Source organism: Marmoricola sp. OAE513 (assembly GCF_040546585.1).
In the GTDB taxonomy this organism is placed as follows: domain Bacteria; phylum Actinomycetota; class Actinomycetes; order Propionibacteriales; family Nocardioidaceae; genus Marmoricola.
This window is the reverse complement of the sequence record NZ_JBEPOC010000001.1, coordinates 1,287,234-1,511,827: the sequence shown is the minus strand read 5'-3', so window position 1 is coordinate 1,511,827 and position 224,594 is coordinate 1,287,234. Positions and strand designations below refer to the sequence as shown.

The 224,594-nt window shown below is 70.6% G+C and carries 220 protein-coding genes, 1 tRNA gene, 5 pseudogenes and 1 riboswitch (2 of these 227 cut by a window edge); of the genes and pseudogenes, 148 read left to right on the top strand and 78 right to left on the bottom strand.

What is annotated here, in order from left to right; all coding sequences use genetic code 11:
• The 8 genes from ABIE44_RS07705 to ABIE44_RS07670 all read left to right on the top strand — a co-directional run.
• On the top strand, positions 1-130 hold the 3' end of the coding sequence (locus ABIE44_RS07705) for a methylenetetrahydrofolate reductase (RefSeq protein WP_209719895.1). Its footprint begins 791 nt before the window's first position; the window shows 130 of its 921 coding nt (coding positions 792-921); its start codon lies off the left edge, out of view; its stop codon occupies positions 128-130.
• 252 nt (positions 131-382) lie between these two features.
• Positions 383-865 (top strand): DUF4383 domain-containing protein, encoded by a 483-nt coding sequence (locus ABIE44_RS07700; RefSeq protein WP_209719898.1) that lies wholly within the window; start codon positions 383-385, stop codon positions 863-865.
• A 115-nt stretch (positions 866-980) separates the two neighbouring features.
• Positions 981-1,289 (top strand): DUF1360 domain-containing protein, encoded by a 309-nt coding sequence (locus ABIE44_RS07695; RefSeq protein WP_502912757.1) that lies wholly within the window; start codon positions 981-983, stop codon positions 1,287-1,289.
• 73 nt (positions 1,290-1,362) lie between these two features.
• Positions 1,363-1,971, top strand: coding sequence for a GDSL-type esterase/lipase family protein (locus tag ABIE44_RS07690; protein WP_209719902.1), 609 nt, complete (start codon positions 1,363-1,365; stop codon positions 1,969-1,971).
• Positions 1,972-2,141: 170 nt separating this feature from the next.
• Positions 2,142-2,351 (top strand): hypothetical protein, encoded by a 210-nt coding sequence (locus ABIE44_RS07685; RefSeq protein ID WP_209719905.1) that lies wholly within the window; start codon positions 2,142-2,144, stop codon positions 2,349-2,351.
• An 82-nt stretch (positions 2,352-2,433) separates the two neighbouring features.
• Positions 2,434-2,628 carry a hypothetical protein gene (locus tag ABIE44_RS07680; protein ID WP_209719908.1) on the top strand — a complete coding sequence of 65 codons (195 nt, stop codon included), beginning with the start codon at positions 2,434-2,436 and terminating at the stop codon, positions 2,626-2,628.
• 30 nt (positions 2,629-2,658) lie between these two features.
• Complete coding sequence (locus tag ABIE44_RS07675) at positions 2,659-2,961, top strand: hypothetical protein (protein ID WP_209719911.1); 303 nt, start codon at positions 2,659-2,661, stop codon at positions 2,959-2,961.
• Positions 2,958-3,881, top strand: coding sequence for an amidohydrolase family protein (locus ABIE44_RS07670; RefSeq protein ID WP_209719914.1), 924 nt, complete (start codon positions 2,958-2,960; stop codon positions 3,879-3,881). The genes ABIE44_RS07675 and ABIE44_RS07670 overlap by 4 nt, the downstream gene beginning before the upstream one ends.
• Before the next feature lie 24 nt (positions 3,882-3,905).
• Here the strand turns inward: ABIE44_RS07670 and ABIE44_RS07665 are convergent, their stop codons facing one another.
• From ABIE44_RS07665 to ABIE44_RS07630, 8 genes are all read right to left on the bottom strand, one after another.
• A complete protein-coding gene (locus ABIE44_RS07665) occupies positions 3,906-4,715 on the bottom strand; it encodes an SDR family NAD(P)-dependent oxidoreductase (protein ID WP_209719917.1) in 810 nt (269 codons plus the stop codon).
• Positions 4,716-4,845: 130 nt separating this feature from the next.
• On the bottom strand, positions 4,846-6,318 hold the full coding sequence (locus tag ABIE44_RS07660) for an MFS transporter (RefSeq protein ID WP_209719921.1): 1,473 nt from the start codon (positions 6,316-6,318) through the stop codon (positions 4,846-4,848).
• The gene (locus tag ABIE44_RS07655) at positions 6,315-6,956 is read right to left on the bottom strand and encodes a TetR/AcrR family transcriptional regulator (RefSeq protein ID WP_209719923.1); all 642 of its coding nucleotides are present in this window, start codon (positions 6,954-6,956) and stop codon (positions 6,315-6,317) included. Before ABIE44_RS07655 ends, ABIE44_RS07660 begins: the two co-directional genes overlap by 4 nt.
• 122 nt (positions 6,957-7,078) lie before the next feature.
• Positions 7,079-7,522, bottom strand: a complete 444-nt coding sequence (locus ABIE44_RS07650; RefSeq protein WP_209719926.1) for a PA2169 family four-helix-bundle protein — start codon at positions 7,520-7,522, stop codon at positions 7,079-7,081.
• Between the two features lie 76 nt (positions 7,523-7,598).
• Entirely contained in the window at positions 7,599-7,817 is a 219-nt protein-coding gene (locus tag ABIE44_RS07645) for a hypothetical protein (protein WP_209719929.1), read from the bottom strand.
• Positions 7,814-8,032 carry a DUF6458 family protein gene (locus tag ABIE44_RS07640; RefSeq protein WP_209719932.1) on the bottom strand — a complete coding sequence of 73 codons (219 nt, stop codon included), beginning with the start codon at positions 8,030-8,032 and terminating at the stop codon, positions 7,814-7,816. The genes ABIE44_RS07645 and ABIE44_RS07640 overlap by 4 nt, the downstream gene beginning before the upstream one ends.
• A 196-nt stretch (positions 8,033-8,228) precedes the next feature.
• On the bottom strand, positions 8,229-8,621 hold the full coding sequence (locus tag ABIE44_RS07635; protein ID WP_209719935.1) for a pyridoxamine 5'-phosphate oxidase family protein: 393 nt from the start codon (positions 8,619-8,621) through the stop codon (positions 8,229-8,231).
• A 96-nt stretch (positions 8,622-8,717) separates the two neighbouring features.
• Complete coding sequence (locus tag ABIE44_RS07630) at positions 8,718-11,033, bottom strand: DEAD/DEAH box helicase (RefSeq protein ID WP_354437918.1); 2,316 nt, start codon at positions 11,031-11,033, stop codon at positions 8,718-8,720.
• Positions 11,034-11,183: 150 nt separating this feature from the next.
• Between ABIE44_RS07630 and ABIE44_RS07625 the strand changes: the two genes are divergently transcribed.
• From ABIE44_RS07625 to ABIE44_RS07615, 3 genes are all read left to right on the top strand, one after another.
• Entirely contained in the window at positions 11,184-11,519 is a 336-nt protein-coding gene (locus tag ABIE44_RS07625) for an STAS domain-containing protein (protein ID WP_209719938.1), read from the top strand.
• Positions 11,520-11,684: 165 nt separating this feature from the next.
• Complete coding sequence (locus ABIE44_RS07620; RefSeq protein WP_209719941.1) at positions 11,685-13,970, top strand: sodium-translocating pyrophosphatase; 2,286 nt, start codon at positions 11,685-11,687, stop codon at positions 13,968-13,970.
• Positions 13,971-14,138: 168 nt separating this feature from the next.
• Positions 14,139-15,941 carry a hydroxysqualene dehydroxylase gene (locus ABIE44_RS07615; protein WP_209719944.1) on the top strand — a complete coding sequence of 601 codons (1,803 nt, stop codon included), beginning with the start codon at positions 14,139-14,141 and terminating at the stop codon, positions 15,939-15,941.
• A gap of 144 nt (positions 15,942-16,085) precedes the next feature.
• Here the strand turns inward: ABIE44_RS07615 and ABIE44_RS07610 are convergent, their stop codons facing one another.
• Entirely contained in the window at positions 16,086-16,937 is an 852-nt protein-coding gene (locus ABIE44_RS07610) for an SDR family oxidoreductase (protein ID WP_209719947.1), read from the bottom strand.
• Between the two features lie 100 nt (positions 16,938-17,037).
• Here ABIE44_RS07610 and ABIE44_RS07605 point away from each other — a divergent pair, with 100 nt between their 5' ends.
• From ABIE44_RS07605 to ABIE44_RS07575, 7 genes are all read left to right on the top strand, one after another.
• Positions 17,038-17,415 (top strand): winged helix-turn-helix transcriptional regulator, encoded by a 378-nt coding sequence (locus ABIE44_RS07605; protein WP_209719950.1) that lies wholly within the window; start codon positions 17,038-17,040, stop codon positions 17,413-17,415.
• A gap of 78 nt (positions 17,416-17,493) precedes the next feature.
• A complete protein-coding gene (locus ABIE44_RS07600) occupies positions 17,494-19,032 on the top strand; it encodes a DUF7059 domain-containing protein (RefSeq protein ID WP_209719953.1) in 1,539 nt (512 codons plus the stop codon).
• A 141-nt stretch (positions 19,033-19,173) separates the two neighbouring features.
• On the top strand, positions 19,174-21,900 hold the full coding sequence (gene topA, locus ABIE44_RS07595; RefSeq protein ID WP_209719956.1) for a type I DNA topoisomerase: 2,727 nt from the start codon (positions 19,174-19,176) through the stop codon (positions 21,898-21,900).
• 146 nt (positions 21,901-22,046) lie between these two features.
• Positions 22,047-22,679, top strand: a complete 633-nt coding sequence (tmk, locus tag ABIE44_RS07590) for a dTMP kinase (protein WP_209719959.1) — start codon at positions 22,047-22,049, stop codon at positions 22,677-22,679.
• Positions 22,676-23,803 (top strand): DNA polymerase III subunit delta', encoded by a 1,128-nt coding sequence (locus tag ABIE44_RS07585; protein WP_209719962.1) that lies wholly within the window; start codon positions 22,676-22,678, stop codon positions 23,801-23,803. Before tmk ends, ABIE44_RS07585 begins: the two co-directional genes overlap by 4 nt.
• A gap of 56 nt (positions 23,804-23,859) precedes the next feature.
• A complete protein-coding gene (locus tag ABIE44_RS07580) occupies positions 23,860-25,506 on the top strand; it encodes an alpha/beta hydrolase (RefSeq protein WP_354437917.1) in 1,647 nt (548 codons plus the stop codon).
• Positions 25,507-25,600: 94 nt separating this feature from the next.
• Positions 25,601-25,673: transfer RNA gene (locus ABIE44_RS07575), tRNA-Thr, on the top strand.
• 55 nt (positions 25,674-25,728) lie between these two features.
• On the opposite strand, the gene ABIE44_RS07570 is transcribed toward ABIE44_RS07575, so the two are convergent.
• Both ABIE44_RS07570 and ABIE44_RS07565 read right to left on the bottom strand, forming a co-directional pair.
• Entirely contained in the window at positions 25,729-26,010 is a 282-nt protein-coding gene (locus ABIE44_RS07570; protein ID WP_209719965.1) for a winged helix-turn-helix transcriptional regulator, read from the bottom strand.
• Entirely contained in the window at positions 26,007-26,411 is a 405-nt protein-coding gene (locus ABIE44_RS07565) for a VOC family protein (RefSeq protein ID WP_209719967.1), read from the bottom strand. Before ABIE44_RS07565 ends, ABIE44_RS07570 begins: the two co-directional genes overlap by 4 nt.
• A gap of 89 nt (positions 26,412-26,500) precedes the next feature.
• On the opposite strand from ABIE44_RS07565, the gene ABIE44_RS07560 reads away from it, so the two are divergent.
• Positions 26,501-26,680 (top strand): hypothetical protein, encoded by a 180-nt coding sequence (locus tag ABIE44_RS07560; protein ID WP_209719970.1) that lies wholly within the window; start codon positions 26,501-26,503, stop codon positions 26,678-26,680.
• On the opposite strand, the gene ABIE44_RS07555 is transcribed toward ABIE44_RS07560, so the two are convergent.
• On the bottom strand, positions 26,617-27,723 hold the full coding sequence (locus tag ABIE44_RS07555; RefSeq protein ID WP_209719973.1) for a carboxylate-amine ligase: 1,107 nt from the start codon (positions 27,721-27,723) through the stop codon (positions 26,617-26,619). The two genes, ABIE44_RS07560 and ABIE44_RS07555, sit on opposite strands and share 64 nt — an antisense overlap.
• A gap of 240 nt (positions 27,724-27,963) precedes the next feature.
• On the opposite strand from ABIE44_RS07555, the gene ABIE44_RS07550 reads away from it, so the two are divergent.
• Positions 27,964-28,560: a hypothetical protein gene (locus tag ABIE44_RS07550; RefSeq protein ID WP_209719976.1), complete on the top strand. Its 597-nt coding sequence runs from the start codon at positions 27,964-27,966 to the stop codon at positions 28,558-28,560.
• Between the two features lie 96 nt (positions 28,561-28,656).
• On the opposite strand, the gene treZ is transcribed toward ABIE44_RS07550, so the two are convergent.
• The 6 genes from treZ to ABIE44_RS07520 all read right to left on the bottom strand — a co-directional run bounded on the left by treZ (position 28,657) and on the right by ABIE44_RS07520 (position 36,984).
• Complete coding sequence (treZ, locus tag ABIE44_RS07545; RefSeq protein WP_209719978.1) at positions 28,657-30,393, bottom strand: malto-oligosyltrehalose trehalohydrolase; 1,737 nt, start codon at positions 30,391-30,393, stop codon at positions 28,657-28,659.
• On the bottom strand, positions 30,390-32,756 hold the full coding sequence (gene treY, locus ABIE44_RS07540) for a malto-oligosyltrehalose synthase (RefSeq protein ID WP_209719981.1): 2,367 nt from the start codon (positions 32,754-32,756) through the stop codon (positions 30,390-30,392). Before treY ends, treZ begins: the two co-directional genes overlap by 4 nt.
• Complete coding sequence (gene glgX / locus ABIE44_RS07535; RefSeq protein ID WP_502912723.1) at positions 32,753-34,951, bottom strand: glycogen debranching protein GlgX; 2,199 nt, start codon at positions 34,949-34,951, stop codon at positions 32,753-32,755. The genes treY and glgX overlap by 4 nt, the downstream gene beginning before the upstream one ends.
• Positions 34,952-35,000: 49 nt before the next feature.
• Entirely contained in the window at positions 35,001-35,903 is a 903-nt protein-coding gene (locus ABIE44_RS07530) for a hypothetical protein (protein WP_209719985.1), read from the bottom strand.
• Positions 35,904-36,227: 324 nt separating this feature from the next.
• Positions 36,228-36,476, bottom strand: coding sequence for a hypothetical protein (locus ABIE44_RS07525; RefSeq protein ID WP_209719988.1), 249 nt, complete (start codon positions 36,474-36,476; stop codon positions 36,228-36,230).
• 79 nt (positions 36,477-36,555) lie between these two features.
• Entirely contained in the window at positions 36,556-36,984 is a 429-nt protein-coding gene (locus tag ABIE44_RS07520; protein ID WP_209719992.1) for an Hsp20/alpha crystallin family protein, read from the bottom strand.
• 96 nt (positions 36,985-37,080) lie between these two features.
• On the opposite strand from ABIE44_RS07520, the gene ABIE44_RS07515 reads away from it, so the two are divergent.
• From ABIE44_RS07515 to ABIE44_RS07505, 3 genes are read left to right on the top strand one after another with little or no spacing between them, the layout of a single operon-like run.
• On the top strand, positions 37,081-37,356 hold the full coding sequence (locus tag ABIE44_RS07515) for a MerR family transcriptional regulator (protein ID WP_209719996.1): 276 nt from the start codon (positions 37,081-37,083) through the stop codon (positions 37,354-37,356).
• A gap of 35 nt (positions 37,357-37,391) precedes the next feature.
• On the top strand, positions 37,392-37,613 hold the full coding sequence (locus ABIE44_RS07510; RefSeq protein WP_209719999.1) for a hypothetical protein: 222 nt from the start codon (positions 37,392-37,394) through the stop codon (positions 37,611-37,613).
• On the top strand, positions 37,610-39,199 hold the full coding sequence (locus ABIE44_RS07505; RefSeq protein WP_209720002.1) for a phytoene desaturase family protein: 1,590 nt from the start codon (positions 37,610-37,612) through the stop codon (positions 39,197-39,199). Before ABIE44_RS07510 ends, ABIE44_RS07505 begins: the two co-directional genes overlap by 4 nt.
• On the opposite strand, the gene ABIE44_RS07500 is transcribed toward ABIE44_RS07505, so the two are convergent.
• From ABIE44_RS07500 to ABIE44_RS07485, 4 genes are read right to left on the bottom strand one after another with little or no spacing between them, the layout of a single operon-like run.
• Positions 39,180-39,626 carry an SRPBCC family protein gene (locus tag ABIE44_RS07500; protein ID WP_209720005.1) on the bottom strand — a complete coding sequence of 149 codons (447 nt, stop codon included), beginning with the start codon at positions 39,624-39,626 and terminating at the stop codon, positions 39,180-39,182. The two genes, ABIE44_RS07505 and ABIE44_RS07500, sit on opposite strands and share 20 nt — an antisense overlap.
• Before the next feature lie 60 nt (positions 39,627-39,686).
• On the bottom strand, positions 39,687-40,526 hold the full coding sequence (locus ABIE44_RS07495) for an SDR family NAD(P)-dependent oxidoreductase (protein ID WP_354437916.1): 840 nt from the start codon (positions 40,524-40,526) through the stop codon (positions 39,687-39,689).
• Positions 40,523-42,802, bottom strand: a complete 2,280-nt coding sequence (locus tag ABIE44_RS07490; RefSeq protein WP_209720011.1) for a catalase — start codon at positions 42,800-42,802, stop codon at positions 40,523-40,525. Before ABIE44_RS07490 ends, ABIE44_RS07495 begins: the two co-directional genes overlap by 4 nt.
• A gap of 49 nt (positions 42,803-42,851) precedes the next feature.
• Positions 42,852-43,148 carry a hypothetical protein gene (locus tag ABIE44_RS07485; protein WP_209720014.1) on the bottom strand — a complete coding sequence of 99 codons (297 nt, stop codon included), beginning with the start codon at positions 43,146-43,148 and terminating at the stop codon, positions 42,852-42,854.
• 65 nt (positions 43,149-43,213) lie between these two features.
• Between ABIE44_RS07485 and ABIE44_RS07480 the strand changes: the two genes are divergently transcribed.
• The 3 genes from ABIE44_RS07480 to ABIE44_RS07470 all read left to right on the top strand — a co-directional run bounded on the left by ABIE44_RS07480 (position 43,214) and on the right by ABIE44_RS07470 (position 44,352).
• Entirely contained in the window at positions 43,214-43,501 is a 288-nt protein-coding gene (locus tag ABIE44_RS07480) for a DUF3253 domain-containing protein (protein WP_209720017.1), read from the top strand.
• Between the two features lie 129 nt (positions 43,502-43,630).
• Positions 43,631-43,906: a hypothetical protein gene (locus ABIE44_RS07475; RefSeq protein WP_209720020.1), complete on the top strand. Its 276-nt coding sequence runs from the start codon at positions 43,631-43,633 to the stop codon at positions 43,904-43,906.
• Complete coding sequence (locus ABIE44_RS07470) at positions 43,903-44,352, top strand: STAS domain-containing protein (RefSeq protein WP_209720023.1); 450 nt, start codon at positions 43,903-43,905, stop codon at positions 44,350-44,352. Before ABIE44_RS07475 ends, ABIE44_RS07470 begins: the two co-directional genes overlap by 4 nt.
• On the opposite strand, the gene ABIE44_RS07465 is transcribed toward ABIE44_RS07470, so the two are convergent.
• The gene (locus ABIE44_RS07465) at positions 44,349-45,281 is read right to left on the bottom strand and encodes an alpha/beta fold hydrolase (RefSeq protein ID WP_209720026.1); all 933 of its coding nucleotides are present in this window, start codon (positions 45,279-45,281) and stop codon (positions 44,349-44,351) included. The two genes, ABIE44_RS07470 and ABIE44_RS07465, sit on opposite strands and share 4 nt — an antisense overlap.
• A gap of 132 nt (positions 45,282-45,413) precedes the next feature.
• Here ABIE44_RS07465 and ABIE44_RS07460 point away from each other — a divergent pair, with 132 nt between their 5' ends.
• Positions 45,414-45,596, top strand: coding sequence for a hypothetical protein (locus tag ABIE44_RS07460; RefSeq protein WP_209720029.1), 183 nt, complete (start codon positions 45,414-45,416; stop codon positions 45,594-45,596).
• A 1-nt stretch (position 45,597) separates the two neighbouring features.
• Here the strand turns inward: ABIE44_RS07460 and ABIE44_RS07455 are convergent, their stop codons facing one another.
• Positions 45,598-46,485, bottom strand: a complete 888-nt coding sequence (locus ABIE44_RS07455) for a DICT sensory domain-containing protein (protein ID WP_209720032.1) — start codon at positions 46,483-46,485, stop codon at positions 45,598-45,600.
• A 79-nt stretch (positions 46,486-46,564) separates the two neighbouring features.
• On the opposite strand from ABIE44_RS07455, the gene ABIE44_RS07450 reads away from it, so the two are divergent.
• From ABIE44_RS07450 to ABIE44_RS07440, 3 genes are all read left to right on the top strand, one after another.
• Positions 46,565-46,864 carry a sigma-70 family RNA polymerase sigma factor gene (locus ABIE44_RS07450; protein ID WP_209720035.1) on the top strand — a complete coding sequence of 100 codons (300 nt, stop codon included), beginning with the start codon at positions 46,565-46,567 and terminating at the stop codon, positions 46,862-46,864.
• A gap of 11 nt (positions 46,865-46,875) precedes the next feature.
• Entirely contained in the window at positions 46,876-47,394 is a 519-nt protein-coding gene (locus ABIE44_RS07445; RefSeq protein WP_209720038.1) for a nitroreductase family deazaflavin-dependent oxidoreductase, read from the top strand.
• A 106-nt stretch (positions 47,395-47,500) separates the two neighbouring features.
• A complete protein-coding gene (locus ABIE44_RS07440) occupies positions 47,501-49,129 on the top strand; it encodes a calcium-binding protein (RefSeq protein WP_209720041.1) in 1,629 nt (542 codons plus the stop codon).
• A gap of 6 nt (positions 49,130-49,135) precedes the next feature.
• Here the strand turns inward: ABIE44_RS07440 and ABIE44_RS07435 are convergent, their stop codons facing one another.
• Positions 49,136-49,633: a TspO/MBR family protein gene (locus ABIE44_RS07435; protein ID WP_209720043.1), complete on the bottom strand. Its 498-nt coding sequence runs from the start codon at positions 49,631-49,633 to the stop codon at positions 49,136-49,138.
• A 65-nt stretch (positions 49,634-49,698) separates the two neighbouring features.
• On the opposite strand from ABIE44_RS07435, the gene ABIE44_RS07430 reads away from it, so the two are divergent.
• The 5 genes from ABIE44_RS07430 to ABIE44_RS07410 all read left to right on the top strand — a co-directional run bounded on the left by ABIE44_RS07430 (position 49,699) and on the right by ABIE44_RS07410 (position 52,667).
• Positions 49,699-50,481, top strand: a complete 783-nt coding sequence (locus ABIE44_RS07430; RefSeq protein WP_209720047.1) for a TetR/AcrR family transcriptional regulator — start codon at positions 49,699-49,701, stop codon at positions 50,479-50,481.
• A gap of 157 nt (positions 50,482-50,638) precedes the next feature.
• Positions 50,639-50,812: a CsbD family protein gene (locus ABIE44_RS07425; RefSeq protein ID WP_209720050.1), complete on the top strand. Its 174-nt coding sequence runs from the start codon at positions 50,639-50,641 to the stop codon at positions 50,810-50,812.
• Positions 50,813-50,949: 137 nt separating this feature from the next.
• Positions 50,950-51,219, top strand: coding sequence for a GlsB/YeaQ/YmgE family stress response membrane protein (locus tag ABIE44_RS07420; RefSeq protein ID WP_209720053.1), 270 nt, complete (start codon positions 50,950-50,952; stop codon positions 51,217-51,219).
• Positions 51,216-51,599, top strand: a complete 384-nt coding sequence (locus ABIE44_RS07415) for a LapA family protein (RefSeq protein ID WP_209720056.1) — start codon at positions 51,216-51,218, stop codon at positions 51,597-51,599. The genes ABIE44_RS07420 and ABIE44_RS07415 overlap by 4 nt, the downstream gene beginning before the upstream one ends.
• A 132-nt stretch (positions 51,600-51,731) precedes the next feature.
• Positions 51,732-52,667 carry a YihY/virulence factor BrkB family protein gene (locus ABIE44_RS07410; protein WP_354437915.1) on the top strand — a complete coding sequence of 312 codons (936 nt, stop codon included), beginning with the start codon at positions 51,732-51,734 and terminating at the stop codon, positions 52,665-52,667.
• On the opposite strand, the gene ABIE44_RS07405 is transcribed toward ABIE44_RS07410, so the two are convergent.
• Genes ABIE44_RS07405 through ABIE44_RS07395 form a run of 3 tightly spaced genes read right to left on the bottom strand, consistent with a single transcriptional unit; the run spans position 52,660 to position 54,320 of the window.
• Positions 52,660-52,803, bottom strand: coding sequence for a hypothetical protein (locus ABIE44_RS07405; RefSeq protein ID WP_354437914.1), 144 nt, complete (start codon positions 52,801-52,803; stop codon positions 52,660-52,662). The two genes, ABIE44_RS07410 and ABIE44_RS07405, sit on opposite strands and share 8 nt — an antisense overlap.
• On the bottom strand, positions 52,790-53,527 hold the full coding sequence (locus tag ABIE44_RS07400) for a DKNYY domain-containing protein (protein ID WP_354437913.1): 738 nt from the start codon (positions 53,525-53,527) through the stop codon (positions 52,790-52,792). The genes ABIE44_RS07405 and ABIE44_RS07400 overlap by 14 nt, the downstream gene beginning before the upstream one ends.
• A gap of 40 nt (positions 53,528-53,567) precedes the next feature.
• Positions 53,568-54,320, bottom strand: a complete 753-nt coding sequence (locus ABIE44_RS07395) for an IclR family transcriptional regulator (protein ID WP_209720064.1) — start codon at positions 54,318-54,320, stop codon at positions 53,568-53,570.
• Positions 54,321-54,407: 87 nt separating this feature from the next.
• Between ABIE44_RS07395 and hutH the strand changes: the two genes are divergently transcribed.
• The 5 genes from hutH to hutI are packed head-to-tail and all read left to right on the top strand — an operon-like array spanning position 54,408 to position 61,288.
• On the top strand, positions 54,408-55,973 hold the full coding sequence (hutH, locus tag ABIE44_RS07390; RefSeq protein ID WP_354437912.1) for a histidine ammonia-lyase: 1,566 nt from the start codon (positions 54,408-54,410) through the stop codon (positions 55,971-55,973).
• Complete coding sequence (gene hutU / locus ABIE44_RS07385; protein WP_209720070.1) at positions 55,970-57,640, top strand: urocanate hydratase; 1,671 nt, start codon at positions 55,970-55,972, stop codon at positions 57,638-57,640. The genes hutH and hutU overlap by 4 nt, the downstream gene beginning before the upstream one ends.
• Positions 57,641-57,642: 2 nt before the next feature.
• A complete protein-coding gene (locus tag ABIE44_RS07380) occupies positions 57,643-58,863 on the top strand; it encodes an allantoate amidohydrolase (RefSeq protein WP_354437911.1) in 1,221 nt (406 codons plus the stop codon).
• Positions 58,860-60,116: a formimidoylglutamate deiminase gene (locus tag ABIE44_RS07375; RefSeq protein ID WP_209720073.1), complete on the top strand. Its 1,257-nt coding sequence runs from the start codon at positions 58,860-58,862 to the stop codon at positions 60,114-60,116. Before ABIE44_RS07380 ends, ABIE44_RS07375 begins: the two co-directional genes overlap by 4 nt.
• Positions 60,113-61,288, top strand: a complete 1,176-nt coding sequence (hutI, locus tag ABIE44_RS07370) for an imidazolonepropionase (protein ID WP_209720076.1) — start codon at positions 60,113-60,115, stop codon at positions 61,286-61,288. Before ABIE44_RS07375 ends, hutI begins: the two co-directional genes overlap by 4 nt.
• 42 nt (positions 61,289-61,330) lie before the next feature.
• Here the strand turns inward: hutI and ABIE44_RS07365 are convergent, their stop codons facing one another.
• The 6 genes from ABIE44_RS07365 to ABIE44_RS07340 all read right to left on the bottom strand — a co-directional run bounded on the left by ABIE44_RS07365 (position 61,331) and on the right by ABIE44_RS07340 (position 65,861).
• Positions 61,331-61,666, bottom strand: a complete 336-nt coding sequence (locus tag ABIE44_RS07365; protein WP_209720079.1) for a hypothetical protein — start codon at positions 61,664-61,666, stop codon at positions 61,331-61,333.
• Positions 61,667-61,696: 30 nt separating this feature from the next.
• A complete protein-coding gene (locus ABIE44_RS07360) occupies positions 61,697-61,825 on the bottom strand; it encodes a hypothetical protein (protein WP_354437910.1) in 129 nt (42 codons plus the stop codon).
• A gap of 92 nt (positions 61,826-61,917) precedes the next feature.
• Complete coding sequence (locus tag ABIE44_RS07355) at positions 61,918-62,934, bottom strand: hypothetical protein (RefSeq protein ID WP_209720081.1); 1,017 nt, start codon at positions 62,932-62,934, stop codon at positions 61,918-61,920.
• A 26-nt stretch (positions 62,935-62,960) separates the two neighbouring features.
• Positions 62,961-63,959, bottom strand: coding sequence for a hypothetical protein (locus ABIE44_RS07350; protein ID WP_209720084.1), 999 nt, complete (start codon positions 63,957-63,959; stop codon positions 62,961-62,963).
• A 15-nt stretch (positions 63,960-63,974) separates the two neighbouring features.
• On the bottom strand, positions 63,975-65,006 hold the full coding sequence (locus tag ABIE44_RS07345) for a hypothetical protein (protein WP_209720087.1): 1,032 nt from the start codon (positions 65,004-65,006) through the stop codon (positions 63,975-63,977).
• Between the two features lie 33 nt (positions 65,007-65,039).
• Positions 65,040-65,861 carry a class I SAM-dependent methyltransferase gene (locus ABIE44_RS07340; protein ID WP_209720089.1) on the bottom strand — a complete coding sequence of 274 codons (822 nt, stop codon included), beginning with the start codon at positions 65,859-65,861 and terminating at the stop codon, positions 65,040-65,042.
• A 131-nt stretch (positions 65,862-65,992) separates the two neighbouring features.
• Between ABIE44_RS07340 and ABIE44_RS07335 the strand changes: the two genes are divergently transcribed.
• The 9 genes from ABIE44_RS07335 (at position 65,993) to ABIE44_RS07295 (ending at position 76,578) form a co-directional block, all read left to right on the top strand.
• A complete protein-coding gene (locus tag ABIE44_RS07335; protein WP_209720092.1) occupies positions 65,993-69,166 on the top strand; it encodes an ATP-binding protein in 3,174 nt (1,057 codons plus the stop codon).
• A 27-nt stretch (positions 69,167-69,193) separates the two neighbouring features.
• The gene (locus tag ABIE44_RS07330; protein ID WP_502912756.1) at positions 69,194-69,298 is read left to right on the top strand and encodes an LUD domain-containing protein; all 105 of its coding nucleotides are present in this window, start codon (positions 69,194-69,196) and stop codon (positions 69,296-69,298) included.
• Positions 69,295-72,015 (top strand): phosphoenolpyruvate carboxylase, encoded by a 2,721-nt coding sequence (gene ppc / locus ABIE44_RS07325; RefSeq protein ID WP_209720096.1) that lies wholly within the window; start codon positions 69,295-69,297, stop codon positions 72,013-72,015. Before ABIE44_RS07330 ends, ppc begins: the two co-directional genes overlap by 4 nt.
• An 86-nt stretch (positions 72,016-72,101) precedes the next feature.
• On the top strand, positions 72,102-72,536 hold the full coding sequence (locus ABIE44_RS07320) for a DoxX family protein (protein WP_209720099.1): 435 nt from the start codon (positions 72,102-72,104) through the stop codon (positions 72,534-72,536).
• A 148-nt stretch (positions 72,537-72,684) separates the two neighbouring features.
• Complete coding sequence (locus ABIE44_RS07315; RefSeq protein WP_209720102.1) at positions 72,685-73,662, top strand: hypothetical protein; 978 nt, start codon at positions 72,685-72,687, stop codon at positions 73,660-73,662.
• Complete coding sequence (locus tag ABIE44_RS07310) at positions 73,659-74,474, top strand: hypothetical protein (protein ID WP_209720105.1); 816 nt, start codon at positions 73,659-73,661, stop codon at positions 74,472-74,474. Before ABIE44_RS07315 ends, ABIE44_RS07310 begins: the two co-directional genes overlap by 4 nt.
• Positions 74,461-75,189 carry an ABC transporter ATP-binding protein gene (locus tag ABIE44_RS07305; protein WP_354437909.1) on the top strand — a complete coding sequence of 243 codons (729 nt, stop codon included), beginning with the start codon at positions 74,461-74,463 and terminating at the stop codon, positions 75,187-75,189. The genes ABIE44_RS07310 and ABIE44_RS07305 overlap by 14 nt, the downstream gene beginning before the upstream one ends.
• 243 nt (positions 75,190-75,432) lie before the next feature.
• Complete coding sequence (locus tag ABIE44_RS07300; RefSeq protein WP_502912722.1) at positions 75,433-75,927, top strand: hypothetical protein; 495 nt, start codon at positions 75,433-75,435, stop codon at positions 75,925-75,927.
• Positions 75,928-75,972: 45 nt separating this feature from the next.
• On the top strand, positions 75,973-76,578 hold the full coding sequence (locus ABIE44_RS07295) for a TetR/AcrR family transcriptional regulator (RefSeq protein WP_209720110.1): 606 nt from the start codon (positions 75,973-75,975) through the stop codon (positions 76,576-76,578).
• 347 nt (positions 76,579-76,925) lie between these two features.
• Here the strand turns inward: ABIE44_RS07295 and ABIE44_RS07290 are convergent, their stop codons facing one another.
• From ABIE44_RS07290 to ABIE44_RS07280, 3 genes are all read right to left on the bottom strand, one after another.
• Positions 76,926-77,435 (bottom strand): hypothetical protein, encoded by a 510-nt coding sequence (locus ABIE44_RS07290; RefSeq protein WP_209720113.1) that lies wholly within the window; start codon positions 77,433-77,435, stop codon positions 76,926-76,928.
• Positions 77,436-77,556: 121 nt separating this feature from the next.
• Positions 77,557-78,855, bottom strand: coding sequence for a cytochrome P450 (locus ABIE44_RS07285; RefSeq protein WP_209720116.1), 1,299 nt, complete (start codon positions 78,853-78,855; stop codon positions 77,557-77,559).
• A 26-nt stretch (positions 78,856-78,881) separates the two neighbouring features.
• Entirely contained in the window at positions 78,882-80,318 is a 1,437-nt protein-coding gene (locus tag ABIE44_RS07280; protein WP_209720119.1) for an ABC transporter substrate-binding protein, read from the bottom strand.
• A gap of 170 nt (positions 80,319-80,488) precedes the next feature.
• Here ABIE44_RS07280 and ABIE44_RS07275 point away from each other — a divergent pair, with 170 nt between their 5' ends.
• Together ABIE44_RS07275 and ABIE44_RS07270 are read left to right on the top strand one after the other, a co-directional pair.
• Positions 80,489-81,355, top strand: a complete 867-nt coding sequence (locus tag ABIE44_RS07275) for an SDR family oxidoreductase (RefSeq protein WP_209720122.1) — start codon at positions 80,489-80,491, stop codon at positions 81,353-81,355.
• A complete protein-coding gene (locus ABIE44_RS07270; RefSeq protein ID WP_209720125.1) occupies positions 81,352-82,212 on the top strand; it encodes an SDR family oxidoreductase in 861 nt (286 codons plus the stop codon). Before ABIE44_RS07275 ends, ABIE44_RS07270 begins: the two co-directional genes overlap by 4 nt.
• A gap of 10 nt (positions 82,213-82,222) precedes the next feature.
• On the opposite strand, the gene ABIE44_RS07265 is transcribed toward ABIE44_RS07270, so the two are convergent.
• Complete coding sequence (locus ABIE44_RS07265; RefSeq protein ID WP_209720128.1) at positions 82,223-82,924, bottom strand: DUF6518 family protein; 702 nt, start codon at positions 82,922-82,924, stop codon at positions 82,223-82,225.
• Between the two features lie 97 nt (positions 82,925-83,021).
• Here ABIE44_RS07265 and ABIE44_RS07260 point away from each other — a divergent pair, with 97 nt between their 5' ends.
• The 4 genes from ABIE44_RS07260 to ABIE44_RS07245 all read left to right on the top strand — a co-directional run bounded on the left by ABIE44_RS07260 (position 83,022) and on the right by ABIE44_RS07245 (position 87,966).
• Positions 83,022-83,633 carry a TetR/AcrR family transcriptional regulator gene (locus ABIE44_RS07260; protein WP_209720131.1) on the top strand — a complete coding sequence of 204 codons (612 nt, stop codon included), beginning with the start codon at positions 83,022-83,024 and terminating at the stop codon, positions 83,631-83,633.
• A 54-nt stretch (positions 83,634-83,687) separates the two neighbouring features.
• The gene (locus ABIE44_RS07255) at positions 83,688-85,445 is read left to right on the top strand and encodes a CocE/NonD family hydrolase (protein WP_209720134.1); all 1,758 of its coding nucleotides are present in this window, start codon (positions 83,688-83,690) and stop codon (positions 85,443-85,445) included.
• A gap of 204 nt (positions 85,446-85,649) precedes the next feature.
• Positions 85,650-86,714, top strand: coding sequence for a lipase family alpha/beta hydrolase (locus tag ABIE44_RS07250; protein WP_209720137.1), 1,065 nt, complete (start codon positions 85,650-85,652; stop codon positions 86,712-86,714).
• A gap of 16 nt (positions 86,715-86,730) precedes the next feature.
• Positions 86,731-87,966, top strand: coding sequence for an NADH:flavin oxidoreductase/NADH oxidase family protein (locus ABIE44_RS07245; protein ID WP_209720140.1), 1,236 nt, complete (start codon positions 86,731-86,733; stop codon positions 87,964-87,966).
• Between the two features lie 6 nt (positions 87,967-87,972).
• Here ABIE44_RS07245 and ABIE44_RS07240 read toward each other — a convergent pair whose 3' ends face one another.
• Entirely contained in the window at positions 87,973-88,713 is a 741-nt protein-coding gene (locus ABIE44_RS07240; RefSeq protein WP_209720143.1) for a flavodoxin family protein, read from the bottom strand.
• Positions 88,714-88,855: 142 nt separating this feature from the next.
• Between ABIE44_RS07240 and ABIE44_RS07235 the strand changes: the two genes are divergently transcribed.
• Positions 88,856-90,334 carry an MFS transporter gene (locus ABIE44_RS07235; RefSeq protein WP_209720146.1) on the top strand — a complete coding sequence of 493 codons (1,479 nt, stop codon included), beginning with the start codon at positions 88,856-88,858 and terminating at the stop codon, positions 90,332-90,334.
• 64 nt (positions 90,335-90,398) lie between these two features.
• Here the strand turns inward: ABIE44_RS07235 and ABIE44_RS07230 are convergent, their stop codons facing one another.
• Together ABIE44_RS07230 and ABIE44_RS07225 are read right to left on the bottom strand one after the other, a co-directional pair.
• Complete coding sequence (locus tag ABIE44_RS07230; protein ID WP_354438374.1) at positions 90,399-91,253, bottom strand: MFS transporter; 855 nt, start codon at positions 91,251-91,253, stop codon at positions 90,399-90,401.
• A 250-nt stretch (positions 91,254-91,503) separates the two neighbouring features.
• Positions 91,504-91,806 (bottom strand): annotated as a pseudogene (locus ABIE44_RS07225) (MFS transporter); the annotation flags it as partial.
• A 205-nt stretch (positions 91,807-92,011) separates the two neighbouring features.
• Between ABIE44_RS07225 and ABIE44_RS07220 the strand changes: the two are divergent.
• Together ABIE44_RS07220 and ABIE44_RS07215 are read left to right on the top strand one after the other, a co-directional pair.
• Complete coding sequence (locus ABIE44_RS07220) at positions 92,012-92,575, top strand: TetR/AcrR family transcriptional regulator (RefSeq protein ID WP_209720152.1); 564 nt, start codon at positions 92,012-92,014, stop codon at positions 92,573-92,575.
• A gap of 57 nt (positions 92,576-92,632) precedes the next feature.
• Entirely contained in the window at positions 92,633-92,896 is a 264-nt protein-coding gene (locus tag ABIE44_RS07215; RefSeq protein WP_209720155.1) for a CDGSH iron-sulfur domain-containing protein, read from the top strand.
• Here ABIE44_RS07215 and ABIE44_RS07210 read toward each other — a convergent pair.
• Complete coding sequence (locus ABIE44_RS07210) at positions 92,888-93,277, bottom strand: STAS domain-containing protein (protein WP_209720157.1); 390 nt, start codon at positions 93,275-93,277, stop codon at positions 92,888-92,890. The genes ABIE44_RS07215 and ABIE44_RS07210 overlap by 9 nt on opposite strands.
• Before the next feature lie 160 nt (positions 93,278-93,437).
• The gene (locus ABIE44_RS07205) at positions 93,438-94,427 is read right to left on the bottom strand and encodes an iron-containing redox enzyme family protein (protein WP_209720160.1); all 990 of its coding nucleotides are present in this window, start codon (positions 94,425-94,427) and stop codon (positions 93,438-93,440) included.
• Between the two features lie 58 nt (positions 94,428-94,485).
• Between ABIE44_RS07205 and ABIE44_RS07200 the strand changes: the two genes are divergently transcribed.
• From ABIE44_RS07200 to ABIE44_RS07185, 4 genes are read left to right on the top strand one after another with little or no spacing between them, the layout of a single operon-like run.
• Positions 94,486-95,184: a methyltransferase gene (locus ABIE44_RS07200; protein WP_209720163.1), complete on the top strand. Its 699-nt coding sequence runs from the start codon at positions 94,486-94,488 to the stop codon at positions 95,182-95,184.
• Complete coding sequence (locus tag ABIE44_RS07195; RefSeq protein ID WP_209720166.1) at positions 95,177-95,641, top strand: hypothetical protein; 465 nt, start codon at positions 95,177-95,179, stop codon at positions 95,639-95,641. The genes ABIE44_RS07200 and ABIE44_RS07195 overlap by 8 nt, the downstream gene beginning before the upstream one ends.
• A gap of 35 nt (positions 95,642-95,676) precedes the next feature.
• The gene (locus ABIE44_RS07190) at positions 95,677-96,177 is read left to right on the top strand and encodes a hemerythrin domain-containing protein (protein WP_209720169.1); all 501 of its coding nucleotides are present in this window, start codon (positions 95,677-95,679) and stop codon (positions 96,175-96,177) included.
• A 4-nt stretch (positions 96,178-96,181) separates the two neighbouring features.
• Complete coding sequence (locus ABIE44_RS07185) at positions 96,182-96,862, top strand: HAD family hydrolase (protein WP_209720172.1); 681 nt, start codon at positions 96,182-96,184, stop codon at positions 96,860-96,862.
• A gap of 9 nt (positions 96,863-96,871) precedes the next feature.
• Here the strand turns inward: ABIE44_RS07185 and ABIE44_RS07180 are convergent, their stop codons facing one another.
• Genes ABIE44_RS07180 through ABIE44_RS07170 form a run of 3 tightly spaced genes read right to left on the bottom strand, consistent with a single transcriptional unit; the run spans position 96,872 to position 99,023 of the window.
• A complete protein-coding gene (locus ABIE44_RS07180) occupies positions 96,872-97,309 on the bottom strand; it encodes a VOC family protein (protein WP_209720175.1) in 438 nt (145 codons plus the stop codon).
• A gap of 19 nt (positions 97,310-97,328) precedes the next feature.
• A complete protein-coding gene (locus ABIE44_RS07175) occupies positions 97,329-97,832 on the bottom strand; it encodes a nuclear transport factor 2 family protein (protein WP_209720177.1) in 504 nt (167 codons plus the stop codon).
• Positions 97,833-97,841: 9 nt separating this feature from the next.
• Positions 97,842-99,023 carry an aminotransferase class V-fold PLP-dependent enzyme gene (locus ABIE44_RS07170; protein ID WP_209720182.1) on the bottom strand — a complete coding sequence of 394 codons (1,182 nt, stop codon included), beginning with the start codon at positions 99,021-99,023 and terminating at the stop codon, positions 97,842-97,844.
• A gap of 180 nt (positions 99,024-99,203) precedes the next feature.
• On the opposite strand from ABIE44_RS07170, the gene egtB reads away from it, so the two are divergent.
• The 7 genes and pseudogenes from egtB to ABIE44_RS07135 all read left to right on the top strand — a co-directional run bounded on the left by egtB (position 99,204) and on the right by ABIE44_RS07135 (position 105,479).
• On the top strand, positions 99,204-100,496 hold the full coding sequence (gene egtB, locus ABIE44_RS07165) for an ergothioneine biosynthesis protein EgtB (RefSeq protein WP_209720185.1): 1,293 nt from the start codon (positions 99,204-99,206) through the stop codon (positions 100,494-100,496).
• Positions 100,496-101,482 carry an L-histidine N(alpha)-methyltransferase gene (gene egtD, locus ABIE44_RS07160; protein WP_209720188.1) on the top strand — a complete coding sequence of 329 codons (987 nt, stop codon included), beginning with the start codon at positions 100,496-100,498 and terminating at the stop codon, positions 101,480-101,482. Before egtB ends, egtD begins: the two co-directional genes overlap by 1 nt.
• A gap of 92 nt (positions 101,483-101,574) precedes the next feature.
• Positions 101,575-102,276: pseudogene (locus tag ABIE44_RS07155) on the top strand (pyridoxal-phosphate dependent enzyme); the annotation flags it as partial.
• A gap of 76 nt (positions 102,277-102,352) precedes the next feature.
• Positions 102,353-102,832: a hypothetical protein gene (locus ABIE44_RS07150; RefSeq protein ID WP_354438373.1), complete on the top strand. Its 480-nt coding sequence runs from the start codon at positions 102,353-102,355 to the stop codon at positions 102,830-102,832.
• A gap of 16 nt (positions 102,833-102,848) precedes the next feature.
• Positions 102,849-103,430 carry a GNAT family N-acetyltransferase gene (locus ABIE44_RS07145; RefSeq protein WP_209720193.1) on the top strand — a complete coding sequence of 194 codons (582 nt, stop codon included), beginning with the start codon at positions 102,849-102,851 and terminating at the stop codon, positions 103,428-103,430.
• 82 nt (positions 103,431-103,512) lie between these two features.
• Positions 103,513-104,421, top strand: coding sequence for a glycosyltransferase family 2 protein (locus ABIE44_RS07140; RefSeq protein WP_354438372.1), 909 nt, complete (start codon positions 103,513-103,515; stop codon positions 104,419-104,421).
• Positions 104,422-104,426: 5 nt separating this feature from the next.
• Positions 104,427-105,479, top strand: coding sequence for a glycosyltransferase family 2 protein (locus tag ABIE44_RS07135; protein WP_354437908.1), 1,053 nt, complete (start codon positions 104,427-104,429; stop codon positions 105,477-105,479).
• A 36-nt stretch (positions 105,480-105,515) separates the two neighbouring features.
• Here ABIE44_RS07135 and ABIE44_RS07130 read toward each other — a convergent pair whose 3' ends face one another.
• Together ABIE44_RS07130 and ABIE44_RS07125 are read right to left on the bottom strand one after the other, a co-directional pair.
• Complete coding sequence (locus ABIE44_RS07130; protein ID WP_209720199.1) at positions 105,516-107,378, bottom strand: glycosyltransferase family protein; 1,863 nt, start codon at positions 107,376-107,378, stop codon at positions 105,516-105,518.
• Positions 107,378-109,177: a polysaccharide pyruvyl transferase family protein gene (locus ABIE44_RS07125; protein ID WP_209720202.1), complete on the bottom strand. Its 1,800-nt coding sequence runs from the start codon at positions 109,175-109,177 to the stop codon at positions 107,378-107,380. The genes ABIE44_RS07130 and ABIE44_RS07125 overlap by 1 nt, the downstream gene beginning before the upstream one ends.
• 140 nt (positions 109,178-109,317) lie before the next feature.
• On the opposite strand from ABIE44_RS07125, the gene ABIE44_RS07120 reads away from it, so the two are divergent.
• Positions 109,318-109,728, top strand: coding sequence for a PaaI family thioesterase (locus ABIE44_RS07120; protein WP_209720204.1), 411 nt, complete (start codon positions 109,318-109,320; stop codon positions 109,726-109,728).
• A gap of 30 nt (positions 109,729-109,758) precedes the next feature.
• Here ABIE44_RS07120 and ABIE44_RS07115 read toward each other — a convergent pair whose 3' ends face one another.
• The gene (locus ABIE44_RS07115; RefSeq protein WP_209720207.1) at positions 109,759-111,333 is read right to left on the bottom strand and encodes a succinic semialdehyde dehydrogenase; all 1,575 of its coding nucleotides are present in this window, start codon (positions 111,331-111,333) and stop codon (positions 109,759-109,761) included.
• 362 nt (positions 111,334-111,695) lie between these two features.
• On the opposite strand from ABIE44_RS07115, the gene ABIE44_RS07110 reads away from it, so the two are divergent.
• From ABIE44_RS07110 to ABIE44_RS07060, 11 genes are all read left to right on the top strand, one after another.
• The gene (locus ABIE44_RS07110; protein WP_209720210.1) at positions 111,696-112,229 is read left to right on the top strand and encodes an LPXTG cell wall anchor domain-containing protein; all 534 of its coding nucleotides are present in this window, start codon (positions 111,696-111,698) and stop codon (positions 112,227-112,229) included.
• A gap of 93 nt (positions 112,230-112,322) precedes the next feature.
• Complete coding sequence (locus ABIE44_RS07105; RefSeq protein WP_209720212.1) at positions 112,323-113,132, top strand: SDR family oxidoreductase; 810 nt, start codon at positions 112,323-112,325, stop codon at positions 113,130-113,132.
• Positions 113,129-114,214, top strand: coding sequence for an NAD(P)H-dependent amine dehydrogenase family protein (locus ABIE44_RS07100; RefSeq protein WP_209720215.1), 1,086 nt, complete (start codon positions 113,129-113,131; stop codon positions 114,212-114,214). The genes ABIE44_RS07105 and ABIE44_RS07100 overlap by 4 nt, the downstream gene beginning before the upstream one ends.
• Before the next feature lie 7 nt (positions 114,215-114,221).
• On the top strand, positions 114,222-115,316 hold the full coding sequence (locus tag ABIE44_RS07095; protein ID WP_209720218.1) for an MBL fold metallo-hydrolase: 1,095 nt from the start codon (positions 114,222-114,224) through the stop codon (positions 115,314-115,316).
• A gap of 6 nt (positions 115,317-115,322) precedes the next feature.
• A riboswitch (TPP riboswitch) is annotated at positions 115,323-115,436 on the top strand.
• Entirely contained in the window at positions 115,434-116,513 is a 1,080-nt protein-coding gene (locus ABIE44_RS07090) for a thiamine ABC transporter substrate-binding protein (RefSeq protein ID WP_209720220.1), read from the top strand. (Overlaps the previous riboswitch by 3 nt.)
• 37 nt (positions 116,514-116,550) lie before the next feature.
• Entirely contained in the window at positions 116,551-118,188 is a 1,638-nt protein-coding gene (locus ABIE44_RS07085; RefSeq protein WP_354437907.1) for an ABC transporter permease, read from the top strand.
• A 1-nt stretch (position 118,189) separates the two neighbouring features.
• Complete coding sequence (locus ABIE44_RS07080; RefSeq protein ID WP_209720223.1) at positions 118,190-119,242, top strand: ABC transporter ATP-binding protein; 1,053 nt, start codon at positions 118,190-118,192, stop codon at positions 119,240-119,242.
• A gap of 3 nt (positions 119,243-119,245) precedes the next feature.
• Entirely contained in the window at positions 119,246-120,391 is a 1,146-nt protein-coding gene (locus ABIE44_RS07075; RefSeq protein WP_354437906.1) for a phosphatase PAP2 family protein, read from the top strand.
• A gap of 117 nt (positions 120,392-120,508) precedes the next feature.
• On the top strand, positions 120,509-121,780 hold the full coding sequence (locus ABIE44_RS07070; RefSeq protein WP_209720225.1) for a C40 family peptidase: 1,272 nt from the start codon (positions 120,509-120,511) through the stop codon (positions 121,778-121,780).
• A 38-nt stretch (positions 121,781-121,818) separates the two neighbouring features.
• Positions 121,819-123,810 (top strand): acyl-CoA dehydrogenase family protein, encoded by a 1,992-nt coding sequence (locus ABIE44_RS07065; RefSeq protein ID WP_209720228.1) that lies wholly within the window; start codon positions 121,819-121,821, stop codon positions 123,808-123,810.
• Complete coding sequence (locus ABIE44_RS07060) at positions 123,803-124,477, top strand: class I SAM-dependent methyltransferase (RefSeq protein ID WP_209720231.1); 675 nt, start codon at positions 123,803-123,805, stop codon at positions 124,475-124,477. Before ABIE44_RS07065 ends, ABIE44_RS07060 begins: the two co-directional genes overlap by 8 nt.
• A gap of 190 nt (positions 124,478-124,667) precedes the next feature.
• Here ABIE44_RS07060 and ABIE44_RS07055 read toward each other — a convergent pair whose 3' ends face one another.
• Positions 124,668-125,165, bottom strand: coding sequence for an inorganic diphosphatase (locus ABIE44_RS07055; protein WP_502912755.1), 498 nt, complete (start codon positions 125,163-125,165; stop codon positions 124,668-124,670).
• Positions 125,166-125,282: 117 nt separating this feature from the next.
• On the opposite strand from ABIE44_RS07055, the gene dacB reads away from it, so the two are divergent.
• From dacB to tilS, 3 genes are all read left to right on the top strand, one after another.
• Entirely contained in the window at positions 125,283-126,743 is a 1,461-nt protein-coding gene (gene dacB / locus ABIE44_RS07050; protein ID WP_209720238.1) for a D-alanyl-D-alanine carboxypeptidase/D-alanyl-D-alanine endopeptidase, read from the top strand.
• Between the two features lie 90 nt (positions 126,744-126,833).
• The gene (locus tag ABIE44_RS07045) at positions 126,834-127,868 is read left to right on the top strand and encodes an Rv3626c family coenzyme F420 biosynthesis-associated protein (protein WP_209720241.1); all 1,035 of its coding nucleotides are present in this window, start codon (positions 126,834-126,836) and stop codon (positions 127,866-127,868) included.
• On the top strand, positions 127,868-128,845 hold the full coding sequence (gene tilS / locus ABIE44_RS07040; protein ID WP_209720244.1) for a tRNA lysidine(34) synthetase TilS: 978 nt from the start codon (positions 127,868-127,870) through the stop codon (positions 128,843-128,845). Before ABIE44_RS07045 ends, tilS begins: the two co-directional genes overlap by 1 nt.
• 261 nt (positions 128,846-129,106) lie before the next feature.
• Here the strand turns inward: tilS and ABIE44_RS07035 are convergent, their stop codons facing one another.
• Together ABIE44_RS07035 and ABIE44_RS07030 are read right to left on the bottom strand one after the other, a co-directional pair.
• Positions 129,107-130,210, bottom strand: a complete 1,104-nt coding sequence (locus ABIE44_RS07035) for a DNA glycosylase AlkZ-like family protein (protein ID WP_209720247.1) — start codon at positions 130,208-130,210, stop codon at positions 129,107-129,109.
• 39 nt (positions 130,211-130,249) lie between these two features.
• Entirely contained in the window at positions 130,250-131,293 is a 1,044-nt protein-coding gene (locus tag ABIE44_RS07030) for an LLM class flavin-dependent oxidoreductase (RefSeq protein WP_209720250.1), read from the bottom strand.
• A 66-nt stretch (positions 131,294-131,359) separates the two neighbouring features.
• Here ABIE44_RS07030 and hpt point away from each other — a divergent pair, with 66 nt between their 5' ends.
• The 8 genes and pseudogenes from hpt to ABIE44_RS06990 all read left to right on the top strand — a co-directional run bounded on the left by hpt (position 131,360) and on the right by ABIE44_RS06990 (position 137,593).
• Positions 131,360-131,911 (top strand): hypoxanthine phosphoribosyltransferase, encoded by a 552-nt coding sequence (gene hpt / locus ABIE44_RS07025; protein WP_209720253.1) that lies wholly within the window; start codon positions 131,360-131,362, stop codon positions 131,909-131,911.
• A gap of 100 nt (positions 131,912-132,011) precedes the next feature.
• Positions 132,012-134,008: pseudogene (ftsH, locus tag ABIE44_RS07020) on the top strand (ATP-dependent zinc metalloprotease FtsH).
• Between the two features lie 32 nt (positions 134,009-134,040).
• Positions 134,041-134,616, top strand: a complete 576-nt coding sequence (gene folE / locus ABIE44_RS07015) for a GTP cyclohydrolase I FolE (RefSeq protein ID WP_502912754.1) — start codon at positions 134,041-134,043, stop codon at positions 134,614-134,616.
• A gap of 79 nt (positions 134,617-134,695) precedes the next feature.
• Positions 134,696-135,532, top strand: a complete 837-nt coding sequence (gene folP, locus ABIE44_RS07010; RefSeq protein ID WP_209723549.1) for a dihydropteroate synthase — start codon at positions 134,696-134,698, stop codon at positions 135,530-135,532.
• The gene (folB, locus tag ABIE44_RS07005) at positions 135,529-135,891 is read left to right on the top strand and encodes a dihydroneopterin aldolase (RefSeq protein ID WP_209720262.1); all 363 of its coding nucleotides are present in this window, start codon (positions 135,529-135,531) and stop codon (positions 135,889-135,891) included. Before folP ends, folB begins: the two co-directional genes overlap by 4 nt.
• Positions 135,888-136,454, top strand: a complete 567-nt coding sequence (gene folK / locus ABIE44_RS07000) for a 2-amino-4-hydroxy-6-hydroxymethyldihydropteridine diphosphokinase (protein WP_209720265.1) — start codon at positions 135,888-135,890, stop codon at positions 136,452-136,454. The genes folB and folK overlap by 4 nt, the downstream gene beginning before the upstream one ends.
• Positions 136,451-136,954 (top strand): DUF3180 family protein, encoded by a 504-nt coding sequence (locus tag ABIE44_RS06995; protein ID WP_209720268.1) that lies wholly within the window; start codon positions 136,451-136,453, stop codon positions 136,952-136,954. Before folK ends, ABIE44_RS06995 begins: the two co-directional genes overlap by 4 nt.
• A gap of 3 nt (positions 136,955-136,957) precedes the next feature.
• The gene (locus tag ABIE44_RS06990; protein ID WP_209720272.1) at positions 136,958-137,593 is read left to right on the top strand and encodes a hypothetical protein; all 636 of its coding nucleotides are present in this window, start codon (positions 136,958-136,960) and stop codon (positions 137,591-137,593) included.
• Positions 137,594-137,606: 13 nt separating this feature from the next.
• Here the strand turns inward: ABIE44_RS06990 and ABIE44_RS06985 are convergent, their stop codons facing one another.
• Positions 137,607-138,626 carry an ABC transporter ATP-binding protein gene (locus ABIE44_RS06985; protein ID WP_502912721.1) on the bottom strand — a complete coding sequence of 340 codons (1,020 nt, stop codon included), beginning with the start codon at positions 138,624-138,626 and terminating at the stop codon, positions 137,607-137,609.
• Between ABIE44_RS06985 and ABIE44_RS06980 the strand changes: the two genes are divergently transcribed.
• The 4 genes from ABIE44_RS06980 (at position 138,617) to ABIE44_RS06965 (ending at position 144,262) form a co-directional block, all read left to right on the top strand.
• The gene (locus ABIE44_RS06980; RefSeq protein WP_354437905.1) at positions 138,617-139,315 is read left to right on the top strand and encodes an ABC transporter permease; all 699 of its coding nucleotides are present in this window, start codon (positions 138,617-138,619) and stop codon (positions 139,313-139,315) included. The two genes, ABIE44_RS06985 and ABIE44_RS06980, sit on opposite strands and share 10 nt — an antisense overlap.
• A 112-nt stretch (positions 139,316-139,427) precedes the next feature.
• Complete coding sequence (locus ABIE44_RS06975; RefSeq protein ID WP_209720275.1) at positions 139,428-140,105, top strand: ABC transporter permease; 678 nt, start codon at positions 139,428-139,430, stop codon at positions 140,103-140,105.
• 162 nt (positions 140,106-140,267) lie between these two features.
• A complete protein-coding gene (locus ABIE44_RS06970) occupies positions 140,268-141,227 on the top strand; it encodes an ABC transporter substrate-binding protein (protein WP_209720278.1) in 960 nt (319 codons plus the stop codon).
• Between the two features lie 2 nt (positions 141,228-141,229).
• Positions 141,230-144,262 (top strand): bifunctional glycosyltransferase/CDP-glycerol:glycerophosphate glycerophosphotransferase, encoded by a 3,033-nt coding sequence (locus ABIE44_RS06965; protein ID WP_209720281.1) that lies wholly within the window; start codon positions 141,230-141,232, stop codon positions 144,260-144,262.
• On the opposite strand, the gene ABIE44_RS06960 is transcribed toward ABIE44_RS06965, so the two are convergent.
• From ABIE44_RS06960 to ABIE44_RS06920, 9 genes and pseudogenes are all read right to left on the bottom strand, one after another.
• Positions 144,243-145,421 carry a CDP-glycerol glycerophosphotransferase family protein gene (locus tag ABIE44_RS06960; protein WP_354438370.1) on the bottom strand — a complete coding sequence of 393 codons (1,179 nt, stop codon included), beginning with the start codon at positions 145,419-145,421 and terminating at the stop codon, positions 144,243-144,245. The genes ABIE44_RS06965 and ABIE44_RS06960 overlap by 20 nt on opposite strands.
• Before the next feature lie 130 nt (positions 145,422-145,551).
• A complete protein-coding gene (locus ABIE44_RS06955; RefSeq protein ID WP_354437904.1) occupies positions 145,552-147,372 on the bottom strand; it encodes a glycosyltransferase family 2 protein in 1,821 nt (606 codons plus the stop codon).
• Positions 147,372-148,793: an SDR family NAD(P)-dependent oxidoreductase gene (locus tag ABIE44_RS06950; RefSeq protein WP_209720287.1), complete on the bottom strand. Its 1,422-nt coding sequence runs from the start codon at positions 148,791-148,793 to the stop codon at positions 147,372-147,374. The genes ABIE44_RS06955 and ABIE44_RS06950 overlap by 1 nt, the downstream gene beginning before the upstream one ends.
• Entirely contained in the window at positions 148,793-149,869 is a 1,077-nt protein-coding gene (locus ABIE44_RS06945; protein ID WP_209720290.1) for a DUF6270 domain-containing protein, read from the bottom strand. Before ABIE44_RS06945 ends, ABIE44_RS06950 begins: the two co-directional genes overlap by 1 nt.
• Positions 149,866-150,858, bottom strand: coding sequence for a DUF6270 domain-containing protein (locus ABIE44_RS06940; RefSeq protein ID WP_209720293.1), 993 nt, complete (start codon positions 150,856-150,858; stop codon positions 149,866-149,868). Before ABIE44_RS06940 ends, ABIE44_RS06945 begins: the two co-directional genes overlap by 4 nt.
• Positions 150,855-151,835, bottom strand: coding sequence for a DUF6270 domain-containing protein (locus ABIE44_RS06935; protein ID WP_209720296.1), 981 nt, complete (start codon positions 151,833-151,835; stop codon positions 150,855-150,857). Before ABIE44_RS06935 ends, ABIE44_RS06940 begins: the two co-directional genes overlap by 4 nt.
• Before the next feature lie 2 nt (positions 151,836-151,837).
• Positions 151,838-154,435 carry a bifunctional glycosyltransferase/CDP-glycerol:glycerophosphate glycerophosphotransferase gene (locus ABIE44_RS06930; protein WP_209720298.1) on the bottom strand — a complete coding sequence of 866 codons (2,598 nt, stop codon included), beginning with the start codon at positions 154,433-154,435 and terminating at the stop codon, positions 151,838-151,840.
• A gap of 72 nt (positions 154,436-154,507) precedes the next feature.
• Positions 154,508-155,296: an SGNH hydrolase domain-containing protein gene (locus tag ABIE44_RS06925; RefSeq protein ID WP_354437903.1), complete on the bottom strand. Its 789-nt coding sequence runs from the start codon at positions 155,294-155,296 to the stop codon at positions 154,508-154,510.
• Between the two features lie 325 nt (positions 155,297-155,621).
• Positions 155,622-156,599: pseudogene (locus tag ABIE44_RS06920) on the bottom strand (acyltransferase family protein); the annotation flags it as partial.
• A 98-nt stretch (positions 156,600-156,697) separates the two neighbouring features.
• Here ABIE44_RS06920 and ABIE44_RS06915 point away from each other — a divergent pair.
• The 7 genes from ABIE44_RS06915 to ABIE44_RS06885 all read left to right on the top strand — a co-directional run bounded on the left by ABIE44_RS06915 (position 156,698) and on the right by ABIE44_RS06885 (position 163,791).
• Positions 156,698-157,948 (top strand): AMP-binding protein, encoded by a 1,251-nt coding sequence (locus ABIE44_RS06915; protein WP_354437902.1) that lies wholly within the window; start codon positions 156,698-156,700, stop codon positions 157,946-157,948.
• Positions 157,949-158,168: 220 nt separating this feature from the next.
• The gene (locus ABIE44_RS06910) at positions 158,169-159,107 is read left to right on the top strand and encodes a Rossmann-like and DUF2520 domain-containing protein (protein WP_209720303.1); all 939 of its coding nucleotides are present in this window, start codon (positions 158,169-158,171) and stop codon (positions 159,105-159,107) included.
• Entirely contained in the window at positions 159,104-159,970 is an 867-nt protein-coding gene (gene panC, locus ABIE44_RS06905; protein ID WP_209720305.1) for a pantoate--beta-alanine ligase, read from the top strand. Before ABIE44_RS06910 ends, panC begins: the two co-directional genes overlap by 4 nt.
• Entirely contained in the window at positions 159,970-160,389 is a 420-nt protein-coding gene (panD, locus tag ABIE44_RS06900; RefSeq protein ID WP_209720307.1) for an aspartate 1-decarboxylase, read from the top strand. The genes panC and panD overlap by 1 nt, the downstream gene beginning before the upstream one ends.
• Positions 160,390-160,433: 44 nt before the next feature.
• Positions 160,434-162,080, top strand: a complete 1,647-nt coding sequence (locus tag ABIE44_RS06895) for an L-aspartate oxidase (protein WP_209720309.1) — start codon at positions 160,434-160,436, stop codon at positions 162,078-162,080.
• The gene (gene nadC / locus ABIE44_RS06890) at positions 162,077-163,009 is read left to right on the top strand and encodes a carboxylating nicotinate-nucleotide diphosphorylase (RefSeq protein WP_209720312.1); all 933 of its coding nucleotides are present in this window, start codon (positions 162,077-162,079) and stop codon (positions 163,007-163,009) included. Before ABIE44_RS06895 ends, nadC begins: the two co-directional genes overlap by 4 nt.
• Positions 163,006-163,791 (top strand): type III pantothenate kinase, encoded by a 786-nt coding sequence (locus ABIE44_RS06885; RefSeq protein ID WP_209720315.1) that lies wholly within the window; start codon positions 163,006-163,008, stop codon positions 163,789-163,791. Before nadC ends, ABIE44_RS06885 begins: the two co-directional genes overlap by 4 nt.
• Before the next feature lie 57 nt (positions 163,792-163,848).
• Here the strand turns inward: ABIE44_RS06885 and ABIE44_RS06880 are convergent, their stop codons facing one another.
• On the bottom strand, positions 163,849-164,793 hold the full coding sequence (locus tag ABIE44_RS06880; protein ID WP_209720318.1) for a type IV toxin-antitoxin system AbiEi family antitoxin: 945 nt from the start codon (positions 164,791-164,793) through the stop codon (positions 163,849-163,851).
• Positions 164,794-165,044: 251 nt separating this feature from the next.
• On the opposite strand from ABIE44_RS06880, the gene lysS reads away from it, so the two are divergent.
• Together lysS and ABIE44_RS06870 are read left to right on the top strand one after the other, a co-directional pair.
• The gene (lysS, locus tag ABIE44_RS06875) at positions 165,045-166,559 is read left to right on the top strand and encodes a lysine--tRNA ligase (RefSeq protein WP_209720321.1); all 1,515 of its coding nucleotides are present in this window, start codon (positions 165,045-165,047) and stop codon (positions 166,557-166,559) included.
• 60 nt (positions 166,560-166,619) lie between these two features.
• Complete coding sequence (locus ABIE44_RS06870) at positions 166,620-166,928, top strand: histone-like nucleoid-structuring protein Lsr2 (RefSeq protein WP_209720324.1); 309 nt, start codon at positions 166,620-166,622, stop codon at positions 166,926-166,928.
• Between the two features lie 59 nt (positions 166,929-166,987).
• Here the strand turns inward: ABIE44_RS06870 and ABIE44_RS06865 are convergent, their stop codons facing one another.
• Positions 166,988-168,550 carry a lysyl oxidase family protein gene (locus tag ABIE44_RS06865; protein ID WP_209720327.1) on the bottom strand — a complete coding sequence of 521 codons (1,563 nt, stop codon included), beginning with the start codon at positions 168,548-168,550 and terminating at the stop codon, positions 166,988-166,990.
• Positions 168,551-168,782: 232 nt separating this feature from the next.
• On the opposite strand from ABIE44_RS06865, the gene ABIE44_RS06860 reads away from it, so the two are divergent.
• From ABIE44_RS06860 to ABIE44_RS06850, 3 genes are all read left to right on the top strand, one after another.
• Complete coding sequence (locus ABIE44_RS06860) at positions 168,783-171,296, top strand: ATP-dependent Clp protease ATP-binding subunit (RefSeq protein ID WP_209720330.1); 2,514 nt, start codon at positions 168,783-168,785, stop codon at positions 171,294-171,296.
• 74 nt (positions 171,297-171,370) lie between these two features.
• Complete coding sequence (locus ABIE44_RS06855; RefSeq protein ID WP_209720332.1) at positions 171,371-172,240, top strand: oxygenase MpaB family protein; 870 nt, start codon at positions 171,371-171,373, stop codon at positions 172,238-172,240.
• A gap of 124 nt (positions 172,241-172,364) precedes the next feature.
• Positions 172,365-173,117, top strand: coding sequence for a hypothetical protein (locus ABIE44_RS06850; RefSeq protein ID WP_209720335.1), 753 nt, complete (start codon positions 172,365-172,367; stop codon positions 173,115-173,117).
• A 21-nt stretch (positions 173,118-173,138) separates the two neighbouring features.
• On the opposite strand, the gene ABIE44_RS06845 is transcribed toward ABIE44_RS06850, so the two are convergent.
• Positions 173,139-174,020 (bottom strand): HhH-GPD family protein, encoded by an 882-nt coding sequence (locus ABIE44_RS06845; protein WP_354437901.1) that lies wholly within the window; start codon positions 174,018-174,020, stop codon positions 173,139-173,141.
• Between the two features lie 87 nt (positions 174,021-174,107).
• Here ABIE44_RS06845 and ABIE44_RS06840 point away from each other — a divergent pair, with 87 nt between their 5' ends.
• On the top strand, positions 174,108-174,860 hold the full coding sequence (locus tag ABIE44_RS06840; RefSeq protein ID WP_209720337.1) for a hypothetical protein: 753 nt from the start codon (positions 174,108-174,110) through the stop codon (positions 174,858-174,860).
• Between the two features lie 177 nt (positions 174,861-175,037).
• On the opposite strand, the gene disA is transcribed toward ABIE44_RS06840, so the two are convergent.
• A complete protein-coding gene (gene disA / locus ABIE44_RS06835) occupies positions 175,038-176,123 on the bottom strand; it encodes a DNA integrity scanning diadenylate cyclase DisA (RefSeq protein ID WP_209720340.1) in 1,086 nt (361 codons plus the stop codon).
• A 57-nt stretch (positions 176,124-176,180) separates the two neighbouring features.
• Positions 176,181-177,581 carry a DNA repair protein RadA gene (radA, locus tag ABIE44_RS06830; protein ID WP_209720344.1) on the bottom strand — a complete coding sequence of 467 codons (1,401 nt, stop codon included), beginning with the start codon at positions 177,579-177,581 and terminating at the stop codon, positions 176,181-176,183.
• A gap of 101 nt (positions 177,582-177,682) precedes the next feature.
• Between radA and ABIE44_RS06825 the strand changes: the two genes are divergently transcribed.
• The 7 genes from ABIE44_RS06825 (at position 177,683) to ABIE44_RS06795 (ending at position 184,226) form a co-directional block, all read left to right on the top strand.
• Positions 177,683-178,723 carry a LacI family DNA-binding transcriptional regulator gene (locus tag ABIE44_RS06825; RefSeq protein WP_354437900.1) on the top strand — a complete coding sequence of 347 codons (1,041 nt, stop codon included), beginning with the start codon at positions 177,683-177,685 and terminating at the stop codon, positions 178,721-178,723.
• Positions 178,724-178,748: 25 nt separating this feature from the next.
• Positions 178,749-180,074: an MFS transporter gene (locus ABIE44_RS06820; protein WP_209720350.1), complete on the top strand. Its 1,326-nt coding sequence runs from the start codon at positions 178,749-178,751 to the stop codon at positions 180,072-180,074.
• Positions 180,071-180,379 (top strand): hypothetical protein, encoded by a 309-nt coding sequence (locus tag ABIE44_RS06815; protein WP_354437899.1) that lies wholly within the window; start codon positions 180,071-180,073, stop codon positions 180,377-180,379. The genes ABIE44_RS06820 and ABIE44_RS06815 overlap by 4 nt, the downstream gene beginning before the upstream one ends.
• Complete coding sequence (locus ABIE44_RS06810; protein ID WP_354438369.1) at positions 180,354-181,514, top strand: pyridoxal phosphate-dependent decarboxylase family protein; 1,161 nt, start codon at positions 180,354-180,356, stop codon at positions 181,512-181,514. Before ABIE44_RS06815 ends, ABIE44_RS06810 begins: the two co-directional genes overlap by 26 nt.
• 20 nt (positions 181,515-181,534) lie before the next feature.
• Positions 181,535-181,786 carry a type II toxin-antitoxin system Phd/YefM family antitoxin gene (locus ABIE44_RS06805; protein ID WP_209720355.1) on the top strand — a complete coding sequence of 84 codons (252 nt, stop codon included), beginning with the start codon at positions 181,535-181,537 and terminating at the stop codon, positions 181,784-181,786.
• A complete protein-coding gene (locus ABIE44_RS06800; RefSeq protein WP_209720358.1) occupies positions 181,779-182,189 on the top strand; it encodes a type II toxin-antitoxin system VapC family toxin in 411 nt (136 codons plus the stop codon). Before ABIE44_RS06805 ends, ABIE44_RS06800 begins: the two co-directional genes overlap by 8 nt.
• A gap of 120 nt (positions 182,190-182,309) precedes the next feature.
• Positions 182,310-184,226 carry a hypothetical protein gene (locus tag ABIE44_RS06795; protein ID WP_209720361.1) on the top strand — a complete coding sequence of 639 codons (1,917 nt, stop codon included), beginning with the start codon at positions 182,310-182,312 and terminating at the stop codon, positions 184,224-184,226.
• Here ABIE44_RS06795 and ABIE44_RS06790 read toward each other — a convergent pair.
• Genes ABIE44_RS06790 through ABIE44_RS06780 form a run of 3 tightly spaced genes read right to left on the bottom strand, consistent with a single transcriptional unit; the run spans position 184,201 to position 186,410 of the window.
• Entirely contained in the window at positions 184,201-184,935 is a 735-nt protein-coding gene (locus ABIE44_RS06790; protein ID WP_209720364.1) for a class I SAM-dependent methyltransferase, read from the bottom strand. The two genes, ABIE44_RS06795 and ABIE44_RS06790, sit on opposite strands and share 26 nt — an antisense overlap.
• Before the next feature lie 2 nt (positions 184,936-184,937).
• Entirely contained in the window at positions 184,938-185,576 is a 639-nt protein-coding gene (locus tag ABIE44_RS06785) for a VOC family protein (RefSeq protein WP_209720366.1), read from the bottom strand.
• Positions 185,577-185,627: 51 nt separating this feature from the next.
• A complete protein-coding gene (locus tag ABIE44_RS06780) occupies positions 185,628-186,410 on the bottom strand; it encodes a DUF3109 family protein (RefSeq protein ID WP_209720369.1) in 783 nt (260 codons plus the stop codon).
• A 37-nt stretch (positions 186,411-186,447) separates the two neighbouring features.
• On the opposite strand from ABIE44_RS06780, the gene ABIE44_RS06775 reads away from it, so the two are divergent.
• The 3 genes from ABIE44_RS06775 to ABIE44_RS06765 are packed head-to-tail and all read left to right on the top strand — an operon-like array spanning position 186,448 to position 189,111.
• Positions 186,448-187,365 carry a hypothetical protein gene (locus ABIE44_RS06775; RefSeq protein ID WP_209720372.1) on the top strand — a complete coding sequence of 306 codons (918 nt, stop codon included), beginning with the start codon at positions 186,448-186,450 and terminating at the stop codon, positions 187,363-187,365.
• 9 nt (positions 187,366-187,374) lie between these two features.
• Positions 187,375-188,310: a Ppx/GppA phosphatase family protein gene (locus ABIE44_RS06770; RefSeq protein ID WP_209720375.1), complete on the top strand. Its 936-nt coding sequence runs from the start codon at positions 187,375-187,377 to the stop codon at positions 188,308-188,310.
• 3 nt (positions 188,311-188,313) lie between these two features.
• On the top strand, positions 188,314-189,111 hold the full coding sequence (locus ABIE44_RS06765) for a sugar phosphate isomerase/epimerase family protein (RefSeq protein WP_354437898.1): 798 nt from the start codon (positions 188,314-188,316) through the stop codon (positions 189,109-189,111).
• 3 nt (positions 189,112-189,114) lie between these two features.
• Here the strand turns inward: ABIE44_RS06765 and ABIE44_RS06760 are convergent, their stop codons facing one another.
• Positions 189,115-190,617 (bottom strand): DUF6056 family protein, encoded by a 1,503-nt coding sequence (locus ABIE44_RS06760; protein WP_209720378.1) that lies wholly within the window; start codon positions 190,615-190,617, stop codon positions 189,115-189,117.
• 76 nt (positions 190,618-190,693) lie between these two features.
• On the opposite strand from ABIE44_RS06760, the gene ABIE44_RS06755 reads away from it, so the two are divergent.
• The 8 genes from ABIE44_RS06755 to ABIE44_RS06720 all read left to right on the top strand — a co-directional run bounded on the left by ABIE44_RS06755 (position 190,694) and on the right by ABIE44_RS06720 (position 197,491).
• Positions 190,694-191,629 (top strand): glycosyltransferase family 2 protein, encoded by a 936-nt coding sequence (locus ABIE44_RS06755; RefSeq protein ID WP_209720381.1) that lies wholly within the window; start codon positions 190,694-190,696, stop codon positions 191,627-191,629.
• 85 nt (positions 191,630-191,714) lie between these two features.
• Positions 191,715-192,623 (top strand): proline dehydrogenase family protein, encoded by a 909-nt coding sequence (locus ABIE44_RS06750; RefSeq protein ID WP_354437897.1) that lies wholly within the window; start codon positions 191,715-191,717, stop codon positions 192,621-192,623.
• Positions 192,624-192,634: 11 nt separating this feature from the next.
• Positions 192,635-193,435: a pyrroline-5-carboxylate reductase gene (gene proC / locus ABIE44_RS06745; RefSeq protein WP_209720384.1), complete on the top strand. Its 801-nt coding sequence runs from the start codon at positions 192,635-192,637 to the stop codon at positions 193,433-193,435.
• On the top strand, positions 193,432-194,622 hold the full coding sequence (locus ABIE44_RS06740) for an acetoin utilization protein AcuC (RefSeq protein WP_209720389.1): 1,191 nt from the start codon (positions 193,432-193,434) through the stop codon (positions 194,620-194,622). Before proC ends, ABIE44_RS06740 begins: the two co-directional genes overlap by 4 nt.
• Before the next feature lie 141 nt (positions 194,623-194,763).
• The gene (locus tag ABIE44_RS06735; protein WP_209723570.1) at positions 194,764-194,970 is read left to right on the top strand and encodes a helix-turn-helix domain-containing protein; all 207 of its coding nucleotides are present in this window, start codon (positions 194,764-194,766) and stop codon (positions 194,968-194,970) included.
• 130 nt (positions 194,971-195,100) lie between these two features.
• Positions 195,101-195,202 carry a 30S ribosomal protein bS22 gene (locus ABIE44_RS06730; protein WP_081683056.1) on the top strand — a complete coding sequence of 34 codons (102 nt, stop codon included), beginning with the start codon at positions 195,101-195,103 and terminating at the stop codon, positions 195,200-195,202.
• Between the two features lie 17 nt (positions 195,203-195,219).
• Complete coding sequence (locus ABIE44_RS06725; protein ID WP_354437896.1) at positions 195,220-196,302, top strand: NAD-dependent epimerase/dehydratase family protein; 1,083 nt, start codon at positions 195,220-195,222, stop codon at positions 196,300-196,302.
• On the top strand, positions 196,295-197,491 hold the full coding sequence (locus ABIE44_RS06720; RefSeq protein WP_209720394.1) for a lysophospholipid acyltransferase family protein: 1,197 nt from the start codon (positions 196,295-196,297) through the stop codon (positions 197,489-197,491). The genes ABIE44_RS06725 and ABIE44_RS06720 overlap by 8 nt, the downstream gene beginning before the upstream one ends.
• A gap of 118 nt (positions 197,492-197,609) precedes the next feature.
• Here ABIE44_RS06720 and ABIE44_RS06715 read toward each other — a convergent pair whose 3' ends face one another.
• The 3 genes from ABIE44_RS06715 to ABIE44_RS06705 all read right to left on the bottom strand — a co-directional run bounded on the left by ABIE44_RS06715 (position 197,610) and on the right by ABIE44_RS06705 (position 200,842).
• Entirely contained in the window at positions 197,610-198,770 is a 1,161-nt protein-coding gene (locus tag ABIE44_RS06715; RefSeq protein WP_209720397.1) for a DUF5667 domain-containing protein, read from the bottom strand.
• Between the two features lie 160 nt (positions 198,771-198,930).
• A complete protein-coding gene (locus ABIE44_RS06710; RefSeq protein ID WP_209720400.1) occupies positions 198,931-199,806 on the bottom strand; it encodes a sigma-70 family RNA polymerase sigma factor in 876 nt (291 codons plus the stop codon).
• A gap of 154 nt (positions 199,807-199,960) precedes the next feature.
• Positions 199,961-200,842: an HAD family hydrolase gene (locus ABIE44_RS06705; RefSeq protein ID WP_354437895.1), complete on the bottom strand. Its 882-nt coding sequence runs from the start codon at positions 200,840-200,842 to the stop codon at positions 199,961-199,963.
• Between the two features lie 379 nt (positions 200,843-201,221).
• On the opposite strand from ABIE44_RS06705, the gene ABIE44_RS06700 reads away from it, so the two are divergent.
• The 7 genes from ABIE44_RS06700 (at position 201,222) to hemB (ending at position 208,898) form a co-directional block, all read left to right on the top strand.
• Positions 201,222-202,799 (top strand): class I adenylate-forming enzyme family protein, encoded by a 1,578-nt coding sequence (locus ABIE44_RS06700; protein ID WP_209720401.1) that lies wholly within the window; start codon positions 201,222-201,224, stop codon positions 202,797-202,799.
• A 7-nt stretch (positions 202,800-202,806) separates the two neighbouring features.
• Positions 202,807-203,046 (top strand): glutaredoxin family protein, encoded by a 240-nt coding sequence (locus ABIE44_RS06695; RefSeq protein WP_209720406.1) that lies wholly within the window; start codon positions 202,807-202,809, stop codon positions 203,044-203,046.
• 141 nt (positions 203,047-203,187) lie between these two features.
• Positions 203,188-203,856, top strand: a complete 669-nt coding sequence (locus ABIE44_RS06690; protein WP_209720409.1) for a redox-sensing transcriptional repressor Rex — start codon at positions 203,188-203,190, stop codon at positions 203,854-203,856.
• Between the two features lie 73 nt (positions 203,857-203,929).
• Positions 203,930-205,219, top strand: a complete 1,290-nt coding sequence (locus ABIE44_RS06685) for a glutamyl-tRNA reductase (protein ID WP_209720411.1) — start codon at positions 203,930-203,932, stop codon at positions 205,217-205,219.
• Positions 205,216-206,154 carry a hydroxymethylbilane synthase gene (gene hemC / locus ABIE44_RS06680; RefSeq protein ID WP_209720413.1) on the top strand — a complete coding sequence of 313 codons (939 nt, stop codon included), beginning with the start codon at positions 205,216-205,218 and terminating at the stop codon, positions 206,152-206,154. The genes ABIE44_RS06685 and hemC overlap by 4 nt, the downstream gene beginning before the upstream one ends.
• A 61-nt stretch (positions 206,155-206,215) precedes the next feature.
• A complete protein-coding gene (locus ABIE44_RS06675) occupies positions 206,216-207,910 on the top strand; it encodes a bifunctional uroporphyrinogen-III C-methyltransferase/uroporphyrinogen-III synthase (RefSeq protein ID WP_209720414.1) in 1,695 nt (564 codons plus the stop codon).
• Positions 207,911-207,920: 10 nt separating this feature from the next.
• A complete protein-coding gene (gene hemB, locus ABIE44_RS06670; protein WP_209720416.1) occupies positions 207,921-208,898 on the top strand; it encodes a porphobilinogen synthase in 978 nt (325 codons plus the stop codon).
• Between the two features lie 80 nt (positions 208,899-208,978).
• Here the strand turns inward: hemB and ABIE44_RS06665 are convergent, their stop codons facing one another.
• Positions 208,979-210,223 (bottom strand): lytic transglycosylase domain-containing protein, encoded by a 1,245-nt coding sequence (locus ABIE44_RS06665; protein ID WP_209720418.1) that lies wholly within the window; start codon positions 210,221-210,223, stop codon positions 208,979-208,981.
• A 277-nt stretch (positions 210,224-210,500) separates the two neighbouring features.
• Between ABIE44_RS06665 and hemL the strand changes: the two genes are divergently transcribed.
• The 6 genes from hemL to ccsB are packed head-to-tail and all read left to right on the top strand — an operon-like array spanning position 210,501 to position 216,478.
• Positions 210,501-211,838, top strand: a complete 1,338-nt coding sequence (hemL, locus tag ABIE44_RS06660; protein WP_209720421.1) for a glutamate-1-semialdehyde 2,1-aminomutase — start codon at positions 210,501-210,503, stop codon at positions 211,836-211,838.
• The gene (locus tag ABIE44_RS06655; RefSeq protein WP_209720423.1) at positions 211,838-212,575 is read left to right on the top strand and encodes a histidine phosphatase family protein; all 738 of its coding nucleotides are present in this window, start codon (positions 211,838-211,840) and stop codon (positions 212,573-212,575) included. The genes hemL and ABIE44_RS06655 overlap by 1 nt, the downstream gene beginning before the upstream one ends.
• A 4-nt stretch (positions 212,576-212,579) precedes the next feature.
• On the top strand, positions 212,580-213,152 hold the full coding sequence (locus ABIE44_RS06650; RefSeq protein ID WP_209720425.1) for a TlpA disulfide reductase family protein: 573 nt from the start codon (positions 212,580-212,582) through the stop codon (positions 213,150-213,152).
• Complete coding sequence (locus tag ABIE44_RS06645) at positions 213,149-213,910, top strand: cytochrome c biogenesis CcdA family protein (protein WP_209720427.1); 762 nt, start codon at positions 213,149-213,151, stop codon at positions 213,908-213,910. Before ABIE44_RS06650 ends, ABIE44_RS06645 begins: the two co-directional genes overlap by 4 nt.
• A 28-nt stretch (positions 213,911-213,938) precedes the next feature.
• Complete coding sequence (resB, locus tag ABIE44_RS06640) at positions 213,939-215,486, top strand: cytochrome c biogenesis protein ResB (protein WP_209720429.1); 1,548 nt, start codon at positions 213,939-213,941, stop codon at positions 215,484-215,486.
• Positions 215,483-216,478, top strand: coding sequence for a c-type cytochrome biogenesis protein CcsB (gene ccsB / locus ABIE44_RS06635; RefSeq protein WP_209720431.1), 996 nt, complete (start codon positions 215,483-215,485; stop codon positions 216,476-216,478). The genes resB and ccsB overlap by 4 nt, the downstream gene beginning before the upstream one ends.
• A gap of 346 nt (positions 216,479-216,824) precedes the next feature.
• Here the strand turns inward: ccsB and ABIE44_RS06630 are convergent, their stop codons facing one another.
• Both ABIE44_RS06630 and ABIE44_RS06625 read right to left on the bottom strand, forming a co-directional pair.
• Positions 216,825-217,313: a glutathione peroxidase gene (locus ABIE44_RS06630; RefSeq protein ID WP_209720433.1), complete on the bottom strand. Its 489-nt coding sequence runs from the start codon at positions 217,311-217,313 to the stop codon at positions 216,825-216,827.
• Positions 217,297-217,530, bottom strand: coding sequence for a hypothetical protein (locus tag ABIE44_RS06625; protein ID WP_209720436.1), 234 nt, complete (start codon positions 217,528-217,530; stop codon positions 217,297-217,299). Before ABIE44_RS06625 ends, ABIE44_RS06630 begins: the two co-directional genes overlap by 17 nt.
• A gap of 40 nt (positions 217,531-217,570) precedes the next feature.
• Here ABIE44_RS06625 and ABIE44_RS06620 point away from each other — a divergent pair, with 40 nt between their 5' ends.
• Both ABIE44_RS06620 and cds1 read left to right on the top strand, forming a co-directional pair.
• Positions 217,571-217,858, top strand: coding sequence for a DUF4229 domain-containing protein (locus ABIE44_RS06620; protein WP_209720439.1), 288 nt, complete (start codon positions 217,571-217,573; stop codon positions 217,856-217,858).
• Positions 217,855-218,973, top strand: coding sequence for an L-cysteine desulfhydrase Cds1 (gene cds1, locus ABIE44_RS06615; RefSeq protein ID WP_209720443.1), 1,119 nt, complete (start codon positions 217,855-217,857; stop codon positions 218,971-218,973). Before ABIE44_RS06620 ends, cds1 begins: the two co-directional genes overlap by 4 nt.
• On the opposite strand, the gene ABIE44_RS06610 is transcribed toward cds1, so the two are convergent.
• Positions 218,960-219,835, bottom strand: a complete 876-nt coding sequence (locus tag ABIE44_RS06610) for a 1,4-dihydroxy-2-naphthoate polyprenyltransferase (RefSeq protein ID WP_209720446.1) — start codon at positions 219,833-219,835, stop codon at positions 218,960-218,962. The genes cds1 and ABIE44_RS06610 overlap by 14 nt on opposite strands.
• Here ABIE44_RS06610 and ABIE44_RS06605 point away from each other — a divergent pair.
• From ABIE44_RS06605 to ABIE44_RS06580, 6 genes and pseudogenes are all read left to right on the top strand, one after another.
• A pseudogene (locus ABIE44_RS06605) lies at positions 219,750-220,265 on the top strand (AMP-binding protein); the annotation flags it as partial. The gene ABIE44_RS06610 and the pseudogene ABIE44_RS06605 sit on opposite strands and share 86 nt — an antisense overlap.
• A 40-nt stretch (positions 220,266-220,305) precedes the next feature.
• Positions 220,306-220,899, top strand: coding sequence for a class I adenylate-forming enzyme family protein (locus ABIE44_RS06600; protein ID WP_354437894.1), 594 nt, complete (start codon positions 220,306-220,308; stop codon positions 220,897-220,899).
• Positions 220,892-221,845 (top strand): o-succinylbenzoate synthase, encoded by a 954-nt coding sequence (locus ABIE44_RS06595; RefSeq protein ID WP_209720453.1) that lies wholly within the window; start codon positions 220,892-220,894, stop codon positions 221,843-221,845. Before ABIE44_RS06600 ends, ABIE44_RS06595 begins: the two co-directional genes overlap by 8 nt.
• On the top strand, positions 221,842-223,428 hold the full coding sequence (gene menD / locus ABIE44_RS06590) for a 2-succinyl-5-enolpyruvyl-6-hydroxy-3-cyclohexene-1-carboxylic-acid synthase (protein ID WP_209720456.1): 1,587 nt from the start codon (positions 221,842-221,844) through the stop codon (positions 223,426-223,428). The genes ABIE44_RS06595 and menD overlap by 4 nt, the downstream gene beginning before the upstream one ends.
• Before the next feature lie 38 nt (positions 223,429-223,466).
• A complete protein-coding gene (locus tag ABIE44_RS06585) occupies positions 223,467-224,204 on the top strand; it encodes a PIG-L deacetylase family protein (protein WP_209720459.1) in 738 nt (245 codons plus the stop codon).
• 64 nt (positions 224,205-224,268) lie between these two features.
• Positions 224,269-224,594, top strand: the 5' end (the start) of a protein-coding gene (locus ABIE44_RS06580) for a Na+/H+ antiporter (RefSeq protein WP_209720462.1). 1,549 nt of this gene lie beyond the right edge of the window; the window shows 326 of its 1,875 coding nt (coding positions 1-326); the start codon lies at positions 224,269-224,271; the stop codon falls past the right edge of the window.

Here is a 224,594-nt window from a genome sequence, read left to right as displayed (position 1 = left end):
GCTGGTCGACTTCTGCCGGCGGCTCGGCGTGCCGTTCGGGCTCAACGTGGAGAGCGTCTCGATCCGGCGCGAGGAGATCGAGGCGTCGGTCGAGCTCGCGGCTCAGCTTCTGGCACACCTGCGCGCGTAGTGCAGGGGTGAGATCCGGCCGACCGGGTACGAGACCGTACGACGTGCCCGGCGCGGCCGCGAAGCGGTGATGACGGGCCGTCTCCCTGCAGGCGCTGAGACCGTTGGCGTCATCGATGCAGAGGGCGCTCAGCCGTCCTCTCGGAGCAATCCCTCCCGGGGTCTCATCCGGCTTTGCCCGCAGGCGCGCTCGCGAGCGCGGGCGGGTCGATGAGCGCTTCCGGGTCCACTCACTCGGAACAGAGGTAGCGACATGTCACGCCACTTGGGCAACCCCACGACCGCCGATCTCACGTCCCACGACCCGGCTCGCATCCGCACGATCGCGACCATCGTGGCGGCCACCTTCCTCCTCGTCGGGGTCCTCGGCTTCATCCCCGGAGTCACGACCGACTTCGACGACCTCACCTTCGCCGGGCACCACTCGGGCGCCCAGCTCCTCGGAGTCTTCGGGGTCTCCGTCCTGCACAACCTGGTTCACCTGGCCTTCGGAGTCGTGGGCCTCGCCCTCGCCCGGACCTCACGGGGGGCATTCGGCTACCTGATCGGCGGCGGCATCGTCTACCTGGTGCTCACCGTGTACGGGCTGCTGGTCGACCGGCACGCGGACGCCAACTTCGTGCCGCTGGACGAGGCCGACAACTGGCTGCACCTGTTCCTCGGCCTGGGCATGGTGGGCCTCGGTCTTCTCTTCCGGCGCGACGTCGAGGACGTCGCGGCGGCCAGCGCACGGTGACCGGCGTCAGCTGGGGTTCCGTGTTCCTGAGGTCCCAGCGGCCGGGAGACAGAGCGCCCGGCCCAGCGGGCGCCCGCAGCAGGAATACCCGTGAGGAGTCACCCGTGCGCTCCAGCTGTCCAGTCCCGCAACCGCTCTCCTGACGGACGCGCTCGCATCGTTCCGGATGGTCAAGCTCATCCGGGACGACCGGGTCGCAGAACCGCTCCGCGCTGGAGTCCGGCGGCGGTACGGGGGTATCGACGAGTCGAAGGTCGCCTACCTGCTCCAGTGCCCCTGGTGCCTGTCGTTCTGGTTCGGGTCCGCGCTCACGCTGGGGCGTCGCCGATGGCCGGGCGCCACCGAGATGGCCGCACGAGCGCTGGCGGTCTCTGCCCTCACCGGACTCCTCAGCGAGCAGTTGGACAGGCCACCCCGGGCATGACGACGTCCGTCACGAGCATCGCAAGAACAGGAGGCGCTCCGACGCCTTTGGCCTGCTCTGGTCTGATGGCCAAGTGACGGTGCGACTGGCGGTACTGGGTGACTCGATCGCGTGGGGCCAGGGCGCCGCGCGGCAGCAGGACCGGCTGGCGCCCCGCCTCGAGGCCGGCTTGTCCGTCCGGGGCTTCGACGCGGAGACCAGGGTCTACGCGGTCCCGGGCGCGCGAAGCTCAGGGTTGACGTCGCAGGTGGCAGCGGCACAGGCATGGCAACCGGACCTTGCTGTCGTCGTGATCGGGGCCAACGACCTCACCCACCTCGAGGCAACGGGGCTCGCTGTCGAGGCGCTGCGCACCGCGGTGCGGTCGCTACGGGTCGCGGGTGTCGAGGTCGTGGTCGCTCCGGCTCCGGACCTGAGCTCGGTCCCGCACGTGCCGCCGTTCCTGCGCGACACCGTCCGCGCGGCCTCCGACGCGTTCCGGGCGCAGCAGGTTGCAGCCGTGCTGGCGGAGGGCGGGCACGTCGCGGACGCGGACCGGTACACGGCACGGGCGTTCGCCGCCGACCCGGCGCTGTTCTCGGCCGACCGTTTCCACCCGTCGAGCGCGGGTTACGCCGTCATCGCCGAGTCGATACTTCCGGCCCTCGTCGACGCCGCTCGCGCGCACGCTGCTCGGACCTAGGCGCAACCGGCGGCGGGAGCGTTTGAGGCTCGACCCGTCGGGCACCTCCCTGCTGTGTCGCCCGTCAAGATTCGGCCCCTCGGAGGAGCCGCCGGTTGTCTGGTCATGATCGCCGTCTCCGTCGTCGCCTCCGTGCTGCTCACCGTCCTCGTCAACCTGCTCGCGCGCTGATGCCCCAGCTCGCAGGGTGGGCCACGAACCCCCTCACCCGGGACGGCCTCGCCCACCAGGTCAAGGCCGCCGACAGCCCCTCCCGGGGGCCTGCGGCGTACGAGACCTACTGCGGTCGATTCCACGGGTCCGAGGGGTGGGCCAGTGCCGGTCCCGCCGTCGAGCGGTGCCAGGCGTGTCAGAGCGTCGCCGCCGGATCAGCCGACTGACTCCGTCGTCAGCAAACCGGCCCCGCAGGTGACTCCCGTCCTTCTCGCGCGTGGAGCAGCCCGATCGGGGTACGGCGGGATCATGAGCGACGGTGACGCAACGACAGGTTCCGGTGAGGGCGGCTCGCTCGGGACGCCCACGAAGTCCGCGAACACGCAGCCCCCATCGGCCGACCAGGACGCGAACGAGGCGGTCAGCGGCGGCGGGATGGTCGACGAGGACGACGCGTCCGAGGAGAAGGACACCGCGCGTGAAACCGGACCGTCCGCGGGCTGAAGCACCTGCTCCCGCACCCGCGGAGGACCGGTGAGCCTGCACGTCCGCGTCTCCGGCGACCTGGTGGAGAAGTTCGAGTCGGCCGGTGACGAACGGGACTGGTTCGACTACACCCACGCTGAGGTCGAGGGGGACCTGGTCGTCTTCGTGCACGTGTTCCGGCGCGTGCGGGACCGGCACGACCGCACCCACGACCAGCTGCTCTGGAAGCACCACACCACCAAGGTCGCCCGGCTGTTCCCGGCCGGCACGTGGGCCGGGGTGACCGGCGTGGTCCCCGGACTCCCTGCCACCGGGGTCGAGCTCGTGCCGCGTCGGGTGGCACGACGATGATCGACACCCACCTGCACCTGGTCAGCTTCCTGCAGCGCGCGATGTCGGCCGACGACGTGGTCACCGCCCTGCGCGCGAACGGCGACGGTCTGGTCGTCTTCGGGCTCCCGGTGAAGAAGAAGTGGGCGATCACCGAACCCGAAGAACCGACCTACTACCTCGACGACAACGCACCCTGCGGTTCGTACTCGCTCACCGACGTCCTGGTCGCCGACCTGGTGGCGGCAGCGCGCGAGCTGCTGCCCGAAGGTGACCGCGCCCTCCTCGCGCCGACGATCTGCGGCTTCGACCCGACCGACAGGCTCGCCGCCGACCACGTCGAGCACCTGACCGGTCGCGACGACTGCTGGGTCGGGATCGGCGAGGTGCTGCTGCGTCACGACGACCTGACCGAGATCACCTACGGGGAGAACGCACGAGCAGGTCATCGGGCCCTGGACGACGTCCTGGACATCTGCCGCTCCCGCGGCTGGCCGTTCACGTTCCACCAGGACGCCAGCTCCGCGGGACGATCAGGTCAGCACGAGTACGTCGGCGAGGTCCGCACGATGCTCGTCGACCACCCGGACACGGTGCAGGTCTGGGCGCACGCGGGGGCTTCGCGGCGGATCGCGCCGGAGGACCACGTCGCCTTGCTCGCCGACCTGCTGGAGGCACACCGGAACCTGCACGTCGACCTGTCGTGGGTCATGCTCGACCGCATCGTCGACGGAGGTGCCGGTGAAGCGGACCCGGCCTGGGTCGACCTCATCGAGAAATTCCCGGACAGGTTCGTCCTCGGCAGCGACGCGTTCGGCTCCCTCGACGGACTGGCGGACAACCTGGACCGTCGACAACGTCTCCTCGACGTCCTGCCGAGGACCGTGGCGAGGATGCTCGCCGTCGAGAACGCGCGACGGTTGTGGTGGAGCGGAGCCTGACCGGGGCCCGCCCGGCTCCCTGCCCTACTCCGTGCCCTTGCCGTCCTCGGCGGTGCCCGGCTTGGCCATCCTGGCCTGCATCTTGCTGCTGATCGTGTCCGGAAGGTGCGTGGAGACGGCTGCTTGGGCGCGGTTCTTCAGCGATCCGGCCACGACGTGCGGGCGCCCCGCCATCAGTGCCTCGAAGCCGTCGCGGGCGACGTCGTCGGGGTCGTCCTTGGGGCCGGAGCCGATCTTGGTGTCCTCCATGCCGGCACGTTCGAAGAACGCGGTGTCCGTCGGTCCGGGCATCAGGGACGTCACGGTGACCCCCGCGGGTTCGAGCTCGACGCGCAGACCCTCGGCGAAGGAGTGCACGAACGCCTTCGATGCTGCGTAGGTCGCATGGAACGGGCCTGGTGAGGTCGCTGCGATCGACGCGGTGAAGAGCAGCCGACCTTCCCCGCGTTCGACCATGTCCTGCGACAGGAGCTTGGCCAGGTGCACGGTGGAGCGCACGTTGAGGTCGACGAGGTTGAGATGGGCATCCAGGTCGGTCTCCGTGAAGGCGCCCCCGACGCCGACCCCGGCGTTCAGCGCGGCGGCGGCAACCGGCCTGCCCAACGCCTGGGTCTCCCGGTGGACCTGCTGCACGCCGTCAGCCGTGGCGAGGTCCGCGCGGATCGGGTGCACCCGGGGTCCGCCGTCGGCGACGAGCTGGTCGATCGCTGCGTCCTCAGCGACCACGACGACGTCGAAGTCGTGGTCGAGGAACTGGAGGGCGAGCGAGCGTCCGATGCCGCTGGACGCGCCGGTGACCAGAGCCAGCGGCGCCGTGCCTGTCGTGGTGCTCATGACGTTCCCTCGATGGCTGCCGCAGACCTGGCCGGGTTCGGACCGTGCGACTGCTGTCGACGTACCCGCGCCCGGTCCCCGCAAACGACGGACAGGTCCGGGACCGGTTGGTTCGGCCCGCTGGGCCGGGTCAGTCGGCCGCGAGCGCAGGCGTTGCGGCCGGCGTCGGCGGCGCGACCTTGTTGACCCGGATCAGCGCCAAGGACGAGACCAGCGCCAGGACAGCCACCACGATCGCGGCCCGGAACGCGTCCTGCTGACCGGCCACGAAGACCTCGTGCTGACCCACGGCTGTGCTGGCGCGGGCTCCGAGCTCCGCGAACCGGTCGTCTGCGCCGTGCGCGAAGACCGTGCCGAACGCGGCCAGCCCGATGGCGCCGCCGACCTGCTGGCCGGTGTTGAGCAGCGCCGAGGCGATCCCGGTCTCGTGCGGCGCGACCCCGTTGACCGCGGTCATCGTCAGCGGGACGAAGCTGCAGCCCATGCCGAGGCCGAGCAGCAGCAGCGAGCCGAGGAACTGCCAGTAGCTGCTGTCGGGCTCCAGCCGTGACATCGAGATCATCGCGACGACGGCCAGCAGCGGGCCGACGGTGAGGAACGGACGGATGCCGACCTTGGGGATGAGACGCCGTACGACGACGATCGACATGAACATGATCGTCGCGGGCATCGGCAGGAATCCGAGTCCGGTGCGGAACGGGCTCCAGCCGTGCACGTTCTGCTGGTACTGGGCGAGGAAGTAGAACGTCGTGAACATCGCGCCGGCCAGGAACAGCATGATCAGGTACGCGCCGGTGCGGTTGCGGTCCGCGAAGATCCGGAACGGCATCAGCGGGTGGGTCGAGAAGTGCTCGATCAGGATGAACGCGACCAGCAGGGCGGCGGCGATCGAGAGCGTCACGATCGTGGTGGTCGAGTCCCAGCCGTCGGTCGAGGCCTTGGTGAGCCCGTAGACCAGGGTCGACATGCCGGCGGTCACGGCGATGGCGCCCGGCAGGTCGAGCTTCTTTCCCGAGCCCTGCGACTCGTCGAGCACCCGCGGGGTCAGGAACAGCACCAGTGCGCCGATCGGGGCGTTGATGAAGAGAGCCCAGCGCCAGCTGGCGTAGTCGGTCAGGACGCCACCGAGAAGCAGGCCGAGCGCACCGCCCGAGGCGCCCATGGCAGCGAAGACACCGAAGGCACGAGCGCGTGCGGCCGGCTCGGTGAAGGTGGTGGCGAGAAGCGCCAGTGCGGTCGGAGCGGCGATGGCTCCACCGGCACCCTGCGCCGCACGGGCGGCGATGAGCATCGCCTCGCTGGTGGCGAACCCGCCGACCAGGGACGCGGCCCCGAAGAGTCCGATGCCGATCATGAACATGCGACGTCGACCGAACAGGTCGCCGGTGCGGCCGCCGAAGAGCAGCAGTCCGCCGAAGGTGAGCGAGTACGCCGTGACGACCCAGGTGAGGTTGTCGAGGGAGAAGTCGAGGTCGTCGCGGATGCTCGGCAGCGCGACGTTCACGACGGTGGCGTCGAGGATGACCATGAGCTGCGCGACGCAGATCACGGCCAGGGCAAGCCCGCCGTTGCGGGTCTCCTGGGGTGCAGCTGTTTGTGTCATGGGGTGTTCTCCGTGGAGGTCGAGGTGGGTCGTGGGGGGCGTCCGAGCACGGGGAGCAGCACGCTGCCCACCACCTGCTCGGCGTAGGCGCGTCCGGCCGGCTGCCCGGTCATCAGGACGCGCTGGAGCATGAGCGAGGGCAGCAGGCTCGCTGCCATCGCGATGTCGAAGTCGGGTCCGAGCTCGCCGCGCTCGCGGGCACGGGTCAGGAAGCCGCTGATGCGCGCGATGCGCGGTTCGGTGAAGCGGGTCTTGAATGCTTCGAGCAGGTCCGGCTCGCGGGGGAGCGCGGAGCAGATGCTCACCATCACCTTCATCAGCTGCTCGGAGTGCGGGCTGCAGGAGGCACTGATCAGCAGCTCGATGTCGCCGTCGAGCGAGCCCGAGTCGATGGAGTCGATGGTCGGCTTGAGGGTGGCCATCGCGTCGATCACGAGCTCGGCCTTGCTGCCCCACCGGCGGTAGACCGTCGACTTGCCGACGCCGGCGGCCGCCGCGATGCCCTCCATCGAGAGACGGTCGTACCCCTCCCGGATCAGGGTGTCGATCGCCGCCTGGATGATCGCCTCGTCGCGACTCGGGTCGCGCGGGCGACCGCGCGTCTGCTCCTCGGCGAGAGCGGCTTCCTTCGGGGTCACGACGCTGACGTTAGCACGATACGGGACAGGACCGTATCGAATAAAAAGCGTTGCGACGCACGACGCCCCGCGAGCGTGCGCTCACGGGGCGTCGTGGTGGATCGTCGTGGTGGGGCGAGTGCCTAGTCGGCGTTCTGCAGCGCCTCGACCTCGTCGCGCGCGGCGACGACTGCGGCGTGCTGGCGGGTCACCACCTCGCGGAAGCCGTCGCTCAGGTCGCTCTCGAGCGCCTTCTCGTACTCGGAGACGGCGTGGTTCTCGCCCGTGACGACGGCGCCCAGCACGCTGCCGGCGTCGTCGCCGGTCAGTGCGTCCTTGAGCGCGATCCAGCCGCGGTGCAAGGCGGCGGCTGCGGTCCCGCTCTTGTCGACGTCCTCGGCGTACTCGTGGCCGAGCTCGACGATCTCCCGACGGAAGCCGGCCCGCTGCTCCGAGAAGCCCTGGAGCTTGGTGGCCCACTCGGACCGGTCGCTGTCGCGGAGCTTCTCCGCGGCGCTGGCGTAGCCCTGCTCGCCGTCCCGGAGTGTCTCCACGAGCTCCTTGGCGGCGCTGTTGTCGTCAGTCATGTGAACACCTTTCGTCGGCCGCGGTGGTTTCGCGGTGTGGTGGGGATACCCGGCATCCGAGAAGGCAGTCGGGTCGTCAGCGGTACAGCACGGCGCCGCAGGCGTCGCACTCGAAGCGGCTCACCTGGATGCCGTCCTCGCACTCGACGAGTCGCAGCCGGTAGTCGCAGGTCGCCTCGACGCGGACGCCGGGGCACCGGTCGGGCGCCTCCTCGACCGGGCGAACCAGCCGGAGGTGCCGTCGCCTCGTACCGGGGTGCGGCGGGGGCGGGCCACCGATCCGTTCGGCGGTCATCGCGGACGCCGGTCGTCGACGACGCGGTCCTCGACGACGGTGTGCCGGGAGCGCTGGGCGTTGATGATGAGGGAGAGCACGATCGCGAGGATGCCCGCGACGATGAGGATGGTGCCGAGGGCACTGTCGTCGATGAAGTCGAGGTCGATCTGGACGACGTCGAGGGCGAGGATGAGGCCGAGGACGAGAAGGACGATCCCGGTTCCGATTGCCATGAGGTGTTCCTTTCGGGGAGGGGCGGCGTGCGTGCCGCGGCCGTGGTGCAGCGGTACGCCCCGAGTACCCCGTCGCCCGCACTTCGAACGTGGTCAGAATCGGGCGCTGGTCGCCCCCACCAGCAACGACGGGGGATTGCCCGTCCCCAGTGACGGAACCCGCAGAGAAATCGCTCTCATGGGTCGGGAGAACGGTTCAGCGGACGTTCCCGAGCACCCTCGTGATCTCGATCCGCAGCGCCACCCGCGCGACGTTCTCGCGCGGCTGCTTGTAGCGCTCGGCGTACCGGCGCTCTGCTTCGGCGACGTCGTCAGGGCCGGTCAGGACGACGACGCGTCCCTCGAGGGTCGACCACCGGGCACCGTCGACGCAGCAGATCGCGATGGGGGCTCCGTCGGCGCCGGCTTTCGTGATGTTGCGGGCCTTCTGCGAACCGCCCGAGGTGATCGCCCAGGCGCGGGTGGCCTCGGGGTCGAGCGCGACACCCATCGGGACCACGTGCGGAGTGCCGTCGCCGCGGAGGGTGGTGACGGTGCAGAGGCGGCGCTCGCGCCAGAAGTCGAGGAACTCGGGGGAGGTGGGGAGCATGGGTTCATTGTCGCCGCGTCTCGGCAAGCTCGACGACCGGGCTGCTCGACGACCGGGCTGCGCGACGACCGGGCTGATCGACGACGACCGGTTTGCTCAACCGGCCGAGGCGAGCACGAGGTCGAGGAGGCGGACCGCGCCGGCCTTGTCGAGGGGGTTGTTCTGGTTGCCGCACTTCGGGGACTGCACGCAGGAGGGGCAGCCCTCGGTGCAGGCGCACGACGCGATCGCGTCGCGGGTGGCGCCCAACCACTCGGCGGCGGTGTGGAAGCCGCGCTCGGAGAAGCCCGCCCCGCCGGGGTGGCCGTCGTACACGAACACGGTGAGAACCCCGGTGTCGGCGTGCCGGGCGGTCGAGACCCCGCCGATGTCCCAGCGGTCGCAGATCGCGAACAGCGGGAGCAGGCCGATGGCTGCGTGCTCCGCGGCGTGCGCCGATCCGGGCAGGTCCTCGGCATCGAAGCCGGCGTCCTCCAGCAGGTCGTCGGGGACGGTCCACCAGATCGACGACGTCTCCAGGGTCCGCTCGGGCAGGTCCAGCAGCTCCTCGCCGAGCACGTCTCCGGTGATCGCGCGCCGACGCAGGAACGAGACCACCTGGTGGGTCACGCGCACGGACCCGAAGCTCAGCCGAACGTCCCCCCACTGCTCGTGCTGGTGCTCCCGGACGATCTCGATGTCGGTGATCTCGCGCGCCGAGGTGGTGAAGTCGACGTCGGCCTGGGTCACCGTCGCCACCGACTCCTCCAGGTCGAGCTCGTGCACCAGGTAGCTCTCGCCCTGGTGCAGGTAGACGGCTCCGGCGTGAGCGGTCCCGTGCGAGGAGCCGTGGTCGACCGTGCCGAGGACGCGACCGGTGCCGGCCTCGACCAGGCGCACCGGCGTCCCGCCGGAGGAGCGGATGTCGGCCAGGTCGCTGGCACGTCGGCGGTCCGTCCAGTACCAGGCCCTGGCTCGACGTCGCAGCATCCCGGCACTGGTCAGCGCCTCGACGGCGTCGCGGGCCACCGGTCCGAAGATCTCCAGCCCGTCCTCGGTCAGCGGGATCTCGGCCGCTGCCGCGCACAGGTGCGGCCCGAGGACGTAGGGGTTGTCGGTGTCGAAGACCGTCGCCTCGACCGGCTTCCCGAAGAGGTGCTCGGGGTGGTTGACCAGGTAGGTGTCGAGCGGGTCGTCACGCGCGACCAGGACCCCGAGGGCGTCGCCGCCCTGCCGGCCCGCGCGGCCGACCTGCTGCCAGAGCGCCGCCCGGGTGCCGGGGAAGCCGCCGATCAGGACGGCGTCCAGGCCGGAGATGTCGATGCCGAGCTCAAGGGCGTTCGTGGCCGACAGCCCGGTCAGCGCTCCCGAGCGCAGGGCCCCCTCGAGGGCGCGTCGCTCCTCGGGCAGGTAGCCACCCCGGTACGCCGCCACCTTCCCCGGCAGCTCGGGGTCGACCTCGGCGAGCAGGCGCTTCGCGTGCAGCGACACGGTCTCGGCGCCGTGCCGGCTCCGGACGAACGCGAGCGTGCGGGTGCCGTCCACGACCAGGTCGGTGAGCAGGTCGGCCATCTCGGCGGTGACCGAGCGGCGTACCGGTGCTCCGTTCTCCCCACCGTGCGAGACGAACGGCGGTTCCCACAGGGCGAGCGCGACCTGGCCGCGCGGGGAGGCGTCGTCGGTCACGGCCACGACCGGCAGGCCGGTCAGCCTGCCGGCGGTGACCTCGGGCTCGGCCGTGGTGGCGGACGCGAGCACGAAGGTGGGGTCGGCGCCGTACAGGGCAGCGACCCGGCGCAACCGCCGCAGCACCTGCGCCACGTGCGCCCCGAAGACCCCGCGGTAGTGGTGGCACTCGTCGACGACGACGAAGTCGAGTGCCGCCCAGAACCGGGTCCAGCGCTCGTGCCCGGGAAGCAGCGAGCGGTGCAGCATGTCGGGGTTGGTCAGCACGTACTCGGAGAAGTCCCGGGTCCACTCGCGCTCCTCGGGGCTCGAGTCGCCGTCGTGGGTGGAGATGCGCAGGCCCTCGATGCCGAGGCCGCGCACCGTGTTGAGCTGGTCCTGGGCGAGCGCCTTGGTGGGGGAGAGGTACAGCGTGGCCGAACCACGCTGGCCGCGAGGCCCGCGCTTCTCCGAGATCGCCGTCAGCGCCGGCAGCAGGTAGCCCAGGGACTTGCCCGACGCGGTCCCGGTCGCCATCACCGTGTGGACGCCTTTCCTGGCCTGGTCGGCAGCGGTCGCCTGGTGCAGCCAGAGCTGGTCGATCCCGGCACGCTGCCAGCCAGCGGTGACCTCGGGCGCGACCCAACCGGGCCACGGCGCCGTCCGCGGGGAGCGGGGAGGGAGCACCTCCAGGTGGGTCAGTCGCTCGTCCCGGCCCGGAGCGCCGGTGAGCACGTCGACCAGGTGCTCGGGGCGGGGTGCGCTCACCCGCTGAGTCTCCCAGCCCGTCCCGACAGGTGGCGGTTCGGCCTTGAAACCGGCCCTGGCACGCGTGGTTGAATGAAGGCGAGGACGCGTCGGTGGCGCGACCGACACACCTGTGCCGTTCGCAGCTGCTGCAAGACGTTGGGAGAGATCGTGGACCTTTCGCTGGAAACTCGGGAGCTGGACGGGCACACGCTGGTGGCCGTGGGCGGCGAGATCGACGTGTACACCGCTCCCAAGCTGCGCGACAAGATCACGGAGCTGGTCAGCGCGGGCCACCACAGCCTCATCATCGACATGGAGAAGGTCGACTTCCTGGACTCCACCGGGCTCGGCGTCCTGGTCGGCGGTCTGAAGAAGATCCGCGCCGAGGACGGCTCGATGTCGCTGATCTGCAGCCAGGAGCGGCTGCTGAAGATCTTCCAGATCACCGGTCTGGCCAAGGTCTTCACGATCCACAACTCCGAGTCCGCCGCGCTCAGCGCCTGACAACTCTCCCCTCAGGGCACAAATCGGGCATCTCGCCCGCCCTGTGAATCGTCTTGGTGATCTGGCTCACCCCAGCGCCGTGACGGTGCTCACACCTGCGTATAGTCCGCGACGTTTGGGCAGTAAGTCGCGACAGCGCATCGCACATCACACCAAGGAGATTCCATGACCGGGCTCGCAGTCCCCGATCTCGAAGGTGGCAACCTCGTAATCGTCCTGATCATCGCCGTCATCGCCCTCGCGGCGCTCGGCATGGCAGCGATGTTCCGCAACGAGGTCCTTGCCGCCGGCGAAGGCACCGACAACATGAAGAACATCGCCAAGGCGATCCAGGAAGGCGCGAACGCCTACCTCGCCCGGCAGTTCCGCACGCTCGGCATCTTCGCGGCCGTCGCGTTCCTGGCGCTGCTCGCGCTGCCCGCCGACGACACGGCGGTCCGGATCGGACGTTCGTTGTTCTTCCTCGTCGGCGCGGGCTTCTCCGCAGCTGTCGGGTACCTCGGCATGTCGCTCGCCGTCCAGGCGAACCTCCGCGTGGCGGCAGCGGCCAACACCGAGGGTCGCGACCCCGCCATGAAGATCGGCTTCCGCTCGGGCGCCATGGTCGGCATGCTCACCGTCGGTCTGGGCCTCCTCGGCGCCAGCGTCGTCGTGCTGCTGTACAAGGACGAGGCCCCGCACGTGCTCGAGGGCTTCGGCTTCGGTGCGGCGCTGCTCGCCATGTTCATGCGTGTCGGCGGCGGTATCTTCACCAAGGCCGCTGACGTCGGCGCCGACCTCGTCGGCAAGGTCGAGAACAACATCCCCGAGGACGACCCGCGCAACGCCGCGACGATCGCCGACAACGTCGGTGACAACGTGGGCGACTGCGCCGGTATGGCCGCCGACCTCTTCGAGTCCTACGCCGTCACCCTGGTGGCCGCGCTGATCCTCGGCTCGCAGGCCTTCGGCGACAAGGGCCTGGTCTTCCCGCTGCTCATCCCTGCCATCGGCGCCCTGACGGCGATCATCGGTGTCTACCTGTGCAAGCCGCGGGCCGGCGAGAACGGTCTGGTCACGATCAACCGAGCGTTCTACATCTCGGCCGCCATCGGCGCGGTCGCGTCCGTGATCGCCTCGTTCATCTACCTGCCGTCCGACTTCTCGGAGTTCGAGGGTGTCGCCGGTACGGCGCTGAACCAGCTGTCCGCGGGCGGCTTCGAGGGTGACCCGCGCTGGATCGCCTCGGCCGCCGTCGTCATCGGCATCGTGATGGCCGCCGGCATCCTGGCGCTCACCGGCTACTACACCGGCACCGAGTACAAGCCGGTCAAGGACGTAGGGAAGACCTCGCTCACCGGCGCGGCGACCGTCATCCTGTCCGGCCTCTCGGTCGGTTTCGAGTCCGCGGTCTACACGACCCTGGTCATCGGTGGTGCGGTGTTCGGCGCGTTCCTGCTCGGTGGCGCCTCGCTGACCATCTCGCTGTTCGCTGTCGCGCTCGCCGGGTGCGGTCTGCTGACCACGGTCGGCGTCATCGTCGCGATGGACACCTTCGGCCCGATCTCCGACAACGCCCAGGGCGTCGCGGAGATGTCCGGGGACGTCAGCGAGGAGGGGGCGCAGATCCTCACCGAGCTCGACGCCGTCGGCAACACCACCAAGGCCATCACCAAGGGCATCGCCATCGCCACCGCGGTGCTCGCCGCGACGGCGCTGTTCGGCTCCTACGCCTCCTCGGTGCTCGACGAGCTCACTGCTCAGAAGAGCCTCGACGAGCTGGCCGACTTCTTCGTGTTCAACCCGAGCACGCTGGTCGGCGTCCTGCTCGGCGCGGCCGTGGTGTTCCTGTTCTCCGGTCTCGCGATCAACGCCGTGGCCCGCGCTGCCGGCGCGGTCGTCTACGAGGTCCGTCGCCAGTTCCGCGAGATCCCCGGCATCATGGAGGGCACCGGTCGTCCGGAGTACGGCAAGGTCGTCGACATCGTCACGCGCGACTCCCTGCGCGAGCTGATCACGCCGGGCATCCTCGCGGTGCTCGCGCCGATGGCCGTCGGCTTCGGTCTCGGCGTCGCGGCGCTGGCCGGCTTCCTGGCCGGTGCGATCGGCACCGGCACCCTGATGGCCGTCTTCCTGGCCAACGCGGGTGGAGCCTGGGACAACGCCAAGAAGCTTGTCGAGGACGGCAGCCACGGAGGCAAGGGCTCGGAGGCCCACGCCGCCACGGTCATCGGTGACACCGTGGGTGACCCGTTCAAGGACACCGCCGGTCCGGCGATCAACCCGCTGATCAAGGTGATGAACCTGGTCTCGCTGTTGATCGCCAGCGCCGTCGTCCAGCTCAGCGTCGGCAAGGACGAGAACGACGCCGTACGGATCATCATCGCCCTCGTGGCCGTGGCGATCATCGCGGTGGCGGTCTACGTGTCGAAGAAGCGGACCTCGGACATCACGGCCGACGTTCCCGCCTGACGCAGCACCCCACGCCGACCCGGCCCGAACATGTGCATGTTCGGGCCGGGTCGGTGCAATTCACGGGTGATTTCGGGCCGGGTCGGCGGTGGGACCGCACGTTGACAGTTCCACTGTCAGCGTCCTACGTTGCCTCGAACCGCTGCCGGGCGGAACGAAGGAGTCGTCGTGGGGACGAACGAGAACATCAGCCTGCCCTCGGGCAGTACCGTCGACCGCCGCACCGTGCTCCGCACGGGTGCTGCCGTGGGAGCCGTCGCGGCTGCTGCGACGACCGGGGTCGCGCCCGCGTTCGCCGCGGCGCCGGGCAGGCGGGTCACCGTCCTCGGTGGCGGCATGGCGGGACTCGCCGCCGCCCACGAGCTGGCTGAGCGCGGTTTCGAGGTGACCGTCTTCGAGCCGAAGGCCTGGGGCGGCAAGGCCCGCAGCATCCCGGTCGTGGGGACCGGTACCGGGGGTCGCGCCGACCTCCCGGGCGAGCACGGCTTCCGCTTCTTCCCGGGCTTCTACCACCACATCCCGGACTCGATGGCCCGGACGCCGTTCGGCTCCAACAAGAACGGCGTCAAGGACAACCTGATCGCCGCTCAGGGCGGCAAGTTCCTGCGCGGGGGCGATCGCGCCGACGCCTTCATCTTCGGCATCGGGCCCGACCCGCAGGCGCTCTTCACCGTCGACGGTCTGCGTCGCTACCTGACCGAGAGCCTCAAGGGCCAGAACGTCCCGCCCGACGAGCTCGCCTACTTCGTGACCCGGTTGCTGGTGTTCATCACCAGCAGCAAGGAGCGTCGCTTCGGCCAGTGGGAGAACATGAGCTGGTGGGACTTCGTGGGAGCGGAGACCCGGTCCGCGGACTACCAGCACGTGCTCGCCGCCGGCCTGACCCGCAACCTGGTCGCCGCGAAGGAGACGCTCGCGAGCACGCGCACCATCGGCAACATGGGCGAGGCGTTCGTCTACACGATGATCGGCGCCGGGGCGAACGGTGCGATCGACCGGGTGCTCAGCCTGCCGACCAACGAGGCCTGGATCGACCCGTGGATGGCGCTGCTGCGCACGCTCGGGGTCCGGTTCGTGACCGGGTACGGCTTGGCGTCGTACGAGCTGGGCAGCGGCGGTCGGCTCGCGGCGGTGCACGTGACCAACGGCACCGACACGTACCGGCACGAGTCGGACTGGTTCGTCAGTGCGATGCCGGTCGACAAGGCGACGGCGTTCCTCGGCGGTGCCATGCGCGCGAAGGACCCGAGCTTCGAGAACCTCAACAGGCTGCAGACCGACTGGATGGTCGGCATCCAGTACTACCTGAAGAAGAAGGTGAAGCTCACCAAGGGGCACATCACCTTCATCGACTCGCCGTGGGCGCTGACGGCGCTGACCCAGGGTGACTTCTGGGCCACCCGCGACTTCCCGGCCGACTACGGCGACGGGACTGCGGTCGACTGCCTGTCGGTGGACATCTCCAACTGGGACGCGAAGGGAATCCTCTACGGCAAGACCGCCAAGGAGTGCTCGCCGCAGGAGGTCGCTGACGAGGTGATGGCGCAGATCCAGTTCCACCACACGATGGGGGACCTGTTCGACCCGAGCGACGTGCACTCGTGGTTCCTGGACCCCGGAGTCGCGTACAACGCTGCGACCGGCCGGAACACCAACGACACCCCGCTGCTGGTCAACACCGCGGGCTCGTGGAAGGACCGGCCCGAGGTCACCACGAAGATCCCGAACTTCTTCCTCACCGGCGACTTCGTGAGGACGAACATCGACCTGGCGACGATGGAGGGCGCGAACGAGTCGGGCCGCAGGGCCGCGAACGCGATCCTCGACCTGACCGGGTCGACGGCCTCGCGGGCGACGATCTTCTCGCTCTGGGAGAACCCGGCGCTGCTGCCGATCCAGAAGACCGATGCGCTGCTCTACAAGGCGGGGCTTCCGAACCTGCTCGACATCCGCCTGCCGGGGCGCTTCTGAGTCGGTCGTCGAGCTTGCCGAGACGTGGTGAGGACGGCGCGTACCTCACTGCATCTCGGCAAGCTCGATGACCGGGCTGCTCGATGACCGGGCTGCTCGATGACCGGGCTGCTCGATGACCGGGCTGCTCGACCACCCGACCGGTCACAGTGCGGCGCGGATCGCGTCCTCGAGCTTCGTGGTCGGACGACCGATCAGGTCGCTCAGCGTGCCCGAGTCGGACAGCAGCTCGCCGCGGGACAGCCCGCGGTCGGCATCGGCCAGCACCGTGTCCATCGGAGCCGGTACGCCGACCGAGGCGAGGAACGCGGCGTACTGCTCGACCGGCTGGTCGACGTACGTGATGGTCTCGCCGGTGGCCTCCGAGAGGGCGGCGGCGTACTCGGTCAGCGTGAAGGCGGTGTCGCCGCCGAGCTCGAGGACCTGGTTGCCGGTGACCTCGCCGGCGAGCACGACCGCGGCGGCGGCGGCGTAGTCGGCCCGCGCCGCGGCGCTGACCCGGCCCTCGCCGGCGCTGCCGAGGACGGCCTTGTGCTCGAGCGCCGGGGCGAGCTGCTCGGTGTAGTTCTCGAAGTACCAGGAGTTGCGCAAGAAGGCATAGGTGAGGCCCGATTCCTCGATCAGCTTCTCCGTCTCACGGTGGTCACCGGCCAGCAGCAGGGAGGACGTGTCCGCACGCGTGATCGAGGTGTAGGCGAGCAGGTCGACGCCGGCCTCGCGCGCAGCCTCGACGGCGTTGCGCTGGCCGCTGAGCCGGTCGGGGTCGGTGGTCGAGATGAGCAGGATGCGGCTGGCGCCGGCGAAGGCCTCCTTGAGCGACTCCGGGTCGTTGAAGTCGGCTGCTCGGACGTCCACCCCGCGTGCGGCGAGGTCGGACAAGGTCTCGGGCGTCCGCGTGGTCGCGACGATGTCGGCGGCCGGGGTGCCGTGGGTCAGGAGCTGTTCGACGACGAGACGGCCGAGGTGGCCGGAGGCGCCGGTGACGACGAGAGACATGGTGGATCCTTCGGAAGTAGGGGCTTGTCACCCGCTCCAACGGCGGGTCCGCCCGCTAACTTCCCTAGAGTTAGTACCCACTTTGAAGTAAGGTACTGACATGACGGTAAGTGACAGCGTCGACGTGCTCCGACGGCACTACCCGGACGGCGTCTTCTCGAAGAACTGCCCGAGCCGGACCGTGCTCGAGCACGTCACCAGCAAGTGGGGCGGGCTGGTGCTGGTGATCCTGGCCGAGGGGCGGCCGGTGCGCTGGAGCGAGCTGCGCCGTCGCGCCGAGGGCGTGAGCGAGAAGATGCTCGCGCAGACGCTGCGGATCCTCGTCGAGGACGGGCTGGTCGTCCGGAACGCGAAGCCGGTCGTGCCGCCGTACGTCGAGTACTCGCTGACCGAGCGCGGGAGCGAGTTCGCCGCGCTCTACGTCCCGCTGATGGCGTGGATCGCCGACAACGCCGCCGACATCCTCGGGGACCGCTGACTGCAGACCGGTCGTCGGCCCGGTGGTTCCGCTGCCCGGTCGTCGAGCCTGTCGAGACGCGGTGAGTAACCTCCGGGGGTGACGTCCTCCACGATCGCCCGCCTGCGCGAAGCCCTGCACGCCGCCGACTACACCTACGACGCGGTCGCGGACCTGATCGGCGCGACGGCCCAGGCGGCGCTCGGGCGCAACGAGACGACGCCCGGGTTGCGCGTCACCCGCGGGGGAAGTCCGCTGGAGACCCTCACCCGGATGTGGCTGCTGCAGGCGACCGTCCCTGCCGAGGACGCCGAGCGCGCGCTGCCCGGCCTGGTCGACGACCTGTGCGCCGTCGGCATCCTGGAGCGCTCGATCAGCGAGGTCGCCGCGCGCGTCGACCTGCGGCCCTACGGAACCGACAGCGCCCGGTCGGGAGGCAACCTGTGGGTCGCCAGCGACCTCACCCCTGGCCTGGACGGCGGCCCGCAGCGGGTCGGGCCCGACCACGTCCTCGGGATCTCGCCGGCAGCCACCTCGCTGGCCGAGCTCACCGTCCGTACGCCGGTCGCCCGGGCGCTCGACCTCGGGACCGGGTGCGGCGTGCAGAGCCTGCACCTGGCCGAGCACGTCGAGCAGATCGTCGCGACCGACGTGAACGCGCGAGCGCTGTGGCTGACCGAGGTGAACGCCGAGCTGAACGGGGTCTCGACAGGCTCGACCACCGGGGACGGCTCGACCACCGGGGACGCCACGACCCACCAGCTCGACATCCGCCACGGCAGCTTCTTCGAGCCGGTCGCCGGCGAGCGGTTCGACCTGATCGTCACCAACCCGCCGTTCGTGATCTCGCCGGCGACCGGAGAGCGTCTCGTCTACCGCGACTCCGGCCTCCCGGGGGATCGTGTCGTCGAGCACATCGTCCGGACGATCCCGCAGCACCTGCGTCCCGGAGGCACCGGTCAGGTGCTGGCCAACTGGGCGATCACGAAGGACCAGCCGTGGGACGAGCGGTTGGCCGGCTGGATGGACACCGGGTGCGACGCCTGGGTCGTCCAGCGCGAGGTGCTCGACCTGCCGTCGTACGTCGAGCTCTGGCTCAAGGACGCGGGGGTGCACGGCACCCCTGACTACTACACGCGCTACGACACCTGGCTGTCCTGGTTCGAGGAGAACGGCGTCGAGGCGGTCGGCTTCGGCTGGATCACCCTGCGGGCCAGCGGCGCGACGCGGCCCGACGTACGCCTGGAGGAGTGGCGCTGGGAGGTCGAGCAGCCGCTGGGTGCTGAGAACGCCGCCCACTTCGAGCGGGTCGAGGTCGTCCGGGACCTCAGCGACGAGGCCCTGCTCGCGAGTCACCCGCGCCTGCGTCTGGACGTGGTCCAGGAGACCTTCGGCCCGGCCGGCGCCGAGGACCCCAGCCAGATCGTGCTGCGGCAGCAGACGGGGATGCGACGGGCCAAGCAGGTCGACACCGTCGGGTCGGCTCTCGCGGGTGCCGCCGACGGCGACCTGAGCGTCGGGCAGCTGCTCGCGGCGATCGCACAATTAATAGGAGAGGTCGACGTCCCGACCCGGCTCGCGGAGGTCCGCGAGCTGGTCGTGGAGGGCTTCCTGGAGCTCGGCACGCCCGGGAGCTAGACCGCTTTCCACGAACTTCCCCCGAAGGGGGAGGTCCTCAGCGGCGGGGCTGGTGGCTTGTCAGGGTGGAAACCCGCGCTACCTTGTTGCCGCAACCCTGCACGATCTGCCCCACTCTTCGGGGGAAGGACTCCAACACCCGTGGCACACAAGCTCGTCATCGTCGAGTCGCCGGCCAAGGCCCGCACCATCGAGGGCTACCTCGGCAAGGGCTACGTCGTGGAATCGTCCATCGGACACATCCGCGACCTGCCGCAGACCGCTGCGGACATCCCTGCCAAGGTCAAGGGCGAGCCGTGGGCCCGTCTGGGCGTCAACGTCGACGACGGCTTCAAGCCGGTCTACGTCGTCTCCCGGGACAAGAAGTCGCACATCACCAAGCTCAAGGGTCTGCTGAAGGACGCCGACGAGCTCTACCTGGCCACCGATGAGGACCGCGAGGGCGAGGCGATCGCCTGGCACCTGCTGGACGAGCTGAAGCCGAAGAAGGACCTGCCGGTCCACCGGATGGTCTTCCACGAGATCACCCCGGAGGCGATCCAGGCCGCGGTCGAGTCGCCGCGCGAGATCGACATGGACCTCGTGGAGGCCCAGGAGGCCCGCCGCATCCTGGACCGTCTCTACGGCTACGAGGTCTCCCCGGTGCTGTGGAAGAAGGTCATGTCCGGCCTGTCCGCCGGCCGGGTGCAGTCGGTCGCCACCCGCCTGGTCGTGGACCGCGAGCGGGAGCGGATGGCGTTCCGGCTGGCGTCGTACTGGGACCTCGAGGGGACCTTCGACGCCGGCGCCGACCACGAGCAGCGGATGTTCCCGGGCAAGCTGCACAGCATCGACGGGACCCGCGTCGCCCGCGGAACCGACTTCGGTGACGACGGTCAGCTCAAGTCCGAGGGCAAGGTCGTCCACGTCACCCAGGCTCGGGCCGAGGCGCTGGTCGAGGCGCTGCACGACACCGCCTTTACCGTCCGCTCGGTCGAGTCCAAGCCGTACACCCGCAAGCCGTACGCCCCGTTCCGCACGACCACGCTGCAGCAGGAGGCGAGCCGCAAGCTCGGCTTCTCGGCCTCGTCGACGATGTCGGTGGCGCAGCGGTTGTACGAGAACGGCTACATCACCTACATGCGTACCGACTCCACGACGTTGTCGGACACCGCGCTGAACGCGGCCCGCAGCCAGGCCCGTGAGCTCTACGGTCCCGAGTACGTTCCGGACGCTCCCCGGGTCTACGCCTCGAAGGTGAAGAACGCGCAGGAGGCCCACGAGGCGATCCGTCCGGCCGGCGACAACTTCCGCACGCCGGCCGAGACCGGTCTGACCGGCGACCAGTTCCGGCTCTACGAGCTCATCTGGATGCGCACCATCGCCTCGCAGATGAAGGACGCCGCCGGTAACTCGGTGACCATCCGTCTCGGCGGTCCCTCCGCCAGCGGCGAGGACGTGGTGTTCTCCTCCAGCGGTCGCACGATCACCTTCCACGGCTTCCTCAAGGCGTACGTCGAGGGCAACGACGACGCCGCCGCCGAGCGCGACGACGCCGAGAGCCGGCTGCCGAACCTGGCCGAGGGCAACGCGGTGAGCGCCGCGAGCCTCAAGGCGTCGGGCCACGAGACCAAGCCGCCGGCCCGGTTCACCGAGGCCTCGCTGATCTCCGAGCTGGAGAAGCGCGAGATCGGGCGCCCGTCGACGTACGCGGCGATCATCGGCACGATCCTCAACCGCGGCTACGTCTACAAGAAGGGGACCGCGCTGGTCCCGGCGTGGCTGGCGTTCTCGGTGATCCGCCTGCTCGAGCGGCACTTCGAGAGGCTGGTGTCCTACGAGTTCACCGCCGGCATGGAGACCGTCCTCGACGACATCGCCGGAGGACGCAAGAACCTCGAGACCGAGCTGGGCGAGTTCTACTTCGGCAGCGACAAGATCGAGGGGCTCAAGCGCCTGGTCACCGAGCTCGGTGACATCGACGCCAAGGAGCTGGCGACCTTCCCGGTGCTCACCCCGGCCGGCGAGCCCAGCGGCATCGACCTGCGCGTCGGCCGCTACGGGCCCTACATCGAGGTCGTGCCGGAGAACGACGGAGACGGCGGCGGTGATGACGCCGGCGCTCCGGCGCGCGCCAACGTGCCCGACGACCTGCCGCCGGACGAGCTGACCGAGGCCAAGGCGCGCGAGCTGCTGGCCACCCCGGCCGGCATGGAGACCGAGCTCGGCACCGACCCGGAGACCGGCAACCTGATCGTCGCGAAGAACGGACGCTTCGGCCCGTACGTCACCGAGGTGCTGCCCGAGGACGCCCCCAAGAAGCAGAAGGCCCGCACGGGTTCGCTGTTCAAGACGATGAGCCTGGAGACGATCGACCTCGAGACGGCGCTGCGGCTGCTGTCCCTGCCCCGCGTGGTCGGCACGGACGCCGAGGGTGTGGAGATCACCGCGCAGAACGGCCGCTACGGCCCGTACCTGAAGAAGGGCACCGACTCGCGCTCGCTGGAGACCGAGGAGCAGCTCTTCGACATCACCGTGGAGCAGGCGCTGGCGATCTACGCCCAGCCCAAGCAGCGTGGCCGCGGAGCCGCCAAGCCGCCGCTCAAGGAGCTCGGCAACGACCCGGTCTCCGGGCAGCCGGTCGTGGTGAAGGAGGGTCGCTTCGGTGAGTACGTGACCGACGGCGAGTACAACGCCACGCTGCGCAAGGACGACAGCGTGGAGGAGATCACGCTGGAGCGCGCGGCGGAGCTGTTGGCGGAGCGTCGCGAGAAGGGGCCGGCGAAGAAGGCGGCCAAGAAGTCGGCGAAGAAGACGGCGAAGAAGTCTGCGGCGAAGAAGTCTGCGGCTAAGAAGACTGCCAAGAAGGCCGCTGCTAAGAAGGCCTGACTGTGGCGGGATCGCCGACACGTCGCTTCTGTGCAGGTGCGCTTGCTCGCGGGCTCGCTCCGCGAACCTGCACAGAACCGACGGGTCGGCTCGACGGGGGCTGAGTCCGTGCGCGGGTTGTCCGGGGTCACCTTTAGTCTGTGCGTGTGTCCTACCCGGGTGTGTATGCCGAGCGCGGCCTGTTCCTCTGCTTCGAGGGCGGCGAGGGCGGCGGCAAGTCCACCCAGGCGAAGCTGCTCGCGCAGCGGTTGACCGAGCTCGGCCGTGAGGTGCTGCTGACCCACGAGCCCGGCGCGACCGAGGTCGGGCAGAAGGTCCGTCAGATCGTGCTCAGCCCGGAGACCGGCCACCTCGACGACCGCACCGAGGCCCTGCTGTACGCCGCGGACAAGGCCGAGCACCTCGACAAGATGGTCCGCCCGGCGCTCGAGCGCGGCGAGGTCGTCATCACCGACCGGTACGTCGACTCCTCGCTCGCCTACCAGGGAGCCGGCCGCGCGCTGGAGCCTGCCGAGCTCGAGCGGGTGCTGCGCTGGGCGACCGGTGACCTGCGTCCGCACCTGACCGTGCTGCTGGACCTCGACCCTGCTGCAGGGCTGACCCGGTTCGCCGAGCGCGACCGGATCGAGGGGGAGCCGCTGGAGTTCCACCTGCGTGTGCGGCAGGGTTTCCTCGACCTGGCTGCGGCGGACGCCGAGCACTACCTGGTGCTGGACGCGAGCGGGACGATCGAGGAGGTCGCCGCGGCGATCGGCGCACGGGTCGAGGCACTGCTGTGAGCGTGTTCGACGACCTGGTCGGCCAGAAGCCGGTCATCGAGATCCTCAAGAACGCGGTCGCCGGCGACATGACCCACGCCTGGCTGTTCACCGGACCCCCGGGCTCCGGTCGCTCGAACGCGGCGCTCGCCTTCGCGGCAGCGCTGCAGTGCGAGCAGGGCGGCTGCGGCACCTGCCACTCGTGCCACAGCGTCGCGATCGGCGCGCACCCGGACGTCAACGTCACCCGCACCGAGAAGCTGATCATCAAGGTCGACGAGGTGCGCGAGCTGGTCCGGTTCTCGGCGCTCTCGCCTGCCGGCCAGCGCTGGCAGATCATGGTGGTCGAGGATGCCGACCGGCTCAACGAGCAGGGCGTGAACGCTTTGCTCAAGGCGATCGAGGAGCCGAGCGAGCGCACGGTGTGGTTGCTCTGCGCGCCGACCGTGGAGGACGTGCTCCCGACGATCCGGTCGCGGTCCCGGCTGGTCGTGCTCGCCACCCCGAGCCCGGCTGACGTGGCGGCGTTCCTCGTCCGCACAGACGGCGTCGACCCGCAGGTCGCCGACTACTGCGCCCGGGCCAGCCAGGGACACATCGGGCGTGCGCGAGCCCTGGCCCGGGACGCCGAGACCCGCGACCGGCGGCGTGAGCTGATCCGGCTCCCGGTGAAGATGACCGACCTGCGTGAGTGCCTCACGGCCGCCGCCTCGGTGAACGACCTGGCCAAGCAGGAGGCCGACGCGATGACGGTCGAGCACGACGCCCGCGAGCGCGAGGAGCTCGACGCGGCGTACGGCGTCGTGGAGCGCGGGCGCCGCCCGCGCGAGTACGGGCCGGCGCTGAAGGCCCTCGAGCGCGACCAGAAGATGCGTGCCAAGCGCCGCCACTTGGACGTGGTCGACCGCGGGCTGATGGACCTGGTCTCGGTCTACCGCGACGCCCTTACCCTGCAGCTCGGTTCGAACTCTCCGGTGGTCAACGAGGAGATCCGACCCGATGTCGAGCAGCTCGCCCGCAAGACCACGCCGGAGGAGAACCTGCGCCGGATCGACGCCGTGTTCGAGGCGCGCGAGCAGATGCTGGAGTTCAACGTGGCGCCGGTGCTCGCGCTCGAGTCGTTGATGATGGCGCTCAAGGTCTGAGTCGAAACGACGGTGATCCGAGCGGGATTCTCGGCCCACCTGCCTAGGCTCTAGGCATGTCGCTCACGCCGCCGGGTCCGCCTGTCCCGCCGCCCCCGTCCGAGCCGGTCGGTCCGCAGGGCGAGGAGTCGCGGAGCGGCAACCCCGTCCTGCTCGGCATCCTCGTCGGCCTGCTGGTGTTCGCCCTCGTCGGTGCAGGTGTCGGAGCCTGGCTGCTGGTCTCCGACTCCGAGGACCCGCTGGACGGTGGCAACGCCGGTCCGACCTTCACCCCTGCTCCCAGCAGCACTGCTCCGCTGCCGGAGACCGAGCCCTCCCTGGACCGCTACTACGACCAGAAGCTGCGGTGGAAGAGGTGCGGGGAGAACCGCTGCGCCACGCTCAAGGTGCCGATGGACTACACGAAGCCGGACGGCGCCGAGATCGGGATCGCGGTGCTCAAGGTGCCGGCGACGGACGAGAAGAACAGGGTCGGCTCGCTCGTGGTGAACCCCGGGGGCCCGGGTGGTTCAGGGACCGAGTTCGCCGCGGCCGGGCCGCTCCAGTTCGGCAACGCCCTGACCCGCTACTTCGACATCGTCGGCTTCGACCCGCGCGGCGTCGCGTCCAGCGACCCGCTGGCCTGCCTGGACACAGCGGGACTCGACGAGGTCGTCGCGTTCGACCCCGACCCGGACAACCCGGCGGAGGAAGCGTCGATGGACCGGCTGCTCGGCCGCTTCGGCCAGGGCTGCCTGGACGAGAGCGGCGAGCTCGCCCGGCACATGTCGACGAAGGAGGCCGCCCGCGACATGGACGTGCTGCGGGCAGCGCTGGGCGAGTCGAAGCTGGACTACCTCGGGTCGTCGTACGGGACCTTCCTGGGGGCGACGTACGCCGACCTGTTCCCGAAGAACGTCGGTCGCTTCGTGCTCGACGGCGCGATCGACCCGTCGCTGTCGAACGAGAAGCTCTCGCTGGAGCAGGGGCGCGGGTTCGAGACCGCGCTGCGCGCCTACATCAAGGACTGCATCGACGCCGGGGGGTGCTACCTCGGCAGCACCGTCGACGGTGGCGCCAGGAAGGTCCGCGCCTTCCTCGACGACCTCGATGCGAAGCCCCTGCAGACCGGCGAGAGCCGCGAGCTGACCGAGGGCCTCGGGATGCTGGGGATCTGGCTTCCGCTGTACGTCAAGGAGCTCTGGCCCGACCTGACCCAGGCGCTGCGCTCGGCGATGCGCACCGGCGACGGGTCCGGACTGCTGGGCCTGGCCGACCGGTACACCGCGCGCGGCCCGAAGGGCTTCCGGGACAACTCCATGGAAGCCCTGTACGCCGTCAACTGCCTCGACCACAACGACTACATCGCGACCAAGGACGTCGCGGCCCGGTTCCCCGAGTTCGAGAAGGCGTCCCCGACCTTCGGGCGAGCGTTCGCGTACAGCTTGGCGACCTGCTCGAACTGGCCGATCCGCAGCGGCCAGCGCACCGTCGCCCTGCACGCCAAGGGTGCCCCGCCGATCGTGGTCATCGGCACCACCCGCGACCCGGCCACGCCGCTCGTGTGGGCGCAGGCGCTCGCCGCACAGCTGGACTCCGGCCAGCTGATCACCCGCGACGGCGACGGCCACACCGGATTCGGGCGCGGGAACTCGTGCGTGGACGACGCGGTCGAGAAGTGGCTGATCTCGGGGGACCGCCCCCAGGTCGACCTGAAGTGCTAGCCGGTGGTCGAGCGTAGTCGAGACTCGGTTTCGCCCGTCCCCGTCCTCGCCCCTATACTCGTGCGGCGTGCCTGACTGAACGGTCGGGCACCGCGCCGCCTTAGCTCAGTCGGTAGAGCGAATCACTCGTAATGATTAGGTCATCGGTTCGATTCCGATAGGCGGCTCAGCGAGAAGCCCCTGACCTGCAGCGATGCAGGTCAGGGGCTTCTCCGTTCTCCGCTAGGTGCGTTCGCGCGCCCAGTCGCCGAGGGCGACGATCGCCTCCTGGAGGGCCAGGCCGCGCTCGGTGAGGGCGTAGGCCCGGGTGTTGTGGTGGAGGGGGAGGCGGGTGAGGACGCCGGCCGCCTCGAGCTCCCGCAGGCGGGTGGCGAGCATGTTGGTCGGGACGCCCAGGTCGCGCTGGAGGTCGCCGTACCGCTTCGGCCCGTCGAGAAGCTGTTCCACGATGAGCAGCGCCCACCGTGCTCCGACGACCTCGAGCGCAGCGGCGAGGTCGCTCACGTCGTCGGATCGGTGTCCGGCTTCATCCAGAACGGCGAGTAGTGATACCCGTCGGGGTCGTCGAACTGGCGCTGGTACATGAACGGGTAGTCGTCGGTGTCACCGATCCGCCCGCCCGCGGAACCGGCGCGCTCGACGAGCTCGTCGACCGCCTCGCGGCTGCCGAGGTCGAACGAGACCGTCACCTTCGAGGGGGTGTCCGCCTGACCGACGAGCTCCTCGGTTCCACCGACACTCGCGTACATCTCGCGGCTGCCGAGCATGACGTACTGGTCGGGCGCGATCGCGAAGCACGACACGTTGTGGTCCGACATCTCGGGGTTCAGGGTCCAGCCGAGGGCGGTGTAGAAGGCAGTCGCGCGCTCGACACTCTCGACCGGACAGGTGATGAAGAGGCTCATGGCTGGATACTTGCAAAATGCAAGTGAGGTCGTCAAGGTCCGTGCGGGTGAGCAGGTTCGCGCAGGCGGGGTTGGGGTAGGAAGGGACCATGTCCATGACCGAGACCGTCGCCGTCGTCCTGTTCGTCCTGGTTGCCGGCGTGGCCGTGATCGCGTGGGCGCTCGGCGACGCCGCGAGGTACCGCAAGCGTGCGCTGACGGGGGCTCACCGCGCACAGGTCCGGGAGACCAGGTCCTCCAGCAACCCGTCCATACCGCGGTCCTCGTGAACCTGGCGCTGGCGGGCCGGCTCGGTCGCGTCGGCGAGCAGCTTCTCGACGACCTCCAGAGCATCGTCGTGGCCCTCGGGCACGAGCGCTGACCGGGCGTCGCGGAGCGCGACCAGCGCCACGTCGCGCACCGGTCGGGTGGCGCCGTCCACGTCGACCACGGTCGTCTCCAGGCCGTGTCGGGCCACCCGGAAGCTGTTCTCGCCGAGGACCTCGTGAGGGAGCTCGCACCTCCGGGGATGCTCGACCGCGTGCTTCACCAGCCCCTGGGCCAGCGCGACCAACCCGGCCGCGACCTGCAGCGAGGGCTGCGCGTCCATCACCCGGATCTCGATCGTCCCCAGCGCCGGTCGCAGTCGCGCGTCCCACCAGACCTGGTTCAGGTCGTCGGTTCCGGCGGACGCGGCCGTGGCCCGCACGCGCGAGGCGTACTCCTCCCAGGTCGCCAGGTGCGGCGGCACCCCGCCTCGGGGATAGGAGCTGATGACCGCCCACCTGGTCGAGGCCAAGCCCGAGTCCCGGCCGTGCCAGAACGGCGAAGCGCCGGCGAGCGCCTGGAGGACGACGAGCCGGTGCCGGATCCCGTTGTACGCCGCCAGGGCCGCCGCGACGTCGGGCAGGCCCACGTGCACCTGGAGGGCCGAGGTGGGCGTGCGCAGCAGGCCGGCCAGGTCTCGGGCCACCTGGTCGTAGTGAGGTCCCGCAGTCAGTGCTGCGTCGCCGAACGGTGCCGCCGGGTGGACGCCGACCGCCATCGCGCGGCCGCCGGTGGCGAAGAAGGCCGAACGCATGGTTGCCAGCTGCTCCTCGACGCCGTCCGCACCGGCGCAGATGCCCGTCGCGAACTCGATCTGCGAGGCGAAGAGCTCGACGGAGACGGTGCCCGTGCCCGGCGGCACCGCCCGCCGTACCGATGCGACGGCCTCCTCGGCGCCGGAGCGCAGCAGCCCGCCCGCCTGGTCGAGGAGCACCAGCTCCTCCTCCGCCCCGACCGTGAACTCACCGCCGGGGAGGAACTCCTCGGAGGCCAGGGCGGCGGACACGGCCGGCCCGCTCAGCTCAGCAGCTTCGCGAGGTCGCACGTCCCGTGGTCGGCCTCGATCGCGGACAGCAGGTTCTCCAGGGCGGCGCGATCCAGCACGACCTCGGCGGCGACGGTCTGTTCGGGGGCCATGACCTGGCCGTACCCCGTGGTCGGCACCGCAACCGATGCGGACTGGGGCGTGCCTGGGGCGGAGTGGCAAGGTGGGCGTCGACCGGGTCGTAGGAAGGGGCGGGAATTGGTGCGCAACCGTTTCCGTGGGGAGATCGTCGGCGTCGGGAGCAGCAGCGGCGTCCGGGTGGTCGTCGGGCGGTGGACGTCCTCACCCTTGGGTGCCTTCGCCGACGTGATGGTGGAGACGGCAGCGGGGCACCGCGTCCTGCTCGCGCCCAGCGCTCAGGTCGCGGAGTTCGTGGAGTCGACGTACTCCTTCGACAGCGTGCGGATCGAGGACGTGCGCGTGGAGACGGCTCCGGACGCGTGGTCGGTGCGGTCGAGGTCGCTGGTCCTCGAGGTGACCCTCGGGAGCCGGACGTCCTTAGGTCTGCTGCTGCGCCTGGTGCCGGCGCGGATCGCGGAGAGTCCTGCCTGGTGCACGGTCACCGACCTGGTCGCGCGCGTCGTCCTGCGAGGCGTGCGTACCCGCGGTACCGCCGGAGGCGGTCGTCGGGAGTACTACGGCGCCACCGACCACCGTGCCGTGACCGCCCTGTCCGGTTCCTTCGACGGTGCGGACCTCGGCGAGCTGCGTCCGGTGCGGCCGTCGCCGCGGTTCGGGTTCTCCTCGACGCCTGCCTCGCCGTCGGTGACGCGGGTCGTCACGACGGTGTCCTGGTGAGATCTGGACGGCGGAAACCCGGGGCTGCGCCGGATGCGTAATCGCGACCCCTCTCCGGGTCCGCCGGTGCGCGGGAAGTACCCAGCGCGGAGGTGCCTAAACCACGGCTCCTGAACCCGGTGCGAGGGTCAGCCGGGTGCCCTCCAGGCGGGCGCCGGGTCCGGTCACGAAGAGCAGCTCGGCCTCCGGCTCCAGCTCGCGCGTGACGGGCTCGTCGCCGAGCGCGGCCAGCACGGTGCGCGAGCCACGCCGTAGGGTCAGCAACCCGTCGTCGTCCCTGCTCGCGCGGCCGAACGAGGGCGTCAGCAGGTCCGGCTGCGTGGCGCGCAGCTTGGCCAGCTCCTGGTACGCCGCCAGCACCCGGGCGTGCATCCCCGACCTGAGCTCGTCCCAGTCGAGTTTCGAGCGCGCGAACGTGTCGGGGTCCTGCGGGTCGGGGACCGTGGCGGGATCCCAGCCCATCCGGGCGAACTCCGCGACGCGGCCCTCGGCCACGGCACGACCCAGGTCGGCCTCCGGGTGCGAGGTGAAGAACGCGAAGGGCCGGCTGCTCGCCCACTCCTCGCCCTGGAAGAGCATCGGCGTGTACGGCGAGGTGAGCGTCAGCATCGCCAGGCAGACCAGCTGCTCTTCGTCCAGGTGCTCGGTCAGCCGGTCGCCGCGAGCGCGGTTGCCGACCTGGTCGTGGTTCTGGCTGTAGACGACCAGCCTCGAGCTCGGCGTCGTGCCGGTAGGGATCGGTCTGCCGTGGTCGCGCTCGCGGAACGAGGAGTACGTCCCGTTGTGGAAGAACCCCTCGTTGAAGACCTTGACCAGGGCGTCCTGGTCGGCGAAGTCGGCGTAGTACCCCGAGGCCTCCCCGGTGAACGCGACGCGCAGCGCGTGGTGGAAGTCGTCGCTCCACTGGGCCGTGAGGCCGTGCCCACCCTCGTCGCGGGGCGTCACCATCGCGATGTCGTTGAGGTCCGACTCGGCGATCAGCGTCAGGGGACGGCCGAGACGGGCTTGGAGGAGATCGACCTCGGCGGAGAGCTCGGCGAGGAGGTGCACCGGGGAGGCGTCCTCGAGTGCGTGCACCGCGTCGAGCCGCAGCCCGTCGACGTGGAAGTCCTGGAACCACATCAGCGCACTGTCGAGGATGAACCGACGCACCTCGTGGCTGGCCTCGCCGTCGAGGTTGATCAGGTCGCCCCAGGTGTTGCGGCCGTCGGTCTTGAGGTACGGCCCGAACCGGGGGAGGTAGTTGCCGGACGGACCGAGGTGGTTGTGGACGACGTCCTGGATGACGCCGAGCCCCGCACGGTGGCAGCCGTCGACAAAGCGGCGGTAGCCGGCCGGGCCGCCGTACGGTTCGTGGACCGCTGACCAGAGCACGCCGTCGTACCCCCAGTTGTGGGTGCCGTTGAACGCGTTGACCGGCATCAGCTCGACGAAGCCGACGCCGAGGGAGAGCAGGTGGTCGAGCTTGTCGAGCGCGGCGTCGAAGGTGCCCTCAGGGGTGAAGGTGCCTACGTGCAGCTCGTAGATCGCCGAACCCTCCAGCGGGCGGCCGGGCCAGTTGCTGTCGGTCCACGCGAAGGTGGCGGGGTCGTCGGTCCGGGAACGGCCGTGCACGCCGTCCGGCTGGCGGCGCGAGCGCGGGTCCGGGAGGACGGTCGGGTCGTCGTCGAGGAGGTAGCCGTAGTCGACCTCACCGTCGGCCACCGCCTGCGCGGGTGTCCACCAGCCGTCGTCGCCGCGGCGCATCGCGACGACGTCCCCCTCGATGCTCAGCCGGACCTGGTCGGGAACCGGCGCCCAGAGGTCGAAGCGGCCGCGTTCAGATCGGGTCATGCTGCGGCCTCCCTGACCAGGAGGGCCACGGGCAGGTCGGCGAGCAGGTCGCCGACGGGGACCGTGCCGGAGAACCGGCGGCCACCGAGCTGGTCGAACCAGTCGCCGGCAGGCAGCACGAGCTCGGTGCCCTCCCACCCGCCGCGGGCAGCGAGGCCGACCGGCAGCCGGGTGACCACGCTGATCGCGCCACCGCGGTCAAACGCGATGACGTGCTGCGCGGCGGGACCGTCGGCGACCAGCGCGACGTACCCGTCGAAGAGCTCGGGTCGGTCCCGTCGCAGACGCAGCGCGGCCCGGGTCACGGCGAGCTTCGCCACCCCGGGGTCGTCCGGGTCGGTGCCGAGCCGTGGCTCGACGTCGAGCAGCGCGGCGCGGGCGGCGAAGTCCACGGGACGGCGGTTGTCGGGGTCGACCAGGCTCTGCTCCCACAGCTCGCTGCCCTGGTAGACGTCGGGCACGCCGGGGAGAGTGAGGGTCAACAGCTTGGAGGACAGCCCGTTGCTCCAACCGGGGGCGGCGAGGACCTCGACGAGCTCGACGACGAGGGCGTGCGCGGCAGGGTCGTCCAGGAGCGCGTCGACCAGCGCGTGCACGGCCGCCTCGTACGCCGCGTCGGGCTCGGTCCAGGTGGTCCGGTCGCCCGCCTCGCGCATCGCCTTCTCGGCGTACCCGTGCAGGCGCGCGCGGAAGTCGTCCGGCAGCGCCCCGTCGGCACCACGCGCCGGCCAGGCGCCGACGACGGCCTGGATGAGCAGGTTCGCGAAGCCGGGATCGGGCGGTGAGAGCAGCGCGAACAGGTCGTCCAGGTTCCGTCCCCACAGCCCCGGCAGCTCGCTGATCGCGGTGATCCGAGCACGGACGTCCTCGCCCCGCTTGGTGTCGTGCGTGGAGCCGGCCGACATCGCCGTCGGCCAGAGGCGCTGCCGCTCCGACGCCCACAGGTGGAAGTCGTCCGGGGTGACGGCGAAGACCGACGGGTCGCCGCCGACCTCGTTGAGGGAGGTCAGCCGGGACCAGCGGTAGAACGCCGAGTCCTCGACGCCCTTGGCCATCACCATGCCGGTGGTCTGCTGAAACCGCTGGGCCGGTGCTGCGGAGGGGTCGGCGAGCACCGGGAGCAGGTCGTCCAGCACGGGAGAGAGGTCAGGGCGGTACCGACGGGCGGCGTCGAGCGCCGCGTCGAGGTGGTCGCGTCCCTCGGGCAGGTAGGACCGGTAGACCGGGAAGCAGGCCATCAGCTCGGCGACCGCATCAGCGATCTCGTCGAGCCGGCGCCCAGGCAGAACCCGTCGGACCTCGCGGGTGATCCGGTTGACCTCGGAGGCGAGGATGCCGTCGGCCACGGCGCGCTTGGAGTCGTGCACCAGCGCCGGCCAGTCCACCGCCGCGCCGCGCAACCGTGCTTCGAGCGCGTCCAGCGGCGGCTGGCCGGTGGGATCGGTGAGCACCCGGTCGACGACGCCGAGGGCGTCGTAGCCGGTCGTCCCCTGCGTCGCCCACCCCGATGGCAACGACTCGCCGGTCTCGAGGATCTTCTCCACCAGCACGTAGGCACCACCGGTGAGGTCCGCCAGGTCCTCGAGGTAGCGGCCCGGGTCGCGCAGGCCGTCGGGGTGGTCGACCCGGAGCCCGTCGACAAGTCCTTCGTCGAACCAGCGCTTGATCTCGACGTGCGAGTCGGCGAAGACGTCAGGGACCTCGACACGCACCGCGGCCAGGGTGTTCACCGCGAAGAAGCGCCGGTAGTTGAGGCCGTCGTCCGCGACGTGCCAGTTGACCAGCTCGTAGTGCTGGCGGGCGTGCACGGTGTCCGCGTCGTCGCCGTCGAGCCACGTGCCAGGAGCGATCGGGAAGCGCTGGTCGTGGTAGGCGAGCTCGCCGCCGTCGTCGGTCTCGACCAGGCGCAGGTGTGCGATCGGGCCGGCGCCCTCCGACTGGTCGTCGTCGCCGACGACGGGGATCCGGATCCGTCCGTCCCCGGCTGCCCACTCGATGTCGAACGCGTGCGCGTGGGCGGACTCCCGGCCGTGCCGGAGCACGTCCCACCACCACGGATCTTCGTGCGGGGTCGCCACCCCGACGTGGTTCGGGACGATGTCGACGAGGATGCCCATGCCGAGCTCGTGCGCCGCCTGCTCGAAGGTGGCCAGCCCGGCGGCCCCACCCCGCGACTCGTCGACGTGGTCGTGGGCGACGACGTCGTAGCCGTGGTCGCTCCCCGGCTCCGCCGCCAGCAGCGGCGAGAGGTAGACCCAGTCGACGCCGAGCTCGGCGAGGTAGGGCAGCGCCTCGGCCGCCCGGAACAGGTCGAAGGTCTCGGTGATCTGGAGCCGGTAGGTGTTCGAGGGCGTCCGGGTCATGCGTCGGCTGCCATCGCGGCCGCAGAGGCGGCGGCCGAGTCGTCGGTCTCGACCTCGGGTCCGTGGTGCTCGCGCAGGACGAGCGTCGTGCGGCTCGCCGCCGTGACCACCTCACCGGCGCGCAGCGTCCCGGCGTCGGCGAGCGACCCCCCGGTGTCGATGACGACCTCCCACTCCTCGGCGTACTCGCCGGGCGGCAGGGTCAGCTCGACGTCATCGCCGGCGTTGAAGTAGAGCAGGAAGTGGTCGTCGAGGATGGGTTCGCCACGGGCGTCGCGGCCGGCGATGCCGTGTCCGTTCAGGTACATGCCGAGCGTCGCCGAGCCGTCCTGCCAGTCGTCGTCCTCCATCGGTCGGCCGTCGGGGTGGAGCCAGACGATGTCGTTGAGGCGGTCGCCGGCACGCACGGAGGTGCCGGTGAAGAACCGCTGCCGACGGAAGGTCGGGTGCTCCCGGCGCAGCTTGGCCAGCGACACGGTGAACTCCAGCAGCGGGGTGTCGACGTTCTCCCACGGCATCCAGGCGATCTCGGAGTCCTGCGCGTAGGTGTTGTTGTTGCCGTGCTGGGTGCGCCCCAGCTCGTCGCCGTGCAGCAGCATCGGCACGCCCTGGCTCAGCAGCAGGGTGACCAGGAAGTTGCGCTGGTCCCGCGCCCGGGCCTCGAGGATCGCGGGGTCGTCGGTAGGCCCCTCGACCCCGTGGTTCCAGGACCGGTTGTCGTCGGCACCGTCGTTCCCGTCCTCGCCGTTGGCCTCGTTGTGCTTCTGGTCGTAGGAGACCAGGTCGTGCAGCGTGAACCCGTCGTGGGCGGTGATGAAGTTGATGCTGGCGACCGGTCGTCGCCCGGAGTGCTCGTAGAGGTCCGCCGAGCCGGCGACCCGGCTGGCGAACTCCCCGAGAGCCGGCTCGCCGCGCCAGAAGTCGCGCACGGTGTCGCGGTAGGCGCCGTTCCACTCGGTCCACTGCGGCGGGAAGTTGCCGACCTGGTACCCACCGGGCCCGACGTCCCACGGTTCGGCGATCAGCTTCACCTGGCTGACCACCGGGTCCTGCTGCACCAGCTCGAAGAAGGTCGCCAGCCTGTCGACCTCGTAGAACTCCCGCGCCAGGGTCGAGGCCAGGTCGAAGCGGAACCCGTCGACGTGCATCTCGGTGACCCAGTAGCGCAAGGAGTCCATCAGCAGCTGCAGCGAGTGCGGGTGCCCGACGTTGAGGGAGTTCCCGGTGCCGGTGTAGTCCATGTAGTACTGCCGGTCGTCGGCCACCAGCTGGTAGTAGGCGGCGTTGTCGATGCCCTTGAAGCTGAGCGTCGGACCGAGGTGGTTGCCCTCGGCGGTGTGGTTGTAGACCACGTCGAGGATGACCTCGATGCCGGCCGCGTGCATGGCCTTCACCATCGACTTGAACTCCTGCACCTGCTGCCCCGGAACCGCCACGGCGGCCGCCGAGGCGTAGCCCGCGTGCGGCGCGAAGAAGCCGAGCGTGTTGTAGCCCCAGTAGTTGCGGAGCCCCTTCTGGGTGAGCACGTCGTCGTGCACGAACTGGTGGACGGGCATCAGCTCGATCGCAGTCACGCCCAGACGGTTCAGGTGGTCGGTCACCGCCTGGTGCGCGAGCCCGGCGTACGTGCCGCGGAGGTCCTCCGGCACGGCGGGGTGGAGCTGGGTGAGGCCCTTCACGTGCGCTTCGTAGATCACCGTCTCGGCGTACGGGACCCGCGGGCGGCGGTCGCCCTCCCAGTCGAAGTACGGGTTGACCACGACGCCCAGCACCATCTGGTCCGCGGAGTCGTCGTCGTTGCGCTCCTCGGGCGCGTCGAAGCGGTAGGAGAACAGGCTGGGGTCCCAGGCGATGTCCCCGGCGGTGGCCTTGGCGTAGGGGTCGAGCAGCAGCTTGCTCGGGTTGCAGCGGAGGCCCTGAGCGGGGTCCCACGGGCCGTGCACCCGGTAGCCGTAGAGCTGCCCGGGCTGCACCTGGGGAAGGTAGGCGTGCCAGACGAAGCCGTCGACCTCGGTCAGGGGTACCCGGGTCTCGCTCCGGCGCCCGTCGGCATCGACGTCGAAGAGGCAGAGCTCGACCTTCTCCGCGACCTCGCTGAAGAGGGCGAAGTTGGTTCCGCTGCCGTCGAAGGTGGCACCGAGCGGGTACGCCGCTCCGGGCCAGGTGGTCACCGTGTTCACAGGGCCGTTGTCCAAGGCCGTTCTCCAAGCGTCGGGTGGGTTCTCGTACCCGCGCCAAGGGTTCTCACGCAGTGGCGAGGCCCACTCCGGCGAACGACCGGAGCTCCTCCAGGCCCGGCCGCGGGTCCCACCGGTCCCAGGCGTCCCTGCGGAGTCGGTGCGCCTGCGCCAGCAGCTCTCGCCAGGACGCCGGCCCGGAGGGCTCGGCCGTGACGATCGCGGCGCCGGTGCGGGCGGCGACGTCCGCCAGGAACCTCTGCGACGCAGGCGCTCCCGCCGGTACGACGAGCACCGCCGGGGTCCGGGTCGCGGCCGCTGCAGCGAGGTTGGAAGAGGTGGCCGCGCACACGACGACATCCGCGCCCGCGAGACGGTCCCACAGGGGCTCGAACGGCTGCAGCAGGTCGCGTTCGGGTGCGAACCACCAGGCCCACCGCGATGCACCGAGGACGACGTCCCGTCGTTCCCGTGGTCCGGGTCCGCCGCCGCTGGCCGAGAGCACCACGCAGCTCGGGCGCTGCGGGGTGGGCAGCGACCCGGTCGTCAGCCGCGCCGCTGCCGATGACGCCGCCCATCCGAGCGCGCCCAGGTGGATCGTGGGGGCCGGCGCCTGCGTCGCCGGCCGAGGTGGACCGGGCGCCCACGGCGCCAAGACCAGGTCTGCCGTCGCGTACGCCGCCCCGTCGGTCCCGGGTTCTGCCAGCACCGCGGTCGGGACGTCCAGCTCGCGCACGGCGAGCACGTGCTCGACCGGGCCGTCGACGATCACCAGGTCGGGCTGGTGCGTCGTGGTCCAGTCGGCCCAGGAGGCGGGCTCATCGCCGCCGACCTGGGCCCACGGCCCGGGCCAACCCCACGGCACGGGCGCAGGCGAGACCACGGTGGTCTCCGGCGGCATCGCTGCGATCACGGCACGGGCCCTGTCGAGTGCCGCAGGCCTCGAGCGGTGCAGGTAGTAGGCGAGCATCGTCGGACTCTCGTCGGGCTCCGGGGAGGGTGGCCGCGACGCAGGCTGTACTACGTCGGCCCCGAGGTACCCGGAACGGCCCGCACCATGCTCATGCGCATTCCAGGGCGGGGTACTCCATCTCCGTGTACTTCGACTTCGAACCTTGCCGCGAGTGCGGGTCCGAGGTGCGCCTTCGCACCGCGGAGCCGGTGGACGTCGCTAACGTGGACGGGCCGGTCGGCCCTGAGGACGGCTTCGTCGGGGGTGGGGATCCGACGGTCGACGACCGGATCTGCGTCAACCCGGACTGCCCTACCAACCGGACCGGTCCGTCGGAACCGCCTACTCCGTGACGTCGGAGGTCCACGCCAGGCCACGCTGCAGCGCCACGCGCACCTGCTCCGGGACGGTCAGCCTGCCGCGCTGGATCTCGCCCAGGGCCAGGGCGCAGAAGGTCGCGGTGTCGTCCGCGGCGTAGTGCACCATCTCGTCGGCGTCCGGTCCCAGCTGGTCGCGGATCAGGTTCATCAGAGTCGTGACGAGCTCGGGGTCCTCGAGGCCGCGAGCTCGGTCGGCGCGGGGGTCGGGCACGTGCAGGCTCCTGGGTCGGGGTGAAGGGACGAGCCCACCCCGGGCCGAGTCCCGGGGTGGGCGCGAGGAGTGGGTGGGATCAGGCCGACAGCGCGGGCGCCTCGCTCGGGCCCTGGTGAGCGACCTCGATCTTGCGCGGCTTGGCCTTCTCGGCGACCGGGATGGTCAGGCGCAGGACGCCGTCGGCGTACGACGCCTCGATGCGCTCGAGGTCGAGGTTGTCCCCGAGGATGAGCTGACGGCTGAAGTGACCCCGCGGACGCTCGCTGGCAAGTGCCTCCCAGTCCCCGTTGCGGGCGAAGCGCTCCGCGCGGACGGTGAGGACGTTGCGCTCGACGTCGAGGTCGATGCTGTCCTTCGCGACGCCGGGCAGGTCGAACTCCACCACGAAGGTGTCGCCCTCCCGCCAGGCGTCCATCGGCATGACCGCAGGACGGTTCGTCGTGCCCAGGAGCTGCTGGGTGATGCGGTCGAGGTCACGGAACGGGTCAGCGGTGCGCAGAAGCATGATGTCCTCCTTTGTTCATGTCGGCTGCCAGATCTGTGCTGGCTGGTATAGGTTTTATGTAGCACAAGGAACATCTTCCAGACAAGAAGCCCGGTGATGGAGAACTCCAAGAAACCTCTGTACGCGATCTCGGTCGCGGCGGACCTGGCAGACACGAGCATCCAGAACCTCCGCGCGTACGAGCGCTACGGCCTCGTCGAGCCCGGGAGGACCGAGGGGGGCACCCGCCGGTACAGCGGCGACGACGTGGCACGGCTGCTGCACATCCGCGAGCTGCTCGACGACGGCCTCAACCTTGCCGGAATCGAGCGCGTCCTGGCCCTCGAGGCCGAGGTGGCAGGCCTGCGGGCGGCGGCACTCAAGCGTCGCTGACGCATAGCCGCCGTGCGCGCGGGTACCTCGTCGGCATGACTGATCAAGCCGCTGAGCGCGAAGCAATCCAGGCCGTCGTCGACCGGGTCACCGCCTGGCAGCACGGCGCCACCGAGGGCACCGTCGAGGCGGAGCTCCGCAAGGGCCTCGACGAGGCAGGCGTGACCCTCGACGACGGGGACGTCCGGGCGCTCGTCGAAGCCATCGAGGCCGACGGTGGTCCGGTGGACGTCGAGGCGGACACCGACGTCCCGTGACCTCGGCCGACGCCGTCGTCGTCGGGGCCGGCCCCAACGGACTGGTCGCCGCCAACGCCCTGGCGGACGCGGGCTGGTCGGTGGTGCTGCTCGAGGCGAACGACGTCGTGGGCGGAGCGGTGCGGACCGCCGAGGTGACCGCGCCCGGCTTCCGCAACGACCTGTTCAGTGCGTTCTACCCGCTCGCTGCGGCCTCCCCGGTGATCGCCGGGCTCGACCTGCAGGACCACGGTCTCTCCTGGACCCAGGCGCCGACCGTGCTGACCCACGTCTTCCCCGACGGCGGAAGCGCCTCGTTGCAGCGCACCCCGGAGTCGACCGCTGCCGCGCTGGAGCGCGACGCGCCGGGAGACGGTGATGCCTGGCTGGCCCTGGTCGCCGACTGGCAGCGCGTGCGCGGTCCGCTGCTCGACGCGCTGTTCACGCCGTTTCCCCCGGTGCGTGCCGTCACGCGGATGCTCCGCCGCCTCGGCACCGCCGACACTCTGGAGTTCGCGCGGCTCGGCGTCCTCCCCGTGCGGCGCCTGGGGGACGAGCTGTTCGCCGGCCGGGGTGCGCCCGCGCTGCTGACCGGGAACGCGATGCACTCCGACGTCGGCCCGGACGCGGCCGGCAGCGGCCTGTTCGGCTGGCTGCTCTGCATGCTCGGGCAGGACGTCGGGTTCCCGGTCCCCGTCGGAGGTGCCCAGTCGTTGGCCGACGCGCTGGCTGCTCGGTTGCGCTCCCGGGGCGGTGAGATCCGCACGGGGGCCCGGGTCGCCTCCATCGAGATCAGCAGCAGCCGTGCCAGTGGCGTCCGGCTCGTGGGTGGCGAGCGGATCGGCGCCGGGAAGGCGGTCCTCGCCGACGTCGACGCGCCGACCCTGTACGCCGACCTCGTCGGCCTGGCGCACCTGCCGGCCGGGTTCGCCGTAGCGCTGGACCGCTTCCACTGGGACAACCCCACCCTGAAGCTCAACTGGGCGCTCGGTGGGCCGGTGCCGTGGACCGCGGCGGACGCGCACCCTGCGGGCACCGTGCACCTCGGGGTCGACGTGGACGGGTTCGTGGACCACGCCGCTGACCTCTCCACGGGTCGGCTGCCCCGCAACCCGTTCGTGCTGTTCGGCCAGATGACCACGGCGGACGCCACGCGCTCGCCCGCGGGGACCGAGAGCGCCTGGGCCTACACCCATCTCCCGCGAGCCGTCGCCGAGGACGCGGCAGCGGTGAGCGTGCTCGTGGACCGCGTCCGTCGGGAGATCGAGGATCAGGCGCCCGGCTTCGGCGATCTCGTGCTGGCCGAGCACGTGCAACGGCCGGACGACCTCGAGGCGGCGGATAGCAACCTCGTCTCCGGAGCGATCAACGCCGGCACCTCGAACCTGCACCAGCAGCTGGTCTTCCGTCCCACCTCAGGACTCGGCCGTCCGGAGACCCCGGTCGAGGGGCTCTACCTCGCCGGCGCCTCGGCGCATCCCGGCGGAGGCGTGCACGGTGCCTGCGGGTGGAACGCCGCACGGGCGGCGCTGCACGGGTCGGGCGCGGCGCGCAAGCGCCTCCTGCGCAGTGCCTGGGGTCGACTGCTCAGCGACCCTCAGCGATGAACGCCAGCCGTCGCAGGGCCTCCCGGTTGCGCGGCGCGATCGCGAGCTGACGCAACGGCCTGGGCATCAGAACGCCCGGCCCCTCGATGGCGTCCTCCCGGATGTGGACCCGCGAGGTCGGGCCGCGGTCCTCGACCTCGACGACCACCTCGGCGGCGCCCGCGGGCCAACCGCGGGCCTTCAGGGTGATCATCCGGCCGGGCTCGACCGCGAGCACCTCGGTGCTGTCGTCGAGCAGCAACGGCCAGTTGCCGACCGAGTGGTGCAGCTGCGCGCCGACGGACGGCCAGTGGTCGTCCACGTCGCGCATGCGCGCGGCGCCGACGACCCACAGCGGGTAGAGCCATCCGTCGGACAGCACGTCCCAGACGGTCGCGGCCGGGACTGCGACGTCCCTGGTGATGGTCACGACTCCAGCGGTACTCATGCGTGGGTCCTCTCAGCGGCGGAGACGAACAGGTTGCCCGCGTGGTCGACGACGGGGGCATCAGCGAGAGCGAGCCGGGACATCAGCGGTCCGACGATCCGGTCGTAGACGGCGGGGAAGGCCCGGAAGCCGAGGGACATGACCGGGTTCAGTAGACCGACCGAGCGCTCCCGGCGGGGGGTGGTCGAGCAGGGCGACCGTGGCGCGAGCCACCTTCTCGGCGTCGTCGACGGGCGGAGGCGGCTTGCCCTGGACACCGAGGTAGGACGCGGCCTTCTCGTAGATCGTCGTGTCGACACCACCGGGCTCGACCAGGCTGACGCGGTGCCCGCCGCGGGCCTGCTCGGCCTGGAGGCAGCGGACGAGGCCGTGCACGGCCCACTTGCTCGCGACGTACGGCGAGAGGTACGGCGTGCTGATCCGGCCGACGACCGATCCGAAGAGGATCAGGTTGCCGGTCAGCTCGTGGGCGTCGAAGTGGCGCAGGGCGGAGCGGGCGACGTTCGCGGTGCCGCCCACGTTGATGTCGAAGAGCCGGTCGAACGACGCGGCCGGGATCTCCTCGAACCGTCCGTACGCCGCGACACCGGCGGCGTGCACGACGGTGTCGACCGGGCCGATCTCGGCGCTAGCGGTCGTGAAGGCCTCCTCGATCGCGTCGGCGTCGGACACGTCGGCGGTGATGACCAGCGCCTCCGGGCTCCCCGTGCGCAGGCAGGCGCGGCGGAGCACCTCGAGCTCGGCGGTCCGGCGGGCGAGCAGCACCAGCGAGTCCCCGCGCGCCGCGAGCTGGAGCGCCGTCTCCCGCCCGATGCCGCTGGAGGCGCCGGTGACGAGGACAACCCGGCCCGCTCCTGCGGCGCCGGTGCCGGGGCCGGCTCCTGTGCTGGCGTCGGTCATGCGAACCGCTCCCACACCCGGTGCTCGGCGAGCAGCTTCGCGACCTCGCCGAGCACGGCGCTCGCGCTCGAACCCGTCACAACTCCCGGCGCGGCGGCGTCGACCCCGGCGAGCTCGAGAGCCGTGGCGCCGCTGCCCCAGGCGCCGATCGCCTTGGCGTGCCGGAAGCACTCCTGCACGAGGAGGGTGACCCGCGGGTCGAGCAGGACCTCCGTCTCGGCGCCGGCCTTGGCGTCGCGAACGGCCTTGGCGTCCGCTCCGGGTGCGGGCGCGCCGGCCAGCAGCAGCACGTCGTACTCGACCGACCGGGTGGCGGCGAAGGTCCGCTGCACCGGCATCCCGCCGTACTCGCCACCACGGGCCGCCACGACGAGCGGGACCATGCCGGCGGCCTTGACCTCGGTGACCACCGACTTCAGCCCGCGTGCGGGGGCGTCGACGTCGACCACGATGCCGACGATGCGGCCGTCCACGGGCCAGGACCCCCCGAGCTGGGTGAGGGCGGGGCTCGGGTCGGAGTCGAGCAGCGTGATGCTCGGACCCGGCGCCGCGAGCCCCAGGCCCGAGGCCACCTGCTCGGCCAGGTCCGGATCGATGTTGGCCAGTGCTGCGAGCTGGCGCTCCTTGATCGTCTGCTCGTAGCAGCGGGACAGCTCGAAGGTGTACGCCGCGACGATGTGTTCCTGCTCGGTCGGCGTCATGCTGAGCCAGAACTGCCGGGGCTGGCTGAAGTGGTCCTCGAAGGAGGCCGGGAGGTCGCGGACCTTGACCGCCTCCGGGACCCGCGCCGCGACGTCGAGGAACGCCCGGTCCTTGGGGCCGGCCGCCAGGAAGGGGCAACCCCCGTCGAGGGAGTTCGGACGGTACGGCGCCACTCCGGTGTGCACGGCGTGCTGGTGGAAACCGTCGCGCAGCATGTCGTTGACCGGGGCGTGCGGACGGTTGATCGGGATCTGGTTGAAGTTCGGGCCACCCAGGCGGGTCAGCTGGGTGTCGATGTAGGAGAAGAGGCGCACCTGCAGCAGCGGGTCGTTGGTGACGTCGATGCCGGGCACGAGGTTGCCCGGGTGGAAGGCGACCTGCTCGGTCTCGGCGAAGTAGTTGGTGGGGTTCGCCGTCAGCGTGAGCAGGCCGACCGCCTGCACGGGGGCGAGCTCCTCCGGGACGAGCTTGGTCGGGTCCAGCAGGTCGATGCCGGCGAAGGTCTCGTCCTCGGTGTCCGGGAACACCTGGAGGCCGAGCTCCCACTGCGGGTAGGCGCCCGACTCGATCGCGTCGGCCAGGTCGCGGCGGTGGTAGTCCGGGTCGATGCCACCGAGCAGCTGCGCCTCCTCCCAGGTCACCGAGTGCACGCCGAGGACGGGCTTCCAGTGGAACTTCACCAGCGAGGTGGCTCCTTCGGCGTTGACCAGCCGGAAGGTGTGCACCCCGAAGCCCTCCATCGTCCGGTAGGAGCGGGGGATACCGCGGTCGGACATGTTCCACAGCGTGTGGTGCTGGGCCTCGGTGTGCAGCGAGACGAAGTCCCAGAAGGTGTCGTGGGCGCTCTGCGCCTGCGGGATCTCCCGGTCGGGGTGCGGCTTGGCGGCGTGCACGATGTCGGGGAACTTGATCCCGTCCTGGACGAAGAACACGGGGATGTTGTTGCCGACGAGGTCGAAGGTGCCCTCGGCGGTGTAGAACTTCGTCGCGAAGCCGCGGGTGTCGCGCACCGAGTCGGCCGAGCCGCGCGAGCCGAGCACGGTGGAGAAGCGGACGAACACCGGCGTCTCGACGTTGCGGCCGAGGAAGCCGGCGCTCGTGACCGGCTTGGCGTTGCCGTAACCCACGAACACGCCGTGCGCTCCGGCACCGCGGGCGTGCACCGCCCGCTCGGGGATGCGCTCGTGGTCGAAGTGGGTGATCTTCTCGCGCAGGTGGTGGTCCTGCAGGAGTGTCGGTCCGCGCTCGCCGGCCTTCAACGAGTGGTCGGTGTCGCGCAGCCGGACTCCCACGGAGGTCGTCAGGAAGGCGCCCTGCTGGGCACGGCCGTCGGCGCTACCGGCAGACCCGCCGGTGGCTGTGACCGCCGCGGGCGCGGCCTGGTCGGGCTTCTGGCCGAGCGGCTCCTTCGGCCGCGTCGGTTCGTCGTACGACGGCGGCGCCGGGGCGGGCACCCCGGGGATGCCGGTGCCCGGTTTCCCGGTGACGCTGCGCAGAGCAGCCTCCGCCGCCTGCTCCACGATGTTCTTGCCCGCGCGCTTGATCGCCTGCACTGCCTTGCCGGTCGCTGCCATGGGTCCTCCGTCGGTAGACGGGCTCGGTACCCGGAGCACCTCGGGACAATCAGGCGCGGTTCTCCGGCGTCGGGACCGGGGTGCTCCAGCGCTCGCGACGCTCGGCGTCGGACTGCTCCCACCACGGGTCACCGCGCTCGCCGAGGGCGACCTTGGCGGCGTGCACCCCGGCGCGGGCGGTCGGCTCCTCGCCCGTACCGCGGGTGCGTCGCACCTCGCGCCGCCACGCCATCAGCAGGTGCACCAGCTCGTCGCGCCGCTCCTCGGGAATCGCAGGATCGGTGGCACGCCACCGGCGTCCGTCGATGACGAGGTAGCGGTCGTCGGCGCTATCTTCCGGAGGCACGTCTGTGCGGTGCCCGGGCGTACGGCGACCGAAACGAGGTTGGGGTGCCGCGGCACGATGAGGGCATGAGCGATCCCGACCCGGTCGACCGCGCCCTCGAACGATCCATCCTCGACCTGCTCGCCGTGCGTGGACCGGCCAAGACGATCTGCGTGTCCGAAGCCGCGCGGGCCGTGCACGCCGCGCGGGGCGGAGAGGGCGAGGGGTGGCGGGAGCTGATGGAGCCTGCACGACAGGCAGCAGGGCGTCTCGTCGAGACCGGTGAGGTCGTGATCACCCAGCGGGGCACGCTGGTCGACCTCGAGACCGTCTCCGGACCGATCAGGGTGGGCCTTCGGCAACCCGGGGTGTAGGTTGGAGGTGCAGTACTGGTCCTCGCGTTCCCGCCCTCTGTGGTTGGTGGAATCTCAGGTGCGCAGGGACTTGTGAGTTCAGGAGCACGCACGGCCTAACCTGCCGCGGCCTGGATTCCGATCCGTCCGGTGAAGAAACCGCCTGACTGCACGATCACCTCGAAGGACCTCGTCATGGACGAGAACAACCTGCGCATCGACCTGCTCCGGCTGGTCTGCGCCGCCCTGCCCGCCACCGAAGCCCGATCCATCAGCGAGTTGGATCCCCACGACCCGGACACGCACGTCGCCGCCTACGCCGCCGTGGTGCGGACCGAGACCGTGCTGCCGCCCGAGCTCCACCGCTCGTTCTACGCCCAGTTCGCGGGCGCCGGGTTCCACGTCGACCAGGAGGTCTCCCGATGACTCTCGCACCGCACATCGAGCGGACGGAGGACGACGGCGTTGTCGTCCTCACTCCGGTCGGTGACTTCGACCTCTCCTCGGCCGAGATCCTCAGCACCGCCTTCGGCGGCGCTCTGGCCGACCACGACCGGATCGTCCTGGACCTCGCGCAGACGACCTTCGTCGACTCCACCGCCCTCGGTGAGTTCGTCTCCGCCTCGCAGCGGGCGACTCGCGCGGGCGGTTGGCTACGACTCGCCGGCGCGCGACCCCACGTGCGCAAGCTGCTCCGGATCACGGCACTCGACACCGTGCTCGGCCTGTACGACAGCGTCGCGGAGGCGCGGACCGCGAGCCCGGCCGAGCACCGCCACGACGACGAGCTGGCAGACGAGATGAGTGCGGAGTCGTTCCCCGGCAGCGACCCGCCCTCCACCTGGGCGGGCGTGGACGAGCCGCACCGCTAGGCGACCTGCGCGGGCGCGCTCCACGCGTCGAAGATCTCCAGGTAGGCCTCGGGGTCCTCGAGCATCAGGGCGTGCCGCCGGTCGTCGAGCATCCGGTCCTCCCAGTCGGGCCGCTCGGCGGCGACGGACTTCAGCACCCGTGCAGGCACGAGCGCGTCCTGCGTCCCGCCGAGGAGCAGTGTCGGCGTACGGATCTCGCGGATGGCGCGCCAGGCGGTCCTCGGGTCTGCCCACAGACACGCGATCGATCGGGTCGCCGCGACGAGCGCCCGCTGCCGGTCGACCCCCTCGACGTCCTCGGCGAAGTCGGAGGCGAGCAGGTCGAGCATCTCGGGTGCGACCTCGTCGGGGTCGGGATAGATGAGGCTGAGCGCTGCTCGGTTCCGACGCGCGTCGAGCTCAGGGCCGGCCAGTCCGACCAGTCCGAGCGCGAGAGCCGTGACGCTGGAGGTCAGGAGCGGGAACATCCCGGCCACCGTGACCTTGCTGGGGCGGAGGAAGTCGAGCGGCGAGCGCGGCGGGAGGGCGGGAGAGACCAGGACCAGACGGCGCAGGCGAGCCGGGTGCTGGACCGCGAGGAGCGCGCCGATCAGGCCGCCCATCGAGTTCCCGTGCAGGGTGAACGTGTCCCACCCGAGCGCGTCCGCGACGTCGACCACGAAGTCGAGGTAGCCCTGCACGGTCAGAGGGTCGTCGGTGATCGGCGTCCGGCCGAAGCCCGGGAGGTCGACGGCGACGACCGGTCCGTGCGCGGCGAGGCCTTCCATCACGGGGACCCAGGTCACCGAGGACCCACCGAGTCCGTGGACCAGGAGCTGGGGCTCGGTTCCTGCGGGACGGCCGGGGGACCTCAGGATGCGCACCTGTCGCCCGTTCACGTCGAGGAAGGTGTCGGTGAGGGAGGGCCACGGGGCCAGCTGCTTGTTCACGACGTCACTGTGCCCGAACGTCGCAGCCGCATCCGCCCCGGGGGCGCCCAGCGTTGCGGGAACCACCGGCGTGGTCCTCGGCTCCCGGCCAGTGCTGACGTTTGTGGATCAGCGCCCGGGTACCGGACTGTCATGACGGACACCCAGAAGAACGACGACCAGGACGCCGGGCCCCCGGGCAACGGCATCACCACGCCGCTGAGCGGCCAGGAGGGCTACCAGGAGGGCGCGGGCGAAGACACAGGTGGGGGCGAGTCGGACGACGACCACCACGACGACCCGGTCACGGGGATCGGGCCGGAGGACCCGTCCTGAGTCAGCGGGACGAGAGGCGGTCGGCGTATGCGACGACACGGCTGAAGAGAGCCGTGACGGCCGACGGGGTGACGACCCGCGGCGCTGGTGCCTCAGCGAGCTCGTAGAGCAACGGCTGCGCCGCGAGGACGCCGGCGTCGAGGGCCACGGCTGCGGCCACCCGGGCGGCGTCGCGGACCGCCACCGGGTCCACCGACCAGACGGCCTCGAAGATGCGTTGCCGGTCGGGCACGGTGGTCTGCCCGGGGAGCTCCCAGGCCGACAGGACGGCCGCCGCGTCCGGCGCGTCGCAGACGACCGCCCACTCGCGCCGCATCGGAGCGTTCTCCTCCAGCGACGCGCGGGCGGGGCCGCCAGGATCGTCCGCGCTCGGGCCCCAGTCGTCGGCGAAGACGATGGCCGACCGAGCGATCCGCGCCAGCTCGGCCCAGCGGGGCGCCGAGGGTTCGAAGTAGTCGCCGCGCTGGAACGCTGCGAAGAGCACGGGCTGCTCGGCCTGGGCGCAGCACTCGTCCTCGATCGCCCAGGACAGCGCGATCAGGGTCGACTTGCGCAACCGGTGGACGGGGAGCGCGGGGTGCCGTCGACGGAGCTCGGCGAAGACGGACGGTGAGTCCGGTGCCTTGCTGCCAGCCGCCTCCCCGATCGCCACCTCGAGTCGGATGCCGCTGTCCCTGCGTCGCACCACCTGCCGGACCAGCTCGACATCGACGCCGGTGTAGCGACGGTGCCCGCTGGCGAGCCGACGGGGCTCGGGGAAACCGTGCCGCGACTCCCACATCCGCAGGACGGCCGGACTCAGGCCCGTGCGCTCCGCGAGGTCACCGATCGTCAGGAGCTGCGGCCCGTCGCCGGTGAGGGGTTGCGCACCCGGGGTCTCGTGGTCCATGCTCGACACCCTAACCTAAACAAGACGTTGAAGTTTGATGTTGAGGTTAGATGAAGCCAAAGATCTCAGGAGGACCGCCATGAGTGCTCAGCTCGCCTCGGTGACACCGCTCCCGCGCCGCGACAGCGGCTGGCTCGACGATGAACAGCTCGGTGCGCTGGTCGCCGGTGCCGCTCAGGGCGACCACGCCGCGTTCATGGCGTTCTACGACGCGACCTGCCACCTGGTCTGGCGCCTGGAGGTCCGACGCTACGGCGCGGAGCTGGCCCGGCCCGCCGTACGACGTCGCTACGCCCAAGCCTGGGAGAGGTCCGCTGAGCACGCGACGTCGGGACTGTCCGCCCGTGCCTGGCTCCTGAGCCTGACCGCCCCCCGATAGAGGAGTTTCCCGTGTCCACCACCATCACGTTCGCCCCGCGTCGTCCGGGTGTCCTCCAGCCGCTGGCCGTGCGCGTCGGCGCCATCTCCTGGATGCCGAAGCTCTTGCCCCTGATCGTCCGGGTCGACAAGCTGCTGCAGGCGACCACCCGGGGTCGGCTGACCATCCTCGACATCGCGGGTCTGCCCAACCTGATGCTGACCACCGTCGGTCGCAAGAGCGGCCTGCCGCGCAGCAACCCGCTGCTGTGCGTGCCGGACGGCGACCGGATCCTCATCGCCGGGTCGTACTTCGGCGGCCCGCGTGAGCCCTTGTGGGTGAAGAACATCGAGGCGACGCCTGAGGTGGTGGTTCGCTTCCGCAACGAGACCACCACCATGACGGCCCGTCGGCTCGTCTACCTCGACCGCGCGGAGGCGTGGACGACGATGGTCGGGGTCTGGCCGAACTTCGTGAAGTACGAGCAGCGGACCGACCGGGAGATCAAGGTGTTCGAGCTGGTCCCGGTTGAGGGCGAGCACGGCATCTGACTAGACCGACGAGCGCGTTCCTAGACTGCTCAGCGCCGTAAAGGGAAGAGTGCAGGTTGCGGGTCTCACACAGTCGGGGCCCTCGGGTCCGTCCTCGGGATGTCCCATGAACCGCTCGCTTCGCCCCACTGCCCTCCTGCTCGTCGCGATGCTCGCTGTCCCGATGTCGGCACAGAGTGCGCCGAACGTCGCTCCCCGTCAGGCGGCAGCGCCCGAGCCGACGTACGTCACCGACATCGCCGGCCTGCGACAGGTCGACGGCATCGACATCGATCCGAGCGGCAACGTCTACGCCTCGGGTCGGGCCGCCGAGGGCTTCCGTGGCAGCCCGGGTGCCTACGACAGGGGTCGTGCGGACGGCATCGCGGTGGTCAGTCTCGACCCCGCTGGACAACCTCGCTGGGCTGCTCGGATCGGGGGTGCGTCCGGAGACTACGGCGAGTCCGCCGGCCGCCAGGTGATCGACAGCCACGGCAACGTCTACCTGCTGGGCAGCACCGAGCACAGCGACCTGCCGACGACTGCGGGAGCGCTGGGTCGCACCTACTGGAACAGCGCAGCGGGCCGGACGACCTTCCTCATCAAGTTCGGGCCCGGCGGCAAGCTCGTGTACTCCGCGCGGATCCCGGGATCAGACCAGGCGAACGGGTTGGCGGTCGACAGCGCCGGAGCCGTGTACGTCGTCGGAACGACCTCACCGGACTTCGTCGCCTCGCCCGGGGCCTTCGACAGCGTGGCCGCCGGCGACAACGACGCGTACGTCGCGAAGATCGCGCCCAACGGATCGAGCATCGTCTGGTCGAGCCTGCTCGGGGGCTCGAAAGCAGACATGGGCGTCGGGGTCGCGCTCGCGCCGGGAGGAGGAGTCGTGGTGAGCGGGGAGACCTGGTCGAACGACTTCCCGACGACGCCCGGGGCGCCCGTGACGACGTCGATCTCCGACTGGCACGTTCCCTTCGCGACGAAGCTGGCTGCCGACGGGAAGTCCGCGGCGTGGTCGACGTACGTGCCGGCTCCCACCGACAACGAGTCCAACGCGGGCGTGAAGGTGGCCTCCGACGGAAGGGTCGGGGTCCTGGGCTTCATCGACGGTGCCGTCCCACCGACGCCGGCAGGTCAGCCGGTCAAGGGCGGGTCCATCTCGCAGATCAGTGCCGACGGGACGACCCTGACGCGGCGCTCCACTGTTCAGTTCGCGCCGTACCAGGGCCTGAGCACGACACCGGCGGGCACGTACGTCGGGTTCGGCAAGGTCTCGGGCACGTCGAAGTTCAACGACGTCGTCGTCGAGATCGACTTCGACGGCGACCTGGTGCGGACCATCCCGCTCGCCGGTATCGGGCTGCGGGTGGCCAGCGCCGGCGGCACGACGTACGTCGCGTTCGACCGCGACCCGTACCTCCGTGTCCTCGCGTCCCGGGCCCCGAAGGCGAGGCCGCGCGTCCTGGCGCGCTACACCCGGTGCACGATCCGCGGCACGGCCCGCAAGGACGTCCTGCGAGGGACGCCGCGGGCCGACGTCATCTGCGGACTGGGTGGGAAGGACAAGCTCATCGGTGGTGGCGGCGCCGACGTCCTGATCGGTGGGTCCGGCAAGGACAAGCTGTACGGCGGCAGCGGCGTGGACGTGCTCATCGGTGGGTCCGGCAGGGACAAGTACGTCGGCGGGTCCGGTCGCGACGTCTGCCGGGGTGCGAAGAAGTCGGAGAAGCCGAAGAGCTGCCTGCGGCGCTGAGGCCCCTCAGTTGAGGGCGGCGATCGAGGCGTTCAGCGCCGTCGCGAACAGGGTCCAGCCGAGGTACGGAACCAGCAACCACGCGGCGGCCTGCGACGTGCGCCGGAACACGACGATCGTGGCGAGGACGGCGAGATCGAGCAGGACGATCACGACCAGCCCCCACCAGAGCTCCTCCATCCCGAAGAAGACCGGGGTCCACGCGAGGTTCAGCGCCAGCTGCAACCACCAGATCCCCGTCGGAGCGCCCCGCTTCCAGGCCAGCCAGACGGCGACCGCCATCGCGACGTACAGAACGCTCCAGACCGGACCGAACAGCCAGTTGGGCGGGTTGAACGGCGGCTTGTCGGCGTCGCGGTACCAGCCGTCGACGTTGCTCGTAGTCGCGAGCGACCCGAGGTAGGCGACCGCGGCACACGCGAGCAGGTAGACCGCGAGCATGACGCCCGGCTTGTGCTCGGACGTCGCAGGTCGTCGGACCGCTGCACCTGGATGGGTCGTCATGGGGGCTCTGTGCCCCCGGCGGATCCGCCCGAAACCGGAATGACCCCCATGACACGATGGCGCGCATGGTGCGAGCCGAGGACAAGAACCGCGCGAAGGGTCTCTCCCCGGACCTGATCGCACGCGCCACCCTGACCCTCATCGACGAGGAGGGGGTGGGCGCGGCGACGATGCGCGCGATCGCCTCCCGGTTGGGCGTCGAGGCCATGTCGCTCTACAAGCACGTCGACACGCGCGATGCCCTGCTGGACGCTGTGGTCGATCTCATCGTGGCCGAGCTCGACGAGGACCCCGAGGTTGTCAGCACCGCCGACGCCGGGTGGCGCGACTACCTGGAGCGCCTGGCCCGCGGCGTACGGCGTTACGCGCTGGCACACCCGCACGCATTCCCCCTGGTGACCACCCGACCTGCGGAGGCGCCCTGGATCAACCCGCCTCTGCGCTCGCTGCACTGGATCGAGTCGATGCTGAGCACGTTGGCGGACGCCGGCTTCGGCGACGAGCAGGTCCTCTTCACCTACCGCTCCTTCAACAGCTTCCTTCTTGGCTACCTGCTGATGGAGACAGGGGCTCGGACGTTGCGTGATCCTCAGGACGGGGACGGCTCGATGGGTTCCTCCGACGAGCCGGTCCCGGGTGGACTCACCCCGACCAGGACCGACGAGGAGCAGGAGGCGGTGGCGGACGCGGAGACCGTCGCGGAGAAGATCGACCCGCAGGGCGACATCGAGGTCCGCGAGTACCCGACCATCCACCGACTGGCCGAGCGTCTGGCCGAGGACCGCTTCGACGAGGAGTTCGAGCGCGGGCTTCAGCGCCTCCTCGACGCGGTGGCAAACCGGATCTGACCCTGCTGCGAAGTACGTGCGGGTGGCAAGAGACCGGCAGTGATCCACGTCACCGTGTTCTTCCAGGCAGCAAGGTTTCAAGCTCGGCGCACGAGGGCAGGCTTACGGCGTAAGCCGCTTCGGCCATCCGGGCCGTGGCCTCACCTCAGGAGGAACGATGGGCATCGTCGACAAGGCGAAGAACACCGCGGAGAAGCTGGTCGGCCAGGCGAAGGAAGCGGTCGGCGACGCGACCAACGACGACCAGCTGAAGGCCGAGGGCAAGAAGGACCAGGCCAAGGGCAGCGTCAAGAACGCGGTCGAGGACGTCAAGGACGTCTTCAAGAAGTAGGTCCCGGGCGACGGGGGTCGGCGAGGAACGCGCACGACGTGCAGCGGACCTGATGCGGATCTCGGTCGTCGCACCCAGCTCATCGACGCAGTGCCGGATTCGCCCGATCGGCGACCGGCGTGACTCAAGGAGGCACCATGCTCGGCTTCATCATCGGACTTCTGGTCGTCGGCCTGATCGCCGGCTTCCTGGCTCGGCTGCTCGTCCCGGGGCGCCAGGATCTCTCGGTTCCCCTCACCGTCTGGCTCGGCATCATGGGCTCGTTCGTCGGAGGCTTCCTCGGCAACCTGCTGTTCGACGTCGAGGCCACCCTTCAACCTGCGGGCATCGTCGGTTCGGTGATCGGCGCGGTCATCGTGCTGCTGGTCTGGAACCGCGTCGGGCACCGTTTCCAGGAGCACGCATGAGCGCCGCTGACCAGTCCGAGCCGCAGGGCACCGAGGTGCCGCCTGCCCACCCGGTCGCCCCGGAGAGTGAGACGGTCGACGTTGCTGAGGCTCCGGCGCCCCCGCGTCGGTCGGGGCTGGACAGCCATGGTCGGGTGAAGCGGACCCGCGCCGCCACCGCATGGGCATCAGCCGTCGCGCTAGCGTTGGTGATGATCCTGTTCGTGATCTTCGTCGTCCAGAACTCGAGGTCCATCACCATCGACTTCCTCTGGATGAACGGGCGGATCTCGACTGCAGCGGCCCTCCTCATCGCCGCAGTCGCTGGATCGCTGCTGGTCGGCATCCCTGCAGCGGTGAGGATCGGCCAGCTCCGGCGGTCGCTCAGACGGAACGGCTAGAACGGAGCGGCAGTGACGGGTTCGGCGGGCGATCGACAGGGCGGCGGCTCGCACGCCGCTACGGAGGGAGCACCCCTCAGTCGGTGGGACGAGTGGCAGCGGTCCAAGCCGGCTGTCGGTTTCCCGCTGGCCGTGGTCTACAAGTTCTTCGACGACCAGGGCGTCTACCTCGCGGTGGTGATCACCTACTACGCGTTCGTCGCGGTCGTACCCCTCCTGCTGCTCGCCACTTCCGTCCTCGGGTTCCTGCTCGCCGACGACCCGGGGCTGCGGGCGCGCATCGTCGACTCGGCGGTGGCGAACTTCCCCGTCGTCGGGGATCAGCTCGGTCGGCCCGAGGGGCTCCAGGGCTCCACGGGCGCGGTGATCCTCGGTGGTGCTCTGGCGCTCTACGGCGCTCTCGGTCTGGGGACCGCTGTCCAGAACGCCTTGCACACCGCCTGGGCGGTCCCCCGCAACAGCCGGCCGGACCCGATCCGGTTGAGGTTGCGGAGTCTCGGACTGCTGCTCGCGGGCGGGGTCTCGATGGCAGCGTTGACGTTCGTGTCCGCCGCAGCGCAGGTGGCTGACAACGGGCTGACGTGGTTGGGAGGTGTCCGGGGAGCGGTCGTGCCGTTGGCCACCTTCACCGTGATGGTGGGCATCTTGGCAGTGCTCCTCCGGTTAGGTGCCGATCGCCGCCACGACCTGCGCGGCTCGCTCCCCGGCGCGGTGCTGATCGCGGCGGGGTGGCACGCGGTCCAGTTCAGCAGCACCTCGTTGGTGCAGCACAGCCTCAAGCAGGCGTCGTCGATGAACCAGACCTTCGGGCTCGTCCTGGGCCTGCTGGGCGTCGCGTACCTGCTCGCCGTGATCCTCGTCCTGGGCATCGAGGTGAACGTGGTGCTGCGTCGCCGCCTCTGGCCCCGGGCGCTGCTGACGCCGTTCACCGATGCGGTCGTGCTGACCGACGGCGACAAACGGGCGTACGCCGGTTACGCCCGGGCGCAACGGCACAAGGGTTTCGAGGCGATCGCGGTGCGCTTCAAGGCGCGACGGAAGAAGGACGACCAGCGGCGACCTAGGTGAAGCTGAGGGACGTCTCCGAGCAGTTGTTCACCGTTGCACCCTCGGGGATCGAGCTCGGGTCGAAACCCTCGATCGGAGCGTCCTGGTAGTACGCATGCGCGTCGTCCGCGGTGCACTCGAAGTCAGGGTTGAGCACCGGAGAAGGTGGCCGGGTCGGCGCCCGGGATCGTCTTCCCGCGCCAGAAGACCCGGTCGCCGTCCCGGGCGTAGGAGCCCTCGAGTGCCTTCACGGAGCGTGCGTCAGCGTCGCGCACGCGGTCGGTGAAGTAGTAGACGTCGTCCCCGTCCGTGGCGTACGCGCCGCCGACGATCTGGAACGAGTCGGGGTTGGCTCCCTCGATCGGGTTGCCGTTCACGAAGACCGTGCGGCTGTCGACGTTGTAGAGGTAGCCGTCGCCGGACGACAGGGTCGAGAAGCCAGCGGGGTCCTCCGAGAGAACGCTGCCGTCGGACCAGAAGACCTTCTCGGAGTCCTTGGCGAGGCCGTCGGCTATCAGCTCGAAGTGCGCGACATCGGTGCTGAGCACCTTGCCGCTCAGGAACACGTGGCTCGCGTCGGCCGTGTAGTTCGCCCGGTCGAGCAGCTCGAAGGTGGCCGGGTCGGCCTCGGTCAGCACCTCGCCGTCGAGGTAGACAGCGTTCTTGTCCTTCGCGTACGTCGTGTCCAGCACCGTGAAGGTCGTGGCGTCGGCGGTCTCGATCCGGGAGGCGTCGCCCGGGAACGCCCGCAGGTAGTACACCTTCTCCCCGCGCACGTGGTAGCCCGAGGAGCTGAACAACGAGCTGGGCGCTCCGTCACCGCAGCCGGCGAGGGCAACCAGGAACGCGAGAACCAGCAGCACGGCACGGGGAGGGCGCACGGCCGTCACGCTACTCAGTCGATCCGTCGGTGTCATGAGGTCAGCGACCACCGACCCGGTGGGTCAGCTCGGCGGCTGTGGCGCGGACGGCGCTCGCGATCTCGACCGTTGATCCGGCGCGGTCGGCTTCGAACGTCACGGCGACCCCGGCCAGCGGTAGTCCGTTGTGGTCGAGGATCGGCGCCGCGACCGACGCGAGTCCGGGCGTGATCTCTCCGTCCTCGGCGGCGAAGCCCCGCTGCCGGGTCTCGGCGAGGACGGTGCGCAGGGCGCTGAGCGATCGCGGTCCGTTGCCGTGCCGCTCCACGAACGACTGCTTGTCCGGGTAGAGCGCCCGGACCTGGGTCGCCGGCAGCGCGGCCAGGATGGCTCGGCCGCTCGCCGTCAGGTGGGCGGGCAGGCGGACGCCGACATCGGTGACCAGCGGGGGACGACCCGGTGCCCGTTCCTCGATGACGTAGAGGACGTCGCGTCCGTGCGGCACGGCGAGGTGCGCGGACTCGCCGACCTGGTCGGCGAGCTGCGCCAACGGCCGTCGGGCCAGACGCTGCAGCGGGGCCTGGCGGCTGTAACCGCTGCCGACCTCGAACGCGGCGACGCCGAGCCCGTAGCGCTGCTCGTCGGCGAGGTGGGTGACGAAGCCTTCGTCGACCATGGCGCGCATCAGGTGGTACGCCGTGGAGCGGGGCAGCCCGCAGGCACGCATGATCCGGTTCAGCGGGACAGGGTCGGGCTGCGACGCGAGGAACCGAAGCACCCGCATGGTGCTCGTCGCTGCGGGGACCTGGCTCACCCGGTCATCGTAAGACAGTCTCGTATCCGAGACTGTCACCGACGGGAGACCGTGGCGCGAGCACGTCTCGAAGAGTTCCCTGGAGGCATGAAGCAGGGAACGGTCGAAGTGGGTGTCGGTCCGATCGGGTTCACGGACGTGGTGGCGGTGGCGCGGGAGGGTCGTCCGGTGCGACTGAGCGCTGGCGCGGTAGCCGCGATCCAGCAGGGTCGCGCCGTCGTGGAGAAGCTCGCCGCGGACGAGGCCCCCGTCTACGGGATCTCCACCGGGTTCGGCGCGCTGGCGACCCGGCACATTCCCGCCGCCATGCGCGCCCAGCTCCAGAGGTCGCTGGTCCGTTCGCACGCGGCCGGTTCCGGACCGGAGGTCGAGCGCGAGGTCGTCCGCGGACTGATGCTTCTCCGGCTCTCGACGCTGGCCACCGGTCACACCGGCATCCGTCTGGAGACGGCCGAGCTGATGGCCGCGATGCTCAGCCACGGGATCACGCCGGTCGTGCACGAGTACGGTTCGCTCGGCTGCTCCGGTGACCTGGCGCCGCTCTCGCACTGCGCGCTCGCACTGATCGGGGAAGGTCAGGTCCGCGACGCCGCGGGCACGCTGATGCCGGCGGCCGAGGCGCTCGCTGCGGTCGGGCTGGCTCCGGTCGAGCTCGGTCCCAAGGAGGGCCTCGCGCTGATCAACGGCACCGACGGCATGCTCGGGATGCTGGTGATGGCGCTGACCGACCTCGACGTCCTTCTGCGGACCGCGGACATCGCCGCCGCGATGTCGGTCGAGGGTCAGCTCGGCACCGACCGGGTCTTCGCGGCCGAGCTGCAGAACCTCCGTCCGCACCCCGGGCAGGCGGACTCGGCCGCCAACCTGGTCGCGCTGCTGGCGGGCAGCGGCGTCGTCGCGTCGCACCGCGGGCCCCAGCCGGACGGGACGCTGTGCAACCGGGTCCAGGACGCGTACTCGTTGCGGTGCTCGCCGCAGGTTCACGGTCACGGCGCCGCGCGCGACACCCTTGCGCACGCTCGTCTGGTGGCGGCGCGCGAGCTGAAGTCGGCGGTCGACAACCCGGTGGTCCTGGACGACCGGGTCGAGTCGAACGGCAACTTCCACGGCGCCCCGGTCGCCTACGTCCTCGACTTCGCGGCGATCGTCGCCGCCGACGTCGCCTCGATCAGCGAGCGGCGTACGGACCGGTTCCTCGACAAGGCCCGCAGCAACGGGCTCCCGCCGTTCCTCGCCGACGACCCGGGCGTGGACAGCGGGCACATGATCGCGCAGTACACGCAGGCCGCCGTGGTCTCCGAGCTGAAGCGGCTGGCCGTTCCGGCGAGCGTGGACTCGATCCCGTCGAGCGCGATGCAGGAGGACCACGTGTCGATGGGCTGGTCGGCGGCACGCAAGCTGCGTCGGTCGGTGGACGGTCTGACCCGGGTGATCGCGATCGAGGTGCTGACCGCGGCGCGGGCGCTCGACCTGCGACGGCCGCTCGAGCCGTCGCCCGCTACCGGGGCGGTGGTCGCGCTGCTCCGCGAATCCGGCATCGAAGGCCCCGGGCCGGACCGGCACCTGTCCCCGGAGATCGAGGCGTGTGTCGAGCTCGTTCGCAGCGGAGCCGTCCTGGCCGCCGCCGAAGCAGTGATCGGAGAACTGAAGTGAACGAGCGACTCCCCATTCACGCCGCCCACGGCACCGCCCTGACCGCGAAGTCCTGGCAGACCGAAGCGCCGCTGCGGATGCTGATGAACAACCTCGACCCCGAGAACGCCGAACGCCCCGAGGACCTCGTCGTCTACGGCGGCACCGGCAAGGCTGCGCGCAGCTGGGAGGCGTACGACGCGCTGGTCCGCACGCTGACCACGCTCGAGGACGACGAGACGATGCTCGTGCAGAGCGGCAAGCCGGTCGGTGTCATGCGCACGAACCCGTGGGCGCCGCGGGTGCTGATCGCGAACTCGAACCTCGTCGGCGACTGGGCCAACTGGGAGGAGTTCCGCCGGCTGGAGGATCTCGGCCTGACCATGTACGGACAGATGACCGCCGGCTCGTGGATCTACATCGGCACCCAGGGGATCCTGCAGGGCACCTTCGAGACGTTCGCAGCGATCGCCGACAAGAGGTTCGGGGGGACGCTGGCCGGGACGATCACGCTGACCGCCGGTCTGGGCGGCATGGGTGGCGCGCAGCCGCTCGCGGTGACGATGAACGACGGCGTCGCGATCTGCATCGACGTCGACGCCTCGCGCATCGCCCGACGCATCGAGCACCGCTACCTCGACGTGCAGGCGGACTCGCTCGACCACGCCGTGCAGCTCGCCGTGGAGGCTCGTGATGCCCGCAAGCCCCTGTCCATCGGGGTCCTGGGCAACGCGGCGGTCGACTTCCCGGCGCTGCTCGCTTCCGGCGCTCCGATCGACGTCGTCACCGACCAGACCTCCGCCCACGACCCGCTGTCCTACCTCCCGGCCGGTGTGGCCTTCGAGGACTGGAAGGACGCGGCCGAGCGCGACCCCGAGGGGTTCACCAAGGAGGCGCAGGCCTCGATGGCGGCACACGTCCGCGCGATGGTGGAGTTCGCCGACGCCGGGGCCGAGGTCTTCGACTACGGCAACTCGATCCGCGACGAGGCCCGCAAGGGTGGCTACGACCGGGCGTTCGAGTTCCCCGGGTTCGTGCCGGCGTACATCCGACCGCTCTTCTGCGAGGGCAAGGGTCCGTTCCGCTGGGCGGCACTCTCGGGCGATCCCGAGGACATCCGCAAGACCGACGAGGCGATCCTCGAGCTGTTCCCTGCAGCGGAGAAGGCAGAGTACGCACGGCTGCACCGGTGGATCCGAATGGCGCAGGAGCGGGTCCAGTTCCAGGGGCTGCCCGCGCGGATCTGCTGGCTCGGGTACGGCGAACGCCACCTGGCCGGCCTGAAGTTCAACGAGATGGTGGCCAGCGGTGAGCTGTCCGCACCGATCGTGATCGGTCGCGACCACCTCGACTGCGGGTCTGTCGCGTCGCCGTACCGGGAGACCGAGGCGATGCTCGACGGCTCCGACGCGATCGCGGACTGGGCTCTGCTCAACGCCCTGGTCAACACCGCCTCCGGCGCGACCTGGGTGTCGATCCACCACGGCGGCGGCGTCGGTATGGGACGGTCGATCCATGCAGGGCAGGTGTGCGTCGCCGACGGGACCGAGCTGGCCGCGCAGAAGATCGAGCGGGTGCTCACCAACGACCCGGGCATGGGCGTGATCCGGCACGTCGACGCCGGTTACGACCGAGCCGACGAGGTCGCGACCGAGCGCGGGGTGCGCATCCCGATGGCCGAGGCGTAGCGGTGGCCGACGGCTTCGAGCAGATGTGGAGCGATCTCGCTCCGGTCGGCAGATCAGCCGCCACGGGCGGCTACTTCCGGCAGCCGTGGGATTCCGCGGAGGAGGAGCTCCGCGCCTGGTTCGCCGAGCAGGCGGCCGCGCGCGGGCTCGTGCTGGAGACTGACGCCCTCGGCAACCAGGTCGCCTGGTGGCGCCCCGAGCCGGTCCCTGGTCAGACCGAGATCCTCGGGGTCCTCACCGGGAGCCACCTCGACAGCGTGCTCGACGGCGGCGCGTACGACGGGCCGCTCGGCGTCGTCTCGGCGTTCGCGGCGGTCGACCGGTTGCGCGAGCGAGGCGTCGAGCCCGGCCGCGCGATCGGGATCAGCGCCTTCCGTGAGGAGGAGGGCTCCCGGTTCGGCCTCGCCTGCCTCGGGTCCCGGCTCGCGAGCGGTTCGGTGGCGTGGGCAGACGTCGAGGGGCTGCGCGACCGGAAGGGCGTCGCCCTGGGCGACGTCACCGGGGAGCCTGATGCGGGAGCCGGCGGTGTGCTCGCCGACGTCGGTTGCTTCGTCGAGCTGCACGTCGAGCAGGGCCGTGCTCTGGTCGACCGCGGTGCGCCGGTCGGCCTGGCCAGCGGGATCTGGCCGCACGGGCGCTGGCGGTTCGACTTCACCGGGCGTGCGGACCACGCGGGGACGACCCGGATGGAGGACCGCGCCGACCCGATGCTGACCTACGCGATGACGGTGCTGGCGGCGAACAAGCAGGCGCGGCTGACCACGGGCTCGACCGACGGAGAAGGACGCGCCACCTTCGGGCGCGTCGACGTCCGGCCGAACGGCACCAACGCGGTGCCGTCGGCAGTGACCGCCTGGCTGGACGCACGCGCTGATTCCGACGAAGCCCTGCAGGCCATGGTGGCTGCGATCGAGCGGCAGGCCGGCGACCGAGCAGGTCGTGACCGGACGGAGGTCGTGGTCACCGCCGAGTCGGTCTCGGGCCCGGTCGAGTTCAGTCCCGACCTGGCGGCCAGGATCAACGCGGGCCGCGACTGGCCGGTGCTCCCGACCCAGGCCGGGCACGACGCGGGCATCCTGTCCGCGGCCGGTCATCCGTCGGCGATGCTCTTCGTGCGCAACCCGACCGGCGTCTCGCACTCGCCTGCGGAGTCCGCCGAGATGGCCGACTGCCTGGCCGGGGTGGAGGCCCTGGCGGACGCGCTGACGGAGCTGGCCGGGTGACATCGACCTACCTGCTCGAGCACGCCCTCGTCGACGGCGAGGTGCTCGACGAGGTGCTGATCGAGGTGGTCGACGGGGTGATCACCTCGGTGGGCACGGAAGCACGTCTCGGCAAGCTCGACGACCGGGGGACCGGCGACGACCGGGAACGGGTGGCCGGCCTGACCATCCCGGCGCTGGCGAACTGCCACTCGCACGCGTTCCACCGCGCTCTGCGCGGCCGTACCCAGACCGAGCGCGGCACCTTCTGGACCTGGCGCGAGCAGATGTACGCCGCGGCCGCACGGCTCACCCCGGACAGCTACTACGAGCTCGCCCGCCAGACGTACGCCGAGATGGTCGCCACCGGCATCGGTGCGGTCGGGGAGTTCCACTACCTGCACCACCAGCCGGACGGCACGCCGTACGACGACCCGAACGCGATGGGCCGGGCGCTGCTGGCCGCTGCCGACGACGCAGGCATCCGGATCCGGTTGCTCGACACCTGCTACCTCGCAGCCGGCATCGGTGCCGCACCGGAGGGCGTGCAGGCGCGGTTCAGCGACGGCGACGTGGCGGCGTGGGCCGACCGGGTCGCAGCGTTCGACGACGACCGCGTCGGGATGGCGATCCACTCGGTGCGCGCCGTCCCACGGGAGGCGCTCGGCGCCGTCGCCGAGGTCGCTGCGGGCCGTCCCCTGCACGTGCACCTGTCCGAGCAGGTCGCCGAGAACGATGCGTGCGTGGCGGCGTACGGGCTGACGCCGACGCAGCTGCTCGCCGAGGAAGGTGTGCTGGGTCCCGCCACCACACTCGTGCACGCCACCCATCTGACCGCCACGGACGTCGCACTGGTCGGGGACGCTCGCGCGTTCGTCTGCTTCTGCCCGACCACCGAGCGCGACCTGGCCGACGGGATCGGGGAGTCGCGGGTGTTGCACGACGCCGGCGCACGGCTCACGCTCGGTTCGGACAGCCACGCGGTGATCGACCTGTTCGAGGAGATGCGAGGGGTGGAGATGCACGAGCGCCTGCGCACGCGGGAGCGCGGCCACTGGAGTGCCACCGAGCTGCTGGACGCCGCGACGACGACCGGGCACGCGTCGCTCGGCTTCGGCGACGCCGGCCGGATCGCCGTCGGGCAGCGGGCCGACCTCCGCGTGCTGGACCTGGACTCCTGGAGCCTGCGCGGCACGGGCACCACTCCCGAGTCGGTCGTCTTCGCGGCGACCGGCGCCGACGTCCGGCCCTTCCCGGTGAGGAACGGCGGATGAGCGCGCTGCTCCTGACGGGGATCGGGGAGCTCGTCACGAACGATCCCTCCCTGGGTGACGGGTCCGCGCTCGGCCTGGTCCGCGACGCGGCGCTCGTCGTCGAGGACGACAGGGTCGTCTGGGTCGGTCAGCGCGTCGCGGCACCCGACGCCGACACGACCCACGACCTCGACGGTCGCGCGGTGGTCCCGGGATTCGTGGACAGCCACAGCCACCTGGTGTTCGCCGGCGACCGGTCGGCCGAGTTCGCCGCCCGGATGGCAGGAGAGTCCTACGCGGCCGGCGGCATCCGAACGACCGTCGCCGCGACCCGGGGCGCGACCGAGGAGCAGCTGGCGACCCACGTCGCCCGGCTGGTCGCGGAGATGCGTCGCCAGGGGACGACCACCGTCGAGATCAAGAGCGGGTACGGCCTCACCGTGGAGGACGAGTCCCGGTCGTTGGCGGTGGCCCGCAGGTTCACCGAGGAGGTCACCTTCCTCGGCGCGCACGTCGTCCCTCCCGAGTACTCCGACGACGTCGCCGGGTACGTCGACCTCGTCACCGGCCCGATGCTCACCGCAGCCGCACCGCACGCCCGGTGGATCGACGTGTTCTGCGAGCGCGGTGCGTTCGACGTCGACCAGGCCCGCACGATCCTCACGGCCGGGAAGGCCGCTGGCCTCGACGGGCGCTTGCACGCCAACCAGCTCGGGCACGGACCCGGCGTCCGGCTCGCGTGCGAGCTCGGCCTGGTCGCGGTCGACCACTGCACCTACCTCGACGACGCCGACGTCGCGGCTCTGGCCGACGCGGGCACGGTCGCGACCCTGCTTCCGGGCGTCGAGTTCAGCACCCGGTCGCCGTACCCGGACGGTCGGCGGCTGCGTGAGGCCGGCGTCACCGTCGCGCTGGCGAGCGACTGCAACCCGGGCTCGTCGTACACGTCCTCGATGCCGTTCTGCATTGCGGTCGCCGTGCGCGACATGGGACTCACCCCCGCGGAGGCGCTCTGGTCGGCGACGGCGGGTGGGGCGAGGGCTCTCGGTCGCACCGACGTGGGGCTGCTCTCGGTCGGCTCGCGTGCGGACCTTGCCGTCCTGGACGCGCCGTCGTACCTGCACCTGGCCTACCGCCCGGGCGTGCCACTGGTGCTCGGAGATGCAACGCGCGGAGATGCAACGAGCCCCTGACCCGAGCGGGTCAGGGGCTCTGCGCCCGGGGAGTGTCCGGGATCAGCCGCTGCACTTCTCGGTGTAGTAGCTGACGAAGGCGGCGACCTTCTTCTCCTCGGTGCTGCTGATCTTGTCCTGGTCGGCCTTCTCGACCATCACCTCGAAGCCGTCGCGGGCCGGGCCGGGGATGCCGGCCGGGGTGCCGACCTCGGCCAGGTCGTGCGAGAACGAGCTGGCGTCGGACATGTCCGCGTCCTTCAGCGCCGCGCAGAAGTCGGCTGCACTGGCGTCCTTCGGGGCGGACGATCCGTCCGCAGTGCCACAAGCGGCGAGCGTCGCGAGGGCGGCGATGGTGCAACCGGTGACCAGGCCGCGGACGAGGGTGGTGGTGTTCATGTCTGTTCCTTCGGGGATGGGATGGATGGGTCAGCGCCAGAAGCGGCGGCCTGCGGACCGGCTGCTGGTGCGGACGGTGTACTCGCCCCTGAGGTTCTTCCGGCTCGTACGAGGAGTCGGACTCAGGTCGTTGATGCTGGGGATGTAGAGCGCGTTCATGGGTTTCTCCTGGTTTCTCGGGCGTGGAACAAGGTTCTCGGGCAGGCGTGCAAACGCCGTGGAACTCTTGTGGAGGCTTGTGCGCAGCCTGTTCAGCGGCTGTCGCAGGCCCGGTAGGTGCGGGTCGCCGTGACCGAGGCCTTCTTGCGCTTGCCCGGCGGGTCCACCACGAGACGGACCTGGACCTTGCCGGTGCGGTACCGGTCCAGTCCTGCCGCGAAGATGCTCCGTCCTGCTTTCGGCTTCTTGAGCGACTCCACCCGACGGCCGTCGACGTACACGGTCGCGGACCTGACCTTCCGGCCGAACCGGACGACGACCCCGCGGTCGGCGCAGGCGACCTGGTTGCCGAGGGTGACGTAGCGGGCTCCGGAGCCGGCGGTGGAGCCGATCGCCTCACCGACCTCGTCGAGCTCGACGTGCACGGTCCCGGTCCCCGAGAGGCTGGCGCCGCCCTCGCCGGCGGAGAGGTACGGGTCCCACCCGACGCGGCCGTACAGGCGATAGCTTCCCGCCGGCAGGTAGTAGGTCGCCGCCGACGTCCCGCCACCCGAGGAGACGCTGAGCGACAAGCCGAGGTCGGACCCCTCCACCGGCTCGATCTCGGCACGGGTGTCGGTCTCGCGCGTCGCGGAAAGACGGAGCGTCACCCAGGAAGCCCGGGTGGTGGTGATGTCGACGTACGTGCTGAGGCCCGCGTCCGTGGAGACGCCGCAGCCCTGGCCCGCGACGGCGTCGACCCGCACGCCACCGGTCGCGCCGAGGTCGAGAGTGTCGAGTCGTCCGTTCCGCAGGGTTATCGACGAGGATCCGGTGATCTTCGGGGTGACCGTCAGCTGGCTGGCGTTGTTCTTGTAGACGGTCCAGAGCCCGGCCGCCGTGCGGGTGGCTTTCGCGCCGGTCAGCGGGATCTCCTCGGTGTAGCTCGTGAACGGCATCGACGTCGTGCAGCCGGTCCCGAAACCGTTCGCGCCGATGTGGGTCAGCATGTTCGGCGTGGACACGGGGTCGGCCGCCCGTGCGGTCGGCGTCGGCAGGACAGCGAACGAGGTCAGGGCGAGACCTGCCACGGCAGCAGCCTGGGCGAAGGCGGAGAGGGAGTTCTTCATGGTGGTGCTCCTTCGATCGATTCTGGTCAGCGCGCCGGGGTGCAGGCGCGGTAGGAACGGGTGACGGCGACGGTCTTCCTGGTGCGGTGACCCGGTGGGTCCACCACGAGCCGGACGCGCACCGAGCTCGTCCGGGTGCCGTCGAGGACGGGGAGAGCGACGACCGAGCCCGCCTTCGGCCTGCTCACCGTGCGGACCTTGCGGCCGTTGACGTAGAACGTCGCGGACTTCACCCGCTTGCCGAATCGGGCCGGCAGCTGGTGGGTGGCGCAGGTGACCCGGTTGCCCGGTGCCACGTACCGGGTGCCGCTTCCCGAGGCAGCCGCGTGCGCTCCGCCGGTGTCGTGCAGGGCCACCTGGGTCGTTCCACTCCCGGTGCGCTTGCTGCTGGGAGCGCCCGCGACGAGGTCGGTGCTCAGCAGCATCTCGGTGGCGAGGGAGTAGGTACCGATGGGCAGGTACCAGTTCGCCGATGCCTCACCTCCGGCCAGGGCGTCGATGCGGACGGAGGTCGTCTCGTCGTGGGAGTACAGGCTCAATGCGACTTGCGCCCGGCTCGTCGTGGTCGTCCGCGCGCTGAACCACTGCGGCCGCGTCAGGGTGAACACCAACCGGGTCTCGACCCGGGTCCACGTGCCCACACCGCACGTCTGCGTGGGTTGGGTCGTGACGTCGAGGGCCGCGGTGCCGGAGAAGGTGAGGGCGGCCAGCTGACCGTCGCGCACGGTGACCTTTCCCTTGCCGAGCGCGGACCGGGTGACGTCGCTGCGCACGCCCGCGCTGTCGGTGATCGAGGCGCCAAGGTTCGAGCCGTGGGACGAGGTCGAGCCGTTCGTCGCCAACGGGGCGTAGGTGCGCTGGCCCGGGTCGCTCACGGAGCATCCGGTGCCGATGGCATAGCTGCCCGAGCTGGCGACCAGCTCGGCGTTGACGACCGGTTCGGCTGCCCGGGCGGAACCGGGCAGCAGCACGATCGTCGTCGTGGCCAAGGTGGTGCCGAGGACGTGGGCGAGGGTCTTCTTCATGGTCGTTCCTTCTGGTCAGGGGTTCAGGGGAGCCGCGCACGCGCGGTAGCTGCGAGCGGTGGTGACGATGGCCTTGCGACGCTTGCCGGGCGGGTCGACGACGAGCCGGACGCGGACCGTCCCTGGGCGGGTCGCGGGCAGGCCGGGCACGGAGACCGACGCTCCCGGCCGGGGCCTGCGCACGGTGCGGACCCTCTTGCCGTTGACGAAGAAGGTCGCGGTGCGGACGCGCGTGGCCTTGCCGGTGAAGTCGACCGGGAGGGTCCCCGTCGCGCAGGCGACCCGCGGGCGCGGGACGGCATACTTCACCCCGGCGCCGGTGGCGCGGGTCGAGGCCGAGCCGACCTCGGCGAAGTCCACCCGGATGCGTCCGGAGCCGTCGCGGGACGTCGAGGCGCCGCCGGCGGCGTCGCCGAACCAGGACACGCCCACGATGAGGTGGTACTCGCCGGGTGGAACCAACCACCGCTGGTTGCTCTCGGTCGCAGTGTCGTAGGAGTCGAACCGGAACTTGATGTCGCCGAGCGGGTCCTGCATCCGCAAGGCCGTGCCGGTCTCACGTCCCGCTCGCGAGGTCAGGGTCATCCACAGCGGGCGGTCGAGCGTGAACGTGAGCTCCTGGTCGGCGGAGGCGAACGTGCTGGCTCCGCACGGGTTGCCGGCGGCGCCGAGGATGCCGACCCTGCCCTCCGCGAGCAGGTCGACCGAGGACGGCACACCGTTGCGCACGCGGGTCGACGCCGTCGCCTTGGTGCGCTGGACGGTCTGGGTGCGGTGGGCTGCGCCGGTGTCGTCGACGTTCCCGCTGCGGATGACGTTGCGGACGACCGCACCCCCGTTCGCCGGCAGTGTCACCGACTCGTAGCCGCTCGGGTCGCCGCTGACCGAGCACCCGACGGTGCCGTCGAAGCTCGTGCCCCAGCGGACGGTGGCCGTCGCCTGGACTGCGGTCGGGGCCGCCTGGGAGGCGGGGGCCGGCGCGAGGCCGGCCCCTCCCAGGGCAAGGGCTGCTGCGGCGGCGCCGCGAGCGAGGGTGCGGGGATCCATGGTTCTCCTAGAGGTGTTGCTCGGGGTGGGGGCTCAGGCGCGGGTGGCGGTGACGACCCGGTACTCCCACTCGAGGTGCAGGGCGCCGCCGTCGGTGATTCGGCCGGACGTCGTGGCCAGCTCGATCAGGTCGGACCGCAGCGCGGCCTTGCCCTCGTCGTCGAGGCGGCTCGAGGCGCTGAAGGTCGGGCCGTAGTAGGTCAGGAAGTGGTCCGCGTACGCCGACGCCGAGGCGAACCGCACCGGGAGCAGGTGCACCTTCGAGGTCAGGCCGGTGACCCGGTCGCCGAACAGGTCGGCGACGACCTCCTCGTCACCCCAGCGCAGCGGGGACTGCGCCCCCGGCGGCGGGGAGACGTGCCGGCTCGCGGTGGCGAGCATGCCGCCGACGAACCCCTGCGCGGTCCAGCTCGCCAGGGCGATGCGACCCCCGGAGCGGCTCACCCGGACGATCTCGTCGGCCGCTCCCTGGTGGTCCGCGGAGAACATCACGCCGATCGCCGACACCACGGTGTCGAACGAGCCGTCGGCGAACGGCAGCTTCTCGGCGGGCGCCTCGACGAAGTCCACGACGACCTGCTCGGCGGCCGCTCGGTCGCGGGCGATCTCGAGGAGGGCGGGCACGTAGTCGATGCCGGTGGCGACCGCGCCCTGGCGGGCGGCGGCCAGCGCGCTGTGGCCGGTGCCCGTCGCGACGTCGAGGACCTTGTCGCCGGGGCTGACCCGGGCGGCTGCGACGACGGTCTCGTTCACCGGCACGGTGAGGGCGGCGATCTTGTTGTAGTCACCGCTGCTCCAGACGGCCTGCTGCTTGGTGAGGAGCTCGTCGGTGGTGAGGTTCTGCGTGGTGGTCATGGGGGGCCTTTCGGATCTGGGCCGCTCGGATGCGGACCGGGTTGATGTCGAGAAGCCTCGGATCCGGGCGTGCAACTGGCGTGCAGCTTTTGTGGAGGCGCGGAGGGACGCTTCGCCGTACGCTTTCTGGCGTGGGTCCCTCCTTCAGCCTTCTGGGCCCGCTCGAGGTGCGGTCCCCGTCGGGGGAGCTGGTGCACCTGGGCGGGCCGAAACCGCGTGGGCTGCTGGCGATGCTGCTGGTCCACCGCGGACGACCCGTCTCGGTCGACCGGTTGGTGCACGGCCTCTGGGGCGAGAGCCCGACCGAGGCGGCGGCGACAACCCTGCGCAGCCACGTCGTCCGCGTCCGCCGGTTGCTGGAGGAGTCCGGTACGCCGGCGACCCTCGGCCGTCGCTCGGGTGCCTACGTGCTCGAGGTCGACCCCGCCGAGGTGGACGCCGACGTGTTCGAGCAGCTGCTCGGTGACGGTCGCGCCGCTGCCGCCGCCGGTCGTCCCCACGAGGCCGTGGCGCTGCTCGACCAGGCCCTCGACCTGTGGCGCGGTGACGTCCTCGCCGATGTCGCCGACGCCGAGTTCGTGACCGCCGTCGCCACCGACCTCGCCGAGAAGCGCCTGGTCGCCGAGGAGGCCCGGCTCGACGTCCGGCTCGCGCTCGGTCAGCACCAGGACGCCGTGCCGGTGCTCACGACGCTGGTCGAGGAGCACCCGTTCCGCGAGCGGTTCGCCGCACAGCTCGTGCTGGCGCTCTACCGCAGCGGCCGTCAGGCCGACGCGCTCGCCGTCGCGGCGGCGACCCGGGAGCGACTGGCCGACGAGCTCGGTCTGGACCCGGGTGCGGAGCTCGTCGAGCTGGAGACCGCCGTGCTGCGGCAGGACTCCTCGCTGGACCTCGCCGCCGTACCGGTCGTGGCGCCGAGCGCCGCGGCGGCGGCTGTCGGCAGCCCGCTGGTCGAGCGCGACGGCCAGCGTGCCGTGCTCGCCCGTGCGATCGCGGGCGCAGCGTCCGGCCAGGGCAGGTGCGTGGCCGTGGCCGGCGACGCCGGGGTCGGCAAAACTTCCCTGGTGCGCGCCGCCTGCGCGGACGCACCGGTGCGGGTGCTGCGCGGTCAGTGCGACCCGTTGACGACGCCGCGCTCCTACGGTCCCCTGCGCGACATCGCCTCCGCGGCGGGCATCACGATCTGGGACAGCGGTGCCGAGGTCCTCCTCGCCGACGTCTGCGACCAGGTCGTCGCCGGTCTGGTCGAGGAGCCGACGGTCCTGGTCGTGGAGGACCTGCACTGGGTCGACGCGTCGACGGTGGAGGTGCTGCGGTTCCTCGCGCGCCGCTCGGCGACGCTCAACCTCTCCCTGCTGGTGACCTACCGCGACCACGAGGTCGGCGTGCAGCACCAGGCCCGCCCCCTGCTCGGTGATCTCGCCCGCCTCGACCACGGCCACGCCGTCCAGCTCGACGCACTGACCGTCGACGGCGTCGGCGAGCTGCTCGGCGACAGCCCTCTCGACCCCGTGCGGGTGCACGAGCTCACCGGCGGCAACCCGTTCTTCGTGCTCGAGGTCGGCAGCGACCCGGACCGGCCGTTGCCGGCGACGGTCCGCGACGCCCTGCTCGCCCGCACCGCCGACCTGTCGGCCGAGGACCTCCGGGTCCTGCAGCTGGCGTCGCTGTCCCCGGAACGTCTCGACGACGCGGTGATCCGGGTCCTCGGCGTGGACCTGCCCACCCTCGACCGGTTGCACGCGACCGGTCTGCTGGCGACCGAAGGCACCGGGCTCGCGTTCCGGCACGACCTGGCCCGGCAGGCGGTGGGCAGCACCATCCACGCCGCCGGTGCGCCGCGGCTGCACGCGCAGGTCCTCGACGCGCTCGAGGCGGCCGGCTGCAAGGAGCCCGAGCTGCTCACCCACCACGCCGTCGCGGCGCTCGACACCGAGCGCGCGTTCCAGCACGCCGTCGCCGCCGCCGAGCTCGCCGCTCGCGCCGGGGCGCACACCGAGGCGGCCGCCTTCTTCGAGATCGCCCTGCACAACCAGGACGACGCGGCGCCGGGCGAGCGCGCCCGGTTGCTGCAGCGGCTGGCGTTCGAGCAGTACCTGATCAGCCGACTGCCCGAGGCGATCGACAACATGGGTGCGACCTTCGACCTGTGGGAGCAGGCCGGTGACGGCGGCGGGTTGGCCTCGGCGTACGACACCGCAGCGGTGTTCGCCTACTACGACGCCGACCGGCGCCAGGCCGAGGCCTACGCGGACCGGGCGGCGATGGTCGCGGAGGGCGCCGGGCTCGCCGTCCCGCGCGGCTGGGCGCGGGCCACCCGCGGGCTCCTCGGGTTCTTCAAGGGCGAGCTCGACCTCGCCCGCAGCTGCGCGCTCGAGGCGGCCAACGCAGCGGACGAGGGGAACGACCGGATGCTGAGCGTCCGGGCCGACATGATCGACGCGCTCGCCGAGCTCGCGACCGGGGACGTCTCGGCCCGACCGCGCCTGCTGCAGCTCATCGGCGACGCGCGCGAGGGCGGCTGGGACGAGCTCGCCTCGACCGGGTACTCGCAGCTCTGCAGCCTGGACGCCGAGCACAGCCGGATCGGCATGGCCCAGGACGTGCTCGACATCTCGATCCCGTTCACCGACCGTCGGGACCTGCCGATCTGCCGGCACTGGCAGACGGCGATCCGGTCGCGGGTCGCCCTCAGCTCGGGTCGGTGGGACGACGCGCTGACCGATGCCGGCGCCGTGATCGGGACGGCCGGCATGCCGGTGGCCCGGCTGTGGCCGTTCCTGATCTCCGGTCTCGTGCCGGTCCGTCTCGGGACCGCCACCGACGACACCGGGAGGATCGCACCCGAGATCGCCGAGACGTTCGACCGCGCGTGGGAGATGGCCGTCGCTCTCGACGAGCCGATCCGCCGGCTGTCCGCCCTCGCCGTGCTCGCCGAGGTGATGTGGACGACGGGTATCCCGGATCCGCGCGTCACCGAGCACGCGGTGCCGGACCTGGGTCGTCTGGCCGGTGAGCCCGGCGCCTTCTGGGCGGCCGGCGAGCTGGCCGTCTGGCTGCGCCGGCTCGGCGAGACGTTCTTCGTGCCGACCGGGCTCGCGGAACCGCACGCCGCGTCGTTGACCGGGCGCCACCAGGAGGCGGCGGCGTACTGGGAGGAGCGCAACCACTCCTTCCAGGCGGCGCTGTGCCTCCTCGACTCGGGCGACGTCGGCGACCGCGACCGCGCGCTCGCCGAGCTGACCCGGCTGGGTGCGGTCGGCACGGTCGCGCGGCTGGCGCAGACCGCCGAGACCGTCGCCTAGGCCCGCTCGACCCGGCCGCAGACCTGGATCAGTGGTCCCTCAGCCACCAGCGACATCGAGCTGAACCGGGTCGAAGGTGTCCACGGACCGAGGACCCTGCACGTCGTGGTCGTCACGGCTGACATCCTGTGACCATCGACGACACACGGCAGACCGAGAACGGAGCCGGCGACGACCCGGCGCCGGACGCCTCGCTGCGCCGCGACATCCGGCTGGTCACCTCGTTGCTCGGCCGCACGATCGCGGCGACCGAGGGCGAAGACTTCCTCGAGTTGGTCGAGCGGATCCGGGCACAGGCCAAGTCCGACGCCCTCGCCGACCTGGGAGCGCTGGACCTGGCCACGGCCGCGACGCTGGCCCGCGCGTTCACGGCGTACTTCCACCTGGCGAACGTGACCGAGCAGGTGCACCGTGGTCGGAGCTTGCTGGAGCGGCAGACCGAGCACGGCAGCTGGATCGAGCAGGCGCTCGGTCGGATGGACGTCGCCGGTGTGCCGGCGGACGTCCTGGCGGCCGACGCGGCCCGGGTGACGGTCCGGCCGGTGTTCACCGCGCACCCGACCGAGGTCACGCGCCGCTCGACCCTGGACAAGCTGCGCCAGATCGCCGCCCTGCTCGAGCAGCCGGACAGCCCGCGCCGGACGCGACGACTCGCCGAGAGCGTCGACCTGCTGTGGCGCACCGACGAGATCCGCGTGGAGCCGCCCGAGCCGGTGGACGAGGCACGCAACGGGGTCTACTACCTCGAGGGACTCGCCGCTGCTGCCGTGCCGGACGTGCTCGAGGAGCTGCGCGACCAGCTGGCCGCTCGCGGCGTCGAGCTGCCGTTGCAGTCCGCCCCGTTGCGGTTCGGGACCTGGATCGGGGGAGACCGCGACGGCAACCCGAACGTGCTCCCGGCCACGACCCGGGAGGTGCTCGACCTCCAGGCCGTGCACGGCGTGCGGATGCTGCGCAAGGAGGTCGAGAAGCTCCGGCGCGACCTGTCGGTCAGCGACCGGCTCTCGGCCGCGTCACCGGAGCTCCGCGACCGGCTCGAGCACCTGATCTCGGTGCTGCCCGAGGTCGAACCGCGCTACCTGCGCCTCAACGCCGAGGAGCCGTACCGGCTCTTCCTCACCTGCGTCGGGATCCGCTTGCAGCTCACCGAGGAGCGCATCGTCGCGCACGGGCGCCGAGTGGTGGACCGCGACTACCCGGGCTCCTCGGCGCTGCTGGAGGACCTCGTCCTCCTGCGGGACTCGGTGCTCGCGCACCAGGGCGAGCAGATCGCCGGTGGGGGTCTGGAGCGGCTGGTCCGCACGGTCGCGGCGACCGGGTTCACGCTGGCCACGCTCGACGTGCGCGAGCACGCGGAGAAGCACCACCACGCGGTGGGACAGCTGATCGACCGGCTCGGCACCGCGCCGGGCCCGTACGCCGACCTCGACCAGCCGGCGCGCAGCCGGGTGCTCGCGGACGAGCTCGCCAGCCGACGGCCGCTGGCGCCGAAGCCGCTGCCGCTCGACGAGGACGGGGCCCGCACGGCGGCGGTCTTCGACGTGATCGCCGACGCACTCGTGGAGCACGGCCCGCGGGCGGTCGAGAGCTACATCATCTCGATGACGCGGAACGCCGATGACGTCTTCGCCGCGGTCGTCCTGGCTCGCGAGGCCGGGCTGGTCGACCTCGACGCCGGGGTGGCCCGGATCGGCTTCGTCCCGCTGCTGGAGACGGTGGACGAGCTGGAGAACGCGACCGAGATCCTGCGTGCCCTCTTCGCGGAACCGACCTACCGTGCCCTGGTCGCCTCGCGCGGCGACATCCAGGAGCTGATGCTCGGCTACTCCGACTCCAACAAGGCCGGCGGCATCACCACCTCGCAGTGGCAGATCCAGCGGGCCCAGCGCCGCGCGCGCGACGTGGCCCGTGAGTTCGGGATCCGGTTGGTCTTCTTCCACGGTCGCGGCGGCTCGGTCGGTCGTGGCGGTGGTCCGACGTACGACGCGATCATGTCGCTGCCGTGGGGCACGGTCGACAGCGAGCTCAAGATCACCGAGCAGGGCGAGGTCATCTCCGACAAGTACGCGTTGCCCGTGCTGGCCCGTCAGAACCTGGAGCTGTCGCTCGCCGCGACGCTCGAGGCCAGCGTGCTGCACAAGAAGGACCGCCGCACACCGGAGCAGGCCGCGTCCTGGGACGACGCGATGGACCTCGTCTCCGAGCACGCCCACGCCCGCTACGCGGGCCTGGTCGATCACCCGCGGATCTCGGAGTACTTCCTGGCGGCGACGCCCGTCGACCTGCTCGGCGCGCTGCACATCGGGTCGCGCCCGGCTCGGCGTCCGGATGCCGACGCGGGTCTCGACGGGCTCCGGGCGATCCCGTGGGTCTTCGGCTGGACCCAGTCCCGCCAGATCGTGCCGGGCTGGTTCGGCGTCGGCACCGGGCTCGAGGCCGCCTCGGCCCGGAAGTCCGACCTCCAGCTGATGTACCGGGAGTGGCCGTTCTTCCGGACGTTCCTCGACAACGTCGCGATGACCCTGGCCAAGACCGACCTGGAGGTGGCGCGACGCTACGTGACCGCTCTGGTCCCGGCGGAGCTGCATCCCATCCTCGACGAGCTGGACGCCGAGTACGCACTGACCCGGGCGCAGCTGCTCGACATCGTCGGAGACGCGGAGCTGCTCGAGCGTGACCCGATCCTGCGCACCACGCTGGAGATCCGGGACAACTACCTCGAACCGCTGCACCACCTCCAGGTGACCCTGCTCGCTCGCCGACGTGCGGGGGAGGAGGAGCCCGAGCTGGAGCGCGCCCTGCTGCTGACGATCAACGGGATCGCAGCAGGGATGCGGAACACGGGGTAGGGGCGAGGCTCGCGGTCCTTGACCTGCCCTGACCCGAGGGCCAGAGTGCTGTTGATCCCTCAACAACATGAAAGAGGTGCGGATCAATGGACAACACCTTCTGGGAGCTCGTGATCTTCGTCGGGCGCCTGCTGTTCGTCTTCCTGTTCATCGGTTCCGCCATCGGTCACCTGACGCAGACCGATGCGATGGCCGGTTACGCCGAGTCGCGCGGTGTCACGGCTCCGCCGCCCAAGCTCGCCGTGCAGATCAGCGGCATCGCCTTCCTCGCGGCCGGCGTCTCGATCCTCCTCGGCATCTGGGGAGACATCGGGTCGCTCGGTCTGGCCGTGCTGCTCGTCATCACGGCCGTGATGATGCACGCGTTCTGGAAGGAGACCGACCCCATGGCCAAGCAGATGGAGATGGTCGCCTTCAACAAGGACATCGCGCTCGCCGGCGCGGCGCTGTTCCTCTGGGTCTACTTCCACTTCGACCTGGTTCCGTGGACCATCACCGGCCCGCTCTTCGACGCCTACTGAGCCGAACCTGTCTGACGAGAACCCCCGATCCGCCGCGGCGGGCCGGGGGTTCTCGGCGTTCCAAGGCGTGGTCAGCGGCCACCAGCCGCAACCTGATTGTCTATATAGTTGATCGAGAAACATGACACCTCCCTGAAGTCGAGCAACCATGACCACGTCGCTGAGCCTCCCGGCTGCCCCGCCGGTGCTGCGGTCGGCGGCTGCTCCGGTGCGCCGAAGCAAGGTTCCGGCGGTGGTTCTCCTGCTCCTGGGTGCTGCGCTCGCCCTCGGCCCGGTCGTCGGGGGAGTGTTCTCCAAGGTCGCGTCCGGGCAGCAGCTGATCGACGCCGTCGCGCCGCACCTGACCCTCGACGCGCTCGACCGGTACGACGGCGACCTGGCCACGCTGCGCAACGGCGCGGCCGCGGTCGACGCCGTCTACGCGAAGCAGGACGTCGCGCGGGGCACCTACCCGGGGCTCGACGAGTACCGCGCGAAGGCCGGCGCGATCGACCGGCGGGCGAGCGACCTGCTCGCCACCATCCGTGCTTCGGAACCCGACTACCGCGAGGTCGCGTCGATCGGCGGGTTCGACCGGGTGCCGTTCCTCGTCGTCGCAGCTGGTCTCTCGCTCGCCTATGCCGGCGGTGTCCTGCTCGGCGGGCGCCGCCGTACGGGCGGGGCCCTCGTGCTCGCCGGCGTCGCGTCGGTCGCCCTGATCGGCTACCCCTTCGTCAGCGACCTGGTCAGCGGCTCCCGGGCGGGAGAGCGGCTGCAGGCCGCGCTCGCGCCGGTGATGACGCACGGGGTGGTCGAGCAGCAGCAGCGTGATTTCGTGGTGCTGGTGCACGCGGTCGGTGAGCTCGACACCACCTTCGGGGACGTCCCGCGCGCCGGGCGGGCGGCACGCGACGTCGCTGCCCTGGTGAAGTCGTGGCCCGCCGTCTCCTCCGACCTCGCCGACCTGGTCGGCGCCCTCAACGACAACATCGACAACGACCGCGCGCTCGCGGACCTCGACGACCTCGGCAAGCCGCTGGGCACCTCCGGACTGGTGGCGCTCCCGTGGTTCCTGGTCGGCGCGGGAGCCGTGGGCGTACTGGCAGCGCTGGCCTCGTGGCCGCGCCGACGAAAGGACACCTCGTGAACACGTTCAGGAACCGAGCGCTCGCCCTCAGTGCCGCCCTCGCGCTGGCGGTGACCGGTCTCGCCGGTTGTGACGGCACCGACGAGAAGGCCTCCTCGAGCAAGGGCACCGAGCTGGTCGGCATCGTGAAGCTGGCGCCGGGATCGTTCGAGGACGGGAAGCTGTCGGGCACCTGGTTCCGGATGGTCCAGCTCGGCGGCACCGTCGCGAAGGGCCCGTTCATGGTCAACGGCAACTCCCAGGCCGACGGCGGCAAGGCCACCCTGCTCGCCCCCGGGACCTCGGGCGGACTGCGGCTCGGTGGGTACCAGTCGCAGCCGAAGCCGGCGTTCGACAAGCGCGGCAACTCGCTGGCGGCGGCGATCACCAAGCCCGTGAAGTTCTTCGCGGTCGAGTTCAGCATCGCGACCAACACCGTCGACCCGCAGACCCAGACCGAGGTCGCGCCGCCGACCGTCTACGTCAAGGACGGCAAGCTCACCGCCGACATGTCGTCGTGGGGTGTCACCTGGAACAACCAGGTCTTCAACCAGGGTGCCCCGAAGCCGGTCTCGAGCACGCAGGCCAAGGCTGTCGGGCAGGAGGACGCCGAGAAGGTCTGGGACTGGGTCGCCGGGAAGTACCTCGAGAAGGCTCCCGCCCCGACGATCTCCGGCAAGGGCGCGACCGGCACGTACGACGCGAAGACCGGCAAGTTCGTGCTGCAGTGGACCAGCCTGATCAAGGGCGGTCCGTTCAACGGCTTCACCGGCGCCTGGCACCTCGAGGGCACCTTCACCCAGGACGCGAAGGCTCCGGGTGGCACGTCCTGACGCGCCGGGGACCGGCCTCGCGATCGAGGTCGTCGACGCCGGCAAGGTGATCGACGGGGTCACCGTCCTCGACGGCGTCACCTTCACCGCGCACCCCGGACGCGTGACCGCGTTCCTCGGTCCGAACGGTGCCGGCAAGTCCTCGACGCTGCGAGCCATCCTCGGCATCGACCACCTCGACACCGGGCACGCGCACATCGGCGGCAAGCCGTTCCGCGACCACGCCCGCCCGCTCGCCGTCGCCGGCGCACTTCTCTCCCCGGACGCCGCGCACCCGACCCGGTCGGCACGCGGACACCTCGAGGTGGTGGCGGTCAGCAACGGTCTGCCGCGGTCCGCGGTGACTGCGGTGATCGAGCTCGTCGGTCTCGGCGACATCGTGGACCTGCCGTTCGGGCAGATGTCGTTGGGCATGCGGCAGCGGCTCGGGCTCGCCACGGCGCTCATCGCCGATCCGGCGGTGGTGATCCTGGACGAGCCGCACAACGGTCTCGATGCCGCGGCGATCCGCTGGCTGCGGCAGGTGCTGCGGTTGCTCGCCGACGCGGGCCGCACCGTGCTTCTCTCCAGCCACCTGATGGGCGAGCTCGAGCAGATCGCGGACGACGTGGTGGTCATCGACGCCGGCCGGGTGGTCGCGTCCGGTTCCCTGGCCGCCTTCGTCGAGGGGTCCTCCCTCGAGGAGCGCTACCTCGCGACGGTGAGCTCGGCATGAGTTCCTTCGCCCCAGCGCTCCGCGCCGAGCTGGCCAAGCTGCGCACCGTCCGCGGCTTCCGGGTCGGGCTGGTGCTGTCCGCCCTCTCGCTGCCCTTGTTCTCGTTGCTCGTCGTCTCCGAACGGCGGCCTCGGAGCGGGCGACACCGTCACGAGCGGAGCTGCGACGGGCAGCGTCGTCGCTCATCTCGGGTTCGGGGCCTGGGCCGCAACGCTCGCCGGCAGCGAGTACGTGAACGGCACCATGGCCGTCAGCCTCGCGACCGTTCCGCGCCGTTCCGTCCTGTACGCCGCCAAGGTCGCGGCAGGTGCCCTCGTGGCGGGTGTCGCCTCGCTCCTGGCTGCCGTCGTGTCCTTCCTGATCGTCCTCGGGGTGACGCCCGACGGGCACCGCACCGGCAACCCGTCCGCCCTCCTCGGCATCGTCCTCGCCACGGTCGCGGTCTCCGCCGTCGGTGTTGCTGTCGGGGTCCTCACCCGGTCCTCGACGGCGGCGATCGCTGTCGTGGCTGCCGCGATCCTGCTGCCCAAGACCGCGGCCGGGCTGCTCGGCGACCTCCAGGAATGGGTCGTCGGAGCGAGCCCGGGGACGGTCGTCACGCAGTTCGTCAGCGGCGCCCAGCTTGCCGCGGATCAGCGGTTCCCGGGTGGTGCGGCGGCCGCCGCGTCGGCGATGCTCGCCGTCGCCGCCCTGGCCGTGCTCGTCGCGGCTGCTGCCTTCCACCGCCGCGACGGGTAGCCCTGTACGGTCTCGTGAACGGGGTTCGCGAAGGAGGTAGCAGGCATGGGCCGCCCGCAGGAGATCGACGTCGACGTACTGCTCGGCCACGCGCGGGACCTCTGGGTGGAGAACGGGATGCAGGCCCTGACCATCAGAGCGCTCAGCGCGAGGTCGGGGGTGTCGAACGGTGCGATCTACCACCACTTCGCCTCCCGCAACCACCTGCTCGGGGAGGTCTGGGCGCGCGAGGCAGCGATCTTCCGTGCCTTCCAGAGGGACCGGATCCAGCGCGCCCGCGACGAGGGCGGTCCGGTCGACGCGGTCGTCGCCGCAGCACTGGCCACCGGTGAGTACGCCGAGGTCGAGGGTGCTGCCGTTCGGGTCCTGCTCGCCTCGCGGCCGGACGTGCTCAACGAGGCCGAGCTGACGGCTCCGGTCGTCGAGCAGCTCCGCGAGCACCGCGCCGACGCTGCCGGCCTGGTCGCCAAGCTCGCCGTCGACGTCTGGGGGCGGGGCGACGTCGACGCCATGATCCTGATGCGCAACTGCGTCGTCGACATCCCGGCCCGGCTGTTCATGGGTGGGCGGAGGCCCAACGATCCGCTCGCTCGCTATGCGATCGAGCATGCTGTCCGCGGGCTCCTCGAGGCCGGTCCGCCGGGCTCCTGAGGCTGGGCGACCCGGGTGCTGCTGAACAACCCGCGGACGACCAGCAACTCAGTTGCGGCACTCGGGCCGGGCGGGCGACCCTGGGTATCTCGCCTCGCTCCTGGGGCGGACGGGCTCCACAGGTCTGCCTGTGCTGCGACCGTGATCCGTAAACAGTGGTCCGACCACATCGGCAGGAGCTCTTGAGCGGGAGTCGGCCCGGCTGACTCCCGCTCTCGCTGCGACGTCCGAGCACGCGGATCGGCCGAGTTGAGGGCGTCGGAGGACGGTGGCAGAACGCGGTGGTCCAGGGAGAAGGATCAGATGGGGTAGCCGGTGTCGTCGCACCTGGCTGCGGGATGGCTCGATCAGCGCCGCTCGGGCCACCGCCAGTCGATGGTCATGGCCCCTCCGACCTCGATGCCCCGCCACTGCGCCGCGAGATCGTCGAGGCGCTCGAACGCGCGGTCGAGATCGGTAGCGGTGAGGTCCGTGGGCGGAGGGTGCTGGAGGACGTCGTGACTGCCGGGCAGGTGTCCGCGGTGCCTGAGCCAACGGGGGTAGACCTGCGCGGCGAGCTCCTCCGACCGTGCCATGTCGCCCCCGGTGGCCCTGTTCCGTCGCTCGACGTTCCGCGCCCACGCCTTGGTCCGGAGCTCGTCGGTCGGCACGAACGTCCCAGCGTTGCCGCCTGCTGCCAGCTGGCCGAAGATGCCCTTCCGCAGCTCGAACTGCTCCTCGACCACCAGGTGCACGAGGTCGTGGGGAATCAGGTCGGAGTAGCCGGGTGCAGGGTCCATCCGCAGGTCGCCGTGCCGGTCGCGGAGCACCGCCACCGCATACCGCCGTTCTCCGGTTCGCTCGAATCGCACCCGCATGGTCGACAACCTAGGCGCCAAGCCCGATCGCCCGACAACGTATTTCGTGACGTCGCCGAGACATTCCTCGTCATGGGATCTGTGTGACCGGCACGTAGCCGGTCGTGCGCGCGGTCGGCCCTCAACGCGCCAGATGCAGCTTCACGGGCAGCCTGGTCGGCCCTCGCAGTGAGCTGTTCGTCGACCAGGTCACGGGGCCGGCGTGCTCTATCCGCTCGATCCGGGCGACCAGCTCGGTCAGAACGCTCTGGGTCTCCATGCGGGCGAGCGGTGCGCCGACGCACATGTGCGCGCCGTAGCCGAACCCCACATGCGTCTTGTTCTCGCGGTCGATGCGGTACTCGTCCGGGTTCTCGAAGGCCGCCGGATCTCGATTGGCTGCGCCGAAGGACAAGAGGATGCGCGAGCCCGTCGGAATGGTGACGCCGGCGACCTCGTAGTCGGCGCAGGTGTAGCGGTAGAGGTTCTGGATCGGGCTGCTGAACCGGAGCTGTTCCTCAATGGCGGCGGGGACGAGGTCGGGGTTGCTGCGGAGCAAGTCGTACTGGTCCGGGTTGCTGGCAAGGCTGTCGAACAGGCCGCCGAGCAGGTTGGTGGTGGTCTCGTTGCCGGCGATGAGCAGAAGGATCGCGATGAGGAACAGGTCGTTGTCCCCGAGGCCGTTGGTCTCGTTGACGAGGAGGCGACCGAGGACGGTGTCGGACTCCTTGAGATGGCCCGCTCGGAACTGTCGGTGGAAGTAGGTGTGCAGCGACTTCAGTGCGGCGAGTGCCTGAGCGGTGTGCTTGGCTCCTTCGAAGGTGGCGGAGGTGTCCATGATGCGCACCGCGGATTCGGACCACCGTCGGAAGTCGTCGAGGTCGACGTCCGGTACACCGAGAACGTGCGCAATGAGGTTCATGGGCATGGGGACGGCAAGCTTGGCCATGACCTCCCCGGCCGGGTCGCTGAGAAGCTCGTCGAGCAGCTCGGTGGCGAGCTTGTGGGTCATGGCACGCCACGAGTCCATCGCGCCACGCGTGAAGGCGGGCTGGATCTGCTTGCGCAGGGCGCTGTGCTGGGCCCCGTCGGTCAGGACGACCAGCGGTGCAGCGATCCGGAACCGCGTGACGCCCACGGCGCTGGTGACCTTGTCGGTGGCGCGCAGCGCGTCGCGGACGTCGTCGATCCGACTCAGGATCCACGTCGCTCGCCGCGGGTTGTAGTGCACACGCCCGGTCTCGTGGAGACGCCGGTACGCCTCGTACGGCTGCGCGGCGGTGCTGGGGTCCAGAGGGTCGTAGTCGGTGTTGACCCCGCCGACCCAACCGCGGCGCCCCCTCGCCATCGTTCGGGCGACGCCAGCCACGTTCAGGGCAACCGCTCGGCGCGCGATGTCCGGGATGCTGATGCTGTCGAGGGGGGAGGAGTTGGTAGGCATGGCTCCTGCGCGTGATCGTCGTCTTGTCAGCGGAAGCTGGTGATGCCGCCGCAGTGGTACTTGTCCCCGCCGTAGGAGGACCACTTGCCTGAGGTCACCTGCAGGAAGCGCACGCAGCCGGCTGCCTTCTTGGCGCCCACGTCCTGAGGGGCGTGCAGACCGTTGGCGGTCCAGCGGTGGACCTGCTTGAGACTGGCTACGAGGTTGGCTCGGGTCAGGCGGCCCCCCAGCGCCGTGGCCCGCTCGACGAACAGTCGTGCAGCAGACCAGGCGTAGAGGCCGGGGTAGGTCGGCTGCGCACCAGGGGCGACCTGCTGGAGCCACTTCAGGTAGAGGCGCATCTCCGGGTTCTGGGCAGCGTCCTCGAACGGGGTGAAGCCCGCGACGACCACGGATTTGTCCACCGCCTTGCCGCCGGAGGCGTAGTTCTTGTCGTACATGACCGCTGTGTTGATGAAGAGGTCCGGCTTGAACCCGGCCGACTCCATCGCCCGCGCCATCCGGACGCCCATCTCGGCGGATCCGTACATCTGCACGATCCGCACGCCCTTGGACTTCATGTTCTGCACGTACGGTCCGTAGTTGAACTCGGCGATGTCGAACGGCGAGACGTAGACGAATTTCCACCCCCGCTTCTCCTCGGCCCGAACCTGCCCCTTGGCGGCGTCGACGCCTGCCGACGCGTTGACGTAGACCATGGCGGCCTTCTGGGTCGCCGGCTTGTTGGTGCGGGTGAAGTAGTCCGGCACCGCGTTGGGGAAGAACTTGCCCAGCGGTGCTTCGGCTCCGAAGCAGTTGCCGCACTGCGCACGCGCGTCGTTGGTGACGATCGCGTGTATCTCGGGGATCTTGCACTTCACCGCGGTAGCGGCGCCACCGGTGTCGAACGCCGACATCGAGCCGACCGCCGCGAACGTCTCGTCGCAGGACTTCTGCGTGGCGACCTGGTCCGCGCTGGTGTTGGTCTGGCTGTCGTACGCCTTCACCTCGAGCTTGCGACCGCAGAGCGACGAGGTGGAGTTGAAGTAGGCCGCATAAGCCTTGGTGGCCTGCACGGCGGGGGTGAAGATGCCGGGGACCGGTCCGCTCTGGTCGGCGATCGTCGCCACCGTGATCGCGGAGTCGCTGATACCGGTGAAGTTCTTGAATCCTGCGCAGGACCCAGCCTTGACCCCGGAACCCGTCGCGGGAGCGCCCCCGCCACCACCGGAACCACGAACACTGCCTCCCGCAGAACCACCGGGGGTCACCGGCTCGCCCCCGACCTGTCCACCGCCGGCGACAGGTTGCACCCCTCCAGGTTGTCCGCCGGGCGCGACCTGTGTCGTCTGGCCGGGTCCGGCAGTCGCGGACACCGATGTTCCCAGCGCCGCCGAGTTCGCCCGTGCGACATCCGCCGGGTCGAGCGCGGAGCCGCCGCAGCCGGCCAGCACGCTGGCCGCCACGGCCAGTGCAACACCCACGGTCGCGCGCCTCGACAGATCGGCTGTTCTCACCGGGTCATCATCGCTGCGATTCGGCGCAAACGGGCCGAGTCGGCGAAATCGTCGTCCGTCGAAACGCCCTGTCCGTCGCTCCGTCCGTGGCATCGTTGCCGACCAGACCCGGGCTGGTCACAGGAGGAGAAACCTGCATGCAGAGTGTCGCTGTTGTCACCGGAGGGAGCGGGGGGATGGGCCTGGCCACCGCCGGCGCCCTGGGACGCGACCACCACGTCGTGATCGCCGATCTGGATGAGGAGCGTCTCGTCACCGCGATCGCTGCCCTGGCGCGGGACGGTGTCAGCGCCACCGGACTGACCGCGGACGTGACCGATCGTGCAGCCGTGCAACGTCTGTTTGCCGAGGCGGCGGCGCTCGGTCCTGTCGCTGCCGTTGCCCACACAGCAGGCGTCAGCCCGCAGATGGGCTCATCGGACCTGATCGTGCGCGTGAACGCTCTCGGCACGATTCACGTCACCCAGGCAGCCCTCGGCGTCGTGGCCCCGGGGGCGGGTGTCGTCCTGGTTGCCTCGCTGGCGGCGCACATGTTCCCGCGGGTGATCGTTCCTCGTCGCCACTTCCGCCTCGCGGACACCGACCCCGAGCGGATGGTCCGCAAGCTGACTGCGGCTGCCGACCGTGGACCGCGCGAGGTGCGGTCGGCCTTTGCCTACGCGATCTCCAAGAGCTTCGTGGTCCACCACGCCAGCCGGAATGCGGCTCGTTTCGCCGATCGTGGTGCGCGAATCATCTCGGTGTCTCCGGGAACCTTCGACACCGAGATGGGTCGCCTGGAGGTCAAGAGCGGGTCGGACCGAATGCTCGACTTCGCTGCGATCAAGCGGTTCGGGCGCCCGGAGGAGGTCGCCGACCTGATGGCCTTCTGCGTCAGCCAGAGGGCCGGCTACCTCACCGGTGTGGACATCCTCCTCGACGGAGGCACCCGCGCCGGGATGGGTCTGCGCGAGCTGGTCCAGCTTGCCCGGCGTACCTCTGAGCTCCGCGGGGCCGGCTCGTGACCGCCCCGCCGGTCGCGATCGTCACCGGCGGGGCCGGCGGGATCGGGCTCGCCACGGCGCGCGCCCTCGGCGTCGACCACCACGTCGTGCTGGCCAGCACGAACCGGCGGAAGCTCGACGACGCGGCCTCGCTCCTCCGCGCGGAGGGGCACTCGGTCGAGTCGATCGCGTGCGACATCGCCGACCGTTCCTCGGTCGAGTCCGTGTTCGTCCGGGCCGCGGCGAGAGGACCTGTGAGGGCGGTCGTCCACTCCGCCGGCGTCAGCCCCCAGATGGGTTCGGGCGAGCAGCTCCTGGAGGTGAACGCGCGCGGGACGGCGAACGTCGGGGAAACCGCACTGCAGAACCTGGGCGACGGCGCTGCGGTCGTGCTCGTCGCCTCCCTGGCGGCGTACACCTTCCCCGACCTGGTCATGCCGACCCGCACGTACCGCACGGCCCTGACGGACGTCGATGCGTTCACGCGCAGGTTGAAGGCCCTCCACCGGGTCGTGCCGGAGCCTCTGCGACCCGGGATCGCGTACGCCGTGGGCAAGCACTTCACCCGCTGGTACGCCGCCGAGCGCGCCGGAGCTTTCGGGGCTGTCGGCGCTCGCATCCTCTCGGTCTCACCGGGCGCCTTCGACACCGACATGGGTCACCTCGAGAGGAGGACCGGGTCCGGAGTCATCGTCGCCAACTCCGCGCTGAAGCGGTACGGCCGGCCCGAGGAGGTCGCGGCCCTGATCGCGTACTGCGTCAGCCCTCGTGCGCGGTACCTGACCGGGACCGACATCCTGTGCGACGGCGGAGCCCGCGCCGGTCAGACCGTTGGCGTCACCCTCCAGCTCGCGCGACGCATCTGGTCCGACCGGTAACCGCCTGGCGTCAGGCGGCGATCCCCACCGCCGAGAAAGCAGCCGCGAAGAACAATGCGGTCGGAACGCTCAGCGCCAGCGCCGGCGCCAGCACCCTCGGCGTACGCCCGGTCGCGACCACGACGCCGACGCCGAGCCCGGCCAGCAGCAGCCCGGTCCACGCCAGGTCGAGGTGGTACCCGCTACCCGGTTGGCTGAGCGTCGTCCAGCCGAGCCCGGCCCAGATGTGCAGCGCCTCGCCGAGCAGCACGCCGCCGCCGGTTGCAGCAGCCACGACCTTCTGCCACCACTCGCCCTGGGTCACCCACGACCCGGCGATGCCGAACACGGTCCCGGCGCAGACGCCGAAGACCAACCACATCCGGGTGTTCGCCGACCAGAGCGTCGCCGTGCCGGCCTGGTCGGTGAGCACGGCCCAGAGGTAGTAAGCCTCGACAGCGACGAGCAGCATCACGACACCAGCGACGGCGGAGCGCAGGGGGTCGGTGCGCAAGCCGACGCCGAGCAGGAAAGCACCGAGCGCCCAGACCGCGCTCGCATTGGCGAGGTTCGCCCACGGGTAGCCGATGTGGTTCATGGCGACCAGGTCGCCGATGCCGAGAGCGACGCCGACGACCGCCGGGACGACGAGCAGCGTGCGGGCGTCCTCGGGCAGGGTGAGCGGGGCAGGTCGAGTCTGGGTGGGTCGGGTCTGGCTCGGGAGCGCGATCATGGGTCCAGCGTTGCCGGCACACGGGCGCAGCACCTCCTCCTGGAGTGCCGAGGACCTCCGACCCAGGTGCCGACCCCGATCGGATTAGAGTCGCCCCATGACCGCCGATCCGGCCCCGCGCCGTCGCGGCCGACCTCCGCTGGAGGGCCGGCGCGACGAGATCCTCGACGCGGCCGTGGAGGTGATGGCCGCCCGCGGCATCGAGGGCACCAGCCTCGCCCAGCTGGCCGAGGAGCTGGGCCTGAGCACCTATGCGCTGACCTACCACTTCGGTTCCAAGGACGGCCTGCTCACCGCGATCGCGGGCCACGTGGAGACGCACCTGCAGCAGGAGTTCGACGGCCTCGCTGCGCTGGGCGACCCGAGCGCACGCACGTTGGTGACGGGCTACTGGGCCAAGTACGGCCGGACCGGTGCGGCCGGCTCGACCCGGCTCTGGCTCGAGCTCGCGCTGATCGCCAGTCGTGACCCTGATCGCTTCCCGGGCTTCCTCGACGCCATGGTCGACGGCTGGCGCCGGACGATCGTCACCTTCATCGGCGACGAGCATCCGCACGCCGAGCAGATCGCCTCGATCGCCTTCGCGACCATCCTCGGTCTGGAGCTGCTCGAGCTGCACCGGCCCGGCACCGTCACCGAGACGACCCTCGACGGCCTGGTCGCGCTGTACGAGATCTCGGCGGGGACCTCGCAGGCCGGCCAGGTGTAACTCGGAACTAGACAACTATTTACATCACGAATGTCATGGTAAATGCTGGCGGGCATGAGCCGAGCCCGGACCTCCCTCCTCGCCGTCGCCGCCCTCGCGTTGAGCACGGTCGCGACCGTCCTGCCGTCGTCCTCCGTGCAGGCGGCGCCGACCGCGACGAAGCTGCGCATCGCTGCCTCTGACGGCACCAGCCTCGCCGCCACGCTGACCAGCGAGGACGTGACCGCTCCGCGGCCGACGGTCGTCGAGTTCACCCCGTACGGCGAGAACGGCGCTTCCTTCACGGTGGGCCCGGAGTACAACTACCTCAGCGTCCAGGTGCGCGGGACCGGTGACAGTGACGGCTCCTTCGACGTGCTCGGCCCGAAGTCCCAGAAGGATGTCGTCGACGCCCTCACCTGGGCCTGCGCCCAGCCGTGGAGCAACGGCGACCTCGCGCTGGCTGGCTTCTCTGCGAGCGCGATCATCATCTTCAACTCGCTCCACCAGACGCTGCCGTGCGTGAAGGCAGCCGTGCTGCGCTCCGGCACGTTCGAGCTCTACCGCGATCTGCTGGTGCCGGGCGGCATCCCGAACTCGGTGCCGGGTCTGGCGGTCCTCCTCGGCATCGGCGGACTGGCGGCTGCGCAGGGTCCGCAGCGGCTGGTCCGCAACCCGTCGTCGTCGCTCGACGTCATCACCGGCCTGCTGACCGCCGGCCTCGACGCCGGGCTGCTGCACCCGGCGCTGGACTCGTTCTGGAAGGAGCGCGGGTTCCGGGGCAACGCCAACAACATCCCGACGCTGCTGATCGACGGCGCGTTCGACGTCGAACCGCGCGGTGACTACCAGGCCTTCCAGCAGCTCCGCTCCGACGGCGTCGAGACGCACCTGCTGGTGGTCGGCGGGCACGACGGCGCACCCCGCGGCACCGACAACGGCGTGGCCGAGGTGGGCAAGTGGTTCGACCACTACGTCCGCGGGATCGACAACGGCGTCGAGACCCAGCCGGCTGTGCAGATGCTGCTGGCCAACGGCGACCGCGAGGACATGCTCGCCGGCAAGTTCGTCACCCTCGACGGTGCCGGCTGGCCGCTGCCCGGGACGACCTGGACCCCGTTGTTCCTGTCCCGGACCAAGTCGGGTGCGGCCGCGTCGTTGAACGACGGCAGCTTGCGCACCGGCTCGCCGGACGCCGCCTCGGCACTGCAGCTCTACCCGGCGGTCACCTCCTTGCCGACGGCGACCGACCCGAACACGATCGCCACGATCGCGGGCGGCGACAGCAGTCCTTCGCTGAACACGTTCTTCAATTTCGTCCCGGCGCTGAGCAACATGAACCTGTCCAACCTCACCGGCCTGACCTACACCTCGCCGAAGCTCAAGCAGGCCGTCACGGCTGCCGGTCCGGCGACGCTCGACGTCAAGCTCGCGACGCTGATGCCGGCCAGCAACATCTGGGCGGTGATCTCCGACGTCTCGCCGGACGGCCAGTCGCACCCGATGGCGGTCGGACGGCTGAACACAGCGTTCCCCGACGTGGTGGACAGCAAGTCGCTGTTCTCCGGCGGCAACCTGGTCCAGCCGTACGGCGACTACTCCAAGATCAAGCTCGGCCTGCCCGGCGTGCCGCGCAGCTACCACGTCGAGTTCTGGCCGATCGCGAACAAGTTCGACGCCGGCCACCGGATCCAGCTCTCGATCGTCGGCCAGTCCGCGCTCTCGCTGCCGGGTCTGCCGTCGCTCAACACGGTGCAGCTCGGCGGCACCAGTGGCACCCGACTGATGTTCCCGACCGCTCCCGGCAGCAACCTGGCGGCCGCCCTGCAGTAGAGCCCGGGTCATCGAGCCCGCCGAGAGGGGGCGCGGTTCCCGCTGCGGTCACCCCGTCTCGACAAGCTCGACGACCGGGCTCCTCACCACGTCCCGACAAGCTCGACGACCGGGGGAGTGCGACGACGGGCGCGCGGTTGACGTCGTCCCGCGCCGTGAGGCACACTCGACCCCTTATTGAACAATCGTCAACAAGGGGTCGGGATGGGTCGCACTGCCCGGAAGCTCGCCGCGCTCACTGTCCTGCTCGGCACCCTGGTGGTCGCCACCGGCGTACCGGCGGGAGCGACTGGCCCCGACTACGCGCCGCTGGACCGCCCCGGCCCGGCGCTGTCGGTCCCTCGTGCCGACCTCGCCGCAGCGCTCAGCTGTCACGGCGACCTGCGCGGCAGCGCGCTGCAGCCGGTCCTGCTCGTGCCCGCCACCTCGGTGACGCCGGAGCAGAACTACTCGTGGAACTGGGAGCCCGCCTTCGCCGCCCAGAAGCGGCCCTGGTGCACGGTGACGATGCCGTTTCAGACCCTCGGCGACATCCAGACCGTGGGGGAGTACCTGGTCTTCGCGATCCGCGAGGTGCACCGTCAGGCCGGTCGCAAGATCGCCGTCATGGGCCACAGCCAGGGCGGCATGTCGATGCGCTGGGCGCTGCGGTTCTGGCCGGACACCCGACCGATGGTCGACGACGTCATCGGCATGGCCGGCGACAACCACGGCACCACCCTGCTCGACCCGGTCTGCGTCGAAGGCTTCACCACCTGTACGCCGCAGGGCTGGCAGCAGCGCAGCACCTCAGCGTTCATCGAGGCCCTGAACAGCCGGTCCGAGACCTTTGCCGGGATCTCCTACACCGAGATCTACAGCCGCACCGACGAGGTGGTGCTGCCGAGCACCGGTGCGAAACCGTCCTCCGCGCTGACCGGTCCGGGTCGGATCACCAACGTCGCGACCCAGAGCATCTGTGCGCTCGACGTGTACGAGCACCTGACCGTCGGCACCGTCGACCCGGTTACGTACGCGCTCGCCACCGACGCGCTGAACCACGACGGACCGGCGCAGGCGTCCCGGATCAGCCGGTCCGTGTGCCTGCAGCCGTTCATGCCCGGGGTGAACCCGCTCGACCTCGCCAACAACCTCCGCACGCTCTCCATCGTGGGGGCCCTGCCGCACCTGCTGCTGGTCCCGGCTCCGTTCATCAACCTGGCCGGCGCGCCTCAGCTGGGCAAGGAACCCGCTTTGCGCTGCTACGTGCTCGCCGCCGGTTGCCGCTGATCCCGAAAGGCTCTCCATGACCTCGCTCGACGCCCCGCTGCCGCTGCCCTGCGGTCAGGTGCTTCCCAACCGCTTCATGAAGTCGGCGCTGTCCGAGGCGCTGGGTGACAGCGCGCAGGCTCCGACGGCGCAGCTCGAACGACTCTTCCGGACCTGGGGCGAAGGCGGTTACGGCCTCGTCGTCACCGGCAACGTGATGGTCGACCGCCGTCAGCTCGGCGAGAAGGGCAACGTCGCCGTCGAGGACGACCGGCACCTCGACGGCCTGACCCGCTGGGCCAAGGCGACCCAGGACGGTGGCGCGCCGATCTGGATGCAGATCAACCACCCGGGTCGGCAGTCCGACCCGTTCGGTCGGACGACGCCGGTCGCGCCGAGCCCGGTAGCCCTGAGCACCCCGCTGGCGAAGAAGCCTCGCGAGCTGACCGGTGCCGAGATCGAGGACATCATCGGCCGCTTCGCCACCACCGCCTCGGTCGCCGAGACCGCCGGGTTCAACGGTGTGCAGATCCACGGCGCCCACGGTTACCTGGTCGCCCAGTTCCTCTCGCCGTTGAGCAACCGGCGCACCGACGAGTGGGGCGGGTCGCCGGAGAACCGGATGCGGTTCTGCCTGGAGATCCTGCGCCGGATCCGGAGCACGGTCTCGCCCGGCTTCGCGGTCGGCATCAAGCTGAACTCGGCGGACTTCCAGCGCGGAGGGTTCAGCGAGGATGAGTCCCGCGACGTCGTCGCGGCACTGGCGACCGAGGGCATCGACCTGATCGAGATCAGCGGCGGTTCCTACGAGGCGCCCGCGATGATGGGGGCGCGCGCCTCGACCGTCGCCCGCGAGGCCTACTTCCTGGAGTACGCCAAGACCGTGCGCGAGCTGGCGCCCGGCGTACCGCTCGCAGTCACCGGAGGCTTCCGGTCGCGGTCCGCGATGACCGCGGCGCTCGAGTCCGGCGACTGCGACGTGATCGGTCTCGGTCGCCCTGCTGCGACCCAGCCGGTCGCCCCGGTGAAGCTGCTGGACGGGACCCTGGACACGCTGGCCTCGCCCCGCCGAGCGGTGCCGGCCAAGGCGGCCCTGAGCAAGGTCACCGACACATCGGTCTTCGACAGCCTGTTCGACCTGCAGTGGCACACCGACCAGCTCCACCGCATCGGTGCCGGTCAGGAGCCCGACCTGGACCGGCCGTCCTGGAAGACGATGGGCTCGATGCTCAGGCGCAACGGCAAGGACACCTTCCGCCGCAAGCGCGGCTGAAGCCGGCTACCGGTACTCGGGGTTCTGGAAGTCGAACCGGGTGCCGTCGTTCCAGGCCGACCGCTGGTTGCCGTACCCGGGAACGCCGCCGGCGTCCTTGAGCATCTTGGCCAGGTGCAGCAGGTTCCACGTCATGAACGTGGTGTTCCGGTTGGTGAAGTCGTTCTCCGGCCCGCCGCTGCCCGGGTCGAGGTACGACGGGCCAGGGCCGGCCTCGCCGATCCAGCCTGCGTCGGCGTTCGGCGGGATGGTGTAGCCGACGTGCTGCAACGAGTAGAGGACGTTCTGCGCGCAGTGCTTGATGCCGTCCTCGTTGCCGGTGATCAGGCAGCCGGCGACCCGGCCGTAGAAGAGGTACTGGCCCTTGTCGTTGAGCATCCCGGAGAGCGCGTAGATCCGCTCGATGAGGACCTTCATCTGGCTGGAGTTGTCGCCCAGCCAGATCGGGCCGGCCGCTACCAGGATGTCCGCCTCGAGCAGGCGCGGGTAGATCTCCGGCCAGGCGTCGGTCTCCCAGCCGTGCTCACGCATGTCGGGGTAGACCCCGGTGGCGACGTCGTGGTCGAGAAGGCGGAGGGTCTCGACCTCCACGCCGTGCTTGCGCATGATGCCGGCGCTGGCGTCGACGAGTCCCTGGGTGTGGCTGGGCTCGGGTGACCTCTTCAAGGTGCAGTTCACGAACATGGCCTTCAGCCCGGTTCCGTCGAACTGGGCAAGGGCCTCGGGGGTGGCGGTGGTCTGCGTCATGCGCCCATCGTGTCGTGCAGGCCCGACGGCGACCAGCCCCACAGCGACGTGGTGTGAATCCACCGTGAAACCACGGTGAAACCGCTGGTTCCTACCTTTCTGGTGCGCCCGACACCCGGCGCCACTCGAGAGGAGGTCCACCATGACCACCACCGCTCCCACGATCACCACGACTTCGGCGCAGGCCGGCAACACCTATCCGTCCCTGCGCGCGGCCTGGATCCCGCTGGCCGCACTCTGCCTCGCGTTCTTCGTCGAGATGGTCGACAACACGCTGCTGTCGATCGCCCTGCCCACGATCGGCCGAGACCTGGGTGGCGGCACCACCGCTCTGCAGTGGGTCACCGGCGCCTACTCGCTGACCTTCGGCGGCCTGCTGCTCACGGCGGGCTCGATGGCCGACCGCCTCGGTCGCAGGCGGGTCCTGCTCGTCGGCCTCACCGTCTTCGGGCTGCTCAGCCTCTGCGTCGTCCTCGTCTCCACGACCGGTGAGCTGATCGGCCTGCGCGCCGGACTCGGCATCGCCGCCGCGGCAATGGCGCCGATCACCAACTCGCTGGTCTTCCGGCTCTTCGACGACAAGGCGCTGCGGATGCGCGCCATGACCGTGATGATCATCGTCGGCATGTCCGGCTTCGTTCTCGGGCCGCTGCTCGGCGGCACCGCCCTGGCCCACGTGAGCTGGGAGTGGCTGCTGGTCGTCAACGCGCCGATCGCGCTGATCGCGTTCATCGGTGTCCGGCTCGGCGTTCCGGCCGACCGTCCCGAGGACCTGACCGACGACGTCCTCGACCTGCCCGGCGCGGCCCTGTCCGTCGTCGCCATCGGGCTGGCGTGCTTCTCGCTGACCAGCGGTGTCGAGCACGGCTGGGCCTCCCCGCTCACCCTCGGTTCGATCGTCGGTGCACTCGCCGCAGGCCTCGCGTTCGTCAGCCACGAGCGGCGTACGGCGGCACCGATGCTCGACCTGCGTCTGTTCTCCAACGGGACCGTCCGCGGTGCGGCGATCGCCCAGATCGGCACCTCGATCGCGATGGCCAGTGTGATGTTCGGCCTGATCCTGCACTTCCAGTTCGCCTACGGCTGGAGCCCCGTGAAGGCCGGGCTGGCCAACCTGCCGATCATCATCACGATGCTCCTCGCCACGCCGCTCTCGGAGTGGCTGGGCACCACGTTCGGGCACCGGATCGCGTGCCTGGTCGGCGCCGGCTTCCTCGCCGGGTCGCTGGCGGGCCTGAGCTGGGGCGTCGACCACGGGTACCTGCCGATCGCGGTCTCGATGGTGGCCATGACGATCGGGCTGCGCACCGTCATGACGATCTGTGCGGTCGCCCTGGTCGACGCGATGCCGGCCAACCGCACCTCGATCGGCACAGCGCTCAACGACACCGCCCAGGAGATCGGCACCAGCGTCGGCACGGCCGTCGTCGGCACGATGATCGCGGCACTGGTCACCACGTCGCTGCCGGCAGGCACCTGGAGCAGCGCGCTGGTGCGGTCGTTCTTCCACGGGGAGCGGATCACCTACGCCGTGCTCGCCGTGGTGGTCGGTCTGGTCGCCGGGCTCGGAGCGCTCACCCTGACCAACTCCCATTCGGTCGAGGAAGCGCACGAGGCCTGAGAACGCGAACGGCGCCGAGGTCACCTGACCTCGGCGCCGTTCCCCGTCTCCAGGGCGTCCGGCCTCAGACGGCGACCGGAAACGCCTCGCCGGCGCGCGCCGACTCGGCATGCTCCTGGCTGTCGCGGCTGGAGATCAGCAGGCCCGCGAGCACGGCCCCGACGAGCGCGAAGCAGGCGCCGATGGTGAACGCGTCGGCGAAGCCCTGGGTCAGAGCCGTCGGAGCGTCCGCCCCGGTCCCGAACTCGTCCTTCGTGGACGAGTTGGCGACCGAGGCCAGGATCGCCAGGCCGAGAGCCCCGCCGATCTGCTGGGTCGTGTTGATCAGGCCGGAGGCCAGGCCGGCCTCGTGCGCCTCGGTGCCGGTCACGGCGGCGATCGTCACCGACACGAAGGACATGCCGAGCCCGATGCCGGCGAGCACCGAGGGGGCGAGCACGTCGACCGTGAACGACCCGTCCGGCGAGATCTGTGAGAACCAGGCGAGACCGCCGGCGACGAAGAGCATCCCGATGATGAGCACGTTCTTGAACCCGATCCGGGTGACCAGGGCGCTGGCGGCACCGGCCGCCAGGATGATCGCGATCGCCAGCGGCAGGTAGGAGAGACCCGCCTCGAGAGCGTCGTCCCCGAGCACCTGCTGCAGGTAGAGCGTGACCATGAAGAACATGGAGAACAGGGACATCCCGATCAGCACGCCGACGATGTTCGCGCCACGCAGGGTGCGCAGTCGGAAGATCGAGAACGGCACCAGCGGCTTGCGGGTGCGGAGCTCCACGACGACGAACGCCACGAGCAGTGCGACCGAACCGGCGAGGAAGCCGATGGTCTGGCCCGAGGACCAGCCGACCTCGGTGGCCTTGACCATCGCGTAGACGCCGAGCGCGAGGCCGGCCGAGACGGTGACGGCACCGGGCAGGTCGAGGACACGGTCGCTCTCCTCCTCGGCCGTCGACTCGGCGAGCAGCTTCGGCGCCCTGCCCGACGATGAAAGCGCCGATCGGCACGTTCACGAACAGCACCCACTCCCAGCCCGCCCACTCGGTGAGCACACCGCCGAGCAGGACGCCGGCCGCGCCGCCGGCTCCGGCGACGGCACCCCAGATGCCGAGCGCCTTGTTGCGCTCGGAGCCCTCGGGGAAGGTCGTGGTGATGATCGACAGCGCGGCGGGGGAGGCGATCGCGGCGCCGAGACCCTGGACCGCGCGGGCGGCGATCAGCCAGGTCTCGTTCTGGGCGAAGCCGCCCGCGAGCGAGGCCAGCGCGAAGAGCGCCATCCCGATCATGAAGACCCGGCGCCGACCGAAGAAGTCGGCGAGGCGGCCGCCGAGGAGCAGGAAGCCGCCGAAGGTCAGGGTGTAGGAGTTCACCACCCAGGAGAGGTCGTTCTGGGAGAAGTCGAGCGCTGTGCCGATCGAGGGCAGCGCGACGTTGACGATCGAGGCGTCGATGACCACGACGAACTGCGTCATGGCCAGCAGGGCCAGAGCGAGGTTCCTCGCTCGGGGGGTGCTGAGGTCGGGCTGGGACATCTGGAGCTCCTGAAGTACGTATATGGAACCGTAGTTCCTCTTCCGTTTAAGACGATACGGAAGGCGACTTCCGCTTGTCAACGGAAAATACGGAGGTAGCATTCCGGATGTCCAGCACCGTTCCTTCAGCCCCGGGAGGCAGGCCGTGACCACGGAGCAGCGCCCCCTGCGGGCCGACGCGCAGCGCAACCTCGAGCGGATCACCGCCTCGGCGCAGGCCCTCTTCGCCGAGCGCGGGGCCAAAGCCCAGATGGAGGACATCGCAGCGCACGCGGGCGTCGGAATCGGCACGCTCTACCGTCGTTTCTCGACGAAGGAGGCGCTGCTGACCGCCTTGGTCCGCAAACGGTTCCAGGAGTTCGCCACCATCGCCGCCGAGTGCGAGGTCATCGAGGATCCGTACGACGCGCTGGCCACCTCGATGCGCCGGCAGGCGATGTCGGCCGACGGCGACGCCGCCTTCCAGCTCGCGATGATGAACCTCGACAGCTTCAGCTGGGACGGCATCGAGGAGGACAAGGCAGCGTTGAACGCCGTCCTCGGGCGGATGATCGACCGGGCCAGGGCTGCTGGCGTCGTGCGCAGCGACCTCACCGTCGAGGACTACGGCATGATGATGTGCGGAACGACCGCGACGATGTACTTCCTGCACGGGAAGGTCGCGTGGCAGCGGCACCTGGACCTGTTGCTCGCGGGCCTGCGCCCCTGAGCCCGGGTGTGACCGCGCGTCGGTCGGGTACAGGCCGTCTATGGACGGACGAAGCCGATGACGGCCCCAGCGCGGGAGCCCTTGACCGAGGACGAGGTGCGGTCGCTGGTGGACCGCGGAAGCCAGGACAGGTGCGCCATCGAAGTCATCGAGGGCGGTCCGGCGCTGGTCCGGGGGGCGGCCGCCGTCGCGGACGGTGACGGCGTGGAGCACCCTGCGTGCCGACCCGTCGTCGGTGTCTGCACCTGCCACCTGAGCCAGCGCGCACCCTGGTGCGACGGGACGCACAAGGTGGCTGCAGCGAGGCTTCGCTCAGGCTGAGTCAGCACCCCGCTGCTCGGGCACGGCCGGAGCCTCGACGGAAGGTCGGACGGCCTCTTCGAGGGAGTCGTGGATCGACAGCACCTGGTCGAGCCGGGTCAGGTCGAGAACCCGTCGGATGTAGGTTCCGGGTGCAGCGACCCGGAGCCAGCCGCCGGCGCTCACAGCAGCCTGGTGACTCGAGACCAGGACGCCGAGGCAGACCGAGTCGCAGAAGGTCATCCTGGACAGGTCGAGCACGACCTGCGGGTTGGTGCCGATCGCCTCGAACAGCTGCTGGCGCAGGTCGTCGGCGGTGTCGAGGTCGTGGTCGCCGGCAACGGTGACCACGACATGACCGGTCGTCGACGGAGACGTCGTGATCGTGGGAGGTGCGTTCATGGGGCCGGTCCGTTCTTTTCCGGCTGCCCGACCACAGAGTTGGTCGCGTCCCGAGTTGGGCCTCCGCTGGCGCGACGGCCGCTCTGTGACCGTCGCACCTGCGACGCTACGTCGGATCGCCGGTTTTGGCGACCCCTCGCGCTGGTGGGGGTGCCGGCCCTCAGGCCGCCACGGGTCGGTCGGCCGTGACCAGCGCCGACCCGCCCTCGGACCACGAGGACAGGGTGGCTGCCGCCGAGGCCTCCTCGAGCAGGATGCACGTGGCGGCTCCGAACAGCACGTCGCGCTCGAGCCCGGGATCCTCGCTCACGAGCGAGCCGCAGATGGACCGCGCTGCCAGCTGCTCGTGGACCGCGTCGGCCTCGACGTGCTCGTCGAAGTAGCGCACGACGCCGGCCCCCAGCCCCAGGCGCTCGGCACCCTGCACGTAGCGCCGGCACGGCAGTGAGCTGGTCATCTCGAACGCCGCCAGGTGACCCGAGCTCGCTGCCCGCCAGCGCCGGTGCAGCCCGAAGAACGACATCGCGTTGCTCACGTCGAGGACGTGCGCCGGCGCCTGGTCGAGGTAGGCCCCGTACGTCGGGTCGAGCCCGGCGTCGGTCAGGGCAGCGGCGAACAGCTGCTGGTGCAGCCGGTCCGGAGCACCGCCGCCGAACTCGTCGTACAGGAGCTCGGCGAGGGCGACCTTCGCGGGTCCGGTGAGCCGGGGCAGCGCGAACGCCTGAGGATCGGACTCTTTGAGGTGGTAGATGCTGCGCAGCGCGAGGAACTCCCGGTACTGCTCGGCATCCGCCTCGCGGTGCAGGTAGGTGCTGAGAGAAGGACCGTCGTGCGACACCACCCGCTCGAGACGCTCGACCACACCTCCGTCAGAGCCCAGGGCATCCTCGACCAGCTCGTCGGTCATCGCACGCAACCGCTGCTCCAGGTCCCGCTCGAGGTACTGCCGGGCGCGGAGCAGGGACGGTGACCACTCGTCGGCTCCGGGGGCGTCGTCGAAGCCGCGGTAGCTGAGCTCGTAGAGAGTCCAGAGCGCCAGTGAGGCATCGTCCACGGCGGGCGGATCGGCCGGAAGGGTGAGGGCGTCGCCGCTCGTCAGCGCTGCGTTGACCGCGTCGCTCCAAGGGCCGCGGGGGGAGGGAGTCTTCATGTCGGGCGCTTTACCCGCTCCGAGGCGTCGGAACCGCGGTGCGGGGTACCGGCCGTCCATGACGACCCTCGAGACAGTGGTGGTGACGGCCCGTCGTGGCGTGCGCATCGTCCAGTTCGGTCCGCTCCGGATCTCCTACGACCAGCGCGTGCTCGAACCGCGACCGTGGACCGCGTTGCAGTCACGCTGGGCGAACCAGCTGATCGGAACAGCAGCGCCGGGCCCCGTGCTCGAGCTCTGCTCCGGCGCCGGCCAGATCGGACTGCTCGCCGTGCACGGCACCGACCGGCGCCTGGTCGCGGTCGACGCCAACCCGGTGGCCAGCGCCTTCCACCGCATCAATGCCCGGGCCGCCGGCCTCGAGGACCAGGTCGAGGTGCGCACCAGCTACCTGACCGACGCCTGCGCGGAGGACGAGCTCTTCCCGATGATCCTGGCGGACCCGCCCTGGGTGCTGCGCAGCCAGGTCGACAGGTTCCCCGACGACCCGGTGCGTGCGATCGACGGCGGCGAGGACGGGCTGGACGTCGCCCGCCAGTGCATCGACGTCATCAACCGTCACCTCGACGACGACGGCGTGGCACTGGTGCAGGTGGGCGACGGCCCCCAGGTCCAGCAGCTCGCGGACGCGCTGCCGTACGGCCTCGTCGCGACCGAGCACCGCGCGGAGCCTGGCCGCGGTGCCGTGGTGAAGGTGGTCGCCACCGAGCCCCGGCAGCGTCGGCTGACCGGTCGAGGATCGGGCGCTCGTGGCTGACCCGCGGCTGGAAGACGAGATCGCCGAGCAGGTGGACGAGGCGACGGTCGACGCCGTCGGCAAGCTCTCGGCAGCACTCGAGACGATCGAGGTCGCGCGGGGTCATCTCTACGCGTTCCACCGCCTGAGCGGGACGGCGGACTTCGAGCTCGGAGACGCGGTCGAGGCCCTGCGGTCCGCCGGTCACGACGACCTGGCCGACCGCGTCGAGCGGGAGCTCGTCGGGCGCAACGTGCTCCCCGGTCGCTGGACGTTCCAGGTGGTCGAGGAGTACGACGAGGGGTACTACGCCCTCTTCCGGTCCTTCGAGCAGGAGAGCCGCGCGCTGACTCAGGGCCACCAGCACCTCTACGAGGCGAGTCTCAAACGCGAGCGGCGGACCCCGGGTGCCGCCGGTCACGAAGCGGACCCGAGCGAGCTCGGGGAACGCATCGATCAGTCGGATCGGGGCATTTGACAGGCAGTCGTAGTCAGCTGCCCCGAGGAGGCCCCATGTCCACCGACGCCATCGTCCTGCTCAAGGACGACCACAAGGAGCTGCGCAAGCTCTTCCGCGAGTTCCAGGCCGCCGGCGACAACGCCACGGCGACCAAGGGTCGTCTGGTCACCAAGATGATCGAGCTGCTCACCGTGCACACCTACATCGAGAACGAGGTGATGTACCCGCGCGTGCGCGAGCTGCTGCCCGACCTCGAGGACGACGTGCTCGAGTCCTACGAGGAGCACCACGTCGCGGACGTCCTGGTGCTCGAGCTTGCGGGCATGAAGCCGACCGACGAGCGGTTCACGGCCAAGACCACCGTGCTCATCGAGAACGTCACCCACCACATGGACGAGGAGGAGCAGGAGTGGTTCCCGAAGGTCCGTGAGGGCCTCGGCCGCAAGGCGCTGCAGGAGATGGGTGCCGACCTGCTGGCGGCGAAGAAGAAGGCGCCACGCAAACCGAGCCAGCCGAGCGCGGTGAAGAAGACCGTCGACGCGCTGATCGCCTGACGTGGTGGACGAGCCGACGCGCGCGGTCGTCGTCGACATCGACGGCACGCTGGTCGACTCCAACTACCTGCACGTCGTCGCCTGGAAGCGAGCCTTCCAGGCGCACGACGTCCCGGTCGTCTGCTCCCGTCTGCACGAGGTGATGGGCATGGGCGGCGACCGCCTCGTCGAGGAGATCGCCGGCGACGAGGTCGAGCGCGACCTCGGTGACCGGCTCCGCGACACCTGGACGCAGCGGTACGACGAGCTCATCGACGAGCTCCGACCCTTGCCGCGGGCAGCCGAGCTGCTCGGCGCGATCGAGGAGAGGGGTGCCCGGGTCGTCCTGGCGTCCTCGGGGAAGCCTCAGCACACCCGGCACTCCTTGGAGCTCCTCGGTCTGACCGAGGACAGCTACCCGATGGTGACGAGCGAGGAGGTGGACACCACCAAGCCCGATCCCGAGATCGTCTCCGCAGCCCTGGCGGAGGTGGGCGCCCGGACGGGACTGATGATCGGCGACACGGTCTGGGACGTGAAGGCGGCCGCGGGCGTCGGCGTGCCGTCGGTCGCGGTGCGCACCGGCGGCATCGCTGCAGCCGTCCTGCGGGACGCGGGGGCCCGCGCCGTGTACGACGACGTGGCCGGCGTGCTCGACCACCTCGCCGAGGTGCTCGACCTGGACACCCGGTTCGGCAGCTGGTGAGCCCGCTCGTCAGCCGAGCCGCTGGGCCAACGACACGATGAGTCCTTCCGGGCCTCGCACGTAGGCCATCGCCCAGCTGTCCTCCCACTCGCCGATGCCACCGACGAGCCCGTAGCCGTCCTCCGCCAGCTCGGCCACGGTCGCGTGCAAGTCGTCGACCTCGAAGGCCACGTTGCGCAGTCCGAGCTCGGTCGCCATCGCGTGCGGCGAACCCGGCTGGTGGTCGGGGTGAACGAAGGTGGCCAGCTCGAGCCGGGTCCCGTCGTCGGGCGGCCGCAGCATCACGATCTCGGTGCGCGAGCCCGGGATGCCGCAGACGGTGTCGAGGAACTCGCCCTCGACGAACTGCCGCCCCTCCACCTCCAGCCCCAGTCCGACGAAGAAGTCGGTGACGAGGTCGAGGTCCGCCACGGTGATGCCGATGTGGTCGAAACGTTGGATCCGCACAGGCACTCCCTCCGTTTTCTCAGGGTGACGACAGCCGCTTCGGGGTGACGTCGCGGTTCGGGTTCGCCTCGGGGAAGGGCATCTCCGGGCCCGGCAGCCAGCCGGAGGCGCCGATCAGCTCGCCGACCTCGGCGAGGTTCATCAGGTCGAGCTCGTAGTCGAACAGCCCGTCCCCGGCGTAGTGCAGGACCGAGAAGGCCGGAGCCTGGTAGGGCCGCCCGTCCGGGCCGTTCCCCGGCAGACGGTTCCACCAGAAGGTGACGACGCGGTCGCCGTCGACCGTCGTCCACTCCTCGGGGAAGCTCCAGTCGTCCAGACCGGTCATCGCGTGGTCCATGAAGGCGGCGATCTGGTCGCGGCCCTCGACGCGCCCCCAGGCGGGGTCGATGAAGACGGCGTCCTCGGTGAACCAGGCGCCGATGGTCGACCACGGTGCCTCTCCGGCGACGCACAGGTCGCGCTGGGCCACGTAGCGGCGGTAGGCCTCGAGAGCCTCGGTCTCGCGTGCGTCGAGCTGTGCCATGCGCCGAACCTAGCGCTCGCGCCGCAGGTTCCCCACGACCTCGACGGCACGGTCGACCTGGTCGTCGTCGACGAAGTAGTGCGGCGAGGCGCGCACCACGGCGGAGAGTCCGCGGGCGGTCATGTCCAGCCGGGTCGAGGCGCGCTCGCTGACCGAGGTGATCACTCCCGCTGTCCGCAGCCGGGCCCGGGTCTCGGCAGGGGGCTGGCCGTCGAGGGTGAAGCTGACGATCCCGCCCAGGTCCTCGCCGACGTCGTGGAGCCGGACGCCGGGAACACCTGCGAGCCCCTCCCGCAGCCGGGACGCGCGTGCGCGGACGGCCTGCTCGACGTGTGCGGCACCGAGCCCCAGCAGGTGCTCGACGGCCGCCTTGAGACCGAGCCGGCCGGCGACGTCGTGCTCCCAGAGCTCGAACCGGGTGGCGTCCGAACGCAGGCTGTAGGACCGGTCCTCGGTCCAGGTGCCGCCCCGCATGTCGGCTGCAGCCGGCTCCAGGCCGGCGAGCACGGTCGGGGCGACGTACAGGAACCCGGTGCCGCGCGGGCCACGCAACCACTTGCGCCCGGTCGCGGTCAGGGCATCGACGCCGAGGTCCTGGACGTCGAGGTCGAGCTGTCCGACGGACTGGCAGGCGTCCAGCAGGACCAGGGCGCCGACGCCGTGGGCGAGCGCGACTGCTTCGGCAAGCCGGGTCACGTGCCCGGAGTTGGTGGCCACGTGGACCAGCGAGAGCAGACGCACCCTCTCGTCGAGCAGGCCGGCGAGCGCCTCGGGGTCGGGGTCCCCGGCGTCGTCGGACGGGACCACCTCGATGCTGACGCCGTGCCGGTGGGACAGCTGCAAGAAGGTGATCGCGTTGCTGGCGTACTCGTTGCCGCAGATCAGGATCCTGTCGCCGTGACGCCACGACAGGGCTGTGACGAATTGGGTCCAGGCCCGGGTCGCGCTGTCGGTGAAAGCCAGCGAGTCCGGGGAGCAGTGCAGCAGCTCACCGACCGCTTCCGGCAGTCCGACCAGGTCCTCGGCGCGCTCCTCGGCGGCGAGGTAGCCGCCGACCTCGGCCTCCCGGCGTACGTGGGCGACGACGGCGTCGACGACCGGCCGGGGCGGAAGGGAGGAGCCGGCGCTGTCGAGGAACACCTGGTCCCGGCTGCCCGGGGTGAGGTCCTGCTCGGCGGCGACGTCGATCATGGGGCCATCGTGCCGCACGAACGGTTGGTTCCCCCGCGGACCGGGTAGAACGCCGGAGCTGAACATTCCCTGACGTGTCGCCCCGGCCACTCGTCTTTGTCGGTGCGGCTGCCTAGGCTCGGGGAGTCGGCGCGGAGGTGCACGGTGCGCCCCTGCAGTTTCTGACCAGGAGGCCCTCGTATGACGACCACCGCATGGGACGCCGAGGCGCTGCTGCGCCGGTACGACGAGATCCGCGCCCATACCGAGTCCCTCGCCTCCCCGCTCTCCCCGGAGGACCAGACGGTCCAGTCGATGCCCGACGTGTCGCCGACGAAGTGGCACCGCGCTCATGTGACCTGGTTCTTCGAGACCTTCCTGCTGGCCGACCACGAGTCCGGCTTCCAGCCGTTCGGTGACAAGTACTGGTTCCTGTTCAACAGCTACTACGAGGCCGTCGGGCCTCGGTTCTCCCGGGCCGACCGCGGCGTCGTCACCCGACCCGGCGCTCAGGACGTGGGCGTCTACCGGGACAACGTCGACACCCGCGTCCGCGACCTGGTCGCGTCGCTGGACGCCGGCACCGTGGAGAAGCTGACCCCGACCATCGAGCTCGGCTTCCACCACGAGCAGCAGCACCAGGAGCTGCTGCTGATGGACATCAAGCACGTGCTCTCCCGCAACCCGCTGCGCCCGACGTACGCCGGTGCCCCGGGCGCCGCCGCCGAGACCGACACGCTCGGTTGGGTCGACGTGCAGGGTGGCCTGGTCGAGATCGGCCACCGTGGCGCCGGCTTCAGCTTCGACAACGAGCTCCCGCTGCACCAGACGTGGCTCGAGCCGTACCGGCTCGCCGACCGCCTGGTCACCAACGGCGAGTGGCTCGCGTTCATGGAGGACGGTGGCTACTCGCGTCCCGAGCTCTGGCTCTCCGACGGCTGGGCGAAGGTCAAGGCCGAGGGTTGGGAGGCGCCCTTCTACTGGGAGCAGGTGGACGGCACCTGGTTCGAGCACACCCTGCACGGCACCTGGCCGGTCAACCCGGGTCTCCCGGCCTGCCACGTCAGCCACTACGAGGCCGATGCCTTCGCGACCTGGGCCGGGAAGCGTCTCCCGACCGAGGCCGAGTGGGAGCACGCCGTCGTGGTCGACGGGCGGGAAGTCGACGGCAACCTCGCCGACACGACCACCTACCACCCGCGGGCCGCCGGGCCCAGCAACGGCTCCCTGCGCCAGGTGTACGGCGACTGCTGGGAGTGGACCTCTTCGGCGTACCTGGCCTATCCCGGTTTCCACCCGGCCGAGGGCGCGATCGGCGAGTACAACGGCAAGTTCATGTCCAACCAGATGGTGCTGCGCGGAGGGTGCGCCCTCACGCCCCCGGGCCACGCCCGGGCGACGTACCGGAACTTCTTCCCGCCCGGAGCGAGGTGGGCGCTCTCCGGTGTCCGGCTCGCTGACGGTGGCACCCCGACGACCGCAGGAGCTGCGTGATGCCCGAGGTGAAGGAACCTGTCTTCTCCGTCCTGCTCGATCCCGACTGGGCGAGCGGCTCGCTGGTCACCGACGTGCAACGCGGCCTCGGTTCGCAGCCGCTGTCGCTCCCACCCAAGTGGCTCTACGACGACGCCGGGTCGGTGCTCTTCGACGAGATCACCCGGCTGCCGGAGTACTACCCGTTCGCCCGCGAGCACGAGATCCTCAGTGCGCACGCGGCCGAGATCGTCACGGCCAGCGGGGCGACCACGCTCGTCGAGCTCGGCAGCGGCACCAGCGAGAAGACCCGGATCCTGCTCGACGCCTTCGCCGCCACCGGGCAGCTCGCCTGCTTCGCCCCGGTCGACGTCTCCGAGGGCATCCTGCGCAGCTCGGCGGCGGAGATCTCCTCGCGCTACCCCGGGGTCCAGGTCGAGGGCGTCGTGGGTGACTTCACCCTGCACCTCGCCCACCTGCCCCGCGGCGGGGAGGGGCGCCGGATGGTGGCCTTCCTCGGGGGCACGATCGGCAACCTCTACCGCGAGGAGCGCGGCGCGTTCCTCGGTGCGCTCGCTGACAGCCTCGAGCCCGGTGACTCACTGCTGCTCGGCACGGACCTGGTCAAGAGCTCCGACCGGTTGATCGCGGCGTACGACGACAGCCAGGGCGTCACCGCGGAGTTCGTGCTGAACTCGCTCCAGGTGCTCAACCGCGAGCTCGGCGCCGACTTCGACCTCGACCAGTTCGCCTACGTCCCGTTCTGGGACGCGCACATGGAACGGATGGACCTGCGTCTCCGTGCCGAGATGCCGCAGCGGGTGACGATCCCCGGCGCCGACCTCGTGCTCGATCTCAGCGCCGGTGAGGAGATCCGGGTGGAGATCTCGACCAAGTTCCGGGTCAGCAAGATCGCTGCTGAGCTCGAGACGGCCGGCTTCGGCATCACCCGGGTCTGGACCGACGACGCCGGGGACTTCGCGCTCACCCTGGCCACCAAACCCTAGCCGGTCGTCGAGCTTGCCGAGACGAGGCGACCATCTCGCGCCATCTCGGCAAGCTCGATGACCGGGGGACCGCGCGATAGCGTCGTCGCACCATGTCTTCCCCCGTTGCCGTCACCGTCCCCGACGTCGAGGCCGCCGCTGCGCGGCTCGCCGACGTCGTCGCACGTACCCCGCTGGAGTTCAGCCCGCGGCTGACCGAGGCCACCGGTCATCAGGTGTGGCTCAAGCGCGAGGACCTTCAGGTGGTGCGCTCCTACAAGATCCGCGGCGCCTACAACTTCATCGTGCAGCTCGACCCCGAGGTCCGCGAACGAGGTGTCGTGTGCGCCAGCGCCGGCAACCACGCGCAGGGAGTCGCTTTCGCGTGCGACCGGCTCGGCACCCGCGGTCGGATCTTCGTGCCCGGTACGACCCCGCGCCAGAAGCGCGAGCGGATCCTCGCGATCGGCGGGTCCGTGGTCGAGGTGATCGTCGTCGGCGACTCCTACGAGGACGCCCTCACCGCAGCCGTGGCGGACGCCGAGGAGTCCGGTGCGACCCTGGTCCCCGCGTTCGACGACCCGCGCACGATCGCCGGCCAGGGCACCGTCGCCCTCGAGATCCTCGACCAGCTCGGTGCGGCTCCCGACGCCGTCGTCGCCCCTGTCGGTGGCGGTGGCCTGCTCGCCGGCCTGGCCGCTTTCCTGAAGCCGTCGCACCCGGGCACCCGGCTCTACGGCGTGGAGCCGGCCGGAGCACCTTCGATGACCGCGGCCCTGGCGGCCGGTGGCCCGGTCTCGCTGGTCGAGGTCGACCCGTTCGTCGACGGTGCAGCGGTCGGCATCGTCGGGGCAGCACACCTACCCGCTCATCGCGGCCAGCGGTGCCGAGATGATCACCGCCGACGAGGGCCTGGTCTGCACCGAGATGCTCTCGCTCTACCAGGCCGACGGCATCATCGCCGAGCCCGCAGGCGCACTGGCCACCTCGGCCCTGCGTCTCGGCCTGGACCTGCCGGCCGGCAGCACCGTGGTCTGCGTGGTCTCGGGCGGCAACAACGACATCAGCCGGTACGGCGAGATCCTCGAGCGCTCGCTGATCCACCAGGGGCTCAAGCACTACTTCCTGGTGACCTTCCCGCAGGAGCCCGGGGCGCTGCGCCGGTTCCTGGCCGACATCCTCGGCCCGGACGACGACATCACGCTCTTCGACTACGTGAAGCGCAACAACCGGGAGACCGGCCCCGCGCTGATCGGCATCGAGCTCGGACGGGCCGCCGACCTGGACGGTCTGCTCGCCCGGCTCGAGGAGAGCCCGCTCGGGGTCGAGCAGGTGCCTCCGGGCAGCCCGCTGTTCCACTACCTCCTCTGAGCGGACCGGAGTCGACATGAGCATCACCACCGCGCCGGCCACCTCGCCGAGGTTCGACGACCTCCGGACCATGGTGGGTCCGAAGAGGCCGGACGCCTCGGTCTGCTGGTGCCTGAGCCATCGGATCGACTCGAGGACGAACCGTTCGCTCGTCGGCCCCGAGCGGGGTGAGTTCGTCCGCGCGCTGTGCCGCGAGAAGGTCGCGCCCGGCGTGCTGGCCTACGACGGCGACGAGGTCGTCGGGTGGGCCGCCATCGCTCCGCGCGCGGACCTGCCGTTCGCGCGGTCGACCAAGATCCCGCACGTCGACGACCTGCCCGTCTGGTCGCTCTGGTGCATCAGGGTGCGTCCCGGTCACCGTGGTCGCGGGATCACCGAGGCACTTGTCGAAGGGGCCGTGGCGTACGCCCGCGAGCACGGCGCCCCGGCCGTCGAGGCGTACCCGGTGGACAACAAGGGGGCCAAGGTCGACCTCACGATGGCCTACGTCGGGACCCGGAAGATCTTCGAGCGCGCGGGCTTCGTGAAGGCTGCGGACACCGGCTCCGTGTCCGGTGGCTTCCCGCGGGTGCTGATGAGGCTCGACCTGCGTACCTGATCGCCAGCCCCGGTTAGCGCGGGGTATCCCGGCTCGACCCCTGCCGTTCAACCGCTGCTGGTGTCGTTCCGGTGTGGACACGATGAGCGTGCGGCTCGCGGCTCCTCCGCCGGCGCCGGGTACGGCGACGGTCGGCGTGGTCGTGCTCACGATGGGCACCCGCCCCGAGGACCTCGCCGCCGGACTCGCGTCCCTGCAGGCGCAGCGCGGCGTGGACCTCGACATCCTCGTCGTCGGCAACGGGTGGGAGCCGACCGGCCTGCCCGACGGCGTCCGCGGCATCGGACTTCCGGAGAACCTCGGGATCCCCGGCGGCCGCAACGCCGGGGCGCCGTACGTCGCCGGTGACCTGCTCTTCTTCCTCGATGACGACGCCCGGCCTGCCACCGACGACTACGTCGCCCGCGCCGTCGCGATGTTCGAGGCCGACCCGACCCTCGGCCTGATCCACCCGCGGGTCGACGCCACCGAGGGCGAGGCTCCCGGTCGTTGGGTTCCGCGGGTCCGCAAGGGCGACCCACGCCGCTCGTCCCCGGCGTTCGTCCTCTGGGAGGGCGGCTCGGTGATGCGCCGCGAGGCGTTCGACGCCGTCGGCGGCTGGCCCGAGCTCTACCGCTACTCGCACGAGGGCATCGAGTTCGTCTGGCGGATGTGGGACCAGGGCTGGAAGGTCTGGTACGCCGGCGACCTGGTCTGCCTGCACCCGCCGATCGACCCCACCCGGCACGAGACCTACTTCCGGTTCAACGCCCGGCACCGGGTGTGGATCGCGAAGCGCAACCTGCGCTGGCCGCTGTCCTGGGCGTACGTCGCCACCTGGACCTTGGTCCAGCTCGTCCGCTCGGTGCGCACGCCGGAGGGCCGGTCCTCGTTGAGGCCCTGGTTCGCCGGCTGGCGCGAGGGCTGGCGTGTCGACCCCGGGGGCCACAAGCCCCTGAAGTGGTCGACGGTCCTGTTGATGACCCGTCTCGGACGACCCCCGGTGGTGTGAACGCGATGACGAGCATGATGAACCTTCCCGGCCCGACCGCCCTCTCCCGGTTGGTCGCGACGCAGCGGCAGCCGGCACCGACCGACCTGCACCCTCCCGTGTCGGTTTTCATGGCGATCCGCGACGAGGAAGCGGGCCTGGCCGAGAGCGTCCGCCGGGTCTTCGCCCAGGACTACGCCGGCGAGATCGAGCTGGTCCTGGCGGTCGCGCCGTCGGTCGACAGCACCTGGGGGCTGGCCCTCGAGCTCGCCCTGCGCGAGCCGCGGCTGCGCCTGGTCGAGAACCCCGACCTCTTCACCCCGCACGGCCTGAACGCGGCGATCGCCGCTGCCAGCCACGACTACCTGATCCGGGTGGACGGGCACGCGTTCATCCCGCTGGACTACGTCAGCCGGATCGTCGAGGTGCTCCGGACGACGGGGGCTGCGAACGTCGGCGGGCGGATGGTGCCGGTCGGTGACGGTCCCGTCTCCGAGGCGGTCGCGGTGAGCATGAGCTCGCGGTTCGGCATCGGTGGCGGCGCCTTCCACGTCGGCGGTGAGGCCGGTGAGCAGCCCACTGTCTACCTCGGTGCCTTCCGCCGCGATGCGCTGGCGTCGGTCGGCGGCTACGACGAGACCTTCCTGCGGGCCCAGGACTGGGAGCTGAACCACCGGCTGCGCACGGCCGGCCACCAGGTCTGGTTCGACCCGTCGATCGGCGTCACCTACCGTCCGCGGTCGGACTGGCGCTCGTTCGCGCGCCAGCAGTTCCGCACCGGCGGCTGGCGCCGTCGCGTGATCGGCGAGCACCCGGGCACCGTCAGCGCCCGCTACCTCGCGCCGCCGGTCGCCGTGGTCGTGATCGTCCTCGGCGTCCTCCTCGCCGCGCAGGCCCCGTTGCTGGCGGGCTGGCTGCTGATCGGGCTGGCGGCACCGCTCGGGTACCTCGCGGCGATCACCGCGCTGGGTCTGCACGAGGGGCGTCGCCACCCCTGGCACGTGCGCCGCCGGGTGCCGGTGGCGATGGCGCTCATGCACCTGTCCTGGGGGATCGGGTTCCTCTTCCGTGCCCGGTGACGGCAGCGAGTGACCGCGGGGCCGGAGCCACGGACCTCAGGGCGTGCGGACGGCGGCGAGCTCGTCGACACCGGCGCTCAGCGCTGCCTCGATGCCGTCGAGCACGTCCGCGGAGATCGTCCGGGTGACCAGCAGCGGCGACCAGTCGGTCAGCCGCAGGTCGGGCGGAACCGGCGTCGGCACCACCTCGCCGATGCCGACGCCGAGGCCGTAGTCGGCGAACACGAACCCGAGCAGGTCGTCCTCCCCGAAGGCGACCGGGGCGCACGGGATGCCGTAGCTGTGGCACAAAGCGACCACGCTGGAGTCGCTGCTGATCACACCGTCGTGCCGGGCCAGGGACCGGACGAGGTCCTCGATGTCACCGGGCCGTGAGGCCTTGCCGCTCACCTCGACGATGCCGCCGCCGAGAACGACGGGGACCTCGAGGTCGCTCACGTGGCGGACGAACGCCAGACGCCCGTTCGTACGCCGACGCTCGACCGGCAGCACCCGCGACGCGAGCACGGTCGGATCGCCGTACCTGGTCACCTGCGGACCGCCGGAGCGGTGCAGCAGCTCCGCAGTCAGCGGGCCGCGCACCGAGACGAACCTCGCGCCGGTCTGCAGGGCGGCATCGGCGTTCAGGGCGCCGGTCCCGACGACGACCGAGGACCGCTGCACCGAGCCGAGGATCGACCCTGCGCCGACCAGGTGGCGCTCGTCGGTCTCCGAGCCCGGCGGCTGGAACACCACCGGACGGTCCGTGAGCCGACCGACCAGCAGCGGGCTCAGCCAGTTCCCGACAGTGCCGGGGAACGGACGTGCCCACCACATCAGCCGCACCGCCTCGCCCTCGCCGGCACCGGCCGCGGCAAGGGCGAACGCCTCGGCGGCGAGCTGGGCGTCGTGCTCGGACTGCATCGGGACCACGTTCGTGGCGAGCCGGTCGGCGAACCGCCGTACGCCGGCGAGGTCGCCGTCCTGACCGGCGAGCAGCATCTGCTTGGTCAGCGTCGCGCGGTGCGCGGTCGGGACGGCCGGGCGCGGGGTGGTGGGTCCCTCGAGCTCGCCGGCGTCGTCGTCGGCAAGGTCCTCGGCGTCGCTGAGCTCGTCGTCCGGGTCGGGCTCCGCCGCACCTGCGCGACCGGCGGTGAGGCGGGCCTTCACCCGGGCGAACCGCATCGCGCTGGCGGACAGGTTGCCCACCTGGCTGTACATCATCCGTAGCCCGATGAAGAGCACGATCGCGTCGGCCCCGTGCACCGACCCGTGCACCGCACGGTAGAGGACCACCACCAGGGAGCACGCCATCGCGATGCTGGCCACGACGGCTCCGAGCTCGGCGTCGCGGATCCGCTTGCCCACCCGGTCACCGACCGTCGTGCTGCCGGGGCGGCTGCCCTCGGCCAGGTAGGAGACCTGGTGGGTCAGCTGGCGGTGGTAGATCGTGGCGACCAGCCAGAGCACGGCGGCCGTGATGAGCACGTTGGCGAGGCCGAAGCCGAGGTCGAGGAAGGCGAACAGGGTGCAGAACGCGGCGACCTGGATCAGCGAGACCAGCGCGGTCGACAGCTCGAACGCGGCGGCCCAGCTCCAGGCCTCCTTGCTCGCGGTCCGCTGCGTCCCGGAGGCGTCGAACCCGCGGCGGAAGACCCGCACCCGGTTGAGCCGGACGAGGTGGTGCAGCGCACGGCTGAGGCCGTAGGCGACGAAGAAGATGCTGCCGTGCAGGACGACCCGATCGGGGTCCTCGCGGTACTGCGCCGGTCCCGAGAGGATCAGGTGCGAGAACATCCGGGTGACCACGAGCTCGGAGACCGGCAGCATCGCCAGCAGGAGGAGCAGCCCGGAGATCTCCCAGCGGCTGCTGCGGGCGGTGAACAGCTCCGCGAACGCCCGGGAGAAGTCGCGGAACATCAGCCCACCCGGGTCAGGTACTCGGCGATGCCCCGGGACAGGGCGTCCTGGATCTCGTCGAGCTTGGCGTCGGTGATCCTCTCGGTGCGGACCAGGTCGCGCCACGACGTACGACGCAGGTCGAGGTCGACCGGGACCGGATCCCACGGCTCGGTGAGCCCGGCGCCGAGCGCGTAGTCGCGGTACTTGATGCCGCTGCCGTGCACCGCGTCCTCGAACCCGTTGAAACCGATGAGCGAGCACGGGATCCCGTAGCTGTGGCAGGCGATCATCACGTGCATCGCGCTGGTGACCACCGCGTCGTACGTCGCGAGGGTGGCGACGAACGCGGCCAGGTCATCGGGGTGCGAGCCGAGCACGCTGAGCTCGTCGAAGCCCTCGGGCAGCGTGATCGGCAGGTTGGCGTGGGTGAAGTGGCGCACCAGCGCGGTGCGTCCGTTGGTCGCTCCGAGCTCGACCGGCAGCACCCGACGCACCAGCGCGCCGGGGTCGCCGAGGCTGTCGACCGACGGCCCGCCCTGGCGTCGGAGCAGGCCGGCGGTCACCGGGCCGCGAACCGAGAGGTAGGAGGCCTTGGTGCTGAGCTCGACGTCCTCGGTGGAGATGCCGGTGCCGACGACGATCGAGCGCGCCCGGATGAACCGACCGATCGACCCGATCGCCACCAGGTGCGGCTGGGTGCTCGGCGCGGTCGGGGCCAGGTACTTCACCGGACGCTGCGCCGTGCTCTGCACGACCAGCGGGCTGAGCCAGTCGCCGAAGTTCCCGGGGAACGGGCGCGGCCACCAGGTCAGCGTGACCGGCACGTCGCCGGTGCCCTCGAGGGCGTAGTGCGCGAACGACTCGGCAGCTTTCTGGGCGCCGACCTCCGGAGCCGACGGGATGCTGCTGGCACTGAGGCGGGCCGACAGGTCGCGGACCTTCTCCAGCTCACCGCGCTGGCCGGCAGCGACCAGGTGGTTGACCAGCGCCTGCCGGTGCCGCGACGGCCCGGCGTCGTGCGCGCCGCGGGTCAGCACGTGGGTCAGGCCGCTGCGGTCGGCGGTCGCGCGGAGGCGACCGGCCAGCGGTCCGGAGATCCGGGTCAGCCTCTTGTCGGTCGCCTTGGCCCAGCGCAGTGCCAGTCTCCGGGCGCGCTTGCGGCCCCTGCCGGCCTTGCGCGCGGTCGCGCCGGCGACCTGGTCGTGCTGGACGACCTTGGACTTGAACTCCGCGACGTTGCCGCTGGAGCCGAAGGAGAAGAAGGTCGTGACGCCGTGGTCGGCGCGACCGACGACGGCGGCCGACGGGATCACCTGAAAGGTCATGGCCGCGGCGTTGCTGCGCCAGGACTCCTCGAAGAAGTAGTCGTCGGTCGCCTTGATCTCCGCACCGGCCTCGAGCGCTACGGCGTCGGCCATGAACTTGCGACCGGCCGGGGTGCTGTTGATGCCGAAGAAGCACGGCTCCCAGAACCGGGTCCGGTTCGCGTAGCCGATCGTGCTCGGGGCGCCGAAACCGCGCTGGAAGCCGATCAGGTCGGCGCTGGAGTCGCGCACGTAGTCGGGCAGCCCGAGCAGCTGGCAGTCGACGTCGATCCAGAAGACCTTGCGCCCCGGGTTGCGGTCGCAGAGCTCCCCGAGGAAGGCGATCTTCTTGCGGCAGATGTCCGCCCAGTCCTCGCCGGGCTGCTTGACGATCTCCTCGAGCTCACCCTGGATCCCGAGGTCGCTGAGGTTCTTGGCCAGCCGGTCGGCGTGGTCGCGGTAGTAGTCGTCGGCGGTGTAGAAGGAGCAGACGACGATGTCGCTGAGGTCCATGGTTCCTCGGGGTTGAATGGCGCGTGAACTTCCGGGAGGTGCCGTTCGATTCTCGGGAGGACCGGTGGCCGGTCGGCGAACCGTCGGTGGACTGCGTGCGAACATCGGGCGCGCGGCGGCGTCCTGACTATCCTCGGCGCATGTCTGTCCCCCACGGCCTCGCGCCCGGAGTCCCCACGCCGGGACCGTTCTCAGCGCTGCTCGGCTTCCGCTACGTCAGCCTCACCGACGGGGTCGCGCACGTCGAGGGCGACCCCGGCCCGGAGCACTGCAACGGAGGCGGGATCGTGCACGGCGGCTACCTGAGCTCGTTGCTCGACACGACCAGTGGATGGGCAGCCCACAGCGGGCTGCCGGCCGGGTCCGCTGCGCCGCACGTCCAGCTCAGCGTGCAGTACGTGCGTGCCGCCCTGCCCGGCTCGACCCTGGTCTGCCTCGGCCGGGTGGTGACCGCAGGGCGGCGGATCGCCTCGGCGGAGGCCGAGATCACGCAGGACGGGAAGGTGATCGCCCGGGCGATCACGAGCCACGCGGTCGTCAGCAGAGGGTGATCGAGGTGCTAACCCCCGCGCTCGGGATCCCTACCGGATGCCCAGCTTCCGCATCATCTTGAGACCCGACAGCATGCTCTTCGCGTACTCGTCGTAGTCCTGGCCCGGACGCACGCCCATCACCTGCTTCTTCAGGGCGCCGACGTTCTGCACGTCGGTGTACTTGGTCAGCCCGTTGTCGCCGTGACGCGAGCCGACGCCGGACTGCTTCACGCCACCGGACGGCGTTCCCTTCGAGGCGTACGCCGTGGCCAGCGCGTCGTTGATGTTCACGTTGCCGGACTCGATCTGCAGCGCCACCTGGTGCGCAGCCTTCATGTCCTTGCCCCACACCGACGCGTTCAGGCCGTAGTCGGTGTCGTTGGCGAGCTGGATCGCCTCGCGCACAGTGGCGTACTTGTGCAGGCCCACGACCGGGCCGAAGGTCTCGGTCGAACCGGCCAGCATGTCGGTGGTTACTCCCTCCAGCACCGTGGGTTCGAAGAACGCCGGGCCGATGTCGTCGCGCTTGTTGCCGCCGGTGAGGACCGTGGCGCCCTTCGCGACGGCGTCGGCGACGTGCGCAGCGACCCGCTCGCGGTGGTCGGGGGAGACCAGCGAGCCGAGCTCGGGCCCGAAGTCGTACGACGCCCCCATCGTCAGGCCTTCGGCCGCGGCGACGAACTTGTCGCGGAACTCGTCGTACCGGCTCTCGGGCAGGTAGATCCGCTCGATGTGCATGCAGATCTGACCGGTGTTGCCGAAGACGCCGAACAGGGCGCCCTGGACGGTCTCGTCCATGTCGGCGTCCTCGAGCACGATCATCGGGTTCTTGCCGCCGAGCTCGAGGCAGCACCCGATCAGGTTGCGGCCGGCGCGCTCGCCGATCACCCGGCCGGTCCCGGTCGAGCCGGTGAACATGACGTAGTTCGCGTTGTCGATGAGCGTCGGGCCGATGTCGGGGCCTTCGCCGCAGACGACCTGGAAGAGGCCCTTCGGCAGTCCGGCCTGTTCGAGCAGGGCGATGCCGTACAGCGGGGAGAGGGCGGTCTTGTTGTCCGGCTTCACCACCACGGCGTTGCCGGCGATCAACGCGGGGATCGCGTCGGACAGGCCGGTCGCGAACGGGAAGTTCCAGGGGGCGATGATCCCGACGACACCCTTGGGGACCCGTACCTCGGTCGAGCTGGAGACCAGCGGAACCGGGCCGCCGCGACGCTTCGGCGTCAGCAGCCGGGGGGCTCGCTTGATGTAGTGGCTCATCACCATCGGCGGGTCGCAGGTCTCCTCGAGCGCCATCCGTCGGTTCTTGCCGCTCTCGGCCTGGATCAGGTCCGCGACCACGTGCGCGTTGTCGATGAGGAGGGTGTGGGCCCTCTCGAAGACCTCGAGGCGCTGCTTCAGCGGTGTCGCCGCCCAGGTCTTCTGCGCAGCCCGGGCCTCGCTGAAGGCCCGCTCGATGTCGGTCGGCGTCGACTGGGGCAGCTCGACCAGGACGTCCCCGGTGTACACCTCGGTCAGGTTCCACGGCACGGCTGCGGTGCCCTGGACCCGGGCGACCAGCCCCTGGAGGAACTCGGGGGTGAGGGACGCGGGGCGCTGCAGACGGACGGGCGTGGAGGTCATGGGGCCAGACCCTAGGCGACTTCGCGCGAGGTGGTGGCCCAGTCCACTTCTTCCCGATGCGCGCGGCGGCGGTCTCGTCGTCTAGGGTGGTGACCGTAAGACAGTGGTGGTCGTGCCGGTCTTGGGTGTAGTTTGCACAGGCCGACTAGACCAGTTGGGGCCAGTTTGAGCGTAAACAAATCAGTTTTGCGTCCCTCGAACCCCATCGACCACCGCCCGGGTTGCCCCGGGCACGATTTGACCGGTTTTATCTGACTCGTGCCGTAACGGGCGCGTAATCAGGTCGTTGTATGAATACGGACAGGACCCACCTGACGTGCTGGGCGCACCGGCGCTCGAGCACCGACACGGGAGAAGAGTGGATGAAAAAGCTGATAGTGATCGGGGTTACCACCCTTGCTGCGATGTTCGTGGCTCTCGGGGTTGCACCGTCGGCCTACGCCTATCCGGAAACGTCCTGCAACGTCACCGTGAACGCCCAGAAGGCTGAGGGCGGAACGATCCTGAAGGTCCACGCGACCTCTCAGCAGATCACCACGGACGACGGGCTCGGTCGTGCGGCTGCTGACGCGGTGAACTGGCGTGCCGAGTTCAACGGCACCGTGCGCGAGGCCAACACGGACGTTTTCGACACGACCTTCACGCTGCCGAAGGTGAGCTCGGAGACGAGCTTCCTGCTGACCGTCCAGGCCGTGATGCCGGACGCGACGACGACCTGCGAGAAGTCCCTGAACATCACCGTGGTGCCGGGTGGCACGGACGTGAACCCGCCGGGCGAGCTGCCGAACACGGGTGGTCCGCGGATGATCCTCCTGGTCGCCGGCCTGGGCCTCGTCGCGCTGGGTGGCGTCGCCATCCGCCAGTCGCGTCGTCGCCACGAGGGCGTCACCGCCTGACCCGCAACTTCTGGAGAGCCTGCCCCGAGGGGCAGGCTCTCCTGCTTTTCCGGGACTCTTCCGCGTGAAACTAGAACACGTTACAGTCCCGGCATGAGCATCCTCGATCGCTTCAAGGTCACCGACCAGGTCGCCGTCATCACCGGCGCGGGCCGCGGGATCGGCGCCGGCGCGGCCGTCGCCCTCGCCGAGGCCGGCGCGGACGTCGTCATCTCCGCACGCCACTCCAAGCAGCTCGCCGAGGTCGCCGAGAAGGTCGAGGCAGCCGGTCGCCGGGCGCTGGTGGTCAAGGCCGACCTCAGCGACCTCGAGCAGACCGCGGCGCTCGCGCAGAAGGCGTACGACGAGTTCGGCCGCCTCGACATCGTGGTCAACAACGTCGGAGGCACGATGCCGCTGCCGTTCCTCGACACCGACGAGGACTTCCTGGTCGACGCGTTCAAGTTCAACGTCGCGACCGCGCACGCGCTCACCCGGGCGGCCGTCCCGCTGATGCTGAAGGGCGAGAACCCCGGCGGCTCGATCGTCAACATCTCCTCGGTGATCGGCCGCGTCTCGGGCCGCGGGTACGCGGCGTACGGGACGGCGAAGGGGGCCCTGTCGCACTGGACCCGACTGGTCTCCAAGGACCTCGCCCCGCTGATCCGGGTGAATGCGATCGGTACGGGTTCGATCATGACCAGCGCGCTCGACTACGTCGCCTCGGACGAGGCGGTGATGACCGAGCTCGCCGAGAAGACCACGATGCAACGGGTGGGACAGGTCGAGGACATCGCTGCTGCGGTCGTCTACCTGGCCAGCCCGGCGGGCTCGTTCCTGGCCGGCAAGATCGTCGAGGTCGACGGAGGTCTCGACATCCCGAACCTGGACTTCAAGCTCCCCGACCTGGAGCCGCAGGCATGAGCGCGGACAGGAAGCGGGTCGTCGCCTGGTCGACCGGAACCATCGGTCGGCACGCCCTCGCCGGCATCGACGCCCGTCCGGACCTCGAGCTCGTCGGCCTGTGGGTCTCCAACCCCGACAAGGTCGGTCAGGACGCCGGGCGTCTCGCCGGGCTCGACCGCGACCTCGGCGTGCTGGCGACGAATGACAAGCAGGCGCTGTTCGACCTGAAGCCGGATGCCGTCGTGCACTCGGCGATGACCGACGACAGGATCTTCGACGCGCTCGAGGACCTCGTCGAGATGGTCGAGCACGGCATCAACGTGATCTCGTCCGGGCCGGTCGTGCTGACCTTCCCCGACGGCGCGGGCCTGGACTCCTACGTCGACCGGATCAACGCCGCCGGTGCCGCGAACGGCGCGAGCCTGCACGTGAACGGCATCGATCCGGGGTTCGCCAACGACGTGCTGCCGCTCGTGATGACGTCGCTCTCGCAGCGCATCGACAAGGTCGTGGTGAGCGAGATCTGCGACTACTCGACCTACTACCAGCCGGTTGTCATGCAGGACCTCTACGGGTTCGGTCGACCGATGGACTATCCCGCGATGCTCTGGCAGCCCGGCGTGCTGACTGCGGCCTGGGGGCCGGTCGTCCGCCAGATCGCCGCCGGCCTGGACCTCGAGCTCGACCCGGTGCTCGAGGAGTACCACGAGCGGATCCCGTCCGAGGTCGACCTGAAGATCGACTCGTGCGACGTCCCGGCCGGTTCGATGGGCGCGGTGAAGTTCGGTGTCATCGGGACCGTCGACGGCGTGCCGCGGGTGCAGCTCGACCACGTCACCCGCACCAACCCCGCCCAGGGTCCGCAGTGGCCGCAACCGGCCGAGGGCGACGGGGGCTACCGGGTGGAGATCTTCGGCGAGCCGATGATGAAGGTCGACTTCAACCACCACGGTGAGCACGGTGACCACAACGTGTCCGGGATGATCACCACGGCGATGCGGCTGGTCAACGCGGTCGGCGCGGTCTGCGACGCCCCTGGTGGTGTCGTCGTGGCCAAGGACCTGCCCCTGATCACCGGTCGCGGCCTGGTCAGTCGATGATGGTGGTATGACCGACCACGTCGCAGCAGGCCAGACGTCCCGCCAGACCAGCCCCGACTCGGGCGCCCTCTGGACCGAGCCGGGCGCCTGGACGGTGGCTCCGGGTGTCCACCGCATCCCGCTGCCCCTGCCGATGGACGGTCTGCGCGCGGTCAACGTCTACGTGATGGAGACCGACAGCGGTCTCGTCCTGGTCGACGGCGGCTGGGCGATCCCGGAGTCGCGCTCGGTCTTCGACGCCGGGCTCAAGAAGCTCGGCTACACGGTCAAGGACATCCAGCGGTTCCTGGTGACCCACATGCACCGGGACCACTACACGCAGGCCTGGGTCGTCGGGCAGGAGACCGGCGCCGAGGTCAGCCTCGGCATCGGCGACAAGGCCACGATGGACCTGATGCACGACGAGACGCTCAGCGTCGACCCGAACCTGTCCCGGTTGATCGCTGCCGGCGCGTCGGACCTGGTCGACCTGTGGCGCGACAACATGCCGCGCGAGGACCAGCCGGTCAACAACTACGGCATGCCGGACGTCTGGCTCGACCGCGACCTGGTCATCGACGTCGGCGGGCGCCCGATCGACGCGATCGCGACTCCCGGGCACACCCAGGGCCACTACGTGTACGCCGACACCGGCGGCGGCTTGCTGTTCGCCGGTGACCACGTGCTCCCGACGATCACCCCGTCGATCGGTTTCGAGCCGGCCTGGGTGGAGAACCCGTTGCGCGACTTCCTCGACTCGCTGGAGAAGGTCCGGTCGATGCCGGACATGCTGCTGCTGCCCGCGCACGGCCCGATCGCTCCGAGCTCGCACCGCCGCATCGACGACCTGCTCGCGTTCCACGACGAGCGCCTCGACCTGTGCAAGGACGCGGTGGCCGGCGGTGCCACCACGGCCTGGGACGTGGTGGCCGAGCTGCCGTGGACCCGGCACAACCGGACCCGTGCCGAGCTCGGTCCGTTCGACGCCGTCCTCGCCGCGTTCGAGGTGCTCGCCCACCTGGAGCTGCTCGCGCTCAAGGGTGACCTGGTGCGCACCGACGACGCGGAGGGCACCCGGTCCTACACGATCCCCCCGGTCATCGAGCCTGCCGAGATGCACTAGCCTGGAACCTCACGACAGGGGAGCGCCCTGCTTTGTCTAGGCGCTGAGAGTGCGGAACAGCCGCAGACCCTTGAACCTGCTCCGGTTAGCACCGGCGAAGGAAGTCGAAGGAGAGTCATGCGTACTCGTACCAGGTCCAGCCTGCTCGCCACCGGGGCCCTCGTGCTCGCGGTCCTCGCGGCGGGCTGCGGAAGCAGCACCGACGACAAGCCGCTCGCGGCCGACGAGCTGCGGGGATCCACGATCGTGGTCGCCTCGCACGACTCGTGGGCGATGTCGGACGACGTGATGGCGAAGTTCACCGAGCAGACCGGCATCAAGGTCAAGATCGCCACCAACGGCGACGCGGGGGCGCTGACCAACAAGCTGGTGCTCACCAAGGACGACCCGATCGCCGACGGCGTGTACGGGATCGACAACACCTTCGCGACCCGGGCGATCGACGAGGACGTGCTGACCCAGTACGCGCCCCTGGTCTCCCCGGCAGCGATCGCGCCGTTCCGCCTCGAGGGGCAGACGAAGTCGTTCCTGACCCCGGTCGACTACAGCGACGTCTGCTTCAACGTCGACGACGCCTGGTTCGCGGAGAACAAGGTCACCCCGCCGGCGACCCTCGACGACCTGGTGCTCCCGAAGTACAAGGGCCTCACCGTGGTCCCGGGTGCCAGCACCTCCTCGCCCGGCCTGGCGTTCCTGCTCGCCACGATCGGCGCCTACGGCGAGGACGGGTGGAAGGGCTACTGGCAGAAGCTGCTCGACAACGAGGTCAAGATCGACGCCGGCTGGAGCGACGCCTACGAGGTCGACTTCTCCGCCGGAGGAGGCAAGGGCGACCGGCCGATCGTCCTGTCGTACTCCTCCTCGCCGCCGTTCACGATCCCCGAGGGTGGCACGAAGCCGACGACCAGCGCACTGCTGGACACCTGCTTCCGCCAGGTCGAGTACGCCGGGGTGCTGAAGGGGGCGAAGAACCCGATCGGGATGCAGAAGTTCATCGACTTCATGATCGGCGACGACTTCCAGGCCGCGCTGCCGGACAACATGTTCGTCTACCCGGTCAACACCGCGATCAAGCTGCCGGCTGGTTGGGCCGAGTACGCGCCGACGGCGAAGAAGCCGATCAGCGTGCCGGCGGCCGACATCACGAAGAACCGCACCGCGTGGCTGCGCGACTGGCGGGACCTGACGACACGATGACGGTGCCTGGTCGTCGAGCCTGGCGAGACGCCTGACCGTGCCACGGCGGAGTCTCCTCGCCACCGCAGCACTCGCTGCGGTGCCCCTGGCCGTCCTGGGCGCGTTCTTCCTCTACCCGGTCGCCGGGATGATCGGTCGGGGGTTCTGGCCGGACGGTTCGTTCGACCCGGGCAGCGTCCTGGAGGTGCTCGGACGCGACCGAGTGCACCGGGTCCTCTGGTTCACCGTGTGGACCGCCGGTCTGGCGACGCTGCTGGCCGTCGTCCTCGGCGTCCCGGTGGCCTTCGCCCTGCACCGGATCCGCTTCCGCGGGCAGGGATTCCTCCGGACCCTGATCGTCGTGCCGTTCGTGATGCCGACCGTCGTGGCCGGGGTCGCCTTCCGCCAGCTGATCGCGAGCTCCGGTCCCCTCGGCGGGCTGCACCTCGACGGCACGCCGACCGCGATCGTGGCGGCGCTGGTGTTCTTCAACGTCAGCGTCGTGGTGCGGACGGTGGGCTCCTTCTGGGAGGGCCTGGACCGGCGTACCGAGGAAGCGGCGGCCGCGCTGGGTGCCCCGCCGCTGCGGGTGTTCGCGACCATCACGCTGCCGGCGCTGTTCCCGGTGATCGCCTCAGCGGCGAGCGTCGTCTTCCTGTTCTGCTCGACCTCGTTCGGGATCGTGCTCACCCTGGGTGGCCTGCGCTACGCCAACGTCGAGACCGAGATCTACCAGCTCACCACCCAGGAGCTCGACCTGCAGGCTGCCGCCGCGCTCTCGGTCCTCCAGATCGTCGTGATCACCGGGCTGCTGGCGTTCTCCTACCGGGTACGCCGCAACGCGCCGGCCGTGAGCCGGGCGGCCGGTCGGCTGCGCCGCCCGGGGCTCCACGACGTCCCGGTGCTCGTCTGGTCGGCGGTCGTGATCGGGCTGCTGGTGACCCCGCTGCTCACCCTCGCGCACGGATCTCTGCGGGTCGACGGGAGGTGGAGTCTCGACAACTACCGGGCGCTGCAGACCACCGGGGACGACAACGCGCTGCTGGTCACCGCGACCAGCGCCCTGGTCCGGTCCTTCGAGGTGGCCGTGCAGGCGGCCGGCCTGGCCCTGGTGCTGGGCACGCTGGTCGCGTTCCTGGTCTCCCGCCGTCCTCGGTCACGCTGGACGCGGCGGGCCTCCGGTCTCTTCGACGGCATCTTCATGCTGCCGCTCGGGGTGTCCGCGGTGACCCTCGGTTTCGGGTTCCTGATCACCCTGGACAGTCCGCCGCTGGACCTGCGGACCTCCTCCCTCCTGCTCCCGATCGCGCAGGCGATGGTGGCGCTGCCCTTGGTGGTGCGCACCGTCGCTCCGGTACTGGCCTCGATCGACCCGCGGCAGCGCGAGGCCGCCGCGTCCCTGGGTGCTGGGCCGCTCCGGGTGGCACTGACCGTCGACGTGCCGCACGCCTGGCGCGCCCTGGTCGCCGCGACCGGCTTCGCGTTCGCCGTCTCGCTGGGCGAGTTCGGGGCGACCAGCTTCCTCGCCCGCGACGACGCCCCGACGCTGCCGGTGGTGATCTTCCGGCTCATCGGACGTCCGGGCGCGGAGAACTTCGGCATGGCCCTGGCCGGATCGGTGGTCCTGGCGATCGCGACGGGGGTGGCGATGCTCCTGGTCGACAAGGTCCGGGCCGGCGCTGTGGGAGCGTTCTGAGATGGCGGCGCCGGATCAGAGGCTGGAGGTGCGCGACCTCGTCGTGCGTTTCGACGACGAGTCGGGTGCCGCGGTCACCGCGGTCGACCGCGTCGACCTGGACGTCCCGCACGGCTCGATCACGGCGGTCCTCGGACCCTCGGGCAGCGGCAAGTCCACCCTGCTGCGTGCCGTCGCCGGGCTCGAGAATCCGGCTGCCGGCTCGATCACTTACGCCGGCGAGGACCTGGCGCGAACACCGACCCACCGTCGCGGGTTCGCGCTGATGTTCCAGGACGGCCAGCTCTTCCCGCACCAGAGCGTCGCCCGCAACATCGGTTACCCCTTGCGGATCCGGCGCTGGTCACGGTCGAGGACCGTCGATCGCGTCGGCGACCTGCTCGCCCTGGTCGGCCTCGTCGGCTACGGGGACCGGGCGACCGCCACGTTGTCCGGAGGTGAGCGGCAGCGGGTCGCCCTGGCCAGGTCGCTGGCCGTCGAACCCCGACTGCTCCTGCTCGACGAGCCGTTCAGCGCGCTCGACCGCGATCTCCGCGAACGGCTGGCTGTCGAGGTGCGGGACATCCTGCGTCGGGCCGGCACCACCACCGTGGTCGTCACCCACGACCACGAGGAGGCGTTCGCCGTCGCGGACCGTCTCGCCGTGATGCGCGACGGCCGGCTGGTGCAGACCGGCGACCTGGCCGAGGTGTGGGCGCACCCCCGCGACGCGTGGACGGCGACCTTCCTCGGCTACGACACGGTGCTGGGCGGCGGGGCCGCGAACGTCGTCCGAGGGCTGGTGGCGCCGGAGGCCGAGTGGACCGAGGTCGCGCTGCGGCGCTCCGCCCTGGTCGTCGACCCGGCCGGGAAGCTGACGGGCACCGTGCTGGCGGTCCGCGGGACTCCGGAGACGGTCCGCCTCGAGCTCGACGTCGACGGCATCGGAACGCTGGCCGGCGTGGCCGAACCGAGTCAGGCGGTCCGCGTCGGCGAGCGGGTCAGGCTACGCGTCGTGAGCGACCGCCTGGCGGCGCTGGGCGGACGAATTGGCGACCGCCTAATAGACTCCTGATCCGTGACCCTGTCCCCTCCCTCCCCGAAGGCCGCTGAAGCGACCCCGGAGCGGCGGAAGCCCGGCCTGGCCCAGCGCCACGGGTACGCGATGCTCGTCTCGATCGCGGTGATCATGGGCGGGCTCTGCATCATCTGCAGCCAGTCCCTCGACATCCCCCTGCGCGACCCCGACGGTTTCCTCGGACCGGCCTGGATCCGGCTGCCGCTGCTGGTGCTGGGCGCCTTCGTCGCCGACGTGCTGCCGCGGACCCTGTTCCGTGCGCGCGGCAACCCGGGGCGGTTCAAGGCGGAGGCGTCGCTGCTGATCCGCGAGCACTGGACCAAGGAGCGGATCAAGCTCGTCACGATCGGTCTGATCAGCTTCTACGTCACCTACGTCAGCTACCGGAACCTGAAGAACTTCCTGCCGTTCATCATGGCCACCGACGGCAAGCCGACGAAGTACGACCAGGCGCTGCACCGGATGGACGAGGCGATGCTCTTCGGCCACGACCCGTCCTCGCTGCTGCACTCGATGCTCGGCACCGGCATCTCGGCGCACGTGCTGTCGTACATCTACCTGATCTTCCTGCCGATGGTGCCGATCTCGGTGGTCATCTGGGCCGTCTGGTCGCGCAACGTCAGCTTCGGCTACTGGTTCATCACCTCGCAGTGCATCTGCTGGTCCCTCGGCACGCTGAGCTACTACGCGATCCCCACGCTCGGCCCGAACTTCTTCTTCCCGTGGCTCTACACCGACCTGCCGAACACCGGCGTCGCGCAGCTGCAGGACGCCCTGTTCAACGGACGTCAGAACATCTTGTTCGACCCGTTTTCCAGCGGCGTGCAGTCAGTCGCGGGCTTCGCGTCCCTGCACGTCGCCATCACGGTCTCGCTCGCCCTGGTCGGGCACTACACCCTGCGCAGCAAGTGGCTCCGGATCACGCTGTGGATCTACTCCGGCACCACCATCCTGGCGACCACCTACTTCGGGTGGCACTACATCGCCGACGACATCGCCGGCCTGGCCATCGCGCTCACCGCGGTGTACCTCGCAGCACTCGGCACCGGGCAGAAGTTCGACCGCCGCGGGCGCAGCTCGCACCCGACCACGGCCACCGCCGAGGTGCCGATCGACGACGAGGATCCAGGCCTCGGCAGGGGCTGAAGAATTACAAGTTTGTAGTTCTGTGACTCCTGTTCCCCATGTGACTGATGGGGTTTAACGTCGAGGGGCGCGCCTGGATCTCGGGCGCGAATTCCCCCACCAGACAAGGCCGATCCCGTGCGCCGAAGCGTCCGAGCCGTGCTCGCCTGCAGCGTCGCTGCGGCGACGGTCGTGGGGTTCTCCGCGGTCGCTGACGCCGACCGCAAGCCGGTGCCGACGAAGGCTCAGGTGGACGCCGCCAAGGCCGCTGCTGCCCGCAAGGCCGGTGACGTCTCGGCGATCCGTGCAGAGCTGGTGGTCGCGCGCACGAAGCTCGAGGCCGCGGCGGCCAGGGCCGAGCAGGCGGCCGAGGCCTACAACGGTGCCCGGTGGCGTCTCCAGGAGGCGACGACGGCGTCCCAGAAGGCGACGGCCGCGGCGAACGAGGCCAGCAAGAAGGTCGCGGACCAGAAGGCCGGGATCGCCGCCCTGGCGACGCAGAGCTTCCAGAGCGGCGCCGACCTGGCCGGCATCACGGCGTACCTCTCTCCGGGCGGCCCGGAGGAGATCGCCGACCGGATCAGCATCACCCAGAGCGTCGGCGCCACCCTGCAGGACCAGTTCGACGCGTACGCCGCCGCGGACACCCTGGCGAGGACCACGCGCGCCCGGGCGGACGAGGCCAAGCGCGACCAGGAGGCCCTCACCGCGAAGGCCGCGTCCGCCCGCGACCGGGCCGCCGCCTCGGCCAACGCGGCGCAGGCCGCTGCGTCAGCCATCGCCGAGCAGCGCCGCCGGCTCATCACCGAGCTCGCGAAGGCCCAGAAGATCTCGGTCGCGCTGGCCACCCAGCGCCAGAACGGCCTCGAGCAGATCGCCCAGGAGAAGGCAGCCAGGGCCGCCGCGGCGAAGGCGCGGGCCGAGGCAGCAGCAGCGGCCGCCGCCGCAGCGAAGAACGACAAGAACGACGGCAAGAACGACAGCGGCAAGGGTGGCGGGAAGGATGGGTCCTCCGACGACGAGCCCGCCGACCCGCCGCCGGTCAGCACCAGCGGGGCGGCGGCCAAGGCGATCGCGTTCGCGCGGCAGCAGCTCGGCGAGCGGTACCAGTGGGCGGCGGCCGGCCCTGACGCCTGGGACTGCTCCGGTCTGACGATGATGGCCTGGCGCGCTGCCGGCGTCGCGCTGCCGCACTTCTCGGCAGCCCAGTACGACGCGACCCGGCACATCGGCGTCAACGACCTGCGACCCGGCGACCTGGTTTTCTGGGGCGACTCCCCGGGTTCGATCCACCACGTCGCCCTCTACCTCGGCAACGGCCAGATCCTGCACGCTCCACGCACCGGCCGTCCGGTCGCCATCGACTCGATGTACTACTGGGTGCCGCCGAACTACTTCGGCCGCCCCTGACCCTCCTCAGCCAACCGGTGGGCTGGCAGAGTGAGGCCATGGCCGACATCGCTGAAGCCCCGCCCGTCCCGGTCGTCGACGTCCCGGCGCTGACCGCGCTGCTGGACGGCACCTACGCCGAGGTCCGCGCCCTCACCCGCAAACGGCTCGTCGAGTACGCCGGTGTCCTGGAGGACCAGCGCGAGATGGACAGCGCCGCGTTCCGGGAGCGGGTCAAGGAGGTCGTGGTCGAGCTGGCCGGGACCGGGCAGACCGGGCTCGGCTTCCCGACCGAGTACGGCGGCGGGGGCGACATCGGCGCCTCGATCGCTGCCTTCGAGACGATGGGATTCGGGGACCTCTCGGTCCTGGTCAAGGTCGGCGTGCAGTTCGGTCTGTTCGGCGGCGCGATCCTGCAGCTAGGCACGAAGCGGCACCACGACGCCTACCTGACCGACCTGATCAAGGCCGACCTGCTCGGGTGCTTCGCGATGACCGAGACCGGACACGGCTCGAACGTGCAGGCGCTCGGCACGGTGGCGACGTACGACCTCGAGACCCGCGAGTTCGTGATCACCACGCCCGACGACCACGCCCGCAAGGACTACATCGGCAACGCCGCCGCGCACGCCCGGCTGGCGGTCGTCTTCGCCCAGCTCGAGATCGGCGGTCGGTCCGAGGGCGTGCACGCGTTCGTCGTCCCGATCCGCGACGAGGACGGGAACGTCCTGCCCGGCGTACGGATCGCCGACGACGGACGCAAGATCGGCCTCAACGGCGTCGACAACGGTCGGATCTGGTTCGACGGTGTCCGGATCCCGCGCGAGAACCTGCTCAACCGGTACGCCGACGTCACCGAGACCGGCGTCTACACCTCCGAGATCGACAACCCCGACCGGCGCTTCTTCACGATGCTCGGAACCCTGGTCCAGGGGCGGGTCTGCGTCGGCGGAGCCGGCATCAACGCGAGCAAGGTCGCGCTGGCGGTGGCCACCAGGTACGCGCTGGGGCGCCGCCAGTTCGGGAACCCCGGCGGTGGCGAGGAGATCCTGCTCGACTACGGACTGCACCAGCGCCGGCTGTTCCCGCTGATCGCGCGGACCTACGCACTGCACTTCGCGCAGGAGGTCCTCGCCGGCGAGCTGCACGCGGTCTTCTCCGCCACCGAGCTGGTCGACGAGCGCACCCGGCGGGCGCTGGAGTCCCGCGCCGCAGGGACGAAGGCCCTCGGCACCTGGCACGCCTCGGAGACGATCCAGGAGTGCCGCGAGGCGTGCGGGGGAGCGGGGTACCTCTCGGCGAACCGGTTCGACGCGCTGCGGGCCGACACCGACGTGTTCACCACCTTCGAGGGCGACAACCACATCCTGCTCCAGCTGGTCGCCAAGGGTCTGCTCACCGACTACTCGTCGTCGTTCGGCGAGCTCGACCAGCTCGGCATGGTCCGGTTCGTGGCCGGGCTGGCCGTCGACACCGTGATCGAGCGGACCGCCGTGCACAAGCTGCTCGAACGGATCAAGGACGTCGTGCCGGGGTGGGACGACGCCGAGTCCAAGGGGGACGTCGACGCCGGTCTCCTCGACCCGGAGTACCACCTGACGATGTTCCGCTGGCGCGAGGAGCACATGCTCTCCGGCGTCGCCCGCAGGCTCAAGCGCGGCATGGACAGCGACATGGAACCCGCCGAGGTGTTCAGCCGCTGCCAGGACCACGTGATCGGCGCCGCCCGGGCGCACGTCGAGCGCCTGGTGCTCGAGGCCTTCGTCGCCAAGGTCGCCGCGATGCCCGAGGGCGGCAACCGCACGGCGTTGAACCTGCTCTGCGACCTGTACGCGCTCACCACGATCGAGGCCGACCGTGGCTGGTGGATGGAGCACGGCCGCCTGTCCTCGCAGCGTTCCAAGGCCATCAGCCGCGAGATCGGCGACCTCTGCCGCAAGGTGCGGCCGATGGCGGAGTCCCTGGTGGACGCGTTCGCCGTCCCGGCCGAGATGCAGGCGGCCGAGATGCTGGCGCCGGGGACGCGGGAGGGGGACAGGGCCGATGCTTGAGAAGCTGCGGGTGCCCGGACTCGGCGGCTGGAGCGAGGACCCCCTCTGGGCCTCGTTCTACGACTGGTCGGTCGAGCACCCCCGTGCCGGGGGCGCGGTCTGGAGGCTCGGGATCGGCAGCGACCTCGGGCTGCTGTACGCCGCGGCCGCGGAGATCGGTCGGCAGCCCGCGGGTTCGGCCGTCCTCGACGTCCCGTGCGGCGGGGGCGTGGCACTGCGCGGTCTGCGCCGCGGTCAGGGGATCCGGTACGTCGCCGCCGACATCGCCCAAGCCATGCTCGACCGGACGATGGAGGCGGCCCGCGAGCGCGGTGTCGCCGACCAGGTCGAGCCGGACATCGCGGACGTCGGCGACCTGCCGTACGCCGACGGGGAGTTCGACCTGGTGGTCTCGTTCACCGGCCTGCACTGCTTCCCCGACCCGCACCTCGCGGTGCTGGAGATGGGGCGGGTCACCCATGCTGGTGGTGTGCTGACCGGCAGCGCGCTGCTGAACGACACGGGACTCCGGACGCTCCCGATCCGTCAGGTCGGCCGGTTCTCCGGACTGCTCGGGCCGAGCGCCACGAAGGCGGAGGTCCGGGCGTGGATGGCCGAGGCAGGGTTCACCGACGTCACGCTGCGGATGTCCGGTGCGATCGGTTACTTCCGCGGGGTTAAGGCCTGACCGGTCGCCGAGCGGCCCCCGGTCGTCGAGCAGCCCGGTCGTCGAGCGGCCCGGTCGTCGAGCTTGCCGAGACGTGGTGAGGTCGGCGCGCACGTCGCCACATCTCGACACGCTCGGTTCGCGGCTTCGCAGGCTCAGCCGCGACTCGCTGCTCGATGGTCATCGAGCAAGGCCGCTGACGCGTCCTTGCTCAGTGCCCGCCGGCGTTCTTGAAACGCTCGAAGGACGCCTTGACCTCGGCCTCGGCCTCGGTGCGACCGACCCAGTTGGCGCCCTCGACGGACTTGCCGGGCTCGAGGTCCTTGTAGACCTCGAAGAAGTGCTGGATCTCGAGGCGGTCGAACTTGGAGACGTGGTTGATGTCGCGCAGGTGCTCCAGGCGCGGGTCGTGCGTCGGGACGCACAGGACCTTGTCGTCACCGCCCGCCTCGTCGGTCATCCGGAACATGCCGATCGCGCGGCACTTGATCAGGCACCCCGGGAAGGTCGGGGCCTGCAGGATGACCAGGGCGTCCAGCGGGTCGCCGTCCTGCCCGAGGGTGTTCTCGATGTAGCCGTAGTCCTCGGGGTAGGCGGTCGAGGTGAAGAGCATCCGGTCGAGGTAGATCCGGCCCGACTCGTGGTCGACCTCGTACTTGTTCCGCGAACCCTTGGGGATCTCTACGAGAACATCGAACTCCACGGTGATTCCTTCCGAAGAATGCTGCTGAGTGAGTGGGGGCGCCGTGCCTGCCCGAGAGGCGCACAAGCGACCGGGCTAGTCTCCCGCACAATGCCCGTGAACGACTAACCGAGGAGGCGAAACATGGCAGCGCGTGAGCAACGCCACGTCTCCTGGTCACGCGACCGCACCCGGCTGCGCCGTTTCGCAGGCTGGCTGCCGGAGGTGCTGGTCGTGCTCCTGGTCGCCTCCGCGGGCGCCCAGCTGCAGTTCGACCTCGGTCACCGCTGGTTCGGGTTGGAGCGCACCGACCCGACGACCGCGCCGGCCCAGGTGCCCGCTCCGCGCGGTCTCGACCTGTCCGCGTCCGCAAGCGAACCGCCGCTGGCGGCGACCGTCGTACCGGGAGCGCTGAACGTTGCCGCGGTGCGCACGGCGCTCGCTCCGCTCGTCACCGACCCCAAGCTCGGCGGGCACGGCATGTTCCAGGTGGCCGACCTGAGCACCGGCGAGGTCGTCTACCGCCGCGGTGCCGCCTCCGCCACGCCGGCCTCGACGATGAAGCTGCTCACCGGTACAGCGGCACTGGCGGCTCTGGGCCCCGGGACCCGGTTCACCACCCGGGTCGTCGGCACCGGAGACCAGATCGTCCTGGTCGGCGGCGGGGACCCGTTCCTGGCCAGCAGCAAGGCGAAGGCGAAGGGCCACTACCCGGCGCGCGCCGATCTGCGGACCCTGGCCAAGCGGACCGCAGCCGCCCTGGGCGCCCAGGGCATCCGCACGGTCACCCTGGGCTACGACACCAGCATGTTCCGCGGCCCTGCGGTCAACCCGCGCTGGCCGGACTCCTACCTGCCCGACAACGTCGTCCCGCCGATCAGCGCTCTGTGGGCCGACGAGGCCAAAGGTGCCGACGGTCGGTACGTCGCCGACCCGGCCAGGACGGCTGCCGAGATCTTCGCCAAGGCGCTCAGGTCCGAGCGGATCGGGGTGACCGGCGCGATGAAGGAGGTCGTGGCCCCGGCGACCGCCACCGACCTGGCCGCCGTCACGAGCTCCCCGGTGGGGGAGATCGTGCAGCAGACGTTGGCCGTCAGCGACAACAACGCTGCTGAGGTGCTGGCCCGCCACGTCGGTGCCTCGCTGACCGGGGACGCGTCCTTCACCGGGGGCACCAAGGCGATCTTCGCGGTGCTGAAGGGTCTCGGGGTCGACGTCGCCGGGTCGGTCGCGTACGACGGCAGCGGTCTCTCGCGGGACAACAGGCTCACCGCCACGACGCTGCTCGACGTGCTGCGCGTCGCGGCCTCCTCGGAGAACCCGAAGCTGCGCGAGGTGGTCACCGGGCTACCGATCGCGGGGTTCACCGGGTCGTTGCAGCGCCGGTTCGCCACCGGCCCGGACGCCGCGAAGGGCCGGGTCCGCGCCAAGACCGGAACCCTCACCGGCGTGCACGGCTTGGCCGGCATCGCCGCCGACGTCGACGGCAACCTGATGGCGTTCGTGCTGGTCGTCGACAAGGTCGCCGTCCAGGACACCTTGAGCGCGCAGCACGAACTGGACCTGATGGCCGGTGCCCTGGGGTCCTGCCGCTGCGGGTCCTGAGGGCGGACGGTCGGCGTCCTGCGGGTGCGCACGTAGGGTTCAAGCATGACTGACGGGGCGCACGCCGGATCGGGCCGATCCACTTCAGGGATGATCGACTGGGACCTCGCCGTACGGGTCGGGTCCCGGCTCGCCGGTGACGGCCCGGTGGTGACCAAGGCGGAGGCGAGCGAGGTGGTCGCCGAGCTGCGTGCCGGTGCGGAGCGCTCGACGCCACTCGTCCGCGAGTTCACGGGGCTGGTCGCCGAGGCGCGCACGGCCCCCGTGCTGGTCGTGGACCGCCCGGGCTGGATCCAGGCCAACGCGGACGGGTTCGCCACGATCATCGCTCCGATCGTCGACAAGCTGCAGGAGAAGAAGGGGCCGCCGACCGCGTTCGCCGAGGCGATCGGGTCGCGGGTCACCGGCGTCGAGCTCGGTCTGATGCTCGGCTTCCTGGGGAACAAGGTGCTCGGCCAGTTCGACCCGTTCTACAACGCGCCGGGCGCTGCCGGTCGGCTGCTGCTGGTGGCGCCGAACATCGTGCACGTCGAGCGTGAGCTGACCGTCGACGAGCACGACTTCCGGTTGTGGGTCTGCCTGCACGAGGAGACCCACCGGGTCCAGTTCACCGCCGTCCCGTGGATGACCGACCACCTGCACGCGCTGATGGGCCAGATCGTCAACGCGGTCGAGACCGATCCCGGTGCACTGCTCAGCGACGGCATCTCGCGGATCGGCGAGGTGCTCTCCGGCAAGTCGGAGGGCAGCCTGATGGACCTGTTCTCGACGCCTGAGCAGAAGAAGGTCATCGACCAGGTCACCGGCGTGATGAGCCTGCTGGAAGGTCACGCCGACGTGGTGATGGACGGCGTCGGTCCCGAGGTGATCCCGAGCGTCGACCACATCCGCAAGCGCTTCACGCAGCGGCGTCAGGGCATCGGCACGCTCGACAAGCTGCTGCGCCGGCTGCTCGGCCTGGACCAGAAGATGGCGCAGTACCGCGACGGTGCCGTCTTCGTCCGGGCCGCGATCGAGGCGGTCGGCATGGAGGGCTTCAACGCCGTCTTCGCCGAACCCGCCAACCTGCCGACGAAGTCCGAGATCCACGACCCCGACGCCTGGCTCAAGCGCGTCCACGGCTGATGACCCTGGACCCGGCCGTCGCCGCCGTCAGGTCGGCCGTACGCCGCTGCCTGGGTGACGCCCGGACGGTGCTGGTCGCCTGCTCCGGCGGGGCGGACTCGCTCGCCCTGCTTGCGGCTGCCGTCTTCGAGACCCGGCGCGAGGAGTCGGTGCGGGTGATCGGGGTGACCGTCGACCACGGCCTGCAGGCCGGGTCGAGCGAGCACGCTGCCTCGGTCGTGGCGCAGATGGCCGAGCTCGGGGCGGACGAGACAGCGACCATTCGAGTGACGGTCGATCCCGGCCCGGGCGGGATCGAGGCGGGGGCTCGCGAAGCCCGGTACGCCGCGCTGGGCCAGCTCGCCGAGCACTTCGGCGCCGAGGTTGTGCTGCTCGGCCACACCCGCGACGACCAGGCCGAGACCGTCCTGCTCGGGCTGGCCCGCGGTTCGGGTGGGCGGTCGCTGGCGGGCATGCGACCGGGCTTCGACCTCGACGGCATCGCGGTGCTGCGACCGCTGCTCGGGGTCACCCGCGCCCAGACCGAGGCTGCGTGCACCGCCGAGGGCATCACCTGGTGGGACGACCCGCACAACAGCGACCACGGCTTCGCCCGGGTCCGCGTCCGGCAGACGGTGCTGCCGACCCTGGAGAACGAGCTCGGGCCGGGAGTCGCCGCCGCACTCGCACGGACCGCTGCGCAGCTGCAGGCCGACACCGACTTCCTCGACTCCTACGCCGAGATGGAGCTGGCCTCCTCCGACTTCGCCGCCGGGCTGTCGATCGCCGAGCTGCGGCGGCTGCCGACGGCGATCGCGACCCGGGTGGTCCGGCGGCTGCTGATCGAAGCGGGCGCGATCGCCTCCGAGCTCACCTACGAGCACGTGCTCGCGGTGCTGGCTGTCGAGCCCGGCAAGGAGATCCAGCTGCCGGGCCACCTGACGGCGTACCGGGACCGCGACCTGCTGCAGTTCCGCCCGACGATCACCCCGCCCTAACTCCGCCGAGCGGGCGCGGATGTCCCGCCCGCGAACGTCGAGCGGGCGCGGATGTCCCGCCCTCGAACGTCGAGCGGGCGCGGATGTCCCGCTCGCGAACGTCGAGCGGCGCGGATGTCCATCCGAAAGGCTCCCGGTCGGGTCGGGTCGGTTTGGTGGAACATCTGAGCCCGGTCGGGGTGGTCTGGTGGGACATCTCAGCCCGGTCGGCGTTGTTGGTGGGGCATCTGAGCCCGGTCGGCGGAGGTGGCCGGGGGAAGGTCAGTCGGCGTACAGGACCTCGAGCCCTAGCCACCCGGCCAGGTCCTCGATCTCGGCACGCACCGACGCCGCCGTCGTGGCGTCGAACGGTTCGTCCTCGTGGATCGCGTCGACCCGCAGCACGCCCTCAGCGTGCTCGGCGGTGGCATCGAGCTTGCCGACCAGCCGGTCGCCGACCAGGATCGGCAGCGCGTAGTAGCCCCACCGCCGCTGGGCCGCAGGCTTGAACATCTCGAGGTAGTAGTCGAACTCGAAGAGCTCTGTCAGGCGCTTGCGGTCCTTCACCAGGCGGTCGAAGGGCGAGAGCAGCGCGGTCCTTCCGGAGAACGGCAGGTCGAGTTGCGCCGGATCGACCCGCCAGGTGCCCTTCACTCCCTCGACCACCGCGGGCTCGCCGATCTCACCGACGTCGAAGGGCTCGCCGGGAACCAGGGCGACCTTGGCCCTGGCCAGGCCGAGCGAGCTGAGTCGGAGCTCGGCGCGGCGTACGGCGGCCTCCTCGGCGGGCACGACCGGTTCGTCGGGGTACACCCGCTCGGCCAGGTCCCAGAGCCGTTCGCGGCCCTCGCGCCCGGCGGTGGCCACCTCGCCGCGGGCGACCATGAACTCCAGCAGGCGGGTGACGTTCTGGTTGTTGGTCCAGCCCGACGATCGCCAGGGGACGGCGCAGGTGTCCGGCAGGTCCCGGGACGTCAGCGGGCCGTCGGTACGGAGCAGCTCCAGGATGTCGTGCCGGCAGCCGCCGTTCGCCTCGACCCAGGCGACCCGCTCGTGCTGCCACGGCTTCAGCTCCCCGGTGCCCGGCCACGCCTCCATGTCCGCGCGGACCAGGGCCAGGTAATCATCGGTCCTCAAGGTCCCCTGGAGCTCGATCAGCTCGAGCTGGTCGCGCGCGACGCGCAGCGCGTCACGGTCGTACGCCGACCCCAGCCGGCTCCAGAGAACCAGGTCGGCGGCGGGGGCGATCGACGCCGTCGGGTCGAGCTGCAGCAGCGTCAGGTGCCGGACGACCTCGACCAGGTCGGTCGGTCGCGGTTCGGCGAGCAGCTGGGCGCGCACGGCGATCCGTCGTGCGTCGGCACGGGACAGCTGGTGGACGGTCACGCTCCGAGACTAGGAGCCCGGGCCGACATGGCCCAGGGATCAGGCCAGCAGCTCCTTCGCCAGCAGCCGCAGCGTCTCCTCCCGCGCCGGCGAGGCGTCGACCGGGGTCCCCGTGCGCGCGCCGGCGACCGGGTGCACCATCACCTCGTCCACGCCGTACGTCGCCGCGAGCCCGGTGAGCTGCTCGGCGGCCGACTCCGGCGTACCGATCACCCAGCGGTGCCGCATCGCCTCGACCAGAGGCAGGTGCGCGTCCGGGACCGGGTTCGCCTCGGCGTCCTCGATCAACCGTTGCGGCCGCAGGTCGCCTCCGGTGCGCAGGGTGACCATCGCCTGGATCTGCGGAAGGGCCAGGGCCTCGGCCTCCTCCTGCGTCGCGGCCACGACCGTGTTCACGGTCAGGAAGGTCTCCGGTGCTTCCAGGTGCTCCGAGGGCTGGAAGCCGCTGCGGTAGAGGTCGAGCGCCCGGTCGGTGCCGTTGCCGGAGAAGTGGTGGGCGAAGACGTACGGGAGACCACGAGCCGCGGCCAGCTGGGCGGAGTAGTCCGAGGAGCCGAGCAGCCAGACCGGCGGCACCGACGTCGCGGTCGGCGTGGCGACCAGGGCGTGCACCCGACCGTTGACCTGCAGGCCGACACCGCCGGGGCTCATCATCGCGATCACGTTGTCGACGTACGACGGGAACTGCGCTACCGCGTCGTCGCTCACCCCGCCGGCGCCGTGCCGCAGGGCGTAGGAGGTCACCGGGTCGGTGCCGGGCGCGCGGCCGATGCCCAGGTCGATCCGGCCCGGGAAGGCGGCCTCCAGGAGCGCGAACTGCTCCGCGACCACCAGCGGCGCGTGGTTGGGCAGCATCACGCCGCCGGAGCCCACGCGGATCCGTTCGGTCGCGCCTGCGACCATCGCGATCAGCAGCGGCGGGTTGGTCGCCGCCACGGCCGGCATGTTGTGGTGCTCGGCCAGCCAGTAGCGGTGGTAGCCCGCCTCGTCGGCGGTCCGCGCGAGGGCCCTCGTCGCCGCCAGCGCGTCCGAGGTGGACTGGTCGGAGCGCACGGGGACGAGGTCGAGGACGGAGAGCCGCATGGCTGGTCAACGTCCGGGGTGCCCCGGATCATTCCGGCGCAGGCCGGCTGTGGCACCCTTTGCGTCATGGACGCCGCGGATGTCGAAGCCGACCTCGTCAACATCCTGTACACCGAGGACGAGATCCGGGCAAAGCTCGGCGAGCTCGCCGCGACGATCGAGGCCGACTACGCCGGTAAGGACATCCTGATCGTCGGGATCCTCCGCGGTGCGGTGATGGTGATGGCCGACCTGGCGCGCGCTTTCCACCGGCACGTCGAGATGGACTGGATGGCGGTCTCCTCCTACGGGTCGGGCACCAAGTCCTCCGGCGTCGTCCGGATCCTCAAGGACCTCGACACCGACATCACCAACCGGCACGTGATCGTGGTCGACGAGATCATCGACACCGGTCTGACGCTGTCCTGGCTGGTCTCCAACCTGGCCTCGCGCAACCCGGCCTCGCTCGAGATCTGCACCCTGCTGCGCAAGCCGGAGGCGCTCAGCATGGACGTGGACGTGAAGTACGTCGGGTGGGACATCCCGAACGAGTTCGTGGTCGGCTACGGCCTCGACTACCAGGAGCGGTACCGCAACCTGCGGGACATCGGCACCCTGGCCCCGCACGTCTACAGCTGAGGTCTCGACTGAGCTCGACCCACGGGGTACCCGGCTCGACCAACCGGGTATCAGGCTCAACCCACGGGCCAGCAAGCGCGTTCTGGGACTACCTGAGAGTATGTCCGGCGTGAAGCGAATTCTGCGTGGTCCCTGGTTGTGGATCGGTCTCGCCGGTCTCGGCGTCATTCTGGCGTTGCAGCTGATCTCCCCCAACGGCGGGTACAAGGAGATCAAGACGTCGACGATGATCGACTACATCAAGAAGGACGAGATCAAGAAGATCACGTTCGTCGACGGTGGCGACCAGGAGATGCAGGCGACCCTGAAGAACGGCGACAAGGTCGTCGCGACCTGGATCGACGGCAACCAGAACGACCTGTTCAAGCTCGTCCAGGAGCGCGACACCCCTGGCGTGAACGTGAAGAACCCGCAGCCCAGCCTGCTCGGGTCGCTGCTCACGACGCTGATCCCGTTCATCCTGATCGTGGTGATCTTCCTGTTCCTGATGAACCAGGTGCAGGGCGGCGGCGGCCGCGTCATGCAGTTCGCGAAGTCCAAGGCCAAGCTGATCTCCAAGGACATGCCGAAGACGACGTTCGCGGACGTCGCCGGCTGCGAGGAGGCCATCGAGGAGCTCGGCGAGATCAAGGAGTTCCTCCAGGAGCCGGCCAAGTTCCAGGCCGTCGGCGCCAAGATCCCCAAGGGCGTCCTGCTCTACGGCCAGCCCGGTACGGGCAAGACGCTGCTCGCCCGCGCCGTCGCCGGCGAGGCGGGCGTGCCGTTCTACTCGATCTCCGGGTCGGACTTCGTCGAGATGTTCGTCGGTGTCGGCGCCTCCCGGGTGCGCGACCTGTTCGAGCAGGCCAAGGAGAACGCCCCCGCGATCGTCTTCATCGACGAGATCGACGCCGTCGGTCGGCACACCGTGGTACCGGTATGGGCGGCGGCCACGACGAGCGCGAGCAGACCCTCAACCAGCTCCTCGTCGAGATGGACGGCTTCGACGTCCGCGGCGGGGTCATCCTCATCGCGGCCACCAACCGGCCCGACGTCCTCGACCCGGCGCTGCTGCGCCCCGGTCGCTTCGACCGTCAGATCAGCGTCGACGCCCCCGACCTCAAGGGCCGCGAGCAGATCCTCCGGGTGCACGCCCGCGGCAAGCCGATCGGTGCCGACGTCGACCTCACCTCGGTCGCCCGCCGTACGCCGGGCTTCACCGGTGCCGACCTGGCCAACGTGCTCAACGAGGCCGCGCTCCTCACCGCCCGCCTCAACGGCAAGCTGATCGACGCGAAGGCGCTGGACGAGGCGATCGACCGCGTCATCGCGGGTCCGCAGAAGCGCACCCGCCTGATGAGCGAGAAGGAGAAGCTGATCACGGCGTACCACGAGGGCGGCCACGCCCTGGTCGCCGCGGCGCTGCCGGGCACCGACCCGGTCCACAAGATCACCATCCTGCCGCGCGGTCGCGCGCTGGGGTACACGATGGTCCTGCCCGACGAGGACAAGTACTCCCAGACCCGGTCGGAGATGCTCGACAAGCTCGCCTACATGCTGGGTGGCCGGGCTGCCGAGGAGCTCATCTTCCACGACCCGACCACTGGTGCCGGCAACGACATCGAGAAGGCCACCTCACTGGCCCGGGCGATGGTCACCCAGTACGGCATGACCGAGAGCCTGGGCGCCATCAAGCTCGGTGACTCCGGCGGCGAGCCGTTCCTCGGTCGCGACCTGGGGCACACCCGGAACTACTCCGAGGACGTCGCCGCGAAGGTGGACGAGGAGACCAAGAAGTTCCTGCAGGCCGCGCACCAGGAGGCGTTCGACATCCTGGAGGAGAACCGCGACGTCCTCGACGCCCTGGTGCTCGCGCTGCTCGACAAGGAGACGCTCGACAAGGCGCAGGTCGCCGAGGTCTTCGCTCCGCTGCGCCGCCGTGCGCCGCGCCCGGCGTGGACCGGCTCGCCGGACCGGGTCCCCTCGTCGATCCCGGCGGTGCGCGACCCCAAGGCGCTGGCCGAGGAGTCCGAGCCGGAGGGCGGCGTGATCATCACCCCGCCGAACAGCGACGGCGACTCCTTCGGAGAGGTGCCGAACCCCGGGAACACGCCGTGAGCATCGGCCCGGTCAGCGGCGGGTCCGGTCCCGTGAAGGACTTCGACCACGACCGGGCTGCTGCCGCCGTGCGCGAGCTCCTGTTCGCGATCGGGGAGGACCCCGACCGCGAAGGGCTGCGCGAGACCCCGGCGCGGGTCGCGCGTGCCTACGAGGAGCTGACCCAAGGTCTGCGCAAGACCGCGGAGGACGTCCTGACGACGACCTTCGACCTCGGGCACGACGAGATGGTCCTGGTCCGTGACATCGAGCTCTGGTCGATGTGCGAGCACCACCTGGTGCCCTTCACCGGTGTCGCGCACGTCGGTTACATCCCGTCGGAGTCCGGCAAGATCACCGGCCTGTCCAAGCTCGCCCGGCTCGTCGACGTCTACGCGAAGCGGCCCCAGGTCCAGGAGCGGCTGACCACCCAGGTCGCCGACTCCCTGATGGAGATCCTCGACGCCCGCGGAGTCATCGTGGTGATCGAGGCCGAGCACCTCTGCATGACCATGCGCGGGGTGAAGAAGGCGGGCGCCCGCACGATCACCTCGGCGGTCCGCGGGATCATGCACAACGCCGCGACCCGCTCCGAGGCGATGGCGCTGATCAACGCCGCGCACCGGTAGGCGAGGAGCAACCGCCGTGACGGCCGGTCTGACCCGACGCCACGTCGCCGGCCTCCCGGCGTTGGACCGACCCTTGGTGATGGGCGTCCTCAACGTCACCCCGGACTCCTTCTCCGACGGCGGCCTGTACGCCGATGTCGAGGCCGCGATCACCCACGGCCTCGCGCTGCTCGCCCAGGGCGCGGACGTGCTCGACATCGGCGGTGAGTCGACGAGGCCGGGTGCCACCCGCCCGCTGGTCGCCGAGGAGCTCTCCCGGGTGGTCCCGGTGATCTCCGGCCTGGTCGAGCGCGGCGCGGTCGTCTCGGTCGACACCATGCGCGCGCAGGTGGCCGATGCTGCGCTCGCGGCGGGTGCGACCCTGGTCAACGACGTGTCCGGCGGTCTGGCCGACCCCGAGATCCTGGGCGTGGTCGCGGACCGCGGGGCGCCGTACGTCGCGATGCACTGGCGGGCGCACGCGACCGAGATGGCCGGGCGGGCGACGTACGACGACGTGGTCCGCGAGGTGGGCGACGAGCTGGTGCTCCGGGTGCAGGCGGCCCTCGGGGCCGGGATCTCCGCAGACCGTCTGGCCGTCGACCCGGGTCTGGGGTTCGCGAAGACGGCCGAGCACAATTGGGAGCTGCTGCGGCGCCTCGAGGAGCTGGAGCGCCTGGGTCTGCCGGTCCTTCTCGGGGCGAGCCGCAAGTCCTTCCTCGGGTCTCTGCTGGCCGGTCCGGACGGGGCGCCGCGCGACGTCGCCGACCGCGAGGACGCCAACGTGGCGATCAGCACGCTCGCTGCCCGCACGGGCGTCTGGTGCCTGCGGGTGCACGAGGTGCGCCGCACGGTCGACGCGCTCCGCGTGGTCGCGCAGGTCGAGGGCCGCGAGTTTGTACCGTCCGACCCCGCGGGTAGGGTCGATCCGGCATGAATGACCAGTTGGCAGTCCGCGGGATCGAGATCTACGCACACCACGGTGTGTTCGATTTCGAGCGTCGCGACGGGCAGATCTTCGTGATCGACCTGGTGCTCGGGATGGATACGAGTGCAGCCGCTGTTGCAGATGACCTGACCAAGACCGTTCACTACGGCGAGCTGGTCGAGGCCGTGAAGACCGCCGTCGAGAACGACCCGGTGGACCTGATCGAGACCTTGGCGCAGCGGATCGCCGACGTGTGCCTGACCTACGAGCAAGTCGACCAGGTGGACGTCACCGTCCACAAGCCGAACGCCCCGATAGCCGCGACGTTCTCCGACGTGGCCCTCACGATCAGACGGAGCCGAACATGACCGAGTCCCCGAACCCCGCTGTGATCGACGCGGACACCCTGACCGGTGACATGCACCCGATCCGCCGCTGCGTGATCTCGATCGGCTCCAACCTCGGCGAGCGGATGTACGCGCTCCAGGGCGCCGTCGACGCGCTGGGTGACACCCCCGAGGTCTGGATCACCGGCGTCTCGCCGGTCTATGAGACCGAGCCCGTCGGCGCGCCGGAGGGCTCGAAGACCTTCCTCAACGCTGTCATCACGCTGGACACGACGCTGTCGGCCCGGACCCTGCTCGAGCGGGCGCACGCGGTCGAGGCGGCGTACGGACGCGAGCGCGGCGAGCGGAACGCCCCGCGCACCCTGGACGTCGACCTGATCGTCGTCGGCGACCGGCACGCGGACGAGGAGAACCTGCGGCTGCCGCACCCGCGTGCCGCCGAGCGCGCCTTCGTGCTGGTGCCCTGGTTCGACCTGGAGTCCGACGCCGAGATCCCCGGCTACGGCACCGTGGAGGAGCTGCTCGAGAAGACCGGCCGGGACGGCGTCGTCCGGCGCGACGACCTGGTTCTCGAGCTGCAATGAGCCAGGCGGGTCCGGGCACCGGGCCTCCGCAGGACCCGGTCGGCCGGGTCTCGGTCACCGGCCCGGGGCCGCTGGTCGTCCTCGGGCTCGCCGGGCTGCTGGTCGGCTGGGCCGGCCGCCGCCAAGCGCTCGGCTCGGACTGGCCGAGGCTGGACGTCGGCTGGCTGACGATCGGGGCGATCTGGTTCGTCGCTGCGATCACGCTGGGGATCGCCTTCCTGACCCGGCGGGCCGTCCAGGCCGAGCGCGTCGGTCTGCCCCCGCGACAGGGCCTGTCGCGGCTGGTGCTCGGCAAGACGATCGCCCGGGTGGCCGCTGCGACGCTCGGCCTGTGCCTGGGCGTGGTGATCTCCCGGATCGGGGTGGCCAGCGACGCCGCGTCGACCGACATCGTCCTCGCGCTGCTCGCCGGCCTCGGCGCGGCGGTCGGGGTCGCCGCGGGGCTGCTGCTGGAGCACGCGTGTCGGGTGCCTCCGGGCGACTCGTTCGACCTACCCTGAGGCATGGCCCGAACCCGATCGTCCGCCTCGTTCACCTCGTCCCGGCGCCGCCAGCGCAGCGTGCGGGTCACGGTCGCCGTCTTCCTGCTGGGCGTGGCCACCGTCGCGGTGCTCGCTGCCCTGCCCACCCAGTCGCCGGCGCTGCTGTCGGTCAGCTCGGTCGTCGCGCTCGTGCTCGGCTGGGCCGCGTTGCGGATCGTGTGGACCGAGGTCCTGCAGTCGCGGCGGGAGAACGCCGCCGACCGGGCCGCGACTGCCAGCGCCTACCGTTCGCTGTTCTCCGAGCGCGCTGCGGAGCACGCCGAGTTCACGACCGTGATGACCGAGCGCCTGGCCGTCTCGAACACCTCGATCCACGAGCTGCAGGCCGCGCTGGTCAAGGCGCAGCGCGAGGTCGCCGCCGGAGCGGTACGGGCCGACACCGCCGAGTCCGCGTTCGCCTCCGCCCTCGTCCGGGTCGCCGAGCTCGAGCGCTCCATCGACCTGCTGCGCGCGGAGCAGGAGGCTGCCCGCGACGCGGTCAGCGAGCTCGACCTCGTCGGGCGGGAGCGCGGTTCGGTCGACGACCTGATCGAGTTCGACGAGAAGATCGCGCGCGCCGCCGGCAAGCACGCGGCGCAGGACGCCAGGCTCGCCTGAACTTCCGACAGGCTCAACCAGCGGGACGGTTGACGTCCGCCCGGAGCATCGCGTGGATCCCGTTCGGGGTCAGCACGCCGAGGAACGTCGGCCCGTCGGTGACGCCGAGCATCGGCTTGTCCTCGCGCATGAGCAGCGCCAGCGCCTGCTCCAGCGAGGAGGACACCTCCACCGTGCCGGCCAGCGCCGCGGCCGGTACGTCGTCCAGCGGCTCGAGGTGAGCCGGGTCGATCCCGGTGACCGCGAGCCGGCGCAGGCCGCGGGCCTTCCCGACGAACTCGGCCACGAAGTCGTCGCCGGGCGCGCCCAGGATCGCGGCGGGCGTGTCGTACTGGGCCAGACGCCCGCCGGCGGCGAAGACCGCCACCCGGTCGCCCATCTTCACGGCCTCGTCGATGTCGTGGGTCACCATCACCACGGTCTTGCCGAGGTCGCGCTGGAGCCGCAGGAACTCGTCCTGCAGCCGACCGCGGACGACGGGGTCGACCGCGCCGAACGGCTCGTCCATCAGCAGCACCGGCGGGTCCGCCGCAAGAGCACGGGCCACTCCGACGCGCTGGCGCTGGCCGCCGGAGAGCTGGTGCGGGTAGCGCTTGGCGAAGGTCGAGGGGTCGAGGCCGACGAGGTCGAGCAGCTCGGTCGCCCGGGCGCGTGCCCTCTTCTTGTCCCAACCGAGGAGGCTCGGCACGGTGGCGACGTTGGTGGCGATGTCCTGGTGCGGGAACAGTCCGACCTGCTGGATGACGTAGCCGATGCCACGGCGCAGCTCGACCGGGTCGGCTCCGGTCACGTCGACGCCGTCGACGTAGATCCGTCCCGACGTGGGCTCGATCAGCCGGTTGATCATCTTCAGCGTCGTCGACTTGCCGCAGCCCGACGGGCCGACGAGGCAGACCAGCTCGGACTCGGCGATCTCCAGGTCGAGCTCCTGGACCGCTTGGGTGCCGTCGTCGTACGTCTTGCCGACACCCTCGAGTCGGATCATCACGCGCTCGGTCGCCGAGTTCGCGCTAGGTTCGTCGGGTGATCCCACTGGTCGCTCCTGTCCTGCCGGACCTTCCGGACAACTGCCTGACCCGCAACGACTGGATCTGCGGGAAGTACTACGAGACGCGATCTGCTGAGCTCACCGACGCGTTGGTCCAGCACATCGGCATCGTTCTCGCCTCGGTGGGCCTCGGTCTCCTGGTCGCGATCCCGCTGGCCCTCCTGGCACGACGCTACCGAAGACTCGAAGGAATCATCGTCGGCACCACCACGGCGATCTACACGATTCCCTCGCTCGCCCTGTTCTCGCTGCTGGTCCCGGTCACCGGTCTCGGCTCCCGCACCGTGCTGATCGGCCTCAGCCTCTACACGCTCACGATCCTGGTCCGGGCGATCCTGGACGGGCTCAAGGCGGTGCCCGCCGAGGTCCGCGAGTCGGCGCTCGGTGTCGGGTACGACGCCCGCCGGCTGCTGTGGCGGGTGGAGGTCCCGCTCGCGCTGCCGGCGTTCATGTCCGGCCTCCGGGTGGCCACCGTCTCCTCGGTGGCGCTGACGACGGTCGGCTCGATCCTGGACTACGGCGGCCTCGGCACGCTGATCGTCGAGGACTCGACCTTCCGTGCCCAGGTGCTGGCCGGCAGCGTGCTCTGCGTGGCGCTGGCGATCACGCTCGACGTGGTCCTGGTCCTCGCGCAACGGCTGATGACCCCCTGGTCGAGGAGGGCCCGCGCATGATCCTGGCAAGCTCGTCAACGCGCTGTCACCGCACCCCCGGCAGGGTTCCGACGTCACCTCAGTGCCACGGGTGCGGCCACGAGCAAGCTCGGGCGCTCGACAGGTTCCGCGCATGAACGGCGTCCTCGACTGGTTCCGCGACCCGGACCACTGGCACGGCGACCACGGCGTCCCGGTGCTGCTCGGCCAGCACGTGCTGCTGACCGCGACCTCGGTCGCGCTGGCTGCCCTGATCGGGTTCCCGCTCGCGCTCTGGCTCGGTCACCGCCACCGCGGTGGCGTCCTGGCGATCAACCTGACCAACATCGGCCGGGCGGTGCCGATCGTCGCGCTGCTCGCGCTGTTCTCGCTCTCGGTGATCGGCAACGACTACTTCGGTCCCTACGGACGGGCCGGTCTGGCCACCTTGGTCACCCTCGCCCTGTTCGCGCTGCCCCCGATCGTGACAGCCACCTACACCGCGATGGTCGAGGTCGACCCCGACGTGGTCGAGGCGGCGCGCGGGATGGGGATGAGCGAGCTCGAGATCGTCCGGCGGGTCGAGATCCCGCTGGCCGCCGCGCTGATCATCTCGGGCCTGCGGCTCGCGGTGGTCCAGGTGTGGGCGACGGCCACGATCGCCGCGCTGGTGGCAGGTCCGGGGCTGGGCTACATCATCACGCGCGGCTACGCGAGCAACCAGACCGCCGAGGTGGTGGCGGGGTCGCTCATCGTCGCGGCCGTGGCTCTGCTGCTGGAGGTCGGTCTGGTCGCGCTCCAGCGCGTGGTCGACCCGGTGCCGCAACGCTGAGAGCCTCGCACCGGACTGAAATCCGGACACGGGGGAATGTTCTGTCGGTGCGTGTGTTCTAGGCTCCACACGCGGGCAGATGCGTCGACGCCCTGTCGATTGCTGGCGAGCCTGCCGGACACGCGCAGTCCTCCCAGGCTGCGGGACACAGAAGGCGGAAAAATGAACAGCAAGTTCCTACGACGGACGTCGATCGTGCTGATCGCCCCGATGATGATGTTCGCGGCCGCGTGCGGCAGCGACGACAAGGACTCCAAGGTCGAGAAGGCCAAGGACGCCGTCGACGGCGGCAAGGTCGTCCTGGTCGGTCAGGGCTTCCCCGAGGCCGACATCATGACCGAGCTGTACGCCGGTCTCCTCACCAACGCGGGCTTCGAGGTCAGCACCAAGGCGCTGGCCACGCGTGACCTCTACCTCCCGGAGCTGGAGAAGGGCTCGGTCCAGATCTCGACCGACTACCTCTCCTCCTTCACGGAGGCCCTCAACCGGCAGGCCAACGGCGACGACGCCGCGGTGGTCGCGTCCAACGACGCGGAGGCCACGCTGAGCGAGCTCAACAAGCTCGGTTCCAAGGTCGGCGTCACGGCGCTCGAGCCGGCCGAGGCGCAGGACGCCAACGCGTTCGCGGTCACCAAGAAGTTCGCCGACGAGAAGGGCCTCAAGACCCTCAGCGACCTCGCTGCCCTGGGTCTGGATCTCAAGCTCGGTGCCGCGCCGGACTGCGACAAGCGCCCCGACTGCAAGGTCGGCCTGGAGAGCAAGTACGGCCTGAAGATCAAGACGGTCGTCCCGACAGGCTTCGGCTCCGACGAGACCAAGTCCGACCTCAAGGACGGCGACACCCAGCTGGGCCAGGTCGGCACCAGTGACGCGACCGTCGCCAACGACGGCCTCGTCATCCTCGAGGACGACAAGGGTCTGCAGAACGCCGAGAACCTGGTCCCGATCGCCAACACCAAGTGGCTCGACGACCACCCGCAGGCCGCTGACGCGCTGAACCCGCTGGCCCAGGTCCTCACCACCGAGGACCTCGCCGGGCTCATCGCGAAGGTCTCGATCGGCCGCGAGAAGGCTGCCGACGTGGCGCTGGAGTACCTGAAGGACAAGGACCTCCTGAAGTAACCGTGGCCGCAGTCGACAAGCACACTCCCGGTGCAGGGGGACCGCGGGCAACGCTCCGCCGTCTCGCTGCCCGGAGTGCTCGTCGGCTGCGGACCGGAAGACCCACCCTGAGCATCGTCGTGCTCGCGGCCGGGGGAGACCCCGGCCGCCTGCACGCGACGCTCACCTCGGTGCGCGACCAGCCCTCGCCCGCGATCGAGATCCTCGTCGTCGGGTACGACGGCGGGCTCGAGCTCGCCCGCAGCACGGCCGGCGACGACACCCGGGTCCGGTTCCTGGCCGCGGACGACGTGGCCGGCGCCCGTGCGGCAGGCCTGGCGAAGGCGAAGGGCGAGTTCGTCCTCGTTGCGACCGCCGGGGACCGGTACCCCGCGAACGCGATCGCCGACCTGCTCCCGGCGCTCCTGCCCGGCGAAACCCTGCTGCTCGCCGACACCTACGACGACGCCGGCCCCGCGGACCTGGTGGTCCGTCCCGACCTGGCACGGTTCCCCTACCTGGGCCGCCTGGTGCTCCCGCGCGAGCGAGCGGTCGCGCTGGCCGCGTCGGTGCCCGACGCCGACGCCGACGCGATGCCGGTCGCGCTCGCTGCACTGGCCGCAGGGTTCTCCAGCACGCCGTACCCCGCCTGGTCCGACGACCGCGGGCCGAAACCGCGGCTGTTCACCGTGCGGCACGACCCCCTGCCCGGACTGGCCGCGCGCGTCGGGGCCGACCTGGCCTCGCTGTTGGCCACCGAGGGAGCGGCCCGGCAGCAGCGGGCTCTCGGGGCGCTCGCAGTCCTCCGTCCTTTCCTGGAATCGGCCGAGGGCGCTGACGACGCGACCTGGAGCCAGCTGGTCGAGCACGCCCGGGTGCTCCTCGCCGAGGCGGCCGACCAGCTCGAGTCGCTCGACCTGGTGCCCCGGGTGCTCGCTCTGCTGGCCGCCGCTGACAAGCGTGCCGAGCTGGTCGCCTACGCCGCGACGGTGACCGAGCGCCGGTCCGGGGAGGACGTCCCGACGGTCGTCGAGGACGGCCAGGTCCGGGCGCGTCTCGACGTACCGCTGCCGCCGGACGCCCTCGTCGTCGGCGAGCACGAGAGCAGCCTGGTGGCCCAGGCGCGGCGTCTGGTCCTGGACGACGACGTCCTGCGCCTCGAGGTCTTCGTCGGGGTCCGGCACACGCACCAGGTCGACCCGCCGACCGTGGCTGCTCGCCTCGTCAACGGGGACGCGAGCCTCGGACTGCACGTCCGGACCGGCAGCGACGTGGCCGTCACCCGGTGGATGGACGAGACCGAGCACGACCACGACGCCGGTGTCGTCGAGCTGAGCATCGGCGTCCAGGACCTGCGTCCGGGTGCGTGGGAGATCGAGCTGGACTGGGCTGCCGGCGGACTCCGCCGCTCGGGACTGGTCACCGGTGTCGCCGCGACGGGGTCGGCCTCCCGTCGCCCGCTCGCGGTCGCCGGGCATGCGGTGCACCTGGTCGCCGCGCACGGTCGGGTGGCGCTTCGCGTGAGCGACGGCGTCCCCGAGGAGCGACCTGCCACCCTGAGCCGGATCGAGCTCGTCGGCACCGAGCTGCGGATCACTGCCGCGCCCGACGTCGACACCGTCCACCTGACCGGCAAGGGCCTCGCGGTCGAGGCGCGGTCCGGCGCGGCCGGCTTCTGGACGGTCCCGCTCGAGGCCGACGTCTGGGGGCAGGGCGTCCTGCCGCTGCCCTCGGGCAGCTACCGGCTCAAGTTCGAGCGCGCGGGCAAGCGGGTCCCGGTGGTGCCCGCGAGCACCGTGGTGGACCGGTTGCCCACCGAGCACCGGTCCGACCGGCACCGGCTCCAGATGCTGCTGTCCGGCGAGACCGTGGCGATCCGCCTCGACGCGCCGCTGGCCGACGACGAGGTCGGGATCCGGTCCCGGTGGAAGCAGCGGGCCGCGTACGCGCAGATCACCGAGCCGCTCGACGACCGCTTGGTCTACTTCCAGTCCTTCGCGGGCCACGGGGTCGGCGACCACCCGTTGGCGATCGGCGCGGAGCTGGCTCGTCGGCGCTCGGACCTCGACCTGCGCTGGGTCGTCGCGGACTCCTCCGTGCCGGTTCCCCCGGGCTTCTCACCGCTGCTGGTCCGCAGTCGCGACTGGTACGACGTGCTCGCCCGTGCCAAGCACCTGGTCGTGAACGTCGAGCTGGAGCGCTGGTTCCGCCGGCGCGAGGGCCAGCAGATCCTGCAGACCTTCCACGGCTACCCGTCCAAGGCCATGGGACTCGGGCTGTGGCGCCCGCGCAACCTGCTGCCCAGCCAGATCGAGGCCCAGCTCGACCAGTCCTCGCGCACCTGGAACAACCTGCTCACGCCCGACGTCGAGATGGACCAGTACTACCGGCGGGACTACGACTACGACGGCACGATCCTGCCGCTGGGTTACCCGCGCAACGACGAGCTCGTGCTGCCCGGGCGGGATGACGTCCGGGCGGCGGTCCGCGAACGCCTGGGCATCCAGCCGCACCAGCGTGCGCTGCTCTACGCACCGACCTGGCGCGACGACCAGTCCACCAACTACCGGGCGGCGCAGTCGGTGACGCACCTCGACGTGGAGGAGGCCTCGCGCGGTCTGGGTGACGACTGGGTGCTGCTGCTGCGTGGCCACCGCTTCCACGCGCCGTCCGGGACCCGCGGCTCCCGGGTCATCGACGTCACCGAGTACCCGCACATCAACGACCTGATCCTCGCCGCCGACGCAGCCGTCCTGGACTACTCCTCGCTGCGGTTCGACTTCGCCCTGGTGAACCGGCCGATGGTGTTCCTGGTGCCTGACCTGGACACCTACACCGACTCGACCCGCGGGTTCCTCTGGGACTACCGCGAGACGACGCCCGGACCGCTGGTGGCCAGCACCGCCGAGGTGGTCGCCCAGCTGCGCGACTTCGACGGCCTGGTCAGTCGTCACCACGCCGACCTGGTCGCTTTCAACGCCCGCTACAACCGGCTCCAGGACGGGCACGCGGCCGAGCGGGTCGTCGACGCCTTCTTCAGCGCGCTCCTGGATTGAGCAGCGCGGCCACCACGCGCTCGGTGGCGCGGCCGTCGTTGGCTGTGTTGAAGCGCTGGTTGAACGCGCCGAGCGCGTCTGCGTACGAGGCTCTCAGCGTCTCGAGGTCGGCGAGTGCCGCGGCGACCGCGGCGGCCGTGGCGACCTGCGGTCCCGGTGCGCTGCTGTCGAAGTCGAACAACGGTGCCCGCGCACCCAGGTAGGCGTCGCGGTCGGGCACGTAGAAGACGGCCGGCTTGCCGGTGATGGCCCAGTCGAACCGCAGCGAGCCGTAGTCCAGCACCGCCGCGTCGGCGGCCAGGAGCAGCTCGGTCACGTCCGGGACGCCGGACACGTCGACGGCTGCGCCGGCGCGGATCGCTCGCAGCGAAGGGCGGCGCCAGGTCCGCGGGACCCGCACCAGGACGACGTGGTCGTCGCCCAGCGCCTCGGTCAGCGCTGCCAGGTCGAGATCCGGACCCGGTCCGGCGGCGTACGCCTCGCTCGCGGCGGCGTCGCGCTCGGTCGGCGCGTAGAGGACGACCGTGCTCGCGGGATCGATCCCGAGCCGCTGGAGCACCTCGCCACGGACGGCGGCGGCGTCCGCGTTCACGAGAGCGTCCGTACGGGGGTAACCGGCGACCAGCGTCGGGCCGGCGTACCCGAACTGGGCGCGGTAGTGGTCAGCGCTCGCAGGGTCGGCGAGCAGGATCTGGCTCCACTCCTCCCGCGCCCGCGCCGCCCAGAGCCGCACCTCGCCGGGGTTCGCTCCCTGGCTGCGCCACAGGTCCGTGCCCATCGCCTTGAACGGGTGCCCGCGGAAGGTCTGCAGAGACCGCTGGCCGGGCTTCGCCTCGAACCATCCGCCGAGGTCGGTGTTGGCGACGACGTACCGGCTGCCGGCCGCGGTGTCGTACCACGAGCGGCTGCCGATCAGCACGGCGCGAGCACCGGCCGGAACGGCGGTCGCGTGGTCCGCGACACCCCAGACACGCTCGATCCCGGGGTGGTGCTCGGCCAGGTACCGGTCGACCGCCAGCGGGTCGCCCGCGGCAGCAGTGCCCTGGAAGCTGGTGAGCAGGATCGTCTCGGAGAGTGCCGGGCTGCTCGCCCGGTACGCCGCCTGCAGCCGGTGCTGGTGGTACCGGCCGAGCTCGTCGTCCGCGAGCGCCGGTCCCACCGTGAACCGCACTCCTTCCTTGCGACCGGTGAGGGTGAGCCGCAGCCCGGCGCCGAGCAGTCGGAGCGGGAACCCGTCGGAGAAGCCTGGTGCGGGGCGAGGAGACGCGCCGTCGAGGACCAGAGCGTGGTCACCCGGGGTGAGCGTGCCCGTGGCGAACCGGACAGTGCCGACACCGCTGCTCGCCGCCGCCAGACGACCTGACCCCTGCTCGAGCACGGCGGTGGCGAGCTGCTCGTCCGTGGCTCCGCTGACCGTGACGACGACCTCGCCGTCCGCGAGGGCCACCTCCTCGATCAGTGGTCCGGTCAGGGTGGCCGGAGGGTTCTTCAGCCCGCCCTCGCGCAGCCGCAGGCTGAAGCCGAGGCTCGGGTGCCAGACGGTCCGCACCCCCGAGCCGTGCGCCCGCGATCTCGACGTCGAAGGAGCGGGACCTCTCCGCCGAGGAGCCCGGGACGGCGTAGTGGAAGTCGCCGGTCGAGGTCAGTCCGTCCGTCGTGGTGGAGCCGACGAGCGACCACGGGCCGGCCGTCGCCCGCAACTGCTCCAGCGGGATCCGCGCCCGGAAGCCGGCGTGCGCGCAGCCGCTCGTGGGCAGGGGCGCCCACAGGTTCGCCTGCGGGAGCACCAGGTTCTCCAGTCCCAGCGGCACCCGGTGCTCGCCGGAGCGGAGCTCCAGGGAGATCTCCGGGGCGGGCGCGTCCAGGCCGCGGTGCCGCATCCACCCGACGACCTCCAGCGCGGTGCCGTCCCGCCGCACCTTCTCGACGACACCCTGGAAGTGGCTCTCCAGGTCGGCCATCCGCAACAGGTGCGGCGGCAGGCCGGCGGCCCACGGCGCGTCCGGCAGGACGGCGACCAGGACGCCGTCAGTCACCCGGGTGGGCGGGACCTGGTTGACCGAGATGAAGTAGGTCATCGCCGCGACGACGTCGTCCCAGCGCTCGGTCGCGACCAGGTGCGCCCTGACCTTGGTCGCGACCCGGACCCGGTCCCACGCACGGTCGGTCGCCCGCTCGACGAAGGTCCGGTACGCGGCCGCGAGCGTCGCACGGTAGGTGTCGTCGCCGTCGAGCGCCCTCCCGACGAACGGGGGGAAGTCGACCTCGAGGCAGCGGGCCACCCAGACGTCGTAGGTGAAGTCCGACGCCTCGGCCTGCAGCAGCGCGTGCGCCTCCTCCTTGACCTCGATCCGGTCGAGCAGGTTCTGCAGGCGCGCCTTCTGCTGGCCGGTCGAGTTCTCCCGGATCCGCCAGTTGTAGGTGACCTCGGCCAGCACGTCGAACGTCCGCGCCCGCACGTACGCCGCCAGCATCGGGACGTGGTCCTCGTAGGCGATCCCGCCGCGGAAGTCGCCGACCTGCTCGCGCCAGAAGGCGGTCCTGAACACCCGGTTGCAGGCGATGATGTCCTGCATCGCGGCGGGGAACTCCTCGATGGTGGTGGCGATCCGGTCCGCCTGGTGCACCGTGCGCTGCCAGGAGGTGCGGATCATCCTGCCGCCGCGGAAGCGCCGTACGCCGCCGACGCAGAAGTCCGAGCCCGACCGGCGCAGGTGACCGACCATGTGCTCGAAGGCCTCGGGCGGGATCGTGTCGTCGGAGTCCATGAACGTCAGGAACTCGGCACGGGCGTGGCTGACCCCGACGTTCCGAGCGGTGCCCTGACCGGCGTTCGCCTGGGTGAACACGCGCACCCGCGAGTCCCGGCGCTCGTACTCGCGCAGGATCTCCAGGCACTCGTCGGTCGAGCCGTCGTCGACCGCCACCAGCTCGATGTCGTGCAGGGTCCCGTTGAGCGCGCTGTCGAGCGCCTCGCGCAGGAACGGCGCGACGTTGTAGACCGGCATCACGACGGTCAGCTCGGGTCGCAGCCGGGACCGCTCGAAGGCCACCAGCGTGCTGCCGCCGAGCTTGCGGACGCCGCGCTTGAACCGTGAGCCCGCTGCCATCAGATGTCGGTGTCCTCCGGCGCCGCCCCCAGCGGGTCGTCGCGCCGGATGTCGACGATCAGACCGGTCTGGTCGGAGAGCAGGATGTCGATCGAGCGTCGTGCCACCTCGACGGACTCCAGCAGCGTCCCCGGAGCCTCGTCGCCGAACGCCTTGGTGCGCATCGGGGTCCCGGTCCGCTCGGGGTTGATGCAGTTCACCCGGACGCCCGCCTCGGACCACTCGTCGGCCAGTGCCTGGGTCAGGTTCACCACGGCTGCCTTCGCCGAGGAGTACAGGCTGTAGCCGCGCCGGCCGCGCGTGTAGGAGCTCGAGGTGAAGTTCAGCAGGCCGCCGCCGGAGGCGCGCAGGTGCTGGTAGAACTCCTGCGCGATCATCACCGGTGCCAGGTAGTTGATCTCGGTGGCGGAGTAGACCGTCTCCTCCGAGGTCTCGACCAGGTCGCCGCGGGGCAGCACGGCCGCGGTGTTGACCACGAAGTCGATGCGATCGGTCTGCGCGAGCACGGTCGCAGCGGCCGCCTGGAGGTCCGCCCGCCGCTCGACGTGCGTGCCCGTCGAGGACCGGCTGAAGGAGAAGACGGTCGCACCGTGCCGGGTGGCGAAGTCGCCGATGTCGGCACCGATGCCCGAGGATCCGCCGAAGATCACCAGGGTCTTTCCGGTGAGCGCCGCGGCGTACTCGTCCTCGGTGCGAGCGGGGGGCATGTCGCTGGTGGTGAGCTGGAAGAGCTTGTCGGCGAGGTAGATGTCGATCGGCTCGGTGACTTTCATGTTCCGCTCCTCCCCGGCAACGACCCAGATGGGGACGTCGGGGGTGTACCGGAGGACCACCGTGCAGTCGTCGGTGGCCTGGAAGTCCGGGTCACCTGCCGCCACGGCGTACGCGGCCCGGATCGTGCCGGCCCGGAACGCCTGCGGGGTCTGGCCGCGGCGCAGGTTCGCGCGCGGCGGGATGTTGCGGATGACGTTGTCGCTGTCGACCTCGATGATCGTGTCGGCCGACGGGATCGCGACGTCCACCGCGTCGTGGGTCTCCAGCGCCTCGAAGCAGTCGGCGATGATCCGTGGCGAGACCAGCGGCCGGACCGCGTCGTGGAAGAGGATCATCGTGTCGTCGGAGGCGCCCGCTTCCTGGACCGCGTCCAGGGCCCGCAGCGTGGTGCCGTTGCGGGTCTCGGCGCCCTCGAGGACCTGGGTGACCTTGGTGTAGCCGCCGGTGCGCACGATCGAGTGCACCGCGTCGAGGTGCCCCTGGGCCATCATCACGACGATCTCGTCGACCATCGGGTGGGCGTCGAACGTCGCCAGGGTGTGCTCGAGGATGGTGTGCCCGGCGACCTTGATCAGCTGCTTCGGGATGTCCAGGCCGACCCGGGTGCCGACGCCGCCAGCGAGGATCACGGCAACGCGCGAGCTCATCAGGTCTCCTTCGTCGGGCGCTGCTTCACGCGCCGCCGCTGCTCGCGGCGCCTCCGAGTCTCCCGGATGCGCTGCCCGATGGCGAACTTGACCGCCGTCGCCGGCCCGAGCCCCTCGAGCTCGCGGACCCTTTCCTCCAGCGCCCGGCGGATCGGGGTCCACCGGACGGCCTGGTTCACCGCGCGCTCGTGGGCGCTGTCGGCGATGCCGCGGACCTGTGCCCAGTCCTCGGGGTCGAGGTCCCGCTCGAGGTCGAGGGTCAGCATCTCGGCGAGGAAGCGGTGGTAGTAGGTGGGCGTGTAGTGCACCCAGAACGGCTTCCACGGGTGCTCGGCCGAGGACATGTAGCCCTCCTCGCGCAGGTCGATCGCGGTCCAGCCGTGGCTCGCGCCGTAGGTGCCCAGGGCGTAGTCGTCCAGCCGCGCCCACAGCTTGTTCGCGCGGGCCACGTTCACCGGGCGGAGCTTCCGCAGCTCGCGCACCGGCACGGGACGAGGCCTGCCCTTCACGACGGCCTCGTCGACGTACAGGCCGCGGTGCACGACCACGCGGGTCTCCGGGCAGTGCTCGGCGACGAAGGTGGCGAACCGGTCGAGGGCCTCGGACCAGGTGGCGAGGTAGGCGTCCGGGTCCTTGAAGATCTTCAGCGGGGTCAGCTCGCCCTGGTCCTTGAGGCGCGCGTAGTAGGCCGTGGGCCACAGCATCCAGCGGTTGTTGGTCACGTGCCGACCGTCGGGCAGCTGCACGGCCCCGAAGTGCACGTCGGCGAAGAAGTCCAGGACCAGGTAGTCGGGCTGGGCCTCGGCCAGCTTCGCCAGGAACGCGCGGGTGACGTCCTCGCGGGTGATCCGGACCTGGTAGTCCACGTCGGCGCCGTCGGACCCGGTGCCCGGCCCCTCGAGGAGCTCGGGGATGTCGGCGTCCTCGAGCGGAGGCGACATCAGCGAGATGATGGAGGTCTGGAAGACGTCGGCGGTGACGTCGAACCAGCGCGCGTAGTCCGGGTTGAACCGGCTGGAGAAGTTGTCGCGGCTGGTGCAGCTCCCGCAGACGGCGACGGTGCGTGGTGCGCTCATCGGGCGGCCACCTTCCTGGTCCTGAGCTGTCGGCCGAGGACGGCGCGGCCGGTGGCGAGGACGCCGCGGCGCTCCAGGCGGCGACGCAGGCTGCGCTGAGCCTTGTCGGCACGGCGGATGAGACGGGCTTGCTGGACGAGGTGCTCCGAGCCCGCCTCGGCGATGACCCGGATGCGGTCCGCCGCCCGGTCGTCCAGCCGCGCGACCAGGTCGCGCCGGTGCACCTCGGCGAGGAAGCGGCGGTGGTAGTCGAAGGTGTAGTGCACCCAGAACGCTCCCCACGGGTGCGCGGAGTGCGAGGTGTACCTCTCGCTGCGCAGGTCGATCGAGTCCCACCCGTACGTCGAGATCACGTGGTCGTCGAGCCGCGCGCGGAACCGGTTGATCGTGGGCACGTCGACGGGCTTCAGGCGGGCCCACCGGTGCAGGTTCCGGGGCCGGTCCGTCGCCCCCAGGGTCACCTCGTCCACTGAGCGGATCCGGTGCACGATCACGTGGGTGTCGGGGCAGTGCTCCGCGAGGTGGGCGGCGAACCGGGCCATCGACTCGGTCCAGATCTCGAAGTAGGCGTCAGCATCCACGCGCCACCCCAGGGTGGTCAGTCCCCCGGCTTCCACCAGCCGCTGGTACTGCTGGGTCTTGCGGAGCTTCCACTCGGTGTCGGTGAGGTAGCGGCCGTCGGGAAGCCGCAGGGTGCCGAACCAGACGTCGCCGGAGAAGTCGATGATCAGGTAGTCGGGCTTCACCTCGATCAGGTCGGTGAGGAAGCTGCGGGTCATGTCGGCACGGAGCGTCCGCTCCTCGTACTCGTCCAGGGTGTCGTCCGGGCCGATCTCCGGCTCGATCGGCGGCGACATCAGGGCGAGGAAGGAGTTCTGGAAGTTCGCGATCGGGGTGTCGTACCAGCGCTTGTAGTCCGGGTTGAACTTCGTGCTGAACGGGTCTCGGGTCGCGCAGCTCCCGCAGACCGCGACGGTACGACGGCTCATCGCGCGCGCCTGCCGGTCACGTCGCGGAGCGCCCTCACGACGCCGCGCTTCTCCAGGTGGCCGACGCGCTCGGTCCCGGCACGCACCGCGTTCCGGACGAAGACGGCCTGGTCGGTGACGAGCTCGCGGCTGGCATCGCCGACCTCGGCCACCCGCACGGCGTCGTCGTCCGGGACCCGGCCGGCCAGGTCGAGGACGTGCAGCTCGGCGAGGAAGCGGTGGTAGTAGTCGAGGGAGTAGTGCACCCAGAACGGGCCCCACGGGTGGTCGGCGACCGAGGCGTAGCGCTCCGCGGTCAGGTCGATCGAGTCCCACCCGTACGCCGTGACCGCGTGCGCGTCGAGGCGTGCCCAGAAGTCGTTGATCCGACCGACCTTCAGAGCCGGCAGGTTGGCGTGCCGGCGCAGGCTGCGAGGTCGCCCGCCCGCGCCGGTGACGACCTTGTCGGCGTAGAACCCGTGGTGCACGATCACGCGCGTGGCCGGGCAGTGCTCGGCGACGTGCGCCGCGAAGCGGTCCATCGCCTCCACCCAGAGGGCGAAGTAGGCCTCCGGGTCGTCCAGCGGACGCAGCACCCGGGTGCCGCCCGCCTCGACCCACGAGGCGTGCTGGGCGGTCTTGTGCAGCTTCCAGCGGTTGTCGGTGACGTACCGACCGTCGGGGAGCCGCAGGACGCCGAAGTGCAGGTCGCCGAAGAAGTCCAGGATCAGGTGCTCGGGCTGGGCCGCCACGATCTCGTCCAGGAAAGCCCGACTCAGGTCCGAGCGCACGTTCCAGGCGTCGTAGTCGCTGAGCCCGTCGGTGTCCTGCACGTCCGGGTCCACCGGTGGGGACATCAGCGCGATCATCGAGGACTGGTTCGACTGCGCCACGACCGAGTACCACCGCCGGTAGTCGGCGTTGAACCGCGAGTTGAAGTTGTCCCGGGTGATGCAGCTGCCGCAGACCGCGACGCTGCGCTGCGCTGGAGTGCCCATGCTCAGGGTCGACCTGCGGGGGTCGGGACCTGCTGGGTCTCGCGGTCGGTCTTGCGCAGCGCCAGCACCTCGGCGATGACGCGCTCCGAACAGCTGCCGTCGCGGTCGGGGAAGGTGGCCTCGATCCGCGCCAGGTACTCCGGCTGCGGGTCAGCACCGTGGGCCAGCGCGTCCCGGACGGCGTCGACCGCTCCGGCGGTGTCCTCGGTGACCGGCCCGAAGCCGTCCGCGGTGTAGGAGAAGTAGCCCGGGCGCCCGACGTGGCTGCCCTTGGTGACCAGGTCGGCGTCGAACTGGAAGTACACGGTCGGTCGGTTGAGGTAGGCGGCGTTGAACGCGATCGAGGAGTAGTCGGTGACCAGCACGCGTGCCCGGGCGAAGTACTCCTGGACGTCGACGCCGTCATAGCTCAGCGGACGCACGTGCGCCGGCAGGTCGAGCCGGGGCAGCAGGGACTGCAGGTTGGGGTGCGGCAGGAACCCGATCGTCAGGCCGTGGGCCCGGCACAGCTCGGCCAGCTCGGGGGAGCGCAGCAGGTCCAGCCACTGGTGCACGAAGTCGGAGTCCAGGACGGCGTCGCTGCTGCTGCGCCGCTGGCTGTCGACCGCGAGGGACTCCACCAACCACTGGCGCCAGGTCGGCGCGACCAGCAGCAGGTCGCGCTGGTCGGGACCGAACCGCTGACCGACCTCGCGGAGCCGGTCGAAGCGGGGGAGACCGGTCAGCTTGGTCTCCTTCGTCGTGAACACGTACGGCGTCCCGTCGCCGGCGATCGAGGCGAGCTCCGCGCGGGTGCTGGTGACGAACAGGTCGATCTGCTTGCGGTTCAACCAGCTCGACAGGTCGTCCTTGATGACGCCGTGCTGCAGGAAGGTGAACCGCCAGTTCGCCTCCGCGAACGTCGCGATGGCCGTCGGAGCCATGATCGGGACGTCGGCGTGCGAGCTGAGCAGGTTGCTGCAGTGCGCCATCAGTGCCATCCACTCCAGCGAGCCGTGCGCGACCACCCGCTTGCCGAACTCCTTGCGCAACCGGGTCCAGTCGGCGGTGCCCTGCTCGATGACGAACCAGGCGTTGATCTCCCGGTGGTGGGTGCGCAGCCGTCGGAAGAGCACCTCACCGCTGTCCCCGGCGTCGTGCACCCGGTCCATGAGCACCCACGCGTCGGCGAATTTCTTGGCCGTCCGCGGCTTGTCGGCCAGGGCGCGTGCCTTCTTGGCGAGCGGCGTCTCCGGGACCGGGACCACCCGCTCGACGAGGCGCCGGTCGTAGCGCGAGGGGCGTCCGGTGTGCCGACGCAGCCGGTTGGCGGAGACCCTGGTCAGCTTGCTGATCGGTCGCAGGAAGGCGACCTCGGCCCAGTCGCCGTTCAGCTTGATCCGCAGGTCCGGGGTGTACCGGACCCACATGATCCGCTCCCGCAGCAGCGTGCGTCCGAAGTAGTTCAGGTCACGGGTCTTGGCGTGCCGCGGGCTGACCTCGGTCTCGCCGTTCACGACGATCTCGGTCGGCGGCGCGCCGGCGTACAGGTAGCGGACCCGGGCGAGCTTCTGGGTCTTGTCGAAGGTGTCGACCAGGACGTGGGCGGAGCACCAGTCCTGACCGCTGTACCCGTGCTGGAGGGCGTCGCGCTGCCACGGAGCGGTGGTCATCTCGAGCCGCGGAAGCACGTGCTCGAGGTCGAGGCGCCGCAGGACCGCGGTCATGTGGGCGTGGAACGCCTCGATCTCGGGTCCGGCGCCGAGCACCGGCACGGTGCCGTTCTCGTACGCCGAGAGGTAGCCGAGCAGCTCGTAGGCCAGGAAGTGCTGGAGCCAGCGGGGGATCGTGCCGGTCAGCTCCTCGGCCGCGTCGAGGATGGCGGCGTACCCGTGCTCGAAGACGTCGGTGTACCGGCCCGGGTGCAGCATGCTGCCCTGCAGCGAGGAGGACTGGTCCGCGCGCTTGCGGTAGTGGTACGACGTCGACTTGAGGAAGCCGACCTTCGGCTGCCGGCAGTGCAGCAGGTAGAGCGAGCTGAAGTGGCCGTCCTCGAAGTTGGGCCGGATCCGGTCGTCGAACGCCAGCGCGAACTCGCGCAGCACGTCGAGCCGGAAGAACGCGGCCGGGGCGCTGCCGTGGAAGGACGTCTCGCTGTCCTCGAGGTCGACCAGCCGGTCGTGGCTGAAGAACCGGAACAGCGGGTGCGTGTTCGAGGTGACGCCGGTGGTCTCGTTCCAGATCAACCGGTTCGCGGCCACCATGTGCACGTCGGGGTGGGCGGTCGCGAACGCGTCCACGGTGCTCAGGTAGTTGGGGTCGACGATGTCGTCGGGATCCGGGAAGGTGACCCACTCACCGGTGGCGCTCCTCATGCCCGTGTTCCGGGCGGCGCCCTGGCCGGCGTTCGGCTGGGTGATCACGGTGACCAGCTCGGGCCGGCGTTGCGCCCACGCGGTCAGCCGGGCGTGCGAGTCGTCGGAGGAGCCGTCGTCGACCATGATCACCTCGACCCGGGAGAGGTCGAAGTCCTGGGCCTCGATCGAGGCGATGAACTCCGGCAGGTACCTGCCGACGTTGTACACCGCGCTGATGATCGTGAATCGTGGCTGGCCGGCCATGGTGAGTGGTCCCTCTCTGTGTTTCCCCGGACTTGAGGCTCATTGTTGCGTCCCGAAGGGCGATCCGGCGATTCAGCCGCTCGACCGACCGAGCATCTCCAGCAGGGGCACGCCCAGGTACGGCGCCAGGGTGGCCGCGTAGGTCGCCGTCAGGTGGGAGCCGTCGAAGTAGGTGATCACACCCCCGGTGACGGCCTGGCAGGTCTTGGCCTCGCAGATGTTGTCGTTGAGGTCGACGAAGCGGATGTCCGGGTCGGCCAGTGCCTTGACGACGCCCTCGACGGGTTCCGGTTTCACCCAGGTCTTCCGGTCGCCGTCGCAGTTGGAGTAGCGCGATCCCTCGGTGGCGATGCAGTCGGGGATCTGGAACCCCGGAGCAGGGGTGTCGTGCAGGACCAGCACCTTGATCCCGGCCTGCTTCCACCGCTCCAGGACGGCGCGGTACCCGTCGCCGTACGCCGGGTAGCTGTCCTGCAGCGACTCGCCCTCGGCGGCGGTCGAGATCCGGTTGGTCATCACGACCAGGTCCGGCTTCATCGCGATCACCCGCGTGGTCACCTTCTCGACCCAGCGCAGGCAGGCGCGGCTCTTGGCGTCGGTGTCGAAGTTCTGGCGCACCTCGCTCAGGGCGCACTGGGACGCCAGCAGGGTGCTGACCTTGAAGTCGTTCTGGCCGGCGAGGCGCTGGAGTGCCGGGAGCCACTGACCCGCGTGCGAGTTGCCGACCACGACGACGTTGGTCGCGGAGTCCGCCTCGCCGAAGGTGCAGGTCTTCACCCGGAAGTTCGGGAGGTAGGACCAGCAGTCGTCGCCGCTGGACTGCTTGTCGTAGGCGTCGGACTTGTCGGTCGCCGCCTCCACCGGGCTCGGCAGCAGCTCGCTCGTAGGACACCTCGCCGCAGTCGGCGCCGGGTTGGAGGGCGTTGGCGCCGAAGCACGGGTCGTTGCCGGCGAGGCTGCGCGCGAGCTCGCGCTCGGACTGGGCGGCGAGCCGGTCGACCTCGTGGAGCTGCAACGACGTACCGGCGACGACCACGGTCATCGCGACGCCAGCAAGGGCGAACGGCTTGGGCAGCGGAAGGCCCCAGCGCGCGTCGCGGAACCGGTCCTCGACCAGCACCTTGGTCAGCGACGCGAGCCCGAGGGTCATCATCACGATGAAGAAGCGCTGCGGCCAGGTCAGCTCCTCGCCGGTGACCTGGGGAAGGATCACGACCAGCGGCCAGTGCCAGAGGTAGACGGAGTAGGAGACGTCGCCGAGCCACTGGACCGGTTTGAGCTCGAACAGGTTGCCCGGCGAGCCCGGCCCGTGCAACGAGTGCGCGCCGATGACGGCTGCGGTGCCGAGGACGGGGACGGCCGCCTGCCACCCGGGGAACGGGGTGCTCCCGGAGTAGGTCCAGGCGGCGTACCCGATCGCCCCCAGGCCGAGCCAGGCGAGTGGGACCGCGAACAGCGGGCGTAGGTTGCCCGGCGCGATCAGGTGCAGGGTGGCGAGCACGCCACCGATGCCGAGCTCCCAGACCCGGGCGGGGGTGACGAAGTACGCCGCGGCGGGGTTGGTCGCGGTGATGTGGATCGAGTAGGCGAGCGACGCCGCGACGACCATCACCAGGCCGGCCAGGACCAGGTGCAGGGTGTTCTCGCGTCGCATCCGGCGCGCGAGCGCGGCCAGGGCGAGGATCAGGACCGGCCAGACGAAGTAGAACTGCTCCTCCACCGAGAGCGACCAGAAGTGCTGCACGGGGGACGCGGCGTTCTCGGCGGCGAGGTAGTCGACGGCGTCGTTCGACAGGAGCCAGTTGACGACGTACAGGGTGGCCGCGCGGGTCTGCTCCGCGGTGTTGGCCCACTGGGTCTCCGGTGCGAGCAGCCGCGAGGCCAGCAGCGTGCTGCCGAGCACGAGCAACGAGGCCGGCAGCAGCCGTCGGACCCGACGGCTCCAGAAGCTGACCAGGTCGCGCGGGCCGCGGGGGACGTGGCCGAGCAGGTGCAGGGTGATGAGGAAGCCGGAGATGACGAAGAAGACGTCCACGCCGATGAAGCCGCCGGTCAGCGACTTCGGCGCCAGGTGGTAGATCAGGACCAGCGAGACCGCCAGTGCCCGGAGCCCCTGAATATCGGTGCGGACGACCGGGGTCGTCTTCGATTCAGGTGTCCTCATCCGCTCGTCTCTTCGCTGCAGCGTTCCCCGGAATGCTACGGGCCCGGGCCTGGTGCGCCGTGCCGAACCTCCGGTCCTGGGCAGTAGTCTCGGCGCACATGGAGGCACCTCCCGCCGCGAGCATCGTTGCTGACAACCGGCTGATCGACGTCCGGACCGGAACCGAGACGACCTGGGCGGACCTGCCCCGGGTCGACCTGGTGGCTCCCGCGGCCGTCGTCGTGCAGGACTCGTTCGGTGCCCTCGCCTGGGCTCGCGAGCACGCTCTGACGGGCGCCGAGCTCCTCGTCGTGGCTGCGTCGCGGATGGAGGCGAACCTGCGCGCCGAGCTGCTCGGCGGAGGATTCGACGTGGTCACCGACAGTGCCGGAGGCCCGGTCGTCGAGGCGAGCACGGACCCGCGCCCGGCCGAGGACGGCCGGCTCTGGCTGCTCACGTCCGGCTCGACCGGGCGCCCCAAGCGCATCGGCCACACGCTGGACTCGCTGACCACGGTCGCCGGCGACCTCGCCCCGCGACGGTGGTTGTGCCCGTACTCGCCCGGCACCTACGCCTGGTGGCAGGTCGTGACGCTCGCGCTGGGTTCGCCCGCGCAGGACCTGGTCGTGGTGGACCCGACCGCGCTGGACGGGTGGGCCGAGGCCGCTGCCCGGTACGGCGTCACGGCTGCCTCCGGGACGCCCACCTTCTGGCGCCAGGCGCTGATGGGGCAGAAGGCCCAGCTCCCCGACGTCCCGCTGGAGCAGATCACGCTCGGCGGTGAACCCGTGGACCAGGCGATCCTCGACCAGCTGCGCGCCGTCTTCCCCGCAGCGCGGATCTCCTGGATCTACGCCTCCTCCGAGCTCGGCGCCTCGATCGTGGTCCACGACGGGAGGGCGGGTTTCCCGGTCGAGTGGCTCGACCGCGAGACCGAGGGCCGCCCCCGCCTCGCCGTGCGCGAGAACGAGCTCGTGATCGCCTCGCCGCACCACGGCGAGGGCCTGGAAGGGGCCGTGCCCACCGGTGACGCCGTCGTGGTCGAGGACGGGCGGGTGATCATCACCGGTCGGATCAATTCCGACGAGATCAACGTCGGTGGCGCGAAGGTCAGCGCCGGTGTGGTGCGCGGCGTGCTGCAGCAGCACCCGGACGTCGCGTGGGCGCAGGTCCGCGGACGGAAGTCGCCCATGGTCGGCAACCTGGTCGTCGCCGACATCGTGCTGGCCGATGGTGTCGAGAACACCCGCGAGCTGATCACCGCCATCCAGGCCTTCGCGGGCGAGAGCCTTCCCGAGTACGGGGTGCCGCGGATGGTGAAGGTGCTCGACGAGATCCCGGTGACGGTGACCGGCAAGTCCGCCCTCTGATCGCCGAGCGGGCCGGGATGTCCCGCTGAGCTGCGCCGAGCGGGCTGGGATGTCCCGCTGAGCTGCGCCGAGCGGGCTGGGATGTCCCGCTGGTCGTCCTGTGACCTAGCCCACCTGGCGGTTCCCTGTTCGGAATCGATTCGCCGGGCGTACTGTTTTTACGTCATTGAGAAGTAGTGCGGTACCCGTCCGGGACTGCAACGAAAGGCGATGAGAACCCATGACCCGTATCGGGGTTGTTGGTGCCGGCAGGGTCGGTGCCGTCCTGGCTGCAGCGCTGCGCGCCGCGGGCCACGAGATCGTGTCCGTCGCGGGTTCCTCCACGGCCTCCCTCGACCGCGCCGCGACGCTCCTCCCGGGTGTTCCGGTCGAGAAGCCGACGGATGTCGCCAAGAACTGTGACCTGTTGCTGCTGACCGTCCCCGACGACATGCTCGAGAACGTGGTCACCACGCTCGTCGGCGCCGGCGCGATCCGCGAGGGGCAGTACGTCTGCCACACCTCAGGGCGCCACGGACTGGCCGTGCTCGACGCGGCGAGCGCGATCGGGGCGCGTCCGCTGGCGATGCACCCTGCGATGACGTTCACCGGCACCGAGGTCGACCTGGACCGTCTCGCCGGCTGCGTCTTCGGCGTCACCACCGAGGGATCCGGACGAGCCTTCGCCGAGTCCCTGGTGCGTGACCTCGGCGGCATCCCGATGTGGGTCGCGGAGGACAAGCGGACGCTGTACCACGCGGGTCTCGCCCACGGCGCGAACCACCTGGTCACCCTGGTCTCCCAGGCGATGGAGCTGCTCGCGGCCTCCGGCGCCGACGACCCGGCGGCGACGCTGCGTCCGCTGCTCAACGCCGCCCTCGACAACGCGCTGAACTCCGGGGACGCCGCGCTGACCGGTCCGATCGTGCGCGGGGACGTCAACACGGTCCGGGCGCACCTCGCCGACATCGCCGCCACGGCTCCGGCGACCATCCCGTCGTACGTCGAGCTGGCGAAGGCGACGGCGGACCGGGCGCTGCTGGACGGCCGGCTGCTGCCGATCCGTGCGGTCAAGATCGTCCGGCTGCTCGACGAGGCCCTCGCCGCCGTCGCGCACCCGGCGGTGCCGCCCGCACAGGTACGACGCCACGCGCCGGCCCGGCGGTTCGACGCGCTGTGAGTACCACGCTCGTCCGCGCCGACAGTCGCGCGGACCTCGTCAGCGCGCTCGCGGCGCACGGCGGTCGGGTCGGTTTCGTGCCGACCATGGGCGCGCTGCACGACGGGCACCTCGCGCTGATCCACCGGGCTCGCGCCGAGGTCGGTACGAGCGGCGCCGTCGTCGTCTCGATCTTCGTCAACCCGACCCAGTTCGCCCCGGGGGAGGACCTGGACCGGTACCCGCGCACTCTGGAGGCCGACCTCGCCGCGTGCGCCGAGGCCGGTGCCGACATCGTCTTCACCCCAGCCGTGGCGGAGATGTACCCGGCGGGTCTGGACGGGGGCGTGACTGTGGACCCCGGAGCGCTCGGCAGCGTGCTCGAGGGCTCGTCCCGGCCGACGCACTTCCGCGGCGTGCTCACGGTGGTGGCGAAGCTGTTCGGCCTCGTCCGCCCCGATGTCGCGGTCTTCGGGCAGAAGGACTACCAGCAGCTCGCGCTGATCCGCCGGATGGCGGCCGAGCTCTGCCTGGGCGTCGAGGTCGTCGGAGTGGAGACCGTGCGCGAGCCGGACGGACTCGCGCTGTCGAGCCGCAACCGGTTCCTGGACGCCGACCAGCGCCGAGAGGCGGTAGTTCTGTCCCGCGCCCTCTTCGCCGCCCGCGAGGACGCGGCGAGGGGAGCCGCGGCCGCCCTCGGTGCCGCGCGGGCGCAGCTGCGCACCTCGCACGTGGTCGACCTCGACTACCTCGAGATCACCGGCACCGACCTCGGGCCGGCGCCGCAGTCCGGCGAGGCCCGGATGCTCGTCGCAGCCCGCGTCGGAAGCACCCGCCTCATCGACAACATCGCTCTCACGCTCGGAACCCAAGGAGAAAACTGATGCTCCGCACCATGATGAAGAGCAAGATCCACCGCGCCACGGTCACCCAGGCCGACCTGCACTACGTCGGCTCGGTGACCGTCGACGAGGACCTCCTCGACGCCGCCGACCTGCTGCCCGGCGAGCTCGTCCACATCGTCGACGTCACCAACGGCGCCCGTCTGGAGACCTACACGATCGCCGGTGAACGCGGTTCCGGCGTGATCGGCATCAACGGCGCGGCCGCGCACCTGGTGCACCCGGGCGACATCGTCATCCTGATCGCGTACGGCCAGATGGAGACTGCCGAGGCCCGGTCGTACGAGCCGCACGTCGTCTTCGTGGACGCCGACAACAAGATCGTCACCCTCGGGTCCGACCCGGCGGGTGTGCCCGAGGGCAGCGGCCTGCTCCGGGGCGACCTCGTCGCGAGCCGCTAGTCTCCACGAATGATCCTCGCTTCGCTCGTCCACGGCACGTCGCCGTGATCCGGGTCCCCGAACGACTCCTCGCCGGCGAGCCCGGTTGGTCGCGCACGGCTGACGTCGTGGTGATCGGGACCGGCATCGCCGGCCTCACCGCTGCCCTGCGGCTGCGCGGCCACGTCGACAAGATCCTGGTCGTCACCAAGGACGTCCTGTCGGCCGGATCGACCCAGTGGGCCCAAGGGGGTATCGCTGCGGCGCTCGGACCGGGTGACACCCCGGCCGAGCACGAGCTCGACACCCTCGTCGCCGGTGCCGGCGCCTGCGACCTCGAGGCCGTCCGGGTGCTCGTCAACGAGGGTCCGGAAGCGGTCCGCGAGCTGATCGCGCTCGGCGCCAACTTCGACCACTCCGCCGCCGGCGAGCTCTCGCTGACCCGGGAGGGCGGTCATCACCGCGACCGGATCGCGCACGCCGGCGGCGACGCCACCGGCGCTGAGATCCAGCGGGCGCTGGTCGCCGCGATCGAAGCGGCGCCGGAGATCGAGGTCATCCAGCACGCCCTCGCGGTGGACCTGCAGCTGGACGCGGCTGGGTCCGTGTGCGGGCTCACCCTGCACGTGATGGGCGAGGGCCAGCGCGACGGGGTGGGCGAGGTCCGCTGCCGTGCGGTCGTCCTGGCCTCCGGCGGTCTCGGTCAGGTCTTCTCGCAGACAACCAACCCCGGGGTCTCGACCGGCGACGGGATGGCGCTCGCGCTGCGTGCCGGGGCAGTGCTGCGCGACCTGGAGTTCGTCCAGTTCCACCCGACCGTGATGTACCTCGGGCCGGACTCGACCGGCCAGCAGCCGTTGATCTCCGAGGCCGTCCGCGGCGAGGGCGCCTTCCTGGTGGACTTCGAGGGAAACCGGTTCATGCAGGGCGTGCACGAGCTCGCGGACCTCGCCCCGCGCGACGTGGTCGCCAAGGCGATCACCCGCAAGATGCACGAAGAGGGCAAGCCGCACATGTGGCTCGACGCCCGCCACCTGGGCAAGGAGTTCTGGGAGCGACGCTTCCCCACGATCCTGGCGACAGCTCGCAGCCACGGCGTCGACCCGGTCACCGAGCTGATCCCGGTCTCGCCCGCCTGCCACTACGCCTCCGGCGGCGTCGCGACCGACCTGTGGGGACGCTCGACCATCCCCGGTCTCTACGCCACCGGCGAGGTCGCCTGCTCCGGAGTGCACGGAGCCAACCGCCTGGCGTCCAACTCGCTGCTCGAAGGCCTGGTGTTCTCGCGGCGGATCGCTGCGGTGCTCCCCGACGAGCTCGGTGAGCAGTCAGAACCGGCCGAGGACCGTCGTACGCCGGGCGTCGTCGCGGCCAAGGTCCGCACCGCGATGCAGGCGACGATGACCGAGCAGGTCGGCGTGCTGCGCAACGCTCCCGGCCTGGCTGCCGCGAGCGCAGCCCTGGCGGAGCTCGCCCAGACCGAGGGCGAGGAGGGCACCGAGGGCTGGGAGACCACCAACCTGGTGTCGATCAGCGCTGCCCTGGCGGCGAGTGCGGCGCTGCGCGAGGAGACCCGCGGGACGCACTGGCGCGAGGACTTCGCCGACCGCAACGACGCCGACTTCGCCGGGCACTTCGACGTGGTGCTGGTCGACGGCACGCCGGTGATCACCTTCAACCCGGCGGACGCCACCGACCGAGGGCAGCTGTGAGCGCGTCCATCGCGGCCACGCCGTACGACGCCCTGCCGGCGGCGCTGGTCACCGAGCTCGCCGAGGCCGGCCTCGACCCGCGCGCGGTCTACGCCGCGATCGTCGAGGCCCTCGCCGAGGACCTGCCGCCGAACGGCACCGGCATCGACGTGACCAGCGAGGCGACCCTGCCCGACGAGGTAGTCACCGCGGACTTCGGCGCGCGCGAGGCGGGTGTCGTCGCCGGTCTCGGCGTCGCCGCGATGGTCTTCCACTACGTCCTCGGCGACGAGGTCACGCTGTCCGACCGGGTGGCCGACGGCACGTCGGTCGCCGCGGGCGACGTGGTCCTCCGGGTGACCGGCCCGGTGAAGGGCGTCCTGATCGCTGAACGCACCGCCCTGAACTTCGCGTGCCACCTCTCCGGTGTCGCGACCGCCACAGCCGCGTGGGTCGGTGCGCTCGCCGGCACCAACGCCCGGGTGCTCGACACACGCAAGACGCTTCCCGGGTACCGCGCTCTCCAGAAGTACGCCGTGCGGTGCGGCGGCGGCGTGAACCACCGGTTCAGCCTGTCGGACATGGCACTGGTGAAGGACAACCACGTGGTGGCAGCCGGCGGCGTGCTGCCGGCGTACCGGGCGGTCAAGGAGCGCTACCCCGACCTGCCTGTCGAGGTGGAGGTGACCGATCTCGACCAGGTCCGCGACCTGCTGGGGGTGGGCTGCGAGCGGATCCTGCTGGACAACATGAGCAACGCGATGATGGCCGAGGCGGTCGAGCTGCGCGACGCCGCCGGGACCGGGACGGTGCTCGAGGCGTCCGGCGGACTCACCTTCGACCGCGCTCGCGAGGTGGCCGGGACGGGCGTCGACTTCATCTCGGTGGGCGCGCTGACGCACTCGGTCAAGGTCTTCGACATCGGCCTGGACCTGCCGGAGGACCGATGACTCTCCTGACCGCCGACATCGGCAACTCGCACACCACCCTCGGCTTGCTCGCCGGCGGCGAGGTCCAGGACCACTGGCGGGTCGCGACGCTGGAGACCCGGACCGCCGACGAGTGGTTCGTGCTGCTGCGGGGCCTGATCGAGGACTCGACTGCGCTCGCCCACGACGGCGTCCCCGACGGGATCGCCGTCTGCGCGACGGTGCCCTCGGTGCTGCACGAGTGGCGCGACATGCTTGCGCGCTACTTCGGTGACGTCCCGTCGGTGGTCGTCGAGGCCGGCGTCCGGACCGGCGTACCGGTGCTGATGGACAACCCGCGCGAGGTCGGGGCCGACCGCGTGGTGAACGCGCTCGCCGCAGCCACCCTGTACGGCGGCCCGGCGATCGTCGTCGACTTCGGCACCGCCACCACCTTCGACGTGGTCAGCGCGCGCGGGGAGTACATCGGCGGCGCGATCTCGCCGGGGATCGACATCTCGCTGGAGGCCCTCGGCCGCCGTGGCGCGCAGCTGCGCAAGGTCGAGCTGCTCCGGCCGCGCACCGTCATCGCGAAGAACACCGTCGAGGCGCTGCAGTCCGGCATGGTCTTCGGGTTCGCCAGTCAGGTCGACGGGATCGTCGAGCGGATGATCGGCGAGCTCGGCGTCCCGGCGTCCGAGGTGCACGTGATCGCCACCGGCGGCCTGGCCCCGGTCGTGGTCGACGAGTGCCGCTCGATCACCGAACACTCCCCGTGGCTGACCCTGCGCGGTCTCGAGCTGGTCTTCGCCCGCAACACCTGATCGCCGAGCGGGCACAGATGTCCCGCTACAAGCTGCCGAGCGGGCGCAGATGTCTCATCAGGCGCGCTCGAAGTTCCATGTCCACATCCGCGCCCGCGCATCGTTCACGCCGCCGATGAGGATCTTGGTGACATCCTGCGTCCTGCCGAAGACGTCGGCCTTCGTCAGCACGCGCACGGTCCAGCCCGACCTCTTGAGCGCGTCGCGGCGTTCCGCGTCGTGGGCGGCTCGTCCTTCCCCGTGCCACCTCTCGCCGTCGTACTCGGCGAGGAAGCGGATGTCCTCGATCGCGAGGTCGCCGCGCCCGAGGAAGACACCGTCCTCGTCGTGGATGTCCAGCTGGCACTCGGGTCGGGGAAGACCGGCGTCGTGAAAGCGGAGTCGAAGCGCCGACTCGCCCGGCGACTCGCTGCGCGGATCGACGAGCGGCGTCAGCGCGCGCAGCTGGCGTACGCCGCGAAAACCTCGGAGCCGGAGAGTTTCGCGTTGGAGATCCTCGTGGCTGAATCGCCCCACTGCCATCAGCTGATCGAGCGCCGCTATGGCCCGGTCGCGCTGCCTCAACCGGCCGAGATCCAGCGCTGTGCGCAGCGGGGTGGTGACCTGGATGCCGTGGACCACGTGGATGTCTCTCCTGATCAGGCGCCGACGGCCGCTGTCGGTGAGCTCGTTCCGCAGTCGGTTCTGGCCATCGGCTCCGAAGATCGTCAACGGCGGTACGGCGAGGTGGGAACCGGGGCGAAGGATCATCGGCGCGCCTGCCAACCAACCCGCGCTCTCGTCCGTGACGACGTACCCCTTCGGAACGACGAGTGCGAGCGCCCGGGCTCGGAGGAGCTGGCTGTCCTGGGCGTCGTGGCGGACATAGACGCCCGCGAGGAGTCGGCGTACGAGTCCTGCGTCGAGCAGGGTCCTGAGCCGGCGTCGTGACACCCCGGTGGCGAGCGCCTGCTGGTAGGTGAACGGTCGGTCGGTGAAGGGCAGGTCGCGGTCGATGTCCATGAGGCAGGCTCGACCCGTTGCCTCCGCAGGGGGACGCGCGTCGTGCGACTTGTGCGCAACGCGTCGCCGAAGACGTCGGTGGAGAACATCTGTGACCGGTGGGCGCCATCGACTGAGACATCTGCGCCCTCTCAGCGGCAAGGGGCGGGACATCTGTGCCCTCTCAGCGGCAAGGGGCGGGACATCTGTGCCCTCTCGGCGACCCGGGGCGGGACATCTGTGCCCTCTCGGCGACCGATAGCCTTGCGCGCATGACCGACCAGCCCGAGACCCCCGTGGACGACCTGCCTGAGCAGATGCAGGTCCGGCACGACAAGCGCGCGAAGCTGCTGGAGTCCGGCAAGCAGGCCTACCCGATCGCGGTGGAGCGCACGCACACGGTGAAGGAGATCCGGGAGACCTACGACCCGCGTCTGGAGGCCGGCGAGCTGGAGCCCGACACGCACACCGGGCAGACCGTCAGCATCGTCGGGCGGGTGATCTTCCTGCGCAACACCGGGAAGCTGTGCTTCGTCCGCCTGCGCGAGGGCGACGGCTCGGAGATCCAGGTGATGCTGTCGCTGGCCGACATCGGCGAGGAGTCGCTCGCGGAGTTCAAGGCGCTGGTCGACCTCGGTGACCTGCTCGCGGTCACCGGCGAGGTGATCACGAGCCGTCGCGGAGAGCTCTCGGTCCAGGCGAGCACCTGGGAGGTCGCGGCCAAGACGCTGCGCCCGCTGCCCAACGAGCACACGGTGCTCTCCGACGAGGCCCGGATCCGGCTTCGGTACGTCGACATGATGATCCGGCCCGAACCGCGCGACATGGTCAGGACCAAGGCGACGGTGCTGCGCAGCCTGCGCCACACGCTCGACAGCCAGGGTTACCTCGAGGTCGAGACGCCGATCCTGCAGCTCACCAACGGCGGGGCGGCGGCGCGTCCGTTCAAGACCCACCTGAACGCGCTCGACCAGCCGATGCTGCTCCGGATCGCGCTGGAGCTCGACCTGAAGCGCGCCATGATCGGCGGCGTCGACCGCGTCTACGAGATCGGGCGCACCTTCCGCAACGAGGGCCTCGACTCCACCCACGCGGCGGAGTTCTCGATGCTCGAGGCGTACCAGGCCTACGGCGACCAGTTCACGATGATGCAGCTGACCCGCGACCTGGTGCTCAACGCCGCCCGCGAGGTCGGCCGCACGGTCGTGCCCGGGCGCGACGGCAGCGAGATCGACCTGGAGGCCGAGTGGCGCCAGGCCCCGATCCTCGACCTGGTCTCGGATGCCCTGGGTGAGGAAATCACCGTGGAAACGTCTGCCGAGGAGCTGAAGAAGCACGCGGCCGCGCGCGAGGTCGAGCTGCAACCGAAATGGGGTGCGGAGGAGATTGTCGTCGAGCTCTACGAGCAGCTCGTCGAGGATTCCCTCATCAACCCGACTTTCGTCATGGATTACCCCGCGGCGGTGAAGCCGCTCGCGAAGGCGCACCGCTCCAAGCCCGGCCTGAACGAGGCGTGGGACCTGATCATCAACGGGGTCGAGCTGGCGCCGGCGTACTCCGAGCTCAACGACCCCGTCGTCCAGCGGGAGAGGCTCACCGCGCAGTCCCTCCTCGCAGCAGCCGGCGACCCCGAGGCGATGGAGCTCGACGAGGTCTTCCTCAAGGCGATGGAGTACGGCATGCCGCCCGCCGGAGGCATGGGAATGGGCGTCGACCGGCTGATCATGCTGCTCACTGGGGCCGGTATTCGCGAGACCATTCTTTTCCCGTTGCTCCGCCCGGAATGATTTATCGGGGCGTCGGGTAATGTCTTTGCTAATCGATTTCGTAAAGCAAAGGAATATCTCATGGCGCAGAAGGTCAACATCGTCCTGGTCGACGACATCGACGGAAGCGATGCCGAGGAGACCGTCAGCTTCGGGATCGACGGCCGCGAGTACGAGATCGACCTGAGCAAGAAGAACGCCGCCCGTCTCCGCGACGCGCTGGCTCCTTTCGTCGGGCACGCCCGACGTGGTGGAGGACGGAAGCGCAACCGTGCCGGCGGTCCGAGCCCGTCCGACATCCGTGCCTGGGCGCGCGAGAACGGCTTCAGCGTCCCCGATCGCGGCCGTGTCTCCTCGGAGGTTCGCGACGCCTACCTCGCCGCGCACTGACGCCACAGCAGAACGCCTCCGCACCGAGTCGGTGCGGAGGCGTTCTGCTGTGCGGGTGATCAGTCGACAGGTCCTTCGGGCCCCTCGCCCCCGACGTACCGCTCGGAGTCGATCAGGCCGTACTTCGGCACCGTGACCGTGCGGTCCCCCGGCGTCCCGCCGAGGATCACCCGACGGTAGGAGCGGTTGTTCTTCCGGGTCACCTCCTGGAGCCGCTTGCCCGGGTTGGCGGTGATCCGGATCCAGTAGGTCCCGTTCGCCAGACCGGTGATGTCGATCGACTGTCCCGCCCGCTGCTGGGTGTAGGTGTCACCCCAGCCGGCAGCGAGGACCTCGCGCACCCAGACCGAGTTGGCCTCACCGCACGCAGTGGACAGGTCGCCGTTGCCCGGCTCGACCTCGGCGCCCCGCCGGAGCAGGTCGATGGCGTCGGTCGGGGCGAGGCAGAAGGCTTCCTTGCCGCTGGTGCGCAGCAGCTTGTCCTTCTTCTGGTTCACCAGGTCGTAGATCGCGAAGTCGTGGAAGTGCCAGTGCTGGTGGGACTCACGGGTGTCGTACTCCATCGTCCCGACCTTGTTCGACCCGATCTGCTTCTCGCCCCGGTAGAAGAACTGGTACGCGTCCATCAGCTGCTTGCTGCGTCGGCGGAAGCCCTCCGCGACCAGGGGTCCCGGGCCACCGTTGTAGACCGTGGCAGCGAAGTCGAGCAGATCGCGCCCGCCCTCCTCGTGGACCGAGATCCCGTACGCCGGCAGCGAGACCAGGTCGGGCCGGACCGACTTCGGGAACTTGTGGTGCCCGACGCCGCCGGGCTCGGAGGGGTGGTCGTGGCCGGCGGCCGCGGACCGGCCGACGACGCCGCGTGTCCCCGCCGGTCCCGGCTCGGGGGCCACGCCTTCGTCGTCGAAGTCGTCGACGACGTGCTTCACGGTGATGTCGAACCGCACGGAGCGCTTGGCCGCAGGGATGCGCAGCGCCTTGCCGAGCTCGGGCCGCAGCGCGAGCTCGAGCACCGCCTTGTCGCCGAGGTCGACCTCGGGTGCCTCGAGGTAGCCGAGCAGCTGGCGCGACCAGCCCCGGTCGATGCCCCAGCGCATGCTGCGGGTGAAGGGGTGGCTGCCACAGGTGTAGGTGAACGCCGTCCGGGTCGCCGCGTGCGGGGTGAGTCGGCTCTGCTGGCCGTCGTTGGGACACCAGCTCTGCTTGGTCTGCGCCAGGATCGTGCCGTCCGGCGACTTCCAGGTCAGCACGAACGCGTCCTTGATGCCGTTGAAGCCGTCGAGGAGAGCTCGGGGGAACTTCCTGGTCTCCTTGCCGATCCGGATGGTGGCCGTGACCGGCTTCGCGGCGCTGCGTCGCCGTACGTCGATCTCGAGCCGACCGCGACGCGACTCCAGGTACACCGTGGGGTTGAAGTCCACGTACTCGTCGTCGGGGTCGTCCGCGTTGGTGTGCACCGTCATCGTCGGTGTCCGGTCGGGGCTGAAGAGCCGGACCGTCGCCGGCTTCTTCGACGGCTTCTTCTCCGGGGCAGCGGTCGCGGGCAGCATGCTCAGCGACAGGGCTGCGACGGCCAGCGCGACGGGGAGGGCGCGGGTCAGGGGATGGCGGGGGTGCTTCACGAGGCAACGACCTCTCTGGGGGCGGAAGGATGCCGAGCAGCACCCGGGAACTAGGACGCTGCAGGCCCCGTCAGGGTTGCACGGAAGGTCGTTGGTCCCGGCCATTTCGCGGGGTCCCGTGTTCGCTTACAGCGGATACGGACTTTCACCGGAACACGTAGGGTGGAATCAGGGTTCGTCAGACGTGTGGGTTGCACGTTGCGCGTCCCACGTAGTCCAAGGAGCGATGCCCATGTTCGAACGGTTCACAGACCGTGCCCGTCGTGTTGTCGTGCTGGCCCAGGAAGAGGCCCGCATGCTCTCGCACAACTACATCGGTACCGAGCACATCCTGCTCGGACTGATCCACGAAGGTGACGGCATTGCGGCCAAGGCTCTGGAGAGCCTCGGCATCTCGCTCGAAGGCGTGCGCGCCCAGGTCGAAGAGATCATCGGCCAGGGTCAGCAGGCACCGAGCGGCCACATCCCCTTCACCCCCCGAGCCAAGAAGGTCCTGGAGCTCTCGCTCCGCGAGGCCCTCCAGCTCGGCCACAACTACATCGGCACCGAGCACATCCTGCTCGGCCTCATCCGCGAGGGTGAGGGTGTTGCCGCCCAGGTGCTGCAGAAGCTCGGCGCCGATCTCAACCGCGTCCGCCAGCAGGTCATCCAGCTGCTCTCGGGCTACCAGGGCAAGGAGGCGCAGGCGGCCGGTACGGCGCCCGAGGCCGCTCCGAGCTCGAGCCTGGTCCTCGACCAGTTCGGCCGGAACTACACCCAGGCGGCCAAGGAGGGGAAGCTCGACCCGGTCATCGGTCGCGAGAAGGAGATCGAGCGGGTCATGCAGGTCCTCTCCCGACGGACCAAGAACAACCCGGTCCTCATCGGCGAGCCCGGCGTCGGCAAAACCGCCTGCGTCGAGGGTCTGGCCCAGGCGATCGTGCGCGGCGACGTGCCCGAGACGCTGAAGGACAAGCAGATCTACTCGCTCGACCTCGGCGCCCTGGTCGCCGGGTCGCGCTACCGCGGTGACTTCGAGGAGCGCCTGAAGAAGGTGCTCAAGGAGATCAAGACCCGCGGCGACATCATCCTGTTCATCGACGAGCTGCACACGCTCGTCGGTGCCGGTGCCGCCGAGGGCGCGATCGACGCCGCCAGCATCCTCAAGCCGATGCTGGCCCGCGGCGAGCTGCAGACCATCGGTGCGACCACGCTGGACGAGTACCGCAAGCACCTGGAGAAGGACGCCGCGCTCGAGCGCCGATTCCAGCCGATCCAGGTCGCGGAGCCGACCATCGCGCACACCATCGAGATCCTCAAGGGGCTGCGCGACCGGTACGAGGCGCACCACCGGGTGACCATCACCGACGAGGCCCTCGTGGCCGCGGCGACGCTGGCCGACCGCTACGTCTCGGACCGCTTCCTGCCGGACAAGGCGATCGACCTGATCGACGAGGCCGGTTCCCGGTTGCGCATCCGCCGGATGACCGCGCCGCCCGACCTGCGCGAGTTCGACGACAAGATCTCCGAGGTGCGCAAGCGCAAGGAGGGCGCCATCGACGGTCAGGACTTCGAGGCGGCCGCGCGTCTGCGTGACGAGGAGAAGCAGCTGATCGTGGCGCGCGGCGAGCGCGAGAAGCAGTGGCGCGCCGGTGACATGGACGTCGTGGCCGAGGTCGACGAGGAGCTCATCGCCGAGGTCCTCGCCGTCGCGACCGGCATCCCGATCGTCAAGCTGTCCGAGGAGGAGTCGACCCGGCTGCTCAAGATGGAGGACGAGCTGCACAAGCGCGTCATCGGTCAGGACGAGGCCGTCAAGGCGCTGTCCCGGGCGATCCGTCGCACGCGTGCCGGTCTGAAGGACCCGAAGCGTCCCGGTGGCTCGTTCATCTTCGCCGGCCCGTCCGGCGTCGGTAAGACGTGGCTGTCCAAGACGCTGGCGGAGTTCCTCTTCGGTGACGAGGACTCGCTGATCCAGCTCGACATGTCGGAGTTCTCCGAGAAGCACACCGTCTCGCGGCTCTTCGGCTCGCCCCCGGGCTACGTCGGCTACGAGGAGGGTGGTCAGCTGACCGAGAAGGTCCGCCGGAAGCCGTTCTCGGTGGTCCTCTTCGACGAGGTCGAGAAGGCGCACCCGGACATCTTCAACAGCTTGCTGCAGATCCTGGAGGAAGGTCGCCTGACCGACAGCCAGGGCCGGATCGTCGACTTCAAGAACACCGTCATCATCATGACGACGAACCTGGGGTCGCGCGACATCAGCAAGGGCGTCAGCCTCGGCTTCGGCAACGCGTCAGACGCCCAGGGCACCTACGAGCGGATGAAGAACAAGGTCCAGGAGGAGCTCAAGCAGCACTTCCGGCCCGAGTTCCTCAACCGTGTCGACGAGATCATCGTGTTCCCGCCGCTGAGCAAGGAGCAGATCATCTCGATGGTCGACAACATGGTCGCCTCGGTCGAGCTGCGTCTGAAAGACCGCGACATGAGCCTCGAGCTCACCCAGGCCGCGAAGGACCTGCTCGCCACCCGGGGCTTCGACCCCGTGCTGGGCGCCCGTCCGCTGCGCCGGACGGTCCAGCGCGAGATCGAGGACGTCCTTGCCGAGAAGATGCTGTACGGCGAGGTCGGCCCCGGCCAGATCGTGCTGGTCGATGTCGAGGGCGAGGGCGCCGAGCAGGTGTTCACGTTCCAGGGCAACGCCCGCGGCGAGCTGCCCGACACCCCGCCGGTCGAGGTGACCGGCGGCGGCGAGGAAGCGCCCGTCTGATCGCCACGCGCACCCTGTTCTCGACAGGCTCGGCCCTCGCGGCCGGGCCTGTCGAGGCAGTTTTGGGCGGGCTGGTGCGACCGGTACGCCGCGGCCTGGGCCAGACGTTGCGGGCAAAGGTCGCCGGCGACGACGCCCCCGCCAAGGCGGCCGAGATCTGGGGAACGCCGGGGGAGCGCTGGTTCGCGCCGGGCGACCCGATCTGGACGGTGCACTCGGACGCCTCGATGTTCGTCGGCGGCATCCGGGCGCTGCTGCTGCAGTCCCTGCACCCGCTGGCGATGGCCGGCGTCGCCGGGCACTCCGGCTACCGCTCCGACCCGTGGGGGCGCCTCGAGCGCACCAGCGGCTACCTCGCCAGCACCACCTTCGGGACGATCGAGTACGCCGAGGAGACGATCGCGCAGGTGCGCCGGATCCACGCCCGCATCCGCGGCAAGGCTCCCGACGGGCGCCCGTACGCCGCCAGCGACCCGCACCTGCTCGACTGGGTGCACCTGGCCGAGGTCGACAGCTTCTTGACCGCCTACCAGCGTTTCGGTCCGGCGCCGCTGAGCCCCGCCGACGCTGACACCTACGTCCGACAGAGCGGTGAGGTCGCCGCTCGGCTCGGCGCGACCACGCCCCCGACGACGGTCGCCGAGCTGCAGGAGCGGCTGGACGCGTTCCGTCCCGAGCTGGAGTCCACCGCGGCCTCACGCGACGTTGCGCGGTTCCTGCTGCTGTCCCCGCCGCTGCCGCTGGCCGCTCGGCCCGGCTACGGGATGCTGGTCGCAGGAGCGATCACCAGCCTGCCCGGCTGGGCGCGACGCGAGCTCCGGCTGCCGCCGCGGTTCGCCGCCTGGGACTGGCCCGGGGAACAGCTCGGGGTGGTCGGTGCCGGGGTGGTGCGCTGGGCGATGACGGACCCGAGCCTGGCCCACGACCGGCGCTCAGCCGGGTAGCGCGCCCCGTTGTGACCACCGTCTCGTCGGGCCGCCGGGATCCGGCGTAAGCCGGTGCGCGCCGTCGGTGTCTCCCTCGGAAGCCGCCGTCGCGCGACGGCGAGCACCCGACGAAGGAGATCCGATGATCCGCCGTACCCGCCCCCAGGCCCTGCGCGCTGCCGCAGCCGGAGCCGTTGTCCTCGGTGCCGTCAGCCTCAGCGGCTGCGGGGGCACCGATGACGCGGCCGAGAGCGTCGACCACGAGCCGACCACGGCGGCGACGACTTCGGCCGCCACGGCCGCCGCGACCTCCGGGGCCACCCCGAGCCCCGAGGTCACCGGGGGCACCGACGCCGACGGCACTCTGCCGCCGTGGGCGCGACCACTCGTCGTCAAGGGCACCAAGCTCACCACCGTGAAGGCCGGTGCGGTGAGCGTCGACGTCTACCAGGTCGGCACCGAGACCGCGTCGAAGTCGGGCCAGTTCGTCGACCCCGCGACGAACAAGCCGATCATCGCCGAGGGTGACCCGCTGGTCTTCGTGAACTACGTCGTCAAGAACACTGGGACCGAGCCGATCGCGCTGGGGTTCTCGTTGGTGGACGTGAGCCCGCGGTACGACGACTGGAAGTACGTGCAGGGTATGGACTCCGTCGTCGACCAGACACTGTTCGAGAAGGTCGGCATCAACAGCGACGCCCTCGACCCCGGCAAGGGACCGCACAAGGCCCCCTTCACCCTGGCGCCGGGGCAGTCGTACTCGGTCGGTGAGAACTTCAGGTACGAGAAGGGTCAGGGGATCAGCTTCGAAGTCTCCTACGTCCCTGTCGACGCTGCGGGCAAGCTGCTCCACGACCAGAAGGCCGAGGCCACCGGCAAGGCCAAGATCGGCTGAGGTCGCGCGCTCCCCGGCAGGTCAGTCGGGGAGCGCGAACCGGTCGCCGTGACGGGCCACGAGCCCGTCGGCGATCAGCGAGGCCAGGGCACGCTCGCGCTGGACCGCGTCGGCCCAGACCGCGTCCAGGCGCTCCTGGGTGACCGAGCCGTCGGCGTCCCGGAGCACGGCGAGCAGGCGGCCCCGGCACATCCGGTCGGTGCCGGCGTACGTCTGGACCTTGCGCGGCGGCCCGTCGTACGGCGGCCGTCCGGCCCGGTGCCAGGCGCAGCGGTCGACGATGGGGCAGCGGTCGCAGGACGGGTTGGCGGCCGTGCAGACGAGGGCGCCGAGCTCCATCACCGCGATCGCCCACACCTCCGGGTCCTCGTCGGGGACGAGTGCGCCGGCGAGCGTGCGCTCCGCGGCGGTGACCGACGGCGCAGGGAACTCGACGCCCGAGACGGCGCGCCCGAGCACCCGGCGCACGTTCGTGTCCAGCACCGCGTGGCTGCGGCCGAAGGCGAACGACGCGATCGCCGCTGCGGTGTAGTCACCGACTCCCGGCAGGCTGCGCAGGTCCTCGTAGGTGTCCGGAACCTCGCCGTCGAACCGCTCGGTGATCGCGACCGCCGAGGCGTGCAGCCGCAGCGCACGTCGGGGGTACCCCAGGCGGCCCCACGCACGCACGGCCTCTCCGCTGGGTGCTGCGGCGAGCGCGGCCGGCGTCGGCCAGGTGTTCATCCAGGTCTCGTGCACCGGTAGCACCCGCACCACCGGCGTCTGCTGCAGCATGAATTCCGAGACCATCACCGACCACGGGCTCGTGCCGGGACGCCGCCAGGGCAGGTCGCGTGCGTGCTCGGCGTACCAGTCGGTGACGGGTCCCACCAGAGTGTTCTCGGGCGGGTTCTCGGGCTCCACGTCGGTGAGCCTACGAGGAGCGAGTCGAGCGGTTGCCGCTCGGTGTGCCTCCGCCGCCCGCGTGCGGTTCTTCCTTACCGTGGAGCCATGACCTCCTCGACCCGTACTGCCGGCCGGTTGCCGGCCAGGGTCTACTGGTTCCGGCGGGCGCTGGTGCTCGGCACCGCGCTGGCGCTGGTGTTCGCGTTCGCCCGGCTGCTCGGCGCCGGTGGCGGCTCGGAAGACCCTGCTGCGAAGGCACGCACCTCCTCGGCCAGGAGCACTCCGACCGCGGCCGCGCCCCAGCCGGCCTTCATCGGACCGCTGCCCGGCAAGGCCCTGCCGACGAGCGCCGGTGGCGGCGCTCCGGTCGCCGAGGTGCAACCCGACGGCCCCTGCGACGCGAACGACGTCACCGTCACCCCGGTGGCCGGCACGGCGCCAGCCGGGCGGGCGGTCCCGCTGACGCTGCAGCTCACCGGCATCCGTCCGGCCTGCACGTTCAAGGTCACCCCCAAGACCGTGGTCGCCAAGGTGAGCACGGCCAAGGGGAAGGTCTGGTCGAGCCAGGACTGCCCGGCGTCGGTCAGCCGGTCCTCGGTCGTCGTGCGCAGCGCTGCGGCGACGACGATCCAGCTGACCTGGAACGGCCGCGGCTCCGACAGCAGCTGCAGTCCGTCGACCGACTGGGCGCCGCCCGGGACCTACGAGGTCGTCGCGGCGGCGGTCGGATCCGAGCCGAGCGAGGCCGACGTCAAGCTGACGACGCCGCCGCGGCCGGTCGTGGTGAAGACGAAGAAGCCCAAGAAGCCGAAGAAGTCGGCGACCGGCACTCCGGCCACGGTGAACACGGGTCACTAGAGACCCCGGTCGTGGAGCTTGCGGAGACGTGGTGACGTCTGCGCCCGCCTCGCCCGGTTTCGACCCGCCGTCGCGGGTTCCCTTCGAGACGCTCGCTCCTCAGGACGGCGCGCAGCTCACCCGCGGGCTTGCTCGACCTCTTCGCATTGACCGTGCGAGCGAGCTCGCACGGTCAGCTCAGACGTACCGCTCGAGGATGCTGGACTCCGCCAGCCGCGACAGTCCTTCGCGCACGCTGCGTGCCCGGAGCTCGCCCACGCCCTCGACGATCTGCAGGTCCTCCACACCGGCCGACAGCAGCTTCTGCAAGGTGTCGAACTGCTCGATGAGCCCGTCGACCACGGTGCTGGGCAGTCGCGGCACCTTGGCGAGCAGCCGGTAGCCGCGCGGGGTCACCGCACCGTCGAGGTGCTCGGCCTGCCCGAGGCCGAGGGCCTTGGCGACCATCGAGATGTCGACGAGGTCGGCTGAGGAGAGCGTCTCGAGGTCGGAGAGGACCTGCTCCGGGGTGCGCTTGCGGCGTCCGGTGGGCAGGTAGTCGCGGACGACCAGCTCGCGCTCGGCGTCGACGCCGGTGATGAGCTCCTCCAGCTGCAGCGACAGCAGCCGCCCGTCGGTCCCCAGCTCGAGCACGTAGTCGTCGATCTCGCGCGCGATCCGGGTGACCATCTCGAGCCGCTGGGCGACCACCGCGACGTCGCGGACCGTGACCAGATCCTCGATCTCCAGGGCCGAGAGCGTGCTGGAGACCTCGTCGAGGCGGAGCTTGTACCGCTCGAGCGTGGCCAGCGCCTGGTTTGCGCGGGACAGGATGGAGCCGGAGTCCTCCAGGACGTACCGGGTCTCGCCGACGTACGCCGCGATGATCTGCATCGACTGCGACACCGAGATGACCGGGAACCCGGACTGCTTCGCGACCCGGTCGGCGGTGCGGTGCCGGGTTCCGGTCTCCTCGCTGGGGATGGTGTGGTCGGGCATCAGGTGTACGTTGGCGCGGATGATCCGGCTGCCGTCCGCCGACAGCACGATGCCGCCGTCCATCTTGCAGAGCTCGCGCAGGCCGGTCGCGGTGAACGGAACGTCCAGCATGAAGCCGCCGGTCGAGATCGTGTCGACGACCTTGTCGTTGCCGAGCACGATCAGCGCGCCGGTGCGACCGCGCAGGATGCGCTCGAGTCCGTCGCGCAGGGCGGTGCCCGGGGCGATGCTGGCCAGGGTGGCGCGCAGTCGCTCTGCCTCGTGCGCGTCGTCGGTGGTTACCACGTGGCTGAGTCTAGGGCTTGGCTCGGGGCGGGCCGACCGACTTTGGTATCGATCCGGTCAGCTCCCCGAGGCCGCACCTGCGTCCTCCGACATGCCGAGGATGTCGACTGCTCGGCGAATCGTGTCGACGTCGACGACGCGAAGGCCGTCCATCAGCCGGCTGCGCCCGATGTTCTCGGGAGCCTCCGCAGGCACCGCGGCAGAGCGGAACCCCATCCGGCCGGCCTCGGCCAGCCGGACGTCGATGTCGCGCACCCGTCGGAGGTCGCCGGACAGACCGAGCTCGCCGACGGCGACGACCTGACGGCCGAGCGGCCGCCCCCGGTACGCCGACACGATCGCGAGTGCGATGGCCAGGTCGTTGCTGGGCTCGGTCAGCCGGGCACCGCCCACGCTGGAGACGAACACGTCGTGGCTGTGCAGCCGGATGCCGGCGTGCTGCTGGAGGATCGCCAGGATCATGGCGACCCGCGAGGAGTCCACCCCCGAGGTCGTACGCCGGGGCCGCTCCGCCGCGGAGTGGGTCACCAGCGCCTGGACCTCCGAGAGCAGGGGACGCCGCCCCTCCATCGCCACGGCGACGCAGGTGCCGGCGGCCGATCCGTTGCGGCTGTCGAGGAAGAGTCCGGTGGGATCGGTGATCGCCACGATGCCCTCGGAGGAGAGGTCGAAGCAGCCGACCTCGTCGACCGGACCGAACCGGTTCTTGACCGCGCGGACCATCCGCAACCGGGACGCGCGCTCGCCCTCGAAGTGCAGCACCACGTCGACGAGGTGCTCGAGCACCCGCGGTCCTGCGATGGAGCCGTCCTTGGTGACGTGCCCGACCAGGACCAACGTGATGTTGCGCAGCTTGGCCATCCGGATGAGGGCGGCCGCGACCTCCTTGACCTGGGTGACACCGCCGGGGACTCCGTCGATGTCGCTCGCACTGATCGTCTGGACGGAGTCGATGACCAGCAGCGTCGGCTTCACCTGCTCGACGTGGCCGAGCACGGCGCCCAGGTCGGTCTCGGCGGCGAGGTAGAGCTCGTCCTGGATGCCGCCGGTCCGGTCGGCGCGCAGGCGCACCTGGGCAGCCGACTCCTCGCCGGTGAGGTACAGGGTGCGGTGCTTGTAGCGCGCGGTCTGGGCCGCGACCTCGAGCAACAATGTCGACTTACCGACACCGGGCTCCCCGGCCAGGAGGATGGCGGCACCGGGGACCAGTCCGCCGCCGAGGACGCGGTCGAGCTCGGGGACGCCGCTGCTGCGCGACTGGGCGTCCTCGACCGGGATCTCACCGATCGGCAGCGCCTTCGTGGTCACCGGGCCTGCGAGCACCCGGCTCTTCGGAGCGCTGCGCTCCACCACCGTGCCCCATGCCTGGCACTCGCCGCAGCGCCCGACCCACTTCGCCGTCTCCCACCCGCACTCGCCGCAGCAGTAGGGGGCCGCAGCTGCCTTCTTCGTCGCCATGGTTCGAACATACGTGCTACTCCCGACAGGTTTCCGACGGCGCGCGGGGCCCGCCTACTATTGGAACGATCCAGGCCCGAACGACCGACCGAGGAGGTGCCGTGCGACCAGCAGCCCGTCGTCCTGGGCCTCCCCAGCCGACCCTGGCGACCGTTGCCGAGCGGGCCGGGGTGTCCCGGCAGACCGTCTCGAACGCGCTGAACAACCCCGAGCTGCTCCGCGAGGACACCCTCGCGCGGGTCCGGGCGGTGATCGCCGAGCTCGGATACACGCCCAACCGGGCCGCCCGCCAGCTCCGGACCCGCTCCTCGCACCTGATCGGTCTGCGCTTCGAGGCGGCCGAGGAGGGCACCAGCAACGCCCTGATCGACCGGTTCGTGCACACGTTGGTCGAGGCGACGGCCAGGACCGGGCACCACATCGTGCTGTTCTCGGGGGACCCGGAGGACCCGCTGGACGGCTACGACCAGCTGCTGCGCTCGACCGCGGTCGACGCCTTCATCATCACCGACACCTACGCCGGCACTCCGCAGGCGGACTTCCTGCGCAAGGTCGGCGCGCCGTTCGTCACCTTCGGTCGCCCGTGGGACGACACCTCGGCGCGGCACCCCTGGGTCGACGTCGCCGGGGCGAAGGGCGCCCAGCTGGCGACCGAGCACCTCCTCGGGCTCGGCCACGACAGGGTCGCCTGGCTGGGGTGGGAGAAGTCCTCGCGGATCGGCGAGGACCGCCGGTCGGGCTGGGCCACCGCGATGGCGGCAGCGGGCAAGGACACCACGGGGCTCGGCGTCCGGATCACCGACAACGTCGACGCCGCCCGGATGGCGGCGCACGAGCTGCTGGGGACCGGCGTCACCGGCTTCGCCTGCGCGAGCGACACCATCGGCATCGGTGTCCTGCACGCGCTCGCCGAGCGCAACCTGCGGCCCGGTGTCGACGTCGGGGTGGTGGGTTTCGACGACTCCCTGGGAGCGCAGGTCACCTGGCCGGGGTTGACCTCGGTGCGCCAACCGCTCGAGCAGGTCGCCATCGAGGTCGTCGACCTGGTCAACACCGTGCTCTCGCACCGCCACGTCGAGGAGCCCGCCCGGATGCTCGAACCGACCCTGGTCGTCCGCAGGTCCACGTCGCGGGACGGCTGAGCCGCCGACCCCATAGTCTCCTTCCATGGTGCAGAAAGATTCGCTGTCCCGTGGCGTCCGCCTGGGGTACGGCTCCGGGTCGGTGGCGACCGGCGCTTTCGGCACCGTCCCCGGCCTGATGCTGCTGCCGTACCTGACCGACACCCTCGGGATCGCGGCGGTCGTGGCGGGGTTCATCGTCTTCGCCCCCAAGGCGTGGGACGTGTTCCTCAACCCGGTCGCCGGTCGGATCAGCGACCGCACGGTCGATCCTCGCGGTCCCCGGCGCCCCTGGCTGCTGCGCGCGGGCATCGCGCTGGCGATCTGCTTCGCGCTGCTCTTCGCCGGCCCCGACCTGGGCTCGAGGAGCCTGGATGCGATCTGGGTGCTCGCCCTGTTCCTCGCGTGCGCGACGGCGTACGCGTTCTTCCAGGTGCCGTACGTCGCGATGCCGGCCGAGCTGACCGACTCCTACGACGAGCGCACCCGGCTGATGACCTGGCGGGTGGCCATCCTGGCGTTCACGATCATGCTCGCCGGCGCTTCGGCCCCCGGTATCCGGGACGCTATCGGCGGCCGCGACGGCTACCGGGTGATGGGCGCTGCGATGGCCGTGCTGATCCTGGTCGGCGTGGTGGCGGCGTACCGGGGCACCCGCTCGGCGCCCGTCGGCGTCGTCGAACCCGGCCCGGGCTCGTTGCGCGACCAGCTCGCGGTGATCGCGGGGGCACGTGACTTCCGGCTGCTGCTGACCACCTTCGTCCTGCAGGCGCTGGCCACCGGCGGGATGCTCGCCGGCGTCGACTACCTCGCCCGCGAGGTGCTCGACAGCAAGGGCGCCTCAACGGTGCTGTTCGTGTGCTTCGTCGGGCCCGCGCTGCTGCTCACCCCTGCCTGGTCGGCGATCGGCGCGCGGATCGGCAAGAAGCGCGGCTACCTGATCTCCTCGGTCGTCCTCGCCGTCGGGGCCCTGCTCGCCGTCCTCGCGAAGGTCGCTCCGAGCGGCCTGGTGTTTGCCGCGACCGCGCTGGTCGGGGTCGGGTACGCCGGTTGCCAGGTCTTCCCGCTGGCGATGCTGCCCGACGCTGCCGCCGTGGACACCCGGCGTACGGGCACCAGCCGGGTCGGTGTCTACACCGGCGTCTGGACCGCGGGGGAGACCCTCGGGCTCGCGCTCGGCCCGGCGTTGTTCGCGCTGGTGCTCGCCGTCGGCGGCTACGTCTCGCACACCGAGGACGAGAAGGTCACCCAGCCAGATTCCGCGCTCACCGCGATCACCCTCGGGTTCTCGGTCATCCCGGCGGTGCTCGTCCTGGTCAGCCTGTTCTGGCTGACCCGCTACTCACTGACTTCCGAGGAGGTCGACGCATGACCCGAGACGTCCTTGCCGAGATGCGAGCCCGTCAGACCGCCGACCTGCCGGTGCACGGCGGTCGCACGCTCGCCTACGTCTACGACTCCGGCCTCGCCGAGGTGGACCGGATCGGTCGCGAGGCCGTGGCGGCGTACGCCGGTTCCAACGGACTGGACCCGACCGCGTTCCCGAGCCTCCTGCAGATGGAGAACGAGCTGGTCGGCTTCGGGCTGAGGCTGCTGGACGGACCCGAGGGCGGGGGTCGGCACGGTCACCTCCGGAGGTACCGAGTCGGTCCTGCTCGCCGTCCAGGCAGCGCGTGACGGGCGCCCGGAGGTCGAGCGACCGCGGATGGTGCTGCCGACGACGGTGCACGCCGCGTTCCACAAGGCTGCGCACTACTTCGGTGTCGAGGCGGTGTTCGTGCCGGTCGGTGCGGATTTCCGTGCCGACGTGGCCGCCACCATCGCGGCGATCGACGAAGCCCCCGAGCGCACCGTCCTGGTCGTCGGCAGTGCGCCGTCGTACGCGCACGGGGTCGTCGACCCGATCACCGAGCTGGCTGCCGCGGCGCAGGAACGGGGGATCCGGTTCCACGTCGACGCCTGCATCGGCGGCTGGGTGCTCCCGTACGCCGCGCGGTTGGGCCGCGACGTGCCTGCGTGGACCTTCGCGGTCGAGGGGGTCACGTCGATCTCGGTCGACCTGCACAAGTACGGCTACGCCCCGAAGGGCACCTCGCTGCTCCTCTACCGCGACGCCGAGCTCCGTCGGCCGCAGTACTTCGCCGCCGCCGACTGGCCGGGCTACACGATGCTGAACTCCACGATGCAGTCCACCAAGTCCGGTGGTCCGCTGGCGGGCGCGTGGGCGGTGGTGAACACGCTCGGCGACGAGGGCTACCAGCGGCTCGCGGACGACGTGTTCGCGACGGTCGACGCGATCGTGGCCGGCCTCGCGGACGTGCCCGCGCTCTCCCTGCTCGCGGTGCCCGACTCCTCGCTCATCGGGCTCGTGACCGACGAGACCTGTGACCCGTTCACCGTGTGCGACGAGATGGCGTCCCGGGACTGGTACGTCCAGCCGCAGATGTCCTACGGCGAGCACCCGGCCAACATCCACCTGTCCGTCTCCGCGGCGACCCTGGCCCACGTGCCGGAGTTCCTGCAGGCTCTGACGCAGTCCGTCGAGGCGGCGGTCGCTGCCGGTCCTGTCGTGGTGGACCCGGGCGTGGTGGACTTCATCGCCGCGCTCGATCCGGCCGCACTGACCGAGGCGGACTTCGACGGGCTGCTGGCCGCTTCCGGCCTGGTGGGGGAGTCCGCGTCCGGCGACCTGGCGCTGCCCGAGCGGATGGCCGAGGTGAACGCACTCCTCGACCTGGCGCCGCCGCGGCTGCGGGAGTCGTTGCTGATCGCGTTCCTGGACCGGCTGAGCAGGCCCGTCGTCTCCGTGTAGCACGCGTGCTACGGTGAGCCATGCGTGAGATCACTCAACGTGAGCTACGGAACGACAGCGGCGAGATCATGCGCGGGCTCGACGCGGGGGAGTCCTTTCTCGTCACGCGCAATGGCGTCGCCATCGGTGAACTGCTCCCGCTTCGTCGGTCTCGTTTCGTGCGCTCGGACCTCCTGGTCGACCTGTTCACGCACGGTCCTCGGATCGACTACGAACGATTCCGTGCCGACGTGGACGCTGTGGTCGACCAGGACGTGACGCCGCGTGCGTGAACGCCACGAGCGGGGCCTCCTCGACACCTCGGTCGTGCTCGACCTCGACCAGATCGATCCCGACCTGCTTCCCAGGGAAAGCGCCATCGCGGCGATCACCTTGGCGGAACTCGCTGCCGGCCCGCACGCCACGGCCGACCCCGCAGAGCGTGGCCGACGCCAGGACCGGCTGCAGCAGGTGGAGCGCACCTTTGACGCGCTGCCGTTCGACGACGGTGCTGCCCGTGCGTACGGCCGCATCTTCGCGATGACGATGGCACGAGGGCGGAAGGCGCGCGGCGGTCGGATGGCTGACCTGCTGATCGCCGCAACTGCGGCGTCGGTGGGGCTGCCCGTTTTCACGCGCAACCCCAGGGACTTCGCCGGTCTGGGCGAGGTCGTCGTGGTGGTCGAGGTTCCGTGATCCCGATCCGTGACGCTCATCTCGGGTGGGTGACCTGACGGTCCGATCTGGGTACTGTCGCCAGGTGTAACACCGCGTCACACATAACCAGCTCACCTGCACCGTGGACGGGGACCTCCCATGACTCTTCCTCTCGAGGCTGCACCCAGCGCCGGCGGCGCTGCGTTCAGCGAGATCCTGATCGCCGCTGCCCTCGTCGGGGCGGTGATGCTCGCCTTCGGCTGGGTGGTGCTGCGCGAGCGCACCGGCCACCCCACGCTGGTCGGCAGGCTGGCCGACAAGATCTCCACGATCGACGGTCTCCCGCGCTGGGTCGGCCTGCCGATGTACCTGCTGCTCGCCGCCCTGCTCTGCGCGGCGTTCGGTGTGTGGTGGGACGTGCCGATCCACATGCAGAACGGTCGCGACGAGGGTCCGCTCGCGAACCCGTCGCACTACTTCATCCTCTTCGGCATCCTCGGCTTCACCCACGCCGGCGTGCTCAGCATGGGGCTGGCCCGTGACCCGCTCCCGCGGCGCACGGTCCGGCTCACCAAGACCTGGCGGGTCCCGATGGGGTCGCTGGTCATCCTGGGCGCCGGCCAGATCGCCCTGCTGGGCTTCCCGGCCGACGACGTCTGGCACCGGCTCTTCGGGCAGGACGTCACCGAGTGGGGTCCGACCCACGTGATGATGATCGGCGGTGCGGTCACCTGCATCCTCGGCATCCCGCTGCTCCTCGCCGAGGCCCACCAGGTCGGTGCCCCCGGCACCCGGACGACGTTGGGTCGCTGGCGCAGCGCCCTGGCCCTGGCGCTCTGCTTCATCCCGGTCGCGTTCCTGATGGAGTTCGACCTCGGTGTCCCGCAGTACCCGGCTGCGACCCAGTTCATCATCGCCGGCTTCGTGTTCACCTGGATCACGACCGCGGTGCGGTCCTGGTTCGGTCCGGGCGGCGCGCTCTTCGCCGCGGTCGTCTACCTCGGCGTGCACGCCTACCTCTGGGTCACCGTCTCGCTGCTCCCCGACGTGCTCACGGCTCGCTTCCTGCTGTTCGTCCCGGCGGCAGTGATCGTCGAGCTGGTAGCCCTGGTTCTTCCGCCGAGGCGTCGGGCCGTCGCGTTCGCGCTCGTCTCGGCGCTCGCCGTCGGCACCGTCGGTCTGTACGCCGAGTGGCTGTGGAGCAAGAAGTTCATGCCGCTGCCGCAGCCGATTGACTCCGGGGCGCTGCCGGTGATGCTCGCCGTCGGAACCGTCGCTGCCCTCGGGGGTGCGCTGCTGGGCCTCTGGCACGTCGCACGGCTGCGCGACGTCGCGGGCGCCGACGCTACTGGTGAAGAGCTGCCGCCGGTGAGGCCGGCTCCGACGGCCTCGACCTTCCGCTGGACCGGTCTCGCCGGGATCGGCATCGCCGTCGTCCTGATGGCCTACTTCGCCCCGCCCGGGATGACCGACGACAAGATCTCGGCCACGGTCGCTCTGGGCACCGACTGCGCCGGGTCGCAGGAGAGCTGCTCCTCCGACGTGGTGGTGAGGTTCTCTCCGGCCGACGCCGTCGACGACGCGGTCTGGCTCTACGGCCTGTCCTGGCAGGGTCGTGGCCCGAAGGCCGACGCCGTCGACCCGCCGGTGGATCCGGTCGCGAAGAAGCCGGGGGTGGTCCGGGTGGCGATGGAGCCGACCGGACGGCCCGGGGAGTTCCGCAGTGCCGACCCGCTGCCGATGTACGGCAACTGGAAGACGCTGGTCCGCGTGCACCTGCTGCCGACCACGATGGCGGCGATCCCGCTGCACGCGCCGGACGACCCGGCGATCACGAGCGACCGCGGCCGCGAGATCCTCGCCCGCGACGGTGATGTGGTCCGGTTGTCGGCGGAGAAGCAGTTCCTCCAGCGCGAGATCAAGGACGACGTTCCGGGGTGGCTCAACGCGCTCGCGTACGGCCTGGTGATCGGTTCGTGGCTGCTGCTCGTGCTCTTCTTCGGTTGGTGCTACGCCGGTGCGTCGAAGCCCGCCGATGCGAAGCCCGAGATCAGAACCGGCGCCACCACAGGTTGATCGCGTAGTCGGTGCCGGTCGCCGTCGGGTGCTCCTCGAGCACCTCGTCGGCCACCTGCGTCGGCAGCTCGATCCGGACGACGGACGCGAAGTCGGCGTGGTCGTCGAACTGCCAGTCGGTGAGGATCCGCTCGCGCTGCCAGCCCCGGTCGGTCCAGAAGCTCTCGACCGTGACGGGGTCGACCCGCGGGAAGCCGCGGCGGAACCAACCGCCGAAGGTGGACCGGGTCGGGTCGTTGTCGATGACGAACGCCGCGCCGCCCGGGCGCACGACCCGGTCGAGCTCCTCGAGGCCCGGCTCGCAGCCGGGGCCGAAGAAGTACGCCCAGCGCGCGTGGGCGACGTCGACCGAGGCGTCCTCGAGCGGAAGGTCGGCCGCCCCACCCTCGAGCACGGTGACGTTCGCCGTACGGCGGGTGCGGCGGCGGGCGATCGCGGCCAGGGGCGGGTGCGGCTCGACGCCGACGACGCTGCGGGCGTTCGCGCCGAAGAACGGCAGGTGGAACCCGGTTCCGCAGCCGACGTCGAGGACGTCCCGGTCCGACCAGTCGGCGATGGCTCGCATCGTGTCCGCCAGGAGGCCGGCGCGGTCGAACGCGGTGTTCTCGAGCTCGTAGGTCCCGGGGTTGTCCCAGATGTTGGGGGAGCGCCGCACCCCGTTTCCGGGACTGGCGGGGCCGAACCCGGCGAACGGGTCGGGTACCTCCATGCTCAGAGGCGGACGAGACCGTTCGGCGTCTGGAACGCGACGGCGTTGATCCCCGGCGCCCCGTTGGGGGCGACCCACTCGACCTTCACGTCCTCCAGCGGCTGCTCGACGGGGGCGCCGAGCCACTCGGTCACGCGAGCCGGGGAGCCGGCGATCTCGAGCGCCTCCAGCGAGACCCTGCCGGTCGATCCGGCGGACGGGTGGAGGTTGGCGTCGGACTCCCACTGCACGAAGAACGGCAGCTGCGGGTCGGACTGCAGACCCTTGACGCCGAGCTGCCGCCACAGGAGCTCGGTGCCGTCGGGGCGGTGCCGGTTGCCCTTGACCGACTCGCGGCCGAGGCGCTCCTCGAGAGGCTTGATGTCGTCGACCGCGACGACCCAACCCATCCAGCCGCCACCGAGCTCGGAGCGGGCCCGGACGGCCTGGCCGAACGGCGCCTTGTCCGAGGCGGGGTGGTCGAGAACCTCGACGAGCTCGAGGTAGGTGCCCTCGGTCAGCGGCAGGATCCGGTTGCGGGTGCCGAAACGCGGGTGCACGCCGCCGTCGATGAATTCCTCACCGAGGATCTTCGTGAGTCGTTCGGCGGTCGCGGCGAGGCCGTCCGGTCCGGCGGCGAAGACGATGTGGTCGAGGCGCATGCCAAAGATTCTCACCCCGACGCGATCCACGTCACACACCGGGGGTCCCGATCAGTGCTGGACGGGCGACGCGGGGTGCAGCGCGAGCGCGGAACGCGAGCGCAGGTGGCTCTCGCACGCCGCGGCAAGGACGTCGTACGCCGGCTGTCCCATCAGGGCCAGCAGCTCGTTTGCGTTCGACAGGTACACCGGCTCCGCGCCGACGTGCGCCTCGGTGTTGCCCGAGCAGTACCAGTCCAGGTCGTGCCCGCCGGGACCCCAGCCGCGACGGTCGTACTCCCCGATGCTGGTCTCCGAGTACGTCGTCCCGTCGATCCGCTCGACGTCGCGGAACGTACGCCGGATCGGCAGCTGCCAGCAGACGTCCGGCTTGGTCTCCACGAAGTGCACGCCTTCGCGCAGGGCCAGGGCGTGCAGGGCGCAGCCGTACCCACCGGGGAACTCGCGGCTGTTGTGGAAGATGCAGGCCTGGCTGCCGTCGTCCGCCACCGCGACCCGCGTCTTGCGCTCGCCGTCCTCGATCTCGGTCCACTTCTTCCGGGAGACCTCGCCCTTCTTGGAGAGCGCCTCGGAGCGTCGCTCCCACAGCGAGTCGTCGAGCTTGTCGACCCAGGCTGCCGTGCGCTCCTCGTCCTCGGCGTCGGAGAAGTGCGCACCCAGCGTGCAGCACCCCGACTCCGGCGAGGTGTCGTAGATGCCCTGGCAGCCGTTGCCGAAGATGCAGGTCCAGTTCGACGTCAGCCAGGTCAGGTCGCAGCGGTAGACCTGGTCCTGGTCTGCGGGATCGACGAATTCCAGCCAGGCACGGGGGAAAACCAGGTCAACTTCAGGCACGCCCGAACCCTACGCCGCGCGTCGTGAGGAGGAAGGCATGATGGAAACCATGGACGACTCGGCGCCTTCGGACACGGACCCGTTCCCCCGGGTTCAGGTGCCCCCGGCCTGGCGCGGGCCCGTCCTCTGCCTGCTGCTCGCCCTGCTCGTCGTGGTCGTCGCCTGGTTGTTCGGCCACCTGCCGTGGGTCCTGGACGGTTTCCGCGAGGACGACGCCGGAGGGGTCGCCGAAGGTCGCGTGGTCATCCCGCTGTTCGCCGGAGAGCTCTCCGCGCTGGTCGCGTACACGGCCGTCGGGACGATCGCCGCCACCGTTCTCCCTGCCTTCTTCAGCGGTCTGCCGCGAGGCGTGGCCGTGACCCTGACCGTCCTGGTCGTCGCGGTGACGACGCTGGTGCTCACGATGACCGCACGGTCCGCGGTCGCGGGTCGCGCCCTCGACGGGTTCGACACCGACGACCGGGTGCTCGACGGTCTGGTGGTCGGCGTCTTCGCGGTGACTGCTGCGTGCGTCGTGCTCGGGGCGCTCTCCTCCCTGCAGCCCGGGTTCACCCCGGTGGCGGCCGCGGTCGTGGTGACCCAGCTGCCGTCCTGGTTCGCCGAGCTCGGCTGGCAGAGCGCCGCGGTACGGGACGTGACCACGGCGGTCCTGCTCGCGGCGGCCCTCGTGATCTCGGTACGCCGGTCGCCGTGGTGGGCCGTCCTGTGGCCGCTCGCCCTCGTGATCGTCTGGTCGGGCACGCCGTTCACGGCCGGGCTGCTCGCCGTGCAGACCCGGCTGCGGGCAGGGCAGAACGTCGACGAGCAGCTCGGCGACATCGTCGCGAACGGGTTCGACGTGTTCGGGGCGGCGTACTGGGACGCGTCGCGGACGTGGTGGCCGTGGGTGGTCGCGTTCGCGGCCGGGGCCGTCTGGCTGGTGGTACGACACCGTTCCCGCAGACGACCCCGCTAACCTGAGGAAATGCGTCTGGGCGTTCTCGACATCGGCTCCAACACCGGCCACCTGCTGGTGGTGGACGCGCACGGTGGTGCTGCGCCGAGCCCGGCGTCGTCGTACAAGGAGCCGTTGCGTCTCGCCGAGCACCTCGACGCCGACGGTGCGGTCAACGAGGCCGGCACGGCAGCGCTGACCGCGTTCGTCGCCGACGCCCTCGCCCTGGCCGAGGACAAGGGGTGCGAGGAGATCTACGCCTTCGCCACCTCGGCGGTCCGCGAGGCCGTCAACGGGGACGCCGTACTCGACCACGTCTTCCACCAGACGGGGGCCCGCATCAAGGTGCTCTCGGGCGAGGACGAGGCCCGGCTGACCTTCCTCGCCGTCCGCCGCTGGTTCGGTTGGTCCTCGGGCCGCCTGGGAGTCTTCGACATCGGGGGTGGTTCGCTCGAGGTGGCTGCGGGTGCCGCCGAGGCGCCCGACGTGGCCTGGTCGCTCCCGCTCGGCGCGGGCCGGTTGGCGCGCACCTACTTCTCCGCCGGACGGCCCGACGAGGACCAGCTGCGCGAGCTGCGCCGCTCGATCCGGGCCGACATCGCCCGCGACGCCGGCACGTTGCTGCGCGGCGGGCCGCTGGACCACGCGGTCGCGACCTCGAAGACCTTCCGCTCACTCTCCCGGATCTGCGGTGCGGCCCCGTCGAGCGAGGGACTGCACGTCCGTCGCCTGCTCCAGGCCGACGTGCTCGAGAGCTGGCTGCCCAAGCTCGTCGAGATGTCGCGCGAGGAGATCGCGGAGCTCCCGGGCGTCTCGCCGGACCGCGCCCACCAGGTGGTCGCCGGAGCGTTCGTCGCCTCGGCCGTCTTCGACATCTTCGACATCACCGAGGTCGAGATCTGCCCGTGGGCGCTGCGCGAGGGCATCATCCTGGACCGCCTCGACAAGCTCAGCCTGCTGGACTGAGCAGTGACCGGGGGCCCGCTGTTCGCGCTGTCCACCGCTTCGGTCTACCCGGAGTCGGTGGCGCACGGGTTCGAGTACGCCTCGGACCTGGGCTACGACGCGGTCGAGGTGATGGTCAGCATCGACGCCGTCAGCCAGAACCCGAGCAAGGTGCGCAAGCTGCGCGACTACCACGAGATCCCCGTGTGCGCGGTGCACGCACCCTGCCTGCTGATCACCCAGCGGGTGTGGGGGACCGATCCCTGGGTCAAGCTCGAGCGGAGCGCCGAGATGGCGCACGAGCTCGACGCCGACGTCGTGGTCGTGCACCCGCCGTTCCGCTGGCAGCGGGAGTACGCCGAGCGGTTCGTCGAGGGCATCGCCGAACTCGAGAAGTCGACAGGCATCGCCTTCGCCGTCGAGAACATGTATCCCTGGCGTGCCACCTCGAAGCGGGAGATGGACGTCTACCAACCGCACTGGGACCCCAGTCGCGAGGACTACGCCAACACCACCATCGACCTCTCGCACGCGGCGACCGCGCACTCCGACCCGGTCGCGATGGCCAAGCGGCTCGGCAGCCGCCTGCGGCACATCCACATGACCGACGGCAGCGGTTCGGCCAAGGACGAGCACCTGGTTCCCGGACGCGGCTCCCAGCCGTGCGGGGAGTTCCTGGAGTACCTGGCCGAGAACGACTTCGCCGGGCACATCGTCATGGAGATCAACACCCGCCGTGCCGGGACCCGCGAGGCGCGCGAGCGCGACCTGCTGGAGTCACTGGCCTTCGGGAAGCTGCACTTCGCGACGCAGACGCGCTAGCCGTCAACCGCGCGGCACGACGACGATCTTCAGGTCCCGCGGCAAGTGGTGGAAGCGCTTGAACCGCAGCATGTCGACCCGGTTGCTGGGGTCGGGGTTGTGGACGTACCCCCGGTGCGGGAGCTCGAAGACGGCGATCCGCTTCTGGCCCTGGTCGACGATCTCGCGAATCCGGTTGGTCCGCTCGACGTCCTCGTGGTGGATCTGGCTGTAGACCGCGAAGTAGCCGCCGAGGACTACCAGGACGGTCGCTGCACCGGTCCCGACCACGGCGACCGGCAGGAGAGGTGCTGCACCGCGCTCGGTGATCTCGGCCAGGAACAGCAGCGCGATCGCGACCAGCAGAAGGTACGGCGGCAGGAAGTTGCGCGGGCCGTACGGGTTCAGCGCCGCCATCGGCCCGATCAGCACGACCGCCGAGGCGACCAGCGCCAGGATCGTCCGGGAGCGGACCGTGTCCTGGACGAGCGTGGTCGCTGCGAGCACGAGCGCGACCAGCAGGGCACCGGCGGGGATCCAGGCCCAGCTGGTCAGGTCGCCGAAGTAGTTGTCCCGGTCGACACTCCTGGTCACCGCGGCGCTGAGTGCGACGGTGAGCAGGAGGCAGCCGAGGACGACCAGATGGCGCCGGTCGACACGTGAGGCGGTGACGCGACTGGTTGCCACGAGCGTCGCGACCGCCACCAGCAGGGCGACGTTGAGCACCGTGTTGCCGGTGACGGCGTACTGGCTGACACCGCCGGTCCCCTGCTCGATGATCGAGCCGAGACCGGAGCCGCCCGCGGACTGGTAGTCCGAGGTGCCGTCCGCCACGGCCCGGTACGCCGAGTTGCTGAACATCACCGCTGCGCCGACCAGGGCCCCTAGGGCCCAGGCACCGGCCACCACCGCGGAGCGCCGGGCGCGCAGCAGGAGGACGAGGTTCACGACGGTGGCGAGCACCAGGTAGACGGTGACGTGCTCGATGAACAGCGCCGACGCGATCGCGAACGGCAGCGCCACCGCCGCCACCGCTTTGGCCGAGCGCCAGCCGACACCCCAGTCACGCTGGGCACACACGATGAAGACCAGCATGCAGAAGGCGCCGAGGGCGTAGTTCGAGAAGCCGGAGACCCAGACGATCGTCTGGCGCCACTCACCCAGCGGCATCGCGAGGACCAGTGCCGTCGCCGCGGCGTACCCCGCGGGCGTGCGCACCCCGGCGACCTGGATGAGCAGCCGGATCAGCAGGCAGACCGTGAGCGCCACGATGATCGGGGTGAGCAGGGGCACCCGGGTCAGGAAGAGCACCGACAGGTTCCCGGCCCAGCGTCCGTTGTAGCCCTCGAACCCGTCGTGGAACCTGCGCGAGCCGACGACGGTGCCCCATCCCCAGTCGTCACCGCTGGCGGGGAAGAGGTAGGCGAGCGACGACAGGGTGAGGGCGAGCGCAGCGAGGATCCAGGGCTCGGCCGGGAAGGCCCAGAGCCGTTGAGGTCGTGTGTGCTCGGCTGTGCTTGTCGACAATGCTGGCCCCGGGATTCTCGGTACGGTGAGGTGGTCACTGTGCCACGACCGACCCCCTGAAGGCGGATATCCCCAGATGCGTATCTCCGTGGTTGTCCCGTGCTTCAACGAGGCCGACGGCATCGACCGCCTCGCCGAGGTCCTCGCGCCGGTGCTGGAGGCGCTGGGCGGCGGGTACGAGGTGATCCTGGTCGACGACGGCAGCAGTGACGGCACCCTGGACCGGCTGCGCGCGATCTGCGCGGAGCGAGCCGGGTTCCGCTACCTCGCGCTGAGCCGGAACTTCGGCAAGGAGGGCGCGATGCTCGCAGGGCTGACCGAGGCGAAGGGCGAGGCGGTCGCGATCATGGACGCCGACCTGCAGCACCCGCCGGCCCTGCTCGGGCCGATGGTCGAGCTGCTCGACGCCGGCTACGAGCAGGTCGTCGCCCGGCGTGACCGACAGGGTGACCCGCGTTTCCGCACCTTCGTCTCGCGGCTCTACTACCGGTTCGTGAACGGTCTGATGGACGTCGATCTCGAGGACGGTGCAGGCGATTTCCGCGTGCTGGACCGTCGGGCGCTCGACGCGCTGCTCTCGCTCGGCGAGAGCAACCGGTTCTCCAAGGGCCTGTTCGCCTGGATCGGGTTCCGGACGACCTACCTCGACTACCGCAACGAGGCCCGGTACGCCGGAACCAGCAAGTGGAGCACCACCCAGCTGCTCAACTACGGGCTCGACTCCGTGGTCTCGTTCAACTACAAGCCCTTGCGGCTCGCGATCCACGTCGGCGCGGCGATCACCGCCGTCGCGGTCGTCTACGGCCTGTGGGTGGTGGTGGACGCGATCATCGCCGGCAACTCGGTTCCCGGCTACGTGACGCTGATCTGCGCGATCACCGGCCTCGGCGGACTCCAGATGGTCATGCTCGGCGTCATCGGGGAGTACCTCGGCAGGATCTACGTCGAGGTGAAGCACCGCCCGAACTTCCTGGTCAGGGAGCGGTCGGAGGATGACGGGCCGGTGACGTAACGTAAGGAGGTCGGCACAACGGGGTGCCGCCGTACGTCGCAGGAGGCCGGCCGCACCGATGAGCGTGCTTCGCAAACCTCTGCTGATGCTCTCCCGGAGCCAGCAGGTCAAGGACCTGGTCACCCGGCTCCCGGTCAGCGGCGGCATCGTCTCGCGCTACGTCCCCGGCGAGCGGATCAGCGAGGTGATCGGCGCCGTCCGCTCTCTGGCGGAGGACGGCCTGACGGCGAGCATCGACTTCCTCGGCGAGGACACCACCGACGAGGAGCAGGCCGAGGCCACCGTGCTGGCCTACCTCGAGCTGCTCGAGGCGCTGCACGCCGAGGGCCTCGCCCGCCAGGCCGAGGTCAGCCTCAAGCTGAGCGCCGTCGGTCAGGCGCTCCCCGAGGTCGGCGCGAAGGTGAGCCTGGAGAACGCGCGCCGGATCGCTCGCGCCGCCCGCTTCGCGGGTACCGCGGTCACCCTCGACATGGAGGACCACACCACCACCGACCAGACCCTCGAGACGCTGCGCGAGCTGCGCAAGGACTACCCCGAGACCGGGGCCGTGCTGCAGTCCTACCTGCGCCGCACCGAGGACGACTGCCGCGCCCTGGCCTACGAGGGCTCGCGGGTCCGGCTCTGCAAGGGCGCCTACAACGAGCCCGGGACGCAGGCGTTCACCGACCGCCACGAGGTCGACAAGTCCTACGTGCGCTGCCTGAAGATCCTGATGGCCGGGCAGGGCTACCCGATGGTCGCGACCCACGACCCGCGCCTGGTCAAGATCGCCGGCGCCCTGGCGACCCGGTTCGGACGGGTCCAGGGCAGCTACGAGTTCCAGATGCTCTACGGCATCCGCAGCGAGGAGCAGAAGCGGCTCGCGGCGAGTGGCGAGCAGGTCCGGGTCTACGTCCCCTACGGTCATCAGTGGTACGGCTACCTGATGAGAAGGCTCGCCGAGCGCCCGGCGAACCTGACATTCTTCCTGCGTTCGCTGCTCTCGCAGAAGTAGAAGGAGTCCTTATGACTGTCGCCATCATCGGCGCCGGCGTGATGGGGGAGACCCTGCTGTCCGGCCTGATCCGCGGTGGTCGGGACGCTGCCGACCTGGTGGTCGGGGAGAAGCGCGTCGAGCGCGCTGAGGAGCTCCGCGAGAAGTACGGCGTCACGGTCGCCGGGAACGTCGAGGCCGCGGCCGCCGACACCGTGCTGCTGATCGTGAAGCCCCAGGACATGACCGAGGTGCTGATCGAGATCGCGCCGCACCTGCGGGCCGGTCAGCTGCTGGTCTCGCTGGCTGCTGGCATCACCACGGCGGCCATCGAGCGACACATCCCCGCCGGTGTTGCCGTCGTCCGGGTCATGCCGAACACCCCGGCGCTCGTGGACGAGGGCATGGCCGCGATCTCCCCCGGCTCCCACTGCGACGAGGAGCACCTCGCGACCGCCGAGAGCCTGCTGGCCGCGACCGGTCGCGTCGTCCGGGTGCCGGAGAAGCAGCAGGACGCCGTGACCGCGATCTCCGGATCGGGGCCGGCGTACCTCTTCTTCGTCGTCGAGGCGATGATCGAGGCCGGGGTCCACCTCGGCCTGCCGCGGACGACCGCCAGCGAGCTGGTCGTGCAGACCGTGGTCGGCTCGGCCAAGCTGCTGCGCGAGACCGGCGAGCACCCGACCGTCCTGCGCGAGCAGGTCACCTCGCCCGGCGGCACCACGGCGGCGGCGATCCGCGAGCTCGAGGACCACAAGGTGCGTGCAGCCTTCATCACCGCGATGGAAGCCGCTCGGGACCGTTCGCAGTCGCTGGCAGCCGGGCTCGAATGACGGGCTGCGCCGGTGGTTCGGTCGTGGTCTACGACCCGTCGCTGACCGGGTACGACTTCGGGCCCGCGCACCCGATGAACCCGGTCCGGGTCGACCTGACCATGTCGCTGACCCGCAACCTCGGCCTGCTCGGCGACGGGCTGGTGGCGGTCGCGGCCCCGGACGCCAGCGACGCGGACCTGCTGACCGTGCACGACGCCGCCCTCATCGACGCCGTACGCCGCACCAGTGAGGACCCGACCCGGCACGAGACCCGTTTCGGACTGGGCACCGACGACAACCCGACCTTCCGCAACATGCACGCGGCAGCTCGGCACGTCGTCGGAGCGAGCCTGGAGGCGGCGCGGCAGGTCTGGACCGGCAAGGCGGTCCACGCGGCGAACATCGCCGGCGGCCTGCACCACGCGATGCCGGACGCGGCCAGCGGCTTCTGCGTCTACAACGACGTGGCGGTGGCGATCCAGTGGCTGCTCGACAACGGTGCCCGCAGGATCGCCTACGTCGATGTCGACGTGCACCACGGCGACGGTGTCCAGAAGATCTTCTACGACGACCCCCGGGTGCTGACCGTCTCCCTGCACGAGACCGGCCAGATGCTCTTCCCCGGCACCGGCTACCCGGTCGAGACCGGTGGGCCGGGAGCGATCGGCTCCTCGGTCAACGTCGCGCTGCCGCCGGGCACCGGGGACGCCGGTTGGCTGCGTGCCTTCCACGCGGTGGTGCCGCCGCTGGTGCGCGCGTTCGAGCCGGAGATCCTGATCACGCAGCACGGCTGCGACTCGCACGCGGACGACCCGCTGGCGCACCTGATGCTCAGCGTGGACGGTCACCGGGCCAGCTACCTCGCCCTGCACGACCTCGCCCACGAGGTGTGCGGTGGACGCTGGGTGGCCACCGGTGGGGGTGGGTACGCCGTGGTCGACGTGGTGCCGCGCTCCTGGTCGCACCTGCTCGCCATCGTCGGGGGAGCGCCCCTGGACCCGGTCACCCAGACGCCGTCGGAGTGGCAGGTCGAGGTCCTCGAGCGTCTCCACCGGGAAGCGCCGCGGCTGATGACCGACGGCCGGACGCCGGACTTCCGGGACTTCTCGGAAGGTTTCGACCCGGACAGCTGGCTGGACCGCGAGATCGCGGCCACGCGTTCGGCGGTGTTCCCCGAGCACGGTTTGGACCCTGTGTCCTGGTAATCCGGAAAATTTCGGGCACAGAAGTAATCTGACTTCACCCCTTTCCCACGAGTCACACGAGGCCCTATCCTCGGGACATCGAGCACGTGTGACCTCCGGTGGGGAAGCCGGAGAGCGTGCCATGGGAAAGTGCGGTGCGTGATGGGTTCGAACCTGTCCGGAGACATCTCCGAAGTGAAGTTCCTGACCATTGCCGAGGTCGCCTCGGTCATGCGGGTCTCCAAGATGACGGTCTACCGGCTGGTGCACGGCGGCGAGCTGCCGGCCGTGCGCGTGGGACGTTCGTTCCGCGTCAGCGAGGAAGACGTCAACGAGTACCTGCGGAACAGCTTCTTCCAGACCGGCTGACGTTCGGGAGGCGGGTCGGACGTGAGACAACGCACGTCCGATTCGTTTGTCCTCGCCCCTGCGGATAGGCTGAGCCCTTCCGAGGGACGCGAGAAGGCCGTCTCTCTGCAGTCGTGAGAAAAGGTCACCCGTGGGTTCTGTCATTAAGAAGCGCCGCAAGCGCATGGCGAAGAAGAAGCACCGCAAGCTGTTGAAGAAGACGCGCGTCCAGCGTCGTCGTCTCGGCAAGTAGCGCACGCGGAGACTCTCGTGGGCCGTGTTGTGCTCGTGACCGGGGTCGCTCGTGACCTCGGTCGTCGTTTCGCCCGTCAGCTAGCGGCTTCGCCCGCGGTCGACCGGGTGATCGGAGGCGTGGACGTGCAACCGCCCAGGGGAGACCTCTCGACGGTGTCCTTCGTGCGTGCGGACATCCGCAACCCGGTGATCGCCAAGGTGATCATGCGGGAGCACGTGGACACGGTGGTGCACATGAGTGTGCTGCCCTCCCCGGGCCCTGCCGGTCGTACGGCGGCCAAGGAGCTGAACGTCATCGGGACGATGCAGCTGCTCGCCGCCTGCCAGCAGTCCCCGGACCTCGAGCACTTCATCCTGAAGTCGAGCACGGCCGTCTACGGGTCCTCGAGCCGTGACCCCGCCATGTTCACCGAGGGCATGAACGCCAAGCGCAGCGCCGCTGTCGGGTTCACCAAGGACATCAGCGAGGTCGAGGGCTACGTCCGCGGGTTCGCCCGGCGACGCCCCGACGTGCGCGTCACGACCCTCCGTACGGCGAATGCGCTCGGCCCGGGGGTGAACACCCCGACCGCTGCGTACTTCCGCCTGCCGGTCATCCCCACCGTCCTCGGGTTCGACCCGCGGATGCAATTCCTCAACGACACCGACCTGCTCGACGCGATCGAGCACGCGACGCTCGCCGACATCGCGGGCACCTTCAACATCGCGGGTGACGGTGTGCTGATGCTCTCCCAGGCGATCCGCCGGTTGGGACGCCCCGCCCTGCCGCTGCCGGGCTTCGCCGTCGGTCCGCTCGGTTCGGCGATGCGTCAGGCCGGCGTCGCCGACTTCTCCCGCGAGCAGGTCGCCTACCTGGCCTACGGCCGCGGCATCGACACCACCCGGATGCGTGAGGTGCTCGGGTTCCACCCGAGCCGCACCACCGAGCAGGCGTTCGCCGAGTTCGCCGCGTCGCTCACGCCGGGCATCATCTCCGAGCGCCGGGTCCGCGCCGCAGAGACTGCGATCGCCGGTGCCCTGGGCGGCAACCGGTCGCACGCGGCTCTGGCCGCTGCCAGTGCCGGCAGCAGCTCTGACCACGGGGGCCACCATGGGTGACGCCGAGATCATCCCGATCGGGACGCGCGGCAAGCCCGGCCGCGGGACCGGCAGCGACAAGCCCTCGAGCTCCGCGCGCGGCCTGGTCGGCAAGACGCCGGCCAAGAAGGCCGCGCCGAAGAAGGCGACCGCCAAGAAGCCGAAGGCCGTCGAGGCTCCGGTCGTCGCGCCTGCCGAGACGCCCGTCCCCGAGCCGGCGGCCCACGTCCCCCCGCCGCGCACGCCCGCTGACGAGCTCGCCCGCACGCCGGCGACGGCCGAGGTCGGGTCCGCGAACCACAAGCACCCGAACGCCGGGATCCCCGCAGTGGACTGGATCTCGGGTTTCACCAACGCCGCCGTGGAGATCTTCGGGGCCGACTGGGAGCCGCGGCTGGCCGCGTTCCTGGCCTTCCTGCGACGCCGTCTCACCGGCGACTACACCGTCGACGAGTACGGGTTCGACGCCGAGATCACCCAGCGGTTCTTCATGACTGCGATCCGCCCCGTTGCCGACAAGTGGTTCCGGATCGAGGTGCGTGGCGTCGAGAACATCCCCGCCACCGGCGGCGCCCTGGTCGTCTCGAACCACTCCGGGACCATCCCGGTCGACGGTCTGATGACCGCCGTGACGATCCACGACCACGCCCACCGGTTCCTGCGCCCGCTGGGCGCGGACCTGGTCTTCAAGCTCCCGGTCGTCAGCGAGATGGCCCGCAAGGGAGGTGTGACGCTTGCTTGCAATGAAGACGCTGAGCGGATGCTGTCCGGCGGCGAGATCGTCGGCGTGTGGCCCGAGGGCTTCAAGGGCATCGGCAAGCCCTACAGCGAGCGCTACAAGCTGCAGCGGTTCGGGCGTGGCGGCTTCGTCTCGGCCGCGATCCGCACCGGCGTACCGATCATCCCGACGTCGGTCGTCGGCGCCGAGGAGATCTACCCGCTCGTCGGCAACATCCCGTCACTGGCGCGCCTGCTCGGGGTCCCGTACATCCCGATCACGCCGTTCTTCCCGCTGCTGGGACCGCTCGGTCTGATCCCGCTGCCCTCGAAGTGGATCATCGAGTTCGGCGAGCCGATCCGCACCGACGAGTACGACGGCGCGCAGGCCGACGACCCGATGCTGGTCTTCAACGTCACCGACCAGGTGCGCGAGACGATCCAGCAGACGCTGTACACGCTGCTCATGCAGCGCAAGTCCGTCTTCGGGTAGCCGGCGCACCTCCGCGCGCACGTCACCACATCTCGACACGCTCGGTCGCCGACCTCGTACCTCGGTTCGGCGCTCGCTGCTCGATGACCATCAACCAAGGCCGCTGACGCGTCCTTGGTTACTTGAGCAGCCCCTTGGTGAGCTCTTCCAGCGTGTTGCCGACCGCGTCGGTCAGCGGCGCCAGCGGAGCACCGACGCCTTCCAGCAGCGTCGTGACCCCGGAGGTCAGGCCGCCGAGCGGTCCGCCGAACTCGGGAGCCGGGGGGACTGCCGGCGGCTGCGTGCCGTCCGTCGGGGCGGACGGGTCGGCGGTGGGGTTCTGGCCACCCTTGTCGTCGCCCTTGCCCTGGTTCGCCTTGGCGATCTCGTCCGCCTTGTCGGCCAGGTCCTCGTTGCGCTCGGCCTGGGCCGCGGCGAGCTGTGCGTTGATCGCCGGGGCGTTCAGGAGGGTGGCCAGCGACGGCGAGGACGCCGAGCTGAACCGGTCCGAGATGCCTCCGGCGCCGCAGTTGCCGCACAGCACGCTGGCCTGCTGGTCGAGGTCCCCGAGCAGCGCCTTCGCGTGCTCGAACGCCTTGATGGTGCCGGACGGCGCCTCGGAGGAGAGGCTGTCCAGCTTCGCCAACTGCGAGCCGAGCACCGCACGAAGCCGCGAGAGCTCCTCGGAGTCGCCGTTGCGCTGGTACTCGCCGAAGAGGAGGTCCGCGCCGTTCGTGGCGCTCTCCTCGTACGAGTCCAGGGTCTCGGTGATCTGCGCCGGGTTCTTGTCCTGCGCGATCAGGGCCTCGGCCTCGACCAGTCGGGTGTTGGCGTTGCGCAGCAGGTCCTGGCCCTTGCCGGAGTCGCTGGTGCTCAGCGAGACCTTGGCGGACTCGATGCCGCGCTTGATCGGGTACAGCGGGTCGCCCGGGAGGGCGTTGTCCGCCGCGGCGGCCACACCGGCGGTACCGCCGACGACCACGAACGCGGCAGCAGCGATGCTGATCCGACGCTGGCGGCGCGCAGCTGCCGGGGAGTGCAGCGGAACGACCGGGGCGAGGTCGGTTTCCGCGGGCACGAGCAACGTGTCCGCGGCGTCCATGAGACGCATCCGGAGGTCGGCGACGAAGTCGGCGCGCGGCGCCGGGACGTCCTGGGCTCGCAGCACGTCGACGCACGTGAGGAGGTCCGCGTAGCGATCGGCCACGTCTCCTCGGGCGCCGGCGACCGCGGCCGTGCGGTCCTCGACCGCAACGGCGAAGGCCTCAGCGTCTCTGCGCGCCGGGCTGAGCGGGGTCATGGGGTGATTCCTGATTCCTGGGAGGGGACGTCGGTCATACCCGCAGGGGTGTCGCGGTAAACCGAACGCTCGTTCATGAAGTCCAACGAGGAGACGGCGCGCGGGGTTATGCGTGACGCAGAACGCATTGCCGAGTTTGTGGTCCCGGGGGTGATGGCGGTCATTCGCGCTCACCTGCCGGGATCAATTTCGCGAGATTCCGGACACCGCGCAGCTGCAGCTGCTTCACGGCGCCGCTGCTGCGACCCAGGATCTCCGCGGTCTCGGCGATGGAGAGCCCCTGGAGGAACCGCATGATCAGGCACTCGCGCTGCTCGGTCGGCAGCTCGCCGAGAGCCCGGAGGAGTGCCTCGTTGGTCAGGGACGAGAGCACCTCGATCTCCGGCGACTCCGTCGTGGTGTCGAGGGTCTGCATGTCCTCGGTGGTCTGCTCGAGACGGGTGCGTCCGGCCTTGAAGTGGTCTGCGGTGAGGTTGCGCGCAATGGTCATCAACCAGGCGCCGAAGTCCTTGCCCTGCCAGCGGAACGAGTGCATCGACCGGAGAGCCCGGAAGAACGTCTCCGCGGTGAGGTCCTCGGCCAGCGTCATCGAGCCGACGCGGTAGAAGAGGAACCGGTAGACCGACTGTTGGTAGTGGTCGTAGAGCTGGCCGAAGGCTTCCTTGTCGCCGTTGCGGGCGAGCTCGACCAACGCGATGAGCCGGGTGCCGACAGCCTCGTCCTCGGCGGAGGAGGCGGCGAGCTCACGGTCGCCGTGGTCCGGGGCGCTCCCGGTCGGGACCTGGTCGGATCCGGGGTCGGATCCGGGGTCCGGAACCGGGCTCAGCGGTCCGCGGCCGGCGGGGCGCGCAGGGCCGTTCGCGGGATGCCGACGGCGGGCTCCGACGGCGGGAGCGCTCGTCAGCAGGATGCGGTCGTCCTCGAGCCAGCTCAGGGAGGGTGCTCCGGCGCCGAGCAGGGTCGGAGAACCGACGATCTCGTTCACAGCGCGGTGCAGCGCTGCGAGACCGCGCGCGTACTCCCGGCTCACGCCCATGAACACAATCTCCCTCCCGGCCCCCCGCCAGGTTCACAGCCTCAGAATAGGCATCGAGGTTGATTTTTGGGAATGAACTTCGACAAATCACCCAAGATCGGGACCTAGTGTCCAGACCACTTCGGAAACCTCGTCCGAAGTGCTCAGATGGCCCTCAGCCCAGCCGACGCCGGATCGCCGTACCGGCGGCGACGCTGCCGACCGCGGCACCCGCCACAGCGGCACCGAAGACGCCGAGCCGGGCCGCCTTCCGACCGGTCCGGTAGTCGCGGATCCGCCACCCCTCCGCCTTGGCGTGGGCGCGGAGCTTGGAGTCCGGGTTGATGGCGCACGGGTCTCCGACCAGGGACAGCATGGTCAGGTCGTTGTACGAGTCCGAGTACGCCGAGCACGCCGACAGATCCAGACCCTCGCGGGCGGCCAGCGCCTTGATCGCCTCACCCTTCGCCGGACCGTGCAGCATCTCCCCGACGAGATGCCCGGTGTAGACCCCGTTGATGTGCTCGGCGACGGTACCCAGGGCGCCGGTGAGCCCGAGCCGGCGGGCGATGATGGTGGCGATCTCGATCGGGGCGGCGGTGACCAGCCAGACCCGTTGGCCCTGGTCGAGGTGCAGCTGGGCCAGGGCCCGCGTGCCGGGCCAGATCCGGTGGGCCATCGCCTCGTCGAAGATCTCCTCGCCGAGCGACTCCAGTTCCTCGGTGGTGTGGCCCGCGATGAAGGCAAGCGCGGCCGAGCGGGCCTCGGCGACGTGCTCGGGATCCTCGACGCCGACGATCCGGAAGTACGCCTGCTTCCAGGCAGCACCGAGGATGTCCTGGGTGGTGAAGAATTTGCGTCGGTGGAGGCCCCGGGCGAGGTGGAAGATCGACGCTCCCTGCATCACGGTGTTGTCGACGTCGAAGAAGGCGGCGCTGGTGTTGTCGGCGTCGACCGCGAGGCTGTTCTCAACCTCGGCGCTGGCGGCGGCCGCCTCACCGGCGAGGCGCGAGCGGCGCTTCAGGTTCATCGGGGTCGGGCGTTTGGCCGGCGTCACGCTGCAAGCCTAGGGGTACGGCGCTGTTGTGTGGCGTTCTCCCTCTCGGCTCAATCGCCTGTGTTCGTCTCTCCGCTCCTCGACAGGACTCCATCGCCTCGGACGCACAAGCGCACAGGAGAAGCGTTTGTGCGCTTATGCGTCTCTCGGCTCAATCGCCTGTGTTCGTCGCTCCGCTCCTCAACAGGACTCAATCGCCTCGGACGCACAAGCGCACAGGAGAAGCGTTTGTGCGCTTATGCGTCTCTCGGCTCAATCGCCTGTGTTCGTCGCTCCGCTCCTCAACAGGACTCAATCGCCTCGGACGCACAAGCGCACAGGAGAAGCGTTTGTGCGCTTATGCGTCTCTCGGCTCAATCGCCTGTGACAGACTCCCGGGATGGAGACCAACGTCGCCGATCTCCTGTCCGCCGCCGCCCGGGCCGAGCCGACGAAGATCGCGCTTTCCGAGGCAACGACCGGTCGCACGGTCACGTGGGCCGCGCTCGACGACCTCGCGGACCGTGTCGCCCACGGGCTCTCCACCGCCGGCATGGTGGCCGGCTACCGCGTGATGATCGCGACCACCAACCGGATCGAGTTCGTCGCCACCTACCTCGGCGTGCTCCGTGCGCGGATGGTCGCCGTGCCGATCAACCCGCGCAGCGCCACGGGTGAGGTCGTGCGAATGCTGGTCGACTCCGGCTCGCGGATGGTGATCGCCGACGAGACGACGATCGGCACGATCCGCGGCGCCGTGCTGGGGGTCGCCGAGGCGCAGGCCGCCTCCGATTCTCCTGGACCCAAGCCGCGGTTGGTCAGTGTCGCCACCACGCTCGAGCCCGGCGAGCGCTCCTGGGACCACCTGGTCATGGAGACGGGGGAGGTCGCGCCGGGCGAGACAGACCCGGAGTCGGTGGCCGTCCTCCTCTACACGAGTGGAACGTCGGGCCGCCCCCGCGCCGCGATGCTCAGCCATCGCGCGCTGGCGGCGAACATCGCCCAGGCGGCCAACGTCGTCCCCCCGATGATCAACGGCCGCGACGTGGTGCTCGGTGTCCTCCCGCTCTTCCACGTCTACGGCCTCAACGCCGTCCTCGGGCAGGTCCTCCGGCAGCACGCCCGGATGGTCCTGGTCGACGGCTTCGACCCAGAGGGCTCGCTCGACATCATCGAGGACGAGGCCATCTCGGTGCTCCCGGTCGCGCCGCCGGTCTTCGCCTACTGGATGCAGGTGCCCGGGCTCGAGGACCGTCTCGGTCCGGTCCGCACCATCCTCTCCGGATCGGCGCCGCTGGCTCCCGAGCTGACCCGGGCGTTCGCGGAGCGCACGGGCCTGACCATCCAGCAGGGCTACGGCCTGACCGAGGCGTCCCCGGTGGTGACCTCGACGCAGTGCAGTGCCGAACCGGACCCGCGGTCGGTCGGGGCACCGCTCCCCGGCATCGAGGTGAGGCTGGTCGACGAGACCGGCGGGACGCCGGAGGACGAGGACAGCGGCGAGATCTGGGTGCGCGGCGCGAACCTGTTCTCCGGCTACTGGCCCGACGGTGCCGACGGTCCCGACGCCGAGGGCTGGTGGGCCACCGGGGATGTCGGCTACCTGACTGACGCCGGCGACCTGTTCCTGGTCGACCGGCTCAAGGAGCTCGTGATCGTCTCCGGCTTCAACGTCTACCCCAGTGAGGTCGAGGACGTGATCCGCGAGGTCGCGGAGGTGGCCGAGGCCGCCGTGATCGGAGCCGAGGACGAGCTCACCGGGGAGGCCGTGGTCGCCTACGTCCGACCTGCGCACGAGGTCGACCCGGATGCCCTCGTCGCCGCTGTCCGGGCGCACTGCGAGGCCCGCCTCGCCGGGTTCAAGCAGCCGAAGACCGTCCACGTCGTCGGGGAGCTCCCGCTGACGGTGACCGGCAAGGTGCAGAAGGGCCGCTTGCGCGCCACCGAGCGGCGCCGCGCCCTGGGGCTGCTGGAGTGACACCGCGTTGAGCACGAACAGGGTGCAGCTGTACTCCAAGCCGGGCTGCCACCTCTGCGACGACGCCCGCGCCGTGATCGAGCGGGTGTGCGCCGAGGCGGGGACCTGGTACGACGAGGTCGACATCACCGCCGACCCCGCGCTCATGCGCTCGTACGGCGAGCAGATCCCGGTCACCTTCGTCGACGGCAACCAGCACGACTTCTGGCGGGTGGACGAGAACCGGCTGCGGGCCGCTCTCGCGTAGCACAGGTGACCCCCGGCAGGTGGCGAACATCTCACCTGTGCTAGTTCAGTTTGTTCCCACGTTCACAAACTCTTATCGTGGTCTGGCTGACCGCTTTGAACACAGGCTCCCTTACCGAGCCCGGAGCGTGTCGCTGGAGAGTTGACCGTGAGCCCTACGCGTATTCCTGAGGCGACCGTCGCGCGCCTGCCGGTGTACTTGAGGGCACTCAATTCACTGCTGGAGTCCGACACCCGCACGTGCTCCTCGGAAGAGTTGGCGACAGCTGCCGGGGTGAACTCGGCGAAGCTCCGCAAGGACCTCTCGCACCTCGGCTCCTACGGAACCCGCGGCGTGGGGTACGACGTGGAGTACCTGCGCTACCAGATCTCCCGGGAGATCGGCCTGACCCAGGACTGGCCCGTCGTGATCGTCGGCATCGGCAACCTCGGGCACGCGCTCGCGAACTACTCCGGGTTCTCCTCGCGCGGGTTCCGCACCGTCGCGCTGCTCGACGCCGACAGCAGCCGGCACGGCGAGCTGGTCGCCGGGCTGAAGATCCGCAGCTTCGGTGAGCTGACCGCGATCGTGCACGAGCACGGGGTCGCGATCGGCGTGATCGCCACTCCAGCCGCCTCCGCGCAGTCGGTCGCCGACCAGATGGTGAGTGCCGGCATCCGCAGCATCCTCAACTTCGCGCCCGCCGTGCTCACCGTGCCTGACGGGGTCGACGTACGGATGGTCGACCTGTCCAGCGAGCTGCAGATCCTGGCGTACCACGAGCAGCGCAAGGCCGCCGCCCAGCCGGGCGAGCCGGGGGTGGTCGCGTGAGCGAGCGCAGCGAGCTCCAGCAGCAGACCCGTGTGAACCCGCAGCGTGCGGCCGGTGCGAAGCGAGGTCGCCGATGAGCGTTCTGGTGGTGGGCATCTCCCACAACTCCGCTCCGGTCTCCGTGCTCGAGCAGGTCGCCCGTGACTCCGAGGGCACCGCGAAGCTGATCCGCGACGTCGCGGACAACGAGCACGTCGTCGAGGCCGCGGTGCTGTCGACCTGCAACCGCATCGAGGTCTATGCCGAGGTCGACCGCTTCCACGGCAGCGTCGAGGGCATCTCGCGGATGCTGCTCGCCAACGCGCCCGGATCCCCCGAGGACTACGTCCCGCACCTCTACGTGCACTACGACGACGGAGCCGTCTCGCACCTCTTCCACGTCGCCTCCGGCCTGGACTCGATGGTCGTCGGCGAGAGCCAGATCCTCGGACAGGCTCGTGAGGCGTTGCGGTTGGGTCAGGAGGCCGGCACCGTCGGCCCCGCGCTGAACTCGCTGTTCCAGCAGGCCCTGCGCGTCGGCAAGCGTTCCCACGCGGAGACCGACATCGACCGTGCAGGTGCCTCCCTGGTGTCCTCCGCCCTGGGACGTGCCGCTGAGCACCTCGGCCGCTCGACCGACCTGAAGGCCCTCGTCGTGGGTGCCGGCGCGATGGCCGGCCTGGCGGTCGCGACGCTGTCGCGCGGACCGGCCTCCTCGATCGTCGTCGCGAACCGGACCCCCGAGCGCGCGCAGCGCCTCGCCGACCACTACGGCGGTCGGGCAGTCGGTCTGCCCGACATCGCCGCCGAGGTCGCCGACGTCGACCTCGTGATCACGTGCACCGACTCGACGGGCATCCAGCTGGACGTCGAGCGCTTCCGTGCCGCTCGCGGCAACCGTCGTCCGGTCGCGATCATCGACCTCGCGCTGCCGCGCGACGTCGACCCCGCGGTCGGGGACGAGCCCGGCGTCTGCCTGATCGACCTGGCCACGCTGGCCACCGAGCTCGAGCACAGTGGTGAGCGCAGCGAGGTCGGCGACGTGCGCCGGATCGTCGGCCAGGAGCTGCAGGCCTTCCTCGCCGCCCGGCACGCCGCAGCCGTGACGCCGACCGTGGTCGCTCTGCGCACGATGGCCACGGGCGTCGTGGAGACCGAGCTGCAGCGTCTGGCGAGCCGGTTGCCGGGGCTCGACGACGCTGCTCGCGCCGAGATCGAGCACGCCGTACGCCGGGTCGCCGACAAGCTGCTCCACCAGCCGACCGTGCGGGTCAAGGAGCTGGCGAACGAGACCGGTGCGGTCTCGTACGCCGCCGCTCTGGCCGAGCTGTTCTCGCTGGACCCCGAGGCCGTCGACGCCGTGACCCGGGTGGAGGGCGTATGAGCACGACCGTCCTGCGGGTGGGGACCCGTGCCTCGGCACTGGCGCGCACCCAGTCCGGCCTCGTCGCCGACGCGATCACCGCCGCCACCGGTCGGGAGACCGTGCTCGTCACCGTCGCGACCGAGGGCGACGTGAGCACTGCCCCGCTGGCCAGCCTCGGCGGGACCGGCGTGTTCGTCAGCGCCCTGCGCGACGCACTGCTCGCCGGCGACGTCGACGTCGCGGTGCACTCCCTGAAGGACCTGCCGACGGCCCCGTGCGAGGGCATCGCGCTGGCCGCCGTCCCGCAGCGTGAGGACCCGCGCGACGTGCTCGTCGCGCGCGACGGCTTGACCCTGGGCGAGCTCCCTCCGGGCAGCACGGTCGGCACCGGGTCCCCGCGACGGGTCGCGCAGATCGCGGCGCTCGGTCTCGGCGTCGAGCTGGTCGGTGTGCGCGGCAACGTCGACACCCGGATCGGCAAGGTGTCCGGTGGCGAGCTCGACGCCGTCGTCCTGGCACGAGCCGGCCTGTCCCGGCTCGGTCGCACCGACGAGGTGACCGAGGTCCTCGACCCGATCCAGGTGCTCCCGGCCCCCGGCCAGGGCGCCCTGGCCATCGAGTGCCGCAGCGCGGATGCCGACCTGGTCGCCGAGCTCGCCGGAGCGCTCGAGGACCCGCACGCGCGGGCCGCGGTGACCTGCGAGCGGACCGTGCTGGCCGAGCTCGAGGCCGGCTGCTCGGCCCCGGTCGGGGCACTGGCCGAGGTCGTCGAGGGCGAGGACGGTGAGGAGCTCTGGATTAGGGCTGTCGCCAACTCCCCGGACGGATCCCTCGCCGTACGTCTCTCGGCCTCCGGCCCGTACGACGACCCGATCGGGCTGGGTCGAAAACTCGCGGCCGAGATGATCGCCGAGGGCGCGCACGACCTGCTCGACCAAGCGCGCCTCGAATAGATCCGGCCGGCCCCCAGAACGTCCTTCCACCACGTCAGCGGCAAGTAGCAAGAAGGCAACTGTGACCAACACTGCATCCAGCACCACCTCCACCTCTGGCCCCCGCCAGACCCGGTGGGTGTCCTTCGTCGGCGCCGGGCCCGGCGACCCCGACCTCCTCACCGTGCGGGCGGTCGAGCTGCTCAAGGACGCCGAGATCGTCATCACCGAGCTGCCCGAGCACGAGACCATGGTCCGCGGGCTGCTCGGCCTGGTCGAGCCCGTCGAGACCGAGGCCGAGGTCGCCGAGGTCGTGGCCGCGATGGTCGTTCCCGAGGGCCCGGTCTTCGTCGACGGCGGTTTCGGTGAGGACGGTCAGCCGCTGACCCACGCCTCCCGCGCCAAGGTCGTCATCAAGCAGGCCAAGACCGGCAAGCGCGTGGTCAGGCTGATGGCCGGCGACCCGTTCCTCTACGCCTCGGGTCCGGAGGAAGCACAGGCCTGCGCAAAGGCCGAGATCGGCTTCGAGGTCGTCCCCGGTGTCTCCTCGCTCAACGCTGTGCCCGCGTACGCCGGCATCCCGCTGACCACCAAGAACCACCGCGAGATCACGGTGCTCTCCTGCAGCGGCGCCTCGATCAACTGGGCCGACTACGTTCACCGCCCGACGCTGGTGCTGCTCTCCGCGGTCGGCACCATCACCGAGATCGCCCGCGACCTGATCGCCGCCGGCCGCTCCCCGGAGACCCCGGTCGCGATGACCCGGACCGGCACCGTGACCACCCAGCAGACGCTGGTCTCGACGCTGGCCACCATCGGCGCCGACGCCCGGGCCGCCCGGATGGAGGCGCCCGCCGTCACCGTCGTCGGCCCCGTCGTCGACCTGCGCGAGCAGCTGTCGTGGTTCGAGAACAAGCCGCTCTTCGGGTGGCGTGTGCTGGTGCCGCGCACCAAGGAGCAGGCTGCCTCGCTCTCGATGCGGCTGCGGTCCTTCGGGTCCGAGCCCGAGGAGGTGCCGACCATCTCGGTCGAGCCGCCCCGCAACCCGCAGCAGATGGACAAGGCCGTCCGCGGTCTGGTCGAGGGCCGTTACGAGTGGATCGCGTTCACCTCGGTGAACGCTGTCCGCGCGGTCCGCGAGAAGTTCGAGGAGTACGGCCTCGACGCGCGGGCGTTCTCCGGCCTGAAGATCGCTGCCGTCGGCGAGAAGACTGCTGCCTCGCTGCTCGACTGGGGCCTGCGCGCGGACCTGGTGCCCTCCGGTGAGCAGTCGGCCCGCGGCCTGCTCGAGGACTGGCCGCCGTTCGACGAGCTGCTCGACCCGATCAACCGGGTCTTCCTGCCGCGCGCCGACATCGCCACCGAGAACCTGGTCGCCGGTCTCATCGACCTGGGCTGGGAGGTCGACGACGTCACCGCGTACCGGACCGTCCGGGCGGCTCCGCCGCCGGCGCCGACCCGCGAGGCGATCAAGTCCGGCAAGTTCGACGCGGTGGTCTTCACCTCGTCCTCGACGGTCCGCAACCTGGTCGGCATCGCCGGCAAGCCGCACACCTCGACCATCATCGCGGTGATCGGGCCCGCGACCGCGAAGACCGCCGAGGAGCACGGCCTGCGCGTCGACGTGATGGCGCCGCACCCGTCGGTGGAGGAGCTCGCCGAGGCCCTGGCCGACTTCGGTGCCGCCCGCCGTGCGTCGCTGATCGAGGCCGGTGCGCCGGTCACCAAGCCGTCGGAGCGTCGTCCTGCCGGACGCCGGCGGGCCAGCTCGAAGTAATCTGGAGCCCATGACCTACCCGGACATCCGCCCCCGCCGCCTGCGACGCACCCCTGCGCTGCGACGGTTGGTCGCGGAGTCCGGGGTGGCTCCGCGCCAGCTGGTGCTGCCCCTGTTCGTCCGCGAGGGCGCGACCGAGGTGACGCCGATCGCGTCCATGCCCGGAGTCGTCCAGCACACGCGCGAGACGCTGAAGAAGGCTGCGAACGAGGCCGTCGCCGCAGGGCTCGGCGGGGTGATGCTCTACGGCATCCCCGAGCACAAGGACGCCGTCGGCTCCGGCGGCATCGATCCGCACGGCATCCTCAACCTCGCGATCACCGATGTCGTCGCCGAGGTCGGTGACGAGCTGACGGTGATGTCGGACCTCTGTCTCGACGAGTTCACCGACCACGGCCACTGCGGCGTCCTGGACGGCGACGGAAACGTCGACAACGACCGCACCCTCGACGTCTACGCGACCATGGCGCTGGCCCAGGCCGCCGCCGGGGTCGACCTGGTCAGCCCCAGCGGGATGATGGACGGACAGGTGCGGATGGTCCGCCAGGCGCTGGATGCCGCCGAGCACAGCGAGGTCGGGATCCTGGCCTACTCCGCGAAGTACGCCTCCGCGTTCTACGGTCCGTTCCGCGAGGCGGTTGCGTCCTCGCTGCAGGGCGACCGCCGCACGTACCAGCAGGATCCGGCCAACCGGCTCGAGGGTGTCCGCGAGGCTCGACTGGACGTGGCCGAGGGCGCGGACATCGTGATGGTGAAGCCGGCGATGGGGTACCTCGACGTGCTGGCAGCGGTGAAGGACGCCGTGGACGTCCCGGTTGCGGCGTACAACGTCTCCGGGGAGTACTCGATGGTCGAGGCCGCCGCCGCCCAGGGCTGGATCGACCGCGAGGCCGCGATCCTGGAGTCGCTCACCTCGATCCACCGCGCCGGCGCCGACATCGTGCTGACCTACTGGGCGCTCGAGGCCGCGACGCTGCTGCGCAGCTGACCGCGTCTCGGCGAGCTCGGCGACCGGAGAACGCAGAACGGCCCCGGCTCTCGCCGGGGCCGTTCTGGGTCAGTCCTGTGTCACTTGCCGAGGCCGAGCCACTTCAGGACCGCGTTGAGCGTGTTCGGGATCAGCGCCGAGGCGTCGTCCTTCGTCATCCCCTGGACCTTGGCGGCGCACTTGGCCTTGGCGGGCTTCAGCAGGCCGAGCGGGTCCGGGATCTTGCCGAGCTGAGCGTTGCAGAAGCCGAGCGCCGCAGTCAGGGTGTTCAGCGTGTCGACCACCGGCTGCGTCACCGCGGTGACGGTGCCACCGACCGCGTCGGTGACCGGCGAGAGCGGGTTCTTCGGGACCGACGGCTTGGCCGGGCTGTCCCCGTCGCCGCTACCGCCACCGTTGTCCGTGCCTGTGTCGGTGCCGGGGTCGGAGGTGACCGGGGTGTCGGCCGGCTTGGCGGGCTTGTTCGCGCGGGCCTTGCGGGTCTTGATGGCCGAGGAGTAGCTCGGGGTGAAGACCGTGCCGCCGTAGGTGCCCGACGGGGTGGCCGAGTAGTCGCCCTGGCTGTATGCCTCCATGATCCGCAGGACCAGGTCCACGTACGCCTGGCTGTGGTTGTAGCGGAACACGGCGGCTTCCTGGCCCTTGCGGGCGGACATGTCGTCCGGGCCCGAGCAGAGGTAGACGCCGGAGGCGAGCGAGGCGTCGTCGATGTCCTGCGGGTTGCGCTGGCCGTCGCCGTCGGCGTCGACCTTGACCGAGGACCAGGTGGACGGGATGAACTGCATCGGGCCGACCGCGCGGTCGTAGGTGGCGTCCTTGTCGAGCTCGCCGCCGTCGGTGTCGGTGATCGCCTGCGTGCCGTTCTGACCGTTCAGCTGCGGACCGTAGATGCCCGGCTTGCTGACACCGTCGCTGCCGAGGACGTTGCCGCCGTACTGGCCGTGGTTGGACTCGACGCGTCCGATCGCGGCGAGCAGCTCCCACGGGACGTTGCAGGTCGGGTCGGCCGCGTTGATGATCTGCGCACCGCGCTGGTACGCCGACAGGGCGGCGGACGGGATGCCGCTGGTCGAGGCGCCGGCGACGACCGCGTCAGCGGTGCCGTCGGGGACGCTGGGTGCGATCGCACCGGGGATCGGGACGCTGGCCGGGGCCTTGATGGCCTCGCTCGGCACGGCGGCGCCCCCGGGGAGACGGGCCGCGTCCTTCTTCGAGGCAGTGGCAGGGTCCACGCCGGCGAGGCTGGCGGTCCATGCTGCGGAGATGAGCGCGAGCGGGACGAGCGTCATCGCTTTGCTCTTGCGGCCCTTCGGCAGTGCGAACATGTGGTGAGTCTCCCTGGTTCTCCTCTGTCCGATCTGGATAAATCGGACGCCATCCTCTCCAACGATTATGCCCCGTTCTGGGTCACGGTGGCACGAATGTCTTTTTTGAGAGGTCTGCTCCGGGTGCAAGCGGTGCAGCACACAGGAGACGGACAGCCATGACGTTCATGTCGCGGAAATTCTGAAAAACAATTCCTTAGCCGAATTTCAGGGGTACAAGCGGGGGCGAACCGGACATCGATTCGCAGCAGGACTGCCCGGTCAGCGAGAATGCGTTGTGCCTTCTGAGTCCGAGATCTGGTTCGACCGTGCACGTGCCGTGACCCCGGGGGGCGTCAACTCCCCGGTCCGCGCGTTTGCAGCGGTCGGCGGCACCCCGCGCTTCATGGCCTCGGGGAGCGGCGCGTGGCTGACCGACGTCGACGGCCGCTCGTACGTCGACCTGGTGTGCTCCTGGGGACCGATGCTCCTGGGGCACGCGCACCCTGCCGTCGTGGCCGCGGTCACCGAAGCGATCTCGCGCGGCTCGTCGTACGGCACCCCGACGGCCAACGAGGTGCTGCTCGCCGAGGAGATCGTCGCGCGCACCCCGGTGGAGAGCGTCCGCCTGGTCAGCTCCGGCACCGAGGCGACCATGTCCGCGATCCGGCTCGCCCGCGGCTTCACCGGGCGCGACGTCGTCGTGAAGTTCTCCGGCTGCTACCACGGGCACGTCGACTCGCTCCTGGCGAGCGCCGGCTCGGGCCTGGCCACCCTCGGGGTCAGCACCACCCCCGGCGTCCCCGAGTCCTCGGCCGCGCAGACGATCGTGCTGCCGTACAACGACCGCGCGGCCGTCGAGGCGGCGTTCGCCGAGCACGGCTCGGCGATCGCCTGCCTGATCACCGAGGCTTCTCCGGGCAACATGGGCGTCGTTCCCCCCGAGCCCGGCTTCAACGCGTTCCTGGCCGAGACGTGCACGCGGTTCGGCGCACTGTTCGTCTCCGACGAGGTGATGACCGGCTTCCGGGTCTCGCGCAGCGGCCAGTGGGGTACCGACGGTGCTACCGAGGGCTGGGTTCCCGACCTGATGACCTTCGGCAAGGTGATGGGCGGCGGCTTCCCGGCAGCCGCCTTCGGCGGTCGCGCCGACGTGATGGCGATGCTGTCCCCGCAGGGCCCCGTCTACCAGGCCGGGACGCTCTCGGGGAACCCCGTCGCCACAGCCGCCGGTCTGGCGACGTTGCAGCTGGCGACTGAGGACGTGTACGCCGGCGTCGACGCCGTCGCAGCAACGATCTCGTCCGCCGCGACCGACGCACTGACAGCGGCCGGGGTCCCGCACCGGCTGCAGAGCAACGGCAACATGTTCTCCGTCTTCTTCGGCGAGGCAGTCGCCGGTGCGGCGGTCCGCGACTACGCGACCGCGCAGACCCAGGACTCCGAGGTCTTCAAGGCGTTCTTCCACGCGATGCTCGACGCCGGGGTGTACCTGCCCCCGAGCGCGTTCGAGTCGTGGTTCGTCTCCGGAGCACACGACGACCGTGCCGTCCAGCACGTGCTCGACGCGCTTCCCGCCGCCGCTGCCGCCGCAGCGAAGGCTTCGCCAGGATCGACCAACGGGAGCAACAACTGATGAGCGACTCCGTCCGCACCACCGTCCACCTGCTCCGGCACGGCGAGGTCTACAACCCGGAGGGCATCCTGTACGGCCGGGCCCCGGGCTTCTTGCTCTCCGACCGTGGCATGGCGATGGCCGAGCGCGTCGCCGAGCGAATCGGGGATCGTGACATCACCCACGTCGTCGCGTCGCCGCTCGAGCGCGCGCAGCAGACCGCCGGCCCGTTGGCGAAGGTGCGCGGCGTCGAGATCACCACCGACGAGCGCGTGATCGAGTCCGGCAACATCTTCGAGGGTCGCCCCTTCTCGGTCGGCGACGGCGTCCTGCGCCGCCCGTCCGCGTGGAGGCACCTGTGGAACCCCTTCAAGCCGTCGTGGGGCGAGCCGTACGCCGAGGTCGCCGCGCGGATGTGGGCCGCGGTCGAGGATGCCCGCGAGGCCGCGCGCGGACACGAGGCACTGATCGTCTCCCACCAGCTGCCGATCTGGATCTGCCGGCTGCACGCCGAGAAGCGCCGCTTCATGCACGACCCGCGCAAGCGTCTGTGCACCCTGTGCAGCCTGACGTCGTTCGAGTTCGACGGCGACGAGCTCGTCTCCGTCGGGTATGCCGAGCCGGCGGGCGACATGATCCCCGAGGCCGAGCGGCGTGCCGCGTTCTCCTCGGGCACCGGGTTCACCGAGCCGAACGACCTCGGTGCCCAGCCCGGCTCCCAGGGTGCCGGCAGCCCGGCCGAGAACACCGACGGCTGAGCGGGTGACCGGTCGTCGTCGTACCGCTCTGGGTGCGCTCCTCCTCAGCCTGCTGGTCGCAGCGGGCTGCGGCAGCGACCTCCGGAGCAGCGGCGACAAGGGGTACGTCGACGGCAGCGGGGTGATCACCCAGCTCGACGCCGGCGACCGGAAGAAGCCGGGCAACGTCTCGGGGGAGACCCTCGAGGGCGACCAGGTGCAGCTGGCCGACTACCGCGGCAAGGTCGTCGTCATCAACGTCTGGGGCTCCTGGTGCCCGCCGTGCCGCTCCGAGGTGGACGACCTGGTGAAGGCCGCGAACGAGCTGATGCCCCAGGGAGTCGTGTTCCTCGGGATCAACACCCGCGACCTGAGCAAGGACAACGCGCTGGCCTTCGAGCGGGAGCGCAAGGTGCCCTACCCGTCGATCTTCGACCCGGGCGGCAAGAACCTGCTGAAGTTCCGCGGGACGCTGACGCCGGCCTCGATCCCCAGCACGGTGATCATCGACGCCGAGGGCCGGGTGGCCGCGAGCGTGCTCGGTGAGGTGACCAGTGCGACGACCTTGGTCGACCTCGTCGAGGACGTGACGAAGTGAGTCCCCTCGGTCTGGCGTCCTGGTTCTCCGACACCGCCTTCAGCGGATCGCTCGTCCTGGCCGTCCCGGTCGCGCTGATCGCCGGGCTGGTGTCGTTCTTCAGCCCGTGCGTCGTGCCGCTGCTGCCCGGTTACCTGTCCTACACGACCGGGCTGTCCGGAGCGGACCTCGAGTCGGCCAAGCGCGGTCGGATGCTGGCGGGCTCGCTGCTCTTCGTGGCCGGGTTCACCTTCGTCTTCGTCTCCTACGGCACGCTCTTCGGCGGCGTCGGGGTCTGGCTCTTCCAGTACCAGCGCGAGATCAGCATCGTGCTCGGCTCGGTGACGATCCTGCTCGGGGTCGCGTTCCTCGGCGCGGTCCCGTGGTTGCAGCGCGACTGGCGCTTCCACCGGATCCCGGCGGTGGGTCTGGCGGCCGCGCCGCTGATCGGGCTGATGTTCGGGCTGGGCTGGTCGCCGTGCCTGGGTCCCACGCTCGGGGCCATCCAGGCACTCGCCGTGAACGAGGCGAGTGCAGGGCGCGGCGCGTTCCTCAGTGCAGTCTTCTGCTTGGGCCTCGGGCTGCCGTTCGTGGCCGCGGCACTGGCGTACCGCCGTACGCTCGGCGCGATCGCGTGGGTCCGCAAGCACCAGCGCGTGGTCACCCAGATCGGCGGACTCATGCTCATCGCCGTCGGTGTCCTGCTCGTCACCGGCTGGTGGGACTACATCGTCGAGGACCTGCGCAACCTCGCTCCTGGGTTCACGGCGGAGCTGTGATGATCCAGTGCAGAACGGCGGAGCTGTGATGAGCGAGCAGTTCGAGAACGAGCGCGACCGCAAGCCGGAGGTCGCCCCGCTGGCACCGGTGGAGTTCCTCCGCTGGACCTGGCGCCAGCTCACGTCGATGAAGACCGCGCTGATCCTGCTCTTCCTGCTCGCGCTGGGTGCAGTCCCCGGTTCGGTCGTGCCGCAGGACGCGGTGGACTCGCTCGAGGCCGCCCGCTGGCGCGACGCACACCCCTCGCTCGCGCCGATCTACGAGAAGCTCGGACTGTTCTCCGTCTACAGTTCGCCGTGGTTCTCCGCGATCTACATCCTGCTGATGATCTCGCTGGTCGGCTGCATCCTGCCGCGCACGCGGGTCTACTGGAAGGCCCTGCGCGCCCGTCCGCCGAAGACGCCCGGCAACCTGTCCCGGCTCCCGGAGTACCGCTCGTTCACCGTCGAGGGCGAGCCCGAGCAGGTCCTGGAGCGTGCGAAGACGCTGCTCGGCGGCTACCGCACCGACGTCCACGACGGATCGATCTCGGCCGAGCGGGGTTACCTGCGCGAGGCCGGCAACCTGGTCTTCCACCTCTCGATCCTGATCGTGCTGGTCGGCTTCGCGACCGGGTCGCTGTTCGGGTTCAAGGGCGGCGTCGTGGTCGTCGAGGGCGGGCAGTTCGCGAACGTCGCCAACCAGTACGACGACTTCGTCCCCGGACGCCTCTTCGACGCCTCCGACCTCCAGCCGTTCTCCTTCGCCGTCGAGAAGTTCCGGGTGACCTACTCGACCGACGAGAAGGAGTTCGGGATGGCCTCGGACTTCTCGGCCGACCTCGCCTACCAGTCGGACGTGGACGCCGCGACCAAGCGCGCGCGGATCTCGGTCAACCACCCGCTCGACATCGACGGCACCCAGATCTACCTGATCGGGCACGGCTACGCGCCGCAGGTGACCGTGAAGGACGGCAACGGCAACATCGCGTACAAGGGGCCGGTGATCTTCCTGCCGCAGGACAGCACGTTCCTGTCCGACGGCGTCATCAAGGTGCCCGAGGCGAAGCCCAGCCAGCTCGGATTCGGCGGACTGTTCTTCCCGACGTACGCGACGCTCAGGGGCCAGCCGTCCACGGTCTTCCCGGAGGCGAAGAGCCCGCTGCTCTCGATGTTCGTCTACTCCGGCGACCTCGGGCTCGACTCCGGGATCCCGCAGTCGGTCTACTCCCTCGACATGAGCAAGCTGACCCAGGTGAAGAATGCCGAGGGCAAGGACTACCGGTTCAGCCTGCGGGTCGGCGAGACGGCGCAGCTGCCCGATGACCTCGGATCGATCACGTTCGACGGCGTGAGCCGCTTCGTGAAGCTGCAGATCAGCAAGAACCCGAACGAGCAGGTCGCGCTCGCCGGGATGATCCTGGCGCTGCTCGGGCTGCTGGGGTCGTTGTTCATCCGGCCCCGCCGGGTCTGGATCCGGGTCCGTCGCGAGGACGGACGTACGCTCGTCGAGGTAGCCGGGCTGCACCGTTCAGCCGGCGGCGACCTCACCGGTGAGATCGACGATCTCGTCGCACAGTTGGAGGACAAGGCGTGACCCACGAACAGTTCGAGCTGCTGAGCAACCAGGCCCTCGCGGTCTGTGGTGCCTTTTACTTCATCGCGCTGCTCGCGCACCTCGCCGAGTGGGCCGCGGGCCGCTCGGTCGAGGTCGAGGCGACCGCGTCCCAGGTGGCCGCCCGCTCCGCCGAGGCGACCGCCGGGGGAACCGACGTCCTGGCTGAGACGGTCACCGACGTCGAGACTCCGAGCGAGCGGATGCAGCGGTTCGCGCGCGTCGGCCTGGTCGCCACCGTCGTCGCCGCCGCCGTCCATCTGGTCTCCGTGGTCTCACGCGGCCTCGCCGCCGACCCGGTCCGGGTGCCCTGGGGCAACATGTACGAGTTCACCCTCACGGGCACCCTCGTCGTGGTGATCGGCTACCTGCTGCTCTACAAGAAGTACGAGCTCGGCTGGTTGTCCCCGGTCGTCACCGGCTTCGTCCTGGTGACGCTGATGGTCGACGCGCTGCTGCTCTACGCGCCGGTCGTCACGCTGACCGACGCGCTGGAGTCGCCCTGGCTGATCATCCACGTCGTCGCCGCGATCATCGCCACCGGCGCGTTCACCCTCGGCGGCATGACCTCGGTGCTCTACCTGATCAAGGAGCGCTGGCTCGAGCGCAACCCCGAGGGTTCGATCGGCCGCAGCGGCTACCTGGCCCGTCTGCCCGAGCTGCCGAGCCTCGACCGCTTCTCCTACCAGGTGCACGCGTTCGCGTTCCCGATCTGGACCTTCGCCGCGCTCATCGCCGGCCCGATCTGGGCCCGCCAGGCATGGGGCCGCTACTGGGGCTGGGACCCCAAGGAGGTCTGGGCCTTCATCACGTGGGTCGTGTACGCCGCGTACCTGCACGCCCGCGCGACCGCAGGCTGGAAGGGCCGCGCCGCGGCGATCGTCGCGATCGTCGGCCTGGCGACCCTGTGGTTCAACTTCGTCGGGATCAACTTCTTCTTCGGCAGCGGATCCCAGCACTCGTACTCGAAGTAACCAGATCGCCGAGCGGGCTCAGATGTCCCGCCCAGGACCGCCGAGCGGGCCGGGATGTCTCGCCCAGGATCGCCGAGCGGGCTGAGATGTCACGCCCAGGATCGCCGAGCGGGCTGAGATGTCACGCTCAGGACCGCCGAGCGAGCCGGGCTGACTCAGCTCGGCAGTCTGCCCCGGGTGCGTAGCGCCGAGCCGGGAAGCATCGGAGCCCGCTCGAGTGCTCCGGCGGGACATCTGAGCCCGCTCGGCGTGCTTCGGCGGGACATCTGGGCCCGCTCGGCGTCTGCGCGTGGGACATCTGAGCCCGCTCGGCGTGCTTCGGCGGGACATCTGAGCCCGCTCGGCGTCAGTTCTTGGCGAGCTCTTTCTCGATGTCGCCGGCGATCGCCTCGGGCTTGGTCGAGCTGCCGTAGCGCTTGACGACCTTGCCGTCGCGGCCGATCAGGAACTTGGTGAAGTTCCACTTGATCTTCTTGCTGCCGAGCACGCCGCCCTTCTCGGACTTCAGCCAGGTGTAGAGCGGGTGCGCGTCGTCGCCGTTCACGTCGACCTTCTCCATCATCGGGAACGAGACGCCGTAGTTCTTCTGGCAGAACTCGCCGATCTCGTCCGAGGTGCCCGGGTCCTGGGAGGCGAACTGGTTGCACGGGAAGCCGAGCACGACGAGGCCCTGCTCGTTGTACTTCTCGTAGACCTTCTCCAGGCCCTCGAACTGGGGCGTGAAGCCGCACTTGGAGGCGGTGTTGACGACGAGGACGACCTTGCCGGCGTACGCCGCGAGGTCCTGCTCCTGGCCGGTCAGCGTGCGGGCAGAGAAATCACTCAGGGTGCTCATGGGTCTCCTGGGACGTGGGAGGGGGGTCGTCGGTGGTTCGACGCTGCTCGCGATCCAGATTGCGCAGGAAGGCCTCGTCGTCGTCCGGTCCGAGCGGGCCGCGGGGGAGCGGGCGCGCCGGATCCTCGCTACCCCCGGAATTGCGCCGGTCGATTGCCCAGAACACGGCGTACAGGACCAGCGCGAGGAGCAGCAGGAAGACTACGAAGCGGATCACCCTGCAAGCGTAGTTCCTGGCCGGGAATACCCTAGGCCGGGTGAAGTACTTCCTGATCTACACCGCTGCACGTCTCGGCCTGTTCGTCGTCAGCTTCGCCGTCGTCGGCGCGGTCGGCGTCATCCTCTCCGACGACGAGGGCCAGATCATCCTGTGGTCGCTCGTGATCGGCGGCGCGATCTCGTTCGTGCTCTCCTACAAGCTGTTGGAGGGTCCGCGCGAGCAGCTGGCCATCAGCGTGCAGGAGCGAGCCGAGCGGGCCCGGATCCGGTTCGAGGAGATGAAGACGGCCGAGGACGAGGACGTCGAGAGCCCGCGCCAGCCATGAGCGACGGCTGCTGCCGAACCGCGTCGCGCGACCAGTCCGGGCGGGCCTGGGTCAACGAGGCGGTCCGGCTGGTGGAGGCGGACGCCAACCGCTCGGCCGACACCCACCTGCACGTCTTCGGCCTGCCGGCCGCATGGGGCATCGACCTGTACCTCAAGGACGAGTCCGTGCACCCGACCGGTTCCCTGAAGCACCGGCTGGCCCGTTCGCTGTTCCTCTACGCGCTCTGCAACGGATGGATCCACGAGGGCTCCACGATCGTGGAGGCGTCCTCGGGGTCGACCGCCGTCTCGGAGGCGTACTTCGCGCGGCTGCTCGGCCTGCCCTTCGTCGCGGTGATGCCGGCATCGACGTCGCCGGAGAAGATCGCGCTGATCGAGTTCCAGGGCGGGCGCTGCCACCTGGTCGCCGACGCCGGGTCGATCTACGCCGAGGCCGCGCGCCTCGCTGCCGAGACGGGCGGGCACTACCTCGACCAGTTCACGTACGCCGAGCGGGCCACCGATTGGCGCGGCAACAACAACATCGCCGAGTCGATCTTCGACCAGCTCTCCGCGGAGCGTCACCCCGTTCCGACCTGGCTGGTGGTCGGCGCCGGCACCGGCGGCACGTCGGCCACCCTGGGTCGGTTCGTGCGCTACCAGCAGTACCCGACCAAGGTCTGCGTGGTCGACCCGGAGAACTCGGCGTTCTTCGAGGGCTGGGTGAACGAGGACCCGAGCCACGTGACCGGAGTCGGTTCGCGGATCGAGGGCATCGGGCGACCGCGCGTCGAGCCGTCCTTCCAGGCCAGCGTCGTGGACGCGATGATCTCGGTGCCCGACGCGGCGTCGATCGCCGCGATGCGCTGGACCTCGCGCACCACCGGGCGCTCGGTCGGCGCCTCGACCGGAACCGCGATGTGGGGCGCGCTCCGCCTGGTCTCGGAGATGCGGTCCGCAGGCGAGACCGGTTCGGTGGTGACCCTGCTGTGCGACGGCGGCGAGCGGTACGCCGACACGTACTACGACGACGGCTGGTTGGCCGAGCAGGGGCTCGACATCGGGCCGTACACGGCGACGCTGGAGCGCTTCTACGAGACCGGCGCCTGGGTCGAGCCGACTAGCGCGCGATGAGCAGTCCCGCGAAGATGCCCGCCGCGTAGAGCAGCTCCCCGACGCCGGTCAGCTGGAGCACCGGGATCAGCGCGCGACCGCTCGCGCCTCGCGCGACCACGAGGCTCGAGCGCAGCAGCGGGACCAGTCCGAGCGCGCCGAGACCCGCCCACGCGGAGGTCTCGTCGGCGACCATCGCCAGCATCGTGATCGCGACGCAGATCAGCGCGACGTACAGGCCGCGGGTCCAGTCGTCACCGAGCTTGACCGCGAGGGTGTTCTTGCCGGCCACGGTGTCGGTGGGGATGTCGCGCAGGTTGTTCGCGACGAGGATGGCGCACGCGATCGCGCCGATGCCGATCGCCGCCATCCAGGACGAACCGTTGATCTCCTCGGCCTGGACGTAGACGGTGCCGAGCACCGCGACGAGGCCGAAGAACACGAACACCATCACCTCGCCGAGGCCGAGGTAGCCGTAGGGCTTCTTGCCGCCGGTGTAGAACCACGCAGCCAGGATGCTGACGGCGCCGACCGCGACCAACCACCACGACGTGCTCGCCGCCAGCGCGAGGCCGGCCACCCCGGCTGCACCGAACGCGGTGAACGCGGCCGCCTTCACGGCGTCGGGCTGGGCCACACCCGACCCGACGAGCCGCAACGGACCGACCCGGTCGTCGTCGGTCCCCCGGATCCCGTCGGAGTAGTCGTTCGCGTAGTTGACGCCGACCTGGAGGAGCAGCGAGACGAGCAACGCCAGCCCGGCCTTCCACCACACCTCGACGTGCGAGTACGCCGCGATGCCGGTACCGGCCAGGACGGGCGCGACCGCCGCGGGGAGGGTGCGGGGGCGGGCGCCTTCGATCCACTGCGCTGCTGTTGCCATGGCGGGCATTCTCGCAGGCTCTCGGGCGAGTAGGTTCTCGGGTGTGAGCAGTCTGTCGCCGGTCTCCGGGAGCGCCGAGGAGATCCTGGCGCTGCTCCGCGACTGGGACACGGCTCCCGACCCGCCGCCGCTGGTCATCGAGACCTCCGGGTCGACCGGGCGACCGAAGCGGGTGCAGCTCTCCCGCGGCGCCTTGCGCGCCTCGGTCCTGGCCACCGCCGAGCGCCTCGGCGGGCACGGTCAGTGGGTGCTGAACCTCCCGCCGACCTACGTCGCCGGGGTGCAGGTGCTGTACCGCTCGGTGGTCGCCGGCACCGAGCCGGTGCTGCTGGGCGCGGACCTGGGTGCCGCCTGGGAGCGGATGACCTCCGACCGTCGCTACGTCTCCCTCGTCCCCACCCAGCTCTTCCGGGCGCTCGAGGACCAGGGAGCGGTGCGCGACCTCGGTCGGTTCACCGCCGTGCTGGTCGGTGGCGGTCCGCTCGGACCCCTCGGTCCGGGCCGACGCCGAGGAAGCAGGCATCGCCGTCGTGCAGACCTACGGCATGAGCGAGACCTGCGGCGGTTGCGTGTACGACGGCGTCCCGCTCGACGGCGTCGAGATCAGGATCGACGACGGCGACGTCCTCCTCCGCGGCCCCGTTCTCTTCGCCGGCTACGAGGGCGAGCCCGAGCGCACGGCCGCCGCCTTTCGCGACGGCTGGCTCGTGACCAACGACGTCGGCCACTGGGCCGAGGACGGCCGCCTCCGCATCGACGGTCGGGTCGACGACATGATCATCAGCGGCGGGGTGAAGGTTCCGGCGCACGCGGTCGCCACCCAGCTCGCCGGGTCCCTTTCCGTCCGTGCGGTCGAGGTCGTGGGCGTGCCGGACCCGGAGTGGGGCGAGCGCGTCGTCGCGGTCCTCGAGACCAGCCACCCGCCGTCCCTTGCCACGGTGCGGGAGGCCGTCGAACCGCGAGAGTGGGCGCCACGGGCGGTGGTCGTCGTCGAGCGGCTGCCCGAGCTCGCGAACGGGAAACCCGACCGCGTCCGGATCCAGGAGATCGCAGCCGATGCCTGAGACGCAGGTGTACTCGATCCCGCTGCGCACCCGGTTCCGCGGGATCGACGTGCGCGAGGGAATGGTGCTGCGCGGTGATGCCGGCTGGGGCGAGTTCAGCCCGTTCCTCGAGTACGACGACGCCACCGCCCTGCCCTGGCTACGGGCTGCGCTGGAAGCTGCTGAGACCGGGTGGCCCGAGCCGGTGCGCACCAGCATCCCGGTCAACGTCACCGTGCCGGCGTGCTCACCCCAACGTGCCCGCGAGATCGTGCTCGCGTCCCAGGGGTGCCGCACCGCGAAGGTGAAGGTCGCCGAGCGCGGTCAGGCCGACGCCGAGGACGAGGCGCGTCTGGAGGCCGTGCGCGAGGCACTCGGGCCGGACGGCCTGATCCGGATCGACGCGAACGCGGGTTGGTCCTCGGACGAGGCGGTCCGGCGGATCCCGGTGCTCGACCGGTCGGCCGGCGGTCTGGAGTACGTCGAGCAGCCGAGCCCGACCGTCGAGGACCTGGCGCTCGTGCGCCGGAAGGTCGACGTGCCGATCGCCGCCGACGAGTCCATCCGTCGGGCCGAGGACCCCTACCGGGTGCGCGATCTCGACGCCGCGGACATCGCCGTGCTCAAGGTGCAGCCTCTCGGTGGCGTCCGGGCCTGCCTACGGATCGCCGAGGACATCGGACTGCCGGTGGTGGTGAGCAGCGCGTTGGAGACGAGCATCGGCATCGCCGCGGGAGTGGCACTGGCCGCGGCGCTGCCCGAGCTGCAGCACGCGTGCGGCCTCGCGACCGTCCAGCTCCTCGGTGACGACCTGGTCCTCGACCCGTTGCTCCCGGTCGACGGGATGCTCCCGGTCGGGAGACGCGACGTCGATCCTGGCAAGGCGCTGGCGCTGTCCCCGAACTACGCCCGGACGGCGCACTGGCGCGACCGGCTCGCGTCCGTGCGGCAGGATCTGTCCCTGTGACCGAGAACTCCACCGTGCTCGCGCGGGCCTGCGTCGAGGCGCTGCTCGGCGTCGGCGTACGACACGTCGTGGTGGCGCCGGGTTCGCGCAACGCTCCGTTGTCGCTCGCCCTCGTGGATGCTGCCGCAGCCGATGTGCTCACGCTGCACACCCGGATCGACGAGCGCACCGGCGCCTTCCTGGCACTCGGCATCGCCAAGTCCTCCCGCGTGCCCGTCGCGGTGGTCACCACGTCAGGAACGGCGACCGCCAACCTGCACCCTGCCCTGATGGAGGCTGCGCACGCGGGAGTGCCGCTGATCGCGGTCACGGCGGACCGACCGGCGCGACTGCGCGGCACGCTGGCCAACCAGACCACGGACCAGGTGGCCCTCTACGGCGCCGCGATCCCGTCCACCGACGTGATCTCGGGCGCCGAGCTCGCCGGAGCGCTGGCCGGTACCGAGCTCGGTCCGGTGCACCTCAACGTCCAGCTCGACGAGCCGCTTCTACCCGCCGATCGCTTCGTGCCGACGACGGTGCAGCCGGACCGTGGACCGTGGACCCGTGGCACCCCGCACCTGCTCGCCCAGGGTCCTCGCACCGTCGTGGTCGCCGGCGATGACACCGGACCAGGCCCACGGGTGCTCGCCGAAGCAGCCGGGTGGCCGCTTCTCGCCGAGCCGACCAGCGGCGCCCGCAACGGCCCGAACGTGATCCGCGCGTACCGGTTGCTCCTCGGCACGGAGCTGGGTGATCAGGTGGAGCGCGTCGTGGTGGCCGGGTCGCCGACGCTGTCGCGTCCGGTCCAACGACTGCTCGCCCGGGAGGGCATCGAGGTCGTCTCGCGCCGAGCCCGCGGGCTGTGGGCGGACCGCCCGCACCCGGTGTCCTTCGAGTACGACGGTCCCTTCGAGGTCGACGAGGTCGCCGACCCCGCATGGCTGGAGTCCTGGCGCGACGCCGACCGGACGCTGTCCGCCCGCATCGACGGGGTCCTGGCAGACCAGGGCGAGCTCACGCCGTACGACGTGGCGAAGGCGGTGCACGCCGCGGTGCCCGACGAGGGTCTGCTGTTCGTCGGCGCGAGCAACCCCGTGCGCGACCTCGACCTGGTCGCCGGGGCGTACCCGGTCGGCGGTCGCCGGCTGGTCATCGCCAACCGCGGGCTGGCAGGTATCGACGGAACGCTCTCCTCGGCGATCGGAGCGACGCTCGGGCGCCCGCACACCACGCGCGCGATCCTGTACGTCGGCGACGTCACCTTCCTGCACGACCTGACCGCGCTGGTGCTCGGCCCGGCGGAGCAGCGCCCGGATCTCACGATCGTGGTGGCCAACGACAACGGCGGTTCGATCTTCGCGACCCTTGAGCAGGGTGCCGCCGAGTACGCCGACAGCTTCGAGAAGGTCTTCGGGACCCCGCACGGCGTCGACCTCGGAGCGCTCTGCAACGGTTTGCGGATCCCGCACTGGAAGGTCGACGACGCGGCAGAGCTCGCACACGCGCTCGCCAACCCGAACGGCGGCATCGACGTGGTCGAGGCGACCATCCGGCGGGACAACCGGCGCGACCTCGACGCCCGCATCCGCTCCCTCGCCTGACCCTGTCGCTGGCGGGGGTGAGTCCCTACGATCGGGACATGGAGACACTGCCGCACCTTCCCGATGCCGAGTTCGCCCGTGTGCTCTGCGTCGTCGCCCACCCCGACGACGTCGAGTACGGCACGTCCGCCGCGGTCGCGAAGTGGGTCGACCAGGGTGTCGAGGTCTCCTACCTCCTGCTGACCCGCGGCGAGGCGGGGATGCCACTGCCGCCGGAGGAGACCGCGCGGATCCGCCGGGGCGAGCAGGAGGCCGCGTGCGCCGCGGTCGGTGTCAGCAGCCTCGTGATGCTCGAGCACCCTGACGGGGTCCTGCAGCCGACCCTCGAGCTGCGCCGCGACATCGCCCGTGCGATCCGCACCTTCCGTCCCGACGTCGTCCTGACCGGCTCGTGGGAGGTCGAGTTCGTCGCCGGCCTCAACATGGCCGACCACCGGGTGGCCGGCATGGCCACGCTGGACGCCATCCGTGACGCCGACAACCCGTGGGTCTTCCCCGAGCTCGTCGAGGAGGGCCTGGCGCCGCACCGGGCGCGCTGGTTCCTGGTCAGCGGGCACACCCAGCCGACCCACGGCGTCGACGTGACCGGAGACGCGCTGGCGAAGGGAGTGGCATCGTTGGAGGCGCACCGTGAGTACCTCGGCGCGATCGAGGGCCACCCACCGGCCGGCTTCCTGATCCCGATGATCGCGTCGATGGGCGGCAAGGCGCTGGGCGTCGAGCACGCGGTGCTGTTCCGCGCCTACGACTTCGACGCCCCGCCGTCGTTCGAGTAGGGCGAGCCCCGGTCGTCGAGCTTGCCGAGACGTCCCTGAAACAGGTCACACCTAGGATCACCTCGTGGATCTCGTCCTGACCCTCGTCTCCCTCGTCGCCGCCGTTCTGGCCACCAATGCCCTCTGCGCACGGCTGGACCTCTCGGCGCCGCTGACCCTGATCGTCGTCGGCATCGCGGGCTCGTACCTGCCGTTCATCCCCGACGTCGAGCTGCACCCCGAGGTCGTCCTGCTCGGCCTGCTCCCGCCGCTGCTGTACTCGGCCTCCTTGCAGACCTCGCTCGTCGACTTCAACGCGAACAGGCGCCCGATCCTGCTGCTCTCGGTCGGCCTCGTCGCGTTCACCACCTCCGGCATCGCGCTGCTGGTGCACTCCCTGGTGCCGACGAT

Bases quoted from the DNA above. Each gene is read 5' to 3' on its own strand.
- ABIE44_RS07315 (WP_209720102.1), top strand. From the start codon at position 72,685: ATGACCACGTCGCTGAGCCTCCCGGCTGCCCCGCCGGTGCTGCGGTCG.
- ABIE44_RS06885 (WP_209720315.1), top strand. From the start codon at position 163,006: ATGACTCTCCTGACCGCCGACATCGGCAACTCGCACACCACCCTCGGC.
- ABIE44_RS07520 (WP_209719992.1), bottom strand. From the start codon at position 36,984: ATGCTTCTGCGCACCGCTGACCCGTTCCGTGACCTCGACCGCATCACC.
- ABIE44_RS06700 (WP_209720401.1), top strand. From the start codon at position 201,222: ATGGAGACCAACGTCGCCGATCTCCTGTCCGCCGCCGCCCGGGCCGAG.
- ABIE44_RS06820 (WP_209720350.1), top strand. From the start codon at position 178,749: ATGGTGCAGAAAGATTCGCTGTCCCGTGGCGTCCGCCTGGGGTACGGC.
- treY (WP_209719981.1), bottom strand. From the start codon at position 32,756: ATGACCCGGACGCCCTCGAACACCTACCGGCTCCAGATCACCGAGACC.
- ABIE44_RS07685 (WP_209719905.1), top strand. From the start codon at position 2,142: ATGCCCCAGCTCGCAGGGTGGGCCACGAACCCCCTCACCCGGGACGGC.
- ABIE44_RS06970 (WP_209720278.1), top strand. From the start codon at position 140,268: ATGAACAGCAAGTTCCTACGACGGACGTCGATCGTGCTGATCGCCCCG.
- hpt (WP_209720253.1), top strand. From the start codon at position 131,360: ATGGACGCCGCGGATGTCGAAGCCGACCTCGTCAACATCCTGTACACC.
- ABIE44_RS06995 (WP_209720268.1), top strand. From the start codon at position 136,451: ATGAGCCAGGCGGGTCCGGGCACCGGGCCTCCGCAGGACCCGGTCGGC.
- ABIE44_RS07365 (WP_209720079.1), bottom strand. From the start codon at position 61,666: ATGAACACCACCACCCTCGTCCGCGGCCTGGTCACCGGTTGCACCATC.
- ABIE44_RS07420 (WP_209720053.1), top strand. From the start codon at position 50,950: ATGCTCGGCTTCATCATCGGACTTCTGGTCGTCGGCCTGATCGCCGGC.
- ABIE44_RS07210 (WP_209720157.1), bottom strand. From the start codon at position 93,277: ATGAACGCACCTCCCACGATCACGACGTCTCCGTCGACGACCGGTCAT.
- ABIE44_RS07640 (WP_209719932.1), bottom strand. From the start codon at position 8,032: ATGGCAATCGGAACCGGGATCGTCCTTCTCGTCCTCGGCCTCATCCTC.
- ABIE44_RS07480 (WP_209720017.1), top strand. From the start codon at position 43,214: ATGAGCGATCCCGACCCGGTCGACCGCGCCCTCGAACGATCCATCCTC.
- ABIE44_RS06910 (WP_209720303.1), top strand. From the start codon at position 158,169: ATGACCCGTATCGGGGTTGTTGGTGCCGGCAGGGTCGGTGCCGTCCTG.
- ABIE44_RS07645 (WP_209719929.1), bottom strand. From the start codon at position 7,817: ATGACCGCCGAACGGATCGGTGGCCCGCCCCCGCCGCACCCCGGTACG.
- folK (WP_209720265.1), top strand. From the start codon at position 135,888: ATGACCGAGTCCCCGAACCCCGCTGTGATCGACGCGGACACCCTGACC.
- ABIE44_RS06775 (WP_209720372.1), top strand. From the start codon at position 186,448: ATGATGGAAACCATGGACGACTCGGCGCCTTCGGACACGGACCCGTTC.
- cds1 (WP_209720443.1), top strand. From the start codon at position 217,855: ATGAGCGACGGCTGCTGCCGAACCGCGTCGCGCGACCAGTCCGGGCGG.
- egtD (WP_209720188.1), top strand. From the start codon at position 100,496: ATGCCCGAGGTGAAGGAACCTGTCTTCTCCGTCCTGCTCGATCCCGAC.
- resB (WP_209720429.1), top strand. From the start codon at position 213,939: ATGAGCGAGCAGTTCGAGAACGAGCGCGACCGCAAGCCGGAGGTCGCC.
- ABIE44_RS06880 (WP_209720318.1), bottom strand. From the start codon at position 164,793: ATGGACATCGACCGCGACCTGCCCTTCACCGACCGACCGTTCACCTAC.
- ABIE44_RS06750 (WP_354437897.1), top strand. From the start codon at position 191,715: ATGCTCTCCCGGAGCCAGCAGGTCAAGGACCTGGTCACCCGGCTCCCG.
- tilS (WP_209720244.1), top strand. From the start codon at position 127,868: ATGACCCTGGACCCGGCCGTCGCCGCCGTCAGGTCGGCCGTACGCCGC.
- ABIE44_RS07105 (WP_209720212.1), top strand. From the start codon at position 112,323: ATGAGCATCCTCGATCGCTTCAAGGTCACCGACCAGGTCGCCGTCATC.
- ABIE44_RS07080 (WP_209720223.1), top strand. From the start codon at position 118,190: ATGGCGGCGCCGGATCAGAGGCTGGAGGTGCGCGACCTCGTCGTGCGT.
- ABIE44_RS07205 (WP_209720160.1), bottom strand. From the start codon at position 94,427: ATGAAGACTCCCTCCCCCCGCGGCCCTTGGAGCGACGCGGTCAACGCA.
- ABIE44_RS07350 (WP_209720084.1), bottom strand. From the start codon at position 63,959: ATGAAGAAGACCCTCGCCCACGTCCTCGGCACCACCTTGGCCACGACG.
- ABIE44_RS07290 (WP_209720113.1), bottom strand. From the start codon at position 77,435: ATGCGGGTGCGATTCGAGCGAACCGGAGAACGGCGGTATGCGGTGGCG.
- panD (WP_209720307.1), top strand. From the start codon at position 159,970: ATGCTCCGCACCATGATGAAGAGCAAGATCCACCGCGCCACGGTCACC.
- ABIE44_RS07110 (WP_209720210.1), top strand. From the start codon at position 111,696: ATGAAAAAGCTGATAGTGATCGGGGTTACCACCCTTGCTGCGATGTTC.
- ABIE44_RS07060 (WP_209720231.1), top strand. From the start codon at position 123,803: ATGCTTGAGAAGCTGCGGGTGCCCGGACTCGGCGGCTGGAGCGAGGAC.
- ABIE44_RS07130 (WP_209720199.1), bottom strand. From the start codon at position 107,378: ATGTTCCGCGACTTCTCCCGGGCGTTCGCGGAGCTGTTCACCGCCCGC.
- ABIE44_RS07680 (WP_209719908.1), top strand. From the start codon at position 2,434: ATGAGCGACGGTGACGCAACGACAGGTTCCGGTGAGGGCGGCTCGCTC.
- ABIE44_RS07605 (WP_209719950.1), top strand. From the start codon at position 17,038: ATGACGGTAAGTGACAGCGTCGACGTGCTCCGACGGCACTACCCGGAC.
- ABIE44_RS06685 (WP_209720411.1), top strand. From the start codon at position 203,930: ATGAGCGTTCTGGTGGTGGGCATCTCCCACAACTCCGCTCCGGTCTCC.
- ABIE44_RS06595 (WP_209720453.1), top strand. From the start codon at position 220,892: ATGCCTGAGACGCAGGTGTACTCGATCCCGCTGCGCACCCGGTTCCGC.
- ABIE44_RS06710 (WP_209720400.1), bottom strand. From the start codon at position 199,806: ATGGGCGTGAGCCGGGAGTACGCGCGCGGTCTCGCAGCGCTGCACCGC.
- ABIE44_RS07175 (WP_209720177.1), bottom strand. From the start codon at position 97,832: ATGGCACAGCTCGACGCACGCGAGACCGAGGCTCTCGAGGCCTACCGC.
- ABIE44_RS07030 (WP_209720250.1), bottom strand. From the start codon at position 131,293: ATGCGGCTCTCCGTCCTCGACCTCGTCCCCGTGCGCTCCGACCAGTCC.
- ABIE44_RS06870 (WP_209720324.1), top strand. From the start codon at position 166,620: ATGGCGCAGAAGGTCAACATCGTCCTGGTCGACGACATCGACGGAAGC.
- ABIE44_RS07250 (WP_209720137.1), top strand. From the start codon at position 85,650: ATGGGTCGCACTGCCCGGAAGCTCGCCGCGCTCACTGTCCTGCTCGGC.
- ABIE44_RS07235 (WP_209720146.1), top strand. From the start codon at position 88,856: ATGACCACCACCGCTCCCACGATCACCACGACTTCGGCGCAGGCCGGC.
- ABIE44_RS07660 (WP_209719921.1), bottom strand. From the start codon at position 6,318: ATGACACAAACAGCTGCACCCCAGGAGACCCGCAACGGCGGGCTTGCC.
- ABIE44_RS07665 (WP_209719917.1), bottom strand. From the start codon at position 4,715: ATGAGCACCACGACAGGCACGGCGCCGCTGGCTCTGGTCACCGGCGCG.
- ABIE44_RS06930 (WP_209720298.1), bottom strand. From the start codon at position 154,435: ATGGCCGGCCAGCCACGATTCACGATCATCAGCGCGGTGTACAACGTC.
- ABIE44_RS07425 (WP_209720050.1), top strand. From the start codon at position 50,639: ATGGGCATCGTCGACAAGGCGAAGAACACCGCGGAGAAGCTGGTCGGC.
- ABIE44_RS07510 (WP_209719999.1), top strand. From the start codon at position 37,392: ATGACTGATCAAGCCGCTGAGCGCGAAGCAATCCAGGCCGTCGTCGAC.
- ABIE44_RS07190 (WP_209720169.1), top strand. From the start codon at position 95,677: ATGTCCACCGACGCCATCGTCCTGCTCAAGGACGACCACAAGGAGCTG.
- hemB (WP_209720416.1), top strand. From the start codon at position 207,921: ATGACCTACCCGGACATCCGCCCCCGCCGCCTGCGACGCACCCCTGCG.
- ABIE44_RS07215 (WP_209720155.1), top strand. From the start codon at position 92,633: ATGACGGCCCCAGCGCGGGAGCCCTTGACCGAGGACGAGGTGCGGTCG.
- ABIE44_RS07245 (WP_209720140.1), top strand. From the start codon at position 86,731: ATGACCTCGCTCGACGCCCCGCTGCCGCTGCCCTGCGGTCAGGTGCTT.
- ABIE44_RS07065 (WP_209720228.1), top strand. From the start codon at position 121,819: ATGGCCGACATCGCTGAAGCCCCGCCCGTCCCGGTCGTCGACGTCCCG.
- ABIE44_RS07100 (WP_209720215.1), top strand. From the start codon at position 113,129: ATGAGCGCGGACAGGAAGCGGGTCGTCGCCTGGTCGACCGGAACCATC.
- ABIE44_RS07415 (WP_209720056.1), top strand. From the start codon at position 51,216: ATGAGCGCCGCTGACCAGTCCGAGCCGCAGGGCACCGAGGTGCCGCCT.
- ABIE44_RS06630 (WP_209720433.1), bottom strand. From the start codon at position 217,313: ATGAGCACCCTGAGTGATTTCTCTGCCCGCACGCTGACCGGCCAGGAG.
- ABIE44_RS06610 (WP_209720446.1), bottom strand. From the start codon at position 219,835: ATGGCAACAGCAGCGCAGTGGATCGAAGGCGCCCGCCCCCGCACCCTC.
- ABIE44_RS06850 (WP_209720335.1), top strand. From the start codon at position 172,365: ATGATCCGCCGTACCCGCCCCCAGGCCCTGCGCGCTGCCGCAGCCGGA.
- ABIE44_RS06790 (WP_209720364.1), bottom strand. From the start codon at position 184,935: ATGGAGGTACCCGACCCGTTCGCCGGGTTCGGCCCCGCCAGTCCCGGA.
- ABIE44_RS07260 (WP_209720131.1), top strand. From the start codon at position 83,022: ATGACCGCCGATCCGGCCCCGCGCCGTCGCGGCCGACCTCCGCTGGAG.
- proC (WP_209720384.1), top strand. From the start codon at position 192,635: ATGACTGTCGCCATCATCGGCGCCGGCGTGATGGGGGAGACCCTGCTG.
- ABIE44_RS07560 (WP_209719970.1), top strand. From the start codon at position 26,501: ATGTCCATGACCGAGACCGTCGCCGTCGTCCTGTTCGTCCTGGTTGCC.
- ABIE44_RS07455 (WP_209720032.1), bottom strand. From the start codon at position 46,485: ATGGACCACGAGACCCCGGGTGCGCAACCCCTCACCGGCGACGGGCCG.
- ABIE44_RS07115 (WP_209720207.1), bottom strand. From the start codon at position 111,333: ATGACCTCCACGCCCGTCCGTCTGCAGCGCCCCGCGTCCCTCACCCCC.
- ABIE44_RS07650 (WP_209719926.1), bottom strand. From the start codon at position 7,522: ATGACTGACGACAACAGCGCCGCCAAGGAGCTCGTGGAGACACTCCGG.
- ABIE44_RS07300 (WP_502912722.1), top strand. From the start codon at position 75,433: ATGGCCGTCAGCCTCGCGACCGTTCCGCGCCGTTCCGTCCTGTACGCC.
- ABIE44_RS06655 (WP_209720423.1), top strand. From the start codon at position 211,838: ATGAGCGACTCCGTCCGCACCACCGTCCACCTGCTCCGGCACGGCGAG.
- ABIE44_RS07120 (WP_209720204.1), top strand. From the start codon at position 109,318: ATGTCTGTCCCCCACGGCCTCGCGCCCGGAGTCCCCACGCCGGGACCG.
- ABIE44_RS07345 (WP_209720087.1), bottom strand. From the start codon at position 65,006: ATGGATCCCCGCACCCTCGCTCGCGGCGCCGCCGCAGCAGCCCTTGCC.
- ABIE44_RS07515 (WP_209719996.1), top strand. From the start codon at position 37,081: ATGGAGAACTCCAAGAAACCTCTGTACGCGATCTCGGTCGCGGCGGAC.
- folB (WP_209720262.1), top strand. From the start codon at position 135,529: ATGAATGACCAGTTGGCAGTCCGCGGGATCGAGATCTACGCACACCAC.
- egtB (WP_209720185.1), top strand. From the start codon at position 99,204: ATGACGACCACCGCATGGGACGCCGAGGCGCTGCTGCGCCGGTACGAC.
- ABIE44_RS06990 (WP_209720272.1), top strand. From the start codon at position 136,958: ATGGCCCGAACCCGATCGTCCGCCTCGTTCACCTCGTCCCGGCGCCGC.
- ABIE44_RS06915 (WP_354437902.1), top strand. From the start codon at position 156,698: ATGGAGGCACCTCCCGCCGCGAGCATCGTTGCTGACAACCGGCTGATC.
- ABIE44_RS06755 (WP_209720381.1), top strand. From the start codon at position 190,694: ATGCGTATCTCCGTGGTTGTCCCGTGCTTCAACGAGGCCGACGGCATC.
- ABIE44_RS07700 (WP_209719898.1), top strand. From the start codon at position 383: ATGTCACGCCACTTGGGCAACCCCACGACCGCCGATCTCACGTCCCAC.
- ABIE44_RS07435 (WP_209720043.1), bottom strand. From the start codon at position 49,633: ATGACGACCCATCCAGGTGCAGCGGTCCGACGACCTGCGACGTCCGAG.
- ABIE44_RS06975 (WP_209720275.1), top strand. From the start codon at position 139,428: ATGAACGGCGTCCTCGACTGGTTCCGCGACCCGGACCACTGGCACGGC.
- ABIE44_RS07340 (WP_209720089.1), bottom strand. From the start codon at position 65,861: ATGACCACCACGCAGAACCTCACCACCGACGAGCTCCTCACCAAGCAG.
- ABIE44_RS06955 (WP_354437904.1), bottom strand. From the start codon at position 147,372: ATGGCAGCGGGCTCACGGTTCAAGCGCGGCGTCCGCAAGCTCGGCGGC.
- ABIE44_RS07450 (WP_209720035.1), top strand. From the start codon at position 46,565: ATGAGTGCTCAGCTCGCCTCGGTGACACCGCTCCCGCGCCGCGACAGC.
- ABIE44_RS06945 (WP_209720290.1), bottom strand. From the start codon at position 149,869: ATGAGCGCACCACGCACCGTCGCCGTCTGCGGGAGCTGCACCAGCCGC.
- ABIE44_RS07430 (WP_209720047.1), top strand. From the start codon at position 49,699: ATGGTGCGAGCCGAGGACAAGAACCGCGCGAAGGGTCTCTCCCCGGAC.
- ABIE44_RS06785 (WP_209720366.1), bottom strand. From the start codon at position 185,576: ATGCGCCTCGACCACATCGTCTTCGCCGCCGGACCGGACGGCCTCGCC.
- ABIE44_RS07045 (WP_209720241.1), top strand. From the start codon at position 126,834: ATGATCGACTGGGACCTCGCCGTACGGGTCGGGTCCCGGCTCGCCGGT.
- ABIE44_RS07320 (WP_209720099.1), top strand. From the start codon at position 72,102: ATGGACAACACCTTCTGGGAGCTCGTGATCTTCGTCGGGCGCCTGCTG.
- ABIE44_RS07140 (WP_354438372.1), top strand. From the start codon at position 103,513: ATGAGCGTGCGGCTCGCGGCTCCTCCGCCGGCGCCGGGTACGGCGACG.
- lysS (WP_209720321.1), top strand. From the start codon at position 165,045: ATGACCGACCAGCCCGAGACCCCCGTGGACGACCTGCCTGAGCAGATG.
- ABIE44_RS07295 (WP_209720110.1), top strand. From the start codon at position 75,973: ATGGGCCGCCCGCAGGAGATCGACGTCGACGTACTGCTCGGCCACGCG.
- radA (WP_209720344.1), bottom strand. From the start codon at position 177,581: ATGGCGACGAAGAAGGCAGCTGCGGCCCCCTACTGCTGCGGCGAGTGC.
- dacB (WP_209720238.1), top strand. From the start codon at position 125,283: ATGGCAGCGCGTGAGCAACGCCACGTCTCCTGGTCACGCGACCGCACC.
- ABIE44_RS06935 (WP_209720296.1), bottom strand. From the start codon at position 151,835: ATGGGCACTCCAGCGCAGCGCAGCGTCGCGGTCTGCGGCAGCTGCATC.
- ABIE44_RS07565 (WP_209719967.1), bottom strand. From the start codon at position 26,411: ATGAGCCTCTTCATCACCTGTCCGGTCGAGAGTGTCGAGCGCGCGACT.
- ABIE44_RS07255 (WP_209720134.1), top strand. From the start codon at position 83,688: ATGAGCCGAGCCCGGACCTCCCTCCTCGCCGTCGCCGCCCTCGCGTTG.
- ABIE44_RS07620 (WP_209719941.1), top strand. From the start codon at position 11,685: ATGACCGGGCTCGCAGTCCCCGATCTCGAAGGTGGCAACCTCGTAATC.
- ABIE44_RS07145 (WP_209720193.1), top strand. From the start codon at position 102,849: ATGAGCATCACCACCGCGCCGGCCACCTCGCCGAGGTTCGACGACCTC.
- ABIE44_RS07240 (WP_209720143.1), bottom strand. From the start codon at position 88,713: ATGACGCAGACCACCGCCACCCCCGAGGCCCTTGCCCAGTTCGACGGA.
- ABIE44_RS06950 (WP_209720287.1), bottom strand. From the start codon at position 148,793: ATGAGCTCGCGCGTTGCCGTGATCCTCGCTGGCGGCGTCGGCACCCGG.
- ABIE44_RS06815 (WP_354437899.1), top strand. From the start codon at position 180,071: ATGACCCGAGACGTCCTTGCCGAGATGCGAGCCCGTCAGACCGCCGAC.
- ABIE44_RS06735 (WP_209723570.1), top strand. From the start codon at position 194,764: ATGGGTTCGAACCTGTCCGGAGACATCTCCGAAGTGAAGTTCCTGACC.
- ABIE44_RS07200 (WP_209720163.1), top strand. From the start codon at position 94,486: ATGACGACCCTCGAGACAGTGGTGGTGACGGCCCGTCGTGGCGTGCGC.
- ABIE44_RS07135 (WP_354437908.1), top strand. From the start codon at position 104,427: ATGACGAGCATGATGAACCTTCCCGGCCCGACCGCCCTCTCCCGGTTG.
- ABIE44_RS06795 (WP_209720361.1), top strand. From the start codon at position 182,310: ATGACTCTTCCTCTCGAGGCTGCACCCAGCGCCGGCGGCGCTGCGTTC.
- ABIE44_RS07095 (WP_209720218.1), top strand. From the start codon at position 114,222: ATGACCGACCACGTCGCAGCAGGCCAGACGTCCCGCCAGACCAGCCCC.
- ABIE44_RS07125 (WP_209720202.1), bottom strand. From the start codon at position 109,177: ATGGACCTCAGCGACATCGTCGTCTGCTCCTTCTACACCGCCGACGAC.
- ABIE44_RS06585 (WP_209720459.1), top strand. From the start codon at position 223,467: ATGGAGACACTGCCGCACCTTCCCGATGCCGAGTTCGCCCGTGTGCTC.
- ABIE44_RS06860 (WP_209720330.1), top strand. From the start codon at position 168,783: ATGTTCGAACGGTTCACAGACCGTGCCCGTCGTGTTGTCGTGCTGGCC.
- ABIE44_RS07265 (WP_209720128.1), bottom strand. From the start codon at position 82,924: ATGATCGCGCTCCCGAGCCAGACCCGACCCACCCAGACTCGACCTGCC.
- ABIE44_RS07495 (WP_354437916.1), bottom strand. From the start codon at position 40,526: ATGACCGACGCCAGCACAGGAGCCGGCCCCGGCACCGGCGCCGCAGGA.
- ABIE44_RS07490 (WP_209720011.1), bottom strand. From the start codon at position 42,802: ATGGCAGCGACCGGCAAGGCAGTGCAGGCGATCAAGCGCGCGGGCAAG.
- folP (WP_209723549.1), top strand. From the start codon at position 134,696: ATGGGCGTCCTCAACGTCACCCCGGACTCCTTCTCCGACGGCGGCCTG.
- treZ (WP_209719978.1), bottom strand. From the start codon at position 30,393: ATGACCCGATCTGAACGCGGCCGCTTCGACCTCTGGGCGCCGGTTCCC.
- ABIE44_RS06720 (WP_209720394.1), top strand. From the start codon at position 196,295: ATGGGTGACGCCGAGATCATCCCGATCGGGACGCGCGGCAAGCCCGGC.
- ABIE44_RS06940 (WP_209720293.1), bottom strand. From the start codon at position 150,858: ATGAGCCGTCGTACCGTCGCGGTCTGCGGGAGCTGCGCGACCCGAGAC.
- ABIE44_RS07500 (WP_209720005.1), bottom strand. From the start codon at position 39,626: ATGAGTACCGCTGGAGTCGTGACCATCACCAGGGACGTCGCAGTCCCG.
- ABIE44_RS07610 (WP_209719947.1), bottom strand. From the start codon at position 16,937: ATGTCTCTCGTCGTCACCGGCGCCTCCGGCCACCTCGGCCGTCTCGTC.
- ABIE44_RS06740 (WP_209720389.1), top strand. From the start codon at position 193,432: ATGACGGGCTGCGCCGGTGGTTCGGTCGTGGTCTACGACCCGTCGCTG.
- ABIE44_RS07275 (WP_209720122.1), top strand. From the start codon at position 80,489: ATGCAGAGTGTCGCTGTTGTCACCGGAGGGAGCGGGGGGATGGGCCTG.
- ABIE44_RS07170 (WP_209720182.1), bottom strand. From the start codon at position 99,023: ATGATCGACGTCGCCGCCGAGCAGGACCTCACCCCGGGCAGCCGGGAC.
- ABIE44_RS06840 (WP_209720337.1), top strand. From the start codon at position 174,108: ATGACCTCCTCGACCCGTACTGCCGGCCGGTTGCCGGCCAGGGTCTAC.
- ABIE44_RS06665 (WP_209720418.1), bottom strand. From the start codon at position 210,223: ATGTTCGCACTGCCGAAGGGCCGCAAGAGCAAAGCGATGACGCTCGTC.
- ABIE44_RS07470 (WP_209720023.1), top strand. From the start codon at position 43,903: ATGACTCTCGCACCGCACATCGAGCGGACGGAGGACGACGGCGTTGTC.
- ABIE44_RS07440 (WP_209720041.1), top strand. From the start codon at position 47,501: ATGAACCGCTCGCTTCGCCCCACTGCCCTCCTGCTCGTCGCGATGCTC.
- hutI (WP_209720076.1), top strand. From the start codon at position 60,113: ATGAGCGCGCTGCTCCTGACGGGGATCGGGGAGCTCGTCACGAACGAT.
- ABIE44_RS06770 (WP_209720375.1), top strand. From the start codon at position 187,375: ATGCGTCTGGGCGTTCTCGACATCGGCTCCAACACCGGCCACCTGCTG.
- ABIE44_RS07150 (WP_354438373.1), top strand. From the start codon at position 102,353: ATGATCACCGCCGACGAGGGCCTGGTCTGCACCGAGATGCTCTCGCTC.
- ABIE44_RS06805 (WP_209720355.1), top strand. From the start codon at position 181,535: ATGCGTGAGATCACTCAACGTGAGCTACGGAACGACAGCGGCGAGATC.
- hemC (WP_209720413.1), top strand. From the start codon at position 205,216: ATGAGCACGACCGTCCTGCGGGTGGGGACCCGTGCCTCGGCACTGGCG.
- hutH (WP_354437912.1), top strand. From the start codon at position 54,408: ATGAAGCAGGGAACGGTCGAAGTGGGTGTCGGTCCGATCGGGTTCACG.
- ABIE44_RS07670 (WP_209719914.1), top strand. From the start codon at position 2,958: ATGATCGACACCCACCTGCACCTGGTCAGCTTCCTGCAGCGCGCGATG.
- ABIE44_RS07635 (WP_209719935.1), bottom strand. From the start codon at position 8,621: ATGCTCCCCACCTCCCCCGAGTTCCTCGACTTCTGGCGCGAGCGCCGC.
- ABIE44_RS07090 (WP_209720220.1), top strand. From the start codon at position 115,434: ATGCGTACTCGTACCAGGTCCAGCCTGCTCGCCACCGGGGCCCTCGTG.
- ABIE44_RS07360 (WP_354437910.1), bottom strand. From the start codon at position 61,825: ATGAACGCGCTCTACATCCCCAGCATCAACGACCTGAGTCCGACTCCT.
- ABIE44_RS07460 (WP_209720029.1), top strand. From the start codon at position 45,414: ATGACGGACACCCAGAAGAACGACGACCAGGACGCCGGGCCCCCGGGC.
- ABIE44_RS06715 (WP_209720397.1), bottom strand. From the start codon at position 198,770: ATGACCCCGCTCAGCCCGGCGCGCAGAGACGCTGAGGCCTTCGCCGTT.
- ABIE44_RS07580 (WP_354437917.1), top strand. From the start codon at position 23,860: ATGTCGCTCACGCCGCCGGGTCCGCCTGTCCCGCCGCCCCCGTCCGAG.
- ABIE44_RS07285 (WP_209720116.1), bottom strand. From the start codon at position 78,855: ATGCCTACCAACTCCTCCCCCCTCGACAGCATCAGCATCCCGGACATC.
- ABIE44_RS07355 (WP_209720081.1), bottom strand. From the start codon at position 62,934: ATGAAGAACTCCCTCTCCGCCTTCGCCCAGGCTGCTGCCGTGGCAGGT.
- ABIE44_RS07530 (WP_209719985.1), bottom strand. From the start codon at position 35,903: ATGCTCGCCTACTACCTGCACCGCTCGAGGCCTGCGGCACTCGACAGG.